Here is a 230686-nt window from a genome sequence, read left to right as displayed (position 1 = left end):
CCAGCACGCGCAGCAGCGGCCCGCTCGGTGCCCACTTATCCCCGAAGAGGACTACCATCACCTCGGGCGCCCACAGCATCAGCAAGCCGAACAGTGGAAACGCGAGCGCCGCGCCAAACTGCGTGGCCGACCGGTGAAAGCGCCGCACCTGGGCCGGGTCGTCCTGCATGCGGCTAAAGGTGGAAAACGTGACGCGCGACGTCGCCCCCGTAAGGAGTTGCGACGCCGTGTGCATCTGCCGAAACGCAAGGTCGTACAGTCCCAGCGCCACCGGCCCCAGAAACGCCCCCACGAGGAACGTGTCGCTACGGTTGGCCGCAAAGTTGAGCAGGCGCGTACCGGTCATGTAGGCGCTAAAGCCAAAGAGCTCCCGGAACCGCTCTGCAGAAAACGTAAAGCCGGGCCGCCAGTCGCTCGCCGTCCACAGCACCACCATCTCCACCGCGTTGTACGTCACCTGCTGACCGATGAGGCTCCACACGCCAAACCCGGTCACCGCCATCCCGATGCCCACTGCGCCTCCCAGCGCGACCGCCGCAAGCGACCGCAACGCCAGCACGCGAAAGTCCATTGTGCGCTGAAAGAGCGCCTGCTGCACGCCGCTGAGGCTTCGCAGCACGAACACCACCGCCAGCACGCGCAAGAGCGGCGTCAGGGCGGCTTCACCCATGACCTGTGCGATCCACGGCGCGGCCCCCGCCGTAAGGCCCGCCAGCACCACTCCGGTGCCCACATTGATCCACAGGGCCGTATCCAAGTGCCCGTCGGTGAGCGTCTCACGCTGCACGATGGCATCGGAAAAGCCCTGATCGATGAGCACCTTTGCCAGCGCCACGAACACCCCTGCGAGGGCCACCAGCCCAAACGCAGCCTCCGAGAGCAAGCGCGCCAGCACCAACATCACCATAAAGTTGGCAATGCGCCCGCCCCAGTCCTCGACGGTCGTCCAGGCAATGCCGGTGGTCGTTTTTTCGCGGAGGGAAGCAGCCATGCAAGCAGGAGGCGTGGGGACGTCGCTACAGCGCAGGTTTCACGACCGCCCGGATGTGTTGTTCGCTGCCGCGGTACGGTACAGCGCGACGTGCGCAGCCGCCAGGCGCGGCCACGCCAACGCCTCCAGCGGCGCGCGCGGCGGACGTGCAGCGGTTTGCGCCCAGTGGAGCGCATCACGGAGCACCGCGGGCGTCAGTCCGTCGTCGTAGGTGCGCACCCACGCAGCGCCCACCTGCTCTTGGAGTTCGGCCATGGCCCCGCGGGCCGGCACGAGCACCGGACGGTTGAGCGAGAGCGCCAGGAGGGCAGTGCCCGAGTGCAAAATATCCGTGTAGGGCAAGGCGATGAGGTCGCTGGCGCTAATCACCTGCACCAGCTCCGCCTCGGGCACAAAGCGGAGGTCGGTTGTCACGCGGGCGTCGGGGGCAGCGGCCGCCTCCACCCGGCGCGCGAGTGCATCGCTCGATGGGTTTCCGGCAACATACAGCCGCGCGTCCGGTGCGTCCAATCGGCGAAAGCACGTGATGAGGTGTGGGACGTTTTTGTACGGCCGGATGCGCCCCACATGCCCAATGACGGTGGCGCCAGCAGGAACGTCCAGCGCGGCGCGCGCCTCGTCCACCGGCAGCGGCGCCGGGTACGCCGAGCGGTAGTGCCCGTGCGGAATCACGCGGCCCGGCACGTTGCGCAGTCGCGGATGAGCCGCGCAGGTGGCCTCCAGGCCGGCCCGGCTCAGGCTGATGAGGCCATCCACTTGCGGAATAAAGACGCGCCAGAACAGCCGCTCCAACCGCGGGTGGTGGGATTGGTGCGGCCCAGCATCGTGGGCCGTCCACACCAGCGCCGCGCCGCGCATGCGCATCCAGGTAAGCAGCACCAGCGTAGCCCCCACGTAGGCAGCGGCCGTCCAGACGTGCGGCTGGCTCAAAAAATCGTCGGGCCAGTGCACGTGCACCACGTCGTACGTGCCGGTGAGCGCACGCTGCGGGGTAAACTCGTCGACGACGGCCGCGGTCGGGTCCATCGCGTCGTAGAGCAGCCGGTTGTAGGGATTGCCCGTGCGGTTGTTAAACGCGGGCCACGCGAGCACGGCGAGGGGCGTAGACATGACGGTCGAATCGTTTGGAAAGGCACCAGAGCGCTAACGCCCCCCGGTACGCAGGGCTCCCTGGAAGGTCAGCCAACGGCGCTGCTCAACGCGTGTTGGCGCGCCTCCGTTGATGGCCGGGGACGTCCGATGAACTGCAGCGATTGCCAGGCTGTGGATGCCGTCTCGAATGTCGATGGTTCAGGTGGCTGTTCGGAGGGGTGTGTCCAACTGCACGCTCGTCGCCCGAAGAAGCAGTTTCCTACGTGTCATCGCGAGGGGTGGGGGCGAGCCAGTGGCTGAGGTCGCGGTCGAGGAGGGTTTCCAGCGCGCGGACCTCCGGGCGAAACGTTTCGATGAGACGCGAGCGCACCGCGGGGTCCATGGGCGGCTTGTCCAAGTTCTGATTTTTGAGGGCCGTAGCCCAGCGCACCATCGCCTGTGGTACTACGGGTGCAAGGGCCTCGCGCATGGGCTGCGCCGCTGTAAGGAGCCGGTGCATCCAGCGGCGTTTGGGAACGCCCGACTTGTTGACGCGGCGGGTGGTGGCGGGCGAAAAATGGGGATCGACGCCAATGAACCGGTACACATCCTCGATCACCTCTTGGGGGTCCTCCACGAGGTCATCGTGCAGGTAAATGCGCAGTTGCGACCGGTCGAAGCGCGCCAGGTAGCGCTCCAACTGCTCCGCGTAGCGCCCGCGATCCACGTAGCGGCCCAGCGCCCACCCGGCCTCCACGCGCGCGCCCTCCGCGTCCAGCGCCTTTCCGAAATCGGTGATGGGCTCAACGCCATCACGCACAAAGTGCATGAACTCGGAGTACGCCCGCTCGACCGGGTTGCGGAGCACGGCCAGCAGGCGCACCGTGGGCACCGCCTCCTGAATGTTGGCGGGCGCGGCAGGCCAGTACAGGTACCAGTGCGACGCCTCGCCTCGCGCGGCGGCATCTTCGCTTCCGTCAAACAGGGCGCGGTACGCGTCGGCCGCGGTGATTGAAGCGTTGTTGATGCCTTCGGGGCGCTCGTCGATGGGCGCGGTAAACGCCGGCGGCGCATCGGCAAATGCGAAGTAGTTGGGCTCCTTCACCGGCGCCATAAACACGTCCGGATGCTGGCGCAGCGCGTCGTACAGCGCCGTCGTTCCGGCCTTCATGGCTCCGATGAGCAAAAACGTAGGCAGCGGCACACCAACGAGCGGGTTAGGAGCAGAACCGTGGGCCAAGGGAAAGCCGCCAAGCGACGGTTCGTTTCACGAGCGCGCCGCGTCGGTGGCATCCGTCGTCTCGGTCGATGCGCGGAGCATTGATGGTTCAAACGATTGTTCGGAACCATCTTGGCAGCTGCACACCCAACCCAGCAAAAAAGAAATTCCCTTCATGTCATCGCGAGGAATGAGCGCACGTGAGTGACGTGGCGATCTCCAGGGGCCAAGAAAAGTGCTTCGTAGCAAAGAGTGCCCAACTCTGGGGATTGCCCTTCCGGGACGACCTGTGGCCCTTTGCTCCTCTGTTCCGAGATGATCTCCAGCTTAGGTGGAAGCGCTTGCGCCTCGCAGCCCGCGCTGGTATGTTGTGGGCGTCCGTTGCTGTTCTGCCCATCACGTGTTTTCCTCATGGCCGCTACGTACGATACCCTTCAGCTGCACCGCGACGCCGCCGTTGCCACCGTTACGATGGATCAGCCGAAGCGGCGCAACGCCCTCAGTCCAGCGCTCGATGCCGACCTGCGCGCGGTATTCGAGGCGCTGAGCGCCGACGATGCGGTGCGCGCCATTGTACTGCGCGCCAACGGTCCGGGCTTTTGCGCGGGCGCCGACCTGACGCTGCTCAAGGAGGGCCTCTCGCCCGATCAGCTATACGAGCACCTCACCACGCGCTATCTGCCGCTCATCCAGCGCATACAACACGCCCCCAAGCCTGTCATCGGCGCGATCAATGGCGCGGCCGCCGGGGCGGGCATGGCGCTGGCGCTGGCGTGCGACCTGCGCCTCATGGCCGACGACGCGGTGCAGATGATGGCGTTTAGCAACATCGCCTTTGTGCCCGACAGCGGCGCCTCGTACCTGCTGGTGCGCCAGGTGGGCTACAGCCGCGCGTTCGAGCTTGCTGCCACGGCCGATCCGTTACCGGCCGACCGGTGCGCGGCCCTCGGGCTTACCAACCGCGTGGTGCCTGCCGACGAGCTGCACGACGCCGCCGACGCCTGGGCCCACGAACTCGCCCAACGTCCCACGCAGGCCCTGGCCCAAACCAAGGAGGTGTTGGCCTACGCGCAAGATCATGGCCTTGCCGACGTCATCCGGAAGGAAGCCGAACTGCAGATGGAGGCCGTGCAGACCCACGATCATCGCGAAGGCGTGCAGGCCTTTCTAGAGAAACGCGCGCCCGACTTCCAAGGACGCTAAGACGACGCATCGGGCGATTCGGGGAAAAGGGTAGAGCCGTGCAAGCCCTTGGCCTCGTCCAGAAAGAGCTGCATGTGCGGGAAGGGAATCTCGATGTCGGCGGCACGCAGCGCCTCGCGCACCTTCTCGGTGTACGCCCACCGCACGGGCAGCTCCTCGCTTGGGTCGCGCAGGTACATGCGCAGGACCATGTTCACACTAGAGCCTGCCATCTCCGTCACCACCACTGTGGGCTCGGGGCGCGTCAAAATCCGGTCATCGTCGGCCGGAAGCGCCAGCACCACCGCGCGGGCCTCGTCCGGAAATTCTTCGTACGCAATGCCAAAGGGAATATCAACGCGCAGGGTGTTTTGCTTGGTGTGATTTACCACGGGCTGCGTGATCATCTGCGTGTTGGGCAGCACCATAATCTCGTTGCGCACCGTGCGGATGCGCGTCGAACGCAGCGTGATTTCGCTGACCTGCCCGTACTCGCCTTCCACCTGAATGTAATCGCCCACCTTAAACGGCTCGTCGACAAGGATCGTAACGCCCGAGATAAAGTTCTCCAGCGAGTCGCGCGCAGCAAAACCAACGGCAATACCGGCGATGCTAAGACCGGCCACGAGCGCCGTCACGTTTACGCCAAGCTGCCCCAGCACCATTGCGCCAATAAACACCATGGCCACCACGCGGTAGCTGCGCTGGAGCAAACTGGCCAGCCCCTTATCCAATCCCTTGGAGTGATCCAGGACCCGCTGCAAGGTCGAGTCGATGCCCCAGTAGATGGCGTAGAGGACAACAAACGCAAGCAGCGCTTCGAGCCCGTTCTGCAGAAATAAGCCGATGAGGTTGACGGTTTCCTCATACAGCAAATCGTACATCTCATTCCACCGCCCCTCGGCCAGCAGGTTGATGATGCGGCCGAACGTGTTGTTGATGGTTCCCAGCCCTTCAGCCATGGTAGACGGCTGTGCGGACGCGCGGCTGGTGTCGGGGGCCGCCTGAAGCAAGGCGGCTTGGGGGGGCACCATGGGCTTATCCGGCATGTTGTTTGGCAGCGTGAAGCGTGTTTACCAGCAGCATGGCGCGTGTCATGAGGCCCACGCCGCCGGGCACCGGCGTAATCCACCCGGCTTTCTCTGCCACCGGCTCGAAGTCTACATCGCCCACGAGGCGGTACCCGCGCTCGCGCGAGGGGTCGTCGACGCGATTGATGCCCACGTCGATGACGACGGCGCCTTCCTTGACCATGTCGGCCGTGATGAATCCGGCGCGTCCTACGGCTGCCACCAGAATGTCGGCGGCTTGCGTGTGGGCGCTGAGGTTACGCGTGCGGCTGTGGCACACCGTGACGGTAGCGTTGGCGGTGCGCTGCAGGAGGAGCGCGGCCATCGGCTTGCCGACGATGTTGGAGCGCCCCACGATAACGGCGCGCTGCCCTTCGGTGGCAATATCCGACCGCTTCAGCATCTCCAGGATGCCGTAGGGCGTGGCCGGAATAAACGCCGGATCGCCAATGAGGAGGCGGCCCATGTTTTCGGGATGGAAGCCGTCTACGTCTTTGGCCGGGTCGATGGCGTGAATGACGCGCTGCTCGTTGATGTGGTCGGGCAGCGGCAACTGCACAAGCACGCCGTCGACCGCCGCATCGGCGTTGAGCGCCTGCACCACGTCCAGGAGCTCATCCTCGGCGATGCTTTCGGGGTAGCGCAGCGTCTCGGTATCGATGCCCACTTCGGCTGCGTCCTTTTCCTTCCCCCGCACGTAGGCCGCGGACGCCGGGTGGTCGCCGATGAGCACGACCTTGAGCATCGGCGGGCGGTGTCCGGCGTCGCGCCAGGCGGTAATCTCCTGACGAACATCGGTACGTACGGCTTGGGCGAGGGCTTTTCCGTCGAGTCGTTGGGCCACGGGGCGGGTGCAGGGCGGTCAAGGGGATACGGGCCTTTAACGTACGACGGAACGGCGCCGCTTCACAAGCCATCTGCCCAAAAAATTGGCAAAGGACGTCGGGCCGCCCCGTGCAGCGCGGGCCGCGCCTAGGGGAGTTGGGCAACGTACACGACGCCCGCGCCGGTCTCGGGCACATGACTCACGATCGCCGTGCCGCGATCCACCGCGAGGGCCGCGCCAAAGTCCACCTGCCCGATGTCGAGGATGAGGCGCTGCGACCAGCCGCGGGCGGTGCGCTTGTAGACGTACACGACGCGGTCGATGTTGAATTCCTTGTCGAGCTGCTCGTCGTAGCCGGTGGCCAGCAGCCACGGCCCATCGGCGGCGACGAGCGCGCCAAACTGCCCGTTGGCATACGGCGGCATGGGATGCAACGTGGCGGTGCGGTGCCACGCGCCGGGACGCCGCTCGGTGTACACCTGCACGCGCCCCGAGGCATCGTCGCCCGCGCGCGACTCGCCCACCACGAGGCGGCGACCCGCAAGGGCCACGGAGATTGTAAACGCGTCGATGCCCGGCAGAAACGCGGCCGATGACCACGCGCCGGCCCGCGTTTTGTCGAACACGTACACCCCGCCCGGGTCGTCGCGGAAGTAGGTGGAGGCGGCTACGGCGATGCGGTTGCCGTCGAGCGCTACGGCCCCGCCCAGCACGCCGTCTTCGGGCGGATGCGCGGCGGTGAGGCGCGCCGTTCGTTGCCACGCGTCGGTTGCGGGCGTGTAGTCGAACACATACACGGCGCCATGATAGGCGGCATCGGAGCTGCCGGCGGTGGAGACGGCCGCACGGTCACCATCGAGCGCCACGTCAACCGCAAAGCGCCCCTCGGGGCGGCGGGCGTCGGGGGTGAGGCGTGCGGTTTGTTGCCACGTGCCATCGGCCTGTCGCGCGAATACGTAAGCGGCGTTTTCTTTTTCTTCGGCAAAGTATTCGCTTGTGGCGCCCACCAGAACGCGCGCGTCGCTCGCGGCCACCGAGGCGCCAAAGAACGCGTTGGGGCGGCACGGCGTGGGCGTAAGACGCGCCACTTGCGTCCAATCGACGCCGTTGGACGCGCGGACGTACACGTAGGCGGCACCGCCGTTGGGGCCGCAGGTGTCTTCTGCGCTCGCCCCCACCACCGCAAGGTCGCCGCTGATGGCCACGTCGGATCCATAGCCGCTCGTGCGGGCCGTGTCGGGCCGCGGTAGCTTCGTAATTTGCGCAGCGGCCGGTCCGGCGCCAGCAACCATCAGCACAATGCTAAGCATCCAACGCCAGCACGCGCTCGGTAAGCTCGTCCCAATCATCATACAGCGTTGCGAGTTCTTTGTCGAGCGCTTGGTACGCCTCCGAGAGTTCGCGCATGGTGCTCCCGTCGGCGGCCTCGGGGGTTGCCATCTGCTTTTGCAGGGCAGCCTGCTTCTCTTCTTTCTCCAGGATGGCCGCCTCGGTGGCCTCCAGCGTTTGCTTCAGCTGATACGAGTTCAGTCCGGTAAACCGCCCATCGGAAGGATCGGGGGCACCGGCATCGTTGGCGGCGGAGGGCGATGCGTCGGGTTGGGCGGAAGCCGCTGCACCGTCGCCCGCGGAGGGCTCGCTGGCTTGTTGCTCCTGCGCACGCTTCCACCGAAATTCCGAGTAGGTGCCGGGAAAGGTGCGCACGCCGCCGTCGCCCACGCGCCAGATGCGTTCGGCGACAGCGTCGAGGAAGTGGCGGTCGTGCGAGACGATGACGAAGGTGCCGCTGTACTGCTGCAGCGCTTCGATGAGTACTTGCTTCGACTGGATGTCGAGGTGGTTGGTAGGCTCGTCGAGCAGCAGCAGGTTGGCAGGGCGCAAGAGGGTGCGCGCCAGGGCCACGCGGCTTCGCTCGCCGCCACTCAGCACCTTGATCTCTTTGAAGACGTCGTCGCCGGTGAACAGGAACGTGCCCAAAAGCGTGCGCAGGGCGGTGGTGTCGGCGCCGGGGGCAACGGCGCGCACAGCCTCCAGCACGGTTTGATCGGGCGCGAGCGTGTCGGCCTGGTGCTGGGCAAAGAGGGCCGGCTGCGCGTTGTGGCCCAGCTCGCGGGTCCCTTCAAACGGCTCGGTGCCCTTCAGGATACGCGCCAGGGTCGACTTTCCTGCGCCGTTGGGGCCAATCAGGGCAATCTTGTCGCCGCGCTCCACCGTGAGCGGCCCGGCGTTATCGAACACATGAACGGGGCCCGTCTCGGCAGCATAGGTTTTCGAGAAGGTCGAAAGCTCCAGGACCACACGGCCCACGCGGGGGGGCTCGGGAAACCGGAACTGCATCGTGGCCTCTTCGGAGGGCGGCGGCGGGATGCGCTCCATGCGCTCCAGCTTTTTGATGCGGCTTTGCACCTGGCTGGCCTTGGAGGCGTTGTAGCGAAAGCGGTCGATAAAGTCCTCGATTTCCTTGATGCGCCGCTGCTGATTCTCGTACTCGGCTTGCCATTGCGCCCGGCGCTCTTTGCGGGCCTCCAGGTAGTGCGAGTAGTTGCCGTCGTACTGCGCAAGGCGCCCCGCAGCCAGCTCCACCGTCTGCGTGACCATGCGGTCGAGGAAGTACCGGTCGTGCGAGACGATGATGACCGTGCCGGGGTACGACTTCAGGTAGCCTTCCAACCAGTCGATGCTGTCGATGTCGAGGTGGTTGGTGGGCTCGTCGAGCAGCAGCACATCCGGCCGTTGCAAGAGGAGCTTGGCCAGGGCCACGCGCATGCGCCAGCCGCCCGAGAACGTACGCAGGGGGCGGTCGAGGTCGTCGGGGGCAAAGCCGAGGCCGGTGAGCGTAGCATCCACCGCCGACCGCATGCGGTGGGCTTCGTGGGCGTGGAGTTGCTCTTGCACGCGGGCCAGCCGATCCAGCAGCTGCTGATAGGCCTCGCTTTCGTAATCGGTGGCCGCGTCGAGCTGTGCGGTAAGCTCCTCCTCCTTCGCCTCCAGGGCCAGCACGTCATCAAACGCGCGCTGCGCCTCGGCGCGCACGCTCCGGTCGGCCGGCATCTCGTGCACGTCCTGCTCCAGGTAGCCCACCGAGAGGCGGCCGGTTGACACGTGCCCGCTATCCACGGGCTGCTCGCCCGCGATCACCTTCAGCAGGGTCGACTTTCCCGCGCCGTTGGGGCCAATCAGGCCAATGCGCTCGGCATCGGGCGTAATCGTCCACGTCAAATCCGTGAACAGCGGCGTGCCGCCAAAGGCTAGCGCGATGTTTTGGAGCTGAATCATACCTGCAGCACAGTATCTCGGAAGAACAGCGCACGCCGTTACGGGCGTGGAGGCATTGCTACGCTAGCGGATGGTGGTCGTTTGCGGATCGGTTTTAAGCGTTTGCGGATACAGTTTGCAGTACCGCGGCATCAGGCGCCACGCTTGCTGTTGCTTCCAGGCCTCGAGGTAACGCTGCGGGTAGCGGTTGATGGGCCGCAGCAGGTCTTGCTCGATAACCGACCGGGGGCGCACCAGCGGCTGCGTTGTAATTGCAACCGACGAGTCGGGCACGAGGGCCATGAGGGGACGCTGCGTGAGCGTAAGCTGCAGATCCAGGCGGGCCGGGGCAATGCGCTGTCCGAGGGTGTCGGTGGGCAAGCGCCGCCGCTGCAGGAGCGCGCGCACGGCCGCCGCCTGATCGACATCTGAGACCACGCGCACCGAATCGATGAACACCGTATCGCGTACGATGGTGATGGTGCGCACCGTATCGGGCACCATGCGCACGGTAGATGTCTGCACAGTGTCGGCCGGGGGCCCCACCCGAAGGCTATCGGTTTGGACGCTGTCGGCCGCGGGCGCGAGGCTGTCGGACGGCATGGGGCGAGCGCCAGGCGGTCCCTGCGCCGTCATCATCGAATCGACCGCGGCCGTGTCTGCCGCCACGGTATCCGGCTGCGAAACGACCTCGATGGTGCGGACGGTGTCTTGGGTGAGCGCCTGCACTACAGCGTTGAAGCGTCCACTGCGCAACGTATCCACGCGCACGCTGTCGAGCGAGGCGAGGCGCTCGGGGAGCGGCGCGCGCGGCGTGGGATCGGCCGCCAAAAAGGTTAGCGCCACGAGGGAGTCGATGGCGGCTGTTCGCACGCGGGCCTGGCGGCGGAGCACGCGCCCCGCGGTGGAGGTGCGCAGGCGCCGCAACGCCGCAGCATATGCCGAATCGCCAACGGCAGACTGCAACGAATCGACCCGCCGCTGTAGCGTTAGCCCCTCCCCCCAATCCACCGAGCGGAAAATGTTCTTGACCGAGTCGGAGAGGATGCTGTCGGGCGTTGTGGTAGGTACGGTGGCCGCCAGGGCCTGTACCAGGGCGCGCATGGTGGAGTCGGGCACCAGGGAATCGGGCGGGGTGTACAGCGCCACGGTCGACGTGTCGAGCTTCAGGTCGCCGGGCCAGATGCTGAGGGTGTCGCGCTCCAGCAAGAGGCTGTCGGGCACGAGCAGGTCGCCGCGCACCGTCATCGTATCGTAGGTGGTGGTGTAGAGTGAGTCGAGCCCCGGCACCGCGGGAAAGTCGGATACGGGCGACGTCTTCAACGTATCGCCAATGGGCGTGTGGTAGGCCACCTCCACCCGGATGGGCGTGCCTTTGGGTGGGACCGGTGTGATCGTGCCCACAATGGGCTCCAGCCGGCGAAAGCGCGTCGAGATGATTGGCAGAATGTTTTCCTCCCGGTAGATCCGGTTGGGGTAGCCAGGATTGCCCGCCGGGGCATTGGCGTGCGTAAATTGTAGCGTGTCGCCCTGGGGCGTGACAGCAATGACGCGGTAGTGCCCGTAGTACCCGTAGTTGTCGGGCACAAACCACGGCTGCAGGCGCTCGCTCGTCATGCCAATATCTACGCTGAGCGTATCCTGCCGCACGAAGGCATCCAAGATCACAAACCGCAGCCCGCGCTCCTCCGCAACGGTGGAGTCTACCGACGCGCACATGACGGCAAGCTGCTTCCGGCGCAGTACGGTGCTCAGCGTATCGGCACGGCCGTCGGGCAGCGACAGCACGGAGGTGTTGCGACGCGTAAAGTACCCGCGCTTGCTGATCTCGAACAGGTGCAACCCAATGGGCTGAGGGCCTGCCGAAAACGCCCCCTGGTACGTCAGGAAGGTATCGGGGCGGGTGCGCAGCACCACCGTCGCGCTATCCAGCGCCTGCCCGGTGCGCGCCTCATCCACCTGCCCGCGGATGGGATAATGGGGACGATCGTACGTTGGCGCCACCGGCGCACTCGCCTGGCATCCGGCCAGGAGAAGGAGGGTTGCTCCTACGGCATACAACACAGAACGCGTGAGTGAAAGCATGAAGGTTGGGCTATCCGGAAGGAGTACGTACGGGTTAGTATAGATGGCACAGCGGGCGGGTGCAAGAGACACGCGGCGCAGAGCCAACAATTGTTGGATATGCAACAATAACGCCACAGGACTACTGCCATCGCCGCCCCGTAGCGCGCACCGCGCATCCGGGAGCGGTCCCGCCATCTTTCATCAATGCTGGACGCACGCCCGGCGCCTTGCACCGAACATTTGGGCATACGTGCGGTAGATAGAGTCTGTAGATATGTGCCGCGCGCGATCGCCCGTGGATTTCTGTAACCATCGCCTGTCCATGCTTCACGACGAGTACGAGCCGGTCATCGGGCTGGAGGTGCACTGTCAACTCCGCACGTCTTCCAAACTGTTTAGCCCAGAGGCCGCGCAGGGCGACGGCGCCCCCAACACGCAGGTAGACCCGGTAAGCCTGGGGCATCCCGGCACGCTCCCCGTCCTTAACAAAAAAGCCGTGGCGTATGCGGTGCGCATGGGGCTGGCTACCCATTGCTCGATCGCCGAACACTCGACGTTCGCGCGCAAGCACTACTTCTACCCGGATTTGCCCAAGGGGTACCAGATCTCGCAGCACGACATGCCGCTGTGCTACGACGGCTACCTTGACGTGCCAGCGGGCGCCGCAGCCGGCGACGACCCGGCGGCCCCTACGCGGCGCGTGCACATCACGCGAATCCACCTAGAGGAGGACGCGGGCAAGTCGATGCACAGCGCAGGGCATACGCGCGTCGACTACAACCGGTGCGGCGTGCCGCTCATCGAGATTGTAACTGCCCCGGATGTGCGCCACCCGCGCGAGGCGTCTCGCTGCTTGCAAACGATTCGCCGGATCGTTCGCTACCTGGGCATTAGCGACGGCACCCTGGCGGACGGCTCGCTGCGCTGCGATGCCAACATCAGCGTGCGCCGCCGCGGCCACACGGCGCTTGGCACGCGCACCGAGGTAAAGAACCTCAACTCGATCCGCCACGTCGCCGATGCGCTCACCTACGAGGCCCTGCGCCACATGCGGTGCCACATCCGCGGCGCGCCGGTTACGCAGGCCACGCTGCGATGGGACGCGGCCGCCGGGCAGACGCGCGTGCTGCGCACGAAGGAAGATGCGCCCGATTACCGCTACATGCCGGATCCCGACTTGCCGCCCGTTGTGGTGGACGAGGCGATGCGCACCGCCCAGCGCGAAGCCCTGCCCGAGATGCCCGACGCCCGCCGCGAACGCTTCATCAACGACATTGGGCTGTCGCCCTACGCGGCCGGCGTGCTGGTAGAGGAACGCAGCGTGGCCGATTACTTTGAGGACACCTTGCGCGCCCTCTTCAAGCACACCAAAGGCGGCGACACCACCGCGCAGGCCCAGGCCGTCGCCAACTTCATCATGACCAACGTGCTGCGTGAACGAAACGAACGCAACACGTCCATCGATGCCCTTGGCGTGTCGCCCGAACGGCTTGCGGAGCTCGTGTACTTGCGGCTCGACGCGCGCGTCAGTTCAAGCGGTGCACAGGACATCTTTACGGCGCTGCTCGAAACGCCCAACCGCTCGGCCGAAGCCATTGCCGAGGAACGCAACCTGCTGCAGGTGTCCGATGCCGACGCCATCCGGCCGGTCGTTGACGCTGTAGTAGCCGATCATTCCGATAAGGTGACCACGTACCGCAACGGCAAGCAAGGCCTGCTGGGCTTCTTCATTGGCCGGGTCATGGATCGCTTCGACGGATCGCCCGACCCGCAGGTGGTACGGCGTTTGCTCAAAGAAACCCTCGACGCTTAAGAACCCCCGCTTTCATGCCTTCCCCTTCTGTCGCCCCGCCTTTTTGCGCCCTTCGGCCGGTGTTTGCACGCATCGCGGCGTTTGTCTTTCTGGCCAGCCTTGCGCTGGGCTGCCAGTCGGCCCCCGAAACGCGGGTGCGCAGCCACCTCTCGGGGCGCATTACCGTGTCGGCCGCCATCGACTCGGTGCGCAACTACAGCGGGTTCAACGTGCTGGTGGCTAACGCCAACGGGCGCGCCATTGACACGCTCGCGCTGGCCACCACCGACATCAACGGCGACTTTGCGACGGCCGTGCGGGCCCCGAGCGCTGGCATCTACCCGCTGCTGGTGCGCCGCCGGGGCAACACCCTGGCGCGCGCCGAGCTGGTGGTGACCGATGGCGACAGCGCGACCCTCGACCTGGAGCTACCCCATCGCGGCCTGGTACGCATTCAGTCGGAAGAAAATGCAGCGCTCCTGGCCTATCGAAACACCATGGCCCTGCACCGGCAGATGGCCATCCGAAACGTACGTACCGGCCAGGCGCTCTCTGGTGGTATGGGCCAGAGCGTGCGACAAACGAGCAGCATCTTGTGGAGCCTGCGGCGCACCTACCCCGACGCGTACGCAACACAGCTGGCCTCGGTGGAAGCCATTGCCCTCCTTGAAGGGTGGAACGACTCGCTGGCCGTTGAATACGTGCGCGAAATTTCCCCTGCCAACCCGCGTTACGTGGAAGCCGTGCGGGTAGGCCGCCGCGCCATTGCCCGCCTGCACGGACAGCCGCAGGCCCTGGCCTTTTTGGACAGCGCCCAACAAGCGACGAGCCGCGCGCCGGAGAAGGCCGCGATCCAGGCCGAGCGCGTGCGTGCGCACCTCGACAGCATGCAAACCAGCAAGGCCAAAGCCGCCGCCCGCGTGCTTCAAACCGAATACGAGGACACGCAGTGGGCCGCCTGGGCCGAGCGCGCGCTCTACGAGATGAACAACCTGATGCCCAACATGAAGGCGCCGTCGTTTACTGTGCGCGACGTAACCGGCGACACGCTTTCACTCAGCGCCCTTAGCGGACGCCCCATCTTGCTGGAGTTCTACAAGCCCGGCGATCGCGTCTACCAGCAGCAGGTGGCCATGCGCAACGCCATTTACCGGGCCACGCGCCCTCAAAACCTCGCGCTGCTCTCCATCTCGCTAGAGCCCGACACGCTGCTCAACAAGGCCTTCCGCGAGGGCCGCTCGCTCCCCGGCCAGCACATCATCCTGCCCAGCGGCTACGATGCCCCGCTCGCCCAAACGTACAACGTAGCCACCGTGCCCACGCGCTTCCTCATCGACGCCGACGGGCGCATCGTGGAGCGCTACGTGGGCGTTGGCATCATGCGGCTCCTTAACGACCTGGGCATTCAAGTGGAACGGCGCCCGCCGGCCACCGCGCAGCGCACGCCCTAAACCATTCGCACCACCGATGTAACAAGCTATCGGCTGCATTGCAGAAGGCAGCCGTCCGCTTTATTTTCTACTACGCTTTGCTCAACAGACCGTATAGCTTTGTATGGGAACGCTCGCCTACATCAAAAACTTCATCAAGGACCGGGACGTGGCTGCTATCACACCGTCCTCGAAGTTTCTCGTAAAGCGGGTCTGTCGCTGGATCGACTTTTCGGCGCCCAACATCATTGTGGAGTATGGGCCCGGCACCGGCGTCTTTAGCCGGTACATTCTAGAGGAGATGCACGATGACTCGACGCTCGTCCTCATTGAGGGGAATCGCAACTTCGTAGAGGAGCTCGAAGCCCTCACCGACGGCGATCCGCGCGCTACCGTTGTGCACGACCGCGTCGAAAATATCGAGACGATCCTCGACCGCCTCACCATTGACGCGGCCGACTACATCATCTCGGGCATTCCCTTCTCTTTTCTCGACGACGACGTAAAAGACGAACTCCTCGTGCACACCCGCCGCGCGCTTGCGGACACGGGCAAGTTTTTGGTGTATCAGAATTACAATCACATGGAAGACCCGCTGCGCCAGCACTTTAACCTGGCGTCGAAGGAATACGAGCTGCGCAATATTCCGCCTATGTTTGCGTACGAAGCCCTCAAGCCATAACGCTGCGCCTGTACCCTCTCTCATCTGACCCTACCGCTCATGCTTATTGCTGGAAACTGGAAGATGAACACCACCCTCCCCGAAGCCACCGCGCTTGCGGAGGACCTGGCTGCGTATGTGCATGAACACGCCGACGCGCTCGCGGCCACCCATATGGCCGTGTGCCCCCCGTTTGTAAATCTGGAAGCCACGGCCCGCGCCCTCGCCGATACCGACGTTGCCGTGGGCGGCCAAACGATGCACACCGCCGATGCGGGCTCTTACACCGGCGAAACGTCGGCGCCTATGTTGCGCGCCGCGGGGTGCACCTACGTGATCGTGGGCCACTCGGAGCGCCGCAAATACTTCGGCGAGACGGATGCCGATGTGGGCGCAAAGGTCGCCCAGGCGCATGCGCACAGCCTCATTCCCATTGTGTGCGTGGGCGAAACGAAAGCCCAGCGCGATGCCGGCGATGCCGAAGCCATCGTCGAACAACAGGTGCGCGGCGCCCTCGCCGAAGCCCAGGGTGCAGCCCCCACCGACCTGGTGGTTGCCTACGAGCCGGTGTGGGCCATTGGCACCGGCGACAGCGCAACGCCCGAGCAAGCGCAGGCGATGCACGCGTTCATCCGCAGCCTGCTGCACGACCTCGTGGGCGACGGGGCGGCGGATGTGCACCTGCTGTACGGCGGGAGCATGAAGCCCCACAACGCCGAAGCGCTGCTCTCGCAACCCGATGTAGACGGCGGCCTCATTGGCGGTGCTAGCCTGCAAGCCGATTCGTTTGGCGCGATTGCGCAAATCGGCGCGGCGCAGGCCGCCTAGCCCGCGCCAGCCTCCAGCGACGCTGCGCTGGGGCATCGCTGCTGGAACCGCTTCCATCTTTGTTTTTGCACGCACGACACTTCAATCCCATGCCGCACGCAAGCATCACCGGCTGGGGGCATTATGCCCCGCCCAACGTCGTCACCAATGACGACCTCGCCGCCCACATGGACACCAGCGACGAGTGGATTCGCTCGCGCTCGGGGATTCGCGAGCGCCGCTTTGCTGGCGACGACGAAACGACCGCCACCATGTCCATAGCCGCCGGGCAGCGCGCGCTCGATTGTGCCGGGGTCGACGCGTCGGCCGTCGACTTGGTGCTCGTGGCCTCCTCTTCGCCCGATTACCTGACGCCGCCGGTGTCGAGCCAGGTGCAGCACGGCCTGGGCATCCACGCGGGGGCCATGCAGCTTACCGTGGGGTGCACCGGCTTCATCTATGCCCTCGTAACGGCCCAGCAGTTCATCTCGACCGGCGCGTACGATACGATCCTTGTCGTGGGTGCCGAGCTCATCAGCCGGTGGCTCAGTTGGGAGAACCGCGACACGGCCGTTCTCTTCGGCGATGGCGCCGGCGCGGTGGTGGTGCAGGCGACGCGCGAACCCTGCGGCCTGCAGTCGCACGTGCTGGGCTCTGATGGATCGGGGGCCGAGCACATCATTGTGCCTGCCGGCGGCGTGGCCCAACCTACGTCGCACGAAGCGCTCGATGCAAACCTTCAGAACGTGAAGATGAATGGCCGCGAGGTCTTCAAGTTTGCCACGCGCATCATGGGCGAGGCCCTAACCCAGGCGCTCGACAAGGCCGGCCGCAGCGCCGACGACATCGACCTGTTCGTTCCGCACCAGGCCAATAAGCGCATCATCGATTACGCGGCCGCCGAGCTTGGCCTGCCCGAAGAGAAGGTCATGATCAACGTCGACCGCTACGGCAACACCTCGGCCGCTACGGTGCCCATTGCCCTCTCGGAGGCCTTCCAGAGCGGACGCATCGCGCCGGGCGACACCCTCGCCCTGGTTGCATTTGGCGCGGGCCTTACGTGGGCCGCGGCCATCGTAGACCTGGCCACCGACGTGCCTGCGCTAGCGGCTCCATCGGCACAGGCCCACACGGCGTAGGCTGCGTTTCAGTCCATCAGACCGCGATCACTCGTTTGCGGCGGTCCACACGTTGTTGGAGCGGTCCACGTCGGGAAAGACGTGGGCCGCGTCAATTTCCACGCGGGTTACCGCCGAGGCGTCGACATCCTGCACCACAAGCGCTGCAGCATCGCGCCCCGAGAGCCACACACGCACCGGCAGCGTGCGCTGCAGGGTCGTACCATCACGCAGCGTGAGCGTGACGCGGGTGGGCATGAAGGCTTGCCCGCGATCCTCCAGCTGCACGCGCACCTGTCCCCCCGAGCGCTCCACGCCGGCAATGGCATGGTCAAGCGTCCACGTTTCGTAGTACCAGCTGCGCCAGAACCAGTCCAGCGCGCGGCCCGCTACCCGCTCAAACGTGTGAAAGAAATCGCTCGGGTACGGGTGCTTGTACGCCCACGTCCGGTGAAAGGCCTGAAACGCCGCGTTGAACGTCTCCGTGCCCAGGAGCGCGCGCAGCGCCACGTAAAGCGTCGCCGGCTTGCGGTAGGAGGCGATAACAAAGGCCGATCCGCTGTAGTGATAGTCCGACCACCGCATGAGCGGGCCCTCGTGACCGTTCGTGGCCCACGCCACGTAATCGGCACGGTCGGCGGCATACGCATCGCTCTGCGCATAAAAATCCTTGCGCGCCACATTTTCGCTGAAGGAGGTGGTGCCCTCGTCGATCCAGCTGTAACGCCGCTCGTTCGTACTCACCATCATGGGCACCCACATGTGGGCCAGCTCGTGCGCCGTAACGGCATACAGATCACGGGCCGAGCGTTCGTTGTAATCGCCCATGAGGGTCATCATCGGAAACTCCATGCCGCCGCCAATGATGCCTGCGCCCTCCACCGCCGTCATGTGCGGCCACGGGTAGGGAATACCGGTGTACGCCGAATGCTGCGTGATGCTGTGCTGCTGATAGCGCGTCACCTCGGTCCACTTGGGAGCCGTTTCGCGGTAGAAGGTATTGATGCGTGTCGAGTCGACAAGCCCGTCGCCGTCGCGGTCGCCCACCGGCGTACGGGCGGCATCCCAGAACGCGTCGCGCGTGAGGCTAAACGCGACGTCGCGCACGTTTTGTGCGGCAAACTGCCACCGCAGCGTATCGGAAGGTGCATCCACCGTGGCCTGCTGATCGGGCGTTAGGATACGCACCGGCATGTCGCTGGCATAGGCCTGCTGCCGACGCGCGCGCACCGACGGGGGGAATACAGCCGCCGGATTCTGCAGCGTGCCGGTGCTTTGCACCACCCACCCCTCGGGCGCGTGAACGGTGATGTCGTACGAGGCAAAATCGGAGTAGAACTCGGCCGTGCCGCGAAAAGGATCGGTCATCCAGCCCGTGACGTCATCGTACACCGCCATGATGGGATACCAGTAGGCCAAAAAGAACAGGTTGTCCCGGCTGTAGCCCATCCGGCCGCCCGCGCCCTGTTGCGGGATAGGAAGCGTCCACCGCACCGTGAGCTCGGTAGTGGCCCCCGGCAGCACCGGCGACGGCGGCACAACGATGAGGTTGGTGTTTTGCACGCGGTAGCGCGGCCCCTCCACGGAATCGGCGGATAGGCGCTGGCCGTTGACGGCTACGCTGTGGAGCTGCACCCCGCCGGTACGCGCGGCGGGCTCGTTGCGCACCACGCCCGCCTTGTGGTGGTTGAGCGTCAGCTCCAGCAGCAGCGTGTTGAGCGTGTCGGGCGCGTTGTTCGTGTACGTGATGCGTGCCGTGCCGTCCAGGCGGTGTTCGGACGGATAGAGGCGCGCCGTGAGATCGTAGGCGGCCCGCTGCTGCCAGTAGTTGGGCCCCGGCCGCCCGGTAGTCGTGCGGGTTCCGGCGGCTACGGCCTCCCGAAACCCCGGCGCGGGCACCGGCGGGCGCACCGCGGGGGCGGCCCCGGTATCGGGCGAGACCTCGACGGCCGACGCAGCCGCGGGCGGCGTGGGAATTTGGGTTTGCTGCGCCGCTTGGGGCATCGAACGACACCCAACGAGCAGCACAAAAACGAGTGGAAACGACCACAGGAAACGACGCATCGGCACGCGAGCACATGAACAGAAAACGGCGTATCTGCGAAGCGTCCGCCGCGGCCAATGGTTCCCTAACATAGTCGAGCGCCCACGCAACACAGGGCCGCCCAGGCGCTCGTTTCAACGCAGTACCAGCACAGTATGCGCGTCAGCGTTGTGGCATCGCCGCCGCCGTGTGGTAGGTAGACAACTTCTCGGCACGCGGCCACAGCGTTATGGCTTTCTGGAAGGTGGGATTCACCTTGTTAAAGATGCGATAGGTAAGGTGGCTTCCAAAGAGCTGACGGCCAATGTAGCCCTTCAGCCGGGCCGACACGTACGCCTCGCTCACCTCCACCTTCGAGGCCAAAAAGACGCCCTCGCTGGCATCCGCCTTCGACGAGTCGGCCGTGAGCTTCAGGCCGTTCTCTTTTGCAAACGTCCAGAAGTCGTTCAAAACGGGCGCCGGGACTTCGTACGTGTTCAGGAACGCCGTTTCGCGCTCGCCCCACGTCTCGCGGAGCGCCAACTCGTTTTCGGGGAACCACTCACGCACAAAGGCAAAGTCGAGACTCGTAGAGGCAACGAAGCGCTCCAGCGATGCAGTATCGGGCTGCACCACCACGTCAGGCAAGATGCCGCCACCGCCAAACACCGTACGGCCGTGATCGGTGGTGTAGGCCAGCGAGTCGGGGATGCTCTCGCGGTACTCGGCCGGGTGGAACGTTGCCTCGTCGTACGAGGCAAACTTCTCCTTGTAGTAATCTTTCATATCGCCGTCATTGTACGGCGTCTGGATGAGACGACCCACCGGCGTGTAGTACCGGCCCACCGTCATTTGCAGCAAGCTACCGTCCGACAGTTCGAACTGCTTCTGTACCAGCGCTTTGCCAAAGGTACGCTGGCCCACCAGCAGGGCCCGGTCGTGATCTTGCAGCGCCCCGGCCAGGATTTCACTTGCCGATGCCGAGCCCTCATTCACCAGCGCAATGACGGGCATATCTTCAATGGCGCCGCCGGGGCTCGCGCGGTACCTCCGGTCCATGCTATCTTCGCGGCCCCGCGTAGCGACAATCGTCATGCCGGCCCCCAGCATTTCGTCGGCAATTTCGACCGCCGACCGCATGATGCCGCCCGGGTTGCCGCGCAGGTCGAGCAGCAGGCGCTCCATGCCCTGGTCTCGCAGCGCCTGCATCTTCTCCATGAACTCCTTATGCGTGGTCATCGCAAACCGGTCAATCTTGATGTAACCGGTGGTAGCATCAACCATGTACGACGAGTTGATCGAATACAGCGGAATCTTTTCCCGCTCAATGGTAAACTCAATCGTGTTTTCGGTGCTCGGGCGCAGCACGGTCATCTCTACGTCGCTCCCGATAGGCCCTTTCAAGCGCTTTTGGATGCCGGTGGACGAGAGCCCCACGGCCGTTGAGTCTTCAATCTGAACGATGCGATCGCCCGACTGAATGCCGAGGCGTTCGCTGGGCCCGCCGGCGATGGGCGTAATGACGCGCGCCGTGTCGCGCACCATCTCGAACATGATGCCGATGCCGCCAAACGATCCCTGGTAGCTTTGCCGTAGCGCCTTCACCTCTTCGGCCGGAATGTAGCTGGAGTGCGGGTCGAGCTCGTTGAGCATCCCTTCAATGCCCGAAGCCGCCATTTGCTTTGACGGGACCGGTTCGACGTACTTCCGGTTGATGATGATGAATGCTTGCTCCAGCTTCTTGAGGTATTTGTAGGCATCATCGTCGGAGAGGTAACTCTCCATCTGTACCCCAAGCACCGCACCGAGGAGCACGAGTGCGATGGCCGGAAGGATGTAGTACTTGCTGAGACGCTTCATAGACGGCAGACGCAATCGGTAAAAAGGGGTGGTGCAGTGTTTTTCGACCGTGCACCGGTGCTTTATTGCCTGTTTAATAAGCAGCGCCCGGTTTTTTTGTTGCACGGCGTATCGGTTTTGTTGCCGAACGCACGTTCAAGCCGTGGGTATGAGGGTTCCCTTTTTACTTTTCGCGCTGCCTCGGGCCGCGGAGCTACCAGAACGTGCTTCAGCGGCTGCGCGCAGCGTTCGGTTCGACGTGCTTCTTTCATCCATCAACGGACTGCATGAGCGTATTTCTTACGATTGTACTGGACGGTGTAGGCATTGGCGCCCAACCCGACGCCGATGAGTACGGCGATGCCGGCAGCAACACGCTGGCGCACGTATGCGCCGAGCAGGAGCCCCATCTTCCGCATCTGACAGCCCTGGGCCTTGGGCGCATTGCCCCCCTTGCGGGCGTTCCGGCCGCCGAGCGCCCGCAGGCGCATGTTGGCCGCATGCGGGAAGTGTCGGCCGGGAAGGACAGCACCACCGGCCACTGGGAGCTGGCCGGCTTGCAACTCGACGCGCCCTTTCCTACGTACCCCGAGGGCTTTCCACCCGCCGTCATTGACGCCTTTACAGACGCCACGGGCTGCGATGGCGTGCTCGGGAATAAGGCGGCCTCGGGCACGGTCATCATTGAGGAGCTGGGGCCCGAGCACGCGGCCACCGGGCAGCCCATCGTGTACACTTCGGCCGATAGCGTCTTTCAGATCGCCGCGCACAAAGACGTGATCCCGCTGGATCGGCTGTACGAGCTGTGCCGGATCGCGCGCCGCGAGGTGTGCGTGGGGCCCCACGCCGTGGGCCGCGTCATTGCCCGCCCCTTCGTCGGTTCGCCCGGCAACTATGAGCGCATCTCGTCCGAGCGCCGCGACTTCGCCCGCCGCCCCGAGGACACCCCGCTGCACGAGCATCTGCAAGCGGCCGGCGTGCACACCGTTTCGATCGGGAAAATTGCCGACCTCTTCGCGCGCGAGGGCTTCGATGAAATGCTCAAAACCACGTCAAATGCGCACGGCATCGAGGTCATCACGAATTGCCTGCACGCCTATGCGGCAGACCCCGCGCCCACCTTCCTCTGGGCCAACCTCATCGACTTCGATCAGGCCTACGGCCACCGCAACGACCCGGCCGGGTTTGCCACCGCGCTGGAAGCGTTCGATGCGGCGCTGCCCGACATCATACGGGCGCTGCCGGAGTCCGGCGTGCTCGTCATCACGGCCGACCACGGCAACGACCCCACCACCGGCAGCACCGACCATAGCCGCGAGTTTGTGCCGCTGCTCGCTTACCATCACCGCATTGAAGGCAACGGCGCGGACCTGGGGCTTCGCGCCTCGTTCAACGATCACGCGGCAACCGTCGCCCGCTACTTCGACCTTCCCGCGGATGCTGTACCCGGCACGCCGTTCCTGCCTGTGTGACGCGCTACACACCGGCTGTATCGTTTCAAGGACAGCGCGGGCCGCGTGGTGAACGCAGCGGGCATGGCCTACTTCTTGCGCATCCTGTGAGCAAGCCCCGCCGTATCGCCACACCGGCACCGCGGGGGAGGGCATATGTCACGGGCTACTTTGGCAGAATTGATGCGCGCTATGCGGTGGGCATGTTGTCTGATGTTCTGGCTGAGCGCTACCCTGCCGCCCGGGCACGCGCAGTCTGCCGATGCCCCGCCGCCCTCCTTCGTGAACACCCTCACCGCGGCGCTCGCGCAAGAGAACATGGCGGCTGTGCTCAACCGGGCCGCCGATCGGGTAAACGTGAGCGTGAACGGATCGCACAGCGTCTACAGCCGGCAGCAAGCCACGCACGTCCTGCAGGCCTTTGTAGATCGTCACCCGGCGCAGCAGGTGGTCGTGCAAACGGTGCGCTGGATGGACGCCCGCGGCCTGCTCGTGGCCCGTTACGAGCGGCGGCGCGGCCCGCCGCTTACGTTCTACCTGCGCTTCCAGAAACGCGACCGCACCTGGCGCCTCGACGCGCTGCACGTCGTCCCGCCGCGCTGAGCGCGGAAAAGCGAGCGGAAGCGGCCGCACCCAGCGCCAGCATGTTCTGCCAAACAGCGCCTAAGCCGCCCGTGCCGCCGCCTCCGACGCGTTCTCTGTGGGCGGCGCGTGCGGACTCGCCCCGCGGTCTTCCAACCATTGCAAGAGCGCCGGCAGAAAGAGAACCGCAGCCAGCAGCGTGGCTCCAATGCCGGTAACGGCCAGCAACCCGATGGAGCGCAGCCCCGGGTGGAAGCTGAGGATGAGCCCGCCAAAGCCCATCATGGTTGTCAGCGAGCTCATGGTTACGTGCTCGCCGGTCGACCGAATCACGGCACGAATCGATCCCCAGCCCTCCTCATGGTATCGGTGCACCAGGTGCACGCCCGCGTCGTTGCCAATTCCTAGCACCGCCGGCAGCACGATCATGTTGTAGAAATTCAGCATCAGGCCAAACACCTCCATCGCCAGCGTCATCCAGAGGAGCCCAATCACCAGCGGCACGAGCGCCAGGCCCGCCCATTTCCACGATCGGAAGTTGAGCAGCATCAAGAGCGCTACCAGCCCGAAGGCCGCGGCCACCATCCACGGCGCTTCGTCTTGCAGCAGCATGAGCATGTTCGCAGCCACAATGGAGGTGGACGCTGCGTGATACGTGGCGCCGGCGTCGGTTGTGATGGTGCCTACGTCCTTGGCAAAGGCAATAGACTTTCGGCCGTCGGACAGGCCAACCGACGGGTAGATCATCACAAACGTGCCCACCGTGCCTTGCTTCGTGGTAAACTGCTTGCGCAGAAACGCGGGCAACTGATTCAACGCAATCGGTGCTTGCGTCTGCGCAGCGCGCCGCAACTTACGGATGGCCTCGCCCTCTTCGCCCTGCAGGTACTTGCTGTTGAGCAGGGCGCGAATGCTGTCGATGCGGGCCAGCTTGCGGGCCTGGGCCGCGTCGCTGATCGGGAAGCGCTCTTGCAGGCTCTCGACGGACAGGATGGTGGGCGAGGTGGTGTCGGCGCGCATCTTCTCGCGCACGGCCTCCACAATCTCCGGGACGGCCGCAGCGCTATCCGCCACAATGTACGCCGGGTTGCGCTTTCCGTCGTCCTTAAACGCCCGATCGATAGGCGCCGATCGCTTCTCGTACGCCGTGTACGTCGGCTCCAGCGCCCCAAAGTCGTACTGGAAGCCAAGCCGGGGCAGCAGCACGAGCGCCGCAACGACGGCCAGCAGGCTGCCCACCACCACGGGCCGTGCGGCCGGAAATCGTGTGGTGGTGTTCTTGTGGACGGCGCGCACAGCCTCCGTCTCCAGGTTCAGCAACCCGGTGCGCTCAAACAGCGCCAGGAGCGCCGGCATCACGAGCGTCATGGTGACCAGCGCGAACAGAATGCCCGCACTGGCGACGGCCCCAAACTGGCTAAACCCTTTGAAGTCGGCAAACGTGAGGACGAACAGCGCCGCCGCGGTCGTCAGCCCGCCCGTGACGATGGCCTGTCCGGTGGCCACGAAGGTCGTCTCGGCGGCATCCGTCACCGGAGCCCCTTCGGCCCGCTCCTCGGTGTAGCGCCCGTAGAAGTGAATCCCGAAGTCGATGCCCAGTCCAAACAACACCAGCCCAAGCGTAGACGTCATGAGGTTGAGCGTCTCGAACAAGGCGTACGCCACGCCGCCCGCCCACAGCAAGCTCATCAGCAGGGGCACCGCGATAACCAGCGCCATGATGGGCGCCCGAAAAAGCTCGCGCAGCAGCACCGAGGCAGTCCAGGTACGCCCCACCCGCGCCGTGTACGATTTGTACAGAAAGTACGACACGACAAACAGCAGCACGGCCAGCGCACCCAGCCCAAACGTACCGGTTACGTCGTTGATGATGGTGCGCACCTCCACCATCTGCCGCAGCATACGCCCGGCGGTGGTCACCTCCATTTGGGGATGATACGACGACGGCTCCATCTGAGCGATGAGGCTGTCGAGCGCGGTGTACAGCCGGTCGATGTATCCGATGTTGGTTTGCGAGCCGCTCGGGTAAAGGCGCAGCACCATCGTCGTGCTATCCTCCGACACCGGGTAGCGCGTGCCCACGAGGCGCTCGTACGACTGCAGCAGGGCCTCGCCCGTTGAATCGGCGGAGGCGTCGTCCTCTTCTACCGAAAAATAGAACGGGTTGGCCTCAAGCTTCGCCTGTTCGATCTGATCGCGCAGGTACTGCTCGGTCTCGTTCAGCTCCTGGTAGGACGCAAAGTACAGCGCATTGTCTTTCAGAAAGTCGACGTTGCGCGTGTACTCCACCCGCGTCAAGAACGGCCGCCCGTCGGGGCCTTTCAGGGCGAGCGCCTGCGGAATGAGATCCTCGGCGAACTGCTTGTTTGCCTGAAACGACGGACTACTGATGCCCACGGCGACGTCGCTCTCGCCGCCCACTGTGGCCCGCAGGGTGTCTAGCGCCTGCACGCTCGGGTAGCTATCGGGCAGCAGCTCGGCCAGGTCGGTGTTGATGCGCAAGTGGCGCGCGCCAAACTGGTAGCTGGCCGCCGTGAGAAGAAGCGCGGCGAGCACCACCCATCCGGCATGGCGAACGACGGCGCGAATGAGCGGGCGAAGCGACTGAAAGAGACGATCCATAGCACACAGGCAGTCCATAAAAACGAGGCAAACCACGCGCTACTACGCCGCACCGGCGCACGCGTTTGTCACATTCAGCCGGTGGAGGGCAACGATCTGGTGCGGGGGCACGTGGCCTCCGAATCCAGCGCGCGCCTCAAACGTGCTGCATATCCCAATCGTTTGGTTTGATGCCTGCTTCTCCTATGACCATTCTCCACACGGCCGACTGGCATTTGGGCGTGAAGACGTACGGCCGCCGCGACAGCGCGACGGGCCTCAACACGCGCCTGCTGGACACGCGGGCCGCGCTGGAGGCCACCGTGCAACACGCCATCGACGCGTCGGTCGACTGCTTCGTGTTTGCGGGGGATGCCTACCACACCGTCGACCCCACGCCCACGCAGCAAAAGATTCTGGCGGAGTGCCTGCAACCGCTCTCGGCGGCCGCCATCCCGATTGTGATGGTCATTGGCAACCACGACCATCCCGTGACCTTCGGGCGCGCCTCGTCGCTCGACATCTTCGAGCACATCGAGGGCCGCGTGCACTTCTACCGCACGCCCACGGAGGCCGTGCAGGTCATCGATACGCCCGGCGGCCCGCTGCAGGTCATTCCGCTGCCGTGGCCGGTGCGCAGCCGCATCCTCTCGCGCGAGCAGTACCGCGCCATGAGCGCCGATGACGTGCGCGCCTTCATCGAGGAGCAGTACGTGGCGTACGTGCAGCGCCGCGCCGCCGACATCCAAAACGAGGCCGAGGGCGTGCGCGCCGATGGCTCGCCGGTCGCGCTCTCGCCCACCCGCCCCACGATTCTTGTGGGCCACGTGACGGTGCAGGGCGCCACGATGGCCGGCTCCGAGCGCACCAGCCTGATTGCGCAAGAACCCAAGTTTGCCGTCAGCCAGCTGGCGGTGCCGCCCATCGACTACGTGGCGCTTGGGCACATCCACCATGCCCAAAACCGGAATGCGCACGGCACCGTGCCGGTGGTGTATAGCGGAAGCATTGAACGGGTGACGTTTAAAGAGCGCGACGACCCGAAGGGCTTCTACATGGTTGACCTGGCCCCCGGCCGTACCCCTGCGGCGACGTGCACGCATGTCGAAACCCCGGCCCGGCCGTTTGTGGCCCTCAGGGTGGATGCCACCGATACGCCCGACCCGACCGATGCCATCGTGCGCGCCATCGCGGCCCGCGACATTGCCGACGCCATTGTGCGCGTTCGGTACCGCGTCGACGAATCGCAGCTTACCGCCATCGATCATCAGCGGCTCCGGGAGGCCCTTGCCCCGGCCCATACCATCGCGGCCATCGAGCGGCAGGTAGAGGCCACCGAGCGCAAACGCCGAACCCACGTGAAGCGCGACGACGACCTCGCATCGGCCCTGCGCCAGTACATCCAACAGCACGATGAGCTCGCGCCCCTCGCCGACGAGCTCGTCGATGCGGCCCTCGACATTCAGGCCGAACACGAGCAGGCCCCCGAGCGCCAATCATCGACGCCCTAAATTGTAATATTTGTGCGACGCGCACGCGCCCCGAACCTGATGGGAAAGCTGCCGGTTGTAGCTTTTAACATGTCAGCATCTACCGCTGCACATTGCTTCAGGCACCGCGAGGTGCATCATCTACCGTTTACCCACAGATCAGACCAGTGAGCATCGAAGAGCACACCGTCGTCATTCCGCGCAAAGAAAATACGACGACCAGCAACGACCCCGTAGACGTAAGCGCCCTCGTGGAGGCGGCGCTCGACAAAATCGACGCCGACGAGCCCACCCGCGAAGCGGCCGAGGCCGCCCTCGAATACAGCGACGGCTGCGTGGTGCTGGCAAACTACCTCAACAGCCAGGCAAAACGCGTCGAGCGGATGGACTACCGGTTCAAAGTCCCACTGATCGTTATGGCCGCCGAAATGGCCCGCGAGGATGGCGGTGCCGAGTCGATTTATGACCCCGAGGAGGGCGCGCTCTACTTTGAGCTCAACACCGACGAAAACATGCAGTTTTCCTTCCACGTCTACAAAGACTGGACGGTGGACTGGGAAGCGGTGGCTGATGTCGTGGAGCACGGCTATCCGTGGAGCGGCGTGGAGAACCAGGTATGGGCGCTGGACTGGCTCATGGACTACCTGGAGGTGCCCACCGATGAGTACATGATTGACTCGTCGGATGAGGACGACGATGAGCACTACAGCCGCATCTAAACCGCGCTGGACGTGCCCGATCATGGAGCGTACGGCGCGTCGCACCTGGGCGCGCCGTACGCTGCTTGCGATCTTTCTTCCCCTTTTCTGTCGTTATGGCGACTACTGCCCCGGATTCTGTTGCATCCTACAGCGACGTGCGCGCTCGCATCGAGGCCCTTCTCGATGACTCCACCGACTGGATCGCCGCCATGGCTACGGTGGCGTGTGAGCTGCACCATGCCTTCGATCGCTTTCACTGGACGGGCTTCTATCGCAACGTGGGCCATGAACGGCTGCTCGTAGGCCCGTACCAGGGCGGCCACGGCTGCCTTGAGATCCCGTTCGACCGCGGGGTGTGCGGCGCGGCGGCTCGCACGCGGCGCACGCAACTTGTGCCCGATGTGACGGCCGTTCCGGACCACATCGCGTGCTCGTCGTCCACCCAGTCGGAACTGGTGGTGCCGGTGCTTACGCCAAACGACGAGTTGCTCGCGGTGCTCGACATCGACTCCGACGACCTCGCCGCGTTTGATACGGACGACCAAGAGGCGCTGGAAGACCTCTGCCGAATGCTGGGCGCCCGCTTTGCCGATACGCCGCAGCGTTAACTCCCTGCCGAAGGGGACATGCGGTGAAGACCGCTGCGCGCCAACGGCTCCCCCTTTCTGTCCTTTTTGCTTCATCACCTTACTGCTGCACGCATGCGCGATACGCTCGGTACACTTACGCATCTCCTCAACCGCCGCATCTTACTGCTCGATGGCGCCATGGGCACGATGATCCAGCGCCATGACCTGACCGAGGACGACTTCCGCGGCGAGCACTTTGCTTCTGTCGATGCCGACCTGAAGGGCAATAACGACGTGCTCTCCATCACGCGGCCCGACATCATCCGCGGCATTCACCGCGAGTACCTGCGGGCGGGCAGCGACATCATCGAGACGAACACATTCAGCAGCACCTCGGTGGCCCAGGCCGATTACAACCTGCAGGACGCGGCCTACGAGCTGAACGTGGCCAGCGCCCGCGTGGCCCGCGAGGCCGCCGACGCCTTTTCGACGGACGCGAAGCCACGCTTCGTTGCCGGCGCCATGGGGCCGACCAACAAAACCCTTTCGGTATCGCCCGACGTAAACGACCCCGGCTTTCGTGAAATTACGTTCGACGCGCTTGCCGACGCGTACTACGAACAGGCCGCCGGGCTCGCAGATGGCGGCGTCGACCTCTTTCTCGTCGAAACCGTCTTCGATACGCTCAACTGCAAGGCCGCGCTGATTGCGCTGCAACGTCTGTTTAACGAGCGATCGACGGTGTGGCCGGTCATGATCTCCGGCACCATCACGGACATGAGCGGGCGCACGCTCTCCGGCCAAACCCCGGAGGCCTTCTACACGAGCGTCGAACACATGCCGGGCCTCTTGAGCGTCGGGCTCAACTGCGCGCTCGGCTCAAAGCAGATGCGCCCGTTCATTGAGGAGCTCGCCGGCTGCGCCGAGACGTTCACGAGCCTCTACCCGAACGCCGGCCTTCCGAACGAATTTGGCGGATACGACGAGACGCCGGAGTTCATGGCGGAGCAGCTCGACGCGTACCTGTCGGAGGGCTGGACCAACATCATCGGCGGCTGTTGCGGCACGACGCCCGACCACATCGAAGCCTTCGCCGAAGTCGCCACCGAGCACGAACCACGCCCCCGCCCCGAGCCGGATGCTCGGCTGCGCCTTAGCGGGATGGAGCCGCTCGTCTGGCGCGACGACCTGAACTTCGTCAACATTGGCGAGCGGACGAACGTGATGGGCTCGGCGCGCTTCAAGCGGCTCATCAAAAACGACGACTACGAGACGGCCCTGAGCGTGGGGCGCCAGCAGGTGGAGAACGGCGCGCAGCTCATCGATGTGAACATGGACGAGGGCATGATTGACGGGCCCGAAGCCATGACGACGTTCCTAAACCTTGTGGCCGCCGAGCCCGACATTGCGCGCGTGCCCATCGTCATCGACTCGTCGAACTGGGACGTGATTGCGGCGGGGCTGAAGTGCGTGCAGGGCAAGCCCATCGTCAACTCCATCTCACTGAAAGAAGGCGAGGACGAGTTTCTTGCGCACGCCCGTCGCTGCCAGCAGTTTGGCGCGGCCGCCATTGTGATGGCTTTCGATGAGGACGGCCAGGCCGACACGTACGAGCGCAAGATTGAAATCTGTGAGCGGGCCTACCATCTGCTCGTCGACAGGGTCGGCTTCCCGCCGCAGGACATCATCTTCGACCCCAACATTTTCGCCGTGGCCACCGGCATTGAAGCGCACCGCGAGTATGCCCGCGACTTCTTGCGCGCCACGGAGTGGATCAAGAACAACCTGCCGCATGCCAAGGTGAGCGGCGGGCTGAGCAACATCAGCTTCTCGTTTCGCGGCAACAACCGCGTCCGCGAGGCCATGCACACCATTTTTCTGTACCACGCGATCAAGCGTGGAATGGACATGGCCATCGTCAACGCCGGACAGATTGAGGTGTACGACGCGATCGACGACGAGCTGCGCGAGCGGATTGAGGACGTCTACTTCAATCGCCGCGACGATGCCACCGAGCGGCTCGTGGACCTAGCCGAAGAAATTGCCGCGCAGGACGATGACCGCGACGTTGAAGAAGAGACCGCCGCGTGGCGCGACGCGCCCGTCGAGGATCGGATTGAGCACGCGCTTGTGAAAGGCATCATTGAGCACATCGTTGACGACGCCGAGGAGGCCCGGCAGAAGTACCCGTCGCCCCTCGAAGTCATCGAAGGGCCGCTCATGGACGGAATGGATGTGGTGGGCGACCTGTTTGGCGATGGCAAGATGTTTCTGCCGCAGGTTGTAAAGAGCGCACGGGTAATGAAGAAGGCGGTGGGCTACCTGCAGCCGTACATCGAAGAGGCCAACGCCGCCGAAGACGCCCGCCGCGCAGCCGCCGGTGAAGATCCGCGCGAGGATACCGACAATGCCAAGGTGCTGCTTGCCACCGTGAAGGGCGACGTGCACGACATCGGCAAGAACATCGTAGGCGTGGTGCTGCAGTGCAACGGCTATGAGGTTGTAGACCTTGGCGTGATGGTGCCCGCGCAGAAAATTCTGGAGGAAGCGCGGAAGCACGATGTCGACATCATCGGCCTCTCGGGGCTCATCACGCCGTCGCTCGACGAGATGGTACACGTGGCGAAAGAGATGGAGCGTGAGGGCTTCGACATCCCGCTGCTCATTGGCGGGGCGACAACCTCCGAGATCCACACGGCCGTCAAGATTGCGCAGCACTACAGCGGCCCCGTCGTGCACGTGCTCGATGCGTCGCGAAGCGTGAACGTGGCCGGCAACCTCGTGGCCGAAAACCTGCGCGACACCTTCCTGCGTGAGGTCGATGAACGGTACGAAACGCTGCGCGAGCGGCACAACCGGGGCGGACGACGAAAGACGTTCCTGCCCATCGAGGAAGCGCGCGCCAACCGGTTCACATCCGACTGGAACGACGTGCCCATCACCACGCCCAACAAGCTGGGTACAACGGTTTTTCCGAAAGTGCCCATCGATACGCTGCGCGATTACATCGACTGGACGCCGTTCTTTATCGCGTGGGACCTCAGCGGGAAGTACCCACGCATCTTTGAGGACGAGGAGAAGGGGGCAGAGGCGCGCAAGCTCTACGAGGACGCGAATGCCATGCTGGACGACCTCGCCCGGCGGCGAGCGCTTACGTGCAACGGCATCATCGGCCTCTTCCCGGCGAATGCCGTGGGAGACGACATTGAAGTGTACACCGATGACACGCGCACGGACGTCGCAACCACGCTGCACACGCTCCGCCAACAGACCGAAAAAACGGGCGACCGCCCCAACCGCGCCCTGGCCGATTTCGTCGCGCCGAAAGCCTCCGGCGTGGCCGACTACATCGGGGCGTTCGCCGTCACCGGCGGCCTCGGGGCCGACGAGATTGTCGCCAAGCACAAGGCAGCCGGCGACGACTACAACGCCATCATGATGCAAGCCCTGTCCGACCGGCTAGCGGAGGCATTTGCCGAGTACCTGCACGAGCAAGTGCGCGTCGACTACTGGGGCTACGCGCCGGACGAGGACTTCGACAACGAGGCGCTCGTTCGTGAAAAGTACCGCGGCATCCGTCCGGCCCCCGGCTACCCGGCGTGCCCCGATCACACGGAAAAGCCGCTGCTGTGGGACCTCTTGGGCGTGGAGAAGCACACGGGCATCCGCCTCACCGAAAACCTGGCGATGCACCCGGGGGCGTCGGTCTGCGGGATCTACTTCGCGCACCCGGAGGCGAGCTATTACAACGCCGGCACCTTTCAGCGCGACCAGATCGAAGACTACGCCGAACGCAAAAACATGCCCGTCGCGGAGGTTGAGCGCTGGCTGGCCGACCGGCTGGCGTACGAGCCGAAGGAGCAACCGGAACCTGTAGTAGAGCGGGCCGCGTAGCCGATCAAAAAGCGTACGCTGGTGCCCGCCTCTCGCCCGAGACTCAGCGGTAACCAGGCACCGTCTAGATAGGCCCCGTCGCTGGCATCAAGGCGAAAGCCTGTAAAGCGGGGAGTGGCCGTAGCGGTTACGAGTGCGTGCTGCGCGCGATCTGCGGCGGCGCGGGGCTTTAGGCAGCTGCAGCAGACAGCACTGCAACATCCCAGCCGCACCGGCTCCTCCACCCAGCGCGGCCCGCGAAGGGTTTTGAGGGAGCGTCTAATTTCGGTTCCATGTCGGAAGCGGATCCGCACTCGGATACATGCGGAAACGAAGCGTTGAGGAAACATGACGCTCATCCTACCATCCGGCGCTCCGCTTCGAAGGTGCTACGCCATACGCACCGGCCCGAACAAAACCCCAGACGGGTCTGTACCTGTGCCCATGCGCTTTAATTTAGCGTAGGCTAAAGCATCGCGCTGTGTTGCCCAAGCAACCCAACGGCGCCGCCTGCGCATTGTCCTCCGGCAACTAAAGTCTAAATCGTGTCTATGTCTTTTTTGCGTCGATGGTGCACGGCGAGCGCCCTCGTCCTGCTACTAACCGGATGCGCGCAGCCCGCGTCTGAGCAGGGGCCCGCCGACTTCTCCGAGCGCAAAATGCAGGTGGTGGCGACGACCAACATCATTGGCGACCTCGTCCGGCAGATCGCCGGCGACCGCGTGGAGCTCACCACGCTGATGGGGCCAGGCGTCGACCCTCATCTCTACAAAGCCAGCGAGGGCGACGTCCAACGCATGGCCCAGGCCGACGTGGTGCTCTACAACGGGCTCGACCTCGAAGGCAAGATGACGGAGGTCTTCGCGCAGATGCAGCAGCGCGGCCTCACAACCTCCGCGATTGCCGATGACGCCGTGCCGGAGTCGCTGCGCATCGGATCCGAAGAGTATGTTGGCAATCATGATCCGCATGTGTGGTTTGACGTAGAGCTCTGGGCGCGTGCGGCGCGGCATGTAGGCGCGGTGCTGGCCGCGAAAGATACCGCCCGCGCCGCGGCCTACCGCGCCCGCGCTGCAGCGTATGCCCAGCGCCTCGACAGCCTCGACCAGTACGTGACCCGGCAGGTGCAGCACATTCCCTCCGAGCGCCGCGTCCTCATCACCTCGCACGATGCCTTTAGCTACCTTGGGCGCGCGTACGACATCGAAGTCCGCGGCTTGCAGGGCATCTCCACAGCCACCGAGGCCGGCGCCGCCGACGTGCAGGCCCTCGCCCAGTTTGTTGCGGAGCGCAGGATCCCCGCGATTTTTGTGGAGACCTCCGTCTCGCCGCGCGGCATCCAGGCCGTGCAGGAAGCGGTGGCGGCCAAAGGCTTTCAGGTAGAGGTGGGCGGCACGCTCTACGGCGATGCGCTGGGCAACCGCGGGACGCCCGAAGGTACCTACATCGGCGCGGTGCGGCACAACATCGACACGATCGTCAGCGGCCTGCTGGCGACGCCCGCCCCCTCCGCTGCGGCCCCTCATGCATCGACCCCGACGCACCTATGAGCGAGCGCACCGAACCCGCCCTCGCCGTCCGTGACCTCACCGTGGCCTACCGCGAGGATCCTGTGCTGTGGGATATTGACCTGGACGTGCCTGCCAGCACGCTGATGGGCATCGTGGGCCCCAACGGCGCCGGGAAGACCACACTCATCCAGACGATCCTTGGTCTCGTGGAGCCCGCGGCCGGGCAGGTGCGCATCTTCGGCGCTCCATACGCCACGCAGCGCGACCGCGTGGGCTACGTCCCGCAGCGTGGCAGCGTGGATTGGGACTTCCCCACGCACGCCCTCGACGTCGTGATGATGGGCCTCTACGGTCGGCTCGGGTGGTTCCGCCGGCCCGGCAGCAAGGAACGCGAGCAGGCCCGCGCTGCGCTCGACAAAGTGGGGATGCTCGACTACGCCGACCGGCAGATCAGTCAGCTGTCCGGCGGGCAGCAGCAGCGCGTCTTCCTCGCCCGCGCCCTCGTTCAGGATGCCGATCTCTACTTCATGGACGAGCCCCTGCAGGGCGTCGATGCTACCACCGAGCGCGCCATCATCGACCTGCTCCGCGAACTCCGCGAGCGCGGCTGCACCGTCATCGTCGTCCACCACGACCTGCAAACGGTGGCGGAGTACTTCGATCACGTGATGCTGCTGAACGTGCGGCGTATTGCCAGCGGGCCGGTCGAGGACGTCTTCACCGAAGACAACCTGCGCCTCACCTACGGCGGACGCGTCGGCTTCCTGCGCCAGCAGCAGGGCGAAGTCGCCTCCGATCCGTCTTCCGAGGCCGCGGCGTGACGCGGGCCGCTGGGGTGACGAATTCCGATAGCCGAGCGTGTTCGAACCCTCGGCGGTACAGAAACCATCGCAGATAAATGCTCGACCTTCTCCACGAACTGCTGTTCAACTACACGCTGCGCACCGTGGCGCTCGGCGCGGCCACGCTCGGCATCGTGGGGGGCGGGCTGGGCACGTACGCCGTGCTGCGCGGGCAGAGCTTGCTGGGCGATGCTATCTCCCACGCCGCGCTGCCCGGTATCGCGCTCGCCTTTCTACTGACGGGAAGCAAGGCGCCCATCGTGTTGATGCTGGGCGCCGGTGCGGCGGGCGTCATCGCCACGCTTGCCATCCTCGGCGTTACCGAGACAACGCGTGTGAAGTACGACAGCGCGCTCGCCCTCATGCTGGCCGTCTTTTTTGGTTTTGGGCTCGTGCTGCTCACCTACATCCAGCGGCACGCGGGCGCCAGCCAGGCCGGGCTGGATGCCTTTTTGTTCGGCCAGGCCGCTGCCCTCATCGAACGCGATGTCGTCACGATGGCCCTGCTCGGCGGCACAGCGCTGCTCGTCATGGGCCTGTTCTGGAAGGAGTTCAAGCTACTGGCCTTCGACCGCGCCTTTGGGGCGAGCCTCGGCCTCCCGATGCGCACGCTCGACATCTTGCTCACCACGCTGCTCGTCATCGCCATTGTCATTGGATTGCAGACGGTGGGCGTGGTGCTAATGAGCGCTGTTATCATCGCCCCAGCGGCCGCCGCCCGGCAGTGGACCGACCGCCTTGGCGTGATGACGGGCCTAGCCGCAACGTTCGGTGCGGTAAGCGGCGTGGGTGGGGCCGTGGCAAGCGCATCCATCCCAAACCTGCCGACCGGTCCCACCATCGTGCTGTGGATGGGTATTCTTGTGACCGTGTCGCTCCTGGGCGCACCGAACCGGGGCTTGCTGTGGCAGTGGTGGCGCGACCGGCGGAACGCGCGCCGCCTCCGCCGTGAAACGGTATTGCTCGACCTCTACGCCCTCGCCCTGAAACACGACGACCCGACGTATGCCCATGCGGAATCCGTCCTCGATGCCATGAACGCTTGGGCGGGCCGCACCCATCGCGCGCTTGCGCAACTGGAGCAAGAAGGCTTCGTGGCGCGGGAAAACGCCCAACGCTGGCGCCTCACCGACGCGGGCGCCCGCCACGCCCGCACCCTCGCTGAAGAACGGCGCCTGTCCACATAAACGGCACCCGCCGACTGCTGTGATCGTTGGACGGCTCGTGTTTTGCTCTCTCGTACACCAAACCGTCTCTACACCCACCAACGCAAAACACGCAAGGCATGACCGCCCTCCAGCTCGAAATCCAACTGGTCGCCATTGTGGTGGCTGTGGCCTGCGCGTTGCCTGGCGTGTTTCTCATCCTGCGCCGCATGGCCATGATGAGCGACGCCATCAGCCACGCCATCCTGCCGGGGATTGTGGTGGGCTTCTTCATCACCGAAAGCCTCGGCTCGCCGTTGCTGATCGTGGCCGCGGGGCTCACCGGGCTGCTCACCGTGGCGCTCGTTGAGCTCATCGAGCGCACCAAGCTCGTCAAGGAGGATGCCGCGATCGGGATCGTCTTCCCCGTGCTGTTCAGCATTGGCGTCATCCTCATCGCGCGCTACGCCGGCGACGTGCACCTCGACACCGATGCTGTGCTGCTCGGCGAACTGGCCTTTGCGCCGTTCGACCGGTTCACGGCCTTCGGGCTCGATCTTGGCCCGCGTGCGCTGTGGGTGATGGGCGCCGCGCTGGGGCTCAATGCGCTGTTCCTCCTGCTCTTCTACAAGGAGCTCAAGCTGGCCACCTTCGATGCTGGGCTCGCCGCTACGCTTGGCTTCCTGCCTGGCCTGCTGCACTACGCGCTGATGGGCCTCGTCTCGCTCACTGCTGTGAGCGCCTTCGACGCTGTCGGCTCCATCCTCGTCGTCGCTCTCATGGTGGGGCCACCTGCCACCGCCTACCTGCTTACGGATCGCCTGAACTGGATGATTGGGATCAGCGCGGGCGTGGGCGCCCTCGGGGCCGTCGGCGGCTACTGGTTGGCGCACGCGCTAGACGCGTCAATCGCCGGCGCGATGGCGACGGCCACCGGGCTCATCTTCGGGGCGGCGGTGCTCTTCGCACCGGGGCGGGGGGTCGTCGCGCGGGTCCGCCTGCGTAATCGGCAGACGTGGCGCTTTGCTGAGCAGATGCTGACGATCCACCTCCTCCAGCACGAGAATACCCCCCAGGCGCAGCGCGAGTGCCGCGTCGCACACCTGCAGGAGCACTTGAACTGGGACGCGCCCTTCGCTGAGAAGGTGGTGAATCGCGGGACGCGGCGGGGGACGGTGGAGCGGCGCGGCCCGTACCTCGCGCTCACCGACGACGGGCGCGCGCTCGCCCAGGATGCGCTGGAGCGAACGTGAGGCGGCACCACACAAACGTTAGGAACCTGTTTCCATTCATGCCTGCGCAAGCATTTCTTCCAGTCAACGGGGAAACATCCGGCCGGGAACGCTGCGTCATGGACGGCCCAGCCTTACAGATCGGTAATCAGCTGCGCATTCGGTAGCCCGTCGAAGGGAACGTGTCTCCACGTCCGTGATCGAAAGCCGAAGTAGCAACGAATCTGAGCCGCCGCGCATTCGCGACAGCGGCTGCGCCCTCTATTCTACAGCATGCCTTGCTTGAGCTCCTGCTCGCGCACCTGCACCACCTCGGTCACTTCTTCCGTATCGAGCGTCCCCTTGCTGAGCTCATCGACGAGCGACACGATCTGTTCGTCTTTGTTGGGCGCCTGGCGCCACTCGGGATGCGCCTGGTCCACGAGGCTCACAAGAATACGAAGGTAGGGATAGCGCTCACGCGGCGTGTCAATGTCCGCAATGGCTTCCGCAAACAATTCGGCGTTGCGGCCGACCTGGCGGTCAACCATTTCGTTGGCGTAGGGCATAGTAGCAGATCAAAAAAGCAAGACAGGGTATCGGATCGGACGCTTACGCAACGCACCGCCTGGCAAATGGTTGCCCCTCGCCACGCAACTCCTTACAGCACGCATCGTACGTGCATTGAACACTCCAAGCAGCATAGGCTCATGAACTCGCAGCAATCATCTTCCGCAACGGCCTACCGACTGGAGCTGCTGCGTCCGGTGCCCGCGTTTCACCGGGCGGCCCGGCACGACAAGCAGTTGCGCAAGGGGCAGCTGGTGTACTACGGCCCGCACCCCACGTACTACGGCATTGGCGAAGTCAAGCGCGTCAACGGATCCAACATTGCCGTTGATTTTCGCGGCACAGGAACGTTTGGCGTGCACGAGGAGATCATGGACCAGCGTTACCTGATTCGGATTCCGCAGGACAAGCTGTCGAAGCTATAGCCGCGCGGCGCCGTTAGGCAGCGGTTCGGTGGAAGTGTGCGCCCCACCAGCCATCGCGCGTTGCCTCCTCCGCAAGCTCCCATCCGGTGTCCGCAGCGGCCGCGAGCATACGCGGGCGGTCGGCGGTAAGCACGCCCGCTAGCAGCATCACCGCCCCCGGCGCGGTGCGCGCGCTGAATGCCGGCAGGAGTGCCAAGAGCACATCCCGCGTGATGTTCGCACACACCACGTCGGCCGGGTGCGCAGGCACATCCCCAATGGCCCCCTGATAAAGGTGCACGCGGTCAGCCACACGATTGGCGGCCACGTTCTCGCGCGCGTTGGCGATGGCCCAGGCGTCGGTATCGAACGCCTGCACCGTGCGCGCCCCCCGCAGCGCCGCGGCAATACCCAGCACGCCCGTCCCGGTGCCCGCATCCAGCACGCGCGCATCCGTCAGATCCAATGGCGCCATGAGCTGAAGCACCAGCTGTGTGGTGGCGTGCGCGCCGGTGCCAAAGCTCATCTTCGGATCGATGCGCACCAGGGTTTGCGCGTCGGTTGGGTGCACGTCGGCCCCGTGGGGGGCAATCAGAAACGGACCCACGGTGCGCGGCGCATGGGTAGCCTCCCACGTTGCGTTCCAGTTTTGGGGCGGCACCTCGGTTTCCTGCCACGTCGCCGTTGCCCCGTGCGCGCGCAGCCACGTACGAAGCCCGCGGCGCAGGGCCTCATTCCACCGGGGCGCCGGGATGTACGCGTGCAGCTCGTCGCCCATCGACTGAAACCCGAGGGCCACGGATTCCAGTTGCCCGACGGCAGCATCGTGCACAACCGCCGGCAGGTTCAGGGTGAGATGGATCGTGGGCGGCGTATCAGGCATGCGAGGTCGTGGATTGGATGGTGCATAAAGCGCGGAGGCGTGAGACGGTACGCGTAAACTTTGCGGCGATCGCCCCCGCGACGCCCGCGTGGGCCTCGGGCGCGAACCACGCTTCGGGCGGCTGCGGCGCCGAGAAAAACAGCGCCGGCGCTTCGGGGCGGGTGTACAGGTCGTCTACGATGCGCAACAAGCGAAGCGCCGCATCGGTCGACGGGATGGAAATGTTGGCCAGGTAGAGGCGTTCAGCGGCCAGCCAGCGCTGCATGAGCGCTTCGTGCGCGGTATGCGTCGCCGCCTGCTGCATCTCCGCAAACGTCAGAAAGTGGCCGCCGTACGCGTGGTAGTGCGCCTCGAGCTGCTGATCGGCCGCCGGGCCAATCCACCCAATCCCCGACCGCTCCACGGCCGCGCCCGTCCGGTAGTCGTCGCCCAGCACCGGCACCACCACGTACTGCGAAGCAAACGTTTCCTGCAGAAAGCGCTGAAACCGGCCCGGCCCCACCTTGTGTGCCAAAAAATTATCGGGGGATACGTTGCTGGTGGCCACGAGCGTGACGCGCTGCGCCGCCAGCGTACGAAGCACGTGGGCGACCCGCGCTTCGTTGGCCGGACCGTCGATCTCCAGCTCGTCGAGACAGCACACGCGGTACGATGCCGCCAACCGCTTCGCAAACGCGACCGGCGGCTCGGTGAGCTGAAAGAGCCGGCGGCTGTGCAGGTAGGCGCAGGGCACCTGCGGATGCAACGCCTGGTAGAGCGCGGCCATCAAGTGCGTTTTGCCCGTCCCCACCGGCCCCACCAAATACAGCCCTGCCGGCGGCGCGGAGACGCCGGGCATCCACTGGGGCAGGCGATGCCGCCAGGACGCATAGTGCGCCGCGAGCGCGTCCGCAAATCCCTCCACACGCGCGAGGGCCGCGGCTTGGTGGGGCGATGACGGCTGATACGTGGCAAACGTAGCGTCCGAAAAGCGATCAGGAGGCGTCATCGACAAAACAAACAAATGCGTGGAAAACACGTCGCGCGGCCTAGCGTTGGCATCCGATTCTGGAACACCTAATTTGCCGCAATGATTAAACTCAACGGAGAAGTCACCCGCTGATCATTTAATTGAGGCTCTACGCCTTCGCGTAGATTGCTTATGGACCGTACGGACTTGACGCGCATCGACGACTACACGTGGGAATTGCCCACGTCATTTCACGAAGCGATGCGGGTGCCCGTCCGAATCCTTGCGAACGAGGATCTGATCGATGAGATTCTTGAACGCCCCGCCCTGGAGCAAGCCGTGCGGACGGCGATGCTGCCCGGTCTCGTCGGTTCCCTCATCGTGATGCCCGACGTACACAGCGGTCAGGGCGCCCCGATGGGCATTGTCGCCGCCTCGAAGTATCCGGCCGGGGCCATCGCGCCCGGGGCCATTGGGCACGACATCAACTCGGGCGTACGGCTGTTGGGGTCGCGGGTGCGCGCTTCTGAGATCGACGAACTGATCGACCCGCTCGCCAATGCCCTCTACGAACGGATTCCGTGCGGCGCCGATGCGCAGAGCGATATGAGCCTGACGTCGAGTGAGATTGACCACGTCGCACAGTCCGGCGCGCAGTGGGCCCTGCGCCGCGACATGGCCCACCAGGACGACCTGGTACGCGCCGAGGAGGGCGGGCGCCTCAACGATGCCGATCCGGCCAAGGTGAGCGCGGCGGCCCGCAAGTTGGGCGCAAAGCAACTGGGCACGCTCGGCGGCGGCCAGCACTTCATTGAGGTGAGCGTGGTTGAGGAGGTATACAACCGCGCGGCCGCGATTACCATGGGGCTGCGCAAAAAACGCCTCGCGGTGCAAATCCACTGCGGCTCTCGGGACTATGGCCGCCAGGTATGTGCCGACTACATCACGAAGTTTCAGGAGGCTGCGCCGAAGTACGACATTGATCCGCCGCACCCGGACCTAGCCTGCGTGCCCCTTGATGCCTCGGAAGCCAGCGACTACATGGGCGCGATGCGAGCCGCTGCCAACTATGCGTACGCCAACCGTCAGGTGCTTGCCCACCGGGTGCGCGAGGTTTTCGATGACGTCTTGGACGGCGTGGGCGACCAGTTTAAGACGGTGTACGACGTGGCACACAACCTCGGGCAGGTAGAGATGCACGATGTGGATGGCAAGCACATGCGCTGCTATGTCCACCGCAAGGGAGCCGCTCGCGCCTTTGGCCCCGGTACGCCCGGCATTTCGCTGCCGTACCGCGCCCTCGGACAGCCCGTGCTGGTGCCCGGCAGCATGGGCGGCCCCTCCTGGGTTATGCTTGCCACCCGCGAAGGCATGGCCAAGAGCTTTGGCTCGGCCTGTCACGGGGCCGGACGAACCATGAGCCGCCACGAGGCCAGCTATCACAGCGAAGTGCCCGTGAGCGAAAACGTGGAAGTGCGCGGCGAGAATGTGACCGCAGGTGGCGGCGTACAACTGAAGGAAACTGTAGACGCGGTGGTCGACACGGCCGCAGGCGCCAAGCTTGCCAGCCGCGTTGCGCGCCTCAAGCCCCTGGTTGTCATTCACGGCTAAGCGCACCACCCCATCCTTCGCGGCCCACTCAAGCCCCACCGCTGACGACCCATCCGGGGCTCCGTTGGGCCCGCGCCGGCTGCTAGACCCGATGATTACGTTTGTGTAGCGCCTGTGACGTGCGCATGACGGGTGCCGTGCGGTTGTTTCATAACCTTTACAGCCCATGCGGCGAAGCGGGGCACTTACAACCCTAGCGTGGGTTGGGAGACAACGACACTCACTTTTTCTGCACGGCCGCCCGCAAGGTGCATATCCCGATGAGAGATGCTCAATCTGTAAACGCACCCTCCCTGCTTGTCGTAGAAGACGATAGCGAACTCAGCACGAGCCTGATGCTCTACCTAGAGTCTGAAGGTTACGATGTGGAGCTCGCGACGGACGGTACGTCGGGGCTGGAAGAAGCCACCCGCCTGCCCGGCTACGACCTGATTGTCCTCGACGCCCGCCTGCCCGACCGCAGCGGCTTTCAGATCTTACGGCAAGCCCGTGCCGAAGGTGTGCGCACCCCGGTTCTTATGCTTACCGGTTTGGGCGATCACGAGCATCGGATGCGCGGTTTTGAGATGGGGGCCGACGATTACCTGACAAAACCGTTTGCCACCGAGGAGCTGCTTGCCCGCATCGAGGCCCTCTTGCGGCGCGAGGCGCAAGCCATCCCGGAAGATGGCGTCTTTAACGTAGGCGGCCTCACCATCGACCTGGCCCAACAGACCGTTACGCGCGACGGCGAACCGGTGCAGCTGACAGATCTGGAGTACGCGCTGCTGGAATACCTGCTGCGGCGTCGCGGGCGCACGGCCACGCGCGAGCAAATCCTTCGTGATGTGTGGGACCTGCCCGCCGAAGTGGAAACGCGCACCATCGACCGCCACGTGAACGCCCTCCGCGACGTGATGGACGGCACAGACGAGCAGTCCTGGGCCATTCAGAGCGTGTACGGCATCGGCTACAAGCTCGTCGGCGCCGACCCTGTGCAATCGGCCGCAAACGCGTAGCGCAACGCTGACGGATGCGCCCTGCGCAGATGGCTGCTCGGCTGGCCCCTCTGCGCTTACGGACCCGACGGACTGAGCGCAAGAAACTGTGCGTGAGGCCTGCCGTGCAAGCCGGTAGACCTTTGACCGTCCATCCCTCCAGCCGTTTGCGAGCGCTGCATGCCATCCGACCGAACCCCTTCTTCGGAAGCGGAGGCGTCCTGCCGAACAGATCACGTTCCGCCAAGTGCTCGCTCGTTGGATGCCCTCGACCGCCTCTTGCAGCTTGCCCTGGACGTATGCGACGCGTCGCTCGCCTGCCTCCATACGCTTCCGCTCCACGCCTCGGCGCCACAGGCCGCGCAGGGCAACACCGACCATCTGCCGTGGGTCCATCAGCTGCTGGCGCGCCACGAGGCGTTGCCCGATGCGCCGCTGGCTGACACCCAAACCGTACACAACGGGCCATCCGATGCCCCCGCTACGGTGCGGCATTGCCTCGGCCTGCCGTTTCACACGTCTTCAGGCGGCGGCATACTGTCGATTGTAACGGCAACCCGTCCCTCGGAGCGCACGCACAGCCGGCTGCGCGACCTGGCCGACATATCTGCTTCTTTGCTCGCCCCCACGTCCGCAGACGCCGACGCTGCCTCTCCTCACGCGGCCGCCGCGCCGATCCCCCAAAATATCACGGAAGGCATCTACCGGAGCCGCCCCGACGGCACCATCCTGTACGCCAATGCCGCGATGGCTGCACTGTTTGGCTACGACGCGCCCCATGCGTTCCAACGCATCACGGCGGATGCATTGTACGCAACGCCCGCCGACCGCCACGTGCTGCAAACGCGCTTGCAGCACGCGTCGACTGTTGAGGGCTTCGAGGTGAAGTTTCGCCGGGCCGATGGCACAACCTTCTGGGGCCGCCTGAGCACCACGGCCGTCCGCGACGACAGCGGCGCCATCCGGTATTATGACGGCGTTTTGACCAACATAACGGCAGAAAAGGAGGCCCGGGACGCGCTGCGCCAAACGGCCGAGCGCTGGGAACGGCTCGTCGACACGCACCCCGATCCCATCCACGTCTCGACCGACGGCATCATCCAGTATGTGAATCCGGCCGGCGTCGCGGTATACGGCGCCTCCTCGGCCGATGAAATCATTGGACGGCCCATCGACGCGTTCATGGTGCATGCAGACGACACGGCGGCCACGCACGAACGAGCCGCCCGGCTGTACGACGCGGGCGAGCCCACCCCGCCGCGCGAGTTTACCATTGAGCGCCTCGATGGCAAACAGCGTATCGTTGAGGTGCGCTCGGTGCCCATCGAGTACAAGGGGAAGCCGTCGGCCCAAACGATTGTGCGCGACGTAACAGCGCAGCGCCGCCTCGAAGAACAGTTGCACGTCCGCCAGCAGCGCCTGCGCAAGCTACTGGACCATGCGCAGCCCATCGTCTTCGTGATCGACAACGATGGAACGTTTCTCGTAAGCGAGGGCCGCGACCTGCAGGCGCTGGGCCTGCGCCCCGGCGAGGTCGTCGGGCAGTCCGTTTACGACCTCTTTGCCGACGCCCCTTCGGTGCTGGGCGACATCGAGCGCGCGCTGGCAGGCCATACCATCAGCGGCCTCGTCGAGCTTGACGATCGCGTGCTCGACGTGTGGTACGCGCCCATCTACGCGCCCGATCGTGCCATCATCGGGTGCATTGGCATGGCGGTCGATATCACCGAACGCCGTGCGGCCGAAGACGCGCTGCGCACCGAGCGCGACGTGCTTGCAAGCATCTTCAATACCAGCCCGGCGGCCATTCTGGTGTTGGACGCCGACGGCCGCATCACCAAAGCAAACGCCCGCGCGGCAGCGCTGCTGCGCGAGCCGGTAGCCGACCTCATCGGGCGTACGTACACCGACCTTGCCGGCCGCTTCGAGGACATCTCGGGCGGCGTGCTCTCCACCGCGCATCACCCCTTCACCCAGGCGCTTACGGCCTCGGAGCCGATCTACGAGCTGGAGTCGATCATCCAGTGGCCCAACCATCCGCGCCGCATCGTATCCATCAACGCCGCGCCGCTGCGATCTGCACAGGAAACAGCGGGCGCCGTACTGGTGCTGAACGACGTCACGGCGCAACGCGAGCAGGATGCCAGGCTGCGCCAGAGCCGGATGCGCTATCAGGCGCTCGTGAACCACTTTCCGGGCGGCGTTTTTCTTTTCAACGAGGACCTGGAGTACGTGCTGGCCGGCGGCGCTGGGATTGAGGCGCTCGGCATGTCGCCTGAGGATTTTCATGGCCGCACGCCCAGCGACCTCTTCCCGCCGCCCATCGCCAACGAAACGGAGCAGTACTACCGGCGTGCCCTCCGCGGCCAAGCGGGCACCTTCAAACAAAACTATCAGGGGGCCACGTACCGCATCCAAACCGTTCCGCTACAGCTTCCCGATGGCCTCGTGTATGCCGGCATGGCCGTATCCCAGAATATCACCGAAGCGGCCCGGGCCGAGGCCATGCTTCGCACCGCAAAGCAGAAGGCCGAAGAAGCCGCGCGCCTTAAGTCGTCGATGCTTGCCAACATGAGCCACGAGGTGCGCACCCCGCTCACAGCCATCATCGGATTTGCAGAGGTGCTCACCGAGGAAACGGACGCGTTGCCCCAACACTTCGCATCGCTCATTCTGCGGAGCGGCCGGCGCCTGCTCACGACGCTCGACTCGGTACTGCACCTGTCGCAACTGGAAGCAGGCACCCAGGGCCTCCACTACGAACCCGTCAACCTGTCGAAGCTCGCCCGCCACTTGATTGCTGAAGAATCGATCCAGGCGCGCCAGCACGCCATTACCCTTGAGCTGGAATCGACGGACGCTCCCATCGTGCTATCCACCGACCGCGGGGCCGTGCAGCGCATCTTGAGCAATGTACTGAGCAATGCACTGAAGTACACCGAGGCCAACGGCCGGGTGATGGTACGCATGGCCGATGGCGCCCGCGGCGTGCTTATAGAAGTGGAGGACACCGGCATCGGCATGACGCGCGCATTTCAAGCACGCATGTTTGATGCCTTCACGCAAGAGTCGGACGGCCTCGACCGAACGCACGAGGGCTCGGGGCTTGGGCTGGCCATCGTGCAAAAGCTTGTCGCCATGCTCGACGGCTCCATCGAAGTGGAGTCGAGCCCCGGTATGGGCACCCGGTTCGCCATTTTCCTACCGCGGCCCGCTTAATTTCACCCGCCGCCCGGCAAACATCAGTCGCTCGGCAGGGGCACCTTGGTTTGATCTTCCGGGAAGACCGACGCGCCTTCGATGGGATTGAAGATGCGCCCGAAGCGCGGCGTGAAGGCCTCGGCATCCCATGAGAAGTAGGTAAACAGCGCCTCCCCCACGACGTGGTTCATGGGCACGAACCCCCAAAAGCGACTGTCCTCCGAATTGTCGCGGTTGTCCCCCATCGCAAAGTAGTAGTTTTGCGCAAAGGTGTACGTGGTGGTCTGCTCTCCATCAATGGCAAACGTGCTATCACTCATCTGGCGGGCGGCGTGGCCCTCGTAGCGAACGATAACGGGCCGATACACCGGCCAGTTTTTGTCGGTGAGCGTAATCGTTTCGCCCTTCTGGGGTATGTGAATCGGACCGTAGTTGTCGGGGGTGTAGCCGCGTCCGGCCGGGTACATGAGCGCGCTGTAGTTGCTGTTGCGCAAGATGAATGGCTCGACGTTTGCCACCCACGGCCACGATCGCACCGTTTCAATGGCCTGGGGCGTTGCCAACATGCGTACCGTTCGCGCGCTTTGCGTGGGCCGAATGGTTTCGATGCCAATGGATTCCAGGCGTTGAAGCGGCAGCCGATAGCTTGCATCGTTCTTGGTCACACGCCAAAACTGCTGCATCCCCCGGCCCAGCGGCAGTGGGTTGCCGTTGATGTGCACCACCTTGTCCCGCACGCTGATGCTTTCGCCCGGCAGGCCAATCACCCGCTTGATGTAGTGCATCTTGCGGTCTATGGGCTTTTCACTCGCGGGCCAATTGAACACGATCGCATCGCCGCGCTCCACGCGGCTAAAGCCCGGCAGTCGAACCGCCGGAAGCTCCATGCCGGGCCAGTAGATCGACGTAAACGGAATGCCCAGCGTCATGGGCAGGCGCGTGCCGTAATGCACCTTCGAGACAAACAGGTAGTCGCCGACGAGGAGATTCTTCTCCATCGACGGGGTGGGAATGCGATACAGGTCGAAGAAGAGGGTGCGCACGATGAGCACCACCACGGCGGCAAAGATAAACGCCTCGGCCCACTGGCGAAGCGGCCCCTTGGTGGGGTGCTCGTCGCGCCCGTTGCGGTGCGTGCGCCGCCCGCGCTGGCGGGCCGTACGGGAGGAGCGATGCGACGTTTGGGTATCAGCCACGGCGAAACAAGCGTTAGGGCAATGGTCGAAGCAATGAGGGATCAGGGCGTGGCAGCGCCGTCAATCCACGGGCGGCGGCCCGGCGTAAGCTGGTAGCGATAGACGCGCTCCCGGAAGAAGCGTGCGCCGTCGTAACCCACCCGGTACCAGCGGCGGGCGTCCGCCTCAAACCAGTAGTCCACATACACCGCGCGGGCCGCATGGTGCCGCACGGGGGCCAGCACGCTGTCGCGAAGCGCATGAAGAACGGGGCGGTAGCGCGCATGCGTGGCAAAGATCAGCCCGCGATCGCCCGGCCCACCCACGTCGCTTACCTTCACGGGGATGCTGTCGTTCACCACAAACCAGTATTCGAACTGCACGTAGCTATCGCGCGGGCGGCGCAGGTTGAAGTCGCCGAGCGTTTGGGTGGGGTCGCCAAACTGGGCTTGCAGGCGCGCGCGCAGCACGGCGGTGCGGGTGGTGTCGAGCAGCGTCAGCGCGTCGCTGCGCCCCAAAAACGCCCACGGCGTGCCTTCAAACTTCTTGGTGAACCACGAGCGCCCCAGCTTGCTCACCTTGTGCTGCTCGGTGATGGCAAACGGCAGACCCGCCGATGCGTCTGTCGCCGACGCGTCGGCGGCCGCGCCCGTCCGTAGCGTATCGCCAGCCACCGGAAGCCGAGCGGGTGGAAGTGCGGGAAGGCCGCCATGCAACACCTGCACGGCCAGTTGATGGCGACGGACGTGCTGGTACCGCTCTACAATCGACGGGGCCTGCCCCGCCGCGCTCCCGCAGAAGACCGCGCTCCACACCAGCAGTCCACAGATTGCACGTTTCATCGCCCTCCGCTACTCATCCATCGAAAGAATTGCGAGAAACGCCTCCTGCGGCACGTCAACCGAGCCGACCTGCTTCATGCGCTTCTTGCCTTCTTTCTGTTTCTCCAGCAGCTTGCGCTTCCGGGTGATGTCGCCGCCGTAGCACTTCGCGGTTACGTTCTTGCGCTGCGCGCGCACGGTCTCGCGAGCCACGATGCGGCGCCCGATGGAGGCCTGCACGGGCACCTCAAACATTTGCTGCGGGATGAGCTCCTTCAGGCGCTTCGTGAGCTTGCGGCCGACGCCGTACGCCTTGTCGCGGTGCACGATGGTGGAGAGGGCGTCGACCGGGTCCTCGTTGATGAGGATTGTGAGCTTCACGAGGTCGCTGGCGCGGTACTCCAGGAATTCGTAGTCGAAGGAGGCGTACCCGCGGCTCACGCTTTTGAGCGTATCGTAGAAATCGAACACAATTTCGGCCAGGGGCAGCTCGTACTGCAGGTTGACGCGCTCGGTATCGAGGTATTGCTGGTTCACGTACACGCCGCGCCGCTCTTCGCACAGCTGCATGAGGTTGCCAATGTACTCCGTCGGCGTGATGATGTCGGCCTTTACAAACGGCTCGTAGACCGTTTCGATGTCGCCGTAGTGCGGCATGTCTTCCGGATTGTCGACCACCACCCGCTCCATACCCTTGCCGGTGTCCACGTCAACGCGGTACTCCACGTTGGGCACCGTGGTGATGATGTCGAGCCCAAACTCGCGGTCGAGGCGCTCCTGGATAATTTCCATGTGCAGCAGCCCCAAAAAGCCCACCCGAAAGCCAAACCCGAGGGCCGCGCTCGTCTCGGGCACGTACGTCAGCGACGCGTCGTTGAGCTGCAGCTTGTCGAGCGCGCTGCGCAGGTCCTCGAAGTCTTCGGAGTCGGTGGGGTAGACGCCGCTAAACACCATCGGCTTCACCTCCTTAAAGCCCGGGATGGGCGTGGAGGCGCCGTTGTGCGCATGCGTGATGGTATCGCCCACGCGGGTGTCCTGCACATCTTTCACCGACCCGATGATGTAGCCCACGTCGCCCGCCACCAGCCGGTCGACCGGCTTACGCCCCAGGCGCAACACGCCCAGCTCTTCGGCGTCGTAGCGCTTGTGGTTCGACATAAACTCCATGGTGTCGCCCTGTTCGAGGGCGCCGTCCAGGATGCGCGCGTACACCACCGAGCCGCGGTACGCGTCGTAGATGGAGTCGAAAATGAGGGCGCGCAGGGGGGCGTCCGGGTCGCCCGCAGGCGGCGGCACGCGGTCGATGATGAGATCGATCAGTTCGTCGACGCCCGTGCCGGTTTTGGCGCTGATCTTGCGGATGTCTTCGGCCGGCTCGCCCAGCAGCTCCTCCAGCGACATGGCCACTTCATCGGGGCGCGCCACGGGCAGATCCACCTTGTTCAGGACCGGGATGATCTCCAAGTCCTGCTCCATGGCCAGGTAGACGTTCGAGATGGTCTGCGCTTCGATGCCCTGCGCGGCGTCCACCACCAACAGCGCCCCCTCGCAGGCCTTCAGCGCCCGCGACACCTCGTAGGTAAAGTCGACGTGCCCGGGCGTGTCGATCAGGTTCAGCACGTATTCCTCGCCATCAGCGGCCGTGTGGCGCATGCGCACCGCATGGCTCTTGATGGTGATGCCCCGCTCGCGCTCCAGGTCCATGTCGTCGAGCGTCTGCTCCTGCATCTCGCGCTCGGTAATCGTGCCGGTGCGCTCCAGCAGCCGGTCGGCCAGGGTGCTCTTCCCGTGGTCGATGTGGGCGATTATGCAAAAGTTGCGGATGTGCGACTGATCAGGCATAGGCAAGGGCGCGCAAGGCAAACAAACAAAGACGGCGAGACGCGCGGCTAAGCGCTCGATTCTGCGGCCGAGGCATCGTCAAGGAGGGGCGCAGACGACGACGCCCCAGGGCGCGCGGGCATCGCCTCGGGCCGGGGCGTGCCTTCGGCATCGAGCGCAACGGCACGCTGCTGCTGGGCGTACAGGCGGCGGTGGTACGTATGGTGGAACGTAAGCACGCCCACCACGCCCAGCACAATGGCCATGTCCGCCACGTTCCAGATCGGAAAGAGCTCCATGTAGGCTCCGCCAATAAAGGGCACCACTTCCGGAATGAAGCCGCGCCACAGGCTCACGTGGACAAAGTCCACCACGCGGCCCAAAAACAAATCGTTGTAGCCCATGATGACGCCGTAAAAGACACGGTCAATCATGTTGCCAAGGGCGCCGCCCATCACAAAGGCCAGGCTGGCCACGTACGGCGTGTATCCGTTGCGCACGTGCCAGCAGTAGGCCACCAGCAGCGCCGTTGCAATGAGCGCGAGCACCGTGATGGTGCCCGGCGGGCCAAACTGTATCCCAAAAGCCATACCCGGATTTTCGGTGTAGGTGAATTTGAGCCAGTTGCCCAGCAGGGGGATCGACTCGTACTTCACCATAAGCTGCACAACCGCTGCCTTTGTCAGCTGATCGACACACACAACAAGGGCAGAGATCCAAAAAATACGCATGGTACCAACGTAAATCCGAGGCTCGCGGAAGCAACGCGCCCGCGTCTAGCTATCGTTATCGTTTTGCTTCTTGCGGCGCTTCTGTTCTTTCTTTGCTTCAATGGAAATTTCGGTGTGGGGCACCGCTTCGAGCCGCTCTTTTGCAATGGGCTTGCCCGTCACGCGGCAGATGCCGTAGGTGTTGTTCTTGATGCGCTCAAGGGCCCGGTCGAGGTACCCGATGTACTTCTGCTGGCGGGCAATCATCAGGTGCAGCTTTTCGCGCTCCATGGCGTCGGTGCCGGCATCGGCCATATGAAAGCTGTAGGCCGAGTTGTCGTTGGCCTGCTCCTTCGCTTCCTGCACCTGGTCGCGCATGCGCTCAATGTCGTCGCGGGCCGCTTTGCGGCGCTTCAGGATCAGCTCCTTGAAGTGTTCGAGCTCCTCGTCCGAGAACGGCGTTTCCTTGTCGATCTCGTCCTGGGGCGATGCCCCTTCCACGCCTTCAATGGTCGATTCGCTGTGCAGCGGAACCGCGGCGTTCTGACTTTCGAGATGTTCGGGCTGCTTATCGGCCATAATGCAAAGAATACTGCTAGGAAATAATCGCGCAGGGGCGGGGTTACGACGTCACGCGGCGCACGGCGATCGTGAGCTGCTCGTCGCCAATCTCAAACGAGGCCACCGCGTCGCCCGTCGGCTGATTGGACGAAGCCAACTCCAGGGCCAATGTCTCGTTCCGGATGTAGGCGTCGTACGCCGCAATGGCGTCTTGCATGGCGTCGCTGCCGGTGTAGGCCACCTCAATGCGGTCGGTCACCTCGAAGCCCGCTTCTTTGCGGAGGTTCTGGATGCGCTTTACGCTTTCGCGGGCCAGGCCCTCGGTGCGCAACGCGTCGGTGATGGTCGGGTCGAGCGCCACGGTCAGGCCGCCGCGCTGCTCCACGAGCCATCCCTCAATGGCTTCGCTCGTGATCTCCAGGTCCTCGCGGCTCAGCTTCACCTCTTCGCCGTCGATGGTGAGCACGAGGCCACCGGTTTCGATGACATCGGTGATTTCGTCGTCGGTGAGCTGCCGGATGCGCTGGTTCACGGGCTTCATGAGCGACCCCAGGCGCGGCCCGAGGCGGCTAAAGTTCGGCTTGGCCGACCGCTGCACGACCGTGCTCTCGGAGGCGTCGACATATTCGATGGACTTGACGTTCACCTCGTCTTTGATGATCGCCTCGACGTGCGCCACGTCGGCCTGCGCCACCCCGGTGCCCGTCACCACCAGCAGGCGGCCCAGCGGCTGCCGCACGTTGATTTCTTCCTCGTTGCGGAGCGACAGCGCCATCGACGAGATCTCGCGGGCCAGGCCCATGCGGTGCTCCAGGTCTGCATCGCGCGCGGCGGCATCGGCTTCGGGGAAGTACGCCAGGTGCACGCTGTCGGCGGCCGACGCGTCGGCGTCGGTGAGCGCCCGGTACAGCCACTCCCCAAAGAACGGCGCGATGGGCGCCATCAGGTGCGCGGTGGCGCGCAGGCACTCGTACACGGTATGGTACGCGGCGGCTTTGTGCGTGGCGGCGTCGGTGCCGTTTTTCTTTGCGGCCCAAAAGCGGCGGCGCGAGCGGCGCAGGTACCAGTTGGAGAGCTCCTCGACGAACGCCTCCACCGCGCGGGCGGCGTCGGTGGGGTCGTACGCGTCCATCGCGTCTTCCACCGTGGCAATGGTGGTGTGCAGCCGGCTGATGATCCAGCGGTCGAGCTCGGGGCGCGCGTCTAGCGACGGGGCCTCGGCCTGCGGGTCGAAGCCATCAATGTTGGCGTAGGTGGCAAAGAAGCTGTACACGTTCTCCAGCGTGCCAAAAAACTTCCGGCGCAGGTCGCGCAGCCCGCGCAGGCTAAACTTGATGTTTTCCCACGGCGGCGTGTTGCTCATCATGTACCAGCGCACCACATCTGCGCCGTACTCCTCGATGACCTCAAACGGCTCCAGCGTGTTGCCCTTCGACTTCGACATCTTGGCGCCGTCGGCGTCGAGCACCAGGCCATTTACCACCACGTTCTCGTACGCTACGTCGTCCATCACGAGGGCCGCGATGGCGTGCAGCGTGTAAAACCAGCCGCGCGTTTGGTCGACCCCCTCGGCGATGAAGTTCGCCGGGAAGTTGCGCGCGAATGCCTCTTCGTTCTCAAACGGGTAGTGCCATTGCGCAAAGGGCATGGCGCCGGAGTCGAACCACACGTCGATGAGGTCGGGCACGCGGCGGTAGGTGCCGCCCTTGGGCGCGGGCGCCGTCCACTCGTCAACGTACGGGCGGTGCAGGTCGATGGCATCATCGTCGTCGGGCACCTGATCGCCAAACCGCTCGCGCAGCTCCTCGATGGAACCCACGATGAAGTGGTCGTCGGGGTCTTCGTCGTTGACCCAGATGGGCAGCGGGGTGCCCCAGTAGCGGCGGCGGCTGAGGGCCCAGTCGACGTTGTTTTCGAGCCATTCGCCAAAGCGGCCGGTGCCAATGCCGTCGGGCTGCCAGTTGATGGTTTCGTTGAGTTCCACCATCCGGTCTTTCAGCGCCGTCGTCTTGATGAACCAGCTCTCCACCGGGTAGCTCATCAGGGGCGTGCCCTTGCGCCAGTCGAACGGGTAGTTGTGCAGGTACGTCTCGTGCTTGTACAGCAGCCCGCGCTGTTTCAGATCGGTGGTGATGGTTTTGTCGGCGTCCTTAAACCACTCGCCGGATACCAGGGGCGCTTCGTCTGTGAAGCGGCCGTCGAGGTCGACGGGGTTGAACAGCGGCAATCCTATGTCTTTGGCTACGGCATCGTCCTCGGCGCCGTATGCCGGGGCCATGTGCACAATGCCGGTGCCGTCTTCGGTCGATACGATGTCGGCCGGCACCACGTGCCAGGCCTTGGTGCCTTCGGCCGCGGGGCGGTCGGTGAAGTAGTCGAACACCGGATCGTAGGTGTGGCCCACGAGGTCGGCGCCGGTGTAGCGCTCCACGATCTCGTAGTCTTCGTCGATCACGTCGCCCACCAGCGCCTCGGCCAGGACCAAAAACTCGGGGCCCTGGTGCGGGTCGTCGTGGCGGATCTTGACGTAGTCGATGGTTTCGCCCACCGCGAGCGCCGTGTTGGAGATGAGCGTCCAGGGCGTCGTCGTCCAGGCCAGGAAGTACGTATCGTCGTGGCCGTGCACCGGAAAGCGGATGTAGACGCTGGGGTCTTGGGTTTCCTCGTAGCCGAGGCTCACCTCGTGGCTCGACAGCACCGTGTGCGAGCCGGGGCTGTACCACTGCACCTTGTAGCCTTTGTACAGCAGGTCCTGATCGTAGATCTGCTTCAGCAGCCACCAGACCGTCTCCATGTAGTCGGTCTCGAAGGTGACGTACGGATCGTCGAGGTCCACCCAGTAGGCCATCCGTTCGGTGAGCGTGTCCCACCGGTCTTTGTACCGCAGCACGCTCTCGCGGCAGGCGGCGTTGTATTTCTCCAGGCCGTAATCCTCGACGTCTGCGCGGCTTTCGAGGCCCAGCTCCTTTTCCACCTCAATCTCTACCGGCAGCCCGTGGGTATCCCACCCGGCCTTGCGCGCCACCTGATAGCCCTGCATGGTCTTGTAGCGGCAAAACAGGTCTTTGATCGACCGCGCCATGACGTGGTGAATGCCGGGCTGCCCGTTGGCCGTGGGCGGGCCTTCGTAGAACGTGAACGCCGGGGCGTCGGCCCGCGAGGCGACGCTCCGCTCAAAGATGTTATGGTCGGACCACCAGTCCAAAATCTCCTCTTCGAGCGCCGGGAGGTCGAAGTGCTTGACGGTCGTAAACGGGGCCATGAAGCGATGCGTTGGTGAGTCTAACAATGGGTGATGCGCTGCGCCGGGGCGCGTGCGTTGTCGGTACGGCACGTGCCACGCGGTGTTCTTGCGCGGCCGGTACCAGGCGCTGCGGAGGCGGCCCCACGCCCTCGCACGCTGCACCCCACGACAGAAGCGCAGCGGCAGGCGGTTGGGAGGGCGGGCTTGCAGACCGGCACGGCGTGCTGCTACATCGACTCCGGCGCGCTGATGCCCAGCACGGTCAGGCCGTTGGCCAGCACGGTGCGCGTGGCGTGCGCCAGGTGCAGCCGGGCGGTGCCCAGCGCCTCCGCTTCGCCGATGATGTGGCAGTGCCCGTAGAACTGCGAGAACGCGGTAGCGACGTCGCGCAGGTACGTGGCCACGTAGTGCGGCGCGCGCGCTTCGGCCGCCCGCTGAATCACCGTCGGAAAGCGCAACAGCTCCTTGATGAGATCCGTCTCGGCGTCGTGGGTGAGCACCGACAGATCGGGCGCGTCGTCGAGCGACAGCCCCTCGGCAACGGCCTTGTCGAAGATCGAGCAGATGCGTGCATGGGCGTACTGCAAGTAAAACACGGGGTTTTTATCGCTCGCCTCGGCGGCCAGGTCGAGGTCGAAGTCAAGGTGCGTGCTCGCGGCGCGCATCAAGAAGAAGAACCGCGTCACATCGGCGCCTACTTCATCGATGAGCTCGTCGAGGGTGACGTAGTTGGCCCGGCGCGTGCTCATCTTTACCGGCTCGCCGCCGCGCACCAGCGTCACAAACTGATAGAGCAGCACCTCTACGCGGTCGGCATCGTAGCCCAGCACCTCCAGCGCGCTGATGACATCGGGGTACGTGGCGATGTGATCGGCGCCCAGCACGTCGATGATCACATCGAAGCCGCGGTCGAACTTGTCGGCGTGGTACGCAATGTCGGGCGTGCGGTAGGTGGGCTCGCCGGTGCTTTTGATGAGCACCGTGTCGCTGTCTTTCCCAAACCGCGTGGTCTCAAACCAGAGGGCGTCATCGGATTCGTAGGTGTAGCCGGCGGCCTTGAGCCGTTCCACCACGCGCTCCACCCGGTGGTCACTATAGAGCGACCGCTCGTTGAAGAACGTATCCATCGAGATGTTGAGGCGCTCGAGCGTGGCTTCTATCTCGGCAAAGATGACCTCCTCAGCGGCGTCCTGAAACGGGCGCAGGGTATCTTCGTCGAGGAGCGCGTCGCCGTGTTCGTCCTGCAGCGATCGGGCAATGTCGGTGATGTAGTCGCCCAGGTAGCCGTCGTCCGGAAACGTTTCGCCCACCGTAACGACGGTGCCGTCGTCGAGGGTGCGCTGCTCGCGCGCCACGGCGCCCGTCAGTTCTTCGTAGCGCGCCCGCACCGACTGCGCCAGCACGCGCATCTGCCGGCCGGCGTCGTTGTAGTAGTACTCACGGGTCACGTCGTAGCCCGCCCATTGCAGCAGGTTGGCTACGGTGTCGCCCAGCACGGCGTTACGGCCGTGGCCCACCGTGAGCGGACCGGTGGGGTTGGCGCTTACGTACTCAACCAGCGCGCGCTGGCCCTCTCCTTCGTCGCTCCGCCCGAAGGCCGCGCCCGCCGCCAGCAGGTCGGCCAGCTCGTCATACAGGTAGTCCGTCGCAAAGCGAAAGTTGATGAACCCCGGCCCGGCCACTTCCACCGCGGCCACCCGGTGCGGATCGACCGCCGCGCGCAGCCGCTCGGCCAACGTCTCGGCAATAGACCGCGGGTTGTCCTGCAGCACCCCGGCCAGCCGAAGCGCCGTGTTGGTGCTCAGGTCGCCGTGCTCCGGACGCGCCGGGGCCTCCAGTTCGATCTCAAAGTCGTCGGGCACGGCATCGAGCGCATCCAGAACGGTGCGGAGCTGCTGCCGGAGGTAGTCGCGCATGGGTCGCAAGGGTTCGTCGGCGGGGCGAAGGAGAAGTAACCTACCACCCGGCGCGCGCTTCCGAAAGAGGCGCGGGCGACGTTTCGACAGGTTTTCGCGCGGTGCGCCCTATGCGGCGTCGGGCTTGTGCCACACGCACTGCACCGTGGCCGCCGGGCCCTGGTGGTGCGGCCCCTCGTCGAGCGTGGGCGTCGCGTCGCGCAGCACCTGCAGCCCCGCCGGATCGAAGGCGTCGCGCAGCTCCTGGGGGGTGACCATCATCGTGACGTCGGGCGGGCCGCCGCTGTCGTAGCCCTCGGTGATTTGCTCGGGCCGGAACCACTCGGCGACTAGCCAGCCGCCAGGCGCGAGTGCCGCCTGTAGCGTTTCGTAGAAGCGCGGGCGGTCGGGGGCGGGCAGGTGCAAGAACGTGCACACGAGGGCGTCCCACGTCCGCTCGGGGGTCCAGGTCGTCACGTCGGCTTGTATCGTATCCAGCGTCAGGCCGTGCCGCATGGCGAGCGTTTCGGCCTTCACCAGCCCCTCATCGGAATAGTCGAGCGCCGTCACGGCGTGGCCGCGGCGCGCCAGGGCCACCGCGTTGCGCCCTTCCCCGGCGCCCACATCGAGCACCGAGCAGCCGGGCGGCAGCCACGCGTCGGTGGCTTCGGCAATGAACGTGTTGGGCGCGGTGCCATAGACGAACGTGTCGTGGGCGAAGCGGTCGTTCCAAAACTCAGCAGACATGCGGGGGCAATCGGTTGGGGCGAAAAGCGGGCCTCGGGGCATCCCATGCCGCACCCGCGGATCCGTTCCCTGCAACGCCCAGGGGCCTTTGCGCATGGAGCGGGCCGTCAGGCAATCTCCGCAGTGAAGCCCCCGCCGCACACGCTTCAGAACTTGTTGTGATGTTACATCAGACGGTGGAGGAGTTCAAACGTAGCCTAGGCTGTGTTTGAAAAATCAACGTGAGCGCGAGCCCGAGGGGGAAGCCGAAGCTGCACGGCGTTCGAAGCAGCTGTAGCGGGCCTACCGCGATGCAGAACAACGCAGCAGCAGCGGCTCTCCAACCGGGCGCAGTCCGCGAGGTGTTTTTAAACACAGCCTACAACAGGTTCTCAGCCCGCCGGGAACCAGTCGCCCGACAGCTCGGCCTCGTAGATGCGTGAGGGCTCAGTTGCATCATCGGCGTCAATGACGAACGCGATGCGATGGGGCTGATCGGGAAGCACCGTGATACCCTCAATCTTTCCCTCGAAGGCCGTGCCGTCTTCGTCGATGAGCTCCGCCCACCGCGCCTGTTCGTCATCAGATCCGTCAATGATCCCGAGCACCGAGCCGGTCACTTCGCCGGTCGTCCCGCGCTCGGCCGACGCCGAGAAGAGCGCCCGCCCGTCGCCCAGCCATTCGGCGTCCGAAAACGTAAGCCGCACGCCGTGCAGTTCGCCAATGTCGTAGTGGATGACCCGCGACGGCGTGGGCGGGGCGGCGTCCTCCGGGTCCTGGATGTGCGCGCGCAGGGCCTTCCACGAAACGTCGGCGGTGGCATCGATGGCCGGAAATTCGTCGGTGGGGTCGGCATTGCCGCGCTGGTAGAGGCGCAGCGTATCGTCGTCCACAAACACCGCCCCTTCGATGTTCAGGCCCGCGCCGGCAAAGTGCTCCGCCTCACGCAGCGTGGCATAGAACGCAGGCGCGTGGTGCAGGTACGTCTGCGGCCGATCGCCGTCCGTCCGCCAATCCACAAGCACCACCCATTCGCGCTTTTCGTTGGAGCCCGAGCCAAACGCAATCAGAAGCCGGTTGTCGGTGCCGGGCACCGCCACGCAGGCCTCCAGATCGAGCTTGTTGTGGCCGGTTCCTTTGTCGTAGTCGTGCGCGCGGCGGCCATCGGGCGCCGGCGGCAGCGGCACGCTCGTCACGGCATGCGAGGACGGGTCCACGAGGCCCAAAAAGTTAGCATCGTCCTGCACAAGTGCCATCCGATCAATCAGGTACACCAGCCCCGAGGCGGCGCGCACATGGGCCGGCCGGTCGTCGACCGTGTCGTCGGGGTCGTCGGCGTACACGAGCGGCGTGGAGCGCACGATGTGGCACGCGAGCGCCGGGTCATGCGTCATGGAACGGCGGGCAATGGACTGGCTCATGGCGGATCGTTGCGGCAATGGGCAGAACGGTTGCCCACATGGTCGGGGACGCGCTGCCAAGATGTCAAACCCTTCTGCCAGAAATAACGCTGCCCTGACAGCCGGCGCTTCTGCCACCTTGTCCGATGCCTCACGCACAGGGCCCGTATGACGTGCAGCGGCCCGTCTTTTCTCCATTAATTGTGGAGAAAAAGTGAACGAGCACGTCGGCGCCTAGGCCGGCACACGGTTTGATGAGCGGCGCGGTAGAAGCGCGTTGTATGAAGCGCTTCCCTTTTCTTACGATTCTTTGGTTTAACAACCTGATATTCTTATGGCTACGTTTACCCCATTGTCCGATCGCGTTGCCGTGCGCCCCGAGCCCGCGGAGGAGCAAACCGAAAGCGGACTCTACATCCCCGACACGGCCAAAGAGAAGCCGCAAAAGGGCACCGTGGTCTCGGTAGGCCCTGGCAAGGTTGAAAACGGGCAGCGCATCGAGATGTCCGTGCAAGCGGGCGATCACGTGCTGTACGGCAAGTATGCCGGCACCGAAGTGACGCTTGACGGCGACGAGCTGCTCATCATGAAAGAGTCCGACCTGCTTGGTCGCATTGACGATTAGCTCCTGTTTCTACCACATATAACGACACGACTGACCCATGGCGAAGCAACTTGTATTTGATGCTGCGGCCCGCGAGGCGCTCAAGCGGGGCGTCGATACGCTGGCCAATGCTGTAAAAGTGACCCTCGGCCCGAAAGGCCGCAACGTCATCCTCGAAAAGTCCTTCGGCGCGCCCACCGTCACCAAAGACGGCGTGACCGTTGCCAAAGAGATTGAGCTGGAGAATCGGCTCGAAAACGTCGGCGCCCAGATGGTGAAGGAGGTCGCCTCGAAGACCTCCGATGTGGCCGGCGACGGCACCACCACCGCCACGGTGCTCGCCCAGGCCATCATCAACCAGGGCCTGAAGAGCGTCACCGCCGGCGCCAACCCCATGGACATCAAGCGTGGCATCGACCACGCCGTGGAGGCCATTGTGGCTGACCTCCACAACCAGAGCAACAACGTGGAGGGCAAGAAGGAAATTGCCCAGGTGGCCACGATCTCGGCCAACAACGACCGCACGATTGGCGACCTGATCGCCGACGCGTTCGACCGCGTGGGTAAGGACGGCGTTATCACCGTAGAGGAGGCCAAAGGGCTGGAGACCCACCTCGACGTCGTGGAGGGCATGCAGTTCGACCGCGGCTACCTCTCGCCGTACTTCGTCACGAACAATGATGAAATGACGGTTGAGCTTGAGGACGCGCGCCTCTTGATCTTCGACGAGAAGATCAGCGCGATGAAGGACCTGCTGCCCATCCTGGAGAAGGTGGCCCAGCAGAGCCAGCCGCTGCTCATCATTGCGGAAAACATTGAGGGCGAGGCGCTGGCCACGCTCGTGGTGAACAAGCTGCGCGGCACGCTCAAGGTCGCGGCCGTGAAGGCCCCCGGCTTTGGCGACCGTCGCAAGGCCATGCTCGAAGACATCGCCGTGCTCACCGGCGGCACCGTCATCAGCGAGGAGAAGGGCTACCGCCTGGAGAACGCGACGCTCGATCAGTTGGGCACCGCCCAGCGCGTCATCATCGACAAAGATGCGACGACGATCGTAGACGGCGCCGGCGCGCAAGACCAGATCAAGGCGCGCGTCAACCAGATCCGTCAGCAGATCGAAAACTCCACGAGCGACTACGACCGCGAGAAGCTCGAAGAGCGCGTCGCGAAGCTCGCCGGCGGCGTTGCCGTGCTGAAGGTTGGCGCGGCCACCGAGCCGGAGATGAAGGAGAAGAAGGCGCGCGTGGAAGACGCCCTGCACGCCACGCGGGCCGCGGTGGCCGAAGGCGTGCTGCCGGGCGGCGGCGTGGCCTACCTGCGGGCGCTGCACACGCTCGACGACCTCTCGGTGGAGAACGAAGACCAGGAGATCGGCATCAGCATCATTCGCCGGGCGCTCGAAGAGCCGCTGCGCCAGATTGCCTCAAACGCCGGGCTGGAAGGCTCGATTGTGGTGCAGAAGGTGAAGGACGGCGAGGGCGACTTCGGCTTCAACGCGCGGACGGAGACGTACGGCGCGCTGCTGGAGGAAGGCGTGCTCGACCCGACGAAGGTCACGCGCTCCGCGCTTGAGAATGCCTCGTCGATCGCGGGCCTTCTCCTTACCACCGAAACCATCATCGCGCAACGTCCGGAGCCCGCGAAGAACAACAGCGGCAACGACATGCCCGACATGGGCGACATGGGCGACATGGACTTCTAACGGCTCGGTCGCTCGGGTCGATGTACCAAGCGGGGGCGCCCCAACGGGCGGCCTCGCTTTTTTGTGGGCGGCGGTCGGGCGTTCCGCTCGCGCCGGTGCGGGATCTGTTGCGGCGCCGCGGGTTATGGTTCATCCGCGTCTTTCCTGCCCATACCCGCCCGCTGTGATGCGCCTCTTTGTTGCGCTGGACCTTCCCGGGACGCTGCGCACCGCCGCGGCCGCCCACCGCCATCCGGACGCCGTGCCCGGCCGCTGGGTCGACCCGGCGCAGTACCACGTCACCCTCGCATTTATCGGCGCGGCCACCGACGATGAGCGGGCCGCGTACGGGGAGGCGCTCGCCCAGATCGGCGCCCCGCCGGCCCGCCTGGTGCCGTACGGCCTCGATGCGCTCCCCTCCCGTCGCGCGCCGCGGGTGCTCACCGTGGGCTTGGAGCGCACCGAATCGCTGGTCGCCGTGCACACAGCCGTCACCGACGCCCTGGCCGCATGCGGCGTCTCGCCCGACGACCGCCCCTTTCGTCCGCATATCACGCTGGCGCGCCTCAACGATCCCGACGCCCGCGCCGTGCACCGCTTCATCCGCGCCCAGGCCGCCGCCTGGCCCGCGGCCACCGTCTCGGCCCTCACGCTATACCGAAGCACCCGAACCGCCGACGGCGCCCGCTACGACGCCGTTACTACGCATCCGCTGGGCCCGTAGCGCCACGAAACAGACCGCGCCCCGCGGCGTGCAGCCCCGCAACTGCCCCTCACCAACCCGCCTGCCCATGGCCACCGACGCCCTGCACCACGCCACCTTTCTCGGTCCCAAAGGCGAAAACGCCGACGAGCTGGAGCGCCTGCTGCTGGAGGTATTGCGCGACCATGTATTTTGGCGGCGCAACTTTCACCCCAGCGACCCGCGCCTGATCGGCGAACGCGAAAAACGCTCGGCGGCCTACAACGAGCAGATGGCCCACCTGCGCGACCGCCTCTTCCAGATCTTGGCCGAGCTGAAGCGCGCCGCGCCCATCTACTCGCCCCGCCAGGCCGCGCACATCGTCAGCGACCCCTCGCTGCCCGCCCTGATCGGCTATTTTGCCGGGATGCTGTACAACCAGAACAACGTGGTGGCGGAGGTATCCCCCGAGACGGTGCGCGAGGAGCAAGCCTACATGGCCGCCCTGGCGCGGATGGTGAACTACCCAACGTTTGTGCCGCAGACGCTCCCCGACGACGCGCGCGCCGAGCGTACCCCCTTCAGCTGGGGCCACCTGTGCAGCGGCGGCACCACCGCCAACCTGGAGGCCCTGTGGATTGCCCGCAACATCCGGCTGTATCCGCTGGCCGTGCGTCTTCTGGCGGCCACCGACGACCGCTTCGCTGCGATGGGCCGCCTGTCGGTAGCAACCGCTGCGGGCGATACCGCCCCGCTCGACGCGCTCTCCACCTTTGCCCTGTCGAACCTCCCCATCGACACCATCACCGACCTGCACCTGCGCATCACCGCCCGCCTCGATGCGGCCGCCCCCACGCGCCGCACGGCCTTTGAGGAGGCGCTGCCCAACGTGCGCAAGGCCGGCCTGGCCGGTTTTCTGCTGCGCTACAACGAAGCCTTCCCCAAAGACCCCGCCCGCCTGCCCATCGTCCTCATCTCGCAGGCCGCGCATTACTGCTGGGAGAAAAACATGGACCTGATCGGCCTCGGTGCCGATGCCCTGCACACCGTGCCGGTGGATCAGCGCATCCGCCTCGACACCGACGCGCTCGCCGAGCGCCTGCACACGTGCGTCCGCGAGCGGCAGCCCGTGCTCGGCGTCGTCTCCATCTGCGGCACCACCGAGGAAGGCGCCATCGACCCGATGCACACCGTGCACGCCGTCCGCTCGGCCCTGGCCGCCGAGGGCCTCACCTTCTGGCACCACGCCGACGCGGCCTTTGGGGGCTTCTTTGCCGCGATGCTGCCCAAAACCGACACCGGCGCGTTTGTGGCGCCGGACGATCTTCCGGCCGACCTGGCCGGTCCCGAGGGGCTGCTCCGCACCGACAATGCCGCGGCCCTAGCCGGCCTGTCGACCACCGACTCCCTCACCATCGACCCGCACAAGTTTGGCTACGTGCCCTACCCGAGCGGGGCGGTGCTCTTTCGGGACTACCACGTGCGCGAAGCCATTGCCTACGCGGCGCCCTACCTGCACGACGACCCCACGGCCGGCTTTGATGGCTTCTTGGGGCAGTGGACGCTTGAGGGCTCGCGGCCCGGCGCGGCGGCGGTGAGCTGCTACCTCTCGCAAGAGCTGGTGCCGCTCACGCCCGCGGGCCACGGACGCATGCTGCGCGCCTGCATCGCCACCAACCAGCGCGTGCACGACGCACTCACGCAGCGCTTCGCCGACAGCTCGATCCGGCTGGTCCCGTTCCATCCCCCCGAAACAGTGGCCTTCTGCTTCCTGCTGATCCCAGCCTCCTGCCGGAGCATGGACGCCCTCAACGCCTACAGCCAGCGCATCTGGCAACGCATGACCGTCGACGGGCGGGAAGACATCAACCAGTACGACCTGTTGATCTCTAAGACGGAAGTCGATGCCGCGGCCTACGATCATGTGCTGGCCGACCGGCTCCCCGCGCCGCTCCTGCACGACGCCCGCGCCACCGCGCCGTCGCTTCAGCTGCTCCGCACCTGCCTGATGAACCCCTTCCAGGCCGATTGGAACGCCGCCGACCCGCCGTTTGCCACCCGCGTGGCCGATTACATCTACACGATCGCCCACGATGTGGCACCGTAAGGCGCGGCCGATCGCCACTAAAGAATCGTAGAGACATCCACGCCAGCGCGTGGCACTTGCAAGAGAACGCACCACTCAACATCTTGTATAAGCTGCCGGAATGACAGAAGGCGAGCTTGCATTCGCAGATGTTCTTTGATATACTGGGATCGAAACACCTGTGCCGTGACATATCGGCGCAGGGATGACCCCGCACACGCGGGGATAGACCTTCCGGGCGACGGATCGGCCTGCGGCGCTCCGTGATGACCCCGCACACGCGGGGATAGACCGGTAACGAACAAGTAGAGGGACAGTCATGGCAGGATGACCCCGCACACGCGGGGATAGACCCTGCCGCCGAAACCGCCGCAGGCTTGACGTTGGGATGACCCCGCACACGCGGGGATAGACCGCCGTCCACCGTCGTGGACAGGTTCGCAAAAACGATGACCCCGCACACGCGGGGATAGACCGCGACATGACGGAGTTTTCCCTTGTCGGCGTGCGATGACCCCGCACACGCGGGGATAGACCTCGAAGCTGGCGCCGACCTTTTCGCGCGGCTGCGATGACCCCGCACACGCGGGGATAGACCGCTCAGTCACCACCCTCGCCCCCGCTTGGACACGATGACCCCGCACACGCGGGGATAGACCCTGGGCCAGTGAGCCCAAGAAGAAGCGCCGCCTGATGACCCCGCACACGCGGGGATAGACCGACGTTCGGCGTTTGTGTGTAATTGGGTGGTGCGATGACCCCGCACACGCGGGGATAGACCTCGCACGCCGGACGAATCCGTAACGATAGACCCGATGACCCCGCACACGCGGGGATAGACCGAAGATCGTGCAGCGACCCGAGGACGTAAGCGGGATGACCCCGCACACGCGGGGATAGACCGTGCATCGACGAAGAAGCGAAGTCTTTTTGTGTGATGACCCCGCACACGCGGGGATAGACCGCGGCTCACCTCGTCGCCCAGCACCTCCGTGATGATGACCCCGCACACGCGGGGATAGACCCATGATTTTGTTTGAGCTTCGAGACATGCAGGCGATGACCCCGCACACGCGGGGATAGACCGATGGCGAAGTTGACCTGTGGGCCGAAGAAAATGATGACCCCGCACACGCGGGGATAGACCCGAGTACACGAACAAGCGCCGCAACCGGCACACGATGACCCCGCACACGCGGGGATAGACCGTAGATGTACGCCACCACGCGCTCAGCCGTCGCGATGACCCCGCACACGCGGGGATAGACCGTCCATGGGTTTTGGCGGTTTAGAGAAAAAAAAGATGACCCCGCACACGCGGGGATAGACCGCAGCGCCGGCAGCACGCGCGTACCTCTTCGACGATGACCCCGCACACGCGGGGATAGACCGTCCATGGGTTTTGGCGGTTTAGAGAAAAAAAAGATGACCCCGCACACGCGGGGATAGACCGAAAGCGCAGGCGAAGTCCGTCACTAAAGAGACGATGGCCCCAATAGACCGTGCATGAGCGCCGCGTAGGGCTTGTTGTTACTCACGCCGGCCTCCGCCTCGCGTCTCAGGTTGTCCCCTACGCCCTCAAGCATCACCTCGGCCAGGTCCCGCATCAGCGGGCTGGTACGCTCCAGCCGATCGGTCAGCCGCCGCAACCGCCTCGTCGTGCTACCCAAGTGGGTCGGTATTAGACTCCCGTTCATCGGAGACCGCTCGTCCTCTAAAAAGTTTTTGCAATCCTTCAGGCCCAAACTCTTCCACGTCCGGTTTCAAGCGTTTGGTGCCGCGTCTAATATTCCGGTATCGGGGTATGGGTAGCCCCCGACCTGAAGGGTGAGGGCTTGCACCAGCCCTCTTTTTTGCTCTGGGCCAAAGCGGTTGCACTGTTTGCCACGACCTGCCATGCGCTTTAGATGTGGAACCGGAACTCCCAAATTGAATTTGCTCTTCATAATCGCATCATTTAGGCTTCTTATCGAGAACCCTGTACGTTGCATATTAAGACAAAGACGAGGTTTATCATGCGTCGACGTCTGTGTTACCTTCCCTTAGTGCTCATGCTTCTGCTCGCCGGCTGCGATGCTACTGGCGAGAAGGCATCGACCGGCCCCTTTTCGTTTGAAGCCACCGTTCAGTTCGTACAAGTAGAGGGCGGCGTATGGGTTTTAGAATCGGATGACGGTACAACCTACCGTCCAACCAACTTGCCATCCGCGTTTCAAGAAGAAGGGCTCCGCGTTAGTGGCCGCGCCGACCAATTGGAAAACGCCGCTGATATTTACATGGTAGGGCCCATTGTGCGGATTTTAGACATACGCCGGGAATAGGCAACGCCTTACGCGGTCTGTAGCAGTTGCTCGTAAAAGTCAACCGTCTGCCGGGCAATGGCGCGCCAGCTGAAGGTGGCCTCCACCCGTGCGCGGGCCGCGCGGGCCATCGCAGCGCGCTGCTCCGGATCGGCCATGAGTCCGTTGACGGCCGCCGCCAGGTCCTGCGCAAACGCCGCCGGATCGTCGGGCGCAAACGTCTCGGGGGTCGAGGATTCGCACGGCACCAGCACGCCGGTCGTGCCGTCTACCACCACCTCGGGGATGCCGCCCACCGCCGACGCCACCACCGGCGTCTCGCACGCCATCGCCTCCAGGTTGATGATGCCAAACGGCTCGTAGACCGACGGGCACACAAACACGGCCGCGTGGCTGTACAGCGCAATCACGTCGTCCTTGGACAGCATCTCGTCGATCCACACAATGCGGTTGGGCGTCTCGGTCCGTGCCCGCTCAACGCGCGCGGTCATCTCCGCGCCAATGGCTTCGGTATCGGGCGCGCCCGCGCACAGCACCACCTGCACGTCGTCGTTCATGTGATGGATCGCCTCCACCAGGTGCAGGATGCCTTTCTGCCGCGTGATGCGCCCCACAAACAGCACGTACGGCTGCGCAGGGTCTACCCCATGCGCGCGCAGCACCGCCTCGTTTGTGGTGGGCCGGTACTGCGCAATGTCGATGCCGTTGTAAATCGTTTGCACGGTGGCCGCCGAGACGTCGTACAAGGCTTGCACGTCGTCTTTCATCGCGCTCGACACGGCAATCACGCCGTCGGCGTTCTCATAAGCCGTGCGCTCCACCCAGCGGCTGCCGTGGTATGCCGTGCCCAGTTGCTCTTCTTTCCACGGACGATGCGGCTCTAGCGAATGCGTGGTGAGCACCAGCTTGCCACCGGTCAGCTGCTTCGCCAGGCACCCGGCCAAATGCGCGTACCACGTGTGCCCGTGCACAATATCGGCCGCGGCAATCGATCCCGCCATAACCACATCGCGGCCCATCGTATCGAAAAATTTCTTGTGGCGCGCTTCCTGATGCGGCAGCGGCGCCGGCGGCTGTACCCCCCGCACGTGCACATTGCCCGCGTCGACCTCCTGATCGCCAAAACACAACACGGTAATGTCGTGGGCACCGTCATCGAGCGCAGCCATCTCGCGCGTCAAATACTCCACGTGCACCCCTGCGCCGCCGTACACGTTGGGCGGGTACTCGTTGGTTAACAGAACAATTTTCATCGCTTAGGGGAAATTGGGTGAGGGCCAACAGAACAGTCCGCACGGGGGGAGCCAACGAGCGCTTAAATGATCGTGTCGTCGGGGATGACGGTGTTTTTGGGAATGACCACGATACCATCGCGGATGTAGTGCGTGTCTTCCTCGGCCTCCTGAATGTTGTCGCGGTTTTTGATGATGCACCGCTTGCCGATGGACACGTTCTTGTCGATGATGGCGCCCTCTACGTACGACTCGGCGCCAATGCCCGGCTGATCGGGGCCCTCCATGTAACCGCGGCGCTCGCGCGTGTCCCACCGGAAGTGATCGGCCCCCATCATCACGGTGTTCTTGAGGGTGGTGCTGGGGCCAATGTACGACCGGATACCCACCACCGAGTGCGAGATCTGCGCATTCACCACCAGGCTCCCCTCCGCAATGAGCGACTCCTGCACGTACGAGCTTTGCACCTTCGCCGGCGGCAGGATGCGCGCGTTGGTGTACAGCGGCCGCTCGGTATTGTAGAGGCTAAACGGCGGCTCCGGCTCTGTAAGCATCAGGTTGGCGCGGTAGAACGAGTCGATCGTCCCGATGTCGCTCCAGTAATCCGTAAACGGATAGCTAACCACCTTCAACTCGTCGATGGCCTTCGGGATGATCTGCTTCCCGAAGTCGTGCGCATCGGGATCGGCGTCGAGCAGGTCGCGCAGCACCGTCCGATCAAAGATGTAGATGCCCATCGACGCCAGATACACGCGGCCCTCGGCTTCGAGCGCTTCGGTTACCGGACTCTCTTTGCCGTCGAGCTGATCCTGCGGCGGCTTCTCATGAAACTCGGTGATGACGTGGTCGGCATCGGTCTTCAAGATGCCAAACGCCGAAGCCTTGTCGGCCGTCACCGGGATGGTGGCAATGGTCACGTCGGCGCCGCACGCCTCGTGGTGGTCCAGCATCTTCTGGTAATCCATCGAGTAGAGCTGATCGCCGGACAAGATCAGCACCTTCTCGTGGCGATAGCCCTCGATGTGCGAAAAGCTGCGGCGCACCGCATCGGCGGTTCCCTGAAACCAGTCGTTGGACGAGGGTGTCTGCTCGGCGGCCAGCACCGTGACAAACCCGTTGTTGAACCGGTCGAACCGGTAGGTTTGCATGAGGTGGCGGTTGAGGCTTGCCGAGTTGAACTGCGTAAGCACAAAGATGCGCGTGATGTCCGAGTTGATGCTGTTGGACACCGGCACGTCGATCAGGCGGTAGCGGCCCGCGAGTGGCACGGCGGGCTTGGCGCGCAGCTTGGTGAGCGGGAACAGGCGCGTCCCGGCGCCGCCGCCCAAAATGATGGTGAGGATATCAGAGTTCATAAGCGGGAGAGCGGGCTTCGATGGAGGAGGAGCGCACGGACCGTGGCTACAAGAAAGCGATTGCCCCGCGCTGATGCAACCTTTTTTCTGCCGCCCCCGGTATGCCGCTCCAAGCACCACGCCCCAACACAAACGCCCCAACCGACGCATGGACTGCGCGGGGTGGGGCGTATGCGATGGGTGCTGCAGGCTGCCCCGGTAGGGCACGCGGCCAACACGCGGAGCGTTTTAAGAGCGGATCTCAGGTGAGGGCATCTTCGGTGAGCACCTCGCCGCCATCCGTCTGCTCAACGCGAAAGGCGTTGGGGGCCACGTCGGCATCGGCCACGAGATGCACCCGCACCATGTGATCCATGAACCACTGCGTGGGCCAGCTGGGCACCGGCTTGGTGAGGTAGGCCGCGGTAAACGGATGCACCCGCACGGTGATGGTGCGGTGGGCGTCTTTGTGGTCGGCCACCCACGCGCTGATGCGATCGACCAGGGCATCGGGGGCAAACGGCTGCACGTTGGCAGGGGCCTGCGTCATGGCCGGCGTCGAGTCGCGGGCTTCGGGCGGGGCGCCGTCGCTTGAGGGAACGGCCTCGGGCGCATCGCCGGACTGCCGGGCCTTTTCGGCGTCGGCGCGGGCTGCTTCGGCCTCCTTACGGAGCTGCTCCACCTGAAAGCGGAGGCGCTGCGCCTCGCGCTTCGGCTCGCGGGCCTCGTCGCGGGCTTCCTCAAGGGCCTTCTGCAAATCCGCGACCTTCGCCTCCAGCTTTTTGGCCTTCTGCTCAAACCGGTCGGCCGCGCGGCGGTGGCGCTCAAGGGCCGCTTGGTCGCCGCCCTCCTCATCACTCGCCGACGCACCGCCGCCCGATGCCGAAGAGAACGTGGTGGTGATGCTTGGCCGCAGGCGCTGCCGCGTAATTTCCACCAAGCCAAAGTCGCTCATGGGCAGGAGCTTCGTGATGGCCCGGTCTTCCTTGAAGCACGTCTTCAGCTCATCGTAGATTTTCTTGCGGTCCTTCTCGTCGTACATGTCGATGAAGTCGACGACAATGATGCCGCCCAGGTCGCGCAGCCGGATTTGGTGCGCCACCACGCGGGCTGCTTCCAGGTTCACCTTCAGCGAGTTTTCGGCCTGCGACAGCCCGCGCCCGGACCGGCCCGAGTTCACGTCGATCACGTGCATCGCCTCCGTCCGCTCGATGAAGAGGTAGCCGCCCGAGGGCAGCTCCACGCGGTCGCGAAAGGCGCGGTCGGCCCCTCGCTGGATGCCCGCTGCTTCGAAAACCGGGGCGTTGCTGTCGTGCAGCTCCACCCGGTCGACCATCGACGGCGCCACGGCCCGCACGTAGCTGCGGATGCTGTGGAAGAGGGCCTTGTGGTCGACGAGGATCCGGTCGTACTCTTCCGAGAACTGATCGCGGATGATGGACGACGCCATGTCGACATCTTCGTGCACCAGCAGCGGCGGCTGCGGGTCGCCGGCAAGGCGCTTTTCTACGCGGCGCCAGCGCTCGCGCAGCAGCTTCAGGTCTTTGTCGAGCGACTTTGCATCGCGGCCCTCGGCCACCGTGCGCACAATCACGCCAAACCCTTCGGGCACCAGGCTGCCGGCCAGGGCCTTCAGGCGGCGGCGCTCTTTGTTGTCGTCAATTTTGCGCGAGATGGCTACATAGTTTTGCAGCGGCACCAGCACCAAAAAGCGGCCCGCGAGCGACAGGTCGGTGGTGATGCGGCTGCCCTTGTTGGCGATGGGCTCTTTGGTTACTTGCACGAGCAACGACTGCCCGTGGCGCAGCTTCGACGACGGCGGGTCGCCCTTCTTCATGTCCCCATCTTCGGGCAAATCAACCACCTGCACCTGTGGCTCATTCTGCTGCAAAAACTGCAGCTGGTACGGCACATTTTCCGAGAGATCTGAAAAGTGCAGGAACGCATCCTGCTCCTGACCGATGTCGACGAACGCCGCTTGGATGCTGGGCATCACCTTGCGGATGCGGCCCAGATAGATGTTACCAATGGTGCGCTTGTGATCCGCGTTTTCGATGTACAGCTCGGCGAGCGTGTCGTCCTCGACGATCGCAATGCGGGTTTGCTCATTGGCAACGTTGACAACAATTTCTTTTGACATATGCGGTTGAAGAGCCAGCGCAATCCGTTCGATGGTGCAGGTCCCTGTAAACGATCATCCGCCGTGGTTTTTTATGGGAAGGTGAATGACGCGTTGAGCTTTCGGGCGATGTACGGGCATCATTACGCGCAACGAAACTCGATGGGTAAACACAAACAGTAGGAAGCGGAATGATGCGAGCTGCCGTGCAGCTCTGCGGGAACGATCCGAAACCGGACGCTCGCTCTATTTTGTGAACAAAAACGATTCAATGGATGAAGGGCCGGGGGTCCGTCGGTGGCCCGGGTCGCTGAGGCGCCCCCTCGGCGCGCACGCGGCCCCCGAGCGAATCGGGCGCCCTGTGCACAGGAGGAATCCGCTTGAAGGGGCAAGCGGATGGAGCGCAACAGCGCATGTATGGCATTACAACGTAAGGTATCTCCGAATTGCACCAAATGATCCCAATCTCCTGTGCCCGGCGTTGCCGGCAGCTTGCGGTATCGACAGGCGCCCACGGCCTGCCCCAGGAGGCGCATGGACACGCGCGGCCCGCGGGTGGGGGCGCAGCCGTTTACCCCCCAGCAGACCGCTTTAATAGAAATTCTTGCATATCCCGCTACGCTTGTGCATATCATGGATGTATTTGCCGATACAGACCGGCAGCCCACACGATAACGCACAGGCTGTTTTAGGCGGCACGTGGCTGAAAGGGCTTTCAGGCACGCACACGGGCGCTTCGCGGCTGGCGCGGTACATTGGAAGGATCGCACACCCACGCACGCCGTACGCTCCACGCGATGCTTGCGCAGACGGCCGGTTCGCACGGTTTCGTGCAGCACGCATGGTGCTATAGCCGCAGGGCCGCCGGCGCCACTGGCGCGACACCGCATTGATTTTCCAACAGACATCCGCGACATCTCATCATGGCTGACCAATCCGATACGCCCATTAAGGCCCGAGGTCTTGAGGGGGTCATTGCTCTCGAGTCTGAACTTTCCTCCATCGACGGCCAGCAAGGCGAGCTGGTCTATCGCGGCTACAACATCAACGACTTGGCGGCAAACGCCTCGTTCGAGGAGGTTGTGTACCTGCTGTGGAACGGCGAATTGCCAACCGAGGCGCAGCTCGACACGCTCACCGAACGCTTGCAGAGCGAACGCGCCCTGCCGGCCCCGGTGCTCGACCTCCTCCGCGCCACGCCCGACACCGCCCACCCCATGGCCGTTGTGCGCACGGCCGTATCGGCCCTTGGCCTGTACGACGACGAGGCCGACACCGCCACGCCCGAGGCCAACCGCCGCAAGGCCAGCCGCCTGCTCGCCCAAATTCCGACCATCATTGCGGCGTTCTCGCGCATCCGCTCGGGCCACGAACCGGTGGAACCGCTCGACACCCACTCGACGGCCTACAACTTTCTCTACATGCTGAACGGCGAGGCCCCGGGCGAGGCCGCCGAGCGCACCTTCGACGTGTGCCTCGTGCTGCATGCCGACCACGGCCTGAACGCCTCCACGTTCACCAGCCGCGTCATCGGCTCTACGCTCTCGGACATGTACTCGGCCGTCACGGGCGCCATCGGCGCGCTGAAAGGCCCGCTGCACGGCGGTGCCAACCGCGAGGTCATGCGCATGCTGCTCGACATCGACGAACAAGGCGCCGACCCGGCGGACTACGTGAGAGAGCGCCTGGCCAATAAGGAGCGCATCATGGGCTTCGGCCACCGCGTCTACAAGACGATGGACCCGCGGGCCGCGATTTTGCGCGACCTGGTGAAAGACCTGAGCGAGGAGCGCGATGCCCGCAAGTGGTACGACTACAGCATGGCCATCCTCAACACCATGAAGGAGGAGAAGGGGATGGACCCCAACGTGGACTTCTTCAGCGCCTCCACGTACTACATGATGGGCCTCGACCCCGACCTCTTCACGCCCATCTTTGCCCTCAGCCGTACCACCGGCTGGACGGCCCACCTGCTGGAGCAGTGGAGCGACAACCGCCTCATCCGTCCGCGGGCCGAGTACGTGGGCGCCACCGGCAAGTCCGTAACGCCGATTAGCGAACGCTAACCCGCAGCACCCGGGGCTCGCCAAACGGGCCCCGGTTTTCACTTTTCCCCGAAACCTTTGCGCGGTCTGCATCATTCGGATTTGTGGTGCCTGCCCTACGCAGTGCCCCCCTTCTCCGCGCCCGAAGCAACCTACTTTCCTATGGCTGTCGACACGTTAGAGCGCCCGGCCCCCGCGGCCGCCGAAAAGAGTGGCCGTTTTCAGCGGTATCGTATCCGCACCGGCATGTTTGCCTGGATGGCCCATCGCCTCAGCGGCGTGGCCCTCGTGGTGTACCTCGTCATCCACATCTGGGGGCTGAAGGCGCTGACCAACGAGGCGACCTTCAACGAACTGATTGCCAGTTATCACGCGCCCATCTTTAAAGTCGGCGAGTTTCTGCTGCTTGCCGCCGTGGTGTACCACGCCATGAACGGGCTGCGCATCGTGCTGATTGACTTTATGGGATGGAGCCCCAACCAGAAGCGATTGTTTTGGACGCTTGGCGCTGTGGCGCTCATCCTGATTGCCGTGGGCGGCTATCCCTCGATCTACGCGCTGGTGCAATACTTTGGCGGATAACTTCCCGCTTGCTCTGCCCGCCTTCCGACTGTTTTCTGCCTGATTGCTTATGTCTACGCGACGCGCTTCGAAATCGAACGCCATCAACTGGTTTTTGCACCGGATTACCGGCACGCTGCTGGTCTTCCTCCTGATTACCCACTTTTGGGTGCAGCACTACGACCACACGTCCGCCTCGGTAACCACCGAGGTGGTCGTCCAGAACAGCACGGGCGACGTTGAACTGCCCACGTACCCCAAGGAGGCGCAGGCGGCCGTTCAGCAGCTTACGGTAGACCCCGGCACAACGGAAGCGGCCGTAACGCCGTACGACGTGGTGATGCGCCGCCTGGCCGATCCGGTGTATGCGGTGCTGTGGAAGGGGTTTAACATTCTGTTTCTGATTGTGGCCCTGCACCACGGGTTTTATGGACTGAACAACGTCCTTACCGATTACATCCGCAATCCCCTGGGGCGCGTTACAGCGCGCATCTTTTCATGGGGGCTGGCGCTGGTCTTGCTTGTGATTGGCATGTACTCGGTCATCACGGCCGGCTGGCCGTCGCCGCTGTAGCCTCCGCCTGCCGCCCCTTGCTTGCAACTGCACGCGAATCTTCAACCTGTTATGCAATTTTCTCACGACGTAGTAATTGTCGGCGCCGGTGGCTCTGGCCTTATGTCCGCCCTGTATGCAAAAGAAGGCGGGGCCGATGTGGCCGTGGTTTCGAAGCTGCACCCGTTGCGCTCGCACACGGGCGCGGCGCAGGGCGGCATCAGCGCGGCCCTCGGCAACGAAGAAGAAGATCACTGGCTCTGGCACGCGTTTGACACGGTGAAGGGCAGCGATTACCTGGGCGACCAGGACGCCATTGAGGCCCTGTGCAAGGACGCGCCCCGCACCATTGTGGAGCTTGAGCACTACGGGGTGCCCTTTAGCCGCAACAAACAAGGGAAGATCTCGCAGCGTCGCTTTGGCGGCCACACCCGCAACTTTGGCGAGTCGCCGGTGCGGCGCGCCTGCCACGCGGCCGACCGTACGGGCCACACCATCCTGCACACCCTCTACGACCAGTGCACCCGCAAGGGCGTGCGCTTCTACGAGGAGTTTCAGGTGCTCGACCTCATCATGAACGACGATGGCGAGCCCGCTGGCGTGGTGGCGTACGAGATTCTGACGGGCGAAATCCACACCTTCCACGCGAAGGTCGTGTGCTTTGCGACCGGGGGCTACGGCCGGGCCTTTAAGACAACCTCCAATGCGCACGCGGGCACCGGCGACGGCATGGCCATCATGCTGCGCAAAGGGATTCCGCTGGAGGACATGGAGTTTGTGCAGTTCCACCCCACCGGCCTGTATCGCCTGGGCATCCTCATTACGGAGGGCGCGCGCGGCGAAGGCGGCATCTTGCGCAACTCGGACGGCGAGCGCTTCATGGAGCGCTACGCGCCCACGGTGAAGGACCTCGCGCCCCGCGACATGGTCTCGCAGTGCATCTACAAGGAGATTCGCGAGGGCCGTGGCGTCAATGGCAAGGGCTACGTGCACCTCGACCTGACGCACGTGGGCGATGAGGTGCTCGACAAGAAGCTGCCCGAAATCTCGGAGTTCTCGCGCACCTACATGGGCGTCAACCCCAAGGAGGAGCCCATTCCGGTAGCGCCCACCTGCCACTACGCCATGGGCGGCATTCCTACTGACGAACAAGGCCGCGTGGAGCGCGGCGCCCGCGGTTCTTCCATCCCGGGCCTTTACGCCGTCGGCGAGTGCGGCTGCGTGAGCGTGCACGGCGCCAACCGCCTCGGCACCAACTCGCTCATCGACCTCGTGGTGTTTGGCCGCCGGGCCGGCATGGCCATGGCGGAAGAGGTGAAGCAGGGCAAAGGCTTCGCTCCGCTGCCCGACGATCCGGAGCGGGAGACCCGCGACCTGCTCGACGGCCTACTGGCCAACACGCGCGACGATGGCGAGCCGATCGTGAATGTGCGTACCGACCTGCAAGAAACCATGATGGAGAACGTCTCGGTCTTTCGCACCGACGAGACGCTGTCCACTGCGCTTGAGGACTTGCGCGCGCTCCGCGAGCGGGCCAAGCACGTGGTCGTCGATGACAAAAGCGATCGCTTCAACACCGACCTGATGGATGCGGTGGAGATTGGCTTCATGGTGGATTACGCCGAGGCCATCGCGGCGTGCGCACACCACCGCACCGAAAGCCGTGGCGCCCACTCGCGCGAGGATTACCAGAACCGCAACGACGACGACTGGCTCCACCACACGCTCTTCCACAGCGACTGCAACGGCTCGTTCGAGTTTGACAAAAAGAACGTCGTTATCACGCAGTTCGAGCCCAAAGAGCGTAAATACTAATCGCCCCCTTCGGCTTGCGGGCCCCGATGGGCCCGCAGCCCCTTGCTTCTTGCTACCTCTGACCCTGTCGACTCTATGAAGCTCAACGTAGAAATTAAGCGGTACGACCCCGCGTCTGATGACGCCCCCCACTGGGAATCGTACGAAGTAGAGGCCGAGCCGCTGGACAGTGCCCTGAGCGTGTTGCTCGACATCAAATGGCACATCGACGGCACACTGACCCTCCGTAAAAGCTGTGCCCACGGCGTCTGCGGCTCTGATGCGATGCAGATCAACGGCGAAAACAAGCTGGCCTGCTCGCAGCTCTTGAAGGACCTGGTGGATGGCGACGGCGACACGCTCCGCTTTGCCCCCCTTCCCGCGGCCCCTGTAATTAAAGACCTGGTCATCGACCAGAGCCGCTTCTTTGAGAAGTATCGCGCCGTAAAGCCGTGGCTCATGACCGAAGGGCCCGCACCTGAGCGCGAGTTCGTGCAGAGCCCCGAAGACCACGAGGTCATCGAGGAGGCCACGAAATGCATCATGTGCGGCGCGTGCACGCATGCCTGCCCCTCCACCTGGGCCGACCCTGAGTACCTGGGGCCTGCCGCCATGCTCAAAGCGTATCGCTACACCTTCGACACGCGCGACGACGGCGCAGAGGAGCGCCTCGATGTGGTCGATTCGGCCGATGGCCTCTGGAAGTGCTATACCATCTTCAACTGCAATGAGGCCTGCCCGAAGGACATCGACATCACGCGCTGGCTCTCATCGCTGAAGCGCAAGTCGGTTACGGCAGGGGCCTCGGCCGCCGGCTGATGGCATTCCCCCATTTCCACGTGCAGTATTGCATGCAAAAGCCCCACATCGTCGCCGATGTGGGGCTTTCGTGGTTCTACTGCAATGTGCGCGCAGATGACGCTTACGACTGCGGGCGGGGCCACGCGTCTTCGGGAAGGTCGCTGCCCGGCGCCTGCAGCACGAGCTCGTCGGGCACCTCGTTCGACTGCTTGTCGGGGTTGACGACGGCCACGATGGGAAGCGCCAGTGCGGTGAAGAACTTGCCCATCGCCGCGATCAAAAACTCCTGCTGCAGCTCTACCATCTCGTCGTCGAACCGCTCCTGATCATCCATATGGCCCTGAATGTCCAGATACAGCACGCGGGGCCACTCCGGAAAGCGCTCCTGGGCCTCTTTCAGCAGCGCGAACAGATCGTGCGCAGCCGTCTCAAAGTCATCATCGGCCGCCACGATGTGGTAGAGCGAAACCGTGTTGTCGAAGTTCATGTGGATGCCTGGCGCATCCGGCTTGTTGTATTCCGGAATGAACTCGGGTGTTGGGGCGTCGTCGGCCATACAGCGTTGGGTAGATCAATCAGTTGCTACGGGTTGGGTGCGGGCGCCGTTAGGAGGCGTCCATGAGGCGCTGGCGGGCGGTTTGCGCCGTCTGGGCGTAAGGCGTTCCGGCGTAGTTCGTTTCCACTTGTTGATAGAGCTGCACCGCCTCGCCCGTCTGCCCCATCTGCTCGTAGGCGCGCGCCTGTTCCAGCAAGGCCCGCGCGCGCCACTCGGGATAGCCGGCAAAGAGCGTGTTCATGCGTTGCAGCTGCTCAATGGCTTGCTGCGGCTTGCCCTGCGCACGCAGGAGGCGGCGGAGCCGATAGAGGGCCTCGGCACCGGCCTCGGTTTGCGTGCCGTTTGCAACACGCCGGTAGGCCTGGAGCGCCGCCTCGGTGCGCCCCTGCGCTTCGTATACGCGCCCAAGCCCCAGCCGTGCCGAGGCCGCCAGCGGGCCGCCACCGGCGCTGCCCACTACGTCTTGCAAGAGGGCCTCGGCGTCGTCGATGCGTCCCAGTTGCAAGAGCGCAACGGCCTCGCCATAGCGCGCCTGCCCCTTCAGCTCGGCATTGGCACGCGCCGCCTCTGCAGCGGCCCGATACGCGCGCATCGCCTCCTCGTACTGCGCATTCGCCAGGTAGATATCGCCCAGCCGTAGGCCCGCCTCCGTCCGTCGGTCGCTCTCGGGATAGCTGGTGATGAGCTGGTTGAGGTAGTTGATGGCCACATCCTCGGCGCCGCGATCGGCGTTGATGATGCCGAGGTAGTAATAGGCCGCGGGCACCAGGCGCTCGTTCGAAGACGTTCGAACAAACTGCTGAAATTCGCGAAGGGCCTCCTGCGTGTTGCCGCTCTGATAGGTAGCCACCGCCTGCTGAAAGCGCAGCCGCGCCACCAGGTCCGATTGCGGATTCGCCGTCGCAAACGAGTCGATGACGGTCTGCATCTGGTTCTCCTGATTCGTGGCGATGTAGGCATACTGCATGCTCGATGCAGCATCGACCACTACGTCGCTCTGCGGATAGCGATTCAGCACGGCCCGATACGCCTGCACGGCTTGCTGCATACGACCGGCGTTGAAGTGCGCGTCGCCAATGCCGTACTGCGCCAGCGCAGCACGTTGCGACTGCGGGTAGGCCTCGATGAGGCGCCGGTAGACGGCAATAGCCTCCTGGTAACTGCTCTGCTCAAACTGAATCTGCCCGATGCGGTAGAGGGCCTCGGGGCGCCATGGGCTCTGCGGATATTGCTGAACAAGCGTGCGGAAGGCGGCAATGGCCTCCTGCGGCTGATCCGCAAAATAATGGGCCTGTCCGATTTGATACTGCGCGTAGTCGCCCCCCGCGCCACGGACCTTCTGGTAGGCCTGCATGGCGGCATCGTACTGCTTGAGCGCGTAGTGACTGTCGCCAAGCCGCAACCGGGCATCTTGCACATACGGCACCTTGCCCGTGGGCGGCTGTCGGTTCAGAAAGGCCTGGAACGCCGGAATGGCCTCGCGGTAGCGGCCCTGCTTGAAGTACGTCCACGCGAGCACGTAGTACGCGGCGGTGGCGTGGCGTCCGTTGGGGTACTGCTGAAGGTATTGGTTGGCTTGCTCGAGCGCGCGGCGGTACTGCTCGGTTTGGAAAAAGCTCTCGGCGCTCCAGAAGAGCGCGTCCTCGCGTCGCTGCTGGCTGCGCGGGGCCGTTTGGGCAACCGAAACGAAGGCTGGGGCCGCCTCCGCATAGCGGCCGTTTTGGTAGAGCGTCCATGCCTTGTGGAAGCGGATTTCCTCGCGTAGCGAATCGGGCGCCGCGTTGCGGGCGATGGCCTGGTTGTAGCGTTTCAGCGCAGCGTCTAGCTGGCCCTGCGCCACCAACGCATTGCCGAGCAAGTAGAGCGCTTCGCCCGTGGGCGCGGTTTCGCCCGGTGCCTCGACGACCTGCTGCAGCGCGCGCGCCGCGGCGGCGTAGTTGCCTTGCTTGTACTGCAGGTAGCCCACCTCGTAGCGCGCCTGGGACACGAGCCGGTGCTGCGGCCACTGGCGCACAACGGTCTGAAACGCCTGCAGGGCCTCTTGCGCCTGTCCGGCAAGCTCGTAGTTGACGGCCGCCTGGTAGGTCGCCCGCGCGGCCCGCGCATCGGTGTGGCCCGCTGCGGCCCGCATAAAGTACTGGGCCGCCTGCGCGTGCTGCCCCTGAAAGTGCGCATTCCAGCCCATACCCACCAGCGCCGGCCGGTGGTAGTCCGACGACGGGCCCTGTGCCAGCACGCGATCGTAGTACACGCGGGCGTTCTGGGGCTGCCGCAGCTGATTGTACGCCTCGGCCAGGAAGAAGTAAGCCCGCATCTTGGCTTCTCCCTGCAATTGGGGGAGGCGCCCCAGCAGTTCATCCACAACACGCTGGTACTGCCCCAGCTCGTAGTACACTTCGGCCAGCGCCGTGCCGATGGTTTGCACGTACTGCGACTGCGGATACCGCCGCGCCACCGCTTCGAGCGACTGCGCCGCGGCCTCGTAGCGCTCCAGTTGCACCTGCGTAACGCCCTGCGCATAGTAGGCCGCCGGCGCCACGGGGCTTTGCGGATACTGCTGCGTAACCTGCTGATAGTAGCCAAGGGCCTGTGCGTACCGTCCGGCGTCTTGCGCCATGGTGCCCAGCGTGTAGAGCGCGCGCGCCGCGAGGGCGGGCTGGCCGCTCGACGCTACCTCTTGCAGCATCGACCGCCCGCGGGCTACGTTCCCCTGATCGATGAGGTACTGCGCCATGCTAAGCTGCGCCTCCTGGGCCTTGGGATGCCCCGGATACTGCTGCTGCAGCTGCCGAAACAGCGCAAGGGCTTGCTGCTGACGCTCCAGGGCGAGGTTCGCTTTGGCCTGTTGGTAGAGGGCTTCGGGCACAAGGACGTGCTCGGGGTAGCGCGCGCGAAACTGCGCCAGCCGGTCGATGGCTTGCAGGTAGAGCTGCTGATCGTAAAACGAGGTCGCCTGGCTGTACACGGCCTCCGCTGTCGGTGCCGCCTGCTGGGCGTGAGCCGCCGGGCGGCCCATCATCACGAGGAACCCGAGCAGCACCGCAACCCACCGAGAGATACGTGTCATGGACATGAAGGCGAAGGAACGCTATTGGTAGACAAGGGTGCGATACGCGCGGGCTCGTTTTGCTGCGGGCCTGCGCTATCGCTGTCGCCTACTATGCACAGCGTCTCGCACCCTTTGGTTTCTCATGCCTGCCCACGCCGCTATGCCGTTCGACGCGCCCTCGTCCGAATCTTCCGACGCTGCCCATGCCCCGCACGAAGAATTCCCTCACGACAACTTCGCGGACGACTTTGACGATGACTTTGACGACGCCTGGGGCGACGATCAGGCGGCCGGGGCGCTGCTGTCGGCCCTCCTGGGCGGTATGGGCGGCATGGACCGCAGCGAGACGGTACGCACCGGAGCGGCGCTTTCGGTAGATGTGGCGCGCGCCTGGATTGAAGAGCATCGCACCGCGGCCCTGCTCGGCTCGTTTGCCGTGGGCGTGTTTACGGGCGCTATGCTGCGCGACTAAGCGCTCCGGTCTTGAGCGGACGGGGCAATGAGAAGTGGGCGCCGGGATAGCCAGTACGAACCCAGTCCAGGTGACTGGCATCCATCATGCCGGCATCTATCAACGTGCCCTGGATATGCGTGCATCTTTTTCCTGGATGAAAACATGCACGAAAAGGATCACGGCTGGGAAGCCTCGGACTGGCGCTGTATGCCCCCGTGGTATTCAGCCCGCCATGGGCCCCGAGGCGCTGCAAGCGATTCGCCGTCAATGATTGCCACGGATTTCGCAAAGCAGACTGCACAAGCTGCGTGCTGTTGTGTACGTTGGTTGTTGGTTTTCACTGTGCATCACAGCCTCTTATCTTCTCGTGAGCATTCTTGCGGTAGGCACCGTCGCCTTCGACTCCATTGAAACCCCTTTCGAATCTGCCGAGCGCGTCTTGGGCGGTAGCGCTTCGTACCTCACCCTCGCGGCCCGCTATTTTTGCGACGACGTTCGGCTTGTGGGCGTGGTCGGCGGCGACTTTCCCGAGGAGTACCTGCGCGTTCTGCGCGACGGAGGCATCGACCTGCAAGGGCTGGAGATCGACGCGGACGGCGAGACGTTTGCCTGGAGCGGGCGTTACCACTACGACATGAACGAGCGGGACACGCTCGACACCCAGCTTAACGTCCTACAGTCGTTTGAGCCCACCATTCCCGCGGCCTACCACGACAGCCGCATCGTGTGCCTGGGCAACCTTGACCCCAAGATTCAGCGCGATGTGCTGGCGCAGATTGACAACCCGGCGTATGTCATCTGCGACACGATGAACTTCTGGATTGAGAACACCTACGACAGCCTCTGCGAAACCCTTCCGCTGGTGGACTGCCTGGTGGTGAACGACGCCGAGGCGCGCGAGCTGGCCGATGAGCCCAATTTGGTGAAGGCCGCCGATCGCATTCGCGGCATGGGGCCCGAGACGCTCATCATAAAGAAAGGCGAGCACGGCGCCCTCCTCTTTTCGGGCGATACCATCTTCAGCGCGCCCGCCTATCCGCTGGAAGACATCCAAGACCCCACCGGCGCCGGCGATACCTTTGCCGGCGGGCTGGCGGGCCATCTGGTGCGGGCCAACCGCTTCGACGATGCCACGTTGCGCCGCGCCATCATCTACGGCAGCACGATGGCCTCGTTTGTGGTTGAGCGCTTCGGTCCGGAGCGCCTGCTCAACCTGACGCCCGCGCGCATCGCGGAGCGGGCGCATGCCTTCCGCGACCTTGCCGCCATCCCCGAGCTCTCTGCTTTTCAACCGGCGTAACGCCCTTTGGCATGGTCCCTTCTGACTCCCCCGCTGCTTCGGCTCCATCGACGACCAACGCCGCCCACCTGGGCACCGTCCGGCTCGTCAACGCGGTCTTTTACGGCCACCACGGCGTGATGCAGGAAGAGCATCGCATCGGCGGGCGCTATGAGGTAGACGTGTCGGCCGACCTCGACTTTGCGGCGGCGGCGCAGCACGACGACCTCGACCGCACGATCGACTACGAGACGGTGTACGCGCTCGTCACCGAGCTGGTCACCCAGAACAACTTCTACCTGATTGAGACGCTTGCGTACCGCATTGCGCACCGCGTGGCCGAGGCGTACCCGCACGTGCACGCCATCGCGGTGACCGTGCGCAAGCCGAATCCGCCCGTGGGCGGGCCGTGCGACCGGGCCGAGGCCGTGTACCGCCACGTCGCAACAGATGACGCGTGACGGGCAGCTCTTCCCGATAGCGGGTTGCAATAGAGCCACAGAAAGCCGAGCCGCAGGCCGCGACTCGGCTTTTGCTATGGCTTCGTGGTGCGCGTCTTGTGTACTGCTAGGCGTCGTCTTCGTCCGTATCGGAAGCGCCGCGGCGCTTCGACAGCTCGCGGGCCGCGTAGGCGGCGCCTGCGGCCGTCAGCCACACGAGGCCGCCGTCTACCGGCACTGGTGGTCTTTCGGGAGAATCGTACGGCTGTGGTGTCGGTGAGATACCCATTCCACGATCAGCCTTCCGGTTGGGTCTCGCCTTAGGCGCAGCCCAAGAAGGCAATTGCCCAGGTGCCGACTGCATCCCTCTGCGCAGCGAAGGGTTCTCTCCCACAGACGACTGCGCCCAGCAATCAGGCACTCCCCCCAATAGGAGAATCCACAGAGTTGCGCATAAAGCAAGACGAGTATAGTTAAGCATCCAGCTGTACCTGATCGGGTGTAATGATGAAGGGCTGAGCGAATGACAGCCAAGGTTCTAACGAATGACCGTAAGACGCTCGGTCCGTGCGAAGGAAGTACCTCGGACACGCAAGAAGTAGGTTCCGCTGGCTAGGTCTCCCACGTCAACGGATAGCTTGCGGGTCTGCTGTCCCGATAAAACGTCATTGAACACGGTTTTTACCCGGCGCCCAAGAAGGTCATACACGTGTACGGCAATGCGTTGGGTAGACCGCACGGTGACTTCGAGCGTCGGTTGCACGCGCGACGGGTTGGGGTACGGGCCACGAACCGCTACAGGAGCCCGCAGACGGTTAGAAAGCATCACTTCCTTGCTGTACGACACGGAACCATCATGGTCCACTTGGCGCAAGCGAAAAGCATGCAAGCCATACGATAAACGCTCCGTACGGAATTGGTAGGATTGGGGCTCGTTCGTTGTATTGTGGCCCTCTACAAACCCGAGTGCCTTCCACGCTGCGGCACGCGTTGTGCTATCCGATGGACTGAGCACTTGGTGTTCAACATAAAACCCCGCATTGTTGGTCTCAGATGCGGTGCGCCAGTGCACGTACGCCTGCTCTTCATCCTTTGATACGTCGAATGTGGCCAGCTCGACCGGCAACGGACTGCTTCCAGGATCAATACGGATCACAAACCGCGTATTTGGCACCGCGCCTGTCTTCTGCATTGAAGCTTGCAGCGCCTGTGGACGAAGGTTCATCGAGCGCTGAGTTCTCTCGCGCTTTTGCAACGCTTCCTTGGCCTTCGAAGAAGTAGTGCTAAACGTATATCCTTCGGCTTTGGGCCCCAGGGAATGCACTACATCATCAGTTGTGTCGGGGGTACCTTTCGTGTCGACAAGTTCAACGCTCCACCCTTCGGGGATATTTTCCCACCGTGCAGCACGCAGCGTAATACGCCCTTGAACGCGGCGACTTGTGAACGCCAACGGAATGGATACAGGCGATTGCGGGACCGGACGGGCCTCTTGAGCCTTTGGTATCGGTTCTCCCGTCCGTCCTTCACCCATGGGAGCAATAGCAATATAGCGTGCTACGGGAGGAGTTAATTTTGTGGCATCGTAGCGTCCCCATGCTGCGGATGCTCGCTCATAGAACAGAAGATTTGCCGCTTCATCGCGCGCCACTTCTACCCCGCTGCTATCTCGACCAATTACTTCCAATGAGATTAAACGAGGAGGACGCTGTGGCGCTTGCTTTTGGCTATTGCCAAAGAAAGCATTCGTGTTTGAAGCCGCGGGTTGGCGCCCGCTAGCATCAAAAGTTACGGTTTCAGGTCCTCCCTGCAGACCAGGCTCCGTGCGCTCGAGGAAAAACGCCTGCCATGCCGTGATACCTGTTCGATTAGTTGGTACAAGGTTTATGACCTCATATCCAGAACTACTCACATCCCACACCTGCACGTTTGCCTGAAAGTCGCTCACGCCAGTCATGTGGGTCAGATCGTACGGCACCCCGTATGGATTAGCCAGAAAATGCCACTGTGCCTCCACATTGAGTGGATCATCAGCTAGGTTCTGTGTATCATTTGGGTTTTGCTCGTCTCCAACAATCACATCTGTATCTCCTGGAGGTATAAGCCCGCTGGCTGCCTGAACAGTAAATGTGGGGTCAATGGCAGTAGCGCCCTTGTCTCTAAAGTACACGGTGAACCCTCGACCGTTGGGCAATTGATCATTTGAGCCAACCCGCGTCCATCGCTGGGGTGATGAACTCACGTTAGCATCGTCATCCCATGCGTAGAAAATGGAGGTTGCGTTGTAGAGCGGATTGCCGTTGCCTTGCAGGACATCAGCAACCGTTCCTCCCAGCACAGGCATTCCCATGTCCCGCCAGCCAGCATCGCCTCCGTTACTTCCGCTCGTGCCCACAATCGTGAGGGCGGTGCTGGAAATGGGGCTGTTTACCTGATCGGTGGTTCCTACCGTGTAGCACTGACCGTCGGCGAAGGAAACCGCACCAAAGCTAATTTCATCGCCGTTGGCAATGCTGCTTCCCGTGGCCGCTTGTGCCCAATTGGTGCTTCCGCAGGCCCGCGTGAGCAGTACGTAGTCGCCGGCTGTTCCCGCCACGGTGCTAAAGCCGGCCTCCGACAGGTCCATGATGACGTTCGCACTAAGATCTGCCGCCGGATCAATCGCCGTGAAGCGCCAGATGCGCGTCATGCGCGCCTGCAGCCCGGTCACACCGCCGATGTCGCTCGTGGTCGATGCATTGGTGGGCGTCTTGTGGCCGGCGGTGAGGTAGTCGCCCGCATCGAGGCCACCCGCTGCCGCCAGCCGAAAGCCGCCGCGGCGCGCCTTGGTATGCGCCGATGCTGCGCCGTCGCGACCAATGCCAAAGACGCCAAGGTCGTAGTCGCCGTTGGTGTCGCCGGCATACACGTCTTGCGCCCCGTTGCCTGTATCCAAAGCAATGCCGTACCGAGCCGCTAGCGCGTTGTGCAAGAGCGTGCGGTGCGCACTGTTCAGCGACGCCTCGTAAAAGACGAGCGCCGCAATTTTTCCAGTAAAGTGATTCCCATTTTCGGGTTCGCTTCCATCTTCAAATTTGGTTTGGTTCCGCACTGCCCCGATGCCAATATCACCGCCGTGATCGTACAAGCGACCGACGCCGGCATCGACGCCCGTTGCTGTAGCCGCGACCGCCCCGTTGAGCAGCAGCTCCATGGTGCCTTTGGCGTAGTCAAACACCAGCGTGGCCGTGTACGCTGTGTTGGTGTTGATGGGCGTGCTGGCCGCAACGAACTGGTCGTCGGTGCCGCCTTCCCACGGCGTGGTGGGATCTTCGCCTCCGCCCGAGAACGTGTCGTCTTGTTCGTTCCACCCGCCCACATACAGCGTGTTATTGCTGATGTAGATGTTGAGGCCACGGGTGCCGCCGCCCTGTTCATAGAGAACCTGCCGGCTGCTCACGTCATTGCTCGTCTCAAACACGACCGTGAGCGCACGGTGCACATAGGGCCCGTCACCGGAGTTGAGGGACGCCGCATCGGCAATGCCAAGCACATCAACATCATCGGTCCCATCAAATTGCAGCGCAGGCCGTCCGTTCAGCCCACTGGCCAAATAGGTGGGTTGTGCACCGCTTGTAGACGGCGTAGCATCGTTACCGTATGTACTGGCATCAGGCCATAGGTCCACGGTGCCACTGCCGGTGAACTGCGCCGCATCGGCTGTCAGGTTAAGCAGCGTCGTCGTGGCGTCGCCGATACCCGCAATGCCCTGGTCGCCCACGGCGGTGATCTTGACGGGCGCTGTCACGGTGCCTCCCGCGCCGCCGCTGCCAACGGCTTGCACGACGATCGACACCGTCCCAAGCTGACTGGGCGTCCCGCTGATTTCTCCTGAAGTAGTATTGAAGGTAAGCCCCGTCCCCGACAGATCGGTCTGCGTGTTGTTGTTTACATACACGCGCTGCAGGCTATAGGTAATGGTTTCGCTGGTGATGGTACTCAGCGCCGGTGTGAAGGCAGGCAACACCGTCTGCATCGCATCGCCCGTGGTCACCGTCTGCACCGCATCGGCGTACGAAAGATCCGTGAGCGGCTCGTAAACCTCAACGTCTACTGTTGTTGTCGTTGCGCCGCCGTCGTTGCCTTGCTTGTTAGACGCCTCAATTGTCAAGGTGTAGATGTCTTGCGCAGCCGTTTGCGGGTCGACCGTGAGCACGCCGCTGTTTGAGTCGATGCTAATGCCTGCGGCTGCACCGTTGGTAATCTGGAAGGTAGGCGCCGGCTGTCCGCCATCGTATGAAGGCGTAGCTTGGGCCGCGGTGATGGCATTCGCGCTCACCCGCAGCGGATTGGGGCTGTAGGTCAGGTTAGAAGGCGGCGAAGGGTTGCCCAATGTTTTTCCGATGGTAACGTAATCGGCATCGTCCAACGCACCTAGGTCGCTCGACGCCCAGGTGACCGTCCCGTCGCCACTGCTGGTTGTATCGGCCGATGTAGGCCGCAGGGCATCGCTGTTGCTTCGAAAGTCCGATTTGCTGTCCACAAGCAACACGTACTCCTGCCCGTTGCCCAGGCTGAAGTCTGTGACGTTGAAGGTAATATCGAAGGTGGGCGACCCGCCGTTCAGGTCAACGCGCCATGTGCGCGCCAGGCGGCTGGAGACATCTTCTCCATCCGACGTGCTTGGCAAGCTTTTGTCGGCTGTGAATGTCGTGCCTGAGCCGTTGTCGTGTCCGATAGTAAAGAATGGCGTGCCACTGGAAATATCAGCACCGGTGATCTGCAGGGGCTCCGATGCAACATCTGGGTCGTGCGCGTTTGCGCCGCTCGTCCGCCCGATGCCCACTACGTCTGTACCGGTGAGGAATTCGTCGGTCTGCTTGAGGTCGTACACCGGGTTGGCAACGGCGATGCCGTACTTCGCGCCGAGGCTGCTTTCAACGAGGCGTCGCTGCGCATCGGAGAGGGCCACGCCGTAGGCAATGACCTCGGCGATTTGACCGGTGAATTCGCTGTAGTTGGCGTCTCCCGAATCAGATTCCAGGTTGTCGCCGCCGCCAATCGTAACGTCGTCGTGGTCAAACAGCCGTCCGACGTCCGCCGGCCCCGTTGCGGTGCCAATGAGCGTGCCGTTTACGTATGCCTCAATAACGTTTGCAGCATAGTTGTACGTGAGCGTCACCACGTAGGCGGTGTTGGGGTCGATGGTCACCGTGCCACTGCCGCTTCCTTGCGTTTCGGCCCGGAAAAAGTGCGGGCCCCAGGGGGTTGAGCCGTCATCGGGATTCAGGTTCCACAGGCCCACGTACAGGTCGCCGCCGCGCACGTACACGCTGATGCCCCGGGTACCGCCGCCCTCTGCGTAGATGCCTTCGGGCGGTCCGCTGGAGACGCTACTGCCGGTTTGGAAGGCAAGCGCCAGCGTGCGCTGCACATACGGCTGTCCGCCATTATTGAACTGCGGGTTGTCGGGCATGCGGAGCAAGCCGGTCGTCTCGGAGAAGTCCAGCGCCGGATGCCCGTTGAGGCCGGTGACGCTCGCGCGGTAGATTGGCGCGGCGCCATCGGCCGAAACGTCGTTGCTGTTGGGCGAAGCATCAAGATCGGGCCATGTGTTCACCGGATTGCTGTCGACTGCGGAGAGCGACGAGGCATCAAAGATTGCAAGCGTGGATGCGTCGTCGCCCACGCCGGCCGGACCGTCGCCCCCCACCACGGCGATGTTCACCTCTGCGGTGGGCGTTCCGGCAGCAGCGCCGCTTCCGGCCGCTTCCACCACAAAACGCAGGAGCCCCGGACTTGTGGGCGTACCGCTGATTTTGCCTGTCGAAGAATCAAACGTGAGTCCGTTCGTCGTTGGGTCGTTGCCGTCCACAATGCTGTACGTCACTGTGCCGTCCTCAATGGACAGCGCATTGGGCATCGCCGGTTGAATGGATTCAGCCGAACCATTCTCGTAAATCACCACCTGCGAGGGCGTGTCGTATGCGATTGTGACCGGCTCCTGGACAGTAATCGTGAGTACATCCGGAAAGGTCACTGTTCCATCGCTGTCGGTTGCTTCGACCGTGGCCGTGTACGTGCCCACCGGTGCGCCCGCGTTCACCGTAATCTCGCCCGTTTGCGTATCGATCTCAACATCTGCATCTCCATTGGGGTTGTCGTCAAACGACACCGTTGGCACGCCGTCACTCGAGCTCACGTCGGCCAACCTGTAGGTGACCGTACCGTTTGCACCGGTGACCGTGGCTGAAGCACTGAGGGGCAAGTTCCCCTGTAGGTCGGCCAGGGGATTGGGACTGTAGGCAAGCGAGGCGGGCCCGGCAACATCTGTTTTGGCCAGGGTGAAGTGGTCGCCATCAGAAAAGCCGGCACTGTTCAAGTCCGAGGCACTGACGGTGAACGTACCATTGTTCAGGGTCCCGCTAACCACCGTAGCGCCAGAGGTGAACGTTGGATCGGTCTCAACAAGCAACCGGTACGATTGGCCGGAAGCCAACGTGGGCAGCGCCGACACATCAAACGACAGGTTAAACGAGGCCGTGTTTTTTGCGTCGTAGCGCCACACGCGCTCTAGTCGCGTGCCAATGCCCGAGGGATCGGTATCTTCGGTAAAGCTGTTGGGCTGCCGGTTGTGGCCAATGAGCCCAAAACTCGGCGCCGTGCCAAAACCGGTAGATTCGAGCGATACGATGCCCGACTGCGCCCGCGTCTGCCGGTCGCCACTCTGGGCCTCGCCCACCCCGGTAATGTCTCCCAAAAAGCCACTGAGGGCGTAGCGGTCGTTCGTGATCGTAATTCCATAGCGCTCGGCCAGGTCACTTTCTACAATCTGGCGCTGCGCATCGTTAAAAGCCACGTTGGACAGCACAACCTCCGCCACATATCCGGTGAATCCTTCCCCGCCGGTGCCCGGCACCTCAATGGGCGTAGCTCCATCAAACTGCGTATCCTCACTCACATTTCCAATGGCAATGTTGCCGCCATGCACCGACATATCTGTGATGCTGGGATCCGAGAAGGCGCCTTCAGCTCCCCCATTCAGGTATAGCTGCAGCTGATCGCTCGCGTCTTTGTCGAACACGAACGTGAGGACATACGACGTATTCGCCGATACCGGCGCGCTGAGGGAATAGTGATCGCTCCAACCGGTCGATTGGCTCCAAGCCGAGGCTACGACATCGCCGTTTTCCAGGTAGACGTTGAATCCGTTGGTCTGACCACCTTCTTCATAAATGATCTGGCGCGTCCCGGTATCGCCCCCCGTCCGAAAGGTCAGCGCGATGGTCCGTTGTGCATAGCCCGCATCGTCGCTATTGATATCCGGCGTGTCATCGGGGCCCAGGCCCTCATCGTTGGCCCGGTCAAATTGAAGCGCCGGCTGACCGTTCAGCCCCGTGACGGACGACACAAACGCGGGTCCGTTCAGGTTGCGCGGGGTGGCGTCGTTGTTGTTGCCGCTCTGGTCCTCCCACAGCGACACCGCGCTGGTGCCTGTTACGTCTTGATCGGCACGAAGCCACAGCACGCGTTCGGGTGCAGGTACGGCCGGAAGGGCCGGCTCCCCGGGATTGATCTGGGCCGCGGCTACGGCCGGAAGAAGGAGCAGGAAAGCCGCAAGCACCGTGGCCCACGGTGTTGGGGAGTTCGAGGCGTGCGACATGGACTGTATCTGTTGTTTCATGGCGTTTGCTTCTGTTGAAAGCTGGAGTGCAGACCGAACGCGGGGCCACATGGCGTCAGCGGACGACCGTGAGGCGGCGCGTGGTGGCAAAGCGTTCGCCGCGAATCCGCACAAAGTAGAGCCCACTGGCCAGGCGCCCGGTTGGTACCTGCACCTGCTTCGTTTGCTGACCGCGTACCGTCTGGTTGTGCACCACCGATACGCGACGCCCGAGCACGTCGTAGATGGCAACCGTCACCCGCTGGGTGTTGCGCACCGCGATAGGAAGCGTTGCGCGCTGTTGTGCCGGGTTGGGGTACGGCGCCTGCACATCGAAGGCTTTGGTGAGTTGCACCGCTGCGGTTATCGTTTTACTGTAAGCAACAGTGCCGTTGGCATCCACCTGCTGCAGCCGGAAGGCATGCCTCCCGTAGTCAAGCGCGTCGGTTGTGAATCGGTACGACCGCGCCGCAGTTGTCGTCCCGCTGCCGGGCACAAAGCCGAGCGCATCCCAGTCGGCCGCATCAGCGGTGGAGTCGGTAGCCGTCAGGCGTTGGTGCTGCACGTAAAAGCCGGCATTGTTGGTCTCGCTGGCGGTCGTCCATTGGAGGGTTACCGACCGCTGATCGCCAACGGCAGCTTGCAGCTCCGCCATTTCGACAGGCAGAGGACCCGATGTGGCTTCAACGCGCAACAGGAAGCGCGCGCCGGACGTCGTGGCTTTGGGCGATGACTTTTGATTGCCTGTGCGAGCCGCCTGTTGTGGTGGGAGCCGCAGGCGAGAAGCCGCAGGCTGGGGCACCTGATCGCGCGGGGCACTGCGAGAGACCGCACTGGTCTTGCTGGTCTGGAGAGCTGAAAATTGATACGGCGCGCCGCCCGGCGTCAGCTCATGCGTTACGTCATCCGACGGCGTGGGCGTGCGCTTCGTATCCACGAGCAGCACCCGCCAGTCCTCGGGGGCCGCGTATGTTTCGGTGGCCGCTTGCCTACCGGTTGGGATGGCAATGTCGAACGTGTGCCCGATGTTTTTGGCCACGAAGGCCAGCGGGATTTCGACAGCGCCGCCCGTCGTTGGCCGGGGCCGACTCTCGCGGGCCCGTAGGGCACCGGCACCGCCACCGGCCGGGGCAACCGGCGCGATGATAGCGTAGCGTTGCGTCATGGGCTGCAGCTTGGGCGCGTCGAAGCGATCGCGGCCCGCGGTAGCGCCCGCTCGGAAAACGACCGACGCGGCCCGGTCCAGCGCGACGAGCGCACCGTTGGCATCGTACCCGCGCAGCACCAAAGGAACATTGGGGGCGGGCACAGCGCGCTGCTTCGACCCGACAAAGCCCGTTGCCTGCCCGGCTGCACGCCCGCTGCTGTTGAACGTCACTTTGGTCGCGCCGCTGCCCACCGTAGTGCGCGTGAGAAAGAACCCTTGCCAGGGCGCAACGCGATCGTTGGCGCTACGGCTGCGCGTTACGAAGCTGCCGGCATTGCCGTCGTCAACCCCCGCGGGCGCCGCGGCATCGGGCGCCCAAATCTGCACGACATCGTCGAAGCCGCTCGCCGTAAGGCTCCCAAGCGAAAACGGGACGCTGTAGGGGTTGGCTAGCAAGAATTGTTCGTCATCAGTTGCCAGGGTCGGATCGCTACCTATAGCCGCGCTGCCATCTCCCACCGTCACATTTGCGGCTCCGGGGCCCGTCAGACCGCCGCTCGGGCGCAGGGTGACGAACGGGTCTACCGGATAGGCGGCATCGTCAAACAACCACACGATAAATCCGCGTCCGTTGGTGAGCGGGCTTGCCGCGGAGGTGATGGGCTGCCATCCGTTGCCGGTGCCATCGTCGCCAGGATTGGTGTACGCCATCGCAACGCTGAAGTCGATATAGGGCGTACCGTCGGGCCCGAGGAGATCGCCTGCCGTGCCGCCGGTCACTGGTAAGCCCAGGTAGCGCCAGCCTTGGTCGCGGCCATCGGTTCCGGAGGTACCGGTAATGAGCAAGGCGTTGTTTGTGAGCGGACTCGCAGCGCGGTCGGTCGTGCCAATGGTAATTTCGTCGCCCGCGGAAAGATCACTCCCCATCGCAAGGCCACTGAACGTAATGGTACTGCCCGATACGCTACTCGCCGCAGCCACCTGCGTCCACGCCCCACCGCTGCCGGCCGTGCGCTGTAAGAGCACATACCCGCTGGCAGCGCCGGCTGGCCCCGAGAGGCCCGCGGCGGCCAGGTCGAACGTAGCGTCAGCAGTCAGCGCATCGGTATCCAAGTACCAGGTACGCTCCATCCGGGCGTCGAGGCCGCTCACGCCACCCACATCCGTGGTGTTGACAGCGTTTTGTGGCGTCTTGTGCCCTGCGAGGAGGTACTCGCCGTTGTCGAAGCCACTGGGATTGTCAAAGCGGAGGCCATCGGTCTCGGCGGCCACGTGGAAGTCATTCGTTGTGGTACGTCCGATGCCGAACACGCCGCGGTCATAATCGCCGTTTCCGTTCGTGTCCCCGGCGTAGACGTCAGTAGCGGTGCCCCCTGTGTTCAGCGCAATGTCGTATCGTGCAGACAGGTAGTTCTCCACAATGGTGCGCTGGGTCGCATTCAACACGCTGCTATAGACGATGAACTCGGCAATGTCACCATTCAACAGATCGCCACCGGTCTCGTCATTCCCAATGACATAGTCGGTCGTAGTCCCATTTGTGTTGCCGGAAAGCGTCGAAAAGATGGAGTCACCATTTTTGAACATCTCGATGGATGCACCCTGGTGGGTGACGCCAAAGATGAGATACTCGCCCTGCGACACCGATCCGTACCTGTGCTCGGTGCTACCATCGTAGTAGTTGAGATTCGCTCCAGGATTAACGAACATTGCGTTTCGCACGGAACCACCCTGATAAATCTCCCCAAAGGCATTCCGATTCGTGGCGTTGCTGTTACCCACAGCAATCATTGTCATGCCGTCGACTTTCGACAGCGTGCCGCGCAGGTTGTCATTTGTACCGTCGAAGCGTACCACTGATTGGGAGTTTAAAATATTCGTCTGGAGCGTCGGACGTGCGCTCCCGGTCTGCGATGCGTCATTGGCGTTTCCGCTTCTGTCACCCCACACCGAAACCGGTGCTCCGGTACCTAGGCCGTCGAGCGAAGATGCACGCAACCAGAGTTTGTTATTCGCGGCGCCACCTACGCCACCGGGCCCCGTGGAACCCGCTGTCGTTGCATCGTTGTCGTTGATCGTATAGGTGTGGCGCGTTTGCGAGCCGAGCGTCGCGTTTGTGGCTGCACTCAGGTCAATAGCAACCGCTTCACCAAGCTCAGCCTGGCTGTCATCGCTCACGTCAACCGTGATGCTTTCACTGGTACTTCCGGGGGCAAACGTAACCGTATTTCCACTCGGCAGGAGAGCAAAGTCACTTCCTTGCGTTGCTGTGCTTGCTCCATTATCCAACGCAAAGTCGACCGATACGGTATTTCCGGCAGGCTCAGAAAGCGTCACGTTGATCGTTCCATCCACGTTTTCACCGCCCTCACTGGTACCCGCAGCGAACTGCACCGTAGGAGGCGTTTCGTCGTCGGTGAGTGTGAAGGTGAGCTCGGTTCCTGAAGCAGCCAGGGCACTGCTCACCGGATTGATGAGTTTGACAACCACACTTTCGTCGTTTTCACTAATGTCGTCTTCGCTAATTGCTAACTTTAGCTCAGCGGTCGTGGTACCGTCAGCACTGGAGAAATGGATACGCCCCGTGGTCATGGAGAGACCCTCCTGATATTCCGCATTGCCACCCGGATCGGATTCATCGACGATCGCAATATCATCTCCGGCCGTGGCCGTGCTTGTGCCGATGATCTCGAAGTCCACCGTGGTAAGTGGATCCTTGGTTGCCGCCTCTTCAGACGAAGGCATCGTAACGACAAAGGTCTCGATACGCGTCCCGCCTCCGCTTCCCTCGGACTGAGAAACCGACACGTCCGTGAAGCTCAGCTTACGTGGGTCGTCGTCATCATTGATGGAAAAGGTGACGTTATCGCTAGAGCCAATATCGGCGTTGGTTATGCCGGAAGCATCAAGTGCAACGTTGAACTTTTCTGTCTGCTCAACACCTCCATCGTCCGTGAGGTTGATATTGACAGAGGCAGTGCTGCTTCCAGCGGAAATCGTGACTGGGCTTGTCGTACTTACATTGTAATCTGAGGCGCTGGCTTCGTAAACCCCATTGACATTCCCTGTCCCTGAATCTTCGATGGTTCCCGAGCCATCGAGGTCACCGGTGTTAGTGAATGCAACACCCACATCCGTTCCGGAAGCACTGCTGTACGGGAGATTCAACTGCACTGTGAGCGATGCATTGGGCGAGGCTGTGGTGTTCTCAAATGCGTTGTCCGCCGTCGCTGCATCAAGGCTTACGACGCGTCGTCCAGCACCAATGGTCAGATAATTCCCATCGGAAAGCTCGACATTGGCCGTGTACGTGCCCGTACCATCATCCTGCAAGGTGTACGCAACGGGGCTGGTACTAAACGCATCCCCTTCATCCACAAACAAAAAGTATTCGTACGTGCCGTCCGAGCGTGCGGGTAGGTTCGCACCCTTAATCGAAACCGTGACTGTTTTTGTGGCGACCCCACTCAAGTCTACGCGCCATTCGCGAGCCATGCGCTCTACATTGGACGAGAGGCCGTTCACCGGCTCGGTGGCCTCGAAGCCAAAGGAGGCAGCCCCGCCATCGTTGTGACCAACAAACACGTAGCGGCTATCTCCACTGAAGCTGGAGGCGCTAACGTTCAAGATGCTGCTATTTGATGAGAGATGAGTAGCCGACGACGACTGGCGGCCAATTCCGGCCACATCGAACCCATAGATGCCGTCGTAGGCATACTTGTCCTTCGACGTCGTTCCAAAAGCAATATCGTACTTAGACGACAAGTAGTTTTGAACGACGAGGCGCTCGGCCTCATTGAGCACACGGTCGAAGACAATGACCTCCGCAAGGTTACCGTCCAGGTTGTCGCCTCCGGTCTGATCGTTTCCCAGTCGGTACTTTTTAAGGGCACCACTGGAATCACCTGAGGCGCTAATGACGTTGTCTCCAAACAAGCGCCCGTCGATGCTGCTGCCGTCGTGGGTAACGTCAAAGAAAACAAACGCGCCCTGACTGATTGACCCCCCTTTCCGCTCAGTCGACCCATCGTAGTAGTTCACGCCGTCTTTTTCCACGAAGAGACGGTTGTCTGCGCTACTGGCTGACCCGCCGTCAAACGCAGCCAAAGCACGACGCCCATTAGAACCTCCCGGGCCGGGGCCGACAGGGGTTACTGCATCATTGTTCCCAACAACGAAATAGGTCACTGTCCCGTCCGTTGCTGTCGCAAACGCACCAGTCATTTCATCGGCATCGGCCTGGGTGAGGAATCCGTTTTGGCTATCTGGACCGCCAAACTCGACGGTCGGTCGCGAATTACGACCATTAGAACGGTAAATAGGAGCCGCATTATCGTCAGGCTGTTCAGCATTATGGCCATACCCCGAGGCATCGGGCCATGTGTTGACGAAGGCCCCGTCTGTGAGACCCGTAATGCTGCCCGCCCGCATCCAAAGTTGCAGATCGGACGTCCCATTATTTTCTCCCACGCCGCCCGGGCCCGTTTGCGCAACGGCAGCATGTGGAACGCTCAAATACAATGTCAGCAGACTAGCAACTGCCCAGAGGTACCGATGTAGCATAGAACCGTGGCTCCTGGATGGGTGCTTTTTTTACCTTACAGATGCAAAGTATAGGGCTCCGACGGCCTAGTTTCAACCGTTTGCTTAAAAATGTAGTCCTTACTGAGTATTTTACATACGTTGTTGGGTATATTTTACACCAATCGATAAAAGCAATGCTTTCCCACTTCTTTTATGCACCTAATAAACGCACGGACGCACAATGTCCGCGCGCGTTAGGGGCCGATTTCTTAAATTGCAGCGAACAGCGCATCGAATATGCTTCCGCGGTCATGACAGGCGGGGCTGCCCACCGCTGCAGTTTCCCCTCTGTCATACACTCGCTTTGGCCATGCGCGCAATTTAGCAGAACCATCGGATGATCTTTGGATGCGTGTCGATTAGCGCACTGGATACAGGCGGTTCTTGGTATGGGCTCATTAGGAGGGTATGAGCTCATTGGGAGACCATGATGATGCGTGTCGGGATGATTGCAGATTCCGCTGCGCTCACACTAGTGTCGAAGATATGGGCGTAAAGTCTTTCAGCTATCGGACAATTCCTTGTAGATATCAGACATCTGGTGCTTGGCTGCTCATCCCGGGCCGTATGTTGCGCATACAGGGCTGTGTAGGCGCATGCAGAGAGCACAGCGGCCGGTGCTACGGCCACTCCGCGCCACATAGCCCAAAGCGCCTGCCCGCCTACAGGGCCGACAGGCGCTTCGTCGTCCTATCATTGGGGGCGGCGTTCCTCCGCAGCGCATACCCCGCGCCGCCCGCGTGCCTACCAGCGGGCCTCGAAGGGCACCGACACCCCGACGCGCACACTTCGTCCGGGCGATAAGGCGTAACCCTTGTACGTGTCCAGGAAGTCGCGGTACACCGTATCCGTCAGGTTCTCGACGCCCACGCGCAGTTGCACGGGCACCGCGCCGAGCGCCACGGTAGCGCCGGCCCGCACGCTCAGCGTGGTGTACGCCCGCGTGGAGGCCGTTCCGAAGGGCGTACCGTCGAATTGCGCAAACGGCTCGTAGCGCCCGGCGGCATCAGAGGCAAAGACGTGGCGCACGCGCCCCTCAAGGTAGGCATCGCGCACGCTTGGGCCCAGCGCCGGCCGCCACCGCACAAACCCGCTCACGTTGTCGGCAGGCAGCAGCGGCAGCTTGTCGGTGGTGGCATCGCCGATGCGCGCGCCCGAACCGCGCAATAACGCGGCTTGCGCGCCCACCTGTAGCCACGGCTGCACGGCGCCCTCCACCTTGGCCTCCAGCCCCGGCAGCGTCGCGTCGGTCTGGCGCGCCTCGTAGATCGGCAGCCCGTTGGCGGCGGTCGCGCCGGTGTTGGCCAGGTAGATGTAGTTGGTGATGTAGTTGACGTAGCCCGTCACCTCGCCGGAGAAGCGCGCGCGGCTGACGCGCAGCGAGAGGTCAGCGCTGTAGGCGCGCTCGGGGTCGAGCGTGGGCGTGCCGCGCTGCACAGCCGCTACGCCGCCGTGCACGCCGTCGGCGTACAGCTCAAAGAGCGTGGGCGCCCGAAAGCCCATGCTTAGGTTGGAGGCTATCGCCACGCCGTCGGCGATCAGGTAGTTGCCGCCCAGCGCGCCCGAGGCGGTGGTGTAGGTATTTTCCAGCAAGTCGGGATCGGTGGTCCGCTCGTTGGGCACCGCCGTCACGCGGATGTAATCGACGCGCGCGCCGGCCGAGAGCTTCAGGTTGCCCTGCTCCCATTCCTCAAAGGCAAACACGCCCACGTTGGTGGTTTGCCCCGACGGTTGCAGCTCGGCGGGGCCGCGGGTGTTGGCGTCTTGCACCTGCACCTCGGCGCCAATGGTGCCGCTCAGGCCGCCCAGCTCGGGGTGCAGCGCCTCCACGCGCCCGGTGTAGATGTTGGTGAGCAGGTCCAGCGGATAGTCGTACCCGGTGTAGCCGCCGTTTGCGCGGATGTCGGCCAGCGTGGTGCCGCCGGGGGCCGCCTGCCGCAGCGCGCGCTGGTAACTGAGCCGGGGCTTGATCACAAACGGACCCGCGTGCACGTGGCCCTTCAACGCGACGTTGGTATGGGCGAGGTTTTGGCCCAGCCCCACCGGCGGCGGACTGTTGGGGGTGTCGTCGGCCGGACCGCCCACCGGAAGCAGGAAGTTCTGCCGGTTCACCCAGCGGTCGGCATAGAGCTGCACGTGACCGCCCGAAAATTCGTGGCCCACCTGCGCGTAGCCCGACCACTGCTCGAAGTTCGTAAACGGAATCTCGCCGGCATACTTCGGCGCATTGTACACGGGTGTGTCGTCGGGCGTCGTCTCAAAGAACGTCGCCACATCGGGCGTTTTGTAGTTATCACCCACGCGGCGCTCGAGCCCAACCCGCACGCCGGTCGCGCCCCGTGCGCCGTACAGCTCCACGGTGCCCACGCGTTCGTTGTTGTTCGTGTAGTACTGCGATCCCACGCGGCCGCCCACTAGGGTCTCTTCCGCATCGGCGGTGGGCGTGCGCCGGGTGATGATGTTGATGGCCCCACCTAGCGCGTCTGAGCCGTACAGGATGCTGCTTGCGCCGCGCACCACCTCAATCCGCTCGGCTTCGTTCGCATTGGTGTTCGGAAAGTGGCGCACCCCGAACTGGTAAAACTCCTGGGAGATGCCATCCGTGAGGAGCACGATGCGGTTGCCGCTTAAGCCGCGCAGCACCGGCTTTCCGGCCTGCGACCCCGTGGAGATCGACGAGACGCCCGGCACGTTCTGCGCCAGCAGATCGCCGAGCGAAGCGGTGCGCTCAACGGCCAAATTCTCGGGCGACAGCACGTCTACGTCCTGTACCGAGCGCAGCGTAGAGGTGGCCACCGCCGTGCCGGTAACTACCACCTCCTCCGCATTGATGATTTTGGGCTGCAGCGTAACGGTCAGGCGCGTGGGAGCGCCCGCCTGTAGCGTTACCGTCCGCGATGCCGTCTGGTAGCCCACAAAGCTGATGGCAACCGTGAAGGTGCCGGGGGGCAAGTTGTCGATGCGAAACGCGCCATCGGCCCCCACGGTCGTTCCGCGGTGTAGATCGGGGAGGGCAACGTTCGCGCCGGTGAGCGGCGCGCCGGCGGGCGTCTGAACGGTGCCTTGAAGGATAGCCGTTGGTTGGGACATGGCAACGGCGGGCCACAGCGCGCAGAGCGCGCAAAGCAATAGTGTGCGATACGACATAGAAGGTTCACAACCTAAAGGAGACAATCAGTGCAAGGCCGGAGGTGCCGCTACGCGAGCGGGGGGCCTCGAATGACAGGTTGTGTGTGCGGGGCCACGTGGGGGCGCCACGGGCGCTGTACCGGCACATGGCGCACTACAAACGTGCGCAGTGGTGCGGGCTGCTCCACGAGTGTGGCGGGCGCATGGCGCGTGGCGCACCAGTCGCAGTCGGGGTCGTGGACGTGGTTGGCGTCCGACGAAAACGATGCGCTCGTGGCCGTATGGGCCGCCGCGATGTGGCACGACCCCTCGGGGCGCGCTGCATCATGCAACGCGTGCGTGAGCGGGTGGAGCGCCGGGGCCAACCACCCGCCGCCCACAAAAAGTGTGAGCAACGTAAGCGCTATGTGCGATCGCCAGCGCTGCATACGTACCCTGAACGGAGGACAAGGACTCGATCCAGAACAATCACTGCACGGCTTCCTGGTTCCCCACGGCGTCCGCTGGCATCGCGCCGCCTGTTTTGTATGTTGTAGGTCCACTCGTTGCCTTAGCGCCCCCAACCGTATGCCCACTACCGCCATTCGCGCCGTCGATGTGTACCCGTACCGCCACGTAGACGACGGTCCGCCCGAATTCCTTCTGCTGCGCCGGGCGGCCGACGTGCCCTATGCCGAACAGTGGCGCATGGTGGGCGGGAAAATTCAAGCGGAAGAAACCGCGTGGGCCGCGGCCTATCGCGAGCTGAAGGAAGAAACCGGACAGGCGCCGATCCACTTTTGGGCCCTGCCCTCCACCAATCAGTTTTACGAGTGGCAGCACGACCGCGTAACCGTGGCGCCGGCGTTTGGTGCGGAAATTACGAACGACCCCGTGCTCAATCACGAACACAATGCCTTCACCTGGCTTCCGGTGCCCGAGGCCGCCGAGCGGCTGGCCTGGCCCGAGCAACAACGCCTCGTGCAACTGGCCGCGCAGGTGCTCCGCTTTGGCATTCCGCCGTCGCTCGTCATCTCCGACGCCCCGTAGACGCGCTTAGCCCTCTGCAGCCTCATCAATGGCCTGCCGGGCCGCCGCCTCCTCAGTGGGCGTTGCCGGACGCACGATGGCAATGGTGCGCGTTTGGAGCGCCGTGCGCATGGCCCCGTCACGTACCTCCGCGGGCGCCAGCGGCACCGTCGCCCCCGGCGCAATGGTGAGCGTGCGCGTCTCCAGACGCACCGTCACCGCGTCGCTTCCGTTGTTTTTGATCAGCATTCCCCGCCGTTTGCGGTCGGCCATGGTTGCGCGCGTGGGCTGCGTGTGCGTAAGTGGATTGCGGTTTCTTTCGTTACAACATATGTTGCACGCAGATTGATCGCTCCCATTGGTGATTCGTACGCAACATGCTGCATGAAGCCACCGCGCGGCTCGGCAAGCATCTGAGCGCCGTGGGGCGCGGCCTCCTCGACGTGCTGTATCCGCCGCGCTGCCTGCATTGCGGCGACCGCGCCCTCGGCCCCAAACGCCCCCTGTGCGCAGCGTGCCTTGAGGGGTTGGAGCGCGCCACCCCTACCGCGGTGCAGCGACGCCTCGACCGGCTGCCCGCGGCCACCCGCTGGCTCGACGGCGCCCACGCACTGTGGATCTTCGACAAAGACGGCCCGCTGCAGGCGCTGCAACATGCCCTCAAGTACGGCGACCGCCCGGCGTACGGACCGCCGCTGGGGCGCCTGCTGGCCCGCTCGTGCGCCGACGCCCTGGGGCCTGTGGCTGCGGTAGTGCCGGTGCCCCTGCATCGGGTGCGGTACCTGGAGCGGGGCTACAACCAGGCGGCGCGCATTGCCATGGGCGTTGCGGAAGAACTGGGCGTTCCGCATCGCCCGGAGCTGCTGCGCCGTCCGCGACCCACGCGTTCCCAAACCGGACTGGAGCGGGCCGCGCGGTGGGCCAATGTGGGCGACGCGTTTGACGCCCCGGAAGCCCTTGATGCTGCCGCGTACGTTTTGGTTGATGACGTGCTTACCACCGGCTCCACCGTCGCCGCCGCGGCCAAGGCGCTCAAAGCAAGCGGCGCAACGGCCGTGTACGCTGCCACCCTAGCGCTGGCCCGCACGTAGCCCGTGCCTCTGCGCGACTAGCCCGGAATAATCTCCAGGGCAATGTCGTAGTCCTCGGTCGTAAGCGTGATGGTGCGGTTTTCGTTCGCCAGGCCGTAGTCGGCGATGGCATCGGGCAGCGCCGCGTCGGGCGTGTCCATCTGAAAGAGGGCATCGGCCACCACCTGCCAGTCCTCGGGCGTCAGGTGCACCGTAGCTTCGCGGCCCTCGGCCACCATCGGGGCATAGTCGAGCACGCGGTTGAGATGATTGACGGCTTGCTTTACGTGCAGATTCGGATCCATAAGCGGCGTTCAGGTTTGATCATCGGTGTGCGTCTGGAAAACGAACCGTGCGTTTGGGGCGTTCCCCACAAGTCATGAGTCCATGGGTTGCGCTAGAACCTCATCACGATGCCGTGATGGCTCTACAAGGCCGCGGCAAAACTTTCTATCTTTAGTCACCCTTAGCATGAGACCCTACCTTGACTACCTCCGGGACATCTTGCAGAACGGCCGCCGGTCCGATGATCGCACGGGCACGGGCACCACGCGCGTGTTCGGGCGGCAGCTCCGGTTCGATTTGTCGGCGGGCTTTCCGCTGCTCACCACCAAAAAGGTATGGTTTAAGGGCGTGGCTGCGGAGCTGCTTTGGTTTGTGTCCGGCAGCCACAACATCCGGCCGCTCGTGCAACAGGGCGTGTCTATCTGGACCGACTGGCCCCTCAAGCGCTACCGCGAAGCCACCGGCGAGGCCCTCTCACAAACGGCCTTCGAAGCGCGCATCCGGGACGACGCCGATTTTGCCGCTACGTGGGGCGACCTTGGGCCCGTCTACGGTGCACAGTGGCGCGACTTCGACGGCGTCGATCAGCTGCAGCGGCTTATTGACGGGCTGCGCGCCACCCCCACCTCGCGGCGTCACCTCGTCAGTGCGTGGAATCCGCCCGCGGTGCCCGCGATGCTCCTGCCGCCCTGCCACTACGCCTTCCAGTGCTTCGTAGATGCGGGCCGCCTGTCGCTCATGTGGCAGCAACGCAGCGTCGACAGCTTCCTGGGCCTTCCGTTCAACATTGCCAGCTACGCGCTGCTCACGCACCTGCTGGCGCAACAAACCAGGTATGCCGTGGGCGAGCTGATTTTCAGCGGCGGCGACTGTCACATCTACGACAATCACCGCGACGCCGTACAAACGCAACTGACGCGCACGCCCCGGCCGTTGCCCACGCTTCGCCTCCCGGAGCCCGCGCCGCCCTCTATCGACGATTACACCCTGAGCGACGTGCAGCTCGTGGGGTACGACCCGCACCCGCCCATCTCCGCGCCCATCGCGGTTTGACCGTCGTGCGCGCTACGCGTGCTCGCTCGTTGGGGCCTGCGCAACCTCGACGCGCCACAGCCGATCGGCGATGTGTGCGATGCCGCGGCGCAGGTGGCGGCGGTAGGTGCTAAAGGGCAGGTCCAGAAATTCGGCGGCCCGTTCTTGTGTGGGCTGCGGGTCGAGGTAGGTGGCGTCCACCGCCCGGTAGTATTTTGCGGTCTTGGGATCGCTGCGGAGGGCATCGGCAGCCGCGTGGATGTCGTCGAGCAGGATTTCGGCCCGCTCCGCAACCGGTGCATCGAGCGTCTCGTGACGCGCCACGAGGCGCGAGCGCAATAGGGGATTGTCGTGCAAATCCGCCGGCCGCGCAAAGGTCTTGAGCGCTGCTTTCACCGCGGCGTCAAAGTCCTCGCGGCTCAGCACAAGCACGGTAGGCTGCGCCTCGGCGCCGGGCGTAGGCATCGACGGGGTGATGTTGCGGTCGGCCAGCAGCTCCAGCCAGGCCGCCGGGGGCACCGCGCGCCAGTCGTGACCAAACAGCCCGTACGTCACGTCGCCCACCGTTGCATCGGCGCCCTCCATGCGGTGCAGGTCGGCATAGGCAAACAGCAGCGCCCACTGCTCGGGGGCCGCGCAGGGCACCATGGTGTAGGCCAGCCGGGGCGTCGACAGGTAGTACCGCACGCGGTAGGCCGCAATCAGGCTTTGCACCGGCGAGATGTCCTGATACGCGTCCGCACTCATCCAAAACCGAAACAGCGTGGCGCGCTCGTCGGCCCGCAGCGGGGCCTCCGCCTGCAGATGCTCCCACGCCGCCGTGGCCACCGGGTCTTCGGCGCGGGCGTCGGGGGTGGTGGCCTCCAGGTGGAGCGGAAACACAAACCCGACGGGCGTGCCATCGGCCGCCCGAAAGACCTGCACGTCATCCGGCTGGTGGGCGCGCCAGTGGTCAAACACCGCAGCGCTTGCCTCGCCCTCGTGCGCCGCCACCATCCTCCGGAGGATCGGCCAGTCGTCCGGTTGCACCGCATCGCGCACGGGCGGCGGTTGCGCATTCCATTCCCGCCGCAGTCGCTGAAAGATGGGCTGCACCACCGGGTTGTGGCGAAACAGGAAGAGGTAGTCCATCAGCACGTGTTGCGCGTTTCGCGGGCCCGGGGCGTCGTCGGACGATTGCGTGGCGTCGTTCAGCCGTTCGAGGTATTGCGTACGGGCGCGGCGGTGCAAGTCGGCGAAGGCGTCCGGCGCGCGCCAGCGCAGATCGGCAATGACGGCAGTGCGCACCACGTCGTGCGGGAAGAGGCCGTTGGCGCCGGCGTCCATAAACGACAGCCCGCGCAGCCAATCGAAGAGGGCCCGCGGGTCGTCGAGGGTTGTGAGCGCGGTGAGCAGCGGCTCGGTGAGTCCGCGCACCAGCGCGCAGGCCTCCAGGGCCTTGCGGTGGGCGTCGGACGGGACGCGTTCCAGGAAGCGCTGCACCAGCGTCCCCACCACATCCGGCGCATCGACGGGCGCAAAGTCGGCCGTGGGTTGCTGTGTGTACGCATCGGCGGCCAGGGCCAAGGCCAGCGGATGCCCGTGCGCAAAGTCGCGGATGCGCGTCCGTACGGGCTCGGGCACGGCCCGCTGCTCCAGGTAGTGCTCGCTGGAAGCGCGTGATAGGTTGCGGAGCGCATCCACCCGCAACAGCGCATGCAGTCCCAGGTCGGTGCGCCAGTCGGCCGGGGGCCCGGCGCGGCCCGCGCACACCACGCGCCACGCGTCGGGGAGCTGCGGCAGCCACGTGGTACGCAGCCACCGATACACCGGCTGTAGCACCTCAAACGTGTCGATGAGCAGCACGCGCGGCGTGGCATCGGCCGGGGCGTCGGGCAGCGGCAGGGCGGCCTGCAGCGCCGGTACCGTGGGCTCTATGTGGCGGGCGTCAAGGTACTGCACCGGCACGCCACGATCGGCACAGCGGTACTGAAAGGTGCGCAGCAGCGACGACTTGCCCACACCGCCGGGCCCGTGCACCCACCACAGGTGCCAGGAGGCCGCCGACGCAAGCGCCGCCTCGAACGTCTCAAGGTACGACGTACGCCCCACAAACTGCTGCTCGTGTGCTTGGCGCATGCGCGCCGCGAGCGATTGCTCCATCCGGACCTCATGCATCGGTGAGCGGCTACCCCGCGCGTGCTGCAATTACCGCCTGCAACGTGGGGTTCCGATGCGCCGCGCAGGGCGCATCACGGAAACGTTTTGGTTCGGTCATGCACGCATTACACCCCGGCGCGGCGCACGTGCTACCTTACCGATGACGCGTTTTCCCAACGAGGTTTTCTGTTATGTCGTCTTCTAACGCTTCGCCCCACCCCGCGCACACGCCGACCGATACCTTGTCGCACTATGACAGCGCGCTGGAAGCGCTTCGCGGCGACATGTATCCGAACTTGCCCGAGGCGGTGCGGCAGCGCCTCATCCAGCACCTGCTCCGCAATCGTGAAGCGGTGCGGGCCCAGGCGTCCGCCGCGGCGGATGCCCCGGAGCGCACGGAGCCTACACGTCTTCGAATAGCGCCGCCGCCCGCGCCATATCCACATTGCCGCCGCTGATGATGGCGCCCACCGTTTGGCCCGGCGCCCCCACCGCACCACTCAGCAATGCAGCGGTGGCCAGCGCCCCGGTAGGCTCCACCACCAGCTTCATGCGGGTCCACAAAAAGTACATGGCCCGTTTAATCGCGGCCTCCGAGACGGTGACCATGTCGTCGACGTGCGCCTGCACCAGCGGAAACGTCACCTCGCCGAGCGATGGCGTGCGGGCGCCATCGGCAATGGTGTCGGGGTTGTGCACGGTGTGCAGCCTGCCGGTGTGAAACGACCGCGTGGCGTCGTCGGCGCGTGCCGGCTCTACGCCAATCACGGTGCACCCCGGCGCGCGCTCTTTGGCCGCAATGGCGCAGCCCGACAGCAGCCCGCCTCCGCCGCAGCACACCAGCAGCATATCCAGTTCCGGCACATCGGTCAGCAGCTCGTCGCCCACGGTGCCCTGCCCCGCCACCACATCCGGATGATCGTACGGCGGAATGATGGGCCAGCCGTGCGTGGTGGCTACGTCATCGGCCAGGGCTTCGCGCGTGGTCGCCTCGGGATCGTACGTGATGATGTCGGCCCCGTAGCCCGCGGTGGCATCCAGCTTTACGGTGGGCGCGTTCTCCGGCATGATGATGTGCGCCGCCACGCCCAGCTCGCGGGCCGCGAGGGCTACCGCCTGCGCATGATTTCCGGAGGAGTACGTGAGCACATCCGTTGCTTCGGTATCGGCCACCAGCCGCGTGAGTGCGTTGTAGGCGCCGCGGATCTTGAACGCCCCAGTGCGCTGGAAATTTTCGCACTTCAGCGCCACCGCCGCCTGCGTACGGGCGTCGAGCGTGCGCGACGTCAGCACCGGCGTGCGATGCGCGATGCCGTCCAGGCGCTGCGCGGCCTGCGCGACGTGATCGTAGGTTACCGGAAGGGCCATCAGGAGACGCGTTGTTGTGGAACGGGTTGAAACGATGCGCGCCTCCTTGATACCTATCATTGCATAGCGCGTTCGTTACGTTCTTATTCGGCGCTACTTTTTTCGGACCTTCCGCCCTAGCTTGACGGTGCAGCATACAGCCGTTCATCAGTATTTTTCTACCAACCAACTGCTGTGTTCTATGGCTGCTTCTCCTGCGCATCACTACCGCCGCTGGCAATGGCAGGCGCCGCTGGGTTTGCTGGGCGTTGGACTCGGCGCGAGCGTCGTTGGGCAAGCCACCATCAAAAAGAGCCAGCGCGCCCCCACGTGGCACTGGGTCGCCCTGGGCACCGCCGGCCTTGCTGCGCTTGGGGCCGGATTGAGCCTGTTCGGCGATGCCGTGAAGCACCGGGCGCTCTACGACGCTGCCCACACCGCCGATGAACCGCCGACCGGCGGGCATTGAGTCTTACAGCCGCCGTCGCCTATCTTAGCGACATCGCCCCTGCATTCCGTTTCATAGATCTTCTATTGCTTTGAGCTTAACGGTGGTAGCAAACCGCGTCCCCATTCGCGCAACCGACAACGGATGGGAAACGTCTGTTGGCGGCCTAACAACGGCTTTGCTCCCGGTGCTAGAGGAGCAGGGCGGCATTTGGGTGGGCATGGGCGAAGAGCCCGACCTGCCCGTGCGGCAGCCGTTTCCTGCCGATGACCCCGACTTTCTTGTGCGCCGCGTGCCGCTCACCGAGGACGAGCTCGACGGCTACTACTACGGCATGGCCAACCGCGTCCTGTGGCCGCTCTCGCACTACATGATCCAGCACCTGGACCTGCACGAGGGCTTCATTGAAACCTATCGCGACGTGAACCGGCAGTTTGCCGAGGCGACGCTCGACGAGAGCCCCACAGGCGACGACGAGGTCATCTGGATTCAGGATTACCACCTGATGCTGGCGCCGCGCCTCATCCGGCAGGAGCGCCCCCGCGCCACCATCGGGCATTTTTGGCACATCCCGTGGCCCGCGATGGAAGTGTACCGCATCTTGCCCTGGGCCCGCGAGCTACTGCGCGGCATGCTGGGCTGCGACCTGATTGGCTTTCACGTGGAGGAGTACGTGGAGAACTTTAAGGAGAGCGCCCGTGTGTTGTTGGGCGCCGAGGTGAGCGATCACGCCGTGCACTTCGACGGCCATACGACCCGCGTGGAGGCCCATCCCATCGGGATTGAGGTGGATCGCTTCGAGCAGATGTCCGAAGACGAGGTCGTCGTAGAAAAGGCCCAGAAGCTCCGCCAGCGTCTCGGTACCGAGCACATTGTCATTGGCATCGACCGCCTCGACTACACGAAGGGCGTGCTCTCGCGGCTGGAAGCCTTCGAGCAGTTTCTGGAGGAAAATCCGGAATACCACGGGCGCGTCAGCTTCTACCAGATTGCCACGCCCAGCCGCACCAAGGTGGAGTCGTACCAGCAGCTGAAGCGCGAGGTGGACGAGGCGGTAGGCCGCATCAACGGACAGTTTGCACGCGACAACTGGGTGCCCGTCAACTACCGCTACCGCACGTACACACAGTTCGAGCTGTGCGCCTTCTACCGCGCGGCCGATGCGGCCCTCATCACGCCCCTGCGCGACGGCATGAACGTCGTCACCCAAGAGTTTATCACCGCCACGCAAAACGGCGTGCTGATCCTTTCGGAACTGACCGGTGCGGCCTACCTGCTGCCCGAGGCGCTGCAGGTCAACCCCTACGACCAAAACGGCTTGGCGCGCTCTATTAAAGAAGCCCTGGAGATGCCCGACGCCGACCGCCGCGAGCGCCTCACCGGCCTCAAGCAGAGCGTGCGCGAGCTGGACGTGCATCGCTGGGCCCAGGCTTTTCTCTCATCGCTGACTGCCTAATGCTCCCGCTGTCATGGCTCCCCCGCCTGTACTTGCCGACCCGCTCTTTTTTCTGGATTACGACGGCACGCTTGCGCCCATCGTGGACGACCCCGGCGCGGCGTATCCGCATCCCGAGGCCCCGCCGGTGTTGGAGGCGCTGGATGCCCGCTACCCGCTGTGGATTGTGACGGGCCGCAACTTGCAGTCGCTGGCCACGCTGGTGGACATGCCGCTGCACGCTATTGGCCTGCACGGCGCGCAAGAGGGCGTTATTGGCGGCGAGATTCAGCGCCTGATGCCCGAAGATGCCGCCGCGGCGCTCGCGCAACTGCGCCGCACCGTGCCCGACGTGGCCGGCGTTGAGGTTGAGGACAAGGACGAGTCGTTTGCCCTGCACTACCGCCAGGCCGACGAGGACGAAGCCCGCGCCCGCATCGAGACGTGGGCGCGCGCCATCCCCTCGTTCCTGGAAGCCATCTGGGGCAAAAAGGTGGTGGAGCTGCGCCCGCAAGGCCTCAGCAAGGGCACGGCCGTCACGCGCATCGCCGAGCGCTTCCCCGACCGCCAGCCGCTGTACATTGGCGACGACGTGACCGACGAGGATGCGTTTGAAGCGCTGCACACGCTCAACCGGCCCACCTGCACCGTGAAAGTGGGCGCCGGGGAGACGGCCGCCACGCATCGCCTCGCTGACGTGCCGGCCGTCATCGACTACTTGAAGCAGTACGTGTCGGACTGAGGCGGGCCCCGATCGGCACGCCCAAGCGGAGCGCTGAACCGGCGCTCACTCGGTGGCGCTGGCGCTCTGCCCGCCAATCGTCTCCAGCAACTCGTTAACGGCCCGACGCAGCTGCGGGTCGTTGCCCTTGGCTTTCGCGTCCGGCGGGTTCGACACCATTACGTCGGGCACCGCGGGGCCGTGCTCCATGTTTTTGTTCGTCTGGTAGACGTACCACCCGCGGAACGGCATGCGCACGTACGAGCCGTCGATCAGGCGGGCGCCGCCGGTTGAGATGACCGCGCCAAACGTGGGCTCGCCAATCAGCGGGCCGTGGTTCAGGTTCTTGAAGGCGTGCGAGAAGATCTCGGCGTTCGAGTAGCTGTTGTTGTTCGCCAGCGCCGCCGTGGGCTTCGTCCATGCCGCAAACGGCAGCCGCTCGCCAAAGGGATAGTGCGCGCGGAAGTTGGTGTGGTTGGCGTCCAGGTTCTGCGTGGCCCCACGCGGCACGGTGTACGCGTGGCGGCGCACATTCAGCACCGTCATCAGGTAGTCTGTCGTCCAGCCGCCGCCGTTGTAGCGCACGTCGATGATGAGCCCTTCTTTGTTGTGGGCGTTGGCATAGAGCTCCCGCTCGAAGCGCTCAAAGCTCACCCAGTTCATCCCTTCAATGTGAATGTAGCCGAGGCGCCCGTTGGAATACTCTTCAACCAAGCGCTGACGTTCCTCCACCCACTCGCGGTACAGCTCGTCGTCGAGGTCGGCTGTGGGGCGGATGCGCACGCGGCGCGTGCCGTCATCGCCCGCCACGGTGAGCAGCACCTCTTCGCCCACGGTGCCATCAAGCAGAGCATACACGTTGGGCACTTCGGCCACCGATTGGCCGTTCACGGCCGTAATGACATCGCCCGCATACAGGCGGCTCATCTCACGATCGGCCGGGCCGCGCGGCACCACGCGTTCCACCCGCACGCCGTTGGCCACCGGCTGCAGCGCCACGCCCAGTAGACCGGTGTCGGTGTCGCCGGTCTCGGCGCGGTCGCCGGCGTAGTAGCCCATGTGGCTGGCGTTTAGCTCGCCCAGCATCAGGTTTACCATGTCGGCAAAGTCGCGCATGGTGGAGGCGCTGAGGGCCCACGGGCGATACTGTTCGCGGAGCGCGCCCCAATCATCGCCGTGAAACTCGGGATCGTAGAAGCCAAGGTTGAGCGCGCTCCACACTTCGCTGAAGATCTGTTGCCGCTCGGCGGCATGGTCGATCGTCATCTCGGCGCGGAAGGGCAGGCGCTCCAGCGCATCCTTGCCGGCCGGCACGCGCGCCAGTTGGCCGCGGCCGTGCACGAAGTATACGTGCTCGGCCGCAGGCCCAAGGCGCACGCCACGGGGCGAGCGGTCGCCCTCGGTGACGCGTGTCCGCTCGGTGCCGTCCCACTTAATGCGGTACAAGTCGACATCGGTGTCGTAGTCGCCGGTGCGGCCGCCCTGCCCGGCGACGAAGTAGATCGTATCGCCGTCCTTGGTAAAGACGGGGCTGCTCTCGTTGGCAGGCAGCGCCGTCACACGCACCATCCGTTCGTACAGCCCTTCAAAGTCGATTTCGACCGTCGGCGGGGTGTCGTCCGCGGCATCCTTGGCAGCGTCGCCTTCGGTTTTTTCCTCCGTGAGCTCCTGCCAATCGCGCTTGGTCTTTTCCCAGTCCTCTTCGGTGAGCCACGCGAACCAGACATCGCGCGAGCCGCCGCTGCGCTCCGAGACGAACGCGAGCTTCGAGCCGTCCGGGCTCCACACGGGCTGATAATCGCCGCGCGGGTGCTGGCTCACATTCACCGGCGCCCGCGAGCCGTCGGCCGCGTGGATAAAGATGTCGTTGTTAAAGTTGAGGTTGGGGCGCGCATAGGCCAGCCACTTGCTGTCGGGGCTCCACGCCACACGCTCCGGGGCCGACCAGCTGTCCACCAGCACGGTCTCTTCTCCAAACCCATCGGCGGTAACCGGTGCCGTAAGCAGCTGCGCCGCGCCATAGCCCGTAAACGAGCCGCGCCGAAAGGCGATACGCTCGCGGTTGGGCGCAAGGGCCAACAGCCGCTCGTCTTCGGGGGTGCTGGTGAGGCGCGTGACGCGGTGGGTGAGCGCTTCGTACAGATCGGTCGTTTCGGGATCGGACGAGGCGAGGCGGTACACGTCGTACTGATCGCCGGCGCGGTCGGATACAAACGCGAGCGTCGAGTCGCTCAGCCACGTCACATCGCGGTCGCGGTAGGCATGCGTGGTGAGGCGCACCGCCCGCGATTCCTCGGGGTCAAGGTCTTTGACGAAGATCTCGCCGCGCACCACAAACGCCACCTGGTCGCCATCGGGCGATACGGCATAGTCGCGCAGCCCGTTGGTCAGGGTCTCCTTGGTGGTGGGCAGGTAGCGGTAATCGGAGGGGACGGTGATGTTCAGGCGCTCCGGCGCGCCGCCCACATCCATGACGTACACGCTCGTCGCGCGCTCAAAGGCGATGCGCTGGCCATCGGCACTGGCGGAAAAGGCGCGGACGCCGGTGTCGGTAAACGTCGTGATGGCTTCGGGCGCGCCCTGTGCGGCGCCGGCGTCGGTCAGGGCCAGGCGGTGCACGTTGTAGGTGCCGGTGCGCTCGCTGATAAAGAGAAGCGTGCGCGGCCCCGCCCACACCGGGGCGTAGTCGTTATGCGGCTCGGTGGTGAGCTGCTGGTAGGTCTCGTTCTGGGTGTCGTAGATCCAGAGGTTTTTGTTTGCCGGGCCGGTGTAGCCTTTCTTGGTGATTCGGTTGGCGCCGCGGGCGATGGCGATAAAGCGGCCGTCGGGCGACATCCGCGGCATGTAGCCCACCGCGTTGAGCACGCGTTGGGGCGTGCCGCCTTGTGCCGACACGCGGTGGATCTCGCGGGCCCACTCGGCCTGCACAAACATCCGGTCGGTGGAAAACAGCAGCGCGCCGTCGGGCGTCCAGCCGCCCAAGGCATCGGTGGCCTCGTGGTAGGTGAGGCGCTCGGGGCGGCCGCCGGTGCTGCTCATCACAAACACGTCGTCGTTGCCGTAGCGGTCGCTGGTGAAGGCGATCTGGCTGCCGTTGGGGCTCCAGCGGGCGTGGGCATCGTATGCCTCGTGTACGGTGAGGCGTTGGGCGCGGCCGCCGGTGGCGGGCACCATCCACAAATCGCCCTGGTACGACACCACCACCGATTCGCCATCGGGGCTAAGGGCCGGAAAACGGACGAGCGGCGTATCGTCTTGTGCGGCGGCCGCGCCAACCGTGCCCAGCAGCATCGCACAAACGAGAAGCAAACGACGAGTCATAACAGCAAGCAAGCGTCTGGAGAGAAGATCATGAAGTAACGTAGGGCCTGTCGGAAGCGGGTGCAAGCGTGCGAGCCCGCTGCGTTACAAACGTCACATAGGCGTTGCGAAGCTCAGCAGGCGCTACGCAAGGGGCCTCCACGCGGTGCGCGCCAGGGCCAGCGTCTGCCCGTCGCTGGGCCGCACGATGGCATGCGTAAAAGCTTGAGATTCCGCAGGCGCTGCATGGCCTTCCACCGCATCCCCGGCCACCGCTTCCGCCTTAAAGTGGAGCTCCAGTGCCGTGCACCGATGCCCGCGCAGGTGCGCCACGGGAAGCGTCTCAACGGCCCACTCGGCGTAGCGCACGTTGTTCACGTGGTCGTTCAGGTCGAGGTCGTGGTAGCGCACCCGGAACGCCCGGCGGTGCGGCGGCGCAGACGGCACGTTAAGGGAGGCAAACGACGGCGCCACGGGCGGCTCGCGGTCGGGCGGCGTGAGGGCGTGCAGGGCCGCCGGCGGGCGCACCGGACGCCGCTGCTCGGTGTCGATGACCAGCCACGCGCTCGATCCCGCCGCCAGGCGGTCGCCGGTGGGGGTGCGCAGGATAAATTCGCGGGTGGCGTACGCGCCGTCCAGGCCAGAGGGCCAGGTCGCTACCGCAACTGCGTCGCCGGCACGCGGAAGGCGCTCGACGGCGATCTTAAAGCGCGCCATCACCCAGGCGCGGCCCGCGGCCATCAGATCCTCCATGGCCACGCCCAACGCATCGGCGTGGTGCCCCGCCGCCTCCTGAAAGATGTTGCTCAGCGTGAGCACCGAGGCCGTGCCGCGCGGCAGCACCTGGTGGGCATACACCGGAAACGATTCGCGCCAAACGGCAGGGGCATCCGTCATAAGCAGTCGCAGGGGGCGGTGATGGCAGACGGCGGACGGCTCAGGCTGCCCAGCAGGGCCGGGCCCTCGGCACCCGTAACGGCGGGTACGTTGGTCGCCACGCCGTTGCACCACTCGTGCGCGAGCACCGCAAAGCACAGCGCCTCCTTGGCGTCCGGGTTGATGCCGTAGTGCGCCGTGGTGTGTACGGGGATCGGAGAGAACGCATCGCGCAGCATCTGCAGGAGCGTGCTGTTGTGCACGCCGCCGCCCGAGACGATGAGGGCGTCGGCAGCATGTTCGGTACGCAGGAAGCGGGCATACGCCTGATACACCGAGGCGGCCGTGAGCAACGTGGCGGTCGCGAGGGTGTCGGCATCGGAGAGGCCGTGGCGCTCCTGGTCGGCGCGCACCCGCTCGACAAACGATGCGCCAAACGTTTCGCGGCCGGTGGACTTCGGCGGCGGCTCGGCAAAGTAAGGATGCGAAAGCCAGTCGGCGAGCACGTCGTGGTTCGGCGTACCGGCGGCCGCGTGCTGTCCGTCGGGGTCGTAGGGCGCGTCAAACAGACAATCCGCGAGTGCGTCAATGACCATGTTAGCCGGACCGGTGTCGAAGGCGCGCACGTCGCCAAGCGCGCCGTCCGCTGGCAACAGCGTCAGGTTGGCAATGCCGCCCAGGTTCAGCAGCAGGCGCGTCTGGTCCTCCGACTGAAACCGTGCGTAGTCGAAATAAGGCACCAGCGGTGCACCCTGACCGCCCCGCGCCATGTCGGCGGTGCGAAAGTTGGTGAGCACCGGGCAGTCCAGAAGAGTGGCTAGCGTGGGGCCGTCCCCCAGTTGCAGCGTCGCCCGCGTGGGCACCCCCGCGCACGGCGCAGCGTCCGGGACGTGCTGCACCGTTTGCCCGTGGCATCCCACAACATCCACCGCCGATCGTGGAACGGATGCGTTGGCCAAGAGCGCGTCCACGGCCTCGGCATAGCCCCGGGCGAGGCGCACATTGAGGCGCGCAAGGGCGGGCACCGCAGACGTCTCGGGGGCTGATTGTTCGCGGATGCGCTGTTGCAGGTCGATAGGGTAGGGCGTGTGCGCAAACGCCAACGGCTCGACGGTGAGCGCGCGCCCCGTGCCGGCAATGCGGGCAAGCGCCGCGTCAATACCATCTAGCGACGTGCCACTCATCACTCCAACAACGAGGCGCTCGGGCGGCGGTGCGGTCATGCATCGGCCTCGTCATTTTCTGCACGTTCGCGCATTGTAGCCGCCTGCTCCAGGTGCTCGCGGGCGCGGCCCGGCTCCTGCGAAGCCAGCTTCACATAGATGCGCGCCGCCTCCTGAAACTGCCCCTGCGCGGCGTAAATGCGGGCGAGCGTCTCCGAAACCAGATCGTCCGACGTGTCGGTGAGGTCAGGCTCGGGCAGGTCCTTCAGGTCGGGATTGGGCGTGATGCGTGCCGCTTCCAACTCCTCAATGAGACGGTCCAGGTCGTCGGTGCCCACATCATAACGCGGGGCGTCGGGGAGCTCCTCCTCCAGCGCTTCAAGTGTGCGCTGCGGCTCGCTTGTGCGACGCGCCTCGGCGTCGGCCTGGGCACGCAAGTCTTCCAGTCCGCCCTCGGCCGGGCCACTCAGTGGATCGTCAGCACTATCGCCAGCCTCCGGTTCCTCCGAACCCGCTTCATCATCGGCCGCCTGTGCATCTGCGGGATCGAGGCGAGCATCGTACAGTGTCTGCGGGGCGTCGGCATCGGCGGTGCCGTTGGCCGCCCCGGGTGCTTGAAATTCGTCGGTGGGCGGGCCCTCCGGCGCATCCGTTTCGAACTCGTCGGTGGGCGGATCCTCGCGGGCGTCGGATTCGTCGTCGGCCGCCTGCTGCGCGTAATGCCGCACCGATGCCTTGCGCAGCTGATGTTCCTCGATGGGCGTATCCCCCAGCTGATCGAGCGTGCGCCGACGTCCGCGGGCGATCACCGGACTGGTGGGCATCAGGAAGTACGCCTGTTCCCACGCGCGCAGCGCCAGGCGCCACTGCTTCGTCGACTCGTACGCTTGCGCAAGCAGCACGTGGGCGGTCAGATGCGCCGGCATCTCATCCACCTTGGCTTGCAACTGGGCAATGGCCTCCTCAATGGCATCGCGCTGCAGCAGGGTAAGCACCTGTTGAATATCCGAAACGGCCATAGTCACCAAGCGGATGCCGAAAAACAAACGGGGAAGTTTACATAACGTGCTGACCCGCCCCAACGTTCGGGCTATGCTTGCACGGGGGCGGTGGATTGCTGCACGGCGCGCACCTGCTGAATGTTGGAGACGGTAATCATTGTAAACCCAGCAGCAAATAGGGCCTGGAACGGCACAGCCGCCCACTCGCCCAGGCCCAACGTAACGCCGAGTCCCATGGTGCAATAGAGCGCAAAGGCTGCTTCAATCCACACCATGGGCGGCAGCTCCGAGATCGCGTAGCGGCTCGTCCACCAGCGCCGGGTGTTCGAATCGCCATACTTTGGCGTACGGACGAACGCCGTCTTTTTGCCGCGCAACGCTTGCCACAGGGCCTGCGTGTTGCTCAGCGCGAGCCCCATGCTGCCCGCCATAAACACCGGAAAGAGCTTCAGGCGCTCCACCCAATCCGGATAGAGCGCGCGCTGGGCAAACAGTTGCGCAAGAAAGAACCCCACAAACCCGAAAAGGCCAAAGCCCATGATGCCGAAAAACAGCTCGCCGGGCCCGTAGCCAATGTTCTTCAGAAAGAGCAGCGGCGCATGCGTAAGGGCCGCCAGCACGATGAAGGGAAACGCGAAGTGCGCCGTGAGGTGCATGGTGCCTTCCGCCTTAACGCGCAGCGGCTGGCCCGACGACCACAGGCGGCCGGCCATCTTCAGGGCCGTCTCCACCGCGCCCTTCGTCCACCGGAATTGTTGCGTACGGAGCGCGTTGATGTCGGCCGGCAACTCGGCGGGCACTTCAACACGCGGGCGGTACCTAAAGCGCCAGCCCTTGAGCTGTGCCCGGTAGCTCAGGTCGAGGTCTTCGGTGAGCGTATCGTGCTGCCAGCCGCCGGCGTCCTCGATGCACGCCTTGCGCCAGATGCCGGCCGTGCCGTTGAAGTTCATGAAGCAGTCCGACTGCTCGCGCACGTGCTGCTCGATGGCGAAGTGGGTATCGAGGCCAAAGGCCTGCACCTTGGTGAGCAGCGAGTCGTCTTGGTTGATGTGGCCCCACCGGGCCTGCACCATGCCCACGTCGGGCGCGTCAAAGTGCGGCACCATCTCGCGAAGGAACGTGGCCTGCGGGAGGAAGTCGGCATCGAACACGGCGATGAGCGAGCCGCGGGCCGCCTGCAGCCCGTTGGCCAGCGCCCCCGCCTTGTAGCCGGTGCGGTCGGTGCGGTGCACGTGCGTAATGTCGAGCCCCTTCGCTTGCCAGTAGGCCACGCGCCGGGCCACCCGCTGCTTGGTGTGATCGGTCGAGTCGTCGAGCACCTGAATCTCCAGCCGGTCGCGCGGATACTCCAGTGCCGCACAGGCATCGATGAGGCGCTTGACCACCTCGGCCTCGTTGTAGATGGGCAGCTGCACGGTAACCACCGGCCAGGTGGCATCCGGCGTGGGCAGCGCGTCAGACACCGGCACCGGCCCATCCGTTGTGCGGGTGTTCCAGGCATGATGCAGCGCCAGCCACAGCAAATTTCCACCATATAGGGTTAGCACGCCAATCGAAATGGCGTAGAGGGCCGGAATGACGGCCTCCAAGACAGCAAGCATATAAACGATACGCTTTCCAAAAGGGGTTCGTGCCTTAACCTATCAACCGTTACCCGTAGAACGCAAGATCAATTCATGAAAGAACGCACCATATCTGTGATTTACGCGTGCGCCCCCGATGAATTACACCTTGGAACGTGACGACTGGCGCGCATAACGGAATCGTTAGTCGGCGCCGCCGGAAGCGGAAAGCGCAGGCCCCAACGGCAGATCCACCGTAACGGTGGTTCCGTGGGCCTCGGTGCCCTCGATGGCCAGCGTACCGCCGTAGATATTCACGGCCCGCTGCACAATGGTGAGGCCAAGGCCCGATCCCGGGATCTGCTCCACGTTTTTTCCGCGATAGAACGGCTCCAGGAGGTGCTCCTGGTCGTCTGAAGCAATGCCGTAGCCATTGTCTGAAACCGTCAGGCGCAACCGTTCGTCGGTTTGTTGCAGCGCCATGCGCACCGTCGTGTCGTTCGGACTGTACTTCAGCGCGTTTTCTGTCAGGTTGCTGGCAATGTAGTAGAGCAGGTCCGAATCGGCGGTGATGGTGTCCTGCGCGGGCCCCTGAACCTCTAGCCGGCGAACGGCGGCGTAATTCAGCGACAGGTCGTCCATCAGGTCCTCCACAAAAGCCCGCCATGCCACCGCGTCCCACTTTGGCTCGGCATGTTTGGCATCGAGGCGGCTTGTGGTAATCATGTCGTCCATGAGGCGCGACATCCGGTCGACCTGCTTGCGGATGCGGCGCAGGTATTTCTCGCGCTTTTCGGGGCCCCACTGCTCAAAGTGCTGTGCGATCATCTCGGCCGAGCTGCGGATGGTGGCCAGCGGGGTTTGGAATTCGTGCGAGACCATGCTCACCAGGCTCGACTGCAACCGGCTCAGTTCGCGCTCGCGGGCCAGCGCCTCCCGCGTTTGCTCTTCCATCTGCTTGCGCCCGGTAATGTCGTGAAGCGTTCCCACGTACTCGCTGGGCGCGCCCTCGCCCGTTTGGACCGGCTGTAGCACAAACTGCACCCAGCGGGTGTCGCCCTCGGCCGTGTACAAGCGGGCCTCGCGCTGGGTGGCCCGGGGGCGCTGCGGAAACAGCGGCGGCGCCGTGTCGGTGGGCGGGTCGAGGTAGTGCTGCAGCGGTTGGTGGAGCGCTTCGTCCGTGGTAAATCCGGTGGTGCGCGGCCAGGCATCGTTGAGGAATGTGAAGCGCCCCTGCGCATCCACGCGAAATACCACGTCGTGTACGTTTTCCACGACGGTACGATAGCGGGCTTCGCGCTTGCGCAGCACCTCCTCCGATCGTTTGCGCTCCAGCGCATTGGTAAAAATATCGCCCAGCACGCGCAGCACCATGATGGTGTCGTCGGTCCACGTCCGCTGGCGCTGTACCGCATCGAAGCCCACAAACCCGGTCAGTGCGCCGCCGCTCGTCATGGGCACCACCACAAGCGACTGAATGGACTGGGCCTGGAGCACCTCGCGGGTGGCTTCGGCTTCGGGCGGCAGGCTCTCTAGCGACGTGAGGTGGATGGGCTCCAGCGTTTGTAGCCGCTCAATCCACCACGGCAAGGCATCGAACGGAAGGTCTTGCAGGTTTTCTTTTTCGGGCGAGACGCCCTCGGCCACCCACTCGTGGGTGTTCGACATGCGCTCGTGGGCCGCATCAAGCTGAAAGACATAGGCACGATCGGCGCCCACCACGGGACCCACGCGCCCCAGCGCCTCCTCCACGAGCGCGTCGGTCGCCTCGGCGGGCGTCTTGATGAGCCGCGTGGAAAGGTCCACGACGAGATGCTCCAGGTGAATGCGATAGCGCAGGTTGGCTTGCGTGCGGCGCCAGTCGGTCACGTCGCGCACCACGGTTTGCGCGGCGCGCTCGCCTTCGTACTGGATGGGCACCGAGTAGGAGGAGACGCGCCGGGTGGTGCCATCGAGCGCATGCAAAGCGTGCTCGTACGGCGCGGTGGGCTGCCCCGCCTGAATCTTTTGGACGCGCTGCGCGAGCACGTTGGCGGTGGGCCGATCGACGAACGACAGTACCGACCGGCCGATCAGCTCTTCGGGCGCTTCGGCCCCAAAGTAGCGCGCGCCGCTGTCGTTGATGTAGCGGATGGTGCCCTGCACCGTGATGAGGATGGGCGCCATGTGATTTTCGACGAGCCGTTGCCACCGGGCTTTGCTGCGCTCCAGGGCTTCTTCCTGTTCGCGTCGCTGCGTAACGTCTCGTCCGGTGACCACCAGCTCGGGGCCATCGGACACTTCCGTCTCGCGCAGCCGGCCGCGCAGCTCAATCCACCGGTAGCGCCCATCGGCATGGCGCACGCGCACTTCCAGTTGCACGTTTTCTCCTTTGAGGGCGGCCTGCTGACCCTCGCGCACGCGCTCGTGGTCGTCGGGGTGCACGAGCCGCAGCGTGTTGGTGCCAATCACGTCTTCCGGCGCGTAGCCTAAGACCGACCGGATGGAGGGCGCCGTGTAGCGACAGGTGCCGTCTGCGCTGTACACCGATAGCAGGTCGGTGACGTGCGCCAGGAGATCGGCCGGCGGTTCGCCCGACGGCTTCGTTGGCGCTTCTTGGTGTTGCAGGGCCAACCCCGCAGCGGCCGCGCCGCAGGCCAGGAACCACGCCTCAATGCTGTGCGCAAGTATCTCAATCATGGGTGCGGGTGTTCAAGTGAAGGCCCAAGCACAGGCTACGGCTGCGGGACTTCGATCCGGTAGGTGATGGTCACCTCCACCCGGTCGCCGCTCGACGGAATGCTGGACGGGTCGGCCACTTCAAGCTCCAGGTAACCGCGGGCAGGATCTTCCTGCAGCACGCTGAGGATGCTTGCATCCAACACGCGAAGCTCCACCTGCGCTTCGCTGGAGAGCGGGCGCTGGCGGGCAATGTGCGGCCCATTGGGGCCTTGCAGGTACACGTTGGCACTCGTTAGGTACGGAAAGACCTTGGCGGTTGACTGGTTGGAGATACGCGTAAGCACGACGTTCGACACTTGCGCGGCCACGATGTCGCTCCGCCGAAAGCCGTACTGGGCGAGAATGTCGCCGAGGTTGTCGCGCCCTTCCGAAAGGGCTTCGATGACGCCCTGGCCGTTTACGTCGTCGGGCGTGTAGCGAAAGGAGTACGTGACCTGGGTGGGGTTCGACGGGTCGTTGAGCACGATGGTGTTCGTGTCTGGCACGTTCAGCCCGCCCGCGTCGCAGCCTGCCACGAGTATTCCCAATAAAAGTGCAAGCGTCCAGCGTACAATGGGCATTTTCATAAGCGAAAAGGTAAGAAGGCTACAGGGCATGTACGGTACAGGCGCCGTGTGCTGCGGTATTGTCACGCAACGGCTGCGCATCAGTTGCTGTTCAGAAACGCACCGGCTTTAATTTTGCGCTTCAGCTGGAGGAGCGCACTCAGACGTTCCTGCAGGCGCCGCACCTCTTCGGGGTTGGTGGTTTGGTACGTTGTGGCGCGGCACGCGTCGATGGCTTCGTCGACGCGGTCGAGCTTGAGCAGCTTCATGGAGCTGTTGGCGGCTTCGGTCGGATGTTCGTTGAGGCGGGGTACGCGCACATCGCGCGTCGACCAGTTGGCCGAGGGCTCGTGCTCGTCGGCCAGCACGGCGGTGGCGAGCGACTGCAGCTTGGGGCCAAAGGCGCCCTTTGCAAACCGATCGGTTTGGACGTCGCCCGCCTGGTACATCTCCAGCAGGTGCCGCGCCATCGTGCGCGGCGGGCCCTCGGTAAACTCGCTGAGGGCCAGATGGCTCATCACGTGCTTGATGAGCGGCGCACCGCCTTCGAGCATGACCCGCAACAAAATGTGCTCCTCGGGGCGCATGGTGCGGTCTTCGGCCGGCGGGGCATCGGGGCGTTCGCGCGACGACGTACCGCCCGGCCCCGACGATTGCTCGCGCGCGGCCCGCCGCTGTTTGGTGGAGTGTTGCTCCTCACGGGCGTTCTCCATCATCCGAAAGAGCCCCGCATCGGGCACAGCAAGCACGTCGCTGGCGCGCTGCACGTACTCGCGCCGCAGGTTCTCGTCGTCAATCTTTGCGATCGACGTCATAATGGCACGTTGCACGTCCACGCGGTCCTCGGGCGTATCGAGCCGGCCCTCGCGCTCGGCGCGGTCGTACAGAAACGCCGGCAGGTCTTGGCGCTCGGCGGCCACGTAGGCCCGAAAGGCGTCGGCCCCTTCCGCCCGCACGTACGAGTCGGGGTCTTCGCCGTCGGGCAGCTGCACAACGTAGGCGCCCAGCCCCTCGTCCAGGATGAGGTCGAGGCCGCGCTCCGCCGCGCGCGCGCCGGCCGCATCGGCATCGTAGAGCAACAGCACGCGCTGCGCAAACCGATCCAGAATCGAAATCTGCTGCGCCATGAGCGCCGTTCCGCATGTGGCCACCGCGTGCTGAACACCGGCCTGATGCAGGGCGATGACGTCGGTGTAGCCTTCCACCACCAGCACCTCGCCCACGTCGCGGATCGCGCGTTTGGCCTGCCGGAGGCCGTAGAGCACCTTGCTCTTGTGGTACACGTCCGTCTCCGGCGAGTTGATGTACTTGGGCTGGTCGCTGTCGCGGTCCAAGACGCGCCCCGCGAAGCCCACCACTTTTCCGATGTGCGAGAAGATTGGAAAGATGACGCGGCCGCGGTAGCGGTCGTAGTGCCCGTCGCCCCGCTTGCGAGGCAACACAAGCCCAGCGTCTTCGAGTACGTCGGGCGCAATCGACGCCTCGGCCGCCGCCTCCAGCAGGCCGTCCCACCGGTCCGGCGCATAGCCCAGCCCAAACCGCTTGATCGTTTTCGGCGTGAAGCCGCGATCCTTGAGATAGGCGAGGGCCGGCTCCCCCACCGCTGTTTGCGTGAGCTGCTTGTAGAAGTGCCGCGCCGCAAAGCGCAACGCGCGGTAGCACGCTTCCTTGCGGTTGGCCGCCTCGGGGTTGCGGGTGTCGTCGGGCAGCGGGATGCCGAAGCGATCGGCCAGGAGGCGCACGCTTTCCATGAAGCCGACGCCTTCTATCTCCTGCACGAAGCGAAAGACATCGCCGCCGCGCTGGCACCCAAAGCAGTAGTAGAGGTTGTTCTGCGGATCGACGCTAAACGAGGGCGTCTTTTCGTTATGAAACGGGCACAGCCCCTTGTAGCGCGATCCGCTTTTCTTGAGGCGCACATAATCGCTCACCACCTCTACGATATCCGCAGCGTGGCGTACCTCGTCGAGGGTTTCGTCGGGAATAGCCATGGCGGCACCTCCTGCGCCCGTCCCCAATCATCGCTACGCCTGCAGGGCCCGTGCGGGGGGCTCGGCGGGCGGCAGCACCTCCGCCTGGCTCTGCTCATCCTCCACCGGAGCCATCGGGGGTTTGTTGGAGCACTGGCACGAGGAAAGGCCCATGGTAAGTACAAGCACCGTAAATACGAGCAGTCGTTTCATCGACAAAAGGGGCTACAAACGAGAGAAGCACGAAGGCACCGGAGCGCCGGCGTTACGTACCGAGACGCTCGCCTGTAGATCCGCGCGTTACGCCGTCCCTGGCGGCACGTCGTCTGGCGTGAGCTGCAGCCAATCGCGGGCCGCGAAGTACCACTGCGCATGCGCCTCGGGCGAGTCCGGCGCGGGCGCCCAATCGTAGCGCCACTGCACGTGGGCCGGCAAGCTCATGAGGATGCTCTCGGTGCGGCCGCCGGTTTCCAGCCCAAACTTGGTGCCGCGGTCGTACACAAGGTTGAACTCGACGTACCGCCCGCGCCGAATTTCCTGATAGGCCCGCTGCGCCTCGGTGACCGGCGTGTCTTTGCGGCGCTCTACGATCGGTACGTACGACTCCAAGAACCGCCGGCCCGCCGCCCGGCTGAAAAAGAACGTACCCTCGGGATCATCCCGCAGGTAGTCGTAAAAGATACCGCCCACGCCACGGGCTTCGTCGCGGTGCTGCAAGTAGAAGTAGTCGTCGCACGCGGTTTTAAACGCGTCGTAGTCGGCCACGTCGTCGTGCGTGTCGCACACCTCTTTCCATACCCGGTGGAAGTGCTGCGCGTCTTCCAGGTGCGGGTAGTACGGGGTTAGGTCGGCCCCGCCGCCAAACCACTGGTCCACCGGATCCATCAGGTCGTCGCCCAGGGCAAAGTACCGGAAATTGGCGTGCACCGTGGGCACATGAGGCGATCGGGGATGGATGACCAGCGAAAGCCCCGTGGCAAAAAACGGCTGCTGCTCGACCTCGAAGGCCTGCGCCATGCGGGCGGGCAGTTCGCCCCGCACGGCCGAGGTGTTTACGCCGCCCTTCTCAAACACGGCGCCGTCTTCAATAACCGCCGTGATGCCGCCGCCTCCTTCGCGATGCGACCAGCGCTCTACGTTGAACGCGCCGTCGGGGTCTAGCCCCTCTAAGCGCCGGGTAATGCGCAGCTGGAGCGCCTCCACAAAGCGCTGCATGCGGTGGCCCATTGAGATGTCGGTGCGGGGCTCCTCGCGCAGGTCGTCTACGCGGTCAAACGAGTCGGTCATGGTGGGGCAGACATTGCTCAAGCTAGTGGACTTCATTCACGAACGTGATGCGACAGGGGTTCGCGTGCTCATGCGGGACTGCGTTGATGCCCTTTGAGAGCAAATCCCGGGACGTGGTGCCAGGATGCGCCCCACAGGGGTTCATGGCCAGCCGGCCGGTGCCCTCGATTCATAGGGGGAGGATGGACCGTGTGTGCAGCTACGACCGCTCGTCGCGGTAGGGGTGCAACAACAGGTAGTAGAGCAGATTGTCGGCAAACGCGGTAGACTGCGTCATGCCGACGTGGTCCTCAAAAATCATGGTGACGTTTGACCAGTCGATGGGCGATACCAGATAGGGCTGCCAGGTACCATTCACACGTTCGTCCATCAAGGCGCTGCTACGAAGCACCGTGCCATCGCCCGGCGCGGTGCCGTACTTTTTGAGCGCCCCGGTCTGCCGATTGACCGTGAGCGTCTGCAGCGTAGGAAGCGCATCGCCGGTGTAGAGGGCCATTTGCACCCCGGAGGGACGCGTAGCGGTGGTGTCGAGCGATCGGTAGAAGCGGCGCGCACGGCGCAGTGACTTCTTCAGGTGGTTGAGCGCGATGGCCCGGCGTTCCTTGCGGCGCTCCACCTCGGGGAGCAACTGTTTAAGCACACGGTCTTGGGCCGGGTCGGCCAGCCCCCACTGCATGTGCACCCAAAAGTCGTAGCTAAGAATCGAGTCTACGGCGATCGACGGATCGCGGGCGTCGCGGAGGGCGCCGTGCCGGCTTCGCGGCAGCAACTGATACGCCGCAGGCATCGTGCCGAGCAGGGCGGCCGGATACGTGGGCGTCACCGGCGAGAGATCCTTCCCATGAGCCATTTCGTAAAGTGCCTTTGCTGCTCCCGCATTGGGCGTACCCACCAGCGCCACACGATCCACCTGTTGGGCCCCGGCCCAGTTCAGCGTCGGCAGCGATCCGTCCCTCGGAAGGTCTTGCGCCCCGTAGCGCAGGTAATACCGCAGCAACAATCCGCCCATCGAATGGGCCACGATGTCGAACTGGATGTTGGGATCCGTCACGCCATAGCGCTCCTTGTACTCCTTGCGTAGGTAAGCTTTCTTCTCCTGAATAAAGGCATGCAAGCGCTGGGCATTCTCCACGTTGTCGCGGCGCCAGTCGTAGGCAAACTGGAAACAGGTGAAGTGCTCTGCTCCATAATTCACCTCGTTGAGAGCCCCCGAGGCGTCGCGGTATCCGCCAATCCCCAGAGTGCGCATAATGTTGACGTAGGCCCCTAACTTAATGGGGAGCCCCGCCACACGAAGCCGGATAGACTGAAGCGCTCCATTGGCATACACGCTGTCGGTAAGCTGGCGCAACGATTTTCCTCGCTGCATGGGGAGCGCCAGCAGGCGCGCGCCGCGGGCTTCTTCCGGGTTGGCATATTCGCCGGTAAATGCGCCCCATACCGTGGTACCGGAGGGCGCGTGCGTAAGCTTCGATCCGAGAATGCCCGGAATGAGAATGATAGGATTGCGCTCGATGCCGTGGTACTGCGCGGCACGGTCGTACAGCTGATTCAGATCCGGGCGAGGCCGGCTCTGGCTGCAGCCCGTAAGACCCAGCGCCAACAGAGTTCCGGCAATTGCAAGAACGCCGGTGTGCCACCTTGCACGCATCGCACTCCCTTCTGTATTCAAAACGTTGGTACACTGCTTAGGAAGAACATACAGCCTAGCTCACCTTGCGGGTTGGCCCATAGTCGGCCGTCAATAGAGACGTTCCTGCACGCGGCGGTAGATCCATGCCACCCCTGCGCCATACGCTGCAAACGCTAGCACAGCCCCAAAGTGCTGCAGCACGCCTAATCCGGCGGTATCTACGGCGGGCTTGATAATTTGAAAGCTGAAAGCGTACAGCCCAAGGCCTGTTACAGCCCCGAACAGTATGGCACGGGCTGTGCTGCGGCGGTGCACCTGCCAGCCAATGCCGAGGGCCGCGCCCAGCGACACCATGACATGAATAAACAGCACGGGAAGCCATAGAGAGGCCTGGCCCAGGCCGGGCTCAAAGCCCAGCACCGTCGGGATGAGATGCACCGGCCCTACCGGCGTTTCGACGCCAGCGGCTTGCAAACCATATTCGACGCCGCAAAACGCCACACCGCCTACGAGGCCAGCCGTGGCCGCGGCCCGTATGCTCAACTGACGGGCCGCATCGTTGGCGTTTGTGCTGGAGTGATCGCTGGTTGGCCGGGCTGCTGCTTTGGATGTCGGCATGATGACGGCACGGGTCAATGCACGTTTCACTAACAGATTCTTCACGTCTGTAGTGTGTGCATCTCGGCAAGCGTTACGCGCCGCAGACTTTATTCCATTGTGCGGTCAAGCAGGTTTATCGCGACAAGTACAGGTCCTTCATCTCGTACGGCCGCTGGAAGTGCGCGTCGGTGAGTTCGTCGACAAATGCGATGGCCTCGCCGGTCGACTTCATCTCGGGACCCAGCTCCTTGGGCACCTCCGGAAATTTGTCCCACGAAAAGACGGGTTCCTTGAGCGCGTAGCCCGTAAGCGACGATTCGAGCAGCCCCTGCTCACGAAATCCTGCCAGTTTAGCGCCCAACATCACCTTCGTAGCGATGGCCGCGATGGGCACGCCCGTGGCCTTCGCTACAAACGGTACCGTGCGCGAGGCCCGCGGATTGGCCTCAATCACGTACACCTGCTCGCCCTTCACCACAAACTGCGTGTTTAGCAGGCCCTTTACTTCCAGCGCCTGTGCAATCTGCGCGACGTAGGTGCGTACCTTCGCCTCGGCCTTCGGGTGCAAGCTGTACGGCGGCAGCACGGCCGTCGAGTCGCCGCTGTGCACGCCGGCCGGCTCAATGTGCTGCATGATGCCGGTGATCCACGTCTCGTCGCCGTCGCACACCGCATCGACGTCAAGCTCAATCGCGTCTTCGATGAAGCGGTCGAGCAAAATCTCGTTGTCCGGAAAGAGGTCCAGAATGTTTTGCACGTACGTGGCCACCTCCTCACGGTTGATGGCAATGCGCATGCCCTGCCCGCCCAGTACGTAACTGGGGCGCACCAGGATGGGGTAGCCAATGGATTCGGCGGTCGCGACGGCCTCGTCTACCGTGTGCGCCACGCCGTACTCCGGGAATGGAATGTCGAGGTCACGCAGCACGCCGGTAAACTTGCCGCGGTCTTCGGCCAGGTCCATCGTAGGATAGCCGGTGCCAAAGATGGGGATGTCTTCGGCATGGAAACGCTCGGCCAGCTTCAGCGCGGTTTGCCCGCCCAACTGCACGATCACGCCGTCGGGCTGCTCGTGGTCGATGACGTCGCGGACGCGCTCCCAAAAGACCGGCTCAAAGTAGAGCTTGTCGGCCACGTCGAAGTCCGTCGATACCGTTTCGGGGTTGCAGTTTAGCATGAGGGCCTCGTAGCCCATCTCGCGGGCCGCGCGCACCCCGTGCACGCACGAGTAATCGAACTCGATGCCCTGCCCAATGCGGTTGGGGCCGCTGCCCAAAATGAGCACCTTCGCGCTATCGGTTGCAACGCTCTCGTTAGCCGTCTCGTAGCTGGAATAGAAGTACGGCGTCTCGGCCGGAAACTCGCCCGCACAGGTGTCGACCACCTGGTACGTGGGCTGTACCTGCAGGCCCTTCCGATAGGCGCGCACGGCATCTTCCGTCACGTCGTCGGTGACGAGGTAGGCAATCTGGGTGTCCGAGAAGCCGTGTTGCTTGATGCGCTGCATGAAGGCCGCGTCGATGGCTTCGAGCGCGTGTTCGCGGATGCGATCCTCCAGCGCCACCAGCTGCCGGATTTGGTGCAAGAACCACGGGTCGATCTTGGTGATGTCGTACACCTCCTCGACGCTCGCGCCGTAGCGGAACGCATGCCGGATATGCAGCAGCCCGTCCCAGTGTGGACGCTTCAGCCGCTCGCGCACGGTGGCGCGGTCGGCGTCGGCTCGGTCGGCGCCCAGGCCGGCGTAGCCAATCTCTAGGCTCTGCCATGCTTTTTGCAGGCTCTCGGGGAACGTTCGCCCGATGGCCATCACCTCGCCCACCGCTTTCATCTGCGTCGTCAGCTCCTCGTCGACGCCCTCAAACTTGTCAAAATTCCAGCGCGGAATCTTTGTGACGACGTAGTCGATGGCGGGCTCGAAGCAGGCGCTGGTCGAGCCGGTAATTTCGTTCGGAAGTTCGTCGAGCGTGTATCCGGCGGCCAGCCGGGCGGCTACCTTTGCAATGGGGTACCCGGTGGCTTTTGACGCGAGCGCCGAGGAGCGGCTCACCCGCGGATTGATCTCGATGACGATCATGCGGCCGGTGCCGGGCTCAAAGGCAAACTGAATGTTGCAGCCCCCGGCAAACGTGCCAATGGACCGCATGGCCTTGATCGCTCCGTCGCGCATGCGCTGGTACTGCTTGTCGGTAAGGGTTTGCTGCGGCGCCACCGTCACCGAGTCCCCCGTGTGCACACCCATCGGGTCGACGTTTTCGATGGAGCACACAATGATGACGTTGTCGTTGGCGTCGCGCAGCAGCTCCAGCTCGTACTCCTTCCAGCCAAACAAGCACTCCTCGATGAGCACCTGGTGCACCGGCGAGAGCTCCAACCCGCGGGTCACTTTCTGCTCGAACTCGTCGGCGCTCCACACGATGCCGCCGCCCGAGCCGCCCAGCGTGTACGACGGCCGAATGACCACCGGCAGCCCGCCCAGCTCCTGCGTGATTTCTTTGGCCTCCAGCAGACTCTTGGCGGTGCGGCTGCGCGCCTGATCCATGCCAATGGTTTCCATCAAGTCGCGGAATTGCTGGCGGTCCTCCGTCATCTGCACCGTGTCGATGTCCACGCCCAGCACGTCAATGCCGTGGGCCGCCCAAAACCCTTCGTCCTTCAGGTCTTGCGCCAGGTTCAGGGCCGTTTGTCCGCCCATGGTGGGCAGCACCGCGTCGGGCTGCTCCTCGGCCACGATCTGCTTGATCGAGTCGGGCGTGAGGTCGCGCAGGTAAACCGCATCGGCCGTCATCGGGTCGGTCATGATGGTGGCCGGGTTCGAGTTGACGAGCACGACCCGGTAGCCTTCATCGCGCAGGGCCCGCGCGGCCTGCGTGCCGCTGTAGTCAAACTCGCACGCCTGGCCAATGACGATGGGCCCGGAGCCAATGAGCAAAATCGTGTCGATGTCGGTCCGCTTGGGCATCTGCTAGAGGATTGAATTCGCGTGTGATGAATGCTCGTGCAGTGGGTCGAAAAACCGGCGCGCGTCGTCACCGCAAGCCGAACGTAAGCGGCAGAGTCATCTGCGTGGGCACCGGTTGATCGTTGTACCGACCCGGTTCAAATCTTGACTTTAATAAAGCTTTTGTTGCAGCGTTGTCTAACAACCGATGCGCAGAATGAACGATTACTGGATTCGTCGGCTGCCCTTCGGGCGAAACGACAAAACGAATGCGTACGACTCCTTCGATACCGTACCGCCGGGCATACGTGGGATAGCTCAATTTTCTGTAGATGGCCATCACCCCACCAATGGGCGCGGGCGGTGTATCTATATCGTTCTCGGCGTACACCGTGTCGTAACGGACATTATACCGGTCAGCAAATATCACTTTCGGATCATCTTTGCGGCTTACATTCGGTCCTTTCCAACACGCACTCAAAAACAGAATCGTCAGAATGTAAAACGGAGCGCACCGCATGAGGTCATTGCGCATCGGCTTTCCTTGTACATTTGTAAAGGGATTGATCATAGCGTCCCAACATACATGACAAGTATGTTTCGTGCTGCGCGGGCTCCGAGCGCTCAAGGATTGAACGCACGTGTTCTGGATGCCCGTGCAGTTCGCCGAAGAAAACCGGTGCGCGCGTCGTCACAACAGTTCGAAACTGACCGGCATTGTCATTTGTGTGGGCACCGCTCGACCGTTGTGCCGACCCGGCTTAAAACGAGACTTCAAAATAGCTCGTACGGACGCCTTGTTCAGCGTCGGATGCACAGGCCGAATGATCACCGGATTTGTCGCCAAGCTCTCCGGAGAAACCACAACGCGCACATGCACCGTCCCCTCAATTCTATTCTTCCGAGCCTCCGAGGGATATTCCAAGTTTTGGTAGACGGCTTTCATACCGCCTATCGGCGCAGGCGGTGTATCTACATCGTTCTCAGCGTACACCGTGTCGTATGCGACGATGTATTTGTCAGCCACTTTCCATGAGCGGCCCGACGTCTGACGCGCGTTGTTGCTCGCCGTACACGCACTTACAAACACGATTGATAGCATGCAGGCCACGCCAAGCAGCTTGTGATTGTTGGTCATTGTTCAGCTTTGCAAAGGTGTAGGAGGCTTGCGTATGTCCGGAGCCTGGCTTTGGACGGCTACTGCTAGATACTTTCCGCTGGGCTGCAGCATTTTAGGCGTCGCCTGAAAGTCCTTTAGGTTGGCTACCTAGGCAGCCGCTGGCGCTACGACGGGTCTGCCGGGCCGGCGGGTTGCTCCACCGCTTCAATGAGGTCCAGAAATTCGCCGAACAGGTAGTGGCTGTCGTGCGGACCGGGCGAGGCCTCGGGGTGATATTGCAGCGACAGCCCGGCAAACTGCTTAAAGCGCAGCCCCTCAACGGTCTCGTCGTTGAGGTTGCGGTGCGTAACGCGGGCTACGTCGTCGCCGATGCTCTCTTCTACCACCGCAAAGCCGTGGTTTTGGGTCGTTACCTCCACGCGCTGCGTGTCGAGGTTCTGCACGGGATGGTTGGCGCCCCGGTGGCCCACAAACATTTTGTAGACGTCGGCGCCGTGCGCTAGCGCCATCAGCTGGTGGCCCAGGCAAATGCCAAACACCGGCGTGCCGCTCGCACACGCCGCCCGCGCGGTCTCAATCGCGTCCGGCATCGCGCGCGGATCGCCGGGGCCGTTCGACAGAAAGAGGCCGTCGGGCTGCCAGGCCTGCACCTCGGCAAACGGCGTCTCGCCGGGCCATACGCGCACGGTGCACCCGCGGGCCGCGAACGAGCGCAGAATGTTTTGCTTCACCCCAAAGTCGTACACCGCAATGCGCGGCCCGTCGCCTTCGGCGTAGGTGTACGGCGCATCGACGCTCACCCGAGACGCCAGCTCCAGCCCTTCCATGCTGGGCCACGCCTGGGCCTTTTCCACCAGCGCCGCCTCGTCCATTTCCGTTGAGGAGATGACGGCGTTCATGACGCCCTTCTCCCGGATGTGCCGCACCAGCATCCGCGTGTCGACACCCGTGATGCCTACCAGCTCGTATCGCTTCATGAACGCATCGAGCGTCTCGGTGGCCTGCGGGTTTGAGGGGTCGGCGGTAAACGACCGCACAATGAACCCGGCAATCATCGGGCGCTCGGCCTCCATGTCTTCGTCGCTCGCCGCGTAGTTGCCAATGTGCGGGTACGTCATCATCATGAGCTGCCCCGCGTACGACGGGTCTGTCATGATCTCTTGGTAGCCGGTCATGCTCGTGTTAAAGCACAACTCGCCGCCGGTAAGGCCCACGTGTCCAATGGCCGTGCCATGTACAACGGTACCATCGGCAAGGGCGAGCGTAGCAGGGGGAGCGGAAGAATCGTGGGAAGCAGCAGCGTCCTGAGGCATAAAAAGCGGGCAGTTGGCAGCAGAACCGATAAAAACAGGCATAAAAAAACCTCCCCATCAACGAATGGGAAGGTGGAAAACGACGCGGGCGGCGTGCCGCATCGGCGTCTGATCCGATGGACACCCGTCGCCGGGGGCCGTATGCCGTAACGTGGCGTGCACAGCAGGGTGCAGGTTTGTTCAATTTCTCTTCGGTGCTGAATGCAACGCAACCGTCATGGTTTCGTAATTTATGCGGGCTGCGTGAACCGCGCATCAAAAGCGGATAGAGGATCTGCGCAGTCGCCTGTTTCTCGCTGCGCTGTCTTTTGCGTTGTTGTGCCATGCCGATGCGCCTTCGATACCGGCTGCGATTGCTTGCGTGCCTGGCCGGCGTGCTGGCCCTGCTGATTGCCGCCGTGCGCCTGTGGCCTGCGATGCCGCGCCAGGCCTCCACCGCCGATGCGTACAGCACGCGCGCTGCGGAGGTGATCACGCTGCAGGACATCCCGCCCACGCAGCAGCCCCAACAGCTGCGTCCGCCCCCGCCGCGCCCCCCGCGGCCCGTGGTGGTACCCAACGACGTCATCATTCCGGCGCGCACCGACTTCGACGATACCATTCCGGCGGAGCTCTTTGGCACGGATGCGCGCGCCCAGCGGGGCGATGACGGCCCTACAGCGGCCCGTACGCGTCCAGACGTCGGCGCGCGTCTCCTTCGCGCCGTACAGCCGCGCGTGCCCAACGACGTGCTGAAGCGTCTCCGCGCGCGGGTCACCGTGGCGGTACACGTCGACAGCCTGGGACGCGTGGAGCGCGCTGCCATCATTCAGCGGTGGCGCTGGTCGGCCGACGCCCGCCGGGCCGTGCCGGTGCAGCAGCTGCCGCCGGTGATTGAGCGGGCCGCGCTGGCGGCGGCGCGCCGCGCCTACTTCCGCCCGGCGCGCGCGAAAGGCCGGCCGGTACCTACCGAAACAACGCTCACCTTTGTGCTTGGGGATTCGTGAGATTTGCGTGCAGCCTTGACGAACGGCCGCGCAACGGCCTTCTTGGTACCCCTCGTTCGTTTCCCTGCGCTGCTTCCTTCTATGATCTCGCTTGAGCACATTGGCATTGCCGTGGATGACGCCGCGGCGGTTCGGGCCTGCTACCGCGACCTGCTCGGCGTGCTGCCCTACAAAACCGAGACGGTGGACGTCCAGGGCGTGCGCACCCATTTCCTCGCGGCCGGGTCGGCCAAGCTGGAGCTTCTTGAGGCCACCTCCGACGATTCGCCCATCGCGTCCTTCCTCGAACGACGCGGGCCCGGCATTCACCACCTTGCCTTCAACGTGCCCAACGCGCAGGCCGCGCTCGACCGACTGCGCGACGCCGGGTACACACCGCTCAGCGACACGCCCCAGCCGGGCGCCGATGGCAAACGCATCTTCTTCCTGCACCCCAAGGACACCCACGGCGTGCTCGTTGAGTGCTGCGAGGAGGCCGCGTACACGCCCGACCAACACACCATTCCGTTTCGCGACACCACGCTGGCCGCGTACACCGCCGGCGCGCGCCACCTGCCGCCCCTGCTGCTACTTCATGGCGCAGCCGGCTCGGTGGAAACCGAACTCGCGGGGCTGATCCACCGCCTGGAGGCGCATTTTCGGGTGGTGGCGGTCGACTTTAGCGGCCACGGGCAGTCGCCGTTTGCCAAAGCGCCGTTTGGCCCCGATCTGTTTGTGGCCAACGCGCGGGCTGCGCTCGATGCCTTCGACATCGACACCGCACACGTGTTTGGCTTCTCGATGGGCGGCTACATGGCGCTCGAATACGCCTTCCGCCACCCGAAGCGCGTACGCCGGTTGGCCATGCACGGCACCACCGTCAGCTGGGACGCGGCGCTCGTGCGAGGGATGCAGCGCCGCTTGCGCCCAGACGCCGTTCCGAGCCCCGTGGCGGCATCGCTCGACACCGCACACACCGACTGGCGGCGGCTCTTCCAAACCATGCACGACTGGGTGCCCGCCCTGCCCGAGGCTTCCGACACGATGCAGGCTCATGCCCAGGCGCTACGCGTGCCGGCGCTGGTGAGCGGCAACGACCGCGACGATCTCTTTCCGCTACGCGATGTGCTTGCGCTGCACGATGCCGTCCCGGACAGCCGTCTGGCGGTGGTGCCAAGCGCGCGCCACGGGTTGCAAAACGGGCCCACAAAGCTCCTCGCCGACGTGCTTGTGGACTTTTTCCAGCCGACGCCTGCGCCGTAAACCCTACACGCGACCTCGCACCACGCCGTCACTCGCCCGCTTTTTGGAGGCGCGCCCACACGGCCGCGACGTCCTCGGGCCAGTCGGCGGTGAAGGTGAGGTGCTCGCCGGTCGCGGGATGTGTAAATCCGAGGCGGTGCGCGTGCAGCGCCGGATGGGGCATGGTCTCGAACAGATTGGTAAAGAAGCGCCGGCGGGATCCGCTTTGCGTTCCGTAGCGCACGCGGGCGCCGTCGTATTTGGGATCGCCCAGCACGGGATGGCCCATGTGGCGGGCGTGTACCCGAATCTGGTGCGTGCGTCCCGTTTCCAGCTGAAAGCGCATGTGCGCCACGTGCGTGAGCGCCCCGATTGTCTCGTAGTGCGTGGTAGCGGCCTTTCCGTCCTCGGGCGGCACCACAGCCATGCGCTGCCGGTGGTTCGGGTCGCGGCCGATGGCACCGGAAACTGTGCCTGCAGGCGGATCGGGACGGCCCCAGACGATGGCGTGATAGACGCGATCGATGGTGTGGGCCTTGAACTGTGCCGCCAGCGCGCGGTGCACCGTATCGCGCTTCGCCACCACCAAAAGGCCCGAGGTGCCCTTGTCGAGCCGGTGCACAATGCCGGGCCGCACCACGGGGTGGTTGGGGCGCGCGGGCAGGGCGTTAACCATCGACAATCCGACGTCATCGGCAGCCGCTTCATCGTCCGGCGCCACCGAGGCCCCGTCGACGTGATGCAGCAGCGCGTTCACGAGCGTTCCGCTGCGATGGCCCGGCGCAGGATGCACCACCATGCCGGCGGGCTTGTGTACCACCAGCAGGTGCTCGTCTTCGTACACCACATCGAGCGGAATGGCCTCCGGATCGGCGGAGAGCGGGGGCGGCTGAATGAGGCGGCACACAATCTGGTCGCCGGGCTCTACCGGGTACGACTTTTTGACGTCGGCACCGTTCACCTTCACGTGGCCCTGCTTGATGCTGCGCTGAATTTTGGTGCGCGAGGCCTGCGGATAAAACCGCGTCAGGTACTTGTCGATGCGCACGGGCGTAGCTTCTGTGGGCACGGTCACTTCCACGACGTTGCCCGCGCGGGTGACCTCGGCGTCGTATGCGGTGGGGTCGAACGCGTCGCTCATGCGGCTTGGGGAATCGATCCGTAGAGGGCGCCGAATTTCTTGCGGACATAGGCGAGCCAGGGGTCGGCCGTAAGGCCCTCGCCGGTGGCATCCTGCAGCAGCTCCTCGGCCGTGCGCCGCCGCCCGTGCCGGTGGATATGGGTGCGCAGCCATTCCAGGATGTGGCTAGTCTGCCCCTGCGCCACCTGCGCTCTTACGTTGGGTATGTCTCGTTCAATGGCGTCCCACAGCTGCGTGGCCATGAGCGTGCCCAGGGCGTAGGTGGGAAAGTAGCCAAACGCGCCCATCGACCAATGCACATCTTGCAGCACGCCGTTGGCATCGGAATCGGGCACGACGCCGAGGTACTCGTCCATGCGGGCGTTCCAGGCCGCCGGCAGCTCGTCTACGGTCAGGCGCTCCTCGATGAGGGCGCGCTCCAACTCGAAGCGCACCATCACATGCAGCGGATAGGTCACCTCGTCGGCCTCCACGCGGATAAGCGACGGCTCCACGCGGTTGATGGCCCGGTAGAACGCCTCCGCCGCGGTGTCCGCGAGGGCGTCGGGGAAGGCCGCTTGCGCTTTGGGGAAGTAGTGCGTCCAGAAGGCGCGGCTGCGGCCCACCATGTTTTCCCAGAGGCGCGACTGCGACTCGTGCATGCCCAGCGATGCGCCCTCGGCCAGGGGCGTACGCGCCAGGTCGGGCGACAGGCCCTGCTCGTACATCGCGTGCCCCGCTTCGTGGAGCATCGAGAAGAAGGCCGTGGGGAAGAACGACGTATCGTACCGCGTGGTTACGCGCACGTCATCGATGCCAAAGGCGGTGGTAAACGGGTGCGCCGACTCGTCTTGGCGGCCCCGCGAAAAGTCGTAGCCGAGGTCGGCCATCACGGCCTCGCCAAACGTGCGCTGCTGCGCTTTGGGAAAGGGGCCATGCACGGGCGACGCATCCAGCGCGGGCGCCGCGGCGATGTGCTCCACGATGGGCACCAGCGCGCGGCGCAGTGCGCCAAACGTATCGACGAGCGTAGCAGTGGTACAGCCGGGTTCATATTCCTCCAGCAGCGCATCGTAGGGCGTGTCGTCGTAGCCCAGCTGTTCGGCTTTTTCGATGTTGAGCTGCACCAGCCGCTCCAGGTGGGGCGCAAAGGCCTCAAAGTCGTCGTTGGCACGCGCCTTCTGCCACGCTGCCTGCCCGCGGGCCGCGGCTTCGGAGAGGCGGGCCACCAGGTCGGAGGCCACGGTGCGCTCGCGTTCATAGTCGCGCCGCACCACACGCACCAGGTCGGCATCCAGCGGCTGCGTAGCCGCCGCCTCCGCCATGTTGAGGAGCGCGCCGGTGGCATCGTCCACGAACAGATCGTGCGCGAGCGTGTGCAGCGTGCTCAACTGCTGGGCGCGCCCCGATTCGCCTTCCGGGGGCATCCACGTTTCCTGGTCCCACGCCAGCACGGCCGCCGCGTGCTTCACATCCTCAATTTTCGCAAGTCGCGTGCGGAGCGCTTCCAGTGCATCGCTCATATGCCACACCTCTATCCAGTCACCAAAAGAACGAGACGCTGCCTACCGGAGGCGGTCCATTGACGCCACCAGCTCGATATCTTTCTTGATGCCGCGGCGCGCCAGCACCAGCAATCCGTATGCAACAATGGGGAGGGCAAGCTCGGCTACATTCGGCCACAAAATGCCCTGCGCGCCCTGAACGGCAAGACCGCCGGCAAGGAAGAGGCCGCCGTAGAACGCACCAGCCAGCACAATCACCAGTACCTGGACCCCCTGCACGGCTTGCAACTGCCGTTCACGGTTGGCATAAAGCGCCACGCAGCCCACGGCGCTTAGTGCGGCAAGCCCCGAAAGGCCGATGACGGTTGGAGTAAACCACGCGAGCGACACGCCGGCATCGAAGTTCAAGAAGGGAAGGCTAGCAAGCGCCACGGCCGCCAGTACCAGATACACCGATTGGATGCGTTGAATCATAGCTGCTTCGTGAACGTCCGTTGGGGAAAGACATACCGATTGAACATAGCGAAAGCCCCGCCACAGCGGCAGGGCTTTCGGTTGTACGTTCCACCATCGATACCGATTCGGTTACGAGCCGGGGCTCGCCGGAGTAGACGAGTAGTTAATACGCAGCGTCCCCGCTTCACGGAGCTCTTGCTGCACCTCGTTCACAACCTCCATCTGCGACCGCCGATCGACCTTCATCGACACGATCAGCTTGGGCTGCTCCTGCAGCTTCGTGTACATGATCTGCCGGATGGCTTGCTTATTCTCAATCAGGGCATCATCAATCTGGATGGCCGTTTGGCCCTGGTTTTCCCCTTGCTTGATCGGCCCAATGTAGAGGTACGAGATCAGCCGCTTTTGGTCAATCTTTGTGAGGGCCTCGGCCGCCGGGAGACGCGTGCGCACCTTCAAGTTGGTTTCGCGGAGGACCGTCGAAACCATGAAGAAGATGAGCAGCATGAACACGATGTCCGGGAGGGAGGCCGTTGATATTCCCGGGGACGTGTCGGTATTGCGAGACTGAAAATGTTCAGACGCCATAACGTAGTTGGTTGGTTACGTCGTATGCAGGAGACAGAGAAGCGCGCAGAGGCTTAGTTGCCCAGATCCGGCTCGGCAATCGAAATGTTCGCGCCAATGCTTTCACGGATCACGTTTTCCTCTCCCGGCTCCAGCGATGCACGATATTCTTGATAGCTCGGATAGGTTTTCTGCAGGACCGTCTCTCCATTTGGCAGTTGGCCGGTGCGCGCCACCTGGCCCCAGATTTCGCGATACGCCATCCACACCTCATCAAGAACCTTGATGTAGGTTTGGTAGGTCGTCTTTGCATCGGTCTTGATGGAGATCACCGCGTCCGAGGGACTCACGGCATAGTCGGGTTGCTTCCCGTAGTTGAGCACGTGCCGACGCACCTCCCCACGAATTTGGGCAACGCTCGCCGGCTCCTCTTCAATAAGCACCTGGCCTTCGGCGTTCACCAACACCTTGAGCATGTTACGCTCTTTCACCGGTGGCGGCTCCTGGTTTTGTTCCAGCTTTGGCGGGAGCGTCATGCCAATGCCGGTATCCACGTTAATGGTCGTGGTTACCAGGAAGAAGATGAGCAGCAGGAACGCGATGTCGGCCATAGAGCCCGACGGAATCTCCGCGTCGCGGCGCTGCTTGTTGTCGTCTTTAAAAAATCCAGCCATAACGTTCAGGGTTGCATCAAGAAAACCAGAGGGGCAAGGGCTAGGTAAAGAGCCCGCGTATGCCGGTAAAGAGGAGCCCCAGGAGGCTGAGTCCGAACATTACGAGAACGGTCATGATGCCCGCTTGTGCCCATGTGGACATCGTAGCCCCAAGGATGGCCAGCAGGGCGACGGGAATGGCCATGATAAAGACACCGAGGGGTTCGGCGCGGCCCTGTAGCAAGCTCCGCAAGCCAGCGCCCAAAATGGTAACAGCGCCCAAGCCCACCAGGATGATGGCGGCCCAGATGCAAAGGTAAAGGATGGTGTTGCCACTCATGATAACGTTGCGTGGGTTAGATACATGGAAACGTGCGGTGGCAGAACAGCCCCCCCGACCGTCCGGCCGGGGGCACCGTCTGTCGACAAAACGTCGTTACTCGTTTGCAATCTGCTCGGGCACGTCTTTCTCACCAAGCACTTTTTTGCCATCCTTCAGCAGCACGAGCGAGTCGATGAGCTCGATAGACGCATCTTCCATCTCGGCCACGATCCGGTCGATTTTCGACACGGCGTAGTTGTAGAAGAACTGCAGGATCACAGCTACGATGAGGCCAAACGCGGTGGTAAGAAGCGCCACCTTAATACCGCCAGCCACCAAGCGCGGCGAAATGTCACCAGCGCTCTCAATGGCATCGAAGGCCTGGATCATGCCAATCACCGTACCCAGGAAGCCGAGCATCGGGGCAACGCTAATGAAGAGCGAGATCCACACAAGGCCGCGCTCCAGAAAGCTCATTTCGATCGAGCCGTACGACACCACAGCTTTCTCGACGGCGTCGATGCCTTCGTTGGCACGCAGCAAGCCGGCCTGAAAGACCGAGGCGACCGGGCCGCGCGTCTCGGCGCATACCTCCTCGGCCGCAGGGATGCCGCCCTCATCGAGGGCCTCCTTTACATTCTGCAGGAACTCGCGGGTGTTGATGTCGGCGCGGTTGAGCGAGATGATGCGCTCAAACGCGATGGCAAGACCGATGATCAGGCAAATGAGCACCGGCCACATCCAGGCTCCGCCTTCGTTGAAGCGCTGAACCAAGGCATTAATGGCACCACCGTTGGCCTGCGGTAGCATCAACAGGAGGGAAACCGTCAACTTATCGAGAATCACCATAGGTAGGCTTTGTCCTCAGTAGAATCAGTGAGTAAGTACATGGGGGCGTAGAAGCCAAGCGCTACCTGCGTGTAGCGCACAATTGTGTTGTTTCGTGTTGGATGTGACGCGACGCTGCACAGTGCACAGGGTCCCATCACATTGCATCAGTATAGTAAACGCGAAGATGCTTGTCAAAATATTCCCACACCCAACGGCATGGAAACGCACCGGCTCGTGCGCCGCTCGCAGCACATAGCGCAAAATTCAACTTATTTAAGTTGCGCCGCGCCGGGCGGCGCGGCGGCCGTGTATTCTGCACGCCGCACGTCATACATCCTACGACGGATAATATCCTTTCACAAGTTCATAGCACATCTTTCCGAGATCGAGCGCGACGGCCGCGCCTGTGGCGAGAGGCCCCCAGCCCTCCGGCGCGTGGCGGCGATAAATCTCCTGGCGGCATCGCCCGGTCACCCATCGCACCCGTAGCCGTTCGCTTAGCGTGCGGCGGTGCTTGCGGTAGTGGTACACCGGCGCGTCGACGACGGGCACGTGGTCGATGTGCTTGAGGACGCGGAACAGGTACTCAACATCTTCGCCGCGTGCCAGGCGCTCGTCCAGTGCGCCCACGGTGGCAACGAGCTCACGGTGCAGCAAACACGTGTTGAGGTGCAGCGGCGTGTGCGGCGCCACAAAAAACCTTTGGAGGAGCCGATGCGGATCGCGGGCCGCGGGCACCGGGCGGCGTCCAAGCTCCTGCCCTTCTGCATCAATGATGGCAAACGCCCCCGCCACGCAGGCCGCGCCCGTTCCCGCCGTGGCCCGCTGGTACCGGCGCGTCAGGCTGTCCGGCGGCAGCCGGTCGTCTGCATCGACGATGGTTAGGTAGGTGCCGCGGGCGGCGCGTATGCCGTTGTTCACCGCTGCCGACTTCCCACGGTGGGACTGCCACAGGGTGCGCACGCGCCGGTCGTACCGCTGCGCGCCTGGCGTCGTAAAGGCGCGCAGGGCCGCTGCGGTGGCGTCGGTTGATCCGTCGTCGATGACAATCACTTCGAGCGGTTCAAAGTGGCCGTCGAGGATGGAGGCAAGTGCAATCCGGAGATGGGCCTCCATGTTGTGGGTTGGAATGAGCACGGAGACGGCCGGTGCGTGCATGCGGCATGTAATGGTGAGTGGGAGCGGATGCGCTAAACAGGTGGCCCTCGCTAAAGCATACCGTGGGCATAAAACCTTTGGCCGTTCCACAAGTTACTCATGCGTAATGTTCGACACCGCACGAACGGCTTGCCTACGCTCCTGTCTCCCGATGATCGGTTTTACCTCTCGCCTGCGGGCCCGTTGTTTGCTGTTCTGTCTTGTCTTTGGTCTGGCGACGTGCGCGCTTGCGCCCTTTCACACGGCCCATGCACAGCGGGTGGACGCAGCCGCGTGGTATAATCCCGAGGCGCCCCACCTGCGGATCGCCGTTGTTGCGGATGGCGTCTACCGCCTCTCGGCGCAAGCCCTCAGCGGCGCCCTTCCCAGCGGCACCCGTTTGAGCGACATCGCGCCTGAGTCGCTGCGCCTGCTGGTGCACGGGCGCGAGGTACCCCTGCACCTTACCGGCACCACCGACGGCCGCGTAGACCCCAGCGACCGGCTCACCTTCATCGGGCACCGCAACCGCGGCACCGACGAGGGCTGGGCCTACCCCGATCCGCAAGGCCAAAGCAGCACGTATTACAGCCTCTACACCGACACCACATACTACTGGCTCACGTGGGGCGGCGCGCCCGGCCGGCGCTACACCTCGCCGCCCTCGCCCGTCGCGCAGCCGCCACAAACAACCATCCGCGACACCGTGCACGCCGAGCAGGACACGCGCTACTACTACGGCCGCTCCAATGAGTCAGGAAATCCGTTTTACACCACCTCCGAGGGGTATTTCTGGCGGCGCTTCACGCACAATACCACCGGCAGCATCCCCTTCGATCTGTCGCTGCCTACCCAGCGCCGCGTGGCATCGGCCAGCGAAACCTTGCAGCTTACGGTGCGCCTGGATGCGGCCTCGTCGTCTTGCCATCAGGTGGCCCTCAAGGCCGACCTGGGGGGTGCCAATTACGAGACGCTGGAAACGGTGGAGTGGCGGGGCGCGCAGCGGCAAACCATAACGGCCTCCATCGCCCAAGACCGCCTGCCGGACGGCCCCCTCGCATTACGCATCGTATCGACGAATGCCAACTTCGCGTTGCCCAACTGCCCCCCGCCTGCCAGCACGCCCAACTACGTGCTTCTCGATTGGGTAGAGGCCACCTACACGCGCAATCTGTCGTTTGCAGCCAATGGCACGCAGTCGTTTGCCGTAGCCGCAGACGGCCCGCGCACCTTCACCTTGTCCAACACGCCCGCATCGGCGTTTACGGTGTGGAGCCCCGCCACCGGCGCCCGCTATCGGCTCACGCCGCAAAATACCACTGCTACGTTTACGGCCGACCTCCCGGCGGGCGGCGCCACCTTCCACGCGGTATCGGATGCGGCCTACCGAACGCCCGCGGCCGTCGTGCCGGATACGCCGAGCAACTGGGGCACCCCTTCGGCCCACGCTGCCGAGTACGTCATCATCACCACGCAGGCGCTTCGCCCGTCCGCCGAGCGCCTCGCCAGCTATCGGCGGTCGGAAACGGGGCTCTCCACGGCTATCGTGCGCGTGCAAGACCTCTTCGACGAGTTCGACTACGGACAGCCCACCCCGCGGGCCATCCGGCGCTTTGTGCACAGCACCCGGCAATGGAGCACGCCGCCCCGCTTTGTGACCATCTGGGCCGACGCCCAATTTCCCATTGAGACGGAGGGCCTGGCGCCTCGTCCGCCGTGGAGCGTACCCTCGTACGGCTTCTCGCCGTCCGATCCCTGGTTTGCCATGCAGTATGCCGGACCAAACGATTGGACCGAAATCGTAGCCATTGGCCGCGTGCCGGTGCGCAGCAACGCGCAGGGCGATCTCTTTTTGGAGAAGCTGCGCACCTACGAGCAGGCCCCGCTCGATGCCTGGCAGCAACGGATGCTCCTCTTGGCGGGCGGCGTGCGTGCAAGCGAACAACAGTCGCTGCAGTTTTACTCCAACCGCTGGGGCGAGTTGGCCACCGGCACGCCCGATTCGCTGTACGCGGCGGGCATGGATACGCTGCGCTACTACAAGCGGAGCGACGAGGCGCTTGACATCAGCTTTCAGGACTCGCTGGCCGCGGACCTCGCGCAGGGGGCGGGCTGGCTCAACTACTTTGGCCACTCGGCTGCACAGACGTGGGAGATTGTGACCGCGCCGCCGTCCGATTTTGACAATGCGGGCCGCCTGCCGGTCGTTATGTCTATTGGCTGCCGTACCGGTGCGTTTGCGGGCGGGCGCTTCGAGGTGCGCAGCGCGCCCTCGTTTGGCGAGCAACTGGTGGTCGGAAGCATTGCCCCGGATGGCAGCGTGGAGCCGGGCGCTCTTAATGGCGGCATCGCGCACTTTGGGTCGTCGGCGCTGAGCTACTTGCTGCCCTCTGCGCGCATCAACGAAGCGGTGAACGTGCGCGTGTTTACCGACACGATGCGCGTGCTGGGCCGCGCGGTGCAGTCCGCCAAGAGCCAGATTGCCGATCAGTTCGGGTCCAGCTCGTTTTATGTGCGCCACCTGCTGCAGTACGGCCTTCTGGGCGACCCCGCCACGCGCATCAGCATCGCCGACCGGCCCGACTTTCGCGTGCGCAATCAGCAGGTGCAGGTGTCGCCGTCGCCCCCTAACGTAACCGATCGCATCACGGTAGCCGCCACCGTCAGGAATTTGGGCCTCGTGCCACGCGACAGCGTAGACGTCCGGCTGCGCTGGACCCGCCCCGACGGTCAGACGCAGGTGTTTGACCGGCGCGTGCCACGCTTTGCGAAAGGGCAGGCGCCGCGGTTTGAGATCCAGCTAACGCCCGAGACCGCCGGCACGAACACGTTTACCGCGCGCGCCGACGCGACGGCTCGCTACCCCGAGGCCAACGAAACCAACAACACCGGCGCGCAATCGACCACCGTGTTTGATGCCGGCCTCACGCTGCTCGCGCCCTCCGACGTCGCCCGCGTTTCTACGCGGCGTCCCACGCTGGAGGGCAGCGTACAGCGCGTGCGCCGTACGTCCGTGCCTATCGTCATTCAGCTCGACACCACGGCCGCCTTCAACTCGCCGGCCCTGCGCACCCATGAGGAAGCGGTGGACGACTACACGTTTGCCTGGCAACCCTCGCAGCCGCTGCTCGACAACACCACGTACTACTGGCGCGCCCGCATCGCATCTACCGAGGGCACCTGGCAGACGGCGCGGTTTACCGTGGCCACGGCGTTTGCAGAAGCGGGCTGGCTGCAGCAAGATCCGCTCTTTCAGGCCAACGCCACGACCCGCATCTCGTATGCGCCCCAGCAATGGAGCTTCAACACCTTTAGCATTCCGCTGGAGATCAACTCCGAGCGCGGAAGCGGCTCGCGCAACAGCGGGTTCGCCTACGGCGCGCAAAACTACGCGTACCTGCAGTTCGGATTTAGCGTGCTGGTCATTGATGAACGCAGCAGCGAGGTGATCGCCAGCGAGTCCTTTCCGACCTTCGACCTGCGCGATGACCTGGAAGACGATGTGGGCGATCAGACGGAGGCCATCGATAAGCTCGCCGCCTTTTTGGACCAGCATGCGCGCGATGAAAACCTTGTGTACGTGCGCACCCGCCACCTGGGCCGCCGGAGCGGGCCGCAAATTCCCGACCGCGTGAAGGATCTGTTCCGCAACCTGGGCACGCAGCCCGCGCCGCAGCCGTACACGACGGCCATGGATACCCTTACGTACAACCATCTGTGGATTTTGGCCACGCAGGTGGGCCACCCCCAGCGCACCATAGAGCGCGTGTCGCCGCCCGGCCCCAACGATCCGCCCGATATTTTCCTGGAGCTCACGCCCACCTTTCCCCACCAGAAGGGCATCACCACGACGCCCGCTATTGGTCCGGTGCGCGCATGGAAATCCCTCGCCTGGCAGGCCAACGCGGCGTCATCGACCGCGCAGTTTGGCGTTTCGGTCTTCTCCGCCCGCGACTCAACCCTCCTCTTCCGCGAGCGCCGGGGCCTTGATGGAACCATCGACCTGTCGTCCATCGACGCCCGCGCTCATCCACGCATTTTCTTGGAGGGCACCTTCGTGGACTCCACCAGCGCCCAAGCGCCCGACTTGAACCGGTGGACCGTAGGCTTCGTGCCGCCGCCGGAGCTGGCCATCGACCCGTCGACCCTCACGTTCTCGGCCGACACCCTCCGCGAGGGCGCGCCCTTGCGCGTGGACGCCGTGGTGCGCAACCTGAGCGACACCCCGGCTGATGCACCCGTTGTGGTGTCGTACACCCTCACCGATGCCCAGAACGTATCGACGACCGTGCCGGTGGATACGCTCGCCGGCCTCGAGGCCCGCGCGACGGCTTCCGTGACGTTCACGGTGCCCACGTTTAACCGCGACGGCCGCAACCAGCTGGCCGTTCGTGCCCATACGGCCCTCGCGGAGGCGCGCACCTTCAATAACGTCGCGGTGCGCTCGTTTGTGGTGCAGTCCGATGCGCGCGCGCCGGTGGTGGAGGTACTGGTGGAGGGCCGCGCCCTACCGTTTACCCCGGCGGCGCTTTCCAACCTGCAAGATCCGGCGCTGCCGTTCGTCTCCACCACGCCCACCTTCGAGATTGTGGCGCAAGACGACAATCCGTATGCGTCGCTGGCCGACACGAGCCTCTACACGGTCGCGATTAAGGGCGGGCTGCCGGCGCCAAACATTGGCCTGGGGTCGCCCTACCGGCGCGTCTCCTTCAGCGGCCCGGCCCTCAAGCTGCAGCCGCCCGATCCCAACGACGATTCATCGTCGGTTCGGCTGCTCTACACGCCCGACTTTACCGGCCGCGACTCGACCTACACCCTCAAGGTGGAAGCGCGCGACCCGCAAGGCAATGCCATGGCCGATCCTGCGCTCGTCACGTTCCGCGTGCAGGAAAATCAGGTGATTGAGGCCATGTACCCGTACCCCAACCCGATGCACACGCACACCACCTTTGCCTTTCGGGTTAAAGGCGGAAGCACGCGCCCCGAGAACTTTCAGCTTCGGATTTACACCGTCGCGGGCCGCCTCGTGCGCACGTTTGATGGCGCCACCCTGAACGACGGGCTGGGCTTGCGCACTACCGGATGGAACATGCTGCGCTGGAACGGCCGCGATGCCGACGGCGACCGCGTGGCCACGGGCGTGTACCTGTACCGCGTGCGGATGGACGCCGAGGATGGAACCCACTCCGGCGAGATTGGCAAGGTGGTGGTCATTCGCTAAGCGCTGCCCGAAAAAGCCAGTGGCTTGGTGAGCCCGTGGCGCACGATGCTGCTGCACGGCGCTCAAAGCCACGGTAGCGACCCTCCGGCCGGGCGCAGGGCCCGAAGGATGTTCAGACAGCGCCTCATCAACCAACCGGCTGCACCGCGTGCCTTTTCGCTCCAACGTGCTGCATCACCTCACCACACGCTTGGCGCGCGGCGCCGGCGCGGTGCTGGTGCTGCACGTTGTGGGCGGCGCGCTCGGGTTTGCCACGCACGTGCTGCTGGCGCGCTGGCTCTCGGTGGCCGACTATGGCACCTACGCACTGGCGCTGGGTTGGACGTTTGTGCTGGCCCGACTGGCCGCGCTGGGACTCCCGTCGGCGCTCTTTCAGGTGCTTCCGCAAACCCCAACGCCGCGGCGCGTGCTGCGCACGGGGCGCTGGCTGATCGGCGGCGTGGGCCTCGCCCTGGCCGGCCTGCTGAGCCTCTTGTGGACGTACGACATCGCGGGGCCCGCGCTGGGCTGGGCCGGGCTCTTTCTGCTGCCGACCGCGCTGTCGCTGTTCGAAACCAACCGCCTGCGCTTGGCCGACCGCCCCCAGTGGGCGTACGGGCCGCCGCAGGTGCTCCGTCCTGTGCTGCTGGGTGGGGGCCTCGTGGGCGGCGTGTGGGTTCTGGGGGCCTCGCCGACGCTCCTGCTGGTGGGCCTCTGCGCCGTGGCAGGTCTGTGGGGCGCGTGGGGCCTGCAACGGGCAGCCCCCGCGCCGCCCGCTTCGTCTGCAGCCCCGTCGTTTGCCCCGCGCGGCCTGCTCGCCGTGGCGCTGCCCTTGCTCATCGCCGACGGCGCCACGCTCGTCCTCTCCAAAAGCGACGTCCTGATGCTGGGCGGGCTGCGCCCGGAAGCCGACGTGGCCCTCTACGCCGTGGCGCTTCGGCTTGCCCAGGTCACGACCCTCGTGGGCGTCGCGGTGGATGCCGTGGGCGCCCCGCGCCTGGCGCGCTGCTTGCATGAGCGCCGCGCGGCGCTTCCCGGGTTGGTCCATCGCCTCGTGCACCTTCACTTTTGGCCGTCGCTGCTGGTCGCGGGCGTGCTCGTGGCGGCGGGGACGTCGCTGCTCGCGCTCTTTGGCCCGTCGTATGCCGCCGCCCACCCGCTGCTGCTGTGCCTGGTGGGCGGCTACCTGGCCAATGCAGCCACCGGAAGCGCAACGGTCCTCCTGGTGGCAAGCGGACACGAGCGCCTCAGCATGCGCATCTCGGTGGCCATCGCGGCGCTCAACCTTGTGCTCAACCTCGTGGGCATTCACCTGATGGGTCCGCTGGGCGCGGCCCTCGCAACGGCCGTGAGCCTCGCAGCCCGCAACGTGTGGGTGTATCGGGCCGTCTCGCGGCACGTGGGCGTGCGCCCCTCCATCGTTGCGGCCACCCGCCACGCGCTGTCCTGACCGCCCGCCGCCCGGTGTTTTTGCATTTTTGGTGTTGGATTTGGAATTGCGCGCCGTAGCGTGCACCTTCTGATGATGTGCTCTTTGGGATCTGCTACTGAGACTATGACTTGGTTCCGACGCAAAAAAGCTGGTATCCTCACGGCCCGCGAGGACCAGAACGACATGCCCGAGGGGCAATGGGTGAAGTGCCCCAAAACCGGCGAGATCACCACGCGCCGCGAGTTGGAGGACAACCTCCTCGTCTTTCCAAGCTCGGGCTATCACTTTGGGATGGATAGCCATCGCTACTTCGACTTTCTGTTCGACGATGGCGATTACACCCTGCACGATACCGACCTGCTCTCGGTAGATGCCCTTCACTTCGAAGATCGCAAGTCCTACACGCAACGGCTGGAGAAGGCCCGGAAAAAGACCGGCCGGAACGAAGCGGCCCAGTCGGCGACGGGCATGCTCTACGGGCACCCGCTCTCCATTGCAGCCATGGACTTCGGGTTCATTGGCGGCTCGATGGGCTCGGTGGTGGGCGAAATTATCGCGCGGGCCGTCAAGCGGGCCTACACCGAGGGGCGCGCACTGATTATCATTTCCCAAAGCGGCGGCGCGCGCATGATGGAGGGCGCGCTGAGCCTCATGCAGATGGCCAAAACGAGCGCCCACCTCACCCGCCTCGATGAAGCCAACCTGCCCTACATCTCCGTGCTTACGCACCCCACCACCGGTGGCGTTACGGCCTCGTTTGCCATGCTGGGCGACGTGCACATCGCCGAGCCGGAGGCCCTCATCGGGTTTGCCGGGCCGCGCGTGATTCGCGAAACCATTGGCTCCGACCTTCCCGAAGGCTTCCAGCGATCCGAGTTTTTGCTCGAACGCGGCTTCGTCGATATGGTCGTTGACCGCCGCCGCATGCGCCAGCGCATCGGGCACTTGCTGGACCTTTTGATGGAATAAGGCGGTACGGCACCTTCCAGCTTGCTGTGAGCTGTGACGACGTTGATCTCCCGCTGTGTGGCGACGCGGCCGACGCGAGACGGCCCCTCTGTGCACCCGCGTCGCTGCGCGCTGGAGCGTATCCGTCGGATTTGACCGGTCCATCGAATTTGATCGGCGCGTAAAACGCCCCGTTTTACTGTGTCCACCCCTTCGGTGCCTTCTACTTCGCAACGCCTTGCGCGGCTTGCCGCGTCGGTCTTTCAAACACCTGGTGCATTCATTGGCATCCGCCAGCATCAGCGATGGCGCGTGCTTGCGTGTGACGGTGCGTTGCCGCTTTCGCATGAGGCGCTGCGGGCGGTGTGCGCCTACGTACACGCTGCCGAGGCGCCCCTTTGCATCCCAGACTGTGCGTCCGACGACGTGGCGGCGCTCGCGGCCGACGACCTGCGCTTCCTTGCCGGCACGTCGCTGCCGCCGCCCGATGACGGCGCGGCGGCTGTGCTCTGTGCGGTGGACCCGGCGCCCCGTACGCCGCAGCAGTTGCCCGCCGATCCCGCGACGACGCTGCGCGACCTCGCGGCCCTCGCGGCTCCATCACCCGCCCGCCCGTTGCCTACTAGACCCCCGCCGCACGCCCTTTTAGACGACACCACGGCGGGCCTCGCGCTGACCGATGCCGAGGGGCGGTTTGTGTACGTAAATGCCGCCTACGCCGACATCCTCGGGTACACGCCCGCCGAGCTTCATGGAGAGCCGTTTGCTCCGTTTCTCTTTTCTACCCCCCAAAATCAGCAGCGCGCCGAGGCGGCCTATGCAACAGCCCTTGCAAGCGACGCGAAGCTGCTGGACGGCGACTGGACGTTTGCGCGGGCCGACGGGGCGCCGCTGCACGTGTACGTGACCACAACGCAACTCACGCATGCCGGGGCCTCGTTCGTGCTGTCTACGGTCGTCCCGTTTGCGCAGCACCAGCAGCTCGAAAACCGCCGCAAGGCCGAGGAGGCGCAGTTTCAGGACCTGGTGCAGTCGACCTCGGCCATCCTGTGGCGCGGCACCCCCGATACGTTTCAGTTCACCTACGTTAGCCCGCAGGCGGAGGCCCTGTTGGGGTACCCACCGGAGCGCTGGCTCGACGAGCCCAACTTCTGGCAGGAGCACATGCACCCCGACGACCGCGCCTGGGCGCCGGCCTACTGCGCCCGTGCAACCGAGGAGAAGCGCCGCCACTCGTTCGATTACCGTATGATTGCGGCCGATGGCTCGGTGGTGTGGCTGCGCGACGTGGTGAGCGTGCTCACGCGCGACGGACAGGTCGACGAGCTGGTGGGCGTCATGATTGACATCACCGAACTGAAAGACGCCGAGCGCCAGCGCAAAGAGCGCGAGCGGCGGGTTGAGGCCCTCTACAAGGCCTCTCGCGATTTGCTTGCGACCACCACGGCCGATGACGTGGCCGAACTCATCCTGACCCTTGTCGATGCGGTCTTTGGCTATTCGATTAGTGCTGTACGGCTGCGTGAAGGCAACCGCCTGGTGCCGTATTACACCAAAATAACGAGCGATGTCGCAATTGCGCCGCGCCCGGTGTACGCCGTGGATGGCGCGAGCATCGTGGCGGAAGCATACCGCACGGGCGATACCGCTGTTTATGACGACGTAACAGCTATTGAGGATGGATTTACGCGGGCACCGTTGCAGCATGCGGCCTACATCCCCATTGGCCGACATGGCATCATCTCGGTGGCCTCGGTGACTACAAACGGCATCGATCCCTTTGACGTGCGCCTGCTGGAAATCCTGGCGCAAAATGCCGAGGCGGTCCTCGATCGTATCACCCGAGAAGACACCCTGCGCGCGGCCCGCGATGAAGCCCAAGAGCTCAGCCGCATGAAATCGGCGTTTTTGGCGAATATGAGCCACGAAGTGCGCACCCCGCTTACCAGCATCATTGGGTTTGCCGAATTGATCGAGACGTCGCCCGAGGAACGCACCCATTTTACCCGCTTGATCCGTCGCGGCGCCCGCCGCCTGCTCGACACCCTCAATGCCGTCCTCGACTTCTCGCAGCTAGAGGCCGGTGCGCGTGCATTGTCGCCTCAATTGCTGGACATAGGCGACCACCTCCGCGACACCTTCGCGTTCTTCGAGGCGCAGGCACGTCAGCAGGCCGTCGCCATGACGCTTGAGCTGCCCCCCTCGCCCATTGAGGCGCACCTCGACCCCGATGCCCTGCAGCACATCATCCAAAACTTGCTGAACAACGCCCTCAAGTTCACGCCACAGGGCGGCCAGGTTACCCTCTCGTGCACCCCCGAGCCCGGCGCCCTGGTGTTTGCTGTGGCCGATAGCGGCGTGGGCATCGATCCCGCGGTTCAGGAGAAGATTTTCGAGCCTTTCGTTCAGGAGTCGACGGGGAACCGCCGCACCCACGAAGGCAGCGGCCTGGGCCTCTCCATCTGCAAGCGCCTCGTCGACCTGATGGGCGGCGACATTGCGGTAGAGAGCACGCCGGGCGACGGCACCACGTTCACCGTCCGGTTGCCCCAAGAGCAACGCGGCGGTTAGGCTGTGTTTAAAAAATCAACGTGAGCGCGAGCCCGTGGGGGAAGCCCGAGCTGCACGGCGTTCGAAGCAGGGGTAGCGGGCCTACAGCGATGCAGAACAACGCATCAGCAGCGGCTCTCCAACCGGGCGCAGTCCGCGAGGTGTTTTTAAACACAGCCCAGCACGCTTCCATTCGTCCGGCGGCTTTTGTATGCTGTGGGCGTCCCTGTCTTACCAACCTGCCGCCTGCCTGTATGCCTCGCTCGTGTGTTACCGCCTGTCTTGCGCTCCTCCTGGGCGCGCTGCTCGGATGCCAGTCGGATACTGCGTCGCCGCCGCCCGCCGCATCGCAGGCGCGTAGCGATACTGCAACCGCCGCCCGCGTACTCATCGATGGCCGGTTTGCCGACTGGCCCGCCGGGGCGCTGCAGCACACCGATCCTGCAGGCGACGGCGCATCCATCGACCTGGAGCGCGTGTGGGTGAGCCACGATGCCGAGCGGCTGTACGTGCGCTTCGAAACGGGGGCCCCGCTCAACCTCCAGGAAGGCAACGCCCTCGCGCTCTACCTGAATACCGACGGCGAGGCTTCCACCGGCGTCACGGCCCACGGGGCGGAGCTCGTCTGGCGCTTTGGCGAGCGCACGGGCACCGTGGTGGGCCCCGACGGCACCCAACATACGATTGCGCATGAGGCCATCGGGTTTGGCTCGTTGCCCACCGTGCGCGCCAACCGCTTCGAGCTTACGCTCGACCGCAGCGCCACGCCCGTGGCCAACGCGCCGCTCTTTACCGCCGACACGCTCCGCGTGGCGCTTGCCGCACCGGGCGATGCCGCACCCGACCAGGGCAGCATCGCGTACGTCGTAACGCCCGTCGTCTCCGTTCCAGATCTTGCGCCGCGTACGCTCGACCGTACCGAAGGCACGCTGCGCGTAGTAGCCTACAACGTGCTGCGCAGCCGCCTCTTCGATGCCGGGGCCCGCAGCGCGTACACCCGCCTCTTTAAGGCGCTCGCGCCCGATGTGTGGGGCTTTTCGGAAATTTATGAGCGCAGCGCATCGGCTACGCGGCAGGTGGTCGCCGAGCTGCTGCCGGGGCCCACGTGGCACGCGGCCAAGGCCGGGCTCGACCTGGTGGCCGTCAGCCGCTATCCGATCCTTGACAGCTACGCCATTCCGGGCTACGACGATTGGAAAAGCGCGGCCTTCGTGCTCGACACCCGCGAGCGGTGGGGCGTGCCCTCGCTGTTTATCCTGATGCATCCGCCGTGCTGCAACTTTGCCGACGGCGCCACCACGCGCAATGAGATGCGCCAGTGGGTGGTGGACCGGGTGGCGGCGTTCATCCGCGACGTGCGCGCGGGCACCGCTCCGGTCGCGGTTCCGGCCAACGCCCCGATCTTTGTGGGCGGCGACATGAACTTTGTGGGCCACGCGCAGCAGCCGAACACCCTGCGCACCGGCGACATCATCCACAACGCACGCCTCGGCCCCGACGCGGCGCCCGACTGGGATCGCACGCCGCTGGTGGATGCGCGGCCCCGCGAAACGCACCGCCCGCTGCACTTTACGTGGATCGACCCCGAAAGCTCGTATCCGCCGGGGCGGCTCGACTACCTCTACTACAGCGACAGCGTGCTGCGCGCTACGCAGTCGTTTGTGCTGAATACGCAGGCCATGCCCCCCGCCGTTTTATCCGCGCACGGTCTCGAAGCCTCCGATACCGCCACCGCGTCCGACCATCTGCCGGTCGTCTTGGATGTCCGCCTCCGCGACACCCCATAGCGTTTCCACGGCTCACCTCCTGCAGCATGCTCGGTCTAGAACATAACGTTTTATCCAATCGGTGGGCTCGACGGATACACGGCCGCCAAGCAACGTATAGCTCTTAAAAGCCGATTAGCAAGTAGGTCAAAAGGCAAAGGGCGCGTAGCGCCAACCGTTCTACCAAACAGCTGCTCAACAACCGGTTCTCACGACTTCCGTGTTGCTTATGAATGCGCCCGCCACTCTGCCTCGCGTCCTTGCCGTAGAAGACAACGCTGAAACGCAGTTGCTCCTGCATCACCTGCTCAAAACGTCGTTCGACGTTACGGTGGTGGATGGCGTAGAGGAGGCCCTGGAAGCCGCCGATGTGCTCACGTTTCATGTGCTGCTCCTCGACATCAACCTGAGCGAGCAGCGCACCGGCACCGACCTGCTCGCCCTGCTACGGGAGCGCGATCATCTGCGCAGCGTGCCGGCCATTGCCCTAACCGCCTACGCCATGCCCGGCGACCGCGATCACTTTTTGGAGGCGGGCTTCGACGCGTACATCAGCAAGCCGTTTACGCGCGACGATCTTACCGGCGCCATTGCACGCGTGCTGGAAGCTGACGCCTAAGGAGCCCCGCCACGTGCAGCTTCAGGGCTCTCCCGCCCGCCTGCGCTATGCGTCCGCTTGGGCCCGGGCTGCATCGGCCGAGATGACCTGCACGCCGGCGTCGTTCATTGCGCCCCACGCCGCATCCAACGATCCGTCCTGGTCGATGCCGCGTGTGGCCTCTTCCACCACCGACACGCTGAAGCCCTCGTCGCGGCCGTCCACGGCCGTCCACCGAACGCAGAAATCGGCGGCCAGCCCCACCACCACGAGGGTGTCGATGCCCCGCGTTTGCAGGTAGCCGGTCAGGCCGGTGGGCGTTGTGCCGTCGTTTTCGTAAAACGCCGAGTACGAGTCGATGGTGGGCCGAAAGCCTTTGCGGATGATGAGCTCGGCTGCATCGACGTTGAGGTCGGGATGGAACGCGGCCCCCGGGGTGCCCTGCACGCAGTGATCGGGCCACAGGATTTGCTCGCCGTAATCGACCGTGATGGTGTCGTACGGTTCGTTTCCGTCGTGCGATGACGCAAACGACTGATGCCCCGCCGGATGCCAGTCCTGCGTCAGCACCACATGATCGAAAGCCGCGGCGAGATCGTTGATGACCGGCACCACGGCATCGCCATTGGGCACCGCAAGCGCCCCGCCCGGACAAAAGTCGTTCTGCACGTCTACGACCAATAATGCCTGCATAAGACGTCGTCGAAAAGTGGCAAAAGACATCGCACAAAGACTGTATGACGCAGCGCCCGATACGTTCATGCGGGCGGGCGGTGTCGCTGCTTACGTCCTCTGGCGCATCGTTCAACCGTGCGCGATCAATTTTCGCTGATGTTGACCGTCACGTTAAAGCCACCACGCATTTCGGTGAACGACGGATTGTTGCTGTCGCCTTGCAGCCGCACGTATTCCATTTGAAATGCCGCCTGCACGCGATTGCTGACGCGGTACGAGATTTGGGGCGCAACGGTGAGGCGCGTGGTCTGCTCAAGCGGGGCCACGTTGTCGCCCGTGAGCGCCTGCTCGGCCGTAAACGACGGATCGCTGAGGGCATTTGCCAGGGCGGTGCGCATCACGTAGCGGCGCCGATCGGTGACCGCGCGCCGGACGTTTAATGAGAATTCGAGCGTGTTCTGAATGCGGTTGAAGAACGGAAGTTGAAGGCCCCGCTTGCGGAAGGAAGCACTGAACGACAACTCGCTGGTCTCGGCCTGCTGCACGCCCATGCGCGAGGTGCTGAGCGCCACCTCGTTGGTCGTGTTCCACTCGATGCTGGTTTGCAGGGCATCCGTCCACGTAAGATCCAGCCCAATGAGCGGATTGAACCGTTCGATGAGTCGTGCGCTTTCTACGGACTGGCCTGGGCGCACATACTGAAACGTGCGGGCCCCGAGGGCTACGGACCCAATGGCGCCGGCCGTCGGGTTCGATTGGTACGACGCGGTGTAGGTGCTTCGGTAGTCGTGGCTTATGGTGGCCTGCTGCACGAAGCGCTTCACGAACGGCCAGCGCGAAAGGCCGGTGTACGACATGCGCCACCCCGGCAGCGGAAGCGGAAATCCGTCGCCGACGGTGCCCACGCCGCTCACGAAACCCTTACGGAAAGCCGACGCGGCGCTCGCGTTGGTAAGCACCGTGGCGCGGGCCTGCAAGGTATCGGTGGCCGGGCGCGCGGCCGACGCCCGCAAGGTTTGCAGCTGGTTGGCAAACACATCGCGATACGAGGCCCCAAAGCTCCACACCGAGGTCTCGCGTTGCCCACGCACCGTCGAAATACGCGCAAACGGCTGCCCGGCGCTCGAAACGGGTGCATCGGGCGACGCCTCACCCGCCGCAAGCGGCCGCAGCCGCACGGTGCGATCGTTGCTCCAGGCCGCGCTCCAGTCGAGCGTCACGCGCACGTTGCGGCTGGGCGTCAGCGTGGTGGTGGCGCCAAAGCGGTTGGTATTCCGAAACGCATCCGTCGTCTGGCGGAGCGAATCCACGATGCGCTGCGATGGATCGATGCGCCGATTCAGCCCCAGCCGGTAGCCCAGCGACGGGCCCTGGCCCTGCAGGGCGTCGAGCACGCTGTAATCGACGCCAATGGAGCCGTCGTCTTGCACCCGGCCAACGCCCGAGGAGCGCGCGCTTCGTGAGGCGTTGTAGGTAAACGAAAGATTGGGCACATCCATAAACGTGAGCGCCACCCCACGGGCTATCTTCAGCGGATCGGGCCACGGCAGGTCGGCAAGGAAACCGGTGCTGTCTGCTGCAGCGGTATCCGGTGGCGCGGGCGATGCCTCTGCTGCGTCGCTGCTGCGCTGCGCCTCCTTCCACCGCTCAAAAAACCCGAACCGCTCCCACACCTTGTTCGGCCGCAGTGTAATGCCGGTTTGCACATCCACCGTGTTTTTCACCGTGGCGCCGGTGGCGCTGCCCTCTGACGCGTTCTGCCAGTCAAACGACGCGTTGTATGCGATGTTATCGAGCCGAATCCAGTTGAACGTTTCGCCCTCCAAGAACGTGGGCGTAAACGTGGCGCTTAGCCGCTGCTCGTAGGTGTTGGTGCGCGGGCTTGCGGCGCCAAAGAATACGTCGCGGAAGACCTCGTCCTCGGGCCGGGCCATGAGGCGCTCTTCTTCAAACACGCGGCCCGCGTCGATGTCCGCCTGCGAGATAATCCCCTGCGCCAGGGCTTCCTCTTGCGTGAGATTCGGGTAGACGTTCTGAATGCGGCTGAGCGAATCGACCAAGATGAGGTTCGTGCGCCGGCGCGCGCCCACATCGTTGAGGCTTTGCTGCGTGGTGGTGCTCACGTTCAGGTTGAGAAACGTGAACGGGTTGTACTGCAGGTCGAACGTGCGCTGGTGCTGGAACGACTGGTTCTCGCGGAGCGGATTGGCGAGCCGGTCGGGCAGCACGCCTGCCTCGGCCTGGGCTACGCTGGACCGGCTCTTGGTTTGGCTAAACGACCGGTTCGCGCTCGCCCGAAAACTAACGGATTGGGGCTTGTAGTTAAACTGCACATTCCCAAGCGCGCCGAGCACCGGCACGCCGCCCAAAAACCAGAAGGGTTTTACGGTCGCCGCATCACCAAAGTCGAGCTGATAATCGAAGGTCCCATTCCATTGCCACTGATCGTTGATCGCGTTTTGCGGCGAGCGCGCGGCACGGTCGAAGTAGCTAAAGCTGAGGCCGATCGCGTCCATGGTGTACTGCAGCCACGGCGACTCGGAGTTGCGCTTGCTCACGCGGATTGTCAGCGAGCGCTGTATGCTGCGGTTTTGAGCGGCGGTGCGAATGCTATCACGCAGTTGCTCGCGCAGCGCATCGGGCGACGTGTTGGCGCCGTACTGCCGTTGCAGGCTGCTGTCGGGCAACGCGTTGATGCGTTCGACGAGGGCTGCCACGCGCACGTCGCCCCGCACCGGATCGAACGTAGGCGTTGTCGTTTGCGATTGCATCTGCATGGTTACCGGCATCTGCCACCCGTGGGCCTTGGGCAGTAGCTTGTCTAGGCTCACATCGGCGCCCACCGTCCAATTCTGGCGGGCGTCGAGGCTCCGGTTGGCGAGGGTGCTAGAGAGCGATCCGAAACCGGCGGTGCGCTGCTCGAAGCTCGCGCGCACCGTGCCAAAATCGGCCATTTGCACGTTCATGTTGCTCAGCGCCGCCCACCCGGTCGACTGGTCGTAGCCCGACACGCGCAGCTCGTTGGCCCACAGGTTTATCTCGTCGAGGATGGCGTTCGTGACCCCGCGATGCCGCAGCCCAATCACGACGGTGTTAATGTTGCGCAGCGAGGGCGTGCCCTTGACATACACAACGGTTCCGGATGGAGCATCGCCCAGCCGCACGCTGGGCGCTTGCGTGCTCGCATACACCGAGTCAATGGGAAAGCCGCTGCGGTCGCGCGCCACCTTCAGCTGGTTGAGCGTACGCAGCCGGATGTTTACAGCGTTGCTGTCGGGCCAGAGCTGGCTGCGCGTTTCGCTTCCGGTGGGCACCGGGCTCACCACCAGCGGCTGCTCGTACTCGTAGTAGGCGCCGGTTTCGCTCGACCCGAGGCGCACAAAGAGGCGCGCGTTCTGCCGGATGCGCTGCTGCACGTTGGCGCCCGACGCTGCGCCGTGCGCATGCACAAACATTCGCAGGTTCGAGTACTTGAGCAGATCGAGGGCGCGGCTGTACGTCTTAAACACGCCGCGCTGGGTGTTGGGGGCCAGGTCCTCCACGCGCACGACGAGCGACTGCTCGCGGCTGCGCTGCTGCCCGCCACTCGCCGTGCGCGTGGTCGGCACAATGGCGCCCAGCGGCGGCTGATACACGGGGTCTTCCTCGTTGTTGATGCTCGTCACGTTGAGCTCGGCGCCGCCTTCTTGCGTCGTGCGCGCCTCCTCGGCGGCCACGGCGTCCGAGTTGCGCCATTGGCTGCCCACCAGCTCCAGCGCCGCAAACCGAACCGTCGTCGGCGCCGCATGGCCGGTCGTCCACAGCCGAATCGACTCGATGCGGCTAAACCCATCAATGGTGCCCACCTTACGCGTGAAGTTGTTGACGGGGATGCGCACCTTGTACCAGCCCTCACCCACCTTCCCCACCACGTAGTCGTCGGTCGCGCGCGGTTGGGCCAGGGCATCGAGGCGCGCGCGGCTGAGCGGCACCGCGTACTCGTAGTAGTCGTTGGCAAAATCGACCCCGCTGTTGAAGTTGAGGTCCTCGCTGTCGGGGCGCCGCACGTTGCCGCGGGCCACGCTTACGCCCTGTGCCAGCTCGTTTTGCGCGACGAAGGAGTTCAGCTCCTTGCCGGCGTAGTAGCGGCTGAAGCGCTCTTGCACGGTCGCGCCCTGCGGGTAGAGGGTGGTCGGATAGAACGATGGATCGGCGAAGTACGCGTTGTTGCTAAAGTAGTGATAGTCGTCGCCGGACGGGTCGCGGCGCGCGCGGGCAATCGCGGCGTCGAGGCGGGTGCGGGCCTCGGCCGAGAGCCCCGCCCGGCTGACCTGATCGAGCGATGCCACAAACGCCTCGTATTTCTGAAGCTCGCTTTCGGGCGTGGCGTACGCCGGCGGGTTGTACGACACCAGCCCGTCGAGCCCCAGGTCTTCGGTGCGCTGGCCGGTAACGTCGATCGCCGTATTCTTCTGCCCGCCCGGCAGGCGGCTCCACCGATCGAGGTTTGCCGCGCTAAACGTGGGCGAGAGCCCATCCTCGTCGTTGAGCTGATTGTTGGGCACCACGTCCTCCGAGATCGACCCGAGGTTTACGTAGAGCATCGCCTCATCGGTGGGGCTGCCGCTCGGCGTTTCGGCATACGGCTTCACGATGAACTCCACGAACTCCACGTTTTGGAGCGTAAAGTCGGTGTAGCCTTCCGGGATGCGCCGCGTGATGCCGCCCCAGGTGCGCCTGGGTTGGCGCATGAAGTCGCCCAGCGCCGTGGTGAAGTTGTACGGCCCACGCTGCCACGGATTGAAGTACAGGTCGAGCGTGCGGATGGTCGGGTTCGACTGCCCGCTCACGTCCCGATCCGGAAAGACATCGCGCACGTCGACGATCTCGGTGGCCTCGGCCGGGCCGCGCTGCGTGGTTTGGCCTTCAAGCGTCTCCAGGAAGTTTTCGTTGAGCTGATACCAGCCCAGCGTCGCCCGCCAGTTCGACACCAGCGAGTCGGCCTGCGGGCCGGCAGGCTGATTTTGCGGATACACCGGCGGCGCGCTCAGCGTCCAGGCATCGAGCTGTTGCCGCAGCGAGAACGAGTTTTCGAAGCCCTCGAAGTCGTCGATATAGGAGATGCCCCGGCGTTCGTCCGGGGCAAACTGCTCGCCGGCCTCCTGCAATTCGTTTTGCGTTCGCTCGTACGCCTCGGTGCGCGTGTAACCGGGGCGGAACTGTGCAAACTCGCCCGAGACCTGCACGCGGCTTTCGGCTTTTGTTTGCACCAGCGGCAAGGCGTCAATCGCCTGCGTGAGCCAGCGCGGCTGCACGTCCATTGAGCCGTCTACACCCCACAGCGTGTTCTTGATGGGCTCCTCGCCGATGCGAAACTTATCGGCCGGCGTCTTTTCGCTGAGGCGCATCAGCGTGGCCCCCAGGGCGTACTTCTCGCCGACGGCGTACTCCGCGCGCGCCCCGAGGAGGGTCTTCTTTTGGACCTGCGTGAAGGAGTTCTGCTCGTAATCGATCTGGATGTCGCGGCCCGCCTGCAAGTACGCCGGATTGGTGATGGTTACCGTGCCGCCCTGGTAGTCCACCACGTAGTCGGTGCCCTCTTGCAGCGGCGTGCCCCCGGCGGTCACTTCCACCGAGCCTTCTACGATGCCGGCAAACGCCTTCAGGTCGTAGAACTGCTTCGTCGCCCCGCGAAACTCCCCGTTGACGCGGTACACGTCGCGCGCCTGCCGGCGCTGCGCGTTCTCTTTTTTGAGCCGGTAGAGGTCCCGAAACAGGTACTGCTCGGCCGCTCCGTTGGGGTCGCCGCCGTTGGAGGCAATCACATCGGCGAGGTGCGCGCCAAAAGGCTCCAGGTCGGGGAAAATGAGCAGCCCGTTGCTCGGGTCGATGGTAAAGCCGGGCACGAAGTCGAAGCGATTGTCGGGCTCGGGGCCGTTGTTTTGGTTGAGCGCGTCGAACCCGAACACGCGCAGCAGCGGCGTTTGCCCGGCCACCGCCGGAATAACGGTGCGGTTGCCGCTGCCCGGCGGATTGTACGAAATGTCGAGCTGAAAATTGTCGGGGGTAAACCGGCGGCCGTTGAGGCGGTAGATGTTGCGTAGGGCCAGGTGCCACGCGGCCGGGTTTTCCTGCACGCTGGGCTGCACGGGGTTGGAAGGGCGCAGCAGCTTGAGGACGAGCCGGTCGGCGTCTTGTCCGCCGGTGGTGCCGCCCTGGTCGGCCGCAAAGTCGCCCACGGTTACGGTTTGTCCGTTCACGGTGTAGCGGTACGCCACGGCCAACGCCTCGTTGGGCTGCAGGCTCTGCGTGAGCGACAGGTAGCCCAGGCGCTCATCAACGGTGTATTCGCGCCCGCGCTCCAGTTTCCGAAAGACGCCCTCCTGAAAGCTCTGCTCGTCGAGCGGGACGTTCATCTGGTTCGAGGTGAGGTACGTGCTGGCCACTTGGTCGCCGTCGCGCAGGCGCTGGATCTCGGCGTCGGTGTATTGGTCGGCAGTGGGCCGCGGGAGCACCGGCTGCGTGAAGCGGTCGGCCTGCTCGACGAGCGCGGTGGGCTCGGCCAGATCCACCATGCCCACCGCCCGCCGCACGTTTTGGGCATCCGGATCGGGGCGCGTCTGCAGCTTCCACACCTCAATCTCCAACAGCCCGCCAAAGCCGTCAAACAGCGTCACGTTGGGTGGATTGTTGTGGGCATCGTTCCACCGATTGCGAAAGTAGTACCCCAGCAAAAAGTGCGCGTTGGCGTCGTAGTCGGTGGGGCGCAGGTTGAACGTGCTCGTTTCGGCGCCGCCCTCAATGGTGAGCGACTGCGCCTGTCCTTCTTGCTGCGTGGCCACAGTGGTAAGCGTGAGATCGCCAAACTGAAACTGGCCCTTCAGGCCAAACAGGCTTTGCCCGCCCCGAATGAGTTGCGAGGGCGTGTTCAAGAACACGTTGCCCGCCTCTACACTCTGGATGATCTCGTCTTCGTAGCCCGTGTACTTGAGCTTGAGCTGGTTTTGGTAGTTGAACGGACTGTTGGTGTCCCAGTCGACGTTGATGCGCAGCTTGTCGCCGATGGTGCCGGTGATGCCCAGGCGCAGGTCCTGCTTAAACCGCGGATCGAGCTGCGAGGCATTGCCGCTAATGGCCACCTGCCGGTCGCTCTTTCGGTAGTCGAACCCGGCGTTGATGTTGGCCTGCCCGTTGATGCGCAGGTCAACCTGCGGCGCGCCAAAGATGGTGGAAAAGGCGCTTTGCGAGCCGCCCGGGATGGCGAGATTGACGCCAAACCCGGCCCGGTCTTGCTGGCTCTGGTCGCGCTGGGCAATGAGCGACTGCCAGTTCGCCTGCACCCCGGCCCGAAGCCGCATGGCCTGGTACGTGCTATCCGGAACGTAAAAGGCGCCGTCGCGCGGGTAGGTGTCTACCACGTAGCCGCCGGCCGAGTCGAGCACCGTTTGGGGCTGCAAAGGGTGCGGCTGGGTGAAGGGCTGCGCCGAGGGGAAAAGGGACGGGCGCTGCCAGGGCGAAGGGACCACGTAGCTGGCCACCCGCCCGGTATCCGGGCGCGACGTGGATGCTGTTTGCAGGCTGTCGGCTTGGAGCGTGTCGGCGCGGAGCGTATCCGAAGGGCCCCGCACGACACCCGCGTTGGGCACGGGGCGGGCCTGCGCGGTAGAGTCGGTGTCGGAGGGCGCGAGCGGCAACGCGACCCGGCGCCCCTGCGCCACCGCCGGCAACTCGCGGATGAGCACCGCCCAGCCGCTTGCTACAAGCAGCGCGACGGCCAGCCATCCGCCCACGCGATACCATGAATGCGTTTTGCTACGATGCACAATTCCCACTACGTACCGTCTAAAAACAAATCAGGTGTGGCCTCGGCAGCCAGCCCTGATACCATGCAAAAAGGACGCAAACGAACGTAACAACAGCCGATACGCAGAGGGTGTTGAGTCAGAAGAGAGGTCTGTGCAAACCGTGCCGCGCCGGCACATGGCAATGGTAACAATGCCGTATGGAAGGTGCAACACTGCGGTAGACGTACGACGCCTCCCACGCGAAGTTCATCGGGCGTCCACTTGCACGTCCAACGCGCGGTTCAGATGTTTAACGGTCCACGCCTGCATCCACTCGCACGCCGTTCACAACGCACCTGCCACTATGCCCACTTCTGTTCGCGCCATCGCCCGCGCCTTGCATGCCTGGGCGCCGCCGGGTTCTGCCCAAGACTACGACAACGTGGGGCTGCAAGTGGGCCGCGCGGATGCTTCCGTTGCGCGCGTACTTCTGGCGCTGGACTGCACGCCGCAGGTGTTACGCGAAGCGCAAGACGTGGGGGCTGACCTCATCGTGACGCACCATCCGCTGATCTTTCGTCCGCTCACGTCGGTTACGGCTGCAGACTATCCTTCGTCGCTTGCGCTCCGGCTGGCGGAGGCCGGGATCGGGCTGTTTAGCATCCACACCAACCTCGACGCGGCCCCGGGCGGCGTATCGTTTGCCTTGGCCGAGCACCTGGGCCTCCAGGAGGTCTCGTTCCTCGATGGCTTTCCCGAGACGCTCTACAAGCTGACGACCTTTGTGCCGGCCGAGGCGCTGGAGGACGTCCGCAGCGCGCTTGCTGACGCGGGCGCTGGGCGGATTGGCGACTACGACGCGTGCGCCTTTGCCACCAAGGGCACGGGCTACTTCCGCCCCCACAAGGATGCCGATCCGCACACCGGCACGCCCGGCACGCTGTCTTCTGCCGACGAATACCGGCTGGAGGCCGAGGTGGCCCGGTGGACGTTGGGCGCGGTGCTGGATGCACTACGCGCGGCGCATCCGTACGAGGAAGTGGCCTACGACGTCTATCCGGTCCAGCAGAAAAACACGCAGGCGGGCCTTGGTGCGGTGGGCCATCTCGACGAGGCCATGCCGCTGCGCAGCTTCCTGGCGCGCGTAGCCGACCGGCTGGATGCAGGCAGTCTGCGCTACGCGGGCGACCCGGCGGCCTCCGTGCAGCGCGTGGCCGTATGTGGGGGCGCGGGAAGCGATTTTGTCGGCCAGGCGCAAGCGGCCGGGGCCGATGCGTACGTAACGGCCGATGTGACGTATCATACGTTTTTCGACGTGCTGGATACCGACGGCGCGCCCGCCATGGCGCTCATCGACGCGGGCCACTACGAAACCGAGGCGCTGACGGAGGCCCTGCTCCGCGACTGGCTCGCCGCCCGCTTCCCCGACGTCGCGTTTCGCCGTACCGAAACGCGCACCAGCCCCATGCGCACGTTTGTGCCGTAGGCGCGTGCTGGGGTGCGGCTCAGAGGCGCTCCTTCCAGTCGAGGTACAACGCGCGGAAGCACATGTGGGCGGCCTCGGCGGTTTGCTGCGTGAACCAGTAGTTGACGCCCGCGCCTACCGCGGCCCCCGCGAGGGGAACGACCTGCCCCGCCTTGCGGCCCACGAGCGCCTTCGCAATCTCGCGTGGCAGGTGGCGGTTTTGATCGCGGAAGGTGCCCGAGACGCGCCCCTTGTAGGCCTGCCCATTCGCAAATGCCGCCGCGGCTACGCTCACCTCCCGCAGCGCCTCGTTACGGGCCTCGCGCCCGCCCGAGGCAGCAATGTTGAAGATGGAGAGGACCAGCGGGCGAAACGCCGGGCCACGCATCGGAAAGCCGTAACAGGCGCCGATCTGCTGGATGAGGCGCAGGTTGATGGTAAACAGCAATGGGATGTCGGCCGCGATGAGCGCCGCACCGCCGAGCCCGGTGCCGCCGCCCTCCAGTGCAGCCAGCAAGGCGTTTTGCCGGAAGCGACTCCGCGCCAACGCGTCGAGCTCCCGCAGCGGCTCATGCCGCAGGTCGCTGACGACCTCAGCCACGAGGCCACGTTCTTCTGCTGCCTGCAGCACATCGTCATCGGCAAAGGTCCACTCCGAGGCGTCGCTCAGCATCGCCAGAAACTCGCCAATGCGGTCGCTCATCTGGTCGACCAACTCGGGCGGGGTCACCTGTTGCACCGCCCAGTCGAGCGGGCGCATGGCCCAATCCATGGCTTGCGTAACCACCGAGGCGTCGGCGTGCTGCCAGGCTTCAATTTCGCGGCGGATGTCTTTTTCACGGTCGGTGAGGCGCATAAACGTCCTGACGGTAAGCAGAAGGGTGGCGTGCGTGAGCGCACAGCAGTACGTGCATCATAACGCGCTATACGCTGCCGATGTTACGCGGCCCGCCGGGCGCTTTCCCCTATAGCAGCCACAGCCCCAACCCGCCAACAAGAAAGCAGTAGGCCGCGAAGTACTGCAAGCGGCCGCGCTTTACAAAGTCGATGACGACTTTAATGGCCAGAATGCCCGCCCCGTAGGCCGCGCAGGTGCCCACCGCCAACGGCAGCCACGCTTCGCCCAGCCCCTGCTGCGCGAGCTCGATCGTTTTGATGAGCGTGGCCCCCAGCACTACCGGCAGCAACATCAGGAACGAGAAGTTGGCCGCGCGCTCCGGATTCACGTTTTGGTAAAGCGCAGTGCAGATGGTAGCGCCGCTCCGCGAGATGCCGGGAATCATGGCAAACGACTGCGCCACGCCGACGAGCAGCGCCTTTCCGCCGGTGAGCTCGCCCGAGGGGTTGGGGCGGAGCAGCGTGAGCAACAGGAGCACGCCGGTAACCAGCAGCATGCCCGCCGCGAGCTCCGGATCGTCGAACGCCCGCTCGAAGAAATCCTTGAACAGCACGTACGTGATGCCCGTCGGGATCATCGTGATCAAGATGTAGACGGCGGTGCGAAACGGCGGACGCTCGCGGAACCGCGCGGCCCATTCCCCCGGATGAATGGACGCCGCGAGCGTTTCCGTTACCAGCTCCTTGACGCGCAGGTTGTACACCGTAAAGATGCTAAGGATCGTGCCAAAGTGCACGAACACCTCAAAGGTGAGACTGCCCGTGCCTGCAGCGTTTAGGCCCAATACGTATTCCCCCAGCACCAAATGCGCCGACGAAGACACCGGCAGAAATTCGGTGAGGCCTTGTACCAGGCCCAGAATGAGCGCTTCCCACCACGTCATAAGCAGTTGCTGTGCCATACAGAATGTGCGTGCGGTACAGCATAGGGGCTGCCGTTCTTCTTCGGAAGCGCGCCGGCGTGAATCCATCGTGTGTTTCTGCCATCGGGTAGCAATCGCCCCGGCGCGCATCTACACTGCACGTGTGCCTCTGTACGCTTTTGACCATCTGCTGCTGCAATGGCCCATCGCCCGTCCCTTCGTTTGGTATTTGCCCCCGAGCGCCCGTGGGTGCATCGCGTGTTGTGGGGCGGCCTCACGGCGCTGTTGGTGGTTGCGTGCTGGCGCTATGCGCTGGATGCCACGCGGGCCGCGCAGGGGACGGCCTTGCGCCTCTGGATGCTACTTGCGGGCGGCGGCGTGGTGGTGGCCCTGCCCAACCTGCGCTGGCCGGAGCGCAACCTTACCCTCCTGCAGCTCGTGAACCCGCCCCAACGCGCCCTGCTGCTGACGCATGTTGCAAGCAGCATGCTGCCGCTGTTGGGGCTTACGGTGCTGCCGGCTTTGGCGCTCAGCCTTGCCGGCGAGGCGATGGCACTGCTGCCCTTTCTGCAGGTGCTGCTGGTGCTGCTTGGCACCATGGCTTACACGGTGGCGCGCTACGTACAGCTGGGGCCGCGGGCCCAGGCGTGGCACGACGGCCGCGCCGGCCAACGCTACCGCGCCGTCAAAGAGGAAACCGGCCAGGGCCTCGACCTTCCGCCCGGCCTGATTCCAGCACTGGGCGCTACGTTCCAGTGCTACGGGGTGCTGCTGCTAGCCACCGTGGCAACCGCTCTTACGGCCAACACGTGGGGCAACGGCTGGGGCCTGGTGCCCGGTCTTGTCCTTACCGCTGGCGTGGCGTGGCGCTTTCGCACCCTCGCCCCCGCATACGACCGATGGTTCTATGCGACGCAGGCGTTCTTTAGCGAAGTGCTCACCACGGGGCTCGTACAAGGCGAGCGCCGCTCGCTTGCCTACCGCGCCACCTACTGGGTCCCCGCCCGCTGGCGGCCCGCCACCTGGGCAAGCCTCCTGCAGCTGGATCGGAAACTCCCGCTCGGACGCCTCGTCGCCGTGGGCCACATGGGCCTGTGGCTGCTCGTGTACACCGGCGTATCGCAGCCCGTGCGCGTCGTCTACACGGCGCTTCTTGTGCTGGGCTCGGTAGCGCCGAGCGCGCTCCTGGCCGACGCGCGCCTCGCGCCGCCCGCGTTTCAACACATCATGCAGTCCGTCCCCGACTGGATCGTGACCCGCCTGTTCGTCAACCTGCGCTGGCTGCTGCCGCATGTGCTGAGCGTAGCCCTTGTGGCGTGGGCGAGCGACCGGGTGGGCATGGCCGCCATCGGACAGGTGGCGCTGCTTCATGCGGGCGCTGCGCTTGTGTGTGCCGTGGCCACCACCCTGCTCCACGAGTACAATCACCGCCGCCAGCTCGCTTAGCTGCTGCCCTCACCTACGTTCTGCCTTATGGCCGACGCGCTCGTCATTGACGCCCTCACCAAACGTTACGGCACCCACGCGCCGGTGCTGCGCGACCTCTCGCACACCTTTGCGCCCGGCACCTGCACGCTCATCACCGGGCCCAACGGCGCTGGCAAAACGACGCTCCTGCGGGTGCTTACGGCGCAGGCGCTTCCCACCGCGGGCCGCGTGCGCTACGGATCCCTCGACATCCACCAACAACCGCGCGCTTTCCTCCAGCATGCGGGCATCGTACCCGCCAGCGCCGACCTCCCCGCGCAGCTTTCCGCCGTCGAGCTGCTGCTGTGGGTGCTGCGCAGCCGGCGCCCCACAGCCGACGCCCCCGACGCAACCGCTCAGGCCCTTCTCGATCGCCTCACCCTTGACGAGCGCCGCACGCGCCGCATTGGTACCTACTCCAGCGGCATGACCCAAAAGGCCCTCATCGGTGCAGCGCTCGTTGCCCAGCCCGCCGTCCTGATCATGGACGAACCGCTTCGCAGCCTCGACACCGACGCCATCGCTGCCACGGTAGCACTGGTGCGCGAACACGTAGCGCGCGGCGGCACGGCCATCGTCTCCAGCCACCAAACCGACGCCCTGGCCGCCCTCGCCGACGCCCACCTCACGCTCGGGCGTTAGCTGGCCCCCCGAACCGTTTTTTTCCACGCGCCTGTAACAGTGACGACGCCTGGGCCGTACCTGTGTTGTAGCTCCGGTGCATTTTGCTTACACTGCAGCACCAGTTTCTTTCACCTGTTGATGCAGCGCGTATGTCTGTCGATCCTGAGCTCCTTACGTGGGGGTTTTTCCTTGGTGGTTTGCTGCTGATGCTCCTTGAGACGGTGCTGCCCGGCGGCGTAGCCTTCTTCCTTGGCATTGGCGGGCTCGTGGTAAGCGGGCTGCGCGTGATGGGCTTCGTGGTCGACCCGCTCACCGCCCTCCTCACGTGGCTCTTCCTCTCCACCGGCCTCACCATCGCCCTGCGCCCGCTGGCCACCCGCTACTTTGGCGGCGACAGCGTGGTGCAGCTCACCGATGAAGATGCCGACGCCATGGGGCAAACGGTGGATGTCGTCGAGGCCATCACGCCCACCACCCCGGGGCGCATTCGCTTTCGCGGCGCGACCTGGGACGCCCGCACGCTCGAAGGCACCCTGCCCGAAGGCGCCGAGGCCCGCATCGTCTACCGCGAGAACCTCACGTGGATCGTTGAACCCACCGACGGCAGCGACCTCGATATGCAATACCAAGATGCCCTAAGCCCCGATACGCAGCCCACACCTTCGCGCACACCGCACCGCTCCCGCTAACGTCGTCCTCACGAACCCCGTGCTCTTATGGCTACGCTCCTTGTCGTTCTTCTGCTGCTTACCCTGTTCGTGTTCTACAACACGTTCATCATTGTGGAAATGCGGGAAGAGGTGATCTTAGAACGCCTCGGGAAGTACCGCGCCACCCTCTCGCCCGGCCTGCACTTTGTCATCCCGTTTGTGGATCGCGTGGCCTACCGTCAAGAAACGCGCGAGCAGGTCATCGACGTGCCCCATCAAAAGTGCATCACGAAAGACAATATTGAGGTGGATGTGGACGGCCTCGTGTACCTGAAGGTGATGGATGCACGAAAGGCGAGCTACGGCATCAACGACTATCGCCTCGCCGCCATCAACCTGGCCCAAACCACCATGCGCAGCGAGGTCGGCAAAATCACGCTCGACGATACGTTTAGCGAGCGCGACAAGATGAACGAAGCCATCGTGCGCGAGCTCGACAAGGCGTCCGACCCGTGGGGCATTAAGGTCATGCGCTACGAGATTAAGGACATTCAGCCTTCGGCGGAAGTGACCCAGACGATGGAGAAGCAGATGGAGGCCGAGCGCGACAAGCGCGCCGAGATCACGATGTCGAGCGGCGAGCGTGACGCCCGCATCAACGTCTCGGAGGGCGAGCGGCGCAGCGCCATTCTCATGTCGGAGGGCAAGCGCCAAAAGCGCATCAACGAAGCCAAGGGCCAGGCCCAAGAGATGGAACTTATTGCCAACGCCACCGCCAAGGGCCTCCAGCGCATCGCCACCGCCATCGCCCAGCCGGGCGGCTCCCTGGCCGTAAAGATGCGCCTCACCGAGCAGTACATCGACCGCCTGGGCACGGTCATCGACGGTGCCAACGTGAGCGTGCTTCCGGTGGAGGCCGCCAACCTAAAGACCTTTTTTGAGGGCGTGTCGCAGGTCAGCGATCACACGGGCCAATAGCTGCCCCGCCGCCTTACCGCCGCTTTGCCTTCCGCCAACCGTTTCCCTGTTATGCTACAGACGCTCAACGATGCCAGCCTCGCCATTCTTGGCCTGCTGGCCCTCTACATCCTCTACAAGTTTTTGCGTGCCATCCGCCTTGTGCCGCAGCAAAGCGCCTACGTGGTGGAGCGCCTTGGCAACTACTCCAAGACCCTCGACGCGGGCTTTCATGCGCTCGTGCCCTTTTTTGACCGTGTCGCCTACGTTCACGACCTGCGCGAGCAGGCCATTCCGGTCGAGCCCCAGGACTGCTTTACCAGCGACAACGTGCGCGTACGCGTCGACGGCGTGATCTACATCAGCGTAAGCGACCCGGTAAACGCGAGCTACGGCGTGACGGACTACCGCCGGGCCGCGATTCAGCTCGCGCAAACGACCACCCGCTCGGTCATTGGCCGGATGGAGCTCGACACCACGTTCCAGGAACGCGCCCTCATCAGCCAGTCGGTGGTTGACGTGCTCGATGAAGTAGACGAGGCCTGGGGCATTCGCGTGCATCGCTACGAGATCAAAAACATCGACACGCCGCGTACGGTGCAGAAGGCGATGGAGCGCCAGATGACCGCCGAGCGCGACCGGCGCGCCGTGGTGGCCCGCTCGGAGGGCGAGCAGCAGTCGACCGTAAACGATGCCGAGGGCCAAAAGCAAGAGCTCATCAACCAGTCGGAAGGCGAGATGCAGCGGCGCATCAACGAGGCCGAGGGCCGCGCCCAGGAGATCGAGGAGATAGCCAACGCGACGGCCGAGGCGATTGAGAGCATTGCCGATGCCGTCTCCAAGCCGGGCGGCGAGGAGGCCGTGAAGCTGCGCCTAGCCGAACAGTACCTCGACACCGTCGCCCGCCTGGGGCGTCAGGAGAACAAGGTGCTCCTCCCGGCCGACCTCACGCGCTACGACGCGGTGCTCAGTGGGCTGGCGCTTGACGACTTTGCGCTCCAACCGAGCGGCGCCCCCACCGCGCAAGGCGACGGGGCCGCCCCGGATGCCGAGGATTCAACGGCGTAGGTAGACGTCGTGCCGCTCGGCCCTCCGCTTACGCAACTTTAGGACGCGCGCCGGGGCCCGTCAGCGTACGCACCAGGGCAGAATATGCCACAGGCGTTGGCGGGCCGCGGGGGGCTTTGCCTCTATTGCTTCGTTTCTACGACGATAACGCCGTTGGCTCCGCGCGATCCATAAATGGCGGTCGCCCCAGCGTCTTTCAACACGGTGATGGACGCCACGTCCTTCGGATTCAGCCAGCTCAACGCGCCGCCCACGCCGGGCGTTACGGGCATGCCGTCTACCACGTACAGCGGGCGGTTGCTTCCGTACATGGAGGTGGCGCCACGGATAGTAATTTTGAGTCCGCCGCCTGGTGCGTAACCTACCTGCACGCCGGCCACTTGGCCCCGCAGCAAATCAGCAAAATGCACCGCGCCGGTGCGCTGCGCCACGTCCTCCGCGTCGACGGTAGACGCCGCTCCCGTGAAGTCGGATGCCGTTTCGCTGCCGTACCCCGTATGCACCCGCTCCTCCGTACGGGTCGTTTCACTTGCCGAGCAGCCCAGGAGTCCGGCGGCAAGAAAGAGTGTAAGAATAGCCCGTAGCATAATGCCCCCGCATTGCGTACGTGTTAAACAGACACGTTACTCAACGCCGCGAGCCGGTGCACGGTTTCTCCGCGCTGCTAGCGCCGGTGCCCCAGCAGCGCGTGTGCGCAACGTCTGCACGGCGTACCGGCCCAGTTGACGGCCTTGCGTGAGTCCGCGTTTGTACGCCATGGGGTAGTGGATGCCCCCATACAGCCGACTCACGCCAGCCTCTTGCGCGGCGGACCGGAAGGACGCGTAGGAACGCGCCGGCAGCCCGTATTCAACCTCCACGGTATCTCGGAAGGCAAAGTTTGGGCCATACAGCGCCGTCAACATCTCGGCCGCGGCTGCCGAGATGACGCTGTGCGCGCTCGTATACTCCGGGAAGGGCGGCGTCTGCAAAATGGGCCGCCAGTCGGGGTCGATGTGCTCGTTGATGACCGTTTCGGGGCGCACCAAGTCGCTGCGGTACTTCTCGTCCCACGCGCTGATGAATCCATCGGCCAGGGTCACGCCGGTCAGGGCATAGGTCTCGGCCGTGCGCATCAGCGAAGCGCTGTCTTTGCGCGCCGCCACCGCCGCGATGCCCATCCAGTGCGCGCCAGGTGTGATGTGCTTCGTGGCGTACATCACGTGGCCGCGGGTGTGCATCACGTAGGGGTTGCAGTCCCAGAACGCAGCAATCGCGCGCTCCTCCTTCGATGCGTTTTTAACGGCCTCGTACACCGCCATAACTTGCTTGTAGAACGGCGTGCCCGGCTGCATGCTGTAGTCGTACGGACGCGCCGGCTTAAACTGCGCCGCCCGCTGCATCACAAAGGGGCGCAGCTTATCCCAATTGGGCTCGATCGCGTCCATGTAGGCCGGCGGCGTGGGCTGCCAGCGCCCCGGCTCGTCGGTCACGGTAAACTGCGATGCGCTGCGGGTTTGCTTGTAGCGGTCGGCTGCCATCCAGCGCTGGATGTGCGCGGCCACCGTGTCGCCATAAACCACCGACCGGCGGAGCACCGCCGCTGGCACCCCCTGCTTTTTGAAGTAGGCGCGCATCTTTTGGTGGACGGCATCTAGGCGCTTCGTGGAATACACCAGCGAGCGCCCCACGGTAAAGAACGCATGCACGGCGGCCACTTCCAGTGCGAGCGGCCGGGTGGTATCCGGCGCGGGCACCGGCGTCAATCCATTCAGCTGACCGGCCAGGCTCTGGTAGGCCGGATCGCCGTGCTGCAGGGCCTCGTACGCTGCCACGCTGGTGTAGGCAAACGCCCGACTGGCCTGCGGCGGACTAAAAATATCGTACACCATGACATCCGACAACGCTTTCACCGACCGATGCAGCACCTCCGCATCGTCGATTGCCGCGCGGTACGCCGTCTGCGATTCGCAGGCAGGCGTTAAGACGATACACAGGAGCAGTAGCAACCATGTATGCCTCATCGTCCCGTTATGCTTGTCCTTGAATACCGTGTGCATTGGTAGCCACAAATCGGCGTATTGATTCTTTCTATGGAGCGGTAGACGCCAGCGAGGGCCGCGCGGCATCGATAACGAGTTGCCGGAGCGCGGCGTCGTTGCGCGCTACCAGCAGCCGGCGGGAGCCATTGCCGTCGCGCACCCATCCAAACGCCCGCGCCTGGCCCTCCAGGTACAATCCGCTCGCGTAAGGCGGCAGCGCCCGGAAGCCGCCCGTGGTGTCTTGCAGCAGCACGTGGCCATAGCTGGCGTCGTAGCGGCCCAGTTGCGGCTTTACGCCGTAGAAGTTGCCCGCGAGCAGCACATCGCGCCGGGCGTCGTTGTTTATGTCGGCGGTGGTAATCGCAAACACGGGGGCCACTTGGGCGCGCCGGGGCAACGGACGCACGGCGAAAGTCCCGTCGGATCGGTTTTCAAGGTACACGCTGCGCAGCTCGGTGATGCGCCGCACCTGTGCCTTTGCCAGCACGGCATCGGCAAAGATGTCCTCCAGGCGCCGCGCGCCGAAGGCTTCGTAGGTCGGAAAGCGCTGTTCGAGCCCGCCAATCTGCCCGATCAGTGCATCGCGGGTTGGCAGCGGGTACGCGGCGCCGTCGTGGTAATACGTCACGATGCTCTCCCGTGCGCCGTTGTCGTCAAAGTCGTGCCAGTAGAGCCGGAGCGGGTGCTGCGGCGACGCGTGGAGCAACGTGTTGCGGCCCAGGTTGCCCGCCAGCACATCGCGGTCGCCGTCGCCGTCCATGTCAACGGCGTGCAGGGCGCTCCACCATCCGGATGTTTGCCCGAGGCCCGCGCTGTCCACGCGGCGCGCAAAGGTCCCATTGGGCTGTTGCACAAGAAGCGTCAGCGGCATCCACGTGCCGGCCACCAGCAGATCCGCGCGACCGTCGGCGGTTGCATCGAGCCACACGGCGCTCGTCACCATCCCCAACGTATCTAGCGCCGGCGCCCGCGTGCCGGTCACGTCCCGAAAGTGCCCGGTGCCGTCGTTGAGCCACAGCGCACTCGCCGGTACGGCCCCGTACTGCCCGCGCACGCCCCGGCGGCCCACAAACAGATCCACGTCGCCGTCGCCGTCCACATCGTGCGGCGCCACCACGCCCGCGGTGGCCGGTTGGTGGCTCGGAAGCGCATCGGGGGCGCGTCGGAAGTGCCCGGCGCCGTCGTTCCAGTAGAGGCGGTCGCGCAACACAGCGGCAGGTGCCCCCACCCTATTTCCACCGTGCGCCACGTACAAGTCCTGATCGCCGTCGCCATCGGCATCGAAGAAGGCCGCGTCTACGTCCTCGAAGCGGGCCTCGGCGGCCCACAGCGTATCCGACGCGGTGCCCCGAAACGATCCATCGGGCTTTTGCACCCGCAGCGCGCCAGCAAACCCGTGCGCGCCGCCCAGATACACATCGTCGCGGCCGTCGCCGTTTACGTCGCCCACGGCCAACGCCGGCCCCTCGGTTGAGCGCATGTGCGGAGCCAGCGGCTCGCGGTTGAAGTCGTTGTAGCGATCTTCCTGATGCGTCAGTGCCAGCCCCGGCGGCGGGTCGACGGCCCGCACGCGCACGCCGCCGGACGCTTCGTTGCTTGGCCACGGGGCGGGCCGCGTTGTAGCATCGGCGTGGCGCACAGTCAGGGGGCCCGGCGGCACCGTGGTGCGGAGACTCACGCGGCCGTCGGGCCATAGCACACGTACGGTGTCGGCCTGTGCGGCGCCCCCAAGGCCCACCGTAAGACGCGGCGGCACGCTGGACTGAAAGCCGCGGGTGGTGTACAGCTCCAACCATTGCGTCTGTCCGTTGGCCGTCACGGCGACGCGGGCTCCCATGCCAAACGGATTGTCGGTCGGCCCGCGCAGCCGGATCGTGAGGGTGCGGCCGGCGCGTAGGGTATCGGCGCGGTTCTCGTAGAGCCCGGCCGGCGCGTTGACGTTGTTCGTCACCAGATCGAGGTCGCCGTCATTGTCCAGATCGGCGTAGGCGGCACCGTTCGAAAAACCCGCCCTGGCCAATCCCCAGCGCGCCGCGACATCTTCAAACCGCAGCCCGCCCGCGTTGCGGAACGCCGCGTTGGGGATGGGCACCTGCGGCATGCGCTCAATCAGCGACAGGTTTTGCGCGGTGACGCCGGCCTCCAGCGATTGCTGCACCGCGGCGTTGGAGGCGTAGTTGATGTAATCGAGGTCGTTGGGCCGCCGGTAGATGCCGTTCGTGACGAACAGATCCTTGCGCCCGTCGAGGTCAAAGTCGGCCCAGAGCGGCGCCCAGCTCCAGTCGGTGGCGTGCGTGCCGGTAAGGTACGCAACGTCGCTAAAGCGCGTTTGCCCTTGGTTGAGGAGCAAGGTGTTGCGCATCAGCTGATGATGGTAGCCGTAACGCCGCTTGATCTGATAGACGTTGTACGACTCGGTAGCCGCCGACGTTTTGAGGATGGCCTCGCGGCGCGGGCGCATGTCCAGCACCATCAGGTCGGGCCGCCGGTCGTTGTTGATGTCGGCCGCATCGACGCCCATGGCGTAATGGCTGGTGTGGGGCGCGGCCTGCGTGATGACTTGCCGAAACGTGTCCTCGCCCGTGTTGAGGTACAAGTAATCGTTTTCGTGGAAGTCGTTGGCCACGTAAAGATCGGGCCAGCCGTCGGTGTTCAGGTCGCTCACCACCACGCCCAGGCCGTAGCCCAGGGCGCTGCCCGCGATGCCCGCGGCGCGGCTCACATCCACGAAGCGCCCGCCGCGATTTTCCATGAGCCGGTCGCCCGCGTTCCGATCCAGCTTGTTCTTAAGCGTAGCGCGCCGTCCGTAGCTCCGGGTGGAGTGCACCGAGTGGTTGAGCAGGTACACATCGAGGTCGCCGTCGCGGTCGTAATCGAAAAACGCCGCCTGCGTGCCAAATCCACGCACATCGAGTCCGTACGCCGCGGCCCGCTCGCTGAACGTGCCGTCGCCGTTGTTGATGAACAGCTCGTTGTGCCCCTCCAGGCCCCGGTAGCCGTCCACAACGCTCACGTAGATGTCGAGGCGGCCGTCGCTGTTCACGTCGGCCATGGTGGCGCCGGTCGTCCAGTCGGCCGAACCGGCCACGCCCGCGGATTGCGTGACGTTTTTGAAGCGGAAGTTGCCCTGGTTGACGTACAGCGCGTTCGGCCCCTCGTTGGCCGTAAAGTAGAGGTCGACGCGCCCGTCGCCCGTCACATCGCCCGCGGCCACGCCGCCGCCGTTGTAGTAGTAGAGGTAGTTCAGAATGTTGAGGTCGGCCGATTCGCGCAGCGTATTTTGGAACGCCACGCCGGTGCGCGCGCTGTCGTGCCGGGCGAACAACGCAGGGCGTTGCGGCGCTTCGGGGCTCGCGCACCCCATCAACGCAAGAAGCGTAAAACACCAACAGAGAGCGAATCGACGAGTCATGGCGTACGGGCGGTAAGCAGCGAAGACGGCGGTTCGAGGAGGAGCAACGGCGCGTCGTTGCGTGCGATGGCCAGCACGGTGCCGCGGCCCGCGATGCGCAGTTGGGCGATGTCGCGCACCTGCCCGTTTAGCGAGAGCCCGCTCTGTGTGGCCGGAAGCGCCTCAAACGCACCAGACGGCGTGCTGCGCAGCATCGTGCCGTAGCTGGCATCGAGCCGCCCAATGTTGGGCAGCATGCCAAAGAAGTTGCCCGCGAGCAGCACATCCAGCCGCCCGTCGCCCGTCCATTGCCCGGTGGCTATGCCAAAGACGGGCGCAAACTGCGCGCGCGTCGGGAGGGGCCGCCGCACGAACGTGCCCTCGTCATTCATCCAGCGCGAGGTTTCAAACGTTTCGGCCGTGTGCTTCTGCACGCTGGCCAGCACCCGATCGGAGAACAGGTCGCGAACGGTCTGCTCGGCATAGTCGGCGTGCTTCACGTAGCGCTGCTTCAGCATGGGCAGCTGGTCCATCAGCGGGCCGCGCAACGGCAGCGGATACGTGCCGCCGTCGTTATAAAAGCTCACGATCTGCTCCACGTAGCCATTGCGGTCGAAGTCGCCCACGTGCATCGTCACCGGATGGCCAGGCGGAGCCTTCAGCCGCATGTTGGTTCCGAAGTTGCCCGTGAGCAGATCGGTGTCGCCGTCGGCGTCCAGATCGGCCGGATGCACGCGGGTCCACCAGCCGGTGGCGGCGTCATGCACCAGGGTGGTGTCGCGGCGGAGCGCCCCGCCCGACGCGCGAAAGATTGTGAGCGGCATCCAGTCGCCCACGACGGCCAGCTCTTTGCGGGCGTCGCCCGTCAGATCGGCCCACACGGCATCCGTCACCATGCCGATGCGCGCGAGCGCCGGAGCCCGCGCCTCGGTCACGTCCGTAAACCGCCCGGTGCCGTCGTTTTCGAGCAGGTACGACCGGGGCGTAAGGCCGTAGCGCCACGGCACCACGCGCCCGCCCACCACCAGGTCGGTGTCGCCGTCGCGGTCGTAGTCGTACGGAGCCACCGCAGACGCGCTCGTTTCCAGGGATGGCAGCCGGTCGGTGGCGTCGGTCAGCTGCCCGCTGCCCGCGTTGAGGTACAGGCGATCCTGCAGGGCCCGGTGGCCCGGCGCGAAGGCGTAGCCGCCGCTTGCCACGTACAGGTCCTGATCGCCATCGCCATCGGCGTCAAAGAACGCCGCCTCGGCATCTTCCGAGAGGGCATCGTCGGCAAACAGCGCTTCGTTCGTCGCCACAAACGTGCCGGTGGGCTGCTGCACCATCAGGCGGGCCGGCTGCTCCTTGGCGCCGCCGATAAACACGTCGTCGCGCCCGTCGCCGTTGATGTCGCCCACGGCCAGGCGCGGGCCTTCGGTGGAGACTCTGCGCGGCAGCAAGCCTTCGCGGTTGAAGTCGACAAAGTCGTTCTCGTTGTGCTGCACGTCGAGGCCGGTGGCGGTGGCCACGTTCGTCCACGTAGGGGCGGGGGCGTCGGGCGGCGTCGGCACCGTTCCCCCGGCTTCCGCCTGCTGCACGACCAGGCGCTGGTTGGCGGCTACGTTGCGCCGGATGGTGGTGCGGCCGTCCGGCCAGGTGACCGTTACCTGATCGAGCGTGTCGATGGCGCCCAGGCCGGCCGTGAGCACCGGACTTACGCTCGACTGGAAGCCGCGCGCGGGCATCTGCTCCAGGTAGATCGTTTGCGAGTCGGCGCGCAGCGTTACGCTCGCGCCAATGCCGTGCGTGTTGGGCGGCGCGCCGCGCAGCGCGATCTGTAGGTAGTGCGCGTTGGTCGATTGGCGGGCGTCGTTGCGGTATATGTGGGCCGGCTGGTCGAGGTTGTTCACGACGAGGTCGAGGTCGCCGTCGTTGTCCAGATCGCCATAGGCAACGCCGTTGGAGAACGTCGGGTGGCCCAGCCCCCAGGCGCGCGTCGCTTCGGCAAAGTGGTAGCCGTCGACGTTCCGAAAGGCGTAGTTGGGCAGCGGGGTTTCCGGAATTTCCTTGATGAGGTCCATGAACTCCACGTCGCCATCGGCCGTGAGGCGCCGGAAGGTCTCCTCGTTGGCGAGGTACTGGATAAAGTCCTGGTCGGTAAGGTCACGGCGGATGCCGTTGGTCACGAGAATGTCTTTCAGGCCGTCCAGGTCAAAATCGGCCAGCAGCGCGCCCCAGCTCCAGTCGGTGGCATGCACCCCGGCCAGCGCCCCAATTTCGCTGAAGGTGCCGTTGCCGTTGTTCAGGTGCAGCATGTTGCGCATGAGCTGGTGGTAGTAGCCGTTGCGCAGCTTCATCTGGTAGACGTTCCACGACTCGAAGACCGACGTCGTTTTGAGGCGGCGATCGGTGTCGGGCAGCATATCCGTTACAAAGATGTCGGGCTGCGCGTCGTTGTTCACGTCGGCCATGTCCGCGCCCATCGACGAGAGGCTGATGTGGCGCATTTGCTCGGTGAGGGCCTCCCGAAAGGTGCCATCTTGCTGATTGATGTAGAGGTAGTCGCGCTCAAAGAAGTCGTTTGAGATGTAGAGGTCGGGCCAGCCGTCGCGGTTCACATCGCCCACGGTGATGCCCAGTCCGAAGCCAATTTCGCTGCTGTAGATGCCGGCCGCTTTGGTCACGTCCACGAACGTGCCGTTGTCGTTGCGCAGAAGCTTATCGCCGCCTAGGGCGTCGCGCACCGTGCGCTGATTATCGCGCAGGTCGAATTTGCTGACGTCGGTAAACGAGTTGTTGAGGAGGTAGACGTCCAGGTCGCCATCGTGGTCGTAATCGAAGAACGAGGCGTGGGTGCCGTAGCCCTCGTCGTCGAGGTTGTACTGTGCGGCCTGCTCCTCAAATTGCGGGACGCCGTTCGCATCAGGGCCCTGGTTGATAAAGAGTTCGTTTTGCTTATCGTCGCCCGCGATGTCGCCCGAGTTGCACACGTAGATGTCGAGGCGTCCGTCGCCGTTCACATCGGCCATCGTGACGCCGGTCGACCACGCCCGCGTGCCGCCCACACCGGCCGCCTCGGTGGCGTCCGTAAACCACCAGTCGCCCCGGTTCAGGTACAGCCGGTTCTTCTTCTGATTGTGGGTGAAGTAGATGTCGGTGCGGCCGTCGCCATTTACGTCGCCCAGCGCCACGCCGCCGCCGTTGTAGTAGTGCCGATAGGTAAAGACGTTTGTCTCCTCGGTGAGGTTGAGCGTGTTGGCAAAGTCGACGTTCGTGTGGGCCGCGGGCAGCCGCGTGAAGAGCGTCGTATCTTGCGGCGCCGGCGCCCGCTCGGCGCGCGAGGCCACCGGAGCGTCCGCGTCCTGGCAACCGGCGACCAGCAAAAGTGCACCGACCCACAGCCTACCGAGGAGCCGTCGTGTACGAAACAAAAGAGACATCACGGCTGCATGCACAGTTAAACGAAAGGGCCTGCTGTTCCTATAATAGAAATAGCCCACGCCGAATACAAACAACAAATGCCTCCCTGGGCAACCCCAAGGAGGCATTTGACAAGACGTATGTCTTGAAGCGGAATCAGGCGCCCGCAGCTGCTTCTTCCGGCTCGCTGCTCGTCTCTTCGCGGCGGCCTTTGCCACTGCCGCGGCGCGTGCTGGAGCTGCTGCTGCCGGTGTTGCCCGGCTTCACGTCGTTGTAGTCCACCAGCTCAATCACCGAGAGCTCAGCGCCATCGCCCGAGCGACGGCCGAGCTTTACGATACGCGTGTAGCCGCCCGGGCGTCCGGCCACTTCCGGCCCCACCTCGGTAAACAGCTCCGTCACCGACTCTTTGCTTTGCAGGCGGCGAAAGACCTGGCGGCGGTTGTGCGTGGTGTCTTCCTTCGCCCGCGTGATGAGCGGCTCCACGAAGGGGCGCAGCGCCTTGGCCTTTGCGGTGGTGGTGCGGATGCGCTTGTGCTCGATGAGCGCGCGCGCCAGTGCGGCGAGCGTTGCCTTACGATGGGCAGCGTCGCGCCCCAGCTTATTTCCTTTCTTCCGATGTCTCATGGCAATATAGTTGATTCTCAGGTTTCAAGGGGCAGGGGCCAACGCAGGCGGCGGCGCCTGCATCCCAAGAAATTAGTTGGTGGCCTCTTCGAGGTATTCTTCGACGTTCATGCCAAAGTGCAGCCCGCGCTCGTCGAGCACATCCTTCAGCTCCTGGAGCGACTTACGGCCAAAGTTGCGGAACTTCAGCATCTCGTTTTCTTCGCGACGCACGAGGTCGCCAATGTTCTTGATGCTGGCCGCCTTCAGGCAGTTGTGCGAACGCACCGAGAGGTCGAGCTCGTCCACCGGCTGCGACAGCAGGTCGCGGATGCGCTTCACTTCCTCATCCACTTCTTGCTCCTCAACGGCCGGCTCGGGCTCTTCATCGAGCTGGATGAAGAAGTCGACGTGATCGCGCAGGATGGAAGCAGCCCGCGTAAGGGCCTCTTCGGGCGTTACCGATCCATCGGTATCCACGTCGAGCGTGAGCTGCTCGTAGTTGATTTTTTGCCCCACACGGGTTGGCTTCACCGAGTACTTCACGTTCTTGATCGGCGTGAAGATCGAGTCGATGGCAATGACGCCGATGGGGTCGTCCTCACGCTTGTTTTCTTCAGACGGGACGTATCCGCGCCCAAAGCCCACGCGCAGGTCCACGTTGATGGACGCATCTTCGGCGAGCGTCGCGATGTGCTGCTCCGGGTTCAGGACCTCAAACTCGGACGTTTCGTCGGCAATGTCGGCAGCGGTCCATGCACCGGGGCCCTCAAGCGCCAGGTGGAGGTGCCCTTCCTTCATCTCCTCTGCTTTGAAGCGCACGCCCTTGAGGTTAAGGATGATGTCGGAGACATCTTCCGTCACGCCGTCGATGGTCGAGAACTCGTGCTGCACCCCGTCAATCTTGATGGCCGTGATGGCGAGCCCACGCAGCGACGAGAGCAGCACGCGGCGCAGCGCGTTGCCGATGGTTACGCCAAAGCCCTGCTCCAGCGGTTCAATGATAAATCGCCCGGACTGGTCGTCCATCGTTTCAATCTGGACGCCCTCCGGCATTTCAAGCCCGTAGTTGTTCATACGCTCGGTTGATCGTGCTAATCAGCAGTAGGGTGAAGATGCGAATGCGCGCCGGCGGCACCTGATAGCGGAGCGGCGCCGTGCAGGCCGCGCCCGGGGCCTCGCGGCATCGGGCCATCGCGGGCGTCGCTTACTTCGAGTAGAGCTCGACGATGAGCTGCTCGTCAATGTTTTCCGGGATCTCTTCGCGCTCAGGCAGCGCAATGAACCGTCCCTTCATCTCGTTGCGGTCCATTTCCATCCAAGCGTAGTTGCGACGCTGCCGCTCGATGTTGTCCTTGATCACTTCCAACTGGCGACTCTTCGGGCGTACGGCCACGATGTCATCCGCCTGCAGCTCGTACGAGGGGATGTTGACCGGCTCGCCGTTTACCATGATGTGCCCGTGCGTCACAAACTGACGGGCCTGGCGGCGCGTGCGGGCAATGCCCAACCGGAACACGACGTTGTCAAGGCGCGCCTCCAGAAACCGCAGCAGGTTTTCGCCCGTCACGCCCTGTTTGCGCGTTGCCTTATCGAACAGGTTCTTGAATTGGCGCTCCAGCAGGCCGTAGGTGTACTTCGCTTTTTGCTTTTCCTTCAGCTGCACCGCATATTCGCTCTCACGGCGTCGGCGGTTGCGGCCATGCTGTCCGGGCGGATAGGGCTTACGCTCTAGCGCCTTGCTCGGCCCAAAGATGGGCTCTTTAAAACGGCGGGCAACTTTCTGTTTTGGTCCTCGGTATCGGGCCATATCTCAATAGTAATTATCGATAGTCGATGTCAGGAGACGCCGGTACCGGGCAGCGACCCGGCACGCAGCATCCAAGAAGGGGTTAGACGCGCCGGCGCTTTGGCGGGCGGCAGCCGTTGTGCGGCAGCGGCGTTACGTCACGAATCGTAGCCACATCCAGCCCCACATCGTCAAGCGCACGCACGGCGCCCTCGCGGCCCGAGCCCGGCCCTTTCACGAACACATCTACGCGTCGCAGGCCCAGGTCGTAGGCTTCTTGCGCAGCCGACTGACCGGCGCGCTGTGCCGCGTACGGCGTATTTTTGCGGCTGCCTTTAAAGCCCATTTTGCCGGCACTGGCCCACGAAATGGTGTTGCCGTACTGATCGGTGATGGTTACAATCACGTTGTTGAACGTGGCCTTGATGTAGGCACGGCCGTTCGACTCTACAACAACGTTTTTCTTGCGGACGGTTCGCTTGCCGCCCTTTTTCTTTTCTTTTGCCATGGTTGGAGGTCTTCCTTAAAACGAATGGAGGCTGGCGATGCGCCGCGCGCTATTTCCGCGGGGCTTGCTTGCGCCCGGCCACCGTCTTGCGACGGCCCTTGCGGGTGCGCGCATTGGTGCGGGTGCGTTGCCCATTAACGGGCAGTCCCTTGCGGTGGCGCAGCCCACGGTAGCACCCAATATCCATCAGGCGCTTGATGTTCATTTGCACCTCGGTGCGCAGCTGGCCTTCCACGGTGTACTCCTCTTCAATGATACGACGCACCTCGCGCGTATCGGCATCGTCCCACTCTCGGGGCGGCACCGACGGGTCGAGGCCCGCCTCTTCAAGAATCGTGTTTGCACGCGAGCGCCCCACCCCGAAAATTTCGGTGAGGGCAATTTCGCCGTGCTTGTGGTCCGGTACGTCAACTCCTGCAATACGTGGCATGTACGTCTGATACGGTTCTAAATCAACAGTGGCGGCCAGGGGCCGTGCGTGCGCGTCGCCGCGTGATACAACGCTTACTTGTAACGGTACACAATCCGCCCCTTCGACAGATCGTACGGGGACAGTTCGACTTTTACGCGGTCGCCCGGCAAAATCTTAATGTAGTTCATGCGCATTTTGCCCGAGAGCAGCCCGAGAATCTCGTGGCCGTTCTCTAGCTCAACGCGAAACTGTGCGTTGGGCAAAGCCTCAATGACTTCGCCGTCTTGTTCGATGGCTTCTTCTTTCGCCATAGTACGTCAAGTATCGTCTGTAGAAGTTGATTCGGGGCGAAGGTACGGCGGCACGGTGACGTCTTCGATGTAGTCAAACGTGCTGAGTACTTCAGGTGCGCCGTCGCGCACAGCAATCATGTGTTCGTAGTGGGCCGAGCGCGTTCCGTCGGCCGTGGCCACGGTCCATCCGTCGTCGGCCGTGTACACCTCGGCCGTGCCGTGGTTAATCATGGGCTCAATGCAAATCGTTAAGCCCTTACGCAGCGTGCGTCCGGTACCTGGGCTGCCGTAATTGGGCACCTGTGGCTGTTCCCACAGGCTGCGTCCTACACCGTGCCCGCACAAGTCGCGCACAATACCGTAATCGGCACAGCGGGCTTCAACAGCGGCGCCAATATCGCCAATGTGATGCCCGGCAACCGCCGCTTCAATGCCTGCATTAAGGCCCTCGTGCGTCACACGGCACAGCGTGTAATCCTCGTCCGCGAGGGTACCCACCGCAAACGTAAACGCGCTGTCTCCAATAAATCCGTCGAGTACAACGCCGCAGTCCACCGACAAAAGGTCGCCGGGCTGCAGCGCGTAATCGCTTGGGATGCCGTGCACGACGTGGTCGTTAACTGACGTACACAGCGTGGCCGGAAACACGTTTTTTCCGTGCCGATGACCCTTGAATGCAGGCTCGGCCCCATGTGTTCGGATGAAGTCTTCGGCAATGGCATCAAGCTCGTTCGTCGTTACACCGACGGCCACGTGGCGCCCGACTTCGGCAAGGGTACGGCTGACGAGCTCGGCGCTGGCCCGCAGCTTCTCAATCTCCCGCTTGCTTTTCAGATGCACCATGTGTCGTCCAACCAACCGTTGCCAGATCCTTCGTATCCATCCCATCGGAGCTACACGCGCCGCCCGCGCACCGATCCACCGCTCTTCATAAATCCATCGTAATGACGCATGAGCAAGTGGCTTTCAATTTGTTGTAAGGTGTCAAGCGTAACCTGCACCAAAATGAGCAGGCTCGTGCCGCCAAAGAAAATCGCAAACTGCTGCGAGATACCGGCCTTCATCGCAAACGCCGGCAGAATGGCCACCAGCCCCAGGAAGATCGAGCCCGGCAGCGTGATGCGCGTGAGGATGTTGTCAATGAACTCCGCCGTCTGGCGCCCCGGGCGCACGCCCGGAATGAAGCCGCCTTGGCGCTTCATCGTATCGGCCATCTGCTGCGGGTTCACCGCAATGGCCGTGTAGAAGTACGTGAAGAAGACACAGATGAAGAAGAACACGCCCGAGTAGCCCCAACTGCTGATGTCAGAGAACCAGCGCCCCATCATCTGCATGAAGGGGCTGTTCGGAAAGAACGACGCCACCGTCGACGGCAAAAACATAATGGATTGCGCGAAGATGATCGGCATCACGCCGGCCGCGTTGACGCGCAGCGGCAGGTACTGCGTCGTGCCGCCGTACATCTTGCGGCCCACGACGCGCTTCGCATACTTCACCGGAATGCGCCGCGTGCCCTGCGACACCAGCACCACGCCCGCGGTGACGAGCACCCACACGGCAATCTCCAGCAGCAGCAAGAAGATGTTGCTGCCCAGCAGGCTTACCTCGTTTAAGAGCGCCTGCGGCAGGAATGCGATGATGCCCACCATAATGATGAGCGAAATGCCGTTGCCAATGCCATCCTCGCTGATGCGCTCACCCAGCCACATCACAAACACGGTACCTGCCGTAAGCGTGAGGACCGTCGTGAACATGAAGAACGTCGAGTTGATCACGATGGCCTGCCCGGTCGCGCCGTATTGCAGGTTAATGGCGTAGCCAATGGACTGCAGCGCCGTGATGCCCACTGTGCCATACCGCGTAAGCTGCGTAATCTTGCGCCGGCCTTCTTCGCCTTCACGCTGCAGCTTCTGGAAGTACGGCACCACCGCCCCCATCAACTGGATGATAATGGAGGCCGTAATGTACGGCATGATGCCCAGTGCAAAAATGCCCGCCTGGCGAAAGGCGCCGCCCACGAACATATCCAGGAAGCCAAACAGCCCCCCAGACCCGGCCTGTGCGTTGATTTGCTCAAGCAGCGCTGCGTCAACGCCCGGAAGCGTGACGTAGGTGCCCAAGCGGTACACCACCAGGATGCCCAGGGTATACAGGATCCGCTCGCGCAGCTCCTCAATTTTCCAGATGTTACGAATGCTTTCGGCAAGCCCTGCCATAACCTGCGGGGGTTTGTGAGTGAGACCGTTGTGCGGGTCTCGGCTTATTCAATCACCGTGGCCGATCCGCCAGCGGACGCAATTTTTTCGCGGGCCGAGTCGCTAAAGGCGTGCGCGCTGATCGTCAGCGACGCCTCCAGCGGGCCATCGCCCAATACCTTCACGCGCTCGGCACTGCGCACCGCGCCAATGGCTTCAAGCACCTCCGGCGTCACGTCGGCGTCGGCATCGAGCACGCCCTCATCAACCAGCCGGTCGAGGCGGCCCACGTTTACAATGCTGTATTCGGTACGAAAGGGATTCGTGAACCCGAACTTGGGCAGCCGGCGATACAGCGGCATTTGGCCGCCTTCAAACCATACCGGGCGGTTCTTTGACCCCGAACGGCTGCTTTGGCCTTTGTTGCCCCGCGTGGAGCTGTGGCCGCCGTAGCCCGAGCCTACGCCGCGCCCAATGCGCTTGCGATCGGTCGTGGCCCCTTCAGCAGGGGATAGGTTACTCAAATCCATAATCTTGGGAAGCTATCGGCTTGTGCTGTGCTGGTGTAGCACAAGAAAAGCCGTCATGAACAGTACAGTTACGCGTCGTCCACCACTTCGGTGGTTACCAGGTGACGCACCGTGTCGATCATGCCGCGAATTTGCGGCGAGTCGTTGTGCGTTACGGTGTGCCGAATGCGACGCAGGCCCAACGCTTTCATGGTTCTTCGTTGGCGCTGCGACCGGCGGTTGGTGCTCCGCACCTGTGTAATTTTGATCTTTGCCATAGCAGTTACGCGGTCAGACGATGAATCGGAGCTTATCCGTTGAAGACTTTCTCCAGCGGAATTCCACGGCGCTTGGCCACTTCCACGGCGTCCTCAAGCTGCGCGAGGGCGTTGATGGTGGCCTTCACCTGGTTGTGCGGGTTGCTTGTACCCAATGACTTCGAGAGCACATTCTTCAACCCGGCGCACTCAAGCACGGCGCGCACACCGCCACCTGCAATCACGCCGGTACCCGGCGCGGCTGGCTTAAGCAGCACGCGGCCCGAGTCCTGCTGACCGACCACTTCGTGCGGGATGGTGCCATCGCGGATGGGCACGCGGATCAGGTTCTTCTTGGCATCGTCGTTGCCCTTGCTAATCGCGCTCGACACGTCGTTGGCTTTCCCCAGCCCGGTGCCTACCAGGCCGTTTTCGTTGCCTACCACCACCACGGTGTTGAAGGAGAAGCGGCGTCCGCCCTTCACAACCTTCGACACGCGGTTGACGGTCACGAGCCGATCCACCCAATTTTCTTGGCGCTTATCGGCATTGACGCGCTTGCGGCCTTTGTTTCGTTTCGCCATAATAGCTTGCGTTTCAATTGATGCAGAGTGTTACGGGGCGGCGCCTGCTGGCGTTACAGATGCAGGCCGCCGTCGCGTGCGCCTTCAGCCACGGCGCGTACACGCCCGTGATACTTGTAGCCGCTGCGGTCAAACACCGCCTTGGTAATGCCTTCCTCTTGGGCACGCTCGGCCACGAGCTCGCCAACGTGGCGGCTCTCCTCGGTCCGGTTCTCGCCGCTGACGTCCGCTTCGAGGCTCGATGCTGCGGTCAGCGTCTTGCCGCTCAGGTCGTCAATGAGCTGCGCGTAGATGTACTTGTTCGAGCGGTACACCGACAACCGCGGGCGCTGCGACGTTCCCATGATGGTCTGCCGAATGCTATCGTGCACACGCTTGCGGCGTGCGGCTTTTTCTTTTGATCCTTTCGCCATGAGTCTGCTATAAATCGTTCGATGTTGAGCCGGTCAGCAGCCCCGTTGCGTGGGGCGTTGCAGGGTCTACGGCTAGCGAGCGGCCGTCTTACCGGCTTTCAGCGATACGTGCTCGCCATCGTAGCGCACGCCCTTGCCTTTGTACACTTCGGGCGGGCGGAGGCTTCGAATTTTGGCGGCCACCTGGCCTACCAACTGCTTGTCGATGCCCTCCACCTCTACAACGGTGGTTACGTTGTCTTTCGCACCGCTCACGCTCACACTTTTGGCATCGCCAATGGAGATGCTCACCTCCTCGGGCGGCATGAAAAAGATGGGGTGCGAGTAGCCAAGGGCGAGCTCCAGGACGCCGTCGTTGTCCACTTCGGCGCGGTAACCCACGCCAATTAGCACGAGGCGCTTCTTGTATCCATTGGTTACGCCTTCGACCATGTTGTCGATCAGGGAGCGCGAGAGGCCGTGCAAGGCCCGGTGGCGCTTCTGGTTTGTGGGCCGATCTACCACAACGGCGTCGTCCTCGACCGACACGGTCATGTCCGGATCGATTTGCTCGATCAGTTCACCCTTCGGTCCTTGTACGGTTACGCGGTTGGCCTTGTCGACCGACACGGTCACCTTGTCATTAAGTTGAATCGGCTTGCTGCCTATGCGAGCCATGCGTCTGTCACCTCGTTGAAGTCAGCGGAATTGCGTGAAACCGGCAGGGGCGTTAAAATACTTTGGCAAGCACCTCGCCTCCTACGTTAAAGCGGCGCGCTTCTTTGTCGCTCATAACGCCGCGCGACGTGGACAAAATGGCAATGCCCAGCCCGTTCTTCACGCGCGGAACCTCTTGTGCCTTGGCGTACTCGCGCAATCCGGGGCGCGACACGCGGTCGAGCGTCTTGATGGCGGGCAAGCCGGCCTCATCGTACTTCAGGTACAGGCGCAACAGCCCCTGCTTCCCGTCGTCGATGTTCAGGTAGTTTTTGATGTATCCCTTTTCCAGCAGAATCTGGGTGATCGCGCGCTTCAGGCGCGAGGCCGGGATGTCAATGTACTGATGGTTGGCCTGTTGCCCGTTCTTGATGCGTGCCAAGTAATCGGCCACCGGGTCGGAGATTCCACTCATTACGGTCTTCGGTTCTGTAAAATCTGATGGTGCATGTGTGCGCGGGCTGTCGCGGGCCGCGCGGTGCTTACCAGCTTGACTTCCGCACGCCGGGGATGCGCCCTTCGAGGGCCATCTCGCGGAAACAGATGCGGCACACGCCAAACTCACGGATGAAACCGTTGTCGCGCCCGCAGATGGGGCAGCGGTTGTTTTGGCGCACCGGACTCGAGTCGCGCGGGAGCTTTTGCAGCTCCACCCAGCGGCCCTCTTCTTTCAGCCGACGGCGCTTCTCTTTGTACTTTTCGTGCAGCTCGCGGCGTTTCTCTTCGCGTGCAATCCAGCTCTTTTTAGCCATGACAGTCGGGGTCGGTATTCTCGTCTACAGTGGAGGACAGGCCTTACGCGGCTTGTTCTTCGCGCCGTACGAAGGGCATGCCCAGGCCTTTCAGCAGTGCATAGGCTTCCTCGTCGGTGTCGGCGCTCGTCACAAATGTGATGTCCATGCCGCTGATGCGGTCGACCTTGTCCACATCAATTTCTGGAAAGATGGTTTGCTCTGCGATGCCCAGCGTGTAGTTGCCGTGGCCGTCAAAGCTACGGTCGGGCACGCCGCGGAAGTCGCGAATGTTGGGGAGCGCAAGCGTGGTGAGGCGATCCATAAACTCGTACATGCGCGCGTCGCGCAGTATGACGGACACGCCCACCGGCATGCCTTTCCGCAACCCAAAGTTCGAGATGCTCTTCTTCGAGCGGCGCACCGTCGGATGCTGACCGGTGATGCGGCGCAGCTCGTCGATGGCATCGTCAAGCACCTTCTGGTTCTCGGCGGCTTCGCCCACGCCCTTGTTGATGCAGATTTTTTCGAGGCGGGGCACCTCCATCACATTGCTGTGTCCGAACTGGTCTTTCAGGTCGGGACGAACCTCGTCGTTATAGCGCTCTTTCAGTCGCGGAGTAGTGGCCATGACACGTTTGCAGTTCTACAGGTGATGATGCGCCGCACGGCGGCGGCGGGCGCGCAGAGGCGCTTAGTTGTCGAGTTCTTCGCCGGTCGTTTTCGCGTACCGCACCCAGCGGCTTGCACCGCTTTCCGGATCTTCAATCTTCTTCCGCCCAATGCGCGTCGGGTTATCGTTGCTGTCCACCGGGTTCACGTTGGAGGCGTGAATGGGGGCTTCGCGCTCGATGCGGCCGCCCTCGGGCTGGCCCATCCGTGGCTTCTCGTGGAAGACGCGCATGTTTACGCCTTCCACAATGATGCGCTCGCGTTCAGGAAAGACCCGGAGGACTTTTCCAATGTAGCCCTTCTCACGATCCTCGCCCGCAGAGGGGGCCGAGGTGATCGTTTTGTTGAGCATCACGCGGTCGCCCTTCTTTATGTGAAGCTTTTTGCGCTTGTTCGTTGTTCGTGGCATCGGTCAGATGGCAACTATCGATACAATGTCGTGGAGGCGGGCTGCGGTACAGCCCGGGGCGGCACATAGGCCGTGCGCTTACAGCACCTCGGGGGCGAGCGATACGATGCGCATGAATTGCTTCTCACGCAGCTCGCGCGCCACCGGGCCAAACACACGGGTGCCCACCGGTTCGTTCTGGTTGTCGATGAGCACGGCCGCGTTCTCGTCGAAGCGGATGTACGACCCGTCCGGCCGGCGCACTTCCTTGCGCGTGCGCACCACAACGGCCGGGCTCACGTCGCCCTTGCCCACGGTACCGCCGGGAATGGCCGACTTCACGGACACCATGATGCGGTCGCCCAGTCGGGCATAGCGGCGCCCGCTGCTGCCCAGCACGCGGATGCACTGAACTTCCTTGGCCCCGCTATTGTCGGCGACCTTCAATTTGCTTTCTTGCTGAACCATTGCTTCAAAAGTCCTCTAACAGGTGGAGAGTGTCGAGCGTCGGAAACGCGCAGGCGGCGGGGCCAGGGGCCGCTCGCGCAGCCTGTCGACGGGGTTACTTGGCGTATTCTACAATTTCAACCAGCCGCCAGCGCTTGCGCTTGCTCAAGGGGCGCGTCTCCATGATGCGCACCGTGTCGCCCTCGCTCGCTTCGTTCTCTTCGTCGTGCACGAGCATCTTGGAGGAGCGCTCCAGGTACTTGCCGTACATCGGGTGCTTCATCTGCCGACGTACCGCAACGGTGATGGTCTTTTCCATCTTGTCGCTCACCACAATGCCCACGCGTTCTTTGCGCGCGTTGCGCTCGGTGGTGTTGCGCTCTGCTGTAGGCGTGTCTTCCATAACCAATCGATCTCAAGTGTCTTGTGAGGCGCGGCGCTATGCGGCGTCGCTCAGGATACCGCGCGTGCTTTCTCGTTCAAAATCGTCTTCAGTCGCGCAATCGTACGGCGCTTCTTGCGAAGGAGCATCGGGTTTTCCAGCTGGCCCTGAATGGCGTGCTGAAAGCGAAGCTCGTCGAGCTGTTCTTGCTCTTCGTCAATGCGCTGCTCAATCTCTTCAGCGCTTAAGTTGCGAATTTCTTGGGGCGTCATAACGGCAACAGGGTCTCTTGGTCAACGGGAAGCCAGTGCGCGGTTACCCGAGCACCGGGCGCGCAACAAACTTCGTGCGGATGGGCAGCTTGTGGCGCCCGAGGCGCAGCGCTTCTTGCGCAACCTCGCGCGAGACGCCGCCGCCCACTTCAAAGAGCACGCGCCCCGGCTGAATTTCGGCCACGTAGAACTCCGGCGCCCCTTTTCCTTTCCCCATGCGGGTTTCGGCAGGCGTCTTGGTTACGGGCTTGTCCGGGTAGATCCGGATCCACACCTTGCCGGCCCGCTTCATGTGGCGGTTGATGGCCACACGCGCCGCCTCAATCTGGCGGCTGGTGATCTGGCCATGCTCCAGGGCCTTCAGGGCAAAGTCGCCAAAGTTGATGCGCGTGCCGCGCGTGGCGTTGCCTTTCTTGATGCCCTGGTTGCGCTGGGCCTTGCGGTGCTTTGTGCGTTTGGGTTGTAGCATAGCGTGGTAGTTTCAACGAGGGCAGCACGGGCTGCCGGGTGACGAACAGGTTGGGGCGTGCGGTTAGCGGCGGCTCCGTCGGCCACGGCCGCCGGAGCGCCCGCCCTTCGGACGCTTGCGCTGCTGCGCTTGCACGTTGGGGCTTAGGTCGGGCGTGCCAAGGATCTCGCCGCGGTGAATCCACACCTTAATGCCAATGGTGCCGTAGATGGTAAACGCTGTTGCTTTGGCAAAGTCGATGTCGGCGCGCAGGGTGTGCAGCGGCACACGGCCTTCCAGGTACTCCTCGATGCGTCCCATCTCGGCCCCGCCCAGGCGACCGGCGGCGCGGATGCGGCAGCCCTCGGCGCCCATGCGCATCGCGGCGGTCATGGCCTGCTTCATGGCACGGCGGAAGGAAATGCGACCCTCCAGCTGCTGCGCAATGTTTTTGGCCACCAGCGCGGCATCCAGCTCGGGGCGCTTAATCTCGCTGATGTTGACCTGGATGTCTTTGCCCGTGAGCGTCTTGAGCTCTTCGCGCAGCTTTTCGACCTCCGATCCGCCGCGGCCAATGACCACGCCCGGACGGCTGGTGTGCAGCGTGAGGATCACGCGCTTGGGCGTGCGCTCAATGACCGTCCGGCTCAGGCCGGCACGGCGCAGGCGCGCTTCCAGGTACTCGCGAATCGTGTTGTCTTCAACGAGCTTCTCTTGCAGGTTTTCTTCCGAGTACCAGTTGGAATCCCAACCGCGGATGATCCCCAAACGAAGCCCGACAGGGTGTATTTTTTGGCCCATAGGTAGGTGTGGTTCCTTGTCTTGTCCTTAGTCTGTGGCCCTTCGTCGCCTGTGTGCCGCAGACGAAGGCGCAAGTGCAATGAACGGTTTATGCCTCGGCTTCTTCGAGCGCAGCTACGCCCACGATTACCGTGAGGTGTGTAGTGCGCTTACGAATCGGTGCTGCCCGCCCGCGCGCTCGGGGCTGATAGCGCTTAAAGACCGGCCCTTCGTCGGCCCGAATCTCTTTGATTACCAGCTCGCCATCATCAAACCGCTCGTCGTGCTTGTCCATCAGGTTAAACACGGCGGAGCGCAGCGTCTTGCTCACAAATTTTGTGGGCCGCTGCGGCATGTAGTTGAGGATGGCCATCGCCTCGGCCACGTTGCGCCCGCGCACCAAGTTAATGACGCGGCGCATCTTCATGGGCGAACAGCGAATGTGTTTGCGTACGGCTCGTGCTTCCATCGCGGTAGCTTAGGTTTAGGCGTGAATCGTCCCGAGGCGACCCATCCGATGTTACGGACGGCGCGTGCGCTTGTCGACCTTCGACTTCGCGTGCCCCTTAAAGGTGCGCGTGGGCGCAAACTCGCCCAGTTTGTGGCCTACCATGTTCTCGGTGACGTACACCGGAATGAACTGGCGGCCGTTGTGCACGGCAAAGGTGTGGCCCACAAAAGCGGGCGTAACGAGCGAATCCCGGCTCCAGGTCTTGATGACCTTCTTGTCGTTGGATTCGTTCAGCGCGTCGACCTTACGTTGCAGCTTGTAATAGACGTAAGGCCCTTTGCGTAGCGAGCGAGGCATAACAGTTCGTGCGTCTTAGTCGTGCGAGTCCGTCGGGAGGCGCCGCGTGCGTTACTTATCGCTTGCGGTTTTTCTTCTCGGTACGGCGCCGGATGATGTACTTGTTTGAGTCCTTGTTGCGCTTGCGCGTCTTGTAGCCCTTTGCCGGCACGCCCTTGCGCGACCGCGGGTGTCCGCCCGAGGCGCGGCCTTCACCGCCGCCCATCGGGTGGTCGACCGGGTTCATGGCTACGCCACGCGTGCGGGGGCGGCGGCCCAGCCAACGCTTACGGCCGGCCTTGCCCAGGTCGATGTTCATGTGGTCTACGTTGCTCGTGGTGCCCACCGTGGCGCGGCACTTGGCCGGTACCAGGCGCGTCTCGCCCGAGGGAAGCGCGAGCGTTGCGTACTTCCCCTCGCGGGCCGTCAGCTGGGCGTGCGTGCCCGCCGAGCGTGCAAGCTGGGCGCCCTTTCCGGGCTTCATCTCAACCGCGTGCACAAACGTACCCACCGGGATGTTTTCGAGCGGCAAGCAGTTGCCCACATCGGGCGAGGCCGTTGGGCCGCTTTCCACTGTGCTGCCCACCTCCAGTCCGTCGGGTGCAATGATGTACGACTTCTCGCCATCGGCGTATACCAGCAGCGCGATGCGCGCGGTGCGGTTCGGGTCGTACTCAATGCTAGCAACCGTTGCCGGGATGCCGTCTTTGTGGTTGCGCTTAAAGTCGATGATGCGGTAGCGGCGCTTGTGGCCGCCGCCGCGGTAGCGCATCGTCATCCGGCCGTGGTTGTTGCGGCCGCCGCTTTTCTTCAGCGGCTCCAGCAGGCTCTTTTCGGGCTCCGTCTTTGTGATGTCGTCGAATGCGGATCCCGAGCGGTGCCGCTGCCCGTTCGTGTTGGGTTTGAGCTTCTTAATGGCCATAGCAAAACAGTAGGTTGCGCCGGGCGGTACCCGGCAAGTTCAACAGCGTGCGGTCGTCGGTTATATCGCGTCGAAGAAGTCGATGCTTCCGCCTTCGGGGTCGAGCTCCACGATGGCTTTTTTGAAGCCCGAGGTGCGGCCTTCAATCATGCTGCCTTCGCGGAACTGACGGCGCCGCTTGCCCGGCACAATTTGAGTGCGCACCTTCGTCACGCGCACGCCCTCGTCTTTGTAGGCCTGCTCTACGGCCTGTTTGATCGCGGGCTTCGTGGCATCGAGGCGTACGACAAACGTGTATTTGTCCTCGGCCATTTGCCGGGTCGTCTTCTCCGTCACGTACGGCTTAATCAGCACTCGTTTGCTCATGACTCAGGCAATAATCTGGTATTCTCGAAAGGCCGCGGGGCAGGCGGGCGTTATGCGGGCTGGGCGGTAGAGAGCACGTCGGTGATCACATCGAGCGCGCCTTCTTGTATCAGGAGCACTTCGGCATCGAGCACATCGACGGTCGAGAGGCTCTGTGCTTCGCGCACGTTCACCTTCTGAAGGTTTTGCGCGGAGCGGTAGATCTCTTGCTCCACACCGTCCGTTACGATCAGCACCTTCTGGCCGTCCACCTCAAGCAGCGCCAGGAGGTCTTTCAGCTGCCGCGTGCTGGGCACGTCCATCGAGAAGTTTTCGATGACCCGCACGTTGCCGCTGGCTGCCCGGTACGAAAGGGCCGAGCGACGGGCGAGGCGCTTCGTCTTCTTGTTGAGATTCTGGGTGTAGTCGCGCGGACGGGCCCCGTGGGTGCGGCCTCCGGTGCGACGAATCGGCGATTTGGCATCGCCGGCCCGGGCGTTTCCGGTGCCTTTCTGGCGATAGAGCTTCCGGCGGCTGCCGCGCACGTCGCTGCGCTCACGCGTTTTGTGCGTACCCTGGCGCTTGTTCGCCTGGATCCGCTTCACATCGAGCCACAGAACGTGGTCGTTCGGCTCAATGCCAAACACGGTCGGGTCGAGCGCGACCGTCCGGCCGGAGCTCATGCCGTCTTCCTGAAGAATCTCAACTTCCATGATGCCAGTGCTCTTGGGGTGTCTAAAATGCTCGTTCGCCTACGGGGCACACGGGGTGCGGGTTGGAGGCCGCAGCCTTATTTCTTGTGAAGCTCAACGTAGCTGTTCTTTGCGCCCGGCACCGATCCCTTTACGAGGATGGCGTTATGGTCGGGCAGCACGCGCACCACGCGCAGGTTCTTCACTTTTGTGCGGTCGCCGCCGGTGCGGCCGGCCATGCGCGTTCCTTTAAACACGCGCGACGGGTCGGCCGAGGCGCCAATCGAACCGGAGTGGCGCTGCTGGTCGGACTGGCCGTGGGTGGCCATGCCTACGCCGCCAAAGCCGTGGCGCTTTACTACGCCCTGAAAGCCTTTTCCTTTGCTGACGCCCACCACGTCAATGGTTTCGCCTTCGGTGAACACGTCGTCCACGTTCAGCACGTCGCCGAGGTCTACGTCGCCCTCGAAGCTGCGGAACTCCACCACTTGCTTCTTCGGCGCAGCGCCCGCCTTGTCAAAGTGCCCTTTCAGCGCGCTCGTGGTGCGCTTCTCTTTCTTATCGTCGAAGGCCAACTGTACCGCGTCGTAGCCATCGGCCCCATCGGCATGCTTCACTTGCGTGACGATGTTAGGACCGGCCTCGATGACGGTGCACGCAATATTGCGTCCATCGTCTTCAAAGACGCTGGTCATGCCCACTTTCTTTCCAATCAGTCCGCTACTCATAGCAGTCAGTCAGTCTAAAGTCTGTTTGTAACCCTGGGCGCGATGCTACGGGCGCTCCAGGCGAAGTACAATGGTCGAACGCGTGGTGGCACCTATCGAGGGTGCGAGGCGCTCGGTCAGTGCGTCGGCCCCGGCTGCTACGCCGGCGGTTTCTAGCACGACACCAAATGTTGTCTTTTCGTACCGCCAGTACACCGGTTTACTAAATCCGCCGCTCCATACCATCGTGCGTGTATTTTGGAGCAGCACGGTGCCTGCAAGCTGTAGGCCGCCGGCGCTGGTCCATTGAAAGCGCGACGGGTCGGTTGCGAGTTGTAGCCGCAAGCGGTTGTAGCGCTCGGTAAGCAAACTCGTGTAGTCGAACCCGTCCACGCGCATCGTCTGGATGCGCCACGTGCCCACGATGCGGCGGTAGGCCGATGTAGTTGCGCGCTGACGGTCGCAGCCGCTCGCAAGGAGCACCACCACCATCAGGCCAACCACGTGGCGCAGGCGCGGCACCCTTACACCTTAATTTCCACGTCCACGCCGCTCGGAAGCTCAAGCTTCATGAGGGCATCGACGGTCTCGCTGTTCGACGAGAGAATATCGATGAGGCGCTTGTGGTGGCGGCGCTCAAACTGCTCGCGGCTCTTCTTGTCTACGTGCGGGCCGCGAAGCACCGTGTACACCTTCTTTTTCGTGGGCAGCGGAATGGGTCCGCTAACCACAGCGCCCGTCGATTTCACCGTGCGGATGATCTTCTCCGCACTCTTGTCGATCAGCGTGTGATCGTACGACTTCAGCTTAATACGTATTTTTTGCTGCGTTGCCATATCGTCGGGTCTATGTTCAAAAGCTGAACGCCGGCGCGCGGTGCCCCGGCGTTCCGCGGTCGAGGCCGTGGGGTTAGTCGAGGATCTTGCTGACCACGCCCGCACCGACCGTGTGCCCGCCCTCGCGAATCGCAAAGCGCAGGCCCTCCTCCATCGCCACCGGCTGAATCAGCTCCACCGTGAACGTCGCGTTGTCCCCCGGCATCACCATCTCCATCCCCTCCGGCAGCTTGATGTCTCCCGTCACGTCCGTCGTGCGGAAGTAAAACTGCGGGCGGTACCCCTTGAAAAACGGCGTGTGACGACCGCCCTCTTCCTTCGACAGCACGTACACCTCGCACTCAAACTGCTTGTGCGGCGTCACCGTCTCTGGCTCCGCCAGCACCATGCCGCGCTCGACCTCTTCCTTCTTGATCCCGCGCAGCAAAATGCCGGCGTTGTCGCCCGCCTCGCCTTCGTCGAGCGTCTTGTTAAACATCTCAATCCCCGTCACCGTCGAGGTGAGCTTCTCCTCTTGCATCCCCACAATGTCGATCTCGTCGCCCGTGTGGATGCGCCCGCGCTCAATGCGGCCCGTCACTACCGTCCCGCGGCCTGTAATCGAGAAGATGTCCTCAATCGGCATCAAGAACGGCTGGTCCACGTCGCGCTCCGGCGTCGGAATGTACTCGTCGACCGCCGCCATCAGCTCCATGATCTTCTCTTCGGCCGCCGCGTCGCTCTCCAGCGCTTGCAAGGCCGAGCCGCGGATCACCGGCACCTCGTCGCCCGGGTACTCGTACTCCTCAAGCAGCTCGCGGACCTCCATCTCCACAAGCTCCAACAGCTCCTCGTCGTCGACCAGGTCGGTCTTGTTCATAAACACCACCAGGTAGGGCACCCCCACCTGCCGCGCCAGCAAAATGTGCTCGCGCGTCTGCGGCATCGGGCCGTCGGTGGAGGCGACCACCAAGATCGCCCCGTCCATCTGCGCCGCGCCCGTCACCATGTTCTTCACGTAGTCGGCGTGCCCCGGGCAGTCCACATGCGCGTAGTGCCGCGCCTCCGTCTCGTACTCCACGTGCGAGGTCGCAATCGTAATCCCGCGCTCGCGCTCCTCCGGCGCGTTGTCAATCGACTCAAACGTGCGCTCGGCCGCGCCGCCCACCTGCTCGGCTAACACCTTCGTGATCGCCGCCGTGAGCGTCGTCTTCCCGTGGTCGACGTGCCCGATCGTGCCAATGTTTATGTGCGGCTTCTTCCGCTCAAATGCCTGCTTCGCCATAGCTCAGTATCGTGTCGTTGGAATGAATCAAAGAGGGGTTGGTGTGCGCGCTACGCAGCAGCACCCACGGTCTCGTCGTCGATGATTTCTTTCGCGAGAGACTCGGGCACCGCTTCGTAGGTCTCAAACTGCATGGTGTAGATGGCGCGCCCCTGCGTGATGGAGCGCAGGTCCGTGGAGTACCCAAACATTTCGGAGAGGGGCACCATCGCGTTGATGACTTGCGCGTCGTTGCGCTGCCCCATCTGGCCGATGCGTCCGCGGCGGCTGTTCAGGTCGCCAATGACGTCGCCCATGTACTCGTCCGGCGTGATGACCTCGACGGCCATAATTGGCTCCATGAGCACCGGCTTGGCGCGGCGGGCGGCCTCGCGGAAGCCCATGCGCCCGGCAATCTCAAATGCGTTCTGGTCGGAGTCGACGTCGTGGTAGTCGCCATCGTACAGGCGCACCTTCACGCCCTCGATGGGATACCCGGCGAGCGGTCCTTGATCCATCGAGCTCTCGATGCCTTTGCGCACCGAAGGGATAAACTCTTTCGGAATCGAGCCACCCACGATTTCATCTTCAAACTCGAGGCCCGTGCCCTCATCGTTCGGGCTGACCTCCATGTAGATCTCTGCGAACTGTCCGCGACCGCCGGTTTGCTTCTTGAGTACGTAGTGCTCGTCGTAGGCGGTGGTAATCGCTTCGCGGTACGCCACTTGCGGGCGCCCGATGTTGGCCTCCACCTTGAACTCGCGCTTGAGGCGGTCCACAATAATCTCCAGGTGGAGCTCGCCCATGCCCGCGATGATGGTCTGACCCGTTTCTTCGTCGGTCGAGACGTTAAACGTCGGGTCTTCTTCGGCCAGCTTCACAAGCCCACCGGTCAGCTTATCGCGGTCGGCCTTGGTTTTCGGCTCAATGGCAATACGGATGACCGGCTCGGGGAAGTCCATCGACTCCAGCACCACCGGGTGATCGGGGTCGCAGACGGTGTCGCCCGTCTTGAGGTTCTTGGGCCCCACCACGGCGGCGATGTCGCCGGCACGCACCATGTCGATGTCTTCGCGGTCGTTGGAGTGCATGAACATCAAGCGGCCCACGCGCTCCATCTCGTCGCTGCTTGCGTTGTACACCTTCGAGCCGGCTTCAAGCGTGCCGCTGTAGACGCGCACAAAGGTGATTTTACCGACGTACGGGTCGGTAGCAATCTTGAAGGCAACGCCGCTAAACGGTTCGTCTTCTTGGGGGCGGCGTACGATTTCCTCCTCCTCGTCGCGCGGGTGATGCCCCGTAACCGGCGGCACATCGTCCGGGCTCGGCAGGTAGTTGATGACGCCATCCAAGAGGCGCTGTACGCCCTTGTTCTTGAGCGCCGTACCGGCAAACACCGGTGTAATGTCGCGGGCCAGGGTGGCCTCACGGATGACCGCGCGGAGCTCTTCCGGCGCAATCTCTTCGCCCTCCAGGTACTTCATGAGGAGCTCGTCGTCATACTCGGCCACGCTCTCCAGCATGTTGATGCGCCAGTGGCGCGCGGTGCCTTTCAGATCTTCGGGGATGTCCATCACTTCCCATTCCATCCCCTGCGACTCGTCGTCCCATATGATCGCCTTGTTTTCGATCAGGTCGATCACGCCGCGGAACATGTCGCCGGCGCCAATGGGGTACTGCACCGGAATCGGGTTGGCCTTGAGGCGATCCTCCATCATCTGAAGGACGTTCTCGAAGTCGGCCCCGGTGCGGTCCATCTTGTTTACAAACGCGATGCGCGGCACGCCATACTTGTCGGCCTGGCGCCACACCGTCTCCGACTGCGGCTCGACACCGCCAACGGCACAGAAGAGCGCCACGGCGCCATCCAGCACGCGCAGCGAGCGCTCCACCTCAATGGTGAAGTCGACGTGCCCGGGCGTATCGATAATGTTGATGCGGTGATCGTCCCAGTAACAGGTCGTCGCCGCACTGGTGATGGTGATGCCGCGCTCTTTCTCCTGGTCCATCCAGTCCATGGTGGCTGCACCTTCATGGGTTTCGCCCATGCGGTGGAGGCGCCCGGTGTAGAACAGGACGCGCTCAGTCAGCGTGGTTTTCCCCGCGTCAATATGGGCCATAATCCCAATATTGCGGGTGCGATGGAGCGGAAAGCTTTCGTTCTTCGTGGTAGCCATAGCTCTGTAGTTGTTGCGTGCCTTAAGTGCTCAGGTGCTCGCCAAAACGAGCACGCGAACACGCCGCCTCAAGGGATGCGCACGAGCGCGCATTTAATAGCGGAAGTGGGCGAAGGCCTTGTTGGACTCCGCCATGCGGTGGGTGTCGTCTTTCTTCTTCACGGCCGATCCTTCGCCGCGCGCTGCTTCGAGCAGTTCGCCCGCAATGCGGTTGACCATGCTTTTCTCTTTGCGAGCGCGGGCGTACTGAATGATCCAGCGGAAGGCCAGTGTGATGCGCCGCTCGGGGCGCACTTCAATCGGAACCTGGTAGGTGGCGCCGCCTACGCGCCGGCTGCGCACCTCAACGTTCGGAGAAACGTTGTTCACGGCTTTCTTGAATACATCGAGGCCCGGCTCGCCGGTTCGGTCTTCAATCACGTCGAAGGCGTCGTACACAATGCGCTGCGCCAGGCTCTTTTTGCCGTCACGCATGACGGCATTGACGAAGCGCGACACCATGTCGTCGCGATAAATTGGATCGGCCTGTGTGGTGCGCCGCTTGGCTGCCTTATCCCGTGCCATAGGTTGCGTTGTGCTGTCAGGTCAAAAAAGTCCTCGGAGGGCCGGCGTTAACTGCGCGGCTTTTTGGTGCCGTACTTCGAACGGCCCTGGCGTCGTTCGTCTACGCCAGCGGCATCGAGTGCGCCACGCACGATGTGATACTTCACACCCGGCAGGTCCTTCACGCGGCCGCCGCGCACGAGCACAATGGAGTGCTCTTGCAGGTTGTGGCCTTCTCCAGGAATGTAGGCGGTCACCTCGTTGCCGTTGGTCAGCCGCACACGCGCCACCTTGCGGAGGGCGGAGTTCGGCTTCTTCGGCGTCGTCGTGTACACACGGGTGCATACGCCACGGCGCTGCGGACTCCCGTTTAGCGCGGGGGCATCGCTTTTCTTCTCGTTGGTCTTGCGCCCGTTACGGATCAACTGCTGTATCGTAGGCACGTGGGTCGCGTGGCTTCTGATGAATATCGGTGCATGCCAACGGCACAACTGCGTGCCGCCGGTTCATTTGTACAGTCTTGGTGTATGTGGCCGCCTGCGCCTTGGTTCAACCTACTGTATCAAGAAACAGCCAATACACACGACCACCGGCCCAAGCGCTCCTCTTGCCCCTCCACCGCTTGCATGTTGCATCTTTTCACCGATCAACCGGTACATATCGGTAGATCAAAACAGGCAAGGCACGGTGGGGTAGCGCGAGGGCCGTTCGGTACAGCGACGCGCGGCCTGCAGGACTGTCGCCTACGAGGCGGCTTCGTCCGGGGTTTCTGTGGGCGCCGGGCTGTCGGTGCTTTCGGTAGAACTTTGCTCGGGGCTCGCGGCCTCTTCATGCGCGGTGGGCTGCGGCTCATTACCCGTCACGGCGCCGTCGCCGGTTGTGTTGATGTACGACCCGTGCGGCCGCTCTCCCAAAATCGCCACGAGCTCTGACGGCCCCAGCACTTCCTTTTCCAGCAGCGCCTCGGCCAGCGTATTCAGCAGGTCGCGGCGCGTGGTGAGCATCTCGCGCGCGGCTTCTCGTACGTCGCCGATGATGCGCTTCACTTCTTCGTCGATGGCCTCGGCCGTGGCCTCGGAGTAGGGCTTGTCGAACACCGGCTCGCCCTCCTCGCGGCCCGACAGGTTAAAGCTGACCTGCCCGATGCGCTCGCTCATGCCGTAGTCGACCACCATGGCGTACGCCATTTTCGTGATGCGCTCCAGGTCGTTCTGCGCGCCGGTGGTGATGCTTCCAAACACGACCTCCTCGGCCACACGCCCGCCAATGGCCATGGTCATGCGGTCTTTGAGCGCCTGCGTGGAGTAGAGATAGCGCTCCTCGGGCAGGTACTGGGCATACCCGAGGGCCGAGAGCCCGCGCGGCACGATGGAGACTTTCACGACGGGGTCGGTGTGCTCCAGGAACCACCCCACGATGGCGTGGCCGGCTTCGTGGTACGCGATGACCGTGCGCTCTTCGGGAGAGATGAGTTTGTTCTTCTTCTCCAGCCCCGCAATGACCCGGTCGATGGCCTGCTCGAAGTCGGCCATGTCAACTTCGTCCTTTTCTTTGCGGGCCGCGAGCAGGGCCGCCTCGTTGCAGATGTTGGCAATTTCGGCTCCGGCAAAGCCCGGCGTTTGACTGGCCAAAACCGCTGCGTCGACGTCCGCGCCCAGCAGCAGATGCGCCATGTGCACGCGAAAGATCTTCTCGCGGTCGATGCGGTCGGGCTTGTCGACCAGGATTTGCCGATCGAAGCGGCCCGGGCGCAGCAGGGCGCTGTCGAGCACGTCCGGCCGGTTGGTGGCGGCCATGATGATGACGCCGGCGTCCGAGTCGAATCCGTCCATTTCCACCAGCAGCTGGTTGAGCGTATTCTCCCGCTCATCGTTGCCGCCCACCATCGAGTTGCGGCCGCGCGACCGCCCGATGGCGTCCATCTCGTCAATGAAGATGATGCACGGCGCTTTCTCTTTGGCATTTTTGAAGAGGTCGCGCACGCGCGAGGCGCCCACCCCCACAAACATCTCGACGAAGTCTGAGCCGGAGATGGAGAAAAATGGCACCCCGGCCTCGCCGGCTACAGCCTTGGCCATCAGCGTCTTGCCGGTACCCGGCGGGCCCACGAGGAGCACGCCCTTGGGCAACTTGCCGCCCAGCCGTGTAAACTTCTCCGGGTTCTTCAGGAAATCGACCACTTCAACGACTTCCTCCTTGGCCTCCTCAAGCCCGGCCACATCGTCGAAGGTCACGTTGTGGTCTTCGGACGCGTCGAAGAGCTTCGCTTTGTTCTTTCCGATGTTAAGCACCTGCTGGCCCGGATTCATCCGGCGCATAAACAGCACCCACAGGGCAATGAGCGCCCCAAAAAAGAGCAGCCACAGGAGCGTGGTGCCCAGCCAGTTGCCCTCGGTGCGCGCGGCAAACTCCACCGTGGGCCCCTTGGTTTGCTCGGCCGACGCGTTGTACGTCCGCAGAAACTGCGTGAGCTGGTGGTCGTCTGGCTTTGTGCTTACGAAGCGGCGGCGGTTGTCGGCGGTCATGTCGCCAAGCAGTCCGTCGCTTGGCGGTGCCACCTGCACGCGGCCCTTGGCCACTGCCGTCGCGGTATAGCGGCCCTCGATGCGCGCGTCGTTCACCAGCGTCACCGATTCGACGTAGCCCTCTTCGACGTATTCGAGGAAGGTGCTGTACGCGATGCTTTGCGGCGAGGTGCTGCTCCAGTTGATGACCAGGTGCACCACCAGCGCGAGCACCACGACCACATAAATCCAGATGAGAAACTGCGGATGCTTGCTGCTCGACGAACCGGTGTCGCCCGTCTCGGGCGGCGTGCGCTTGTCTTGCGCCATGGGGGAGGGGGGATTGATACAAAAAGCCCGCGTCTTGCAGGTACGAAACGCGCGTGCCGGTGTGGCACGTTGAGGCCAAACACGTAGGGTGCAAGACGGGGCAACAGGGCCCGATGCCGAACCGCAGGGGTGCTCTTTAGTTCCTGTGCGCTACGGTTGCGGCGGGCGCGTGGTGTCGGCCGGTGCACGGATTGCTCCGCGGCGGGGATCAGCGCGGCGGGCCGGCATGCGGCCACGCGTCGAATCGGCGGGTGCGGCCGATGGGGCGCGCGCAGACCGCGACGGCGCAGCGCGTGTAGCGGGCGGGGCGGTGGTGTCTGCCGCTGGGGCGGGCGGCGATCGTAGCACGTCGAGCCACGTCTGCGCGCGCTTCGCCTGGGCCGTTGCTGGATAATGCGCGAGCAGGTGTTGGAGCATGCGCGTGGCGACGGCTGATGGCGAATCTTCGGGCGCGGCGGCGCTGCTATCTGCTGCCACGGCAGCGCGGGCTGCTGTGGTGTCGGCCGTTGTCGTATCGGCAAGCGCGGGCCTGCGGGCGGGTTGGGCACGCACGGTCGTATCCGCGGGAGCACGCGTTGCCAAGGTATCGACCGCCCCGCCACGAGACGTATCCGGCATGGCGCTCACGTCCATCACAGCGCTGTCGGGGCGTGCCCGCCGGACCCTCGCGGTGGTGTCCAGCGGCAGGTAGACCTGCACGACGGAGTCGAGGCGGGCGCTCCGGCTCGTATCGCGTGCCGTGCGCAGGTAGACAGTGGTGGCGGCCAGCCAGGCCCGGGGCGCGGTTGGCGTTTGGGGATAGGCGCGCGCCGCGGCCAGCAACGTTTCGAGGGCGTCGCGCGGACGGCCGCTGCGCCACGCTTTTAGTCCCTCGCGGTAGCGCGCCGCAGCCTGGGCGGCATCGTCGGAGGTGGCGCGGGGCGGCTGCCCCAGGCGCTGCCGGGCCTGATCGGCCAGCGGCGTGTCGGGGTGGTTCGCAATGACCTGCCGGTACAGCGCGCGGGCTTCGGTGGTGTCGCCCGCGGCGCGTAGCGCCTCGGCCAGGGCGTAACGGGCCCGCGGCGCCACAGCTTGCGCGGCAGGATCGGCCAGCACCTCGCGGTACCAGTGGGCCGCCGAGTCGGGGCGGTTGGCCGACAGGAAGAGGGCATTCGCTAAGGCGTAGCGCGCCAGCGCGCGGTCTTTACGCATCGCCGCCCGCGCTTCCGCGGTGCGTGGCACGGCCGATACGTCGACGACGCGCCCCCCCGTCGATGCCCCAGACGAACCAGGTGCCCCTTGCACAGGACCGCGCGGCGCAGCACTGCTGTCCACAGCACCAGCGCTATCGGTGGCAGCCCCTGCGGTAATGGCGGTTGCATCACCGGTTGTAATGGCTTCGGCCCGCCGCCAGTTGGGCACCAGCGGCCGGTCGCCCCATCGCTGCCGAAAGCTCTGCATGCCTTCCTGCACGCGTACTGGACTCTCGTGGTATAGAAAGCCGGCGCTGCTTGCGGCCGTGGCCACGCTGTTCGTTCCGCGGGGCCGCCGGTCCTCAACGTATGTGGCCCGGTTGAAGGCCGACGTAGACGCCCGGTTGGCTTCGGCCTCGGCCCGGGCATCGCGCGCCGCCAGCCGCACCCGCCGGAGGCTGTCAACATACGCCCGAAACGCCGCCCGCGGCATCCGGCCGAGGCGCAGCAGCGAATCGAGGCGGGTTGCGTGCTGTGCGGCCTGCGCCACCGGTCCTAGCCGATCGGCAAGCGTGCGGCTGTCGGTGATGGCAACCGACGTAAACAAGCGCTCGGCCCGGCCTGTGGCAGGCGTTTGCAGTTGCGTGGCGGCCGTATCGAAGTGGGCCGCGGCCTGTACGAAGTTGGTGTAGGCATCGCGGTAGAGCGTCCCGAGTGCGTAATGCACGCGCCCCGCAACGCCGCGCCCGGCCGCCTCCGGGCCGTGCAGCAGCGCCTTGTACGTGGCGCGCGCCGCGTCGCGCTGGCCCGCGGCCTGCAAGACTTTTCCCTTAACCAGGCGAATGTCGTCGCGCTTCTCAAAGTTCTTGTCGTCTTCCATCAGCTCCTCGACGCGGCGCAAGGCTTCGCGGGGCCGTTGGGCCCGGCTGCCCATCACGCGGGCCGCGCTAAGACGCGCCGCAAAGCGTAGCTCGTACGTCGGATTCTCCTCCACCGCCCGGCTGTACGCGGCCATCGCGGCGGCATACTCGCCCCGCGTCTCGTTCACCTGCCCGAGCAAGAACGCGCCACGTGCAGCAATCTCGTCGGGCAGCTCGCCCATGCGTAGCCCCGTAGCAAGCGCCTGTGCGGCGCGGTCCCAGGCCCGCTGCTGCACCAACAATCGGCCCTGCGCCAGATGCACCTGGGCCGTCCACCGGTTGCCGGCGGGCATGTCCGCCAATACGGTGGGAATGACCGTCGCGGCCTCCTCGTACTGCTCGGCGGCGATGAGCGTGCGCACCAGCCAAAACCGCGCCTTGTGCTGCTTTGGACTCCCAAGCTGTATGACTTCCCGGAATTTCCGCCCGGCGCCCACATAGTTTTGCTGGTAAAAGTAGGAGCGCCCGATGAGCATGAGCGCATCGTCGACCCACTTTGAGCGGGGATGGTCGCGCAGCACATCGGCGCTCTTCTGAATGACCGGATCAAACGCCGTGGCCTGCGCAGCGGTGGGCGTGAAAAAGACCGTCAGGTAGCGGTCGGTATCCACCGGCGCAGACCGCTCCGTCAGGTTCTCCACCTCGCGCTCAAAAATGTTCTGCGCGTTGTGCAGGGTGTTGTAGTACGCCGTAAAGTTCGACCACTGGCGGCGCACCGTCGTGCATCCCGCCAGCCCAACGACCAGCACGATACCCAGCAGACCGGCAATGTACAGCGTTCTACTCGACACGACTTACATGAACCATGTTGGTGCGCCCGCGGGCCGGCAGCGGCATGCCCGCCGTGATAACGACGAGGTCGCCCGGGTCGACGAGGTTGTTTTCGATCAGGACGCTGTGCACGCGCGCAATGCCTCGATCGGTGTCTTGCTGAAAGGGAATGTAAAAGGACGCTGTTCCCCACAGCATGCCCAGTTGCCCTACCACGTGCTCGTCGTCGGTAAAGGCGTAGATGGGCATGCTGGGCCGGTGGCGCGCGATGTTGCGGGCCGTAGCACCGGAGTTGGTGAGGCAGCACACCGCCTCGGCGCCCACTTGCTCAGCGAGGCGGCAGGCTGTAAAGCTCACCGACGCCGTCACGCTTTCATTCCGCTCCAAATCCTCCGGCCGCTGCGCCAGCGTCTGCCGGTACTGCGTCCAGTGCTGCTCGGCCTCGCGGATGATCTGGTCCATCGCCTCCACCACGCGTACCGGATCGACGCCCACGGCGGTCTCCCCGGAGAGCATCACGGCGTCGCTGCCGTCGAGCACCGCGTTGGCCACGTCGCTGGCCTCGGCGCGGGTGGGCCGCGGATTGTCGATCATGCTCTCCAGCATCTGCGTGGCGGTTATGACCGGGTGGGCGGTAGACATGCTCTCGCGGATCAGCATCTTCTGCGTCGAGGGGACCTTTTCCATGGGCATCTCGATGCCCAGGTCGCCCCGCGCTACCATAATGCCGTCCACCACGTCCAGGATGCCCGCAATGTTGTTCACTGCCTCGGGCTTTTCAATCTTGGCGACGATGCTCACATTTTTCCCGGCCTGATCGATGCGATCGCGCAGCGCCTGCACATCTGAAGGGGTGCGCACAAACGAAAGCGCGATGATGTCGACATTCATCGACAGCCCAAAAGCCAGATCCTCCAGATCCTTTTCGGTGAGCGCGGGCGTTGAGGTGCGAATGTGCGGCAGGTTAACGCCCTTGCGTGACCGCAGCGGCCCGCCCTCGATCACCGTGGTGACGACCTCGGTGTCGTGGATCTCCGTAATTTCCAGTTCAAGCAGGCCATCGTCGAGCAGAATGCGCCCGCCCACATCGGCATCTTCGGGCAGCGTCTCGTAGTCCACGTAGATGCGCTCGGCGGTGCCTTCGTCCATCGGCTCGGTGGTGATGACCAGCTCGTCGCCAGCCGCAATCGTGACCTCACCATCCCTGATGGGTCCAACGCGAATTTTAGGCCCCTGCAGGTCTTGCAAAATCGGCACCACGCGGCCCTCGGCTTCGGCAGCTTCGCGCACATGCTTGATGCGCGCCTCGTGCTCCTCGTGCGAGCCGTGCGAGAAGTTCATGCGCGCCACGTCCATCCCGGCGCGCACCATCTCCTGGATGGTATCGGCGTCGTTCGAGGCGGGGCCCAGGGTACAAACGATTTTGGTGCGTCGGCTCATAAAAAGTCGGGGCTTGGTCGTAAGCAGTTAGCGGGGAGGGAGCACAGCGACGTAAGGTAGCAAACGCCACGTACAAATGCGTACCGCGCCGCATGTTCTTTAGATTAGGCGGCGTTCGCAACGTAGGTGCGAGCGAAGCCGCTGTAGCCTTCATTTTTGGGGAACGGCGGGCGCGTCATCATCCAGGGCCTGCTGCGCAGCGCTACGTAGCGCCTGCGCGTCGCGGGTACCCTCAGCCGACGACACCATCATGAGCTCGCCCACGTTTTCAAGCGTCAACAGGCCCACAAGCTCACCGCTGCCGTCCACCACCGGAACGGTCGAGCAGTCGGCCTGCTGCATGTGCTGGAACGCCTCGTTGAGCATATCCTGCGGCGTAACCGTGAGGCACTCGTCATCCATCACCGTGCGCACCGGGGCCTCGCGGTCGTGGGTGTTAAGCGCCTCGATGAGCTTTTTGCGCTGCAAGATGCCCACCACGCGGCCCGCGTCATCCACGATGGGAAAGTCGTGATCGGCGCCGGCCAACAGCTCGTCGACGGCGTCGCCCAAGGTAGCATCGGGCCGGAGCGTTGCGAAGCGCGTCATCATGGCGCGGCGCACCGGCGTTCCGTCCGTAAGCGTACGAAACATGGCCTGCTGGGCTTCTTGCTGCGCGCCGACGTACACGAAGAATGCGATGAAGAGCAGGATGGGATTGAAGTTGATGAGGCCAAAGAGCCCGAAGAGGATGGCCATGCCCTGCCCCACGTTCGAGGCGATTTGCGTGGCTTCGGCGTAATCCTTTTTGAGCGCCAGCAGCGACCGCAGCACGCGGCCGCCGTCCATAGGAAACGCCGGCAGCAGGTTAAACCCGGCCAGGACGATGTTCATCCACAGCAGCGCGCTTGCGATGGGCGGCACCGGACCGGTGATGGTGGGCATCAGCGGCGCGCCGGCAATGAGCAGCCCCACGGCCAGCACAGCCGCGATGACGATGTTTACCGCGGGCCCGGCGATGGCAATCCAAAACTCGTACATCGGCTCTTCGGGAATGCGCTCCAGCTGCGCCACCCCGCCGATAGGGTAGAGGGTGATGTTGCGCGTGGGCACCTCGAAGCGACGCGCGGTAAGGGCGTGGCCCAGCTCATGCAGAATGACGCACCCAAACACGGCCAGGATGAGCCCAATGCCTTGGGCCGCAGCCGCCACGCTGCCGGTTTGCCACACGTAGTAGCCGCCCAACCCAATGAGCAGAATGAGAAACGACCAGTGCAGGTAAATGCCAATACCAGCCGCCGATCCAATCTTGAGGGATTTCTTCATGGGAAGCCTTTGCGCCCGTTCCAGTGACAATCGACGGTAGAACGCCGTTACGAAACGGGGCGTTTCTGTGCAGGGCAGCGCGTTGAACACACGTTTCGTTTGCGTGCGGCACAGCCGCTGCCCTCTGCTCACGAGGCTCGTGCCCACGAGGCTCGCGAGTCGCCGTTACCCCAACGAAGCAATCTCCTCTTCCAGCTGCTGCTTGCGGTAGAGGTCGGCGTAGAGCCCCTCCTCCGCAAGCAGCGCTGCGTGGGTGCCGCGCTCGGCGATGCGGCCTTTGTCCATCACCAAAATCAAGTCGGCGTTTTGCGCGGCCGACAGCCGATGGCTGACGATGACGAGTGTGTGGTTGCCCTGCCGTGCGCGCAGCGCATCAAGAATGTTGCGCTCCGTCTCCGTATCGACCGCCGAGAGGGCATCGTCAAAGATCAGGATACGGGGGTCACGAATGAGCGCGCGGGCAATGGAGGTGCGCTGCTTCTGCCCGCCCGAAAGCGTAATGCCGCGCTCGCCCACGTGGGTCTCAAAGCCTTCCGGAAAGTCGGCGATGTTGTCGATCAGATCCGCCTCCGCCGCGGCGGCCTCAATGGCTTCCTGCGAGGCCTCGTGCGCCCCAAAAGCGATGTTGTGCGCCACCGTATCGCTGAACAAAAAGACATCTTGCGGCACGTAGCCCACATGCTCGCGGAGCACGTTGAGGGGAATGGAGCGCACGTCGTGCCCGTCAACGCGCACCGTGCCCTCGGTAGGGTCGAGCAGGCGCGGAATCATGCGTACCAGCGTGCTCTTGCCCGAGCCCGTGCGGCCCACCACGGCCAGCGTGCCATCGGCCGGCAAGGAGAAGCTGACGCCGCGCAGCGCCGGTGCCTCGTCCTCGGCATACCGAAACGACACGTCGTCGAACGCCAGTGCGCCGTCCAGCGACGTGATGGAATCGTCCGTCGCGGGCCCATCGGCAATGGCCGGTTCGCGGTCGAGGATGCGATGCAGCCGGTCCACCGACGCCGACGCCCGCTGAATCATCGTGATGACGAAGCCCAGCGACGCCACCGGCCACGTCATGCGGTTGACGTAGAGGATGTACTCGGCAATGTTGCCAACGGTGATGGCGCCCTGCGCCACCATGCGTCCGCCCATCCACACCACGATGATGGTGGAAAAGCCCACCAGCATCAGAAACACTGGGCGCCACGCCGACTCCACAAGCGCGAGGTCGAGGTTACGCGTTTTGTAGCGCTGGCTCTCGTTGGCAAAGGCCTCCGCCTCGGCCGGCTCGCGGGTGTACGCCTTGAGCACGCGAATGCCTGAAAGGGCCTCTTGCACGCGGCTTGTGAGGTTCGAGTACTGCTCCTGCAGCGCGTCGCTCCGGCTGTGCACCATGCGCGCCAAAAAGAACACGCTAACAGCCAACAGCGGCATCGGGAGGAGCGCGTACAGCGTAAGCCGCGGCGAAATGACAAGCATTACCGACACCGCCACCAGCACCATCACCAGCGAGCGCGTCACGTACATGATGGCCGGCCCAATGTAGCGGCGCACCTTCTCGATGTCATCCGTGGCCCGCGTAATGACGTCGCCGGTTGCATACTCCTGGTAGAAGTCCATCGAGAGGCGCTGCAGATGCTCGTACAGCCGCGAGCGCAGGTCGAACTCGATGTGCCGCGAAGCCACCACCACCGTCTGGCGCATCAGGAACTTGAAGAGCCCACTTACCAACGTGAGCGCCACGATAGCGCCGGCAAACCCGAGGAGGGCGTTGAAGAAGTAGCCGTAGAGCGCAGCCTGCACGGGCGTGCCCGCAAAGCCGTGGTGAATGGTAACGACCCGCGGGATGCTATCGATGGCCTCACGCACCACCATGGGCACAGTAATTTCAAAGCCGGCCGAGATCATGGTGCACAAGAGTCCCGGCACAAACAGGTGCTTGTACTCCCAAAAGTAGTGGTTCAGCCGGGCAAGAGGGCCGTTCATACAACCAGCAGTGGATGCGAGGAGAGCAAAGGCATGCGTGCGGCCCCGAACGCGCCGTGTGATGGGCAGATCCACCACCCGGACGGTTGTGGCAGGATTTGCGCAATGTTTGGCACGAACCACCGCGCGCCGCGCTGCGTGGAAGGCTCGTACCGCTTGCATTACGCACGCATCCCTTTATGCCCGGTGGCGGCTTCTCCCGAACCTCTTTTTTGGAAACGCTGGCGCGACGCCATTGCCGCCTTCCTGCGGCCTTCGGGCGCGCCGGACGATACCCCTTCAAATCGAGGGCTGGTCTTGGCGGTTTGCTTTTCGATTGCGGTGGTGCTGTGGCTGGCCACAACGCTGCAGGAAACGAAGACCATTACCCTAGAGCTGCCCACCCGCGTGGTAAACATTCCGGCGGGCGAGGCCCTGGTACGCCGCCCGCCGGCCCGCGTGGAGGTGCGCCTGCGAGGCGAGGGGTTGCAACTGCTGGCCCTTTCGGTTACGCCGCCGACGGTCACGCTGAGTGCGGCACGGCCCACCACCGACGTGCGCGAGCGCCTGTTGCTCACCCAGCGCTCGGATGTGACCGTGGAGAGCGTGCGCCCACGCACCATCGAGATTCCCACCGCGCCCCGCATTCAGCGCCGCCTGGCCATCGTGCCGCGCGTTACCTTTCGCCTGCCCGCGGCCTACGAGCTGATCGCCCCGCCCAAGCTATCGCCCGATTCGGTGCAAGTGAGCGGCGCCGCCCCCGTCGTGCGCTCGTTTTCGGCGTGGCCCACCCAACAGGTGACCGTGCGCGACGTGCGCGACTCAACCACCGTCCGCCTCCCCCTGGCCGACACGCTCTCGTACCTTGTCACCCGTAGCATCGATGCGGTGCAGATGCATGTGCGCGCCGGGCGGTTTGCCGAGGCCACCCGCACGCTGCCGGTGCGTGTAACGGGCGTGCCCACCAACCGCGACCTTGTGGCCCTCGACCCCTCCACCATCCGCGTGCGCTACCGCGTGTTGTTCGAGCAGCTGTTTGCCTCGCAGCGCACCGACGACTTCTATGCAACCGTATCGTACAACCAGATCCGCTCCGATACCACCGGCCGCGTTGCCCCGCGCCTGCACATCCCGTCCGACCTCATGATTCGCAACGCGACGCCCATCCCTTCCACCCTCCGCTACTACACCCTGGTGCCCAACAACTGAGCGCCTTCCGCGCGCTGCCCCCACCTGCCTTCCCCCACTGCCGTGCCCGCCGAACAGCACTTTAAAATTTTCTCGGACCCGGTGCACGGGTTCATCTCGGTCCCCAAAAATGTCCTCATGGACCTGATCCAGACGCCCGAGGTGCAGCGGCTGCGGCGCATCCGGCAACTTGGCGTGGGGCACTTGGTCTTTCCCGGGGCCGAGCATACCCGCTTCAACCACGCCCTGGGCGCCATGGCGCTCATGCAAGATGCCCTGAGCAGCCTGACAGAAAAGGGCACGGACATCTCGCCCCAGGAGCACACCGCCGCACTGGCGGCTGCCTTGCTGCACGACGTGGGGCACGGCGCGTTCTCGCACACCCTTGAGCACACGCTCATCAAAGATTTCCACCACGAGGCCATGAGCCGGGCGCTGCTGGCCGACCTGCGCGACCGCTTTAACGGGCCGCTCGGCGATGCGCTACGGATGTTTGACGACACCTACCCGCGCCCCTTCTTCCACGAGCTTGTCGCCAGCCAGCTCGACATGGACCGCCTCGACTACCTCCGCCGCGATGCGTTTTACACGGGCGTCTCGGAGGGCGAGGTGGGCGTGCAGCGCATCATCAAAACGCTGCGCGTGCACAACGAAGCCCTGGGCGTTGAAGCGAAAGGGATTTACGCCGTCGAAAACTTTTTGCTGTCGCGCCGGCTGATGTACTGGCAGGTGTACCTCCACAAGACCGTGCTGGCTGGCGACATGCTGCTGTATGCGATTTTAGATCGCGCCCGCGAGCACCTGCAGGGCGAGCGCCCCTGCGATGCCGCACTGCACGACGGATCGCCCGCCCTGCGCTTCTTCCTCTCGCAACACGTCGCCGCCGCGGCCCTGTCCGACCCCGACGTGCGCGCCCAGTACTGCCGCATCGACGACACCGACGTGCTCTACAGCCTCAAGCAGTGGATGAACAGCGACGACCGCGTGCTGGCCGACCTCTGCCGCCGGTTTATCAACCGCGACTTTTTGCGGGTTACGTTTTTGGAGCGGCCGCCGACCGATGCCGAACTCAGTACCTGGCGCCAAGCCGTGGCGCGCTGGCTTGTAGCCACCGAGCGCGCGCCCGCAAGTACCGCGGGCCACGATGCCACCTTTTATGTGCGCACCGGCCACTCCGACCACACCTCCTACGCCGCCACCTCGCGCGACGGCATCCGCATCATTGAGCGCGACGGCACCGTGCGCGAACTCTCCGAAACCACCGACACGCCCATGGTGGCGAGCTTTACCGATCCCGTCGTTAAGCCGTACGTGTGCGCGCCCAAGTCCGTAGCGCTCGATCTTCCGTCGGCCGCGTAGGGCCTCGGCTCAGCGCGTGGCGCACCGCACGGCACAAACGGCGCACGCCACACGCGCCAAACGCTCTACCACACAAACTGTACATCGTGCCGCAGCGTTGTATATTGAAAACGACGTGCAGTTCACTCCCTCTGTAACAACGTGCCCCGCCGGCTCGTCTTGCACACCGAACACAGCATGATGCACGACCACGCCAGCAGCGGCACATATTCCGAACGAACGGTGGATGCTTTCGAACAACAGGTGCACCAGTACCGGGACCGCGTGTACGGCTTTGCCTGCTACTTCTTAAAAGACAAGGTGGCGGCGCAAGACATCACCCAGGACGTGTTTATCCGGTTTTGGGAGCACCACGACGACATAGATACAGATCGCGCGCTGGGATGGCTGATGCGCGTTACGCGCAATGCCTGCATCGACCTGCATCGCAAGCGCAAAACGCGCCGCAACGCGGTAACGGTAAACTCGGAAAACGTGGGCCGCGCCGAAAGTCCGGCGCCCTCGCCCCAGGCCGATGCCGAAGCCGTAGACTTTCAGCAGCACCTCGATGCGGCCCTCGACCGCATCGACGAGCCGTACCGAAGCGTGGTTGCCATGCGCGAAATTCAACGGCTAAAATATAAGGAGATTGCAGAAGCGCTCGATATGCCCATCAACACGGTAAAGGTGTATATCCACCGCGGACGCAAAAAACTTCGCCACCAGCTTTCAGAGGTACTTGATCATGAAACGGCCTGAAGCTTCTGCCCCACAGGAATGGATGGACGCACGCGTAGAAGCGTACGTCGACGACGAGCTCTCCGATGCGGAGCGTGCCCGGTTTGAGGCCATTGCGGCCCACGACAGCACCTGGCGCCGCGAGATTCAGCAGGCACGTCAGATCCGCTCGGCCCTGCACCATACCGACCTACCGTCGTGCCCGCCCGCGGTGACGGAGGCCGTGCTGGAACGCACCGTGCGCCGCCACGAGGCCCCTGCGCCGATGGTGTGGTGGCGCAAGACGCTACAGCGGCTCACCCACGCGACGCGCGCGCTGGTTGCGGCCCGCCGGCAGCCCGTTGTGGATTATGCCGTTGGCCTTGCGCTGGTTGCTGTGGCGGCCTTCTTCATCTTCAACCCGATCACGCCGGCGTCTACGTCGCAAACGACGCAGTCGTCGAACACGTGGTCCTGGATTCTGCCGGGCGCTCCGTCCGGCGATGCACCCGCGGCGGCCGTACAGGCGAACACCCAGGCGCAACAGGCGGTGCGTCTCGTTATGGAGCGCACCACCGCGGCCTCTGGCGATTCGTTGTCGCGCCTGCTCCGCGAGGCCTCCACTCACCCTGCGCCGCCGTCCGACACCACCCACCCCTAACGCTTTTCCTCTGCGCATGCGCACGCTTCTGATCTGTTTTGTTGTGGGCCTGTGCCTCCCCCCGGGGGCCGCGGCCCAACGCCCGGCACCGGCGCCTCCAAACGCACCCGCTGGCGTGGTGGCCCTAGCGCCCGTCGTGACCGACTCTGCTGCAACGCTGCATGCCGTAACGCTCTCGGCTGAACGGCTGGCAGCAGCCGCTCAGGGGGCCACCCAGGCCCCAGCGTGGGCCCGCGTACTGCGCGGCCTTCGGCACGTAGACCTCCGGGTGGTGCCGCGCGCGGCCCTCGATACCGCGGCCCTCGCCCGCCTCACCGACGCGCTGCACCGCGCCGGCTGGAAACAGCTTATACGCCCCAACGCGGCCTCTGCACACACCGCGCTGTATGCCTTGCCGGGCGACAGCACCGCAGTGCGCGGCCTCCTCCTCGTCGCCCGCGCGTCCAACGGAACCGTCACGCTCGCAAACCTCGCCGGGGCCCTTTCGCCCGATGCGCTGGCGGCCCTCGATATACAGCAGCTGGCTTCCCTTCCGCCGCGCACACCCTGAACGATCATCCTGCAGCCGCGTTAGCAAGACGTACTTTCTCCCCTTGCTGCGGCTTTCTTATGCTTGCACGCCTGCTCTTTTTATTTCTCACGGTCCCCGCCGTTGAACTTGCGCTGCTCCTCCAAATTGGACAACGCATCGGCTTTTGGCCCACGGTGGGCATCATCGTTGTCACCGGCGTGGTGGGCAGCTACCTGGCCAAACGCGAGGGCCTTGCCGCCTGGAAGCGCCTGAACGACAAGCTGGGCCGCGGCGGCTTGCCGGGGCGCGAGCTCATGGACGGCGTGATCATCCTGATGGCTGGCGCGCTGTTGCTCACGCCCGGCGTGCTCACCGACGTGGTGGGGCTGCTAGGCCTGCTCCCCCCGTCGCGCGCGCTCATCCGGCGCTACGTCTTAAAACGCATCGAGCGCAAGATGCAGCACAGCACAGGCACCGCGTCGATCCAGTGGGGATTCTTCGGCGGACCCGGCGGGGGAAACGCCTCCTCTACCGATGCGCCCTCGGCATGGGACGACCTCGACTGGGAACCGGTGGAAGAAGCCGACTGGGAGGAAACGAGCTCCTCAGAAACGAAGCGCGCGCCGTCGCTGCCGCCCGATGATACGGCCCGGTAGCGCTCCGCTAATCGCCCACGCGGTCGTTGAGCCAGTTCAGCAGATCGGCGCGCACGGCGTCTTTGGCGTACTCGTGCAGCGTCTCGTGGTAGAGCCCCTCGTACAGCTTTAACGTCTTGTCGGTGCTTGCCGCGGTATCGTAAAGGCGCTGCGTGCCCGCGGGCTTCGTGATGATGTCCGCGGTGCCGTGAAAGGCGTAGAAGGGCAGCGTGAGCGCATGCATGGTGGCTTGCAGCCGCTGGCCCAATCGAAGCAACGTCGCCCCCGTAGCGGCCGGTACGCGGCCCTGGTAGCACAGCGGATCGCGGGCCACGCGTTCGCGGACGGCCGGATCGTGCGAGAGCGCATCGTGCAGCTTGCCCACCGTAGGCAAACGCGGCAGCCACCGCCCCACCCACTGCGCCACCGTCTGCCCAATGGCGCCGCCGGGCGCCGGCACGGCAATGGCCGGACTGCTCAGCACGAGCCCGTCGAGGGCGGGTGTCTCGCGGAGCGCGTACGCCAACACCAGGGCGCCGCCCATGCTGTGGCCCATCAAAAAGAGCGGCCCCGGTGCCTGCTGCAGCACCGGACGTTGCAGAATTTCCTGGAGATCGTCGAGCCACGGCTCGGCGCTGTGCATGAGCGCCCGCGGGCCGCCCGAGCGCCCAAACCCGCGGTGGTCGTACGTGTAGACGGCGTAGCCCTCTGCGTTAAGGTAGCGTGCAAGATCGTCGTAGCGGCTGCTGTGCTCGGCGTACCCGTGCACAAACACGACGCTAGCCCGCGGCGCCGGGGGCACCCATTGCTGCGTGAAGAGGCGCAGCCCGTCGCGGGTGATGTGTGTGCCGCGGTCGGTGGGGGCGTAAGGCTCAGCGGGCGCGTGCGATGTGTCCTTCATGCGCGGCGTTCAATCTTGATTCAAGCGATGTGCAGACGCAACGCGCTACGCCGCCATCCGCCGGGATGTTGCGTAGTGCTGCAACGTCTGCTCTAGAATCGTGCGAAACCACACCGTATACGCCGCCGGACGCGCGTCCACATCCGCCAACAGGGCCTCGGGCGTGATCCACTGCCAGTCGGCCACTTCCTCCGCGTTGGGCTGCACCGCCGGGGTGGCCGTGCCCACAAACACGTGGTCGTACTCGTGCTCGTACACCGCAGGCCCCACCTGCGCCTGATACACAAAGCCAAAGGCCCGGTCGAGCGCACACTGAAAGCCCATTTCCTCATCGAGCCGCCGGTGCACCGCATCGTCCAATCGCTCGCCCGGCCGCGGGTGGCTGCAGCACGTGTTCGACCACAGGCCGCCCGAATGGTACTTGTCCGGATGGCGCTGTTGCAGCAGCAGCCGGCCGTCGGCGTCAAACACGAAAATCGAAAAGGCGCGGTGCAGCTGTGGTGAGCGGTGCGCCTCTAGCTTGGGCGCGGTGCCCACGGCTTCGTCGCGCGCATTCACCAGCACTACGTGGTCGTCGGTCATGAAACCGGCGGATTGGTGGTGGAAGGGTTAAGCGCTGCTCTCACGCATCGCCCCCGGAATTGCCCCACCGCCGCTTTTGGTATTACGGTTTTATTTCAATTGAAGAAACCCCGCAATCCCGACCACACGATGCGTTATGCTTCGACCGGCAACTCGTAGGTGTCAATCATACGGTCGCGGATGCTTCGGGCGGTGCGCTCCACCATTGCGTATACGGTTTCGAAGCCTTCGCGGCCGCCGTGGTAGGGATCGGGCACCTGGTAGTCGCCGGGCTCGGGGTCAAACTCCCGAAAGAGCCGCACCTTGCCGCTGTATTCGTCGGCTTCATCCAGGTAGAGCACATCGTTCAGGTTGCTCTTGTCCATGACGAAGATGTGGTCGTAGTCTACCAGGTCGCGCGCAGCAAACTGCGACGCCCGGTGGTCGTCGAGCGAGAGGCCGTGGCGGCGCGCCGTCTGCCGCATGCGCCGGTCGGCCGGATCGCCCACGTGCCAGTCGCCCGTCCCGGACGAGTCAATGGCAAAGTGGTCGGAAAGGCCCGCATCGGCCACCGCCTCACGAAACGCGGCTTCGGCCAGCGGGCTGCGGCAGATGTTGCCGAGGCACACAAACATGACGCGGATGGGTAGTTGAACAGCCATGAGCGCACAAACACGTTAAAAGGAAAGCAGGAGGACGTAGTAACTGCTCGCAAGGAGCGCGGCTGTTCCCGTCCCCAGCAGATTGACCGCATCGTTGCGCAGGTGGGGCCATCCACGGGTGGGGGCGCTGCCGGGCGCCGGCGGGTGCTCCACGAGGAGGCCGCTTACCGGATCGCGGTAACGGGCCTGCACGGTCGCGCCCAGCAGACTATCGGCAATGGCGCCGCCCACCCCCGCGACGCCCGCGAGCAACACAGCGTCGTAGGCCGCATGCGGCACCAGTCCCAAGAGCGGCGCCGTAACGCTCAGGCTTCCCGCTGCCGCCGCCGCACTTCCGGTCCACGTCATGCCGCCCGACGCGCCGCGCGCGAGCCCACGGCCCGTCCAGGCATTCCGCGGCGCATGCCCAACCCACGCCCCAATCTCGGTGGCCCACGTGTCGGCTGCCGCGGCAGCGAGCGCCGCCCAACCCGCCGCGGCCCACACCGGGTGCGGGCTCCACAGGCTACCCAGCGCGCACAGCCAGGCCACCCCGCCGTTGGCGAGCACCTGACGCGCCGTACGCCGCCTGCCGGATTCGTCTGCATACGCCAGCGCGTCCTTCGCCCGCCGCCCGGCCCACGACCAAGCCGTGCTGCCGCCAAAAAACGCGAGCGCCGGCACGGCCCACGCGGGCCCCGCCATCAGGAGCGTTGCCCCCATGCCGGCTGCCCACGCCGCCGCCGGCCCCGTAAGCCATCCCCAGCGGTAGGCGCCAACGCCAAACACGCCGCCCGCGGCCAGCGCCGCACCGTACAACGCAACTCCGGTGATGCCACACAGCCCGTTCATGGCACGGGGTTAATCGTAGGTGTAAAAGCCTTGCCCCGACTTCCGGCCCAAGTGGCCTGCGGTCACTTTCTTTTTGAGCAGCGGGCACGGACGATACTTGTCGTCACCCAGCTCGCCGTGCAGCACTTCCATGATGCCCAGACACACGTCCAGCCCAATGAAGTCGGCCAGCGTAAGCGGCCCCATGGGATGGTTCATGCCCAGCTTCATCACCGTGTCGATGTCTTCCACCGAGGCCACGCCCTCCATCACGCAGTACACCGCCTCGTTAATCATGGGCATGAGGATGCGGTTGGAGACAAACCCCGGAAAGTCTTCCACCTCCACCGGCGTCTTGCCCAGATCCTTGGCCAGCGCCTCGATGGTGCCGTAGACCGCATCGGTGGTTTCCAGCCCGCGCACCACCTCCACCAACGCCATCAGCGGCACCGGATTGAAAAAGTGCATGCCAATGACGCGCTCCGGGCGCTCTGTTTGGGCGCCGAGCCACGTGATGGAAATGGACGACGTGTTGGACGCCAAGATGGCCGTGTCGGGGGCGTGCTCGTCAAGCGACGCAAAGACCTCCGCCTTCACCGTGTTCTTCTCGGTTACCGCCTCAATCACCAGATCGGCCGTTGATACGCCCGCGGCCAGATCCGTTTCGAGCGTGAGCCGCCCCAGCGCTTCGGCTTTTTCGTCGGCCGAGATGACCTCCTTTTTGACCTGCCGCGCCATGTTTTTCTGGATGGTGGCCTCGCCGCTGGCCAACATCTCCTCATCCAGATCCACAAGCGTGGTGGGGTAGCCGTTCAGGGCAAACACGTGGGCGATGCCGTTGCCCATGGTGCCGGCGCCAATTACTGCGATGCGTTCGATGGTTGTCATGACCCGTAGGTGTTCGCGAAAAGGAAACGCACAATTGCTTCAACCTAACCGAAACCGCTTCCATTGTCGATGCCCACGCGGTAATTTTTGGTGGACAATGAAGCCTGCGGCGCGCTTCTTGCGAGAAACTTCGCCCCAAACATTCCCGTTTTTGTTTGTGGATTTTGTCACACTGGTTTTCTACTGCCATGAAGGGTCTCCGTGTTGCCATTGTGCTGTGCTGCGGGCTGCTTGCAAGCGGGTGGCCTGCGCCTGTGCAGGCCCAACCCGCAACCGCGCAGGCGGAGGAACCGGTGAGCGGGCTGACGCAGCGCCTGTTTGTGCGCGGCATGACGCGCGCCTTTGCGGAAGACTACTCGGCCGCTATCGCGTATTACGAGCAAGCGCTTGAGCTAGCCCCCCAAGAGGCCGCGATTCTCTCGTCGCTGTCGGATGCCCACGCGGCCCGCGGTGAGGACGCAGCGGCCTTGCATTATGCCCGCAAGGCCCGCGCGGCAGCCCCCGGCAACGTGTTTTACCACGCGCAGGTGGCAAAGCAGCTGGAGGCTATGCATCGGTGGACCGACGCCGCAGCCGCCTACCAGACGCTGCTGCAGCGCCATCCGCAGCACCAGCGGTACCGCCGCGCCCGAGCCGCCGCACTCGCCGAAGCCGGGCGTCCCCACGACGCGCTTGCGGCCTACGAGGCCTACGCCACGGCCGCTCAGCCCTCGGTTGATACGTGGGCGGCGATGCTGGCGCTGTACCGCACCGTGGGCGATACCGCGGGCATCGAATCGACGCTGCGCCGCCTGATCGTGCGTGCGCCCCACAAGCCGCGCTACCGCAACATGCTGGGGCAGTTTTATGCCGCGCACGGGCGCACCCAGGAAGCTGTTGCGCTGTATGAGCAACTCGCCGAGCAGTTGCCCCACAATCCGGAGGTGATGACCCGGCTGGCCAGCCTGTACCGCCGGCAAGGCGCGGCCGCCAAGGCCGACACGCTCATGCAACAGCTCGTGCAGCGCAGCGGGGCCTCGGCGGATGAGCTCGCCATGCAGGCCCAACTGATGTACCACACGGCCCTGGCCACCGCGTCCCCCGACTCGACGCTGCTTCGGGGGGCTGCAGCGCTGCTTGTACGTGTGCTGGAGCGCGCACCGGGCCACAATGACGCATCGTACCTGCTGGGCACCATCCGGCACAGCATGGAGCAATACGCTGCGGCGGCGCCGCTTCTGCAAGACGCGCTGCGCGCCGATCCCCGGCACCCCGACGACTGGGAGCGGGCGGCCGAGTCGTTTTTGAGAGCCGGTCGCCCACAAGCGGCGCTCGACATGGCCAACGAGGGCCTGCTCTTGTTCCCCGGACAGATTATGCTGGTGCGCACCGCCGGATCAGCCCTCATGGCACTGCACCGCGACCGGGCAGCGCTCGCGCGCTTTCAAGAAGCCCTCGACCTGATACGCGCCACACGCCAGTCGTCGAGCGCCCGCGGTGTGCTATCGTCGCCTTCGGTAGCCATGATCCACGCAACCATCGGTCGGCTGTATCACCGGCTGGGCAGCGACTCGCTCGCCACCAATGCGTTCATGCGCGCCCTGGCCCTCGACAGCGCGCATCCGCCGGTGCTGGTGCTGTACGCCTCGGTCTTGGCCGACCGCGGCGCCCTCGGCGACGCCCGGCAACTGGCCCAACGCGCCGTCGCCCAACAACCCACCAACGCCGAGGCCCTGAGCACCCTGGGGCGGATCTATTTGGCCCAGCAGCGTTATCCCAAGGCGCGCGCTGTGCTCCAACGCGCCGTTGCGCAGACCGATGCGCCTGCTGTGGCCTTTGAGCGGTTGGGCGACGCCTACCAGGCCCTCAACCAGCCGGCCCAGGCGCGCCATTGGTGGAAAGAAGCCCTCCGCCGCGCCCCGGCGCGCACTACCCTGCAGGAAAAGCTGCAGGCTCATCGTCCGTAAATGTCCACTCGCCCCTTGCCTATGCTGCGCCCTCTTCGTTGGCTGCTCGTGCTGTGCGTCAGCACCCTGCTGCTCCTCGCCTGTAGCGGTCCGCGTGAAGCGCGCGCCCCGCGGCCGGCGTCGTTTCCGAACCACACCACCGCGCAGATTCACCAGCGCGTGGCCGCAGGCACCGACTCGCTACGCACCCTGCAGGCCGAGGCCCGCGTGCGCATCGACGCCCCAGCACGCGACGGGTCGTTCACGGCGCGCATTCGCCAAGACCGGGCCGACTCGCTCTACATGAGCTTGCACGCTTTCCTGGGCATCGAGGCCGGGCGCATGCTCCTTACGCCCGACAGCTTCTACGTGTACAACCGGCTCGACAATCAGCTGCTGTACGGCACCGTGCAGGAAGCCCAATCGTTTTTGCCCGTTCCGGTGGCTACGCGCGCCCTGTTTGCAAACATGACAGGCCTGCTTGCGCCGCCCGCGGGCGGCGGCTGGACCACCGCCGTGGGCCCCGACAGCCTGAACTACGTCATTACCGCGCCCAGTGGCTGCTGCACCTACACCGTCGACCCCACGCGCTGGCGCGTGCTGCGGTACGTGGAGCGCAGCGCCGACGGGGCTATCGTTGAGGAACGCCGCTTTGGCGATTTTGCCACCGTAGGCGGCGTGGTGGTGCCGCAATCCATTACCTTTCGGCGGCCGGCCGATGGCACCCGCGCCCAGATTGCGTACAAGGAAATGCGCTTCAACACCGCGCTGCCGCCGTTTCGCCTGACGGTTGACGGCGACGTGCAGCGCCTCTCGTATCCGTTTTCTGCTGTCGACGAGTAGCCTATGCGCATGCGCCGCTTCTGCTGGGTCCTTCTCATGCTGCTTGGATGGAGCACCGCCGCGGCGCCGACGGCATGGGCGCAGTCGTCCGTGCAGCAGGAACAGCAACAAACCAAAGAGCGCCTCGCGGCCCTCAAGCGCCAGATCCAGACCGAGCGGCAACAGCTCGAACAAGCCGCCGAGGCCGAGGCCGCCACCCGCGAAAAGCTGGAGCGCATCCAGCGCGAAATTTCCTTGCGTGAGGAGCTTGTGGCCACCTACCAGCAGCGCCTGAATCAGCTGGAGGAGGAACAGGCGGCCCTGCGCGACACGCTGCGCACGCTCTCTTCGGGGCTTACCGAGCTGAAGGAAGAGTACCAGCGCCGCGCCACGCATGCCTACAAGTACGGGCGCCTGCACGACCTGGCGCTCATCTTCTCGGCCTCAACCATCAACCAGATGCTGGTGCGGGCCCGCTACCTGCATCAGTTTGCCGAGCAGCGGAAGCAGCGGCGCAGCGCCATTCTAACGGCGCAGTCGGCCATCGAGAAGCGGCGTGAGAAGCTGAGCGCATCGCTGGCGCGCACGCAGCGCCTCCTCGCCGACGCCCGCGCCGAGCGCAACCGCCTCCGCAGCTTGCGCGCCGACCGGCAAGCCGTCATTGCCGAGCTGCGCGAGAAGCGCTCTACGCTCAAGGCCGACATCGAGAAGAAGCAGCAGGCCGCCCAGGCCCTTCAAGAGCGCATCCAGGCCCTCATCGCCGACGCCCGCGCCGGCACCCGCAGCGCTAGTCGCACCGCGGCCGAGGCCGCCCGCTTCGCCAACCTCTCCTCGTCGTTTCAGCGCAACCGCGGCGATCTGCCGTGGCCCGCCACGGGCGCCATCACCGAGTCGTACGGCAACCACCGCGATCCGGTGTACGGCACCACCACGTTTCACCCCGGCATCTTCATCGCCACGCGCCCCCGGGCCGACGTGCACGCCGTGTTTGACGGCACCGTCTCGGATGTCGACTTTGTGCCGGGCTATGGCACCTACCTCGTCGTTCAGCACGGCGAGTACCTATCGGTGTACAGCAACTTTTCGACGCTGTACGTTGCCGTGGGCAACCAAGTGGCCGCCGGGGAGGTGCTTGGGCAAGCGGGCACCAGCACCGAACCTCGCGGCGCCGGGCTCTTCTTCGCCGTCTTTGACACCGACGGCGGCACCTCAACCAACCCCGTGGCGTGGCTGCGCGACCGGTAGCGCCGCGCCCTGGCTCCGTTTTTACCAAAGCTTACGCCCCCGCGCCAGCCGCCCGATGGGAACGCCCACCCGCAGGCTGTATTTCACCATGCGCACGCACATTCCTCTGCACGCAAACGCATCTAACATGGCTACGCGATACGACTGCGTCGTAATTGGCAGCGGGCCAGGCGGCTACGAAACCGCCATCCGCGCCTCTCAACTCGGCATGAACACCGCCATCATCGAAAAAGACAAACTGGGGGGCGTCTGTCTAAACGTCGGATGCATTCCCACCAAGGCGCTGCTCAAGAGCGCCGAAATGGCCTACGACGCCCAACACTTTGGCGATTACGGCCTGACCGTTGAGGGCTCCATCACGCCGGACTTCCCCAAAGTGATTGAGCGCAGCCGCGGCGCCGCCTCCAAGATGAACAGCGGCGTGCAGTTCCTCATGAAGAAGAACAAGATTGATGTCATCTACGGGCACGGGCGCCTCACGGCCCCCGATACGGTGGAGGTGACGCCGTCGACCAACATGGACGGCGAGGAGATTGGCGAGGAAACCACCGTGCAGGCCGATCACATCATTGTGGCCACCGGCGCGCGGCCCCGCGAGATTCCGCCGCTTCCGTTTGACGGCGAGCACGTGATCTCCTCGACCGAGGCCATGCTACAAACCGACCAGCCCGACCGGCTCGTGATTGTGGGTGCCGGCGCCATTGGCGTGGAGTTTGGCTACTTCTACCACAACATGGGCACCGAGGTGACCATCATTGAGGTGCAAGACCGCATGGTGCCCAATGAAGATGCCGACGTGTCGAAGGAGCTGGCGAAGGCCTACCGCCGCATGGGCATCAACGTGATGACCGATGCGCGCGTGCAGGGCTACGCAGAAGACGGCGATGCGCTCTCGGTTGAGGTGGAAACAGACAGCGGCACCGAGCACATTGCGTGCGACCAGATCCTCTCGGCGGTCGGCGTTGTGGGCAACATTGAGGATGTGGGCCTCGATGCCGTGGGCGTGGAGACGGCACCCGGCAAGATTGAGGTCGACGAGTTCTTTCGCACCAACGTAGACGGTGTGTATGCCATTGGCGACGTGGCCGGCGGCCCCTGGCTTGCGCATAAGGCCAGCCACGAAGGCATCTTGTGCATCGAGAAGATCGCGGGCCACGACGTGCGCCCCATCGACTACAACAACGTGCCGGGCTGCACCTACTGCCAGCCGCAGATCGCTTCGGTCGGCTATACCGAGGACGCCGCGAAGGAAGCGGGCTACGACGTGATGGTCGGAAAATTCCCGTTCAAGGCCAGCGGAAAAGCCGCCGCCCTGGGCCATACCGAAGGCTTCGTCAAGACCATTTACGACAAGAAGTACGGCGAATTCCTCGGCTGCCACATCATTGGGCACGACGCCACCGAGCTCATTGCCGAGGTGGTCACCGCCCGGAAGCTCGAAACCACCGGCCACGAGATTATGGAGGCGATGCACCCGCATCCCACCCTCTCGGAGTCCATCATGGAAGCAACCCGCGTGGCATACGGCGAGCCCATCAACATCTAGGCTGTGTTTGAAAAATCAACGTGAGCGCGAGCCCGAGGGGGGAAGCCGAAGCTGCAAGGCGTTCGAAGCAGGGGTAGCGGGCCTACAGCGATGCAGAACAACGCAGCAGCAACGGCTCTCCAACCGGGCGCAGTCCGCGAGGTGTTTTTAAACACAGCCCAACCGCCGCCCGCGCTATACCGCACGGCAACGCCCCGACGAGCCGCAACACTCGTCGGGGCGTTTTTTGTTTTTGGCCGGAGCGTTCGCGATCCGCTACGCCACGAGCACGCCCGCAATGGTCGCCGTGAGCCACGACGACAGCGCGCCGCCCAGCACCGCCCGCAGCCCCAGCGACGCAATCTCGCTCTTGCGCGACGGCGCAATGCCGCCAATGCCACCAATCTGAATCGCGATCGACGAGAAGTTGGCAAAGCCGCACAGCGCGTACGTCCCGATGATCATCGACCGCTGCGTCATCACATCTTTGAGATCGCGGAGCGAGGCATACGCCACAAACTCGTTCACTGCAATCTTTTCGCCCAGCAGCGTGCCAAAGCTAAGGATGTCGGCCGCCGGCACGCCCATGGCCCACGCCAAAGGGGCAAACAAGAAGCCGAAGATGGACTGCAAGGTGAGCGCCTCGAAGCGCCCGCCCGACCAGTCGGCGACCAGCGCGTTCAGGTTGTAGAGCGTCACGTCGCCAATGCTGGGCGCGCCCAGCCAGCTCAGCCCGGCGTTTACCACGCCAATCAGCGCAATGAACGCCAGCAGCATCGCCCCCACGTTGAGCGCCAGCGTGAGCCCCTCGGCCGCGCCATTGGCCGCTGCCTCAATGACGCCTCCGTTCTCGTCTTCGTAGCTGATCTCTACCGCCCCGGCCGTTTCGGGCGTGCCCGTTTCCGGGATCAGGATCTTGGCCATGACAATCGCAGCCGGCGCGCTCATAATGGACGCCGAGAGGAGATGCTTGGCAAAGAGCACCTGACTGGCTTCCGACTCGCCGCCCAAAAAGCTGATGTAGGCCGCCAGCACGCCGCCCGCGATGGTTGACATGCCCCCCACCATGAGCGTCATAAGCTCGCTGCGCGTCATGTCTGGCACGTACGGCTTCACCACCAGCGGCGCCTCGGTCTGCCCAATGAAGACGTTGGCCGCGGCCGACAGCGACTCGGCGCCGGAGATGCCCATGGCCTTTTGCATCAGCCAGCCCATCCCGCGCACCAGCGGCTGCACCACGCCCAGGTAGTACAGCACGCTCATCAGCGAGGCAAAAAAGATGATGGTGGGCAGCACCTGAAAGGCGAAGATGTTGCCGCCCTCGGGGCTTCCCAGATCGCCAAAGATGAACGTGGAGCCGTCGTACGTAAACGCCAGCAGGTCGCGGAAGCCCTGAGCAATCGCGTCGAACAGCGCGGCCCCCGGGGCGGTTTTAAGCACGAGCAGTGCAAAGACGATCTGCAGGCCCAGCCCGGCCCCCACCAACCGCCAGTTGATGGCTTTGCGGTTGCTCGAAAAGAGCACCGCAATTCCGAGAAAGACAGCAACACCAAAGAGGCCCCGTAGCAGGGCAACCGACCAAGACATACGCAGAAAGAGTCAACCAGAAATAGCGCGAGGGCACCGGTTTTTTCCCGATGCCCTCGCAATGAACACACGCGCGGCGCGCTGTTAGCGGCCTGCGCCACTTCCTTGCGACGCGCTTCCGTCCGATGCGCGCCAGGTGTTGTTGTTGCGGTCCACATCCGGCAGCAGCTGCTCGGGGTCAATCACCACCTGCTGGACGGTTTTGGTGCCCTTGACGGTGAGGGTGTAGGTGTCGCTCGTGTAGAACGCGGCCACCGGAACTTGCCGCGTCATGGTGGAGCCATCGGCAAACGTAACCTGCACGTCGGACGGCAGCTGCATCTCGTTCTTGCTCACCACGGTGATGGCGCTGCTCGAATCGGTATCGGTCACCGACTGGACGCCCTGATCGAAGGTGTCGGTTTCGTAGAACCAGCTCCGCCAGAAGTAATCCAGCTCCTCGCCCGCCACATCCTCGATGGTGCGGAAGAAGTCCGACGGCTTCGGGTGCTGGTAGGCCCAGCGGTCGAAGTACGCGCGGAAGGCCGGATCGAAGCGCTCGGGGCCCAGGATGTGCTCGCGCAGCAGCATCAGGCCGGCCGCCGGCTTGCCATAGGCGAGGAAGCCCAGCGCCTGCGGCGGAATCCGATCGGCGTACGTCATGATGGGCGTTTCGCCCAGGGGCGTGCGCATGCCGCGGGCCACCATCTGGCTCATGCGCTGCAGGGCCTGTTTGTTCGTTGCCTCGCTGTCGTAAAAAGCGAGCGTCGAATACTGATTCATGAATGTGTTCACGCCTTCATCCATCCACGGCCAGCGGCGCTCGTCGGAGCCCACAATCATCGGATACCACTCGTGGCCAAACTCATGATCGGTGACCCCAAAGAGGCCCTGCCCGCGGGCTTCTACCGAGCAAAACGCGATCTGCGGATACTCCATGCCGGCTACGATGCCCGCCACGTTGATGGCCACCGGGTACGGATACGGCGCCAGGAAGTCGGAATAGAACTCGATGGAGTGCTGCGTAAACTTCGTGGACTGCTCCCAGCCCGGATTCTCCTTCGTCCCGATGCCCTCTTTCGGATAGAACGACATCGCCGTTGACGCCTGTCCGTCGCCGGTTACGGCCTTGGCGGCATCCCAGATGAAGGCTTGCGACGCGGCCCATGAGAAGTCGCGCACGTTTTCCGCCTTGTAGTGCCACGTCAGCGGCCCCTCGCCATCGGGGCGCGTGCCGGGGTCGCCCACCTCGTCCTTGCCGATGATGGTCGTCACCTCACGCGTGGTGCGCGCCTTGCGCAAGCGGTTGAGCTGATCGTTCGTGAGCACATCCTCCGGATTCATGAGCTCGCCCGTGGCGGCCACGATGTATTCGCGCGGCACGGTAATCTCGACATCGAACGAGCCATATTCCAGGTACCACTCGCCCTGACCGAGGTAGGGCATCGGGTTCCAGCCACTCACATCATCGTACACGTACATCCGTGGGTACCACTGCGCGAGCTGATAGACCGTGCCCTGGTCGACCTTCAGACGGCCCATGCGGTCGGCGCCGTACTTCGGCATGATGAACGAGAAGTCCAGGCTCAGCTCTACCGTTCCGCCATTCGCGGGCACCGGCTTGGCCAGCGTAATGCGCATACGCGTGCCTTCCACCAGGTACTCGGGCGTGTTGGTTACGCCGTTCATTGTGGTTTGCAGGTTGGAAATCTTCACGCCGCCCTGCGCAAAGAAGCCGCTGAAGCGCGCATCGGGCGGAATGATGCGGGCGCCGCGGCTGTCGGGCTTGAACAAGTTCTGATCGAGCTGCACCCACAGGTGCTCCAGGCGCTGCGGGGAGTTGTTGGTGTAAACGATCGTTTGGCGGCCTGTGATGCGATGCTCCGAGGGGTCGAGCGTCACGTCGATGGCATAGTTGGCGCGCTGCTGCCAGTACTGCGGGCCGGGCGCGCCGCCGCCGGTGCGGTACACGTCAGCCGACGGCATGTCGACCGGTTCAAACGATAGGTTGTGCGGATGCTCTTGAGCGTGCAGACCCGGCACGGCCCACACGGCAAACATCGCAACGAGGAGAAGGGAGCGCATCAAGGAACGCATAGGGCACAGAGGGTTGGGCAAAAACTGTCGGAACCGATATTAACATAACGAGAAGTGGGGGGCAAGGGAAAACAAAAAAAGCGTGCAGGCCAAGTCATAAGCGCTTCCCCTGGTGCAGTCGGCCTCAAAACCATTTGTATCGATCAGGCTGTGTTTGACTTCCCCTCGCGGACAGCGCTCGGTTGGACAGCTGCTGCTATGTTGTTCTGCATCGCTGTAGGACCGCTCCCCCTGCTTCGAACGCCGTGCAGCTACGGCTTCCAGGGCTCACGCTCACGTTGATTTTTCAAACACAGCCTAGAGCGAGAGAATCCACAAATACGCTGGAGTTCTGTGAAGGATAAAGCATTTGCTGTCTGATACAGAAAATCGAAAGCTAGATAAGCAGCCGGGTGCTCAAGCAGCGATGATTGTGGCCGCGCGGCTCTCCGGTGCGTCCGAGACGCCGTTCGCTTCGAGGCCGGCATCCTCAGCATGACACACGCTGGTGGATTTTACGAAGCATGAGCCTCCTCGTGCACAGTCACAAGACTTATTTCTAGCGACAGCTACCTCTTTGCTTTGAGCCAGTATCAAACGGAGCTTAGAAAACAGTGCAAGGCACGTGCGAGGGCCGGGCCGCGCACCGCCGGCAGGTAATGCCCCGCACGGGGCCATCGGCGAAGGTGTGCATCCGGAAACAGGCGCCGCCAGCGGGCCCACGTGCCGCCAAACGCCGGATCGGCCGTGCCCCAGCCCAGCCACAGCGGCACGTTGCGCAGCCGCCGCAGCCGCCGTCCGATGCGCCGGAGCCACGGGCGCTCGGTGTGGAGGGACGCCGCGAGGCGCGCACTGCCCCGCCGCTGCGCCGGCGTCTGCTGGTACTTACGCAGCGCGCGATGCAGCGGGCCCCAGCCGCCCACGAGCGGCACCACCACCCGAGCAAACGCATCGTGGCGCACGACGGCCCGCTGCCCGAGGCGGCTCGCCATAAGCCGCCCAAACAGACGCGCATGCACGGCCTGGGGCGCGCCGGGCCACGTGTTGCAGAGCGCCAACGCTCGGATGCGCGCGGGCTGCCGGGTGGCAAGGGCGCAGCCGATGGGTCCGCCCCAATCATGGGCCACAAGCGCGAACCGCTCGATGTTCAGATGCTGCAGGAGGGCCGCCAGGTGCGCGGCGTGCGTTGCCGGACGAAGCGGCGTCGCCGGATGGGCGGAGCGCCCGAAGCCGATCCATGTGGGGGCGATGCAGCGCCAGTGCGGTGCGAGCCGGGCGATGACCGGTTGCCAGAGCGCGGCCGCCGTGGGGTTGCCGTGCAGCAGCACCACCGCGGGCCCGGCGCCGACGTCGGTATACGCGAGGGCGCCGGTGGGGGTGGAGAGATGCTGCATGGGGAGCCTTGGCGTGTGGTCAGGCCAGCGCCGTCAGACATCGAGTGGGCGGCGGTGGGATAAGTGGATGTGGAACGTGAGATATTGCATGTTAATCGGGAAATGCACGTCATGTGTAAAGAAGCTGATCTTTGAACTCCTCTGCTGTGCGGCTATTGAGCAGAGAAATGAGACGAAGCGCGCACTCGTAAGGCGAGCGGCGAAAGGCACAAATGATGCCAGCATGTGTACGCTCTTCTTCAAAGTACCGACGCGCTAGCTTTTCGAAATCGGTACGATTGTGCGTAACCAACATCATCTCCTGCTCAGCTGCAAATGCAAGCTGCTCTGCATCGCTTCGACCGAGCATTCCTTCGTCGCGTGTCGTGCACGCCCGATAGCCACGCCCTCGTACGATGTCGACAATCCGTACGTGAACGTCCTCGTCCAGATAGAGCCGGGCGAAGAGGTGGGGTGGTTCCATCAGATCCTCGATGAGCTAAGAGGATTTTCGGTGGCGCAGACGCCGGGTCAGCTCTTCTCCCGAAACACTTTTGCCAACCAAGTCCGCCGGAATGTGGTTGCGCTCGATGTGCGCGTTTATCTCGTCCTGATGATCGCTGTAATAGGCGAGGGCAGCAAAGACTTGCGCCAGCGTCAAATGGGGAAGTCCCTGCGGAATCTCTTCGGGCGGCGTTCCCAAACGCCACGCTTCAACGATGGACCGTACGGGCGTGCGCGTGCCCTTGATGATCGGCTCACCGTTGAGCACGTCGTCGCGGCGTATGATGTATGCGTAGGTTGTGGTAGCGTCCCGTTCCATCACCGACTTCTAACTGATAACAAAGCTTTTGTCTATTTTAACCTCTTCGGGGGCAGTGAGTTGCGCAAGGTGGCCGTTGGCGGTCGACTCAAGGGAAAGGCATCGGTGGAACAAGAAAAAGACGGATAGGAAGCGGGTCGTCCATCGGCGGTTACAGGGCTCGACGTGTGGTCAGGGCAGCGCCGTCAGACATCGAGTGGCCGGCGACTGTTTATTCTGACCGCCTACGCAGGAATCCTCGATACGCACGCGGTACGGACTCGTTACTACACCACTATTCTCAGATCTAAGCCCATGTAGTTGTGGAGAAGCACGTCCCGAAAACCCGCGAGCCGCGGACCCGAAGGGTCGAAGGTTGTAGGCCCCATGCTCCCGGGCCAGTCGCAGAATCTCCTCCCGATGGGCTCGAATGGTAGCATACATTGGAGGATAACGGTTTTGTGCATGGGCAACGTTTTTGTACCCATAGCCATCGGAGACAGTTTGCTCCGGCCGGTCCAACACACGCTACCGCCCAGCATCGCCCCCTCCGTCCTCCACTCGCCATTCGTTCGTCCGCCGCAGCACCTCTTCGTTTGCTACGTGAGAAAGGCGAAACGACTCATGTCAATAATTACCTTCGGTTAGTCGTCTGCGGCCCGTGTCGCTTCGCTCATTTGAAACCAGCTGCGTGAAACCGGCCGCGCGAATCGTTGAAGCGACAGTCCACCGACGACGCCCCCTCGCGGTGGCCGACTATCTCTCCCATTTCCTGCATCCTAAACCCTTGGATCCGGAACGAGAGGTCGACTTGATCGCTTCCACGATTCAACCATCGCAGAGCGACCTGCTCAGTAAAGCTCGACGACGCCTGCATCGGGATTCTCGTGCAGCTGCTCTACCGCGTCTCGGTTCTGCCGGAGGATGGTCTCAATCTCTTGCGTCGTGCAACTGCCGGGGCGGATCCACACGACATGGGGAGGAAACCCTCTGAGCATACTCATCTCCTCGAAATCGGCATCTTTGGTCACGACCGTCAGTTCACGCTCATGCGCATAGTCCCAAACCTCACGATCGAGGGCGCGATCCAGTCCCACGTCCGACACGTGAACCGAGTCGGGATAGACATCAGCGAGGTGTTCGACCAAGGTAGGCGACAAATTTTGATCGAACAGAAGCATCACGGGTGCCCCACGCGCACCTTGCGTTCACGCTCGGCAGCGTACTGAAGACACGCCCGGATATCCTCTTCCGTCAGGTAAGGAAAATCCTCCAGGATCTCCTGAGGCGTCATGCCGGATGCCAGATACCCCAATACGTCATACACGGTAACCCGCATGCCGCGAATGCAGGGCTTGCCTCCCCGCTTACCTGGCTCGACCGTAATGATGTCGCGATAGTTCATGATGAGACCGGGGATCAGTTGTCATTTGTTATAGGATGAACGCAAGGCAAATAGGCAAGATTCATTACGCCCCCATCCTGCCTCCTGCAACCCTCCTCCCCCTGCTTCCAGTCATTCGCAACGCTCCATTCACCACTCGCCATCCACGACGCGCTGTTCTCCTACACCTCCACGGGCCGGTCGGCGTAGTAATCCTGGACCCAGTCGGCGAATTTCTGGAGGCCGTCCCCAATCGGCGTGTCGGGCTGGTAGCCGAGGAGCTCCCGCGCCTTCGTGATGTCCGCGTAGGTGCGCTTCACGTCACCCGGCTGCATCGGAAGGCGCTCAATCTTAGGCTCGATGCCGAGGGCCTGCCCGATGCCGTCAATCAGGGCCTTGAGCTGGGTCGTCTCCGAGCCGCCGAGGTTGATGATCTCGTACTCGGGCGTCTCCAGCGCGTGCGCCCGGTGCAGGCTCGCCACGATGCCATCGACGATGTCCGCGACGTAGGTGTAGTCGCGGCTCGTCGTCCCGTCGCCGTACATCGTAATGGGCTGGCCGGTGAGCAGCTGGCGCGCGAACTTGTGGATAGCCAGGTCGGGCCGCTGGCGAGGGCCGTAGACGGTGAAAAACCGCAGGCAGTGCACCGTCATGTCGTAGAGGTGGTGATAGGTGTGGGCGATCAGCTCGCCCGAGCGCTTCGAGGCAGCGTACGGCGAAATCGGATGATGCACCGCGTCTTCTTCGCTGAACGGCACCTTCTCGTTGTTACCATAGACCGACGAGGAGGAGCCGAAGATGAAGGTCTCGATCTCCATCTGCCGGGCAAACTCCAGCATCGACTGCGTACCCGTGATAGAGCAGAGACTACTTACTGCTCTGAAAGCAAATAATCATACAAATCGAGCCACTCTTCGACGACTTCTCGCTCCGCAAATTCGTCGATTGCTTTTTTCCGGCTCGCTGTCCCCATTGTCTTACGCAATGTTGGATTTCGGACAAGCTTTTCTACGGCCTCTGCCAGATGCTCAGGACTGCGCTTCGGGATGACAAAGCCATTCTTTCCAGCTTCCACCACGCGGCGGCACGCTTCAATATCTGTTGCCACAAGTGGCAAGCCCGTTGCTGCTGCCTCCACCAAAAATCGAGGGAGCCCTTCATTGTAGTGAGTGGGCAGCACCGCTATATCAGCGCGGTTTAACAGATCGGGCATGTCGGAGCAGTAGCCGAGCCAGTTGATGATCCCCGACTGATCCCACTCTCGCAATTGATCCTCAGGCACGAATCCCGGTGTCTCGGTGTCTGGCTCTCCCGCCAGCCAGAACTCCACGGGAACGCCGTCCTCATGCAGTGTTTGCGCTGCCGACACAAACTCCTGCACCCCTTTATCCCAAAGAAGACGGGCGGCCATAAGCACAACAAGATCCTCTTCATCGGATTTGCCGTTCGGACGAGCCTGGAACCGCTCCGTGTTGACGAACTCGCTGATCATCACTCGGGTGCGCTCCGATTTAACCAGATATTGCTGCAGAAATGTATTCTGGTCTACCTTATTGGAGAAAGTGGTGAAGACATGATTGCGCCGCATGGCAAATCGCATAACAGGAAGCATGAGCGCGCGAAGTAGCTTCGCCTCAGGCCGCTGAGAAAATAGAAACCCGATTCCCATGAATGAAT

The 230686-nt window shown here is 64.1% G+C and carries 186 protein-coding genes and 1 CRISPR repeat array (2 of these 187 cut by a window edge); of the genes, 64 read left to right on the top strand and 122 right to left on the bottom strand.

Going from position 1 to position 230686, the window contains the following annotated elements; genetic code table 11:
• The 3 genes from SALLO_RS17150 to SALLO_RS0112870 all read right to left on the bottom strand — a co-directional run.
• Positions 1-991 carry the 5' portion of a lipopolysaccharide biosynthesis protein gene (locus SALLO_RS17150; protein WP_022836720.1) on the bottom strand. Its footprint begins 488 nt before the window's first position, so the window shows 991 of its 1479 coding nt (coding positions 1-991); its start codon is at positions 989-991; the stop codon falls past the left edge of the window.
• Positions 992-1030: 39 nt separating this feature from the next.
• Entirely contained in the window at positions 1031-2101 is a 1071-nt protein-coding gene (locus tag SALLO_RS17145) for a glycosyltransferase (protein ID WP_022836719.1), read from the bottom strand.
• Between the two features lie 241 nt (positions 2102-2342).
• On the bottom strand, positions 2343-3266 hold the full coding sequence (locus SALLO_RS0112870; protein ID WP_022836718.1) for a sulfotransferase: 924 nt from the start codon (positions 3264-3266) through the stop codon (positions 2343-2345).
• 426 nt (positions 3267-3692) lie between these two features.
• Between SALLO_RS0112870 and SALLO_RS0112865 the strand changes: the two genes are divergently transcribed.
• Positions 3693-4484 carry an enoyl-CoA hydratase/isomerase family protein gene (locus SALLO_RS0112865; RefSeq protein ID WP_022836717.1) on the top strand — a complete coding sequence of 264 codons (792 nt, stop codon included), beginning with the start codon at positions 3693-3695 and terminating at the stop codon, positions 4482-4484.
• On the opposite strand, the gene SALLO_RS0112860 is transcribed toward SALLO_RS0112865, so the two are convergent.
• The 5 genes from SALLO_RS0112860 to SALLO_RS0112840 form a co-directional block, all read right to left on the bottom strand.
• On the bottom strand, positions 4481-5512 hold the full coding sequence (locus SALLO_RS0112860) for a mechanosensitive ion channel family protein (protein ID WP_228702817.1): 1032 nt from the start codon (positions 5510-5512) through the stop codon (positions 4481-4483). The genes SALLO_RS0112865 and SALLO_RS0112860 overlap by 4 nt on opposite strands.
• A complete protein-coding gene (gene folD / locus SALLO_RS0112855) occupies positions 5502-6377 on the bottom strand; it encodes a bifunctional methylenetetrahydrofolate dehydrogenase/methenyltetrahydrofolate cyclohydrolase FolD (RefSeq protein WP_022836715.1) in 876 nt (291 codons plus the stop codon). Before folD ends, SALLO_RS0112860 begins: the two co-directional genes overlap by 11 nt.
• 128 nt (positions 6378-6505) lie before the next feature.
• Positions 6506-7669 (bottom strand): Kelch repeat-containing protein, encoded by a 1164-nt coding sequence (locus SALLO_RS0112850; RefSeq protein ID WP_228702816.1) that lies wholly within the window; start codon positions 7667-7669, stop codon positions 6506-6508.
• The gene (locus tag SALLO_RS0112845; protein ID WP_022836714.1) at positions 7662-9635 is read right to left on the bottom strand and encodes an ABC-F family ATP-binding cassette domain-containing protein; all 1974 of its coding nucleotides are present in this window, start codon (positions 9633-9635) and stop codon (positions 7662-7664) included. The genes SALLO_RS0112850 and SALLO_RS0112845 overlap by 8 nt, the downstream gene beginning before the upstream one ends.
• A gap of 63 nt (positions 9636-9698) precedes the next feature.
• Positions 9699-11699: a hypothetical protein gene (locus SALLO_RS0112840; RefSeq protein ID WP_028567241.1), complete on the bottom strand. Its 2001-nt coding sequence runs from the start codon at positions 11697-11699 to the stop codon at positions 9699-9701.
• A 304-nt stretch (positions 11700-12003) separates the two neighbouring features.
• Between SALLO_RS0112840 and gatB the strand changes: the two genes are divergently transcribed.
• The 5 genes from gatB to SALLO_RS17130 all read left to right on the top strand — a co-directional run bounded on the left by gatB (position 12004) and on the right by SALLO_RS17130 (position 17510).
• Positions 12004-13494 carry an Asp-tRNA(Asn)/Glu-tRNA(Gln) amidotransferase subunit GatB gene (gatB, locus tag SALLO_RS0112835; protein WP_022836712.1) on the top strand — a complete coding sequence of 497 codons (1491 nt, stop codon included), beginning with the start codon at positions 12004-12006 and terminating at the stop codon, positions 13492-13494.
• Positions 13495-13508: 14 nt separating this feature from the next.
• The gene (locus tag SALLO_RS17140) at positions 13509-14924 is read left to right on the top strand and encodes a peroxiredoxin family protein (protein WP_084696296.1); all 1416 of its coding nucleotides are present in this window, start codon (positions 13509-13511) and stop codon (positions 14922-14924) included.
• 103 nt (positions 14925-15027) lie between these two features.
• Complete coding sequence (locus SALLO_RS17135) at positions 15028-15585, top strand: class I SAM-dependent methyltransferase (protein WP_022836710.1); 558 nt, start codon at positions 15028-15030, stop codon at positions 15583-15585.
• Positions 15586-15624: 39 nt separating this feature from the next.
• The gene (tpiA, locus tag SALLO_RS0112820) at positions 15625-16392 is read left to right on the top strand and encodes a triose-phosphate isomerase (RefSeq protein ID WP_022836709.1); all 768 of its coding nucleotides are present in this window, start codon (positions 15625-15627) and stop codon (positions 16390-16392) included.
• An 89-nt stretch (positions 16393-16481) separates the two neighbouring features.
• The gene (locus SALLO_RS17130; protein ID WP_022836708.1) at positions 16482-17510 is read left to right on the top strand and encodes a beta-ketoacyl-ACP synthase III; all 1029 of its coding nucleotides are present in this window, start codon (positions 16482-16484) and stop codon (positions 17508-17510) included.
• Between the two features lie 27 nt (positions 17511-17537).
• Here SALLO_RS17130 and SALLO_RS0112810 read toward each other — a convergent pair whose 3' ends face one another.
• Together SALLO_RS0112810 and SALLO_RS0112805 are read right to left on the bottom strand one after the other, a co-directional pair.
• Positions 17538-19553: a M1 family metallopeptidase gene (locus SALLO_RS0112810; RefSeq protein ID WP_022836707.1), complete on the bottom strand. Its 2016-nt coding sequence runs from the start codon at positions 19551-19553 to the stop codon at positions 17538-17540.
• A gap of 142 nt (positions 19554-19695) precedes the next feature.
• Positions 19696-21372 carry a S41 family peptidase gene (locus SALLO_RS0112805; protein ID WP_022836706.1) on the bottom strand — a complete coding sequence of 559 codons (1677 nt, stop codon included), beginning with the start codon at positions 21370-21372 and terminating at the stop codon, positions 19696-19698.
• A 266-nt stretch (positions 21373-21638) separates the two neighbouring features.
• Here SALLO_RS0112805 and SALLO_RS0112800 point away from each other — a divergent pair, with 266 nt between their 5' ends.
• Both SALLO_RS0112800 and SALLO_RS0112795 read left to right on the top strand, forming a co-directional pair.
• A complete protein-coding gene (locus tag SALLO_RS0112800; RefSeq protein WP_022836705.1) occupies positions 21639-22823 on the top strand; it encodes a phosphopentomutase in 1185 nt (394 codons plus the stop codon).
• A 192-nt stretch (positions 22824-23015) separates the two neighbouring features.
• Complete coding sequence (locus SALLO_RS0112795) at positions 23016-23405, top strand: DUF4783 domain-containing protein (RefSeq protein ID WP_022836704.1); 390 nt, start codon at positions 23016-23018, stop codon at positions 23403-23405.
• Positions 23406-23465: 60 nt separating this feature from the next.
• Here the strand turns inward: SALLO_RS0112795 and SALLO_RS17125 are convergent, their stop codons facing one another.
• Positions 23466-26006, bottom strand: a complete 2541-nt coding sequence (locus SALLO_RS17125) for an efflux RND transporter permease subunit (protein ID WP_022836703.1) — start codon at positions 26004-26006, stop codon at positions 23466-23468.
• Positions 26007-26176: 170 nt separating this feature from the next.
• On the opposite strand from SALLO_RS17125, the gene SALLO_RS0112785 reads away from it, so the two are divergent.
• The 8 genes from SALLO_RS0112785 (at position 26177) to SALLO_RS0112750 (ending at position 37369) form a co-directional block, all read left to right on the top strand.
• Positions 26177-27496, top strand: coding sequence for a metallophosphoesterase family protein (locus SALLO_RS0112785; protein ID WP_228702815.1), 1320 nt, complete (start codon positions 26177-26179; stop codon positions 27494-27496).
• 146 nt (positions 27497-27642) lie between these two features.
• On the top strand, positions 27643-28194 hold the full coding sequence (locus tag SALLO_RS17120) for a hypothetical protein (protein WP_051141386.1): 552 nt from the start codon (positions 27643-27645) through the stop codon (positions 28192-28194).
• Positions 28195-28289: 95 nt separating this feature from the next.
• Positions 28290-28784: a GAF domain-containing protein gene (locus SALLO_RS0112775; RefSeq protein WP_022836700.1), complete on the top strand. Its 495-nt coding sequence runs from the start codon at positions 28290-28292 to the stop codon at positions 28782-28784.
• 93 nt (positions 28785-28877) lie between these two features.
• Positions 28878-32639 carry a methionine synthase gene (gene metH, locus SALLO_RS0112770; protein ID WP_022836699.1) on the top strand — a complete coding sequence of 1254 codons (3762 nt, stop codon included), beginning with the start codon at positions 28878-28880 and terminating at the stop codon, positions 32637-32639.
• Positions 32640-33169: 530 nt separating this feature from the next.
• Positions 33170-34168, top strand: a complete 999-nt coding sequence (locus SALLO_RS17115) for a metal ABC transporter solute-binding protein, Zn/Mn family (protein ID WP_022836698.1) — start codon at positions 33170-33172, stop codon at positions 34166-34168.
• Positions 34165-34950 carry a metal ABC transporter ATP-binding protein gene (locus SALLO_RS17110; RefSeq protein ID WP_022836697.1) on the top strand — a complete coding sequence of 262 codons (786 nt, stop codon included), beginning with the start codon at positions 34165-34167 and terminating at the stop codon, positions 34948-34950. The genes SALLO_RS17115 and SALLO_RS17110 overlap by 4 nt, the downstream gene beginning before the upstream one ends.
• A 77-nt stretch (positions 34951-35027) precedes the next feature.
• Positions 35028-36158 carry a metal ABC transporter permease gene (locus tag SALLO_RS0112755; RefSeq protein WP_022836696.1) on the top strand — a complete coding sequence of 377 codons (1131 nt, stop codon included), beginning with the start codon at positions 35028-35030 and terminating at the stop codon, positions 36156-36158.
• 98 nt (positions 36159-36256) lie between these two features.
• On the top strand, positions 36257-37369 hold the full coding sequence (locus SALLO_RS0112750; protein WP_022836695.1) for a metal ABC transporter permease: 1113 nt from the start codon (positions 36257-36259) through the stop codon (positions 37367-37369).
• A 245-nt stretch (positions 37370-37614) separates the two neighbouring features.
• Here SALLO_RS0112750 and SALLO_RS0112745 read toward each other — a convergent pair whose 3' ends face one another.
• On the bottom strand, positions 37615-37896 hold the full coding sequence (locus SALLO_RS0112745; RefSeq protein WP_022836694.1) for a hypothetical protein: 282 nt from the start codon (positions 37894-37896) through the stop codon (positions 37615-37617).
• A gap of 141 nt (positions 37897-38037) precedes the next feature.
• Here SALLO_RS0112745 and SALLO_RS0112740 point away from each other — a divergent pair, with 141 nt between their 5' ends.
• A complete protein-coding gene (locus SALLO_RS0112740; protein WP_022836693.1) occupies positions 38038-38322 on the top strand; it encodes a hypothetical protein in 285 nt (94 codons plus the stop codon).
• 13 nt (positions 38323-38335) lie between these two features.
• Here SALLO_RS0112740 and prmA read toward each other — a convergent pair whose 3' ends face one another.
• Both prmA and zapE read right to left on the bottom strand, forming a co-directional pair.
• Positions 38336-39184: a 50S ribosomal protein L11 methyltransferase gene (prmA, locus tag SALLO_RS0112735; protein ID WP_022836692.1), complete on the bottom strand. Its 849-nt coding sequence runs from the start codon at positions 39182-39184 to the stop codon at positions 38336-38338.
• Positions 39177-40172, bottom strand: a complete 996-nt coding sequence (gene zapE, locus SALLO_RS0112730; RefSeq protein ID WP_228702814.1) for an AFG1/ZapE family ATPase — start codon at positions 40170-40172, stop codon at positions 39177-39179. The genes prmA and zapE overlap by 8 nt, the downstream gene beginning before the upstream one ends.
• A gap of 153 nt (positions 40173-40325) precedes the next feature.
• Between zapE and SALLO_RS0112725 the strand changes: the two genes are divergently transcribed.
• The 3 genes from SALLO_RS0112725 to SALLO_RS17935 all read left to right on the top strand — a co-directional run bounded on the left by SALLO_RS0112725 (position 40326) and on the right by SALLO_RS17935 (position 45940).
• A complete protein-coding gene (locus tag SALLO_RS0112725; RefSeq protein ID WP_022836690.1) occupies positions 40326-41744 on the top strand; it encodes an RtcB family protein in 1419 nt (472 codons plus the stop codon).
• A 260-nt stretch (positions 41745-42004) separates the two neighbouring features.
• Positions 42005-42742, top strand: coding sequence for a response regulator transcription factor (locus SALLO_RS0112720; RefSeq protein ID WP_022836689.1), 738 nt, complete (start codon positions 42005-42007; stop codon positions 42740-42742).
• 159 nt (positions 42743-42901) lie between these two features.
• Positions 42902-45940 (top strand): PAS domain S-box protein, encoded by a 3039-nt coding sequence (locus SALLO_RS17935; RefSeq protein WP_084696294.1) that lies wholly within the window; start codon positions 42902-42904, stop codon positions 45938-45940.
• A gap of 23 nt (positions 45941-45963) precedes the next feature.
• On the opposite strand, the gene lepB is transcribed toward SALLO_RS17935, so the two are convergent.
• From lepB to SALLO_RS0112670, 9 genes are all read right to left on the bottom strand, one after another.
• Positions 45964-47118 (bottom strand): signal peptidase I, encoded by a 1155-nt coding sequence (gene lepB / locus SALLO_RS17100; protein ID WP_051141385.1) that lies wholly within the window; start codon positions 47116-47118, stop codon positions 45964-45966.
• 41 nt (positions 47119-47159) lie between these two features.
• Positions 47160-47939, bottom strand: a complete 780-nt coding sequence (locus SALLO_RS17095) for a hypothetical protein (protein WP_022836687.1) — start codon at positions 47937-47939, stop codon at positions 47160-47162.
• Positions 47940-47948: 9 nt separating this feature from the next.
• Positions 47949-49760, bottom strand: a complete 1812-nt coding sequence (gene lepA / locus SALLO_RS0112700; RefSeq protein ID WP_022836686.1) for a translation elongation factor 4 — start codon at positions 49758-49760, stop codon at positions 47949-47951.
• Between the two features lie 47 nt (positions 49761-49807).
• Positions 49808-50470 carry a signal peptidase II gene (locus SALLO_RS17090; protein ID WP_022836685.1) on the bottom strand — a complete coding sequence of 221 codons (663 nt, stop codon included), beginning with the start codon at positions 50468-50470 and terminating at the stop codon, positions 49808-49810.
• Between the two features lie 45 nt (positions 50471-50515).
• Positions 50516-51028 carry a TraR/DksA family transcriptional regulator gene (locus SALLO_RS0112690; protein ID WP_022836684.1) on the bottom strand — a complete coding sequence of 171 codons (513 nt, stop codon included), beginning with the start codon at positions 51026-51028 and terminating at the stop codon, positions 50516-50518.
• A 43-nt stretch (positions 51029-51071) separates the two neighbouring features.
• Positions 51072-54272 (bottom strand): isoleucine--tRNA ligase, encoded by a 3201-nt coding sequence (gene ileS, locus SALLO_RS0112685; RefSeq protein WP_022836683.1) that lies wholly within the window; start codon positions 54270-54272, stop codon positions 51072-51074.
• 209 nt (positions 54273-54481) lie between these two features.
• Positions 54482-56170: an arginine--tRNA ligase gene (gene argS, locus SALLO_RS0112680; protein WP_022836682.1), complete on the bottom strand. Its 1689-nt coding sequence runs from the start codon at positions 56168-56170 to the stop codon at positions 54482-54484.
• A gap of 108 nt (positions 56171-56278) precedes the next feature.
• The gene (locus tag SALLO_RS0112675) at positions 56279-56896 is read right to left on the bottom strand and encodes a class I SAM-dependent methyltransferase (protein ID WP_022836681.1); all 618 of its coding nucleotides are present in this window, start codon (positions 56894-56896) and stop codon (positions 56279-56281) included.
• A 371-nt stretch (positions 56897-57267) separates the two neighbouring features.
• Positions 57268-58296 (bottom strand): DUF6929 family protein, encoded by a 1029-nt coding sequence (locus SALLO_RS0112670; protein ID WP_028567238.1) that lies wholly within the window; start codon positions 58294-58296, stop codon positions 57268-57270.
• 313 nt (positions 58297-58609) lie between these two features.
• Here SALLO_RS0112670 and SALLO_RS0112665 point away from each other — a divergent pair, with 313 nt between their 5' ends.
• The 5 genes from SALLO_RS0112665 (at position 58610) to SALLO_RS17080 (ending at position 65646) form a co-directional block, all read left to right on the top strand.
• Positions 58610-58900, top strand: a complete 291-nt coding sequence (locus tag SALLO_RS0112665; protein ID WP_022836679.1) for a co-chaperone GroES — start codon at positions 58610-58612, stop codon at positions 58898-58900.
• A gap of 37 nt (positions 58901-58937) precedes the next feature.
• A complete protein-coding gene (groL, locus tag SALLO_RS0112660) occupies positions 58938-60578 on the top strand; it encodes a chaperonin GroEL (protein WP_022836678.1) in 1641 nt (546 codons plus the stop codon).
• A 166-nt stretch (positions 60579-60744) separates the two neighbouring features.
• On the top strand, positions 60745-61281 hold the full coding sequence (gene thpR / locus SALLO_RS0112655; RefSeq protein WP_022836677.1) for an RNA 2',3'-cyclic phosphodiesterase: 537 nt from the start codon (positions 60745-60747) through the stop codon (positions 61279-61281).
• A 67-nt stretch (positions 61282-61348) separates the two neighbouring features.
• Positions 61349-63346, top strand: a complete 1998-nt coding sequence (locus SALLO_RS17085; RefSeq protein ID WP_051141384.1) for a pyridoxal phosphate-dependent decarboxylase family protein — start codon at positions 61349-61351, stop codon at positions 63344-63346.
• 183 nt (positions 63347-63529) lie between these two features.
• Positions 63530-64777: a CRISPR direct-repeat array (repeat unit 28 nt; unit sequence GATGACCCCGCACACGCGGGGATAGACC).
• A 599-nt stretch (positions 64778-65376) separates the two neighbouring features.
• Positions 65377-65646 (top strand): hypothetical protein, encoded by a 270-nt coding sequence (locus SALLO_RS17080; RefSeq protein ID WP_022836676.1) that lies wholly within the window; start codon positions 65377-65379, stop codon positions 65644-65646.
• Between the two features lie 8 nt (positions 65647-65654).
• On the opposite strand, the gene glgA is transcribed toward SALLO_RS17080, so the two are convergent.
• From glgA to SALLO_RS17075, 3 genes are all read right to left on the bottom strand, one after another.
• Positions 65655-66878: a glycogen synthase gene (gene glgA / locus SALLO_RS0112635; RefSeq protein WP_022836675.1), complete on the bottom strand. Its 1224-nt coding sequence runs from the start codon at positions 66876-66878 to the stop codon at positions 65655-65657.
• A 62-nt stretch (positions 66879-66940) separates the two neighbouring features.
• Entirely contained in the window at positions 66941-68212 is a 1272-nt protein-coding gene (locus tag SALLO_RS0112630; protein WP_022836674.1) for a glucose-1-phosphate adenylyltransferase, read from the bottom strand.
• A 241-nt stretch (positions 68213-68453) separates the two neighbouring features.
• On the bottom strand, positions 68454-70331 hold the full coding sequence (locus SALLO_RS17075) for an Rne/Rng family ribonuclease (RefSeq protein ID WP_022836673.1): 1878 nt from the start codon (positions 70329-70331) through the stop codon (positions 68454-68456).
• Positions 70332-71233: 902 nt separating this feature from the next.
• On the opposite strand from SALLO_RS17075, the gene SALLO_RS0112620 reads away from it, so the two are divergent.
• From SALLO_RS0112620 to SALLO_RS0112600, 5 genes are all read left to right on the top strand, one after another.
• A complete protein-coding gene (locus SALLO_RS0112620) occupies positions 71234-72376 on the top strand; it encodes a citrate synthase (protein WP_022836672.1) in 1143 nt (380 codons plus the stop codon).
• A 141-nt stretch (positions 72377-72517) separates the two neighbouring features.
• Positions 72518-72937, top strand: coding sequence for a succinate dehydrogenase, cytochrome b556 subunit (gene sdhC, locus SALLO_RS0112615; protein WP_022836671.1), 420 nt, complete (start codon positions 72518-72520; stop codon positions 72935-72937).
• A gap of 49 nt (positions 72938-72986) precedes the next feature.
• On the top strand, positions 72987-73490 hold the full coding sequence (locus SALLO_RS0112610; protein ID WP_022836670.1) for a succinate dehydrogenase: 504 nt from the start codon (positions 72987-72989) through the stop codon (positions 73488-73490).
• A 51-nt stretch (positions 73491-73541) separates the two neighbouring features.
• A complete protein-coding gene (sdhA, locus tag SALLO_RS0112605) occupies positions 73542-75284 on the top strand; it encodes a succinate dehydrogenase flavoprotein subunit (protein WP_022836669.1) in 1743 nt (580 codons plus the stop codon).
• 75 nt (positions 75285-75359) lie between these two features.
• Positions 75360-76082, top strand: coding sequence for a succinate dehydrogenase iron-sulfur subunit (locus tag SALLO_RS0112600; protein ID WP_022836668.1), 723 nt, complete (start codon positions 75360-75362; stop codon positions 76080-76082).
• Positions 76083-76185: 103 nt separating this feature from the next.
• Here the strand turns inward: SALLO_RS0112600 and SALLO_RS17070 are convergent, their stop codons facing one another.
• Positions 76186-76620: a hypothetical protein gene (locus tag SALLO_RS17070; protein WP_022836667.1), complete on the bottom strand. Its 435-nt coding sequence runs from the start codon at positions 76618-76620 to the stop codon at positions 76186-76188.
• A 49-nt stretch (positions 76621-76669) separates the two neighbouring features.
• A complete protein-coding gene (locus SALLO_RS17065) occupies positions 76670-79687 on the bottom strand; it encodes a tetratricopeptide repeat protein (RefSeq protein WP_169577931.1) in 3018 nt (1005 codons plus the stop codon).
• 124 nt (positions 79688-79811) lie between these two features.
• Here SALLO_RS17065 and SALLO_RS17060 point away from each other — a divergent pair, with 124 nt between their 5' ends.
• The 3 genes from SALLO_RS17060 to folB all read left to right on the top strand — a co-directional run bounded on the left by SALLO_RS17060 (position 79812) and on the right by folB (position 81863).
• A complete protein-coding gene (locus SALLO_RS17060; RefSeq protein ID WP_157621460.1) occupies positions 79812-80141 on the top strand; it encodes a hypothetical protein in 330 nt (109 codons plus the stop codon).
• A gap of 349 nt (positions 80142-80490) precedes the next feature.
• Positions 80491-81423, top strand: coding sequence for a PfkB family carbohydrate kinase (locus SALLO_RS0112580; protein WP_022836664.1), 933 nt, complete (start codon positions 80491-80493; stop codon positions 81421-81423).
• An 11-nt stretch (positions 81424-81434) separates the two neighbouring features.
• Positions 81435-81863: a dihydroneopterin aldolase gene (gene folB / locus SALLO_RS0112575; RefSeq protein ID WP_022836663.1), complete on the top strand. Its 429-nt coding sequence runs from the start codon at positions 81435-81437 to the stop codon at positions 81861-81863.
• Positions 81864-81969: 106 nt separating this feature from the next.
• Here the strand turns inward: folB and SALLO_RS18525 are convergent, their stop codons facing one another.
• The 5 genes from SALLO_RS18525 to SALLO_RS18520 all read right to left on the bottom strand — a co-directional run bounded on the left by SALLO_RS18525 (position 81970) and on the right by SALLO_RS18520 (position 98772).
• Positions 81970-82131 carry a PID-CTERM protein-sorting domain-containing protein gene (locus tag SALLO_RS18525; protein ID WP_157621458.1) on the bottom strand — a complete coding sequence of 54 codons (162 nt, stop codon included), beginning with the start codon at positions 82129-82131 and terminating at the stop codon, positions 81970-81972.
• A 249-nt stretch (positions 82132-82380) separates the two neighbouring features.
• Positions 82381-89484: a T9SS type A sorting domain-containing protein gene (locus SALLO_RS0112565; protein ID WP_022836661.1), complete on the bottom strand. Its 7104-nt coding sequence runs from the start codon at positions 89482-89484 to the stop codon at positions 82381-82383.
• A gap of 76 nt (positions 89485-89560) precedes the next feature.
• On the bottom strand, positions 89561-94738 hold the full coding sequence (locus tag SALLO_RS0112560; RefSeq protein WP_028567232.1) for a Calx-beta domain-containing protein: 5178 nt from the start codon (positions 94736-94738) through the stop codon (positions 89561-89563).
• A gap of 1221 nt (positions 94739-95959) precedes the next feature.
• On the bottom strand, positions 95960-98305 hold the full coding sequence (locus SALLO_RS0112555; RefSeq protein ID WP_228702813.1) for a TonB-dependent receptor: 2346 nt from the start codon (positions 98303-98305) through the stop codon (positions 95960-95962).
• A gap of 107 nt (positions 98306-98412) precedes the next feature.
• Positions 98413-98772, bottom strand: a complete 360-nt coding sequence (locus SALLO_RS18520) for a DUF2946 family protein (protein ID WP_051141383.1) — start codon at positions 98770-98772, stop codon at positions 98413-98415.
• 139 nt (positions 98773-98911) lie between these two features.
• On the opposite strand from SALLO_RS18520, the gene SALLO_RS17055 reads away from it, so the two are divergent.
• On the top strand, positions 98912-99373 hold the full coding sequence (locus tag SALLO_RS17055; RefSeq protein WP_051141382.1) for an NUDIX domain-containing protein: 462 nt from the start codon (positions 98912-98914) through the stop codon (positions 99371-99373).
• 6 nt (positions 99374-99379) lie between these two features.
• Here SALLO_RS17055 and SALLO_RS0112545 read toward each other — a convergent pair whose 3' ends face one another.
• A complete protein-coding gene (locus SALLO_RS0112545) occupies positions 99380-99625 on the bottom strand; it encodes a hypothetical protein (RefSeq protein ID WP_022836656.1) in 246 nt (81 codons plus the stop codon).
• Between the two features lie 104 nt (positions 99626-99729).
• Here SALLO_RS0112545 and SALLO_RS0112540 point away from each other — a divergent pair, with 104 nt between their 5' ends.
• Complete coding sequence (locus SALLO_RS0112540) at positions 99730-100443, top strand: ComF family protein (protein ID WP_022836655.1); 714 nt, start codon at positions 99730-99732, stop codon at positions 100441-100443.
• A 17-nt stretch (positions 100444-100460) separates the two neighbouring features.
• Here SALLO_RS0112540 and SALLO_RS0112535 read toward each other — a convergent pair whose 3' ends face one another.
• Positions 100461-100727 (bottom strand): hypothetical protein, encoded by a 267-nt coding sequence (locus tag SALLO_RS0112535; RefSeq protein WP_022836654.1) that lies wholly within the window; start codon positions 100725-100727, stop codon positions 100461-100463.
• Between the two features lie 166 nt (positions 100728-100893).
• On the opposite strand from SALLO_RS0112535, the gene thyA reads away from it, so the two are divergent.
• Positions 100894-101760: a thymidylate synthase gene (gene thyA / locus SALLO_RS0112530; RefSeq protein WP_022836653.1), complete on the top strand. Its 867-nt coding sequence runs from the start codon at positions 100894-100896 to the stop codon at positions 101758-101760.
• Between the two features lie 12 nt (positions 101761-101772).
• On the opposite strand, the gene SALLO_RS0112525 is transcribed toward thyA, so the two are convergent.
• On the bottom strand, positions 101773-103857 hold the full coding sequence (locus tag SALLO_RS0112525; RefSeq protein WP_157621454.1) for an ATP-binding protein: 2085 nt from the start codon (positions 103855-103857) through the stop codon (positions 101773-101775).
• A 212-nt stretch (positions 103858-104069) separates the two neighbouring features.
• On the opposite strand from SALLO_RS0112525, the gene SALLO_RS18515 reads away from it, so the two are divergent.
• Positions 104070-104336: a hypothetical protein gene (locus SALLO_RS18515; protein ID WP_157621452.1), complete on the top strand. Its 267-nt coding sequence runs from the start codon at positions 104070-104072 to the stop codon at positions 104334-104336.
• On the opposite strand, the gene SALLO_RS0112520 is transcribed toward SALLO_RS18515, so the two are convergent.
• Complete coding sequence (locus SALLO_RS0112520; protein ID WP_022836651.1) at positions 104281-105246, bottom strand: threo-3-hydroxy-L-aspartate ammonia-lyase; 966 nt, start codon at positions 105244-105246, stop codon at positions 104281-104283. The two genes, SALLO_RS18515 and SALLO_RS0112520, sit on opposite strands and share 56 nt — an antisense overlap.
• A gap of 181 nt (positions 105247-105427) precedes the next feature.
• On the opposite strand from SALLO_RS0112520, the gene SALLO_RS0112515 reads away from it, so the two are divergent.
• The 3 genes from SALLO_RS0112515 to otsB all read left to right on the top strand — a co-directional run bounded on the left by SALLO_RS0112515 (position 105428) and on the right by otsB (position 107850).
• Positions 105428-105694, top strand: a complete 267-nt coding sequence (locus SALLO_RS0112515) for a hypothetical protein (RefSeq protein ID WP_022836650.1) — start codon at positions 105428-105430, stop codon at positions 105692-105694.
• A gap of 70 nt (positions 105695-105764) precedes the next feature.
• On the top strand, positions 105765-107129 hold the full coding sequence (locus SALLO_RS0112510) for an alpha,alpha-trehalose-phosphate synthase (UDP-forming) (protein WP_022836649.1): 1365 nt from the start codon (positions 105765-105767) through the stop codon (positions 107127-107129).
• A gap of 13 nt (positions 107130-107142) precedes the next feature.
• Complete coding sequence (gene otsB / locus SALLO_RS0112505; protein WP_022836648.1) at positions 107143-107850, top strand: trehalose-phosphatase; 708 nt, start codon at positions 107143-107145, stop codon at positions 107848-107850.
• A 45-nt stretch (positions 107851-107895) separates the two neighbouring features.
• On the opposite strand, the gene SALLO_RS0112500 is transcribed toward otsB, so the two are convergent.
• From SALLO_RS0112500 to carA, 16 genes are all read right to left on the bottom strand, one after another.
• Positions 107896-111150 (bottom strand): S41 family peptidase, encoded by a 3255-nt coding sequence (locus SALLO_RS0112500; RefSeq protein ID WP_028567227.1) that lies wholly within the window; start codon positions 111148-111150, stop codon positions 107896-107898.
• Positions 111151-111273: 123 nt separating this feature from the next.
• The gene (locus SALLO_RS17050; RefSeq protein WP_022836646.1) at positions 111274-112026 is read right to left on the bottom strand and encodes an acyl-[acyl-carrier-protein] thioesterase; all 753 of its coding nucleotides are present in this window, start codon (positions 112024-112026) and stop codon (positions 111274-111276) included.
• A complete protein-coding gene (locus tag SALLO_RS17045; RefSeq protein WP_022836645.1) occupies positions 112023-113228 on the bottom strand; it encodes an anhydro-N-acetylmuramic acid kinase in 1206 nt (401 codons plus the stop codon). The genes SALLO_RS17050 and SALLO_RS17045 overlap by 4 nt, the downstream gene beginning before the upstream one ends.
• The gene (locus SALLO_RS17925; RefSeq protein ID WP_022836644.1) at positions 113225-114187 is read right to left on the bottom strand and encodes a hypothetical protein; all 963 of its coding nucleotides are present in this window, start codon (positions 114185-114187) and stop codon (positions 113225-113227) included. Before SALLO_RS17925 ends, SALLO_RS17045 begins: the two co-directional genes overlap by 4 nt.
• Before the next feature lie 71 nt (positions 114188-114258).
• A complete protein-coding gene (locus tag SALLO_RS0112480; RefSeq protein WP_028567226.1) occupies positions 114259-115770 on the bottom strand; it encodes a glycosyltransferase in 1512 nt (503 codons plus the stop codon).
• 165 nt (positions 115771-115935) lie between these two features.
• Positions 115936-118410, bottom strand: coding sequence for a PAS domain-containing sensor histidine kinase (locus SALLO_RS0112475; protein ID WP_022836643.1), 2475 nt, complete (start codon positions 118408-118410; stop codon positions 115936-115938).
• Positions 118411-118445: 35 nt separating this feature from the next.
• Positions 118446-119012, bottom strand: coding sequence for a hypothetical protein (locus tag SALLO_RS0112470; protein ID WP_157621450.1), 567 nt, complete (start codon positions 119010-119012; stop codon positions 118446-118448).
• 86 nt (positions 119013-119098) lie between these two features.
• The gene (gene dnaG, locus SALLO_RS0112465) at positions 119099-120988 is read right to left on the bottom strand and encodes a DNA primase (RefSeq protein WP_022836641.1); all 1890 of its coding nucleotides are present in this window, start codon (positions 120986-120988) and stop codon (positions 119099-119101) included.
• Positions 120989-121021: 33 nt separating this feature from the next.
• Positions 121022-121180 (bottom strand): hypothetical protein, encoded by a 159-nt coding sequence (locus SALLO_RS18510; RefSeq protein ID WP_157621448.1) that lies wholly within the window; start codon positions 121178-121180, stop codon positions 121022-121024.
• 87 nt (positions 121181-121267) lie between these two features.
• Positions 121268-122254, bottom strand: coding sequence for an oxygen-dependent coproporphyrinogen oxidase (hemF, locus tag SALLO_RS0112455; RefSeq protein WP_022836640.1), 987 nt, complete (start codon positions 122252-122254; stop codon positions 121268-121270).
• 199 nt (positions 122255-122453) lie between these two features.
• Positions 122454-123905, bottom strand: a complete 1452-nt coding sequence (locus SALLO_RS0112445) for an esterase/lipase family protein (RefSeq protein ID WP_157621446.1) — start codon at positions 123903-123905, stop codon at positions 122454-122456.
• Between the two features lie 90 nt (positions 123906-123995).
• Positions 123996-124505, bottom strand: a complete 510-nt coding sequence (locus tag SALLO_RS0112440; RefSeq protein ID WP_040605774.1) for a hypothetical protein — start codon at positions 124503-124505, stop codon at positions 123996-123998.
• 115 nt (positions 124506-124620) lie between these two features.
• Complete coding sequence (gene carB, locus SALLO_RS0112435; RefSeq protein ID WP_022836636.1) at positions 124621-127449, bottom strand: carbamoyl-phosphate synthase large subunit; 2829 nt, start codon at positions 127447-127449, stop codon at positions 124621-124623.
• Positions 127450-127516: 67 nt separating this feature from the next.
• Complete coding sequence (locus SALLO_RS18300; protein ID WP_084696290.1) at positions 127517-127999, bottom strand: energy transducer TonB; 483 nt, start codon at positions 127997-127999, stop codon at positions 127517-127519.
• A gap of 120 nt (positions 128000-128119) precedes the next feature.
• A complete protein-coding gene (locus tag SALLO_RS17920; protein ID WP_022836635.1) occupies positions 128120-128566 on the bottom strand; it encodes an energy transducer TonB in 447 nt (148 codons plus the stop codon).
• A gap of 146 nt (positions 128567-128712) precedes the next feature.
• A complete protein-coding gene (gene carA, locus SALLO_RS17030; RefSeq protein WP_022836634.1) occupies positions 128713-129861 on the bottom strand; it encodes a glutamine-hydrolyzing carbamoyl-phosphate synthase small subunit in 1149 nt (382 codons plus the stop codon).
• A gap of 329 nt (positions 129862-130190) precedes the next feature.
• On the opposite strand from carA, the gene SALLO_RS0112420 reads away from it, so the two are divergent.
• Both SALLO_RS0112420 and mce read left to right on the top strand, forming a co-directional pair.
• Positions 130191-130847 carry a hypothetical protein gene (locus SALLO_RS0112420; RefSeq protein ID WP_022836633.1) on the top strand — a complete coding sequence of 219 codons (657 nt, stop codon included), beginning with the start codon at positions 130191-130193 and terminating at the stop codon, positions 130845-130847.
• Between the two features lie 81 nt (positions 130848-130928).
• A complete protein-coding gene (gene mce / locus SALLO_RS18295) occupies positions 130929-132089 on the top strand; it encodes a methylmalonyl-CoA epimerase (protein WP_084696289.1) in 1161 nt (386 codons plus the stop codon).
• A 28-nt stretch (positions 132090-132117) separates the two neighbouring features.
• Here mce and SALLO_RS0112410 read toward each other — a convergent pair whose 3' ends face one another.
• The 8 genes from SALLO_RS0112410 to SALLO_RS17915 all read right to left on the bottom strand — a co-directional run bounded on the left by SALLO_RS0112410 (position 132118) and on the right by SALLO_RS17915 (position 138680).
• A complete protein-coding gene (locus SALLO_RS0112410) occupies positions 132118-133209 on the bottom strand; it encodes an RluA family pseudouridine synthase (RefSeq protein ID WP_022836631.1) in 1092 nt (363 codons plus the stop codon).
• On the bottom strand, positions 133206-134711 hold the full coding sequence (locus tag SALLO_RS0112405; RefSeq protein WP_022836630.1) for a carboxypeptidase M32: 1506 nt from the start codon (positions 134709-134711) through the stop codon (positions 133206-133208). The genes SALLO_RS0112410 and SALLO_RS0112405 overlap by 4 nt, the downstream gene beginning before the upstream one ends.
• A 42-nt stretch (positions 134712-134753) precedes the next feature.
• Positions 134754-135167 (bottom strand): DUF4293 family protein, encoded by a 414-nt coding sequence (locus tag SALLO_RS0112400; RefSeq protein WP_022836629.1) that lies wholly within the window; start codon positions 135165-135167, stop codon positions 134754-134756.
• 111 nt (positions 135168-135278) lie between these two features.
• Positions 135279-135737 carry an ExbD/TolR family protein gene (locus tag SALLO_RS0112395; protein ID WP_022836628.1) on the bottom strand — a complete coding sequence of 153 codons (459 nt, stop codon included), beginning with the start codon at positions 135735-135737 and terminating at the stop codon, positions 135279-135281.
• A 53-nt stretch (positions 135738-135790) separates the two neighbouring features.
• The gene (locus SALLO_RS0112390; protein WP_022836627.1) at positions 135791-136390 is read right to left on the bottom strand and encodes an ExbD/TolR family protein; all 600 of its coding nucleotides are present in this window, start codon (positions 136388-136390) and stop codon (positions 135791-135793) included.
• Between the two features lie 40 nt (positions 136391-136430).
• Positions 136431-136709, bottom strand: a complete 279-nt coding sequence (locus tag SALLO_RS0112385) for a hypothetical protein (RefSeq protein ID WP_022836626.1) — start codon at positions 136707-136709, stop codon at positions 136431-136433.
• A gap of 96 nt (positions 136710-136805) precedes the next feature.
• Positions 136806-137540 (bottom strand): MotA/TolQ/ExbB proton channel family protein, encoded by a 735-nt coding sequence (locus SALLO_RS17020; protein ID WP_022836625.1) that lies wholly within the window; start codon positions 137538-137540, stop codon positions 136806-136808.
• A 318-nt stretch (positions 137541-137858) separates the two neighbouring features.
• Complete coding sequence (locus SALLO_RS17915; protein ID WP_022836624.1) at positions 137859-138680, bottom strand: glycosyltransferase family 2 protein; 822 nt, start codon at positions 138678-138680, stop codon at positions 137859-137861.
• A 151-nt stretch (positions 138681-138831) separates the two neighbouring features.
• Between SALLO_RS17915 and SALLO_RS0112370 the strand changes: the two genes are divergently transcribed.
• The 6 genes from SALLO_RS0112370 to SALLO_RS0112345 all read left to right on the top strand — a co-directional run bounded on the left by SALLO_RS0112370 (position 138832) and on the right by SALLO_RS0112345 (position 151174).
• Complete coding sequence (locus SALLO_RS0112370) at positions 138832-143880, top strand: C25 family cysteine peptidase (protein ID WP_028567223.1); 5049 nt, start codon at positions 138832-138834, stop codon at positions 143878-143880.
• Positions 143881-144028: 148 nt separating this feature from the next.
• Positions 144029-145309, top strand: coding sequence for a lipopolysaccharide biosynthesis protein (locus SALLO_RS0112365; protein WP_022836622.1), 1281 nt, complete (start codon positions 144029-144031; stop codon positions 145307-145309).
• 105 nt (positions 145310-145414) lie between these two features.
• On the top strand, positions 145415-146260 hold the full coding sequence (gene accD, locus SALLO_RS0112360) for an acetyl-CoA carboxylase, carboxyltransferase subunit beta (RefSeq protein ID WP_022836621.1): 846 nt from the start codon (positions 145415-145417) through the stop codon (positions 146258-146260).
• Positions 146261-146440: 180 nt separating this feature from the next.
• Positions 146441-148810, top strand: a complete 2370-nt coding sequence (locus tag SALLO_RS17010) for a PAS domain-containing sensor histidine kinase (protein WP_084696287.1) — start codon at positions 146441-146443, stop codon at positions 148808-148810.
• Between the two features lie 233 nt (positions 148811-149043).
• A complete protein-coding gene (locus SALLO_RS17005) occupies positions 149044-150576 on the top strand; it encodes an endonuclease/exonuclease/phosphatase family protein (RefSeq protein ID WP_022836619.1) in 1533 nt (510 codons plus the stop codon).
• A 208-nt stretch (positions 150577-150784) separates the two neighbouring features.
• Positions 150785-151174, top strand: a complete 390-nt coding sequence (locus tag SALLO_RS0112345; RefSeq protein ID WP_022836618.1) for a response regulator — start codon at positions 150785-150787, stop codon at positions 151172-151174.
• A 45-nt stretch (positions 151175-151219) separates the two neighbouring features.
• Here SALLO_RS0112345 and pncA read toward each other — a convergent pair whose 3' ends face one another.
• Both pncA and sov read right to left on the bottom strand, forming a co-directional pair.
• Entirely contained in the window at positions 151220-151846 is a 627-nt protein-coding gene (gene pncA, locus SALLO_RS0112340; RefSeq protein ID WP_022836617.1) for a bifunctional nicotinamidase/pyrazinamidase, read from the bottom strand.
• A 125-nt stretch (positions 151847-151971) separates the two neighbouring features.
• Positions 151972-159630, bottom strand: coding sequence for a T9SS outer membrane translocon Sov/SprA (sov, locus tag SALLO_RS17000; RefSeq protein ID WP_157621444.1), 7659 nt, complete (start codon positions 159628-159630; stop codon positions 151972-151974).
• 325 nt (positions 159631-159955) lie between these two features.
• Between sov and SALLO_RS0112330 the strand changes: the two genes are divergently transcribed.
• Positions 159956-161077, top strand: coding sequence for a Nif3-like dinuclear metal center hexameric protein (locus tag SALLO_RS0112330; protein WP_028567221.1), 1122 nt, complete (start codon positions 159956-159958; stop codon positions 161075-161077).
• Between the two features lie 19 nt (positions 161078-161096).
• Here SALLO_RS0112330 and SALLO_RS0112325 read toward each other — a convergent pair whose 3' ends face one another.
• Positions 161097-161912, bottom strand: coding sequence for an EcsC family protein (locus tag SALLO_RS0112325; RefSeq protein WP_022836614.1), 816 nt, complete (start codon positions 161910-161912; stop codon positions 161097-161099).
• A 109-nt stretch (positions 161913-162021) separates the two neighbouring features.
• Positions 162022-162855, bottom strand: coding sequence for an undecaprenyl-diphosphate phosphatase (locus SALLO_RS0112320; protein ID WP_228702812.1), 834 nt, complete (start codon positions 162853-162855; stop codon positions 162022-162024).
• Positions 162856-163014: 159 nt separating this feature from the next.
• Between SALLO_RS0112320 and SALLO_RS0112315 the strand changes: the two genes are divergently transcribed.
• The 5 genes from SALLO_RS0112315 (at position 163015) to SALLO_RS0112295 (ending at position 167582) form a co-directional block, all read left to right on the top strand.
• Positions 163015-164262, top strand: coding sequence for a hypothetical protein (locus tag SALLO_RS0112315; RefSeq protein WP_040605771.1), 1248 nt, complete (start codon positions 163015-163017; stop codon positions 164260-164262).
• Between the two features lie 27 nt (positions 164263-164289).
• Positions 164290-164925: an ABC transporter ATP-binding protein gene (locus SALLO_RS0112310; protein WP_022836611.1), complete on the top strand. Its 636-nt coding sequence runs from the start codon at positions 164290-164292 to the stop codon at positions 164923-164925.
• Positions 164926-165056: 131 nt separating this feature from the next.
• On the top strand, positions 165057-165596 hold the full coding sequence (locus SALLO_RS16995; protein WP_022836610.1) for an NfeD family protein: 540 nt from the start codon (positions 165057-165059) through the stop codon (positions 165594-165596).
• Positions 165597-165623: 27 nt separating this feature from the next.
• Positions 165624-166535 (top strand): SPFH domain-containing protein, encoded by a 912-nt coding sequence (locus SALLO_RS0112300; protein WP_022836609.1) that lies wholly within the window; start codon positions 165624-165626, stop codon positions 166533-166535.
• A 51-nt stretch (positions 166536-166586) separates the two neighbouring features.
• Positions 166587-167582, top strand: coding sequence for an SPFH domain-containing protein (locus SALLO_RS0112295; RefSeq protein WP_022836608.1), 996 nt, complete (start codon positions 166587-166589; stop codon positions 167580-167582).
• Positions 167583-167704: 122 nt separating this feature from the next.
• Here SALLO_RS0112295 and SALLO_RS0112290 read toward each other — a convergent pair whose 3' ends face one another.
• From SALLO_RS0112290 to SALLO_RS0112080, 43 genes are all read right to left on the bottom strand, one after another.
• On the bottom strand, positions 167705-168169 hold the full coding sequence (locus SALLO_RS0112290; protein ID WP_028567220.1) for a TonB-dependent receptor plug domain-containing protein: 465 nt from the start codon (positions 168167-168169) through the stop codon (positions 167705-167707).
• Positions 168170-168205: 36 nt separating this feature from the next.
• The gene (locus SALLO_RS16990; protein WP_211214092.1) at positions 168206-169453 is read right to left on the bottom strand and encodes a vanadium-dependent haloperoxidase; all 1248 of its coding nucleotides are present in this window, start codon (positions 169451-169453) and stop codon (positions 168206-168208) included.
• 199 nt (positions 169454-169652) lie between these two features.
• Positions 169653-172895: a VCBS repeat-containing protein gene (locus SALLO_RS16985; RefSeq protein WP_169577930.1), complete on the bottom strand. Its 3243-nt coding sequence runs from the start codon at positions 172893-172895 to the stop codon at positions 169653-169655.
• 116 nt (positions 172896-173011) lie between these two features.
• Complete coding sequence (locus SALLO_RS16980) at positions 173012-176413, bottom strand: VCBS repeat-containing protein (RefSeq protein WP_084696286.1); 3402 nt, start codon at positions 176411-176413, stop codon at positions 173012-173014.
• Between the two features lie 136 nt (positions 176414-176549).
• Positions 176550-177020, bottom strand: a complete 471-nt coding sequence (gene rplQ / locus SALLO_RS0112270) for a 50S ribosomal protein L17 (protein WP_022836603.1) — start codon at positions 177018-177020, stop codon at positions 176550-176552.
• A 72-nt stretch (positions 177021-177092) separates the two neighbouring features.
• Complete coding sequence (locus tag SALLO_RS0112265; RefSeq protein WP_022836602.1) at positions 177093-178076, bottom strand: DNA-directed RNA polymerase subunit alpha; 984 nt, start codon at positions 178074-178076, stop codon at positions 177093-177095.
• Between the two features lie 130 nt (positions 178077-178206).
• Complete coding sequence (rpsD, locus tag SALLO_RS0112260) at positions 178207-178809, bottom strand: 30S ribosomal protein S4 (RefSeq protein ID WP_022836601.1); 603 nt, start codon at positions 178807-178809, stop codon at positions 178207-178209.
• Between the two features lie 82 nt (positions 178810-178891).
• The gene (gene rpsK / locus SALLO_RS0112255) at positions 178892-179296 is read right to left on the bottom strand and encodes a 30S ribosomal protein S11 (RefSeq protein ID WP_022836600.1); all 405 of its coding nucleotides are present in this window, start codon (positions 179294-179296) and stop codon (positions 178892-178894) included.
• Between the two features lie 49 nt (positions 179297-179345).
• On the bottom strand, positions 179346-179726 hold the full coding sequence (gene rpsM / locus SALLO_RS0112250; protein ID WP_022836599.1) for a 30S ribosomal protein S13: 381 nt from the start codon (positions 179724-179726) through the stop codon (positions 179346-179348).
• 74 nt (positions 179727-179800) lie between these two features.
• A complete protein-coding gene (gene infA, locus SALLO_RS0112245; protein ID WP_022836598.1) occupies positions 179801-180019 on the bottom strand; it encodes a translation initiation factor IF-1 in 219 nt (72 codons plus the stop codon).
• A 6-nt stretch (positions 180020-180025) separates the two neighbouring features.
• A complete protein-coding gene (gene map / locus SALLO_RS0112240) occupies positions 180026-180844 on the bottom strand; it encodes a type I methionyl aminopeptidase (protein WP_022836597.1) in 819 nt (272 codons plus the stop codon).
• 50 nt (positions 180845-180894) lie between these two features.
• Complete coding sequence (gene secY / locus SALLO_RS0112235) at positions 180895-182217, bottom strand: preprotein translocase subunit SecY (protein WP_022836596.1); 1323 nt, start codon at positions 182215-182217, stop codon at positions 180895-180897.
• 44 nt (positions 182218-182261) lie between these two features.
• Complete coding sequence (gene rplO / locus SALLO_RS0112230) at positions 182262-182726, bottom strand: 50S ribosomal protein L15 (RefSeq protein WP_022836595.1); 465 nt, start codon at positions 182724-182726, stop codon at positions 182262-182264.
• A gap of 68 nt (positions 182727-182794) precedes the next feature.
• Positions 182795-182983 carry a 50S ribosomal protein L30 gene (gene rpmD / locus SALLO_RS0112225; RefSeq protein WP_022836594.1) on the bottom strand — a complete coding sequence of 63 codons (189 nt, stop codon included), beginning with the start codon at positions 182981-182983 and terminating at the stop codon, positions 182795-182797.
• Between the two features lie 32 nt (positions 182984-183015).
• Complete coding sequence (rpsE, locus tag SALLO_RS0112220) at positions 183016-183546, bottom strand: 30S ribosomal protein S5 (RefSeq protein ID WP_022836593.1); 531 nt, start codon at positions 183544-183546, stop codon at positions 183016-183018.
• A 53-nt stretch (positions 183547-183599) separates the two neighbouring features.
• Positions 183600-183959, bottom strand: a complete 360-nt coding sequence (gene rplR, locus SALLO_RS0112215; protein ID WP_022836592.1) for a 50S ribosomal protein L18 — start codon at positions 183957-183959, stop codon at positions 183600-183602.
• A 72-nt stretch (positions 183960-184031) separates the two neighbouring features.
• Positions 184032-184616: a 50S ribosomal protein L6 gene (rplF, locus tag SALLO_RS0112210; protein WP_022836591.1), complete on the bottom strand. Its 585-nt coding sequence runs from the start codon at positions 184614-184616 to the stop codon at positions 184032-184034.
• 52 nt (positions 184617-184668) lie between these two features.
• Positions 184669-185070: a 30S ribosomal protein S8 gene (rpsH, locus tag SALLO_RS0112205; RefSeq protein WP_022836590.1), complete on the bottom strand. Its 402-nt coding sequence runs from the start codon at positions 185068-185070 to the stop codon at positions 184669-184671.
• A 67-nt stretch (positions 185071-185137) separates the two neighbouring features.
• Complete coding sequence (gene rpsN, locus SALLO_RS0112200; protein ID WP_022836589.1) at positions 185138-185407, bottom strand: 30S ribosomal protein S14; 270 nt, start codon at positions 185405-185407, stop codon at positions 185138-185140.
• Positions 185408-185450: 43 nt separating this feature from the next.
• Positions 185451-186017 (bottom strand): 50S ribosomal protein L5, encoded by a 567-nt coding sequence (gene rplE, locus SALLO_RS0112195; protein ID WP_022836588.1) that lies wholly within the window; start codon positions 186015-186017, stop codon positions 185451-185453.
• Positions 186018-186080: 63 nt separating this feature from the next.
• Positions 186081-186467: a 50S ribosomal protein L24 gene (rplX, locus tag SALLO_RS0112190; RefSeq protein ID WP_022836587.1), complete on the bottom strand. Its 387-nt coding sequence runs from the start codon at positions 186465-186467 to the stop codon at positions 186081-186083.
• Between the two features lie 78 nt (positions 186468-186545).
• Positions 186546-186914: a 50S ribosomal protein L14 gene (gene rplN, locus SALLO_RS0112185; RefSeq protein ID WP_022836586.1), complete on the bottom strand. Its 369-nt coding sequence runs from the start codon at positions 186912-186914 to the stop codon at positions 186546-186548.
• A 94-nt stretch (positions 186915-187008) separates the two neighbouring features.
• A complete protein-coding gene (gene rpsQ / locus SALLO_RS0112180; RefSeq protein ID WP_022836585.1) occupies positions 187009-187296 on the bottom strand; it encodes a 30S ribosomal protein S17 in 288 nt (95 codons plus the stop codon).
• 50 nt (positions 187297-187346) lie between these two features.
• Positions 187347-187547 carry a 50S ribosomal protein L29 gene (rpmC, locus tag SALLO_RS0112175; protein ID WP_028567219.1) on the bottom strand — a complete coding sequence of 67 codons (201 nt, stop codon included), beginning with the start codon at positions 187545-187547 and terminating at the stop codon, positions 187347-187349.
• A 43-nt stretch (positions 187548-187590) separates the two neighbouring features.
• Positions 187591-188016 (bottom strand): 50S ribosomal protein L16, encoded by a 426-nt coding sequence (gene rplP, locus SALLO_RS0112170; RefSeq protein WP_022836584.1) that lies wholly within the window; start codon positions 188014-188016, stop codon positions 187591-187593.
• A gap of 63 nt (positions 188017-188079) precedes the next feature.
• Positions 188080-188796: a 30S ribosomal protein S3 gene (gene rpsC / locus SALLO_RS0112165; RefSeq protein WP_022836583.1), complete on the bottom strand. Its 717-nt coding sequence runs from the start codon at positions 188794-188796 to the stop codon at positions 188080-188082.
• Between the two features lie 88 nt (positions 188797-188884).
• Complete coding sequence (rplV, locus tag SALLO_RS0112160) at positions 188885-189244, bottom strand: 50S ribosomal protein L22 (RefSeq protein ID WP_028567218.1); 360 nt, start codon at positions 189242-189244, stop codon at positions 188885-188887.
• Positions 189245-189295: 51 nt separating this feature from the next.
• On the bottom strand, positions 189296-189583 hold the full coding sequence (rpsS, locus tag SALLO_RS0112155; protein ID WP_022836581.1) for a 30S ribosomal protein S19: 288 nt from the start codon (positions 189581-189583) through the stop codon (positions 189296-189298).
• Positions 189584-189638: 55 nt separating this feature from the next.
• Positions 189639-190484 (bottom strand): 50S ribosomal protein L2, encoded by an 846-nt coding sequence (rplB, locus tag SALLO_RS0112150; RefSeq protein ID WP_022836580.1) that lies wholly within the window; start codon positions 190482-190484, stop codon positions 189639-189641.
• Between the two features lie 60 nt (positions 190485-190544).
• Positions 190545-190850 (bottom strand): 50S ribosomal protein L23, encoded by a 306-nt coding sequence (gene rplW, locus SALLO_RS0112145; protein WP_022836579.1) that lies wholly within the window; start codon positions 190848-190850, stop codon positions 190545-190547.
• 50 nt (positions 190851-190900) lie between these two features.
• Positions 190901-191542, bottom strand: coding sequence for a 50S ribosomal protein L4 (gene rplD / locus SALLO_RS0112140; RefSeq protein WP_022836578.1), 642 nt, complete (start codon positions 191540-191542; stop codon positions 190901-190903).
• 77 nt (positions 191543-191619) lie between these two features.
• Entirely contained in the window at positions 191620-192249 is a 630-nt protein-coding gene (rplC, locus tag SALLO_RS0112135; protein ID WP_022836577.1) for a 50S ribosomal protein L3, read from the bottom strand.
• 45 nt (positions 192250-192294) lie between these two features.
• Positions 192295-192750 (bottom strand): hypothetical protein, encoded by a 456-nt coding sequence (locus tag SALLO_RS0112130; protein ID WP_022836576.1) that lies wholly within the window; start codon positions 192748-192750, stop codon positions 192295-192297.
• Positions 192751-192752: 2 nt separating this feature from the next.
• The gene (gene rpsJ, locus SALLO_RS0112125) at positions 192753-193064 is read right to left on the bottom strand and encodes a 30S ribosomal protein S10 (RefSeq protein ID WP_022836575.1); all 312 of its coding nucleotides are present in this window, start codon (positions 193062-193064) and stop codon (positions 192753-192755) included.
• Positions 193065-193137: 73 nt separating this feature from the next.
• Positions 193138-194328, bottom strand: coding sequence for an elongation factor Tu (gene tuf, locus SALLO_RS0112120; RefSeq protein WP_022834471.1), 1191 nt, complete (start codon positions 194326-194328; stop codon positions 193138-193140).
• Between the two features lie 50 nt (positions 194329-194378).
• Positions 194379-196484 (bottom strand): elongation factor G, encoded by a 2106-nt coding sequence (gene fusA / locus SALLO_RS0112115; RefSeq protein ID WP_022836574.1) that lies wholly within the window; start codon positions 196482-196484, stop codon positions 194379-194381.
• A gap of 93 nt (positions 196485-196577) precedes the next feature.
• The gene (gene rpsG, locus SALLO_RS0112110; protein WP_022836573.1) at positions 196578-197048 is read right to left on the bottom strand and encodes a 30S ribosomal protein S7; all 471 of its coding nucleotides are present in this window, start codon (positions 197046-197048) and stop codon (positions 196578-196580) included.
• Positions 197049-197095: 47 nt separating this feature from the next.
• Positions 197096-197470 carry a 30S ribosomal protein S12 gene (gene rpsL / locus SALLO_RS0112105; RefSeq protein WP_022836572.1) on the bottom strand — a complete coding sequence of 125 codons (375 nt, stop codon included), beginning with the start codon at positions 197468-197470 and terminating at the stop codon, positions 197096-197098.
• Between the two features lie 300 nt (positions 197471-197770).
• A complete protein-coding gene (gene ftsH, locus SALLO_RS16975; RefSeq protein WP_022836571.1) occupies positions 197771-199861 on the bottom strand; it encodes an ATP-dependent zinc metalloprotease FtsH in 2091 nt (696 codons plus the stop codon).
• A 150-nt stretch (positions 199862-200011) separates the two neighbouring features.
• Positions 200012-202744 carry a type IX secretion system periplasmic lipoprotein PorW/SprE gene (gene porW / locus SALLO_RS16970; protein WP_022836570.1) on the bottom strand — a complete coding sequence of 911 codons (2733 nt, stop codon included), beginning with the start codon at positions 202742-202744 and terminating at the stop codon, positions 200012-200014.
• The gene (gene pyk / locus SALLO_RS0112090; RefSeq protein WP_022836569.1) at positions 202734-204164 is read right to left on the bottom strand and encodes a pyruvate kinase; all 1431 of its coding nucleotides are present in this window, start codon (positions 204162-204164) and stop codon (positions 202734-202736) included. Before pyk ends, porW begins: the two co-directional genes overlap by 11 nt.
• A gap of 150 nt (positions 204165-204314) precedes the next feature.
• On the bottom strand, positions 204315-205469 hold the full coding sequence (locus tag SALLO_RS16965; RefSeq protein WP_022836568.1) for a site-2 protease family protein: 1155 nt from the start codon (positions 205467-205469) through the stop codon (positions 204315-204317).
• 165 nt (positions 205470-205634) lie between these two features.
• A complete protein-coding gene (locus tag SALLO_RS0112080; protein ID WP_022836567.1) occupies positions 205635-207440 on the bottom strand; it encodes an ABC transporter ATP-binding protein in 1806 nt (601 codons plus the stop codon).
• 297 nt (positions 207441-207737) lie between these two features.
• Between SALLO_RS0112080 and SALLO_RS0112075 the strand changes: the two genes are divergently transcribed.
• The 6 genes from SALLO_RS0112075 to SALLO_RS16960 all read left to right on the top strand — a co-directional run bounded on the left by SALLO_RS0112075 (position 207738) and on the right by SALLO_RS16960 (position 212490).
• Positions 207738-208628 carry a YbbR-like domain-containing protein gene (locus tag SALLO_RS0112075; protein ID WP_157621440.1) on the top strand — a complete coding sequence of 297 codons (891 nt, stop codon included), beginning with the start codon at positions 207738-207740 and terminating at the stop codon, positions 208626-208628.
• A gap of 42 nt (positions 208629-208670) precedes the next feature.
• Complete coding sequence (locus SALLO_RS0112070; RefSeq protein WP_028567216.1) at positions 208671-209966, top strand: HD domain-containing protein; 1296 nt, start codon at positions 208671-208673, stop codon at positions 209964-209966.
• A gap of 177 nt (positions 209967-210143) precedes the next feature.
• On the top strand, positions 210144-210704 hold the full coding sequence (locus SALLO_RS0112065; RefSeq protein ID WP_028567215.1) for an RNA polymerase sigma factor: 561 nt from the start codon (positions 210144-210146) through the stop codon (positions 210702-210704).
• 22 nt (positions 210705-210726) lie between these two features.
• The gene (locus SALLO_RS0112060) at positions 210727-211323 is read left to right on the top strand and encodes a zf-HC2 domain-containing protein (protein WP_022836564.1); all 597 of its coding nucleotides are present in this window, start codon (positions 210727-210729) and stop codon (positions 211321-211323) included.
• 16 nt (positions 211324-211339) lie between these two features.
• Positions 211340-211873, top strand: coding sequence for a hypothetical protein (locus SALLO_RS0112055; RefSeq protein ID WP_028567214.1), 534 nt, complete (start codon positions 211340-211342; stop codon positions 211871-211873).
• A gap of 59 nt (positions 211874-211932) precedes the next feature.
• Positions 211933-212490, top strand: a complete 558-nt coding sequence (locus SALLO_RS16960; RefSeq protein WP_022836562.1) for an FxsA family protein — start codon at positions 211933-211935, stop codon at positions 212488-212490.
• A gap of 7 nt (positions 212491-212497) precedes the next feature.
• Here the strand turns inward: SALLO_RS16960 and SALLO_RS0112045 are convergent, their stop codons facing one another.
• The 5 genes from SALLO_RS0112045 to SALLO_RS0112025 all read right to left on the bottom strand — a co-directional run bounded on the left by SALLO_RS0112045 (position 212498) and on the right by SALLO_RS0112025 (position 216291).
• Positions 212498-213370: an alpha/beta hydrolase gene (locus SALLO_RS0112045; RefSeq protein WP_022836561.1), complete on the bottom strand. Its 873-nt coding sequence runs from the start codon at positions 213368-213370 to the stop codon at positions 212498-212500.
• 45 nt (positions 213371-213415) lie between these two features.
• The gene (gene idi / locus SALLO_RS0112040; RefSeq protein WP_022836560.1) at positions 213416-213952 is read right to left on the bottom strand and encodes an isopentenyl-diphosphate Delta-isomerase; all 537 of its coding nucleotides are present in this window, start codon (positions 213950-213952) and stop codon (positions 213416-213418) included.
• A gap of 134 nt (positions 213953-214086) precedes the next feature.
• Positions 214087-214593, bottom strand: a complete 507-nt coding sequence (locus tag SALLO_RS0112035) for a low molecular weight protein-tyrosine-phosphatase (protein WP_028567212.1) — start codon at positions 214591-214593, stop codon at positions 214087-214089.
• A gap of 15 nt (positions 214594-214608) precedes the next feature.
• The gene (locus tag SALLO_RS16955) at positions 214609-215424 is read right to left on the bottom strand and encodes a DUF92 domain-containing protein (protein WP_022836558.1); all 816 of its coding nucleotides are present in this window, start codon (positions 215422-215424) and stop codon (positions 214609-214611) included.
• A gap of 9 nt (positions 215425-215433) precedes the next feature.
• Complete coding sequence (locus SALLO_RS0112025; RefSeq protein ID WP_022836557.1) at positions 215434-216291, bottom strand: 3-hydroxyacyl-CoA dehydrogenase family protein; 858 nt, start codon at positions 216289-216291, stop codon at positions 215434-215436.
• A 188-nt stretch (positions 216292-216479) separates the two neighbouring features.
• Between SALLO_RS0112025 and SALLO_RS0112020 the strand changes: the two genes are divergently transcribed.
• The 4 genes from SALLO_RS0112020 to lpdA all read left to right on the top strand — a co-directional run bounded on the left by SALLO_RS0112020 (position 216480) and on the right by lpdA (position 221829).
• On the top strand, positions 216480-218237 hold the full coding sequence (locus SALLO_RS0112020) for a tetratricopeptide repeat protein (protein WP_022836556.1): 1758 nt from the start codon (positions 216480-216482) through the stop codon (positions 218235-218237).
• A gap of 21 nt (positions 218238-218258) precedes the next feature.
• Positions 218259-219059, top strand: coding sequence for a DUF4292 domain-containing protein (locus SALLO_RS16950; RefSeq protein ID WP_051141378.1), 801 nt, complete (start codon positions 218259-218261; stop codon positions 219057-219059).
• Between the two features lie 3 nt (positions 219060-219062).
• The gene (locus tag SALLO_RS0112010; protein ID WP_022836554.1) at positions 219063-220283 is read left to right on the top strand and encodes a murein hydrolase activator EnvC family protein; all 1221 of its coding nucleotides are present in this window, start codon (positions 219063-219065) and stop codon (positions 220281-220283) included.
• 127 nt (positions 220284-220410) lie between these two features.
• Positions 220411-221829, top strand: a complete 1419-nt coding sequence (gene lpdA, locus SALLO_RS0112005; RefSeq protein WP_040606300.1) for a dihydrolipoyl dehydrogenase — start codon at positions 220411-220413, stop codon at positions 221827-221829.
• Positions 221830-222084: 255 nt separating this feature from the next.
• On the opposite strand, the gene SALLO_RS0112000 is transcribed toward lpdA, so the two are convergent.
• The 9 genes from SALLO_RS0112000 to SALLO_RS0111955 form a co-directional block, all read right to left on the bottom strand.
• Positions 222085-223395 carry a NupC/NupG family nucleoside CNT transporter gene (locus tag SALLO_RS0112000; protein ID WP_022836552.1) on the bottom strand — a complete coding sequence of 437 codons (1311 nt, stop codon included), beginning with the start codon at positions 223393-223395 and terminating at the stop codon, positions 222085-222087.
• Between the two features lie 84 nt (positions 223396-223479).
• A complete protein-coding gene (locus tag SALLO_RS0111995; RefSeq protein WP_028567208.1) occupies positions 223480-225471 on the bottom strand; it encodes a M1 family metallopeptidase in 1992 nt (663 codons plus the stop codon).
• Between the two features lie 572 nt (positions 225472-226043).
• A complete protein-coding gene (locus SALLO_RS0111990) occupies positions 226044-226844 on the bottom strand; it encodes an alpha/beta fold hydrolase (protein WP_022836550.1) in 801 nt (266 codons plus the stop codon).
• 109 nt (positions 226845-226953) lie between these two features.
• Entirely contained in the window at positions 226954-227307 is a 354-nt protein-coding gene (locus tag SALLO_RS0111985; protein ID WP_022836549.1) for a DUF5615 family PIN-like protein, read from the bottom strand.
• Between the two features lie 15 nt (positions 227308-227322).
• On the bottom strand, positions 227323-227646 hold the full coding sequence (locus tag SALLO_RS0111980; protein ID WP_022836548.1) for a DUF433 domain-containing protein: 324 nt from the start codon (positions 227644-227646) through the stop codon (positions 227323-227325).
• An 830-nt stretch (positions 227647-228476) separates the two neighbouring features.
• Complete coding sequence (locus tag SALLO_RS0111970; RefSeq protein ID WP_211214091.1) at positions 228477-228806, bottom strand: DUF5615 family PIN-like protein; 330 nt, start codon at positions 228804-228806, stop codon at positions 228477-228479.
• On the bottom strand, positions 228806-229030 hold the full coding sequence (locus tag SALLO_RS0111965) for a DUF433 domain-containing protein (protein ID WP_022836544.1): 225 nt from the start codon (positions 229028-229030) through the stop codon (positions 228806-228808). Before SALLO_RS0111965 ends, SALLO_RS0111970 begins: the two co-directional genes overlap by 1 nt.
• Before the next feature lie 161 nt (positions 229031-229191).
• Positions 229192-229866, bottom strand: a complete 675-nt coding sequence (locus tag SALLO_RS16945; RefSeq protein WP_228702829.1) for a GDP-mannose 4,6-dehydratase — start codon at positions 229864-229866, stop codon at positions 229192-229194.
• Positions 229867-229880: 14 nt separating this feature from the next.
• Positions 229881-230686, bottom strand: partial view of a glycosyltransferase family 4 protein gene (locus SALLO_RS0111955; RefSeq protein WP_022836542.1) — the 3' portion only. The gene runs 358 nt beyond the window's last position; 806 of the gene's 1164 nt are visible here — the last part of the coding sequence; the start codon falls outside the window, past its right edge — the gene reads right to left on this strand; it ends in the stop codon at positions 229881-229883.

This window comes from Salisaeta longa DSM 21114 (genome assembly GCF_000419585.1).
GTDB lineage: Bacteria > Bacteroidota > Rhodothermia > Rhodothermales > Salinibacteraceae > Salisaeta > Salisaeta longa.
Note: the sequence above shows the minus strand (reverse complement) of the source record. Positions and strands in the feature narration are given on the sequence as shown.

Bases quoted from the DNA above. Each gene is read 5' to 3' on its own strand.
- SALLO_RS0112055 (WP_028567214.1), top strand. From the start codon at position 211,340: ATGCGCACGCTTCTGATCTGTTTTGTTGTGGGCCTGTGCCTCCCCCCG.
- SALLO_RS0112690 (WP_022836684.1), bottom strand. From the start codon at position 51,028: ATGGCCGATAAGCAGCCCGAACATCTCGAAAGTCAGAACGCCGCGGTT.
- rpsK (WP_022836600.1), bottom strand. From the start codon at position 179,296: ATGGCAAAAGAAAAGAAAAAGGGCGGCAAGCGAACCGTCCGCAAGAAA.
- SALLO_RS17080 (WP_022836676.1), top strand. From the start codon at position 65,377: ATGCTTCTGCTCGCCGGCTGCGATGCTACTGGCGAGAAGGCATCGACC.
- SALLO_RS0112010 (WP_022836554.1), top strand. From the start codon at position 219,063: ATGCGCATGCGCCGCTTCTGCTGGGTCCTTCTCATGCTGCTTGGATGG.
- SALLO_RS0111990 (WP_022836550.1), bottom strand. From the start codon at position 226,844: ATGCAGCATCTCTCCACCCCCACCGGCGCCCTCGCGTATACCGACGTC.
- rplD (WP_022836578.1), bottom strand. From the start codon at position 191,542: ATGGAAGTTGAGATTCTTCAGGAAGACGGCATGAGCTCCGGCCGGACG.
- SALLO_RS16995 (WP_022836610.1), top strand. From the start codon at position 165,057: ATGTCTGTCGATCCTGAGCTCCTTACGTGGGGGTTTTTCCTTGGTGGT.
- SALLO_RS0112020 (WP_022836556.1), top strand. From the start codon at position 216,480: ATGAAGGGTCTCCGTGTTGCCATTGTGCTGTGCTGCGGGCTGCTTGCA.
- SALLO_RS0112775 (WP_022836700.1), top strand. From the start codon at position 28,290: ATGGCGACTACTGCCCCGGATTCTGTTGCATCCTACAGCGACGTGCGC.
- rpsC (WP_022836583.1), bottom strand. From the start codon at position 188,796: ATGGGCCAAAAAATACACCCTGTCGGGCTTCGTTTGGGGATCATCCGC.
- SALLO_RS18300 (WP_084696290.1), bottom strand. From the start codon at position 127,999: ATGATCAATCCCTTTACAAATGTACAAGGAAAGCCGATGCGCAATGAC.
- SALLO_RS0112410 (WP_022836631.1), bottom strand. From the start codon at position 133,209: ATGAGCGACGCGTTCGACCCCACCGCATACGACGCCGAGGTCACCCGC.
- SALLO_RS0112795 (WP_022836704.1), top strand. From the start codon at position 23,016: ATGTTCTGGCTGAGCGCTACCCTGCCGCCCGGGCACGCGCAGTCTGCC.
- thpR (WP_022836677.1), top strand. From the start codon at position 60,745: ATGCGCCTCTTTGTTGCGCTGGACCTTCCCGGGACGCTGCGCACCGCC.
- SALLO_RS17925 (WP_022836644.1), bottom strand. From the start codon at position 114,187: ATGGCCGTTTCGGATATTCAACAGGTGCTTACCCTGCTGCAGCGCGAT.
- rplQ (WP_022836603.1), bottom strand. From the start codon at position 177,020: ATGAGACATCGGAAGAAAGGAAATAAGCTGGGGCGCGACGCTGCCCAT.
- mce (WP_084696289.1), top strand. From the start codon at position 130,929: ATGATCTCGCTTGAGCACATTGGCATTGCCGTGGATGACGCCGCGGCG.
- SALLO_RS0112670 (WP_028567238.1), bottom strand. From the start codon at position 58,296: ATGAGCCAGTCCATTGCCCGCCGTTCCATGACGCATGACCCGGCGCTC.
- rpsJ (WP_022836575.1), bottom strand. From the start codon at position 193,064: ATGGCAACGCAGCAAAAAATACGTATTAAGCTGAAGTCGTACGATCAC.
- hemF (WP_022836640.1), bottom strand. From the start codon at position 122,254: ATGACCGACTCGTTTGACCGCGTAGACGACCTGCGCGAGGAGCCCCGC.
- SALLO_RS0112385 (WP_022836626.1), bottom strand. From the start codon at position 136,709: ATGAGTGGCAACACCATCCTTTACCTTTGCATCTGGGCCGCCATCATC.
- SALLO_RS0112470 (WP_157621450.1), bottom strand. From the start codon at position 119,012: ATGCCCATTGTACGCTGGACGCTTGCACTTTTATTGGGAATACTCGTG.
- SALLO_RS0112545 (WP_022836656.1), bottom strand. From the start codon at position 99,625: ATGGCCGACCGCAAACGGCGGGGAATGCTGATCAAAAACAACGGAAGC.
- SALLO_RS17085 (WP_051141384.1), top strand. From the start codon at position 61,349: ATGGCCACCGACGCCCTGCACCACGCCACCTTTCTCGGTCCCAAAGGC.
- gatB (WP_022836712.1), top strand. From the start codon at position 12,004: ATGCTTCACGACGAGTACGAGCCGGTCATCGGGCTGGAGGTGCACTGT.
- SALLO_RS17920 (WP_022836635.1), bottom strand. From the start codon at position 128,566: ATGACCAACAATCACAAGCTGCTTGGCGTGGCCTGCATGCTATCAATC.
- rplV (WP_028567218.1), bottom strand. From the start codon at position 189,244: ATGGAAGCACGAGCCGTACGCAAACACATTCGCTGTTCGCCCATGAAG.
- SALLO_RS0112400 (WP_022836629.1), bottom strand. From the start codon at position 135,167: ATGATTCAACGCATCCAATCGGTGTATCTGGTACTGGCGGCCGTGGCG.
- rplX (WP_022836587.1), bottom strand. From the start codon at position 186,467: ATGCCACGAACAACGAACAAGCGCAAAAAGCTTCACATAAAGAAGGGC.
- SALLO_RS0112295 (WP_022836608.1), top strand. From the start codon at position 166,587: ATGCTACAGACGCTCAACGATGCCAGCCTCGCCATTCTTGGCCTGCTG.
- SALLO_RS18510 (WP_157621448.1), bottom strand. From the start codon at position 121,180: ATGAAACGACTGCTCGTATTTACGGTGCTTGTACTTACCATGGGCCTT.
- SALLO_RS0112310 (WP_022836611.1), top strand. From the start codon at position 164,290: ATGGCCGACGCGCTCGTCATTGACGCCCTCACCAAACGTTACGGCACC.
- rpsE (WP_022836593.1), bottom strand. From the start codon at position 183,546: ATGGCGAAACGAAACAAAGGCCGCAAGCGCGTCAATGCCGATAAGCGC.
- SALLO_RS16965 (WP_022836568.1), bottom strand. From the start codon at position 205,469: ATGAAGAAATCCCTCAAGATTGGATCGGCGGCTGGTATTGGCATTTAC.
- tpiA (WP_022836709.1), top strand. From the start codon at position 15,625: ATGCTTATTGCTGGAAACTGGAAGATGAACACCACCCTCCCCGAAGCC.
- carA (WP_022836634.1), bottom strand. From the start codon at position 129,861: ATGCCTCAGGACGCTGCTGCTTCCCACGATTCTTCCGCTCCCCCTGCT.
- SALLO_RS17060 (WP_157621460.1), top strand. From the start codon at position 79,812: ATGCCTGCCCACGCCGCTATGCCGTTCGACGCGCCCTCGTCCGAATCT.
- SALLO_RS17140 (WP_084696296.1), top strand. From the start codon at position 13,509: ATGCCTTCCCCTTCTGTCGCCCCGCCTTTTTGCGCCCTTCGGCCGGTG.
- SALLO_RS0112330 (WP_028567221.1), top strand. From the start codon at position 159,956: ATGCCCACTTCTGTTCGCGCCATCGCCCGCGCCTTGCATGCCTGGGCG.
- SALLO_RS0112325 (WP_022836614.1), bottom strand. From the start codon at position 161,912: ATGCGCCTCACCGACCGTGAAAAAGACATCCGCCGCGAAATTGAAGCC.
- folB (WP_022836663.1), top strand. From the start codon at position 81,435: ATGGTCCCTTCTGACTCCCCCGCTGCTTCGGCTCCATCGACGACCAAC.
- SALLO_RS16955 (WP_022836558.1), bottom strand. From the start codon at position 215,424: ATGAACGGGCTGTGTGGCATCACCGGAGTTGCGTTGTACGGTGCGGCG.
- SALLO_RS17075 (WP_022836673.1), bottom strand. From the start codon at position 70,331: ATGTCAAAAGAAATTGTTGTCAACGTTGCCAATGAGCAAACCCGCATT.
- rplB (WP_022836580.1), bottom strand. From the start codon at position 190,484: ATGGCCATTAAGAAGCTCAAACCCAACACGAACGGGCAGCGGCACCGC.
- rpsD (WP_022836601.1), bottom strand. From the start codon at position 178,809: ATGGCCCGATACCGAGGACCAAAACAGAAAGTTGCCCGCCGTTTTAAA.
- SALLO_RS0112745 (WP_022836694.1), bottom strand. From the start codon at position 37,896: ATGCCCTACGCCAACGAAATGGTTGACCGCCAGGTCGGCCGCAACGCC.
- glgA (WP_022836675.1), bottom strand. From the start codon at position 66,878: ATGAAAATTGTTCTGTTAACCAACGAGTACCCGCCCAACGTGTACGGC.
- SALLO_RS0112480 (WP_028567226.1), bottom strand. From the start codon at position 115,770: ATGCTTGCTGTCTTGGAGGCCGTCATTCCGGCCCTCTACGCCATTTCG.
- SALLO_RS0112045 (WP_022836561.1), bottom strand. From the start codon at position 213,370: ATGAAGGACACATCGCACGCGCCCGCTGAGCCTTACGCCCCCACCGAC.
- rpsM (WP_022836599.1), bottom strand. From the start codon at position 179,726: ATGCCACGTATTGCAGGAGTTGACGTACCGGACCACAAGCACGGCGAA.
- SALLO_RS0112610 (WP_022836670.1), top strand. From the start codon at position 72,987: ATGTCTACGCGACGCGCTTCGAAATCGAACGCCATCAACTGGTTTTTG.
- accD (WP_022836621.1), top strand. From the start codon at position 145,415: ATGACTTGGTTCCGACGCAAAAAAGCTGGTATCCTCACGGCCCGCGAG.
- fusA (WP_022836574.1), bottom strand. From the start codon at position 196,484: ATGGCTACCACGAAGAACGAAAGCTTTCCGCTCCATCGCACCCGCAAT.
- SALLO_RS17145 (WP_022836719.1), bottom strand. From the start codon at position 2,101: ATGTCTACGCCCCTCGCCGTGCTCGCGTGGCCCGCGTTTAACAACCGC.
- SALLO_RS0111995 (WP_028567208.1), bottom strand. From the start codon at position 225,471: ATGCGTTCCTTGATGCGCTCCCTTCTCCTCGTTGCGATGTTTGCCGTG.
- idi (WP_022836560.1), bottom strand. From the start codon at position 213,952: ATGACCGACGACCACGTAGTGCTGGTGAATGCGCGCGACGAAGCCGTG.
- SALLO_RS16950 (WP_051141378.1), top strand. From the start codon at position 218,259: ATGCTGCGCCCTCTTCGTTGGCTGCTCGTGCTGTGCGTCAGCACCCTG.
- SALLO_RS0112060 (WP_022836564.1), top strand. From the start codon at position 210,727: ATGGACGCACGCGTAGAAGCGTACGTCGACGACGAGCTCTCCGATGCG.
- SALLO_RS0112300 (WP_022836609.1), top strand. From the start codon at position 165,624: ATGGCTACGCTCCTTGTCGTTCTTCTGCTGCTTACCCTGTTCGTGTTC.
- carB (WP_022836636.1), bottom strand. From the start codon at position 127,449: ATGCCCAAGCGGACCGACATCGACACGATTTTGCTCATTGGCTCCGGG.
- SALLO_RS0112080 (WP_022836567.1), bottom strand. From the start codon at position 207,440: ATGAACGGCCCTCTTGCCCGGCTGAACCACTACTTTTGGGAGTACAAG.
- secY (WP_022836596.1), bottom strand. From the start codon at position 182,217: ATGGCAGGGCTTGCCGAAAGCATTCGTAACATCTGGAAAATTGAGGAG.
- SALLO_RS17020 (WP_022836625.1), bottom strand. From the start codon at position 137,540: ATGGTGATTCTCGATAAGTTGACGGTTTCCCTCCTGTTGATGCTACCG.
- SALLO_RS0112520 (WP_022836651.1), bottom strand. From the start codon at position 105,246: ATGGCCCTTCCGGTAACCTACGATCACGTCGCGCAGGCCGCGCAGCGC.
- SALLO_RS0112785 (WP_228702815.1), top strand. From the start codon at position 26,177: ATGCCTGCTTCTCCTATGACCATTCTCCACACGGCCGACTGGCATTTG.
- SALLO_RS0112445 (WP_157621446.1), bottom strand. From the start codon at position 123,905: ATGCGTGCAAGGTGGCACACCGGCGTTCTTGCAATTGCCGGAACTCTG.
- rpsH (WP_022836590.1), bottom strand. From the start codon at position 185,070: ATGAGTGGAATCTCCGACCCGGTGGCCGATTACTTGGCACGCATCAAG.
- SALLO_RS0111985 (WP_022836549.1), bottom strand. From the start codon at position 227,307: ATGGAACCACCCCACCTCTTCGCCCGGCTCTATCTGGACGAGGACGTT.
- rpsN (WP_022836589.1), bottom strand. From the start codon at position 185,407: ATGGCTAAAAAGAGCTGGATTGCACGCGAAGAGAAACGCCGCGAGCTG.
- SALLO_RS0112345 (WP_022836618.1), top strand. From the start codon at position 150,785: ATGAATGCGCCCGCCACTCTGCCTCGCGTCCTTGCCGTAGAAGACAAC.
- argS (WP_022836682.1), bottom strand. From the start codon at position 56,170: ATGCGCGACTACCTCCGGCAGCAGCTCCGCACCGTTCTGGATGCGCTC.
- SALLO_RS17915 (WP_022836624.1), bottom strand. From the start codon at position 138,680: ATGCACGCACCGGCCGTCTCCGTGCTCATTCCAACCCACAACATGGAG.
- SALLO_RS0112540 (WP_022836655.1), top strand. From the start codon at position 99,730: ATGCTGCATGAAGCCACCGCGCGGCTCGGCAAGCATCTGAGCGCCGTG.
- prmA (WP_022836692.1), bottom strand. From the start codon at position 39,184: ATGCCTGATACGCCGCCCACGATCCATCTCACCCTGAACCTGCCGGCG.
- SALLO_RS18515 (WP_157621452.1), top strand. From the start codon at position 104,070: ATGTCGTCTTCTAACGCTTCGCCCCACCCCGCGCACACGCCGACCGAT.
- SALLO_RS16980 (WP_084696286.1), bottom strand. From the start codon at position 176,413: ATGTCTCTTTTGTTTCGTACACGACGGCTCCTCGGTAGGCTGTGGGTC.
- zapE (WP_228702814.1), bottom strand. From the start codon at position 40,172: ATGACGCCTCCTGATCGCTTTTCGGACGCTACGTTTGCCACGTATCAG.
- ileS (WP_022836683.1), bottom strand. From the start codon at position 54,272: ATGGCCCCGTTTACGACCGTCAAGCACTTCGACCTCCCGGCGCTCGAA.
- SALLO_RS0112405 (WP_022836630.1), bottom strand. From the start codon at position 134,711: ATGAGCGATGCACTGGAAGCGCTCCGCACGCGACTTGCGAAAATTGAG.
- pncA (WP_022836617.1), bottom strand. From the start codon at position 151,846: ATGCAGGCATTATTGGTCGTAGACGTGCAGAACGACTTTTGTCCGGGC.
- SALLO_RS18520 (WP_051141383.1), bottom strand. From the start codon at position 98,772: ATGCAGCGCTGGCGATCGCACATAGCGCTTACGTTGCTCACACTTTTT.
- SALLO_RS17935 (WP_084696294.1), top strand. From the start codon at position 42,902: ATGCCATCCGACCGAACCCCTTCTTCGGAAGCGGAGGCGTCCTGCCGA.
- SALLO_RS0112290 (WP_028567220.1), bottom strand. From the start codon at position 168,169: ATGCTACGGGCTATTCTTACACTCTTTCTTGCCGCCGGACTCCTGGGC.
- SALLO_RS0112755 (WP_022836696.1), top strand. From the start codon at position 35,028: ATGCTCGACCTTCTCCACGAACTGCTGTTCAACTACACGCTGCGCACC.
- SALLO_RS0111970 (WP_211214091.1), bottom strand. From the start codon at position 228,806: ATGCTTCTGTTCGATCAAAATTTGTCGCCTACCTTGGTCGAACACCTC.
- SALLO_RS0112565 (WP_022836661.1), bottom strand. From the start codon at position 89,484: ATGTCGCACGCCTCGAACTCCCCAACACCGTGGGCCACGGTGCTTGCG.
- SALLO_RS18525 (WP_157621458.1), bottom strand. From the start codon at position 82,131: ATGGGTATCTCACCGACACCACAGCCGTACGATTCTCCCGAAAGACCA.
- sdhC (WP_022836671.1), top strand. From the start codon at position 72,518: ATGGCTGTCGACACGTTAGAGCGCCCGGCCCCCGCGGCCGCCGAAAAG.
- SALLO_RS0112620 (WP_022836672.1), top strand. From the start codon at position 71,234: ATGGCTGACCAATCCGATACGCCCATTAAGGCCCGAGGTCTTGAGGGG.
- pyk (WP_022836569.1), bottom strand. From the start codon at position 204,164: ATGAGCCGACGCACCAAAATCGTTTGTACCCTGGGCCCCGCCTCGAAC.
- groL (WP_022836678.1), top strand. From the start codon at position 58,938: ATGGCGAAGCAACTTGTATTTGATGCTGCGGCCCGCGAGGCGCTCAAG.
- SALLO_RS0112395 (WP_022836628.1), bottom strand. From the start codon at position 135,737: ATGGCGTCTGAACATTTTCAGTCTCGCAATACCGACACGTCCCCGGGA.
- SALLO_RS0112725 (WP_022836690.1), top strand. From the start codon at position 40,326: ATGGACCGTACGGACTTGACGCGCATCGACGACTACACGTGGGAATTG.
- SALLO_RS0112320 (WP_228702812.1), bottom strand. From the start codon at position 162,855: ATGGCACAGCAACTGCTTATGACGTGGTGGGAAGCGCTCATTCTGGGC.
- SALLO_RS0112810 (WP_022836707.1), bottom strand. From the start codon at position 19,553: ATGCGTCGTTTCCTGTGGTCGTTTCCACTCGTTTTTGTGCTGCTCGTT.
- sdhA (WP_022836669.1), top strand. From the start codon at position 73,542: ATGCAATTTTCTCACGACGTAGTAATTGTCGGCGCCGGTGGCTCTGGC.
- tuf (WP_022834471.1), bottom strand. From the start codon at position 194,328: ATGGCGAAGCAGGCATTTGAGCGGAAGAAGCCGCACATAAACATTGGC.
- SALLO_RS0112025 (WP_022836557.1), bottom strand. From the start codon at position 216,291: ATGACAACCATCGAACGCATCGCAGTAATTGGCGCCGGCACCATGGGC.
- rpsS (WP_022836581.1), bottom strand. From the start codon at position 189,583: ATGCCTCGCTCGCTACGCAAAGGGCCTTACGTCTATTACAAGCTGCAA.
- ftsH (WP_022836571.1), bottom strand. From the start codon at position 199,861: ATGGCGCAAGACAAGCGCACGCCGCCCGAGACGGGCGACACCGGTTCG.
- SALLO_RS17065 (WP_169577931.1), bottom strand. From the start codon at position 79,687: ATGACACGTATCTCTCGGTGGGTTGCGGTGCTGCTCGGGTTCCTCGTG.
- SALLO_RS0111980 (WP_022836548.1), bottom strand. From the start codon at position 227,646: ATGGAACGGGACGCTACCACAACCTACGCATACATCATACGCCGCGAC.
- rplE (WP_022836588.1), bottom strand. From the start codon at position 186,017: ATGGCCACTACTCCGCGACTGAAAGAGCGCTATAACGACGAGGTTCGT.
- SALLO_RS17095 (WP_022836687.1), bottom strand. From the start codon at position 47,939: ATGAAACGTGCAATCTGTGGACTGCTGGTGTGGAGCGCGGTCTTCTGC.
- SALLO_RS0112555 (WP_228702813.1), bottom strand. From the start codon at position 98,305: ATGTCCCAACCAACGGCTATCCTTCAAGGCACCGTTCAGACGCCCGCC.
- SALLO_RS17110 (WP_022836697.1), top strand. From the start codon at position 34,165: ATGAGCGAGCGCACCGAACCCGCCCTCGCCGTCCGTGACCTCACCGTG.
- rpsG (WP_022836573.1), bottom strand. From the start codon at position 197,048: ATGGCACGGGATAAGGCAGCCAAGCGGCGCACCACACAGGCCGATCCA.
- rpsQ (WP_022836585.1), bottom strand. From the start codon at position 187,296: ATGGAAGACACGCCTACAGCAGAGCGCAACACCACCGAGCGCAACGCG.
- rplO (WP_022836595.1), bottom strand. From the start codon at position 182,726: ATGGATTTGAGTAACCTATCCCCTGCTGAAGGGGCCACGACCGATCGC.
- SALLO_RS0112265 (WP_022836602.1), bottom strand. From the start codon at position 178,076: ATGAACAACTACGGGCTTGAAATGCCGGAGGGCGTCCAGATTGAAACG.
- SALLO_RS0112675 (WP_022836681.1), bottom strand. From the start codon at position 56,896: ATGTCTGCTGAGTTTTGGAACGACCGCTTCGCCCACGACACGTTCGTC.
- SALLO_RS17070 (WP_022836667.1), bottom strand. From the start codon at position 76,620: ATGGCCGACGACGCCCCAACACCCGAGTTCATTCCGGAATACAACAAG.
- dnaG (WP_022836641.1), bottom strand. From the start codon at position 120,988: ATGGCTATTCCCGACGAAACCCTCGACGAGGTACGCCACGCTGCGGAT.
- SALLO_RS17045 (WP_022836645.1), bottom strand. From the start codon at position 113,228: ATGACCGCACCGCCGCCCGAGCGCCTCGTTGTTGGAGTGATGAGTGGC.
- SALLO_RS0112515 (WP_022836650.1), top strand. From the start codon at position 105,428: ATGGCTGCTTCTCCTGCGCATCACTACCGCCGCTGGCAATGGCAGGCG.
- SALLO_RS0112850 (WP_228702816.1), bottom strand. From the start codon at position 7,669: ATGCTTAGCATTGTGCTGATGGTTGCTGGCGCCGGACCGGCCGCTGCG.
- SALLO_RS0112390 (WP_022836627.1), bottom strand. From the start codon at position 136,390: ATGGCTGGATTTTTTAAAGACGACAACAAGCAGCGCCGCGACGCGGAG.
- SALLO_RS0112800 (WP_022836705.1), top strand. From the start codon at position 21,639: ATGAGCGTATTTCTTACGATTGTACTGGACGGTGTAGGCATTGGCGCC.
- SALLO_RS0112420 (WP_022836633.1), top strand. From the start codon at position 130,191: ATGCGCCTTCGATACCGGCTGCGATTGCTTGCGTGCCTGGCCGGCGTG.
- SALLO_RS17115 (WP_022836698.1), top strand. From the start codon at position 33,170: ATGTCTTTTTTGCGTCGATGGTGCACGGCGAGCGCCCTCGTCCTGCTA.
- SALLO_RS0111965 (WP_022836544.1), bottom strand. From the start codon at position 229,030: ATGAACTATCGCGACATCATTACGGTCGAGCCAGGTAAGCGGGGAGGC.
- SALLO_RS0112600 (WP_022836668.1), top strand. From the start codon at position 75,360: ATGAAGCTCAACGTAGAAATTAAGCGGTACGACCCCGCGTCTGATGAC.
- rplF (WP_022836591.1), bottom strand. From the start codon at position 184,616: ATGGCTCGCATAGGCAGCAAGCCGATTCAACTTAATGACAAGGTGACC.
- SALLO_RS0112500 (WP_028567227.1), bottom strand. From the start codon at position 111,150: ATGACTCGTCGTTTGCTTCTCGTTTGTGCGATGCTGCTGGGCACGGTT.
- SALLO_RS0112860 (WP_228702817.1), bottom strand. From the start codon at position 5,512: ATGCCGGATAAGCCCATGGTGCCCCCCCAAGCCGCCTTGCTTCAGGCG.
- SALLO_RS0112630 (WP_022836674.1), bottom strand. From the start codon at position 68,212: ATGAACTCTGATATCCTCACCATCATTTTGGGCGGCGGCGCCGGGACG.
- rpmD (WP_022836594.1), bottom strand. From the start codon at position 182,983: ATGGCAAAGATCAAAATTACACAGGTGCGGAGCACCAACCGCCGGTCG.
- SALLO_RS17050 (WP_022836646.1), bottom strand. From the start codon at position 112,026: ATGACGGATGCCCCTGCCGTTTGGCGCGAATCGTTTCCGGTGTATGCC.
- metH (WP_022836699.1), top strand. From the start codon at position 28,878: ATGCGCGATACGCTCGGTACACTTACGCATCTCCTCAACCGCCGCATC.
- lepA (WP_022836686.1), bottom strand. From the start codon at position 49,760: ATGCCTGATCAGTCGCACATCCGCAACTTTTGCATAATCGCCCACATC.
- thyA (WP_022836653.1), top strand. From the start codon at position 100,894: ATGAGACCCTACCTTGACTACCTCCGGGACATCTTGCAGAACGGCCGC.
- SALLO_RS17130 (WP_022836708.1), top strand. From the start codon at position 16,482: ATGCCGCACGCAAGCATCACCGGCTGGGGGCATTATGCCCCGCCCAAC.
- SALLO_RS17005 (WP_022836619.1), top strand. From the start codon at position 149,044: ATGCCTCGCTCGTGTGTTACCGCCTGTCTTGCGCTCCTCCTGGGCGCG.
- map (WP_022836597.1), bottom strand. From the start codon at position 180,844: ATGGTGCATCTGAAAAGCAAGCGGGAGATTGAGAAGCTGCGGGCCAGC.
- SALLO_RS0112065 (WP_028567215.1), top strand. From the start codon at position 210,144: ATGATGCACGACCACGCCAGCAGCGGCACATATTCCGAACGAACGGTG.
- SALLO_RS0112525 (WP_157621454.1), bottom strand. From the start codon at position 103,857: ATGCGCCAAGCACACGAGCAGCAGTTTGTGGGGCGTACGTCGTACCTT.
- SALLO_RS17135 (WP_022836710.1), top strand. From the start codon at position 15,028: ATGGGAACGCTCGCCTACATCAAAAACTTCATCAAGGACCGGGACGTG.
- rpmC (WP_028567219.1), bottom strand. From the start codon at position 187,547: ATGACGCCCCAAGAAATTCGCAACTTAAGCGCTGAAGAGATTGAGCAG.
- SALLO_RS17125 (WP_022836703.1), bottom strand. From the start codon at position 26,006: ATGGATCGTCTCTTTCAGTCGCTTCGCCCGCTCATTCGCGCCGTCGTT.
- rplC (WP_022836577.1), bottom strand. From the start codon at position 192,249: ATGAGTAGCGGACTGATTGGAAAGAAAGTGGGCATGACCAGCGTCTTT.
- SALLO_RS0112035 (WP_028567212.1), bottom strand. From the start codon at position 214,593: ATGGCTGTTCAACTACCCATCCGCGTCATGTTTGTGTGCCTCGGCAAC.
- SALLO_RS0112000 (WP_022836552.1), bottom strand. From the start codon at position 223,395: ATGTCTTGGTCGGTTGCCCTGCTACGGGGCCTCTTTGGTGTTGCTGTC.
- SALLO_RS16960 (WP_022836562.1), top strand. From the start codon at position 211,933: ATGCTTGCACGCCTGCTCTTTTTATTTCTCACGGTCCCCGCCGTTGAA.
- rplR (WP_022836592.1), bottom strand. From the start codon at position 183,959: ATGGCGAAAGGATCAAAAGAAAAAGCCGCACGCCGCAAGCGTGTGCAC.
- SALLO_RS0112720 (WP_022836689.1), top strand. From the start codon at position 42,005: ATGAGAGATGCTCAATCTGTAAACGCACCCTCCCTGCTTGTCGTAGAA.
- SALLO_RS0112845 (WP_022836714.1), bottom strand. From the start codon at position 9,635: ATGATTCAGCTCCAAAACATCGCGCTAGCCTTTGGCGGCACGCCGCTG.
- SALLO_RS0112865 (WP_022836717.1), top strand. From the start codon at position 3,693: ATGGCCGCTACGTACGATACCCTTCAGCTGCACCGCGACGCCGCCGTT.
- otsB (WP_022836648.1), top strand. From the start codon at position 107,143: ATGGCTCCCCCGCCTGTACTTGCCGACCCGCTCTTTTTTCTGGATTAC.
- SALLO_RS0112315 (WP_040605771.1), top strand. From the start codon at position 163,015: ATGGCCCATCGCCCGTCCCTTCGTTTGGTATTTGCCCCCGAGCGCCCG.
- infA (WP_022836598.1), bottom strand. From the start codon at position 180,019: ATGGCGAAAGAAGAAGCCATCGAACAAGACGGCGAAGTCATTGAGGCT.
- SALLO_RS0112535 (WP_022836654.1), bottom strand. From the start codon at position 100,727: ATGGATCCGAATCTGCACGTAAAGCAAGCCGTCAATCATCTCAACCGC.
- SALLO_RS17090 (WP_022836685.1), bottom strand. From the start codon at position 50,470: ATGCGTATTTTTTGGATCTCTGCCCTTGTTGTGTGTGTCGATCAGCTG.
- SALLO_RS0112440 (WP_040605774.1), bottom strand. From the start codon at position 124,505: ATGCCGACATCCAAAGCAGCAGCCCGGCCAACCAGCGATCACTCCAGC.
- SALLO_RS0112805 (WP_022836706.1), bottom strand. From the start codon at position 21,372: ATGAAGCGTCTCAGCAAGTACTACATCCTTCCGGCCATCGCACTCGTG.
- SALLO_RS0112750 (WP_022836695.1), top strand. From the start codon at position 36,257: ATGACCGCCCTCCAGCTCGAAATCCAACTGGTCGCCATTGTGGTGGCT.
- SALLO_RS16990 (WP_211214092.1), bottom strand. From the start codon at position 169,453: ATGGTGTACGATATTTTTAGTCCGCCGCAGGCCAGTCGGGCGTTTGCC.
- SALLO_RS0112370 (WP_028567223.1), top strand. From the start codon at position 138,832: ATGATCGGTTTTACCTCTCGCCTGCGGGCCCGTTGTTTGCTGTTCTGT.
- SALLO_RS0112665 (WP_022836679.1), top strand. From the start codon at position 58,610: ATGGCTACGTTTACCCCATTGTCCGATCGCGTTGCCGTGCGCCCCGAG.
- rplN (WP_022836586.1), bottom strand. From the start codon at position 186,914: ATGGTTCAGCAAGAAAGCAAATTGAAGGTCGCCGACAATAGCGGGGCC.
- SALLO_RS0112475 (WP_022836643.1), bottom strand. From the start codon at position 118,410: ATGATTGAGATACTTGCGCACAGCATTGAGGCGTGGTTCCTGGCCTGC.
- SALLO_RS17055 (WP_051141382.1), top strand. From the start codon at position 98,912: ATGCCCACTACCGCCATTCGCGCCGTCGATGTGTACCCGTACCGCCAC.
- SALLO_RS0112740 (WP_022836693.1), top strand. From the start codon at position 38,038: ATGAACTCGCAGCAATCATCTTCCGCAACGGCCTACCGACTGGAGCTG.
- rplW (WP_022836579.1), bottom strand. From the start codon at position 190,850: ATGAGCAAACGAGTGCTGATTAAGCCGTACGTGACGGAGAAGACGACC.
- SALLO_RS0112840 (WP_028567241.1), bottom strand. From the start codon at position 11,699: ATGCTTTCACTCACGCGTTCTGTGTTGTATGCCGTAGGAGCAACCCTC.
- lpdA (WP_040606300.1), top strand. From the start codon at position 220,411: ATGGCTACGCGATACGACTGCGTCGTAATTGGCAGCGGGCCAGGCGGC.
- rplP (WP_022836584.1), bottom strand. From the start codon at position 188,016: ATGCTACAACCCAAACGCACAAAGCACCGCAAGGCCCAGCGCAACCAG.